175 protein-coding genes, 1 tRNA gene and 5 pseudogenes are annotated in these 214,185 nt (G+C 67.5%); 95 read left to right on the forward strand and 86 right to left on the reverse strand.

What is annotated here, in order from left to right; all coding sequences use genetic code 11:
• Positions 1–68: 68 nt before the first annotated feature.
• The 14 genes from AC5JJ2_RS22745 to AC5JJ2_RS22810 all read left to right on the forward strand — a co-directional run bounded on the left by AC5JJ2_RS22745 (position 69) and on the right by AC5JJ2_RS22810 (position 25,847).
• Complete coding sequence (locus tag AC5JJ2_RS22745) at positions 69–2,468, forward strand: PPC domain-containing protein (protein ID WP_495860332.1); 2,400 nt, start codon at positions 69–71, stop codon at positions 2,466–2,468.
• A 28-nt stretch (positions 2,469–2,496) separates the two neighbouring features.
• Positions 2,497–4,914 carry a DUF1549 domain-containing protein gene (locus AC5JJ2_RS22750; protein WP_495860333.1) on the forward strand — a complete coding sequence of 806 codons (2,418 nt, stop codon included), beginning with the start codon at positions 2,497–2,499 and terminating at the stop codon, positions 4,912–4,914.
• A 251-nt stretch (positions 4,915–5,165) separates the two neighbouring features.
• Entirely contained in the window at positions 5,166–6,698 is a 1,533-nt protein-coding gene (locus AC5JJ2_RS22755) for a c-type cytochrome domain-containing protein (protein WP_495860334.1), read from the forward strand.
• Complete coding sequence (locus AC5JJ2_RS22760; RefSeq protein WP_495860335.1) at positions 6,695–7,897, forward strand: PQQ-binding-like beta-propeller repeat protein; 1,203 nt, start codon at positions 6,695–6,697, stop codon at positions 7,895–7,897. Before AC5JJ2_RS22755 ends, AC5JJ2_RS22760 begins: the two co-directional genes overlap by 4 nt.
• Before the next feature lie 110 nt (positions 7,898–8,007).
• Positions 8,008–9,189 (forward strand): DUF1559 family PulG-like putative transporter, encoded by a 1,182-nt coding sequence (locus AC5JJ2_RS22765; protein WP_495860336.1) that lies wholly within the window; start codon positions 8,008–8,010, stop codon positions 9,187–9,189.
• Positions 9,190–9,415: 226 nt separating this feature from the next.
• On the forward strand, positions 9,416–9,793 hold the full coding sequence (locus AC5JJ2_RS22770) for a hypothetical protein (protein ID WP_495860337.1): 378 nt from the start codon (positions 9,416–9,418) through the stop codon (positions 9,791–9,793).
• Positions 9,790–10,764: a hypothetical protein gene (locus AC5JJ2_RS22775; protein WP_495860338.1), complete on the forward strand. Its 975-nt coding sequence runs from the start codon at positions 9,790–9,792 to the stop codon at positions 10,762–10,764. The genes AC5JJ2_RS22770 and AC5JJ2_RS22775 overlap by 4 nt, the downstream gene beginning before the upstream one ends.
• The gene (locus AC5JJ2_RS22780) at positions 10,761–11,870 is read left to right on the forward strand and encodes a tetratricopeptide repeat protein (RefSeq protein ID WP_495860339.1); all 1,110 of its coding nucleotides are present in this window, start codon (positions 10,761–10,763) and stop codon (positions 11,868–11,870) included. Before AC5JJ2_RS22775 ends, AC5JJ2_RS22780 begins: the two co-directional genes overlap by 4 nt.
• Before the next feature lie 149 nt (positions 11,871–12,019).
• The gene (locus AC5JJ2_RS22785) at positions 12,020–17,242 is read left to right on the forward strand and encodes a tandem-95 repeat protein (protein WP_495860340.1); all 5,223 of its coding nucleotides are present in this window, start codon (positions 12,020–12,022) and stop codon (positions 17,240–17,242) included.
• A 212-nt stretch (positions 17,243–17,454) separates the two neighbouring features.
• Complete coding sequence (locus AC5JJ2_RS22790) at positions 17,455–18,828, forward strand: hypothetical protein (RefSeq protein ID WP_495860341.1); 1,374 nt, start codon at positions 17,455–17,457, stop codon at positions 18,826–18,828.
• Positions 18,818–19,231 (forward strand): hypothetical protein, encoded by a 414-nt coding sequence (locus tag AC5JJ2_RS22795; RefSeq protein WP_495860342.1) that lies wholly within the window; start codon positions 18,818–18,820, stop codon positions 19,229–19,231. The genes AC5JJ2_RS22790 and AC5JJ2_RS22795 overlap by 11 nt, the downstream gene beginning before the upstream one ends.
• 225 nt (positions 19,232–19,456) lie before the next feature.
• On the forward strand, positions 19,457–20,083 hold the full coding sequence (locus tag AC5JJ2_RS22800; RefSeq protein WP_495860343.1) for an RNA polymerase sigma factor: 627 nt from the start codon (positions 19,457–19,459) through the stop codon (positions 20,081–20,083).
• Positions 20,049–22,934 carry a protein kinase domain-containing protein gene (locus AC5JJ2_RS22805; protein WP_495860344.1) on the forward strand — a complete coding sequence of 962 codons (2,886 nt, stop codon included), beginning with the start codon at positions 20,049–20,051 and terminating at the stop codon, positions 22,932–22,934. Before AC5JJ2_RS22800 ends, AC5JJ2_RS22805 begins: the two co-directional genes overlap by 35 nt.
• 18 nt (positions 22,935–22,952) lie before the next feature.
• Positions 22,953–25,847, forward strand: a complete 2,895-nt coding sequence (locus AC5JJ2_RS22810) for a matrixin family metalloprotease (RefSeq protein WP_495860345.1) — start codon at positions 22,953–22,955, stop codon at positions 25,845–25,847.
• Positions 25,848–25,863: 16 nt separating this feature from the next.
• Here AC5JJ2_RS22810 and AC5JJ2_RS22815 read toward each other — a convergent pair whose 3' ends face one another.
• Both AC5JJ2_RS22815 and AC5JJ2_RS22820 read right to left on the reverse strand, forming a co-directional pair.
• The gene (locus tag AC5JJ2_RS22815) at positions 25,864–26,385 is read right to left on the reverse strand and encodes a rhodanese-like domain-containing protein (RefSeq protein ID WP_495860346.1); all 522 of its coding nucleotides are present in this window, start codon (positions 26,383–26,385) and stop codon (positions 25,864–25,866) included.
• A gap of 17 nt (positions 26,386–26,402) precedes the next feature.
• A complete protein-coding gene (locus tag AC5JJ2_RS22820; protein WP_495860347.1) occupies positions 26,403–28,070 on the reverse strand; it encodes an FAD-dependent oxidoreductase in 1,668 nt (555 codons plus the stop codon).
• 106 nt (positions 28,071–28,176) lie between these two features.
• On the opposite strand from AC5JJ2_RS22820, the gene AC5JJ2_RS22825 reads away from it, so the two are divergent.
• Positions 28,177–28,518: an ArsR/SmtB family transcription factor gene (locus AC5JJ2_RS22825; RefSeq protein WP_495860348.1), complete on the forward strand. Its 342-nt coding sequence runs from the start codon at positions 28,177–28,179 to the stop codon at positions 28,516–28,518.
• A gap of 26 nt (positions 28,519–28,544) precedes the next feature.
• Here AC5JJ2_RS22825 and AC5JJ2_RS22830 read toward each other — a convergent pair whose 3' ends face one another.
• From AC5JJ2_RS22830 to AC5JJ2_RS22845, 4 genes are all read right to left on the reverse strand, one after another.
• Positions 28,545–28,781: a hypothetical protein gene (locus AC5JJ2_RS22830; RefSeq protein WP_495860349.1), complete on the reverse strand. Its 237-nt coding sequence runs from the start codon at positions 28,779–28,781 to the stop codon at positions 28,545–28,547.
• A 156-nt stretch (positions 28,782–28,937) separates the two neighbouring features.
• Positions 28,938–29,444, reverse strand: a complete 507-nt coding sequence (locus AC5JJ2_RS22835) for a hypothetical protein (protein ID WP_495860350.1) — start codon at positions 29,442–29,444, stop codon at positions 28,938–28,940.
• A 30-nt stretch (positions 29,445–29,474) separates the two neighbouring features.
• Entirely contained in the window at positions 29,475–29,894 is a 420-nt protein-coding gene (locus AC5JJ2_RS22840) for a CBS domain-containing protein (protein WP_495860351.1), read from the reverse strand.
• Positions 29,895–30,039: 145 nt separating this feature from the next.
• Positions 30,040–30,489, reverse strand: coding sequence for a universal stress protein (locus AC5JJ2_RS22845; protein WP_495860352.1), 450 nt, complete (start codon positions 30,487–30,489; stop codon positions 30,040–30,042).
• Between the two features lie 125 nt (positions 30,490–30,614).
• Here AC5JJ2_RS22845 and AC5JJ2_RS22850 point away from each other — a divergent pair, with 125 nt between their 5' ends.
• The gene (locus tag AC5JJ2_RS22850) at positions 30,615–31,673 is read left to right on the forward strand and encodes a potassium channel family protein (protein ID WP_495860353.1); all 1,059 of its coding nucleotides are present in this window, start codon (positions 30,615–30,617) and stop codon (positions 31,671–31,673) included.
• Between the two features lie 32 nt (positions 31,674–31,705).
• Here the strand turns inward: AC5JJ2_RS22850 and AC5JJ2_RS22855 are convergent, their stop codons facing one another.
• The 7 genes from AC5JJ2_RS22855 to AC5JJ2_RS22885 all read right to left on the reverse strand — a co-directional run bounded on the left by AC5JJ2_RS22855 (position 31,706) and on the right by AC5JJ2_RS22885 (position 39,628).
• A complete protein-coding gene (locus tag AC5JJ2_RS22855; RefSeq protein ID WP_495860354.1) occupies positions 31,706–33,067 on the reverse strand; it encodes a sigma-54-dependent transcriptional regulator in 1,362 nt (453 codons plus the stop codon).
• A gap of 4 nt (positions 33,068–33,071) precedes the next feature.
• Positions 33,072–34,622, reverse strand: a complete 1,551-nt coding sequence (locus AC5JJ2_RS22860) for a PAS domain-containing sensor histidine kinase (RefSeq protein WP_495860355.1) — start codon at positions 34,620–34,622, stop codon at positions 33,072–33,074.
• A gap of 110 nt (positions 34,623–34,732) precedes the next feature.
• On the reverse strand, positions 34,733–34,993 hold the full coding sequence (locus AC5JJ2_RS22865; protein WP_495860356.1) for a hypothetical protein: 261 nt from the start codon (positions 34,991–34,993) through the stop codon (positions 34,733–34,735).
• Positions 34,994–35,166: 173 nt separating this feature from the next.
• A complete protein-coding gene (locus AC5JJ2_RS22870; RefSeq protein WP_495860357.1) occupies positions 35,167–37,902 on the reverse strand; it encodes a restriction endonuclease in 2,736 nt (911 codons plus the stop codon).
• A 268-nt stretch (positions 37,903–38,170) separates the two neighbouring features.
• Positions 38,171–38,506, reverse strand: coding sequence for a hypothetical protein (locus AC5JJ2_RS22875; RefSeq protein ID WP_495860358.1), 336 nt, complete (start codon positions 38,504–38,506; stop codon positions 38,171–38,173).
• Between the two features lie 18 nt (positions 38,507–38,524).
• Positions 38,525–39,142, reverse strand: coding sequence for a Panacea domain-containing protein (locus tag AC5JJ2_RS22880; RefSeq protein WP_495860359.1), 618 nt, complete (start codon positions 39,140–39,142; stop codon positions 38,525–38,527).
• Positions 39,143–39,235: 93 nt separating this feature from the next.
• Positions 39,236–39,628, reverse strand: a complete 393-nt coding sequence (locus AC5JJ2_RS22885) for a hypothetical protein (RefSeq protein WP_495860504.1) — start codon at positions 39,626–39,628, stop codon at positions 39,236–39,238.
• Between AC5JJ2_RS22885 and AC5JJ2_RS22890 the strand changes: the two genes are divergently transcribed.
• On the forward strand, positions 39,621–39,920 hold the full coding sequence (locus tag AC5JJ2_RS22890; RefSeq protein ID WP_495860505.1) for a hypothetical protein: 300 nt from the start codon (positions 39,621–39,623) through the stop codon (positions 39,918–39,920). The genes AC5JJ2_RS22885 and AC5JJ2_RS22890 overlap by 8 nt on opposite strands.
• Here AC5JJ2_RS22890 and AC5JJ2_RS22895 read toward each other — a convergent pair.
• The 4 genes and pseudogenes from AC5JJ2_RS22895 to AC5JJ2_RS22910 form a co-directional block, all read right to left on the reverse strand.
• Positions 39,879–41,099 (reverse strand): annotated as a pseudogene (locus tag AC5JJ2_RS22895) (site-specific DNA-methyltransferase); the annotation flags it as partial. The gene AC5JJ2_RS22890 and the pseudogene AC5JJ2_RS22895 overlap by 42 nt on opposite strands.
• 940 nt (positions 41,100–42,039) lie before the next feature.
• Entirely contained in the window at positions 42,040–43,299 is a 1,260-nt protein-coding gene (locus AC5JJ2_RS22900; RefSeq protein WP_495860360.1) for a hypothetical protein, read from the reverse strand.
• A gap of 239 nt (positions 43,300–43,538) precedes the next feature.
• Complete coding sequence (locus tag AC5JJ2_RS22905; protein ID WP_495860361.1) at positions 43,539–43,997, reverse strand: hypothetical protein; 459 nt, start codon at positions 43,995–43,997, stop codon at positions 43,539–43,541.
• Complete coding sequence (locus tag AC5JJ2_RS22910) at positions 43,975–44,760, reverse strand: ParA family protein (RefSeq protein WP_495860362.1); 786 nt, start codon at positions 44,758–44,760, stop codon at positions 43,975–43,977. The genes AC5JJ2_RS22905 and AC5JJ2_RS22910 overlap by 23 nt, the downstream gene beginning before the upstream one ends.
• A 615-nt stretch (positions 44,761–45,375) precedes the next feature.
• Between AC5JJ2_RS22910 and mobF the strand changes: the two genes are divergently transcribed.
• Together mobF and AC5JJ2_RS22920 are read left to right on the forward strand one after the other, a co-directional pair.
• A complete protein-coding gene (mobF, locus tag AC5JJ2_RS22915) occupies positions 45,376–48,087 on the forward strand; it encodes a MobF family relaxase (protein WP_495860363.1) in 2,712 nt (903 codons plus the stop codon).
• Entirely contained in the window at positions 48,084–48,485 is a 402-nt protein-coding gene (locus AC5JJ2_RS22920; protein WP_495860364.1) for a hypothetical protein, read from the forward strand. Before mobF ends, AC5JJ2_RS22920 begins: the two co-directional genes overlap by 4 nt.
• A gap of 267 nt (positions 48,486–48,752) precedes the next feature.
• On the opposite strand, the gene AC5JJ2_RS22925 is transcribed toward AC5JJ2_RS22920, so the two are convergent.
• From AC5JJ2_RS22925 to AC5JJ2_RS22940, 4 genes are all read right to left on the reverse strand, one after another.
• Positions 48,753–49,142: a hypothetical protein gene (locus tag AC5JJ2_RS22925; RefSeq protein WP_495860365.1), complete on the reverse strand. Its 390-nt coding sequence runs from the start codon at positions 49,140–49,142 to the stop codon at positions 48,753–48,755.
• Between the two features lie 461 nt (positions 49,143–49,603).
• The gene (locus AC5JJ2_RS22930) at positions 49,604–50,212 is read right to left on the reverse strand and encodes a hypothetical protein (protein WP_495860366.1); all 609 of its coding nucleotides are present in this window, start codon (positions 50,210–50,212) and stop codon (positions 49,604–49,606) included.
• Between the two features lie 52 nt (positions 50,213–50,264).
• Entirely contained in the window at positions 50,265–50,552 is a 288-nt protein-coding gene (locus tag AC5JJ2_RS22935) for a hypothetical protein (RefSeq protein ID WP_495860367.1), read from the reverse strand.
• Positions 50,553–51,153: 601 nt separating this feature from the next.
• On the reverse strand, positions 51,154–51,582 hold the full coding sequence (locus AC5JJ2_RS22940) for a hypothetical protein (RefSeq protein ID WP_495860368.1): 429 nt from the start codon (positions 51,580–51,582) through the stop codon (positions 51,154–51,156).
• Between the two features lie 226 nt (positions 51,583–51,808).
• Between AC5JJ2_RS22940 and AC5JJ2_RS22945 the strand changes: the two genes are divergently transcribed.
• From AC5JJ2_RS22945 to AC5JJ2_RS22960, 4 genes are all read left to right on the forward strand, one after another.
• Positions 51,809–52,009: a YqaE/Pmp3 family membrane protein gene (locus AC5JJ2_RS22945; RefSeq protein ID WP_495860369.1), complete on the forward strand. Its 201-nt coding sequence runs from the start codon at positions 51,809–51,811 to the stop codon at positions 52,007–52,009.
• 88 nt (positions 52,010–52,097) lie between these two features.
• Complete coding sequence (locus AC5JJ2_RS22950; protein WP_495860370.1) at positions 52,098–52,412, forward strand: hypothetical protein; 315 nt, start codon at positions 52,098–52,100, stop codon at positions 52,410–52,412.
• Between the two features lie 547 nt (positions 52,413–52,959).
• Positions 52,960–53,229, forward strand: a complete 270-nt coding sequence (locus AC5JJ2_RS22955) for a UPF0175 family protein (RefSeq protein ID WP_495860371.1) — start codon at positions 52,960–52,962, stop codon at positions 53,227–53,229.
• Positions 53,230–53,231: 2 nt separating this feature from the next.
• Entirely contained in the window at positions 53,232–53,732 is a 501-nt protein-coding gene (locus AC5JJ2_RS22960; RefSeq protein ID WP_495860372.1) for a PIN domain-containing protein, read from the forward strand.
• 101 nt (positions 53,733–53,833) lie between these two features.
• Here AC5JJ2_RS22960 and AC5JJ2_RS22965 read toward each other — a convergent pair whose 3' ends face one another.
• A complete protein-coding gene (locus tag AC5JJ2_RS22965) occupies positions 53,834–54,031 on the reverse strand; it encodes a hypothetical protein (protein ID WP_495860373.1) in 198 nt (65 codons plus the stop codon).
• 77 nt (positions 54,032–54,108) lie between these two features.
• Complete coding sequence (locus AC5JJ2_RS22970; protein WP_495860374.1) at positions 54,109–55,014, reverse strand: ArdC family protein; 906 nt, start codon at positions 55,012–55,014, stop codon at positions 54,109–54,111.
• 309 nt (positions 55,015–55,323) lie between these two features.
• Between AC5JJ2_RS22970 and AC5JJ2_RS22975 the strand changes: the two genes are divergently transcribed.
• Positions 55,324–56,490, forward strand: coding sequence for a PDDEXK nuclease domain-containing protein (locus AC5JJ2_RS22975; RefSeq protein ID WP_495860375.1), 1,167 nt, complete (start codon positions 55,324–55,326; stop codon positions 56,488–56,490).
• Between the two features lie 62 nt (positions 56,491–56,552).
• A complete protein-coding gene (locus AC5JJ2_RS22980; RefSeq protein ID WP_495860376.1) occupies positions 56,553–57,083 on the forward strand; it encodes a hypothetical protein in 531 nt (176 codons plus the stop codon).
• Here AC5JJ2_RS22980 and AC5JJ2_RS22985 read toward each other — a convergent pair.
• On the reverse strand, positions 57,055–57,318 hold the full coding sequence (locus AC5JJ2_RS22985; protein ID WP_495860377.1) for a helix-turn-helix domain-containing protein: 264 nt from the start codon (positions 57,316–57,318) through the stop codon (positions 57,055–57,057). The two genes, AC5JJ2_RS22980 and AC5JJ2_RS22985, sit on opposite strands and share 29 nt — an antisense overlap.
• Before the next feature lie 361 nt (positions 57,319–57,679).
• Entirely contained in the window at positions 57,680–58,231 is a 552-nt protein-coding gene (locus AC5JJ2_RS22990) for an FHA domain-containing protein (RefSeq protein WP_495860378.1), read from the reverse strand.
• A gap of 320 nt (positions 58,232–58,551) precedes the next feature.
• Here AC5JJ2_RS22990 and AC5JJ2_RS22995 point away from each other — a divergent pair, with 320 nt between their 5' ends.
• The 6 genes and pseudogenes from AC5JJ2_RS22995 (at position 58,552) to AC5JJ2_RS23020 (ending at position 70,829) form a co-directional block, all read left to right on the forward strand.
• Positions 58,552–67,605, forward strand: coding sequence for a polymorphic toxin-type HINT domain-containing protein (locus AC5JJ2_RS22995; protein WP_495860379.1), 9,054 nt, complete (start codon positions 58,552–58,554; stop codon positions 67,603–67,605).
• Between the two features lie 9 nt (positions 67,606–67,614).
• Positions 67,615–68,310, forward strand: coding sequence for a hypothetical protein (locus AC5JJ2_RS23000; protein WP_495860380.1), 696 nt, complete (start codon positions 67,615–67,617; stop codon positions 68,308–68,310).
• A gap of 261 nt (positions 68,311–68,571) precedes the next feature.
• Positions 68,572–68,934: an IS66 family insertion sequence element accessory protein TnpA gene (gene tnpA, locus AC5JJ2_RS23005; protein ID WP_495860381.1), complete on the forward strand. Its 363-nt coding sequence runs from the start codon at positions 68,572–68,574 to the stop codon at positions 68,932–68,934.
• Entirely contained in the window at positions 68,928–69,299 is a 372-nt protein-coding gene (gene tnpB, locus AC5JJ2_RS23010; RefSeq protein WP_495860382.1) for an IS66 family insertion sequence element accessory protein TnpB, read from the forward strand. Before tnpA ends, tnpB begins: the two co-directional genes overlap by 7 nt.
• 23 nt (positions 69,300–69,322) lie before the next feature.
• Positions 69,323–70,540 (forward strand): annotated as a pseudogene (gene tnpC / locus AC5JJ2_RS23015) (IS66 family transposase); the annotation flags it as partial.
• Positions 70,530–70,829: an IS66 family transposase gene (locus AC5JJ2_RS23020; RefSeq protein ID WP_495860502.1), complete on the forward strand. Its 300-nt coding sequence runs from the start codon at positions 70,530–70,532 to the stop codon at positions 70,827–70,829. The pseudogene tnpC and the gene AC5JJ2_RS23020, both read left to right, overlap by 11 nt.
• On the opposite strand, the gene AC5JJ2_RS23025 is transcribed toward AC5JJ2_RS23020, so the two are convergent.
• From AC5JJ2_RS23025 to AC5JJ2_RS23035, 3 genes are read right to left on the reverse strand one after another with little or no spacing between them, the layout of a single operon-like run.
• Positions 70,739–71,500 carry an LbetaH domain-containing protein gene (locus AC5JJ2_RS23025; protein WP_495860383.1) on the reverse strand — a complete coding sequence of 254 codons (762 nt, stop codon included), beginning with the start codon at positions 71,498–71,500 and terminating at the stop codon, positions 70,739–70,741. The genes AC5JJ2_RS23020 and AC5JJ2_RS23025 overlap by 91 nt on opposite strands.
• 23 nt (positions 71,501–71,523) lie before the next feature.
• The gene (locus AC5JJ2_RS23030) at positions 71,524–74,160 is read right to left on the reverse strand and encodes a protein kinase domain-containing protein (RefSeq protein ID WP_495860384.1); all 2,637 of its coding nucleotides are present in this window, start codon (positions 74,158–74,160) and stop codon (positions 71,524–71,526) included.
• A complete protein-coding gene (locus AC5JJ2_RS23035) occupies positions 74,114–74,809 on the reverse strand; it encodes an RNA polymerase sigma factor (protein WP_495860385.1) in 696 nt (231 codons plus the stop codon). The genes AC5JJ2_RS23030 and AC5JJ2_RS23035 overlap by 47 nt, the downstream gene beginning before the upstream one ends.
• Positions 74,810–75,576: 767 nt before the next feature.
• Between AC5JJ2_RS23035 and AC5JJ2_RS23040 the strand changes: the two are divergent.
• Positions 75,577–75,954 (forward strand): annotated as a pseudogene (locus AC5JJ2_RS23040) (FG-GAP-like repeat-containing protein); the annotation flags it as partial.
• 425 nt (positions 75,955–76,379) lie between these two features.
• Here the strand turns inward: AC5JJ2_RS23040 and AC5JJ2_RS23045 are convergent.
• Positions 76,380–76,571, reverse strand: a complete 192-nt coding sequence (locus tag AC5JJ2_RS23045) for a hypothetical protein (RefSeq protein WP_495860506.1) — start codon at positions 76,569–76,571, stop codon at positions 76,380–76,382.
• A gap of 31 nt (positions 76,572–76,602) precedes the next feature.
• Between AC5JJ2_RS23045 and AC5JJ2_RS23050 the strand changes: the two genes are divergently transcribed.
• The 8 genes from AC5JJ2_RS23050 (at position 76,603) to AC5JJ2_RS23085 (ending at position 92,688) form a co-directional block, all read left to right on the forward strand.
• Positions 76,603–87,630 carry an Ig-like domain-containing protein gene (locus AC5JJ2_RS23050; RefSeq protein WP_495860503.1) on the forward strand — a complete coding sequence of 3,676 codons (11,028 nt, stop codon included), beginning with the start codon at positions 76,603–76,605 and terminating at the stop codon, positions 87,628–87,630.
• Positions 87,631–88,069: 439 nt separating this feature from the next.
• On the forward strand, positions 88,070–88,321 hold the full coding sequence (locus tag AC5JJ2_RS23055; protein WP_495860386.1) for a hypothetical protein: 252 nt from the start codon (positions 88,070–88,072) through the stop codon (positions 88,319–88,321).
• Positions 88,321–88,767, forward strand: coding sequence for a type II toxin-antitoxin system VapC family toxin (locus tag AC5JJ2_RS23060; RefSeq protein ID WP_495860387.1), 447 nt, complete (start codon positions 88,321–88,323; stop codon positions 88,765–88,767). The genes AC5JJ2_RS23055 and AC5JJ2_RS23060 overlap by 1 nt, the downstream gene beginning before the upstream one ends.
• Before the next feature lie 351 nt (positions 88,768–89,118).
• A complete protein-coding gene (locus AC5JJ2_RS23065) occupies positions 89,119–89,535 on the forward strand; it encodes a type II toxin-antitoxin system VapC family toxin (RefSeq protein ID WP_495860388.1) in 417 nt (138 codons plus the stop codon).
• Positions 89,535–90,524 carry a site-specific integrase gene (locus tag AC5JJ2_RS23070; RefSeq protein ID WP_495860389.1) on the forward strand — a complete coding sequence of 330 codons (990 nt, stop codon included), beginning with the start codon at positions 89,535–89,537 and terminating at the stop codon, positions 90,522–90,524. Before AC5JJ2_RS23065 ends, AC5JJ2_RS23070 begins: the two co-directional genes overlap by 1 nt.
• Before the next feature lie 2 nt (positions 90,525–90,526).
• A complete protein-coding gene (locus tag AC5JJ2_RS23075) occupies positions 90,527–90,688 on the forward strand; it encodes a hypothetical protein (RefSeq protein WP_495860390.1) in 162 nt (53 codons plus the stop codon).
• A gap of 207 nt (positions 90,689–90,895) precedes the next feature.
• Positions 90,896–91,336, forward strand: a complete 441-nt coding sequence (locus AC5JJ2_RS23080; protein WP_495860391.1) for a hypothetical protein — start codon at positions 90,896–90,898, stop codon at positions 91,334–91,336.
• Between the two features lie 41 nt (positions 91,337–91,377).
• Entirely contained in the window at positions 91,378–92,688 is a 1,311-nt protein-coding gene (locus tag AC5JJ2_RS23085) for a S1 family peptidase (protein WP_495860392.1), read from the forward strand.
• 579 nt (positions 92,689–93,267) lie between these two features.
• Here the strand turns inward: AC5JJ2_RS23085 and AC5JJ2_RS23090 are convergent.
• Both AC5JJ2_RS23090 and AC5JJ2_RS23095 read right to left on the reverse strand, forming a co-directional pair.
• Positions 93,268–95,598 (reverse strand): hypothetical protein, encoded by a 2,331-nt coding sequence (locus AC5JJ2_RS23090; protein WP_495860393.1) that lies wholly within the window; start codon positions 95,596–95,598, stop codon positions 93,268–93,270.
• Between the two features lie 5 nt (positions 95,599–95,603).
• Positions 95,604–96,710 (reverse strand): hypothetical protein, encoded by a 1,107-nt coding sequence (locus tag AC5JJ2_RS23095; RefSeq protein ID WP_495860394.1) that lies wholly within the window; start codon positions 96,708–96,710, stop codon positions 95,604–95,606.
• A 376-nt stretch (positions 96,711–97,086) separates the two neighbouring features.
• Here AC5JJ2_RS23095 and thyX point away from each other — a divergent pair, with 376 nt between their 5' ends.
• Positions 97,087–97,983, forward strand: a complete 897-nt coding sequence (gene thyX / locus AC5JJ2_RS23100) for an FAD-dependent thymidylate synthase (RefSeq protein ID WP_495860395.1) — start codon at positions 97,087–97,089, stop codon at positions 97,981–97,983.
• Between the two features lie 1,453 nt (positions 97,984–99,436).
• On the opposite strand, the gene AC5JJ2_RS23105 is transcribed toward thyX, so the two are convergent.
• The 4 genes from AC5JJ2_RS23105 to AC5JJ2_RS23120 all read right to left on the reverse strand — a co-directional run bounded on the left by AC5JJ2_RS23105 (position 99,437) and on the right by AC5JJ2_RS23120 (position 105,489).
• Complete coding sequence (locus AC5JJ2_RS23105; RefSeq protein WP_495860396.1) at positions 99,437–100,534, reverse strand: chymotrypsin family serine protease; 1,098 nt, start codon at positions 100,532–100,534, stop codon at positions 99,437–99,439.
• 399 nt (positions 100,535–100,933) lie between these two features.
• Positions 100,934–102,448 carry a M6 family metalloprotease domain-containing protein gene (locus tag AC5JJ2_RS23110; protein WP_495860397.1) on the reverse strand — a complete coding sequence of 505 codons (1,515 nt, stop codon included), beginning with the start codon at positions 102,446–102,448 and terminating at the stop codon, positions 100,934–100,936.
• A 102-nt stretch (positions 102,449–102,550) separates the two neighbouring features.
• On the reverse strand, positions 102,551–104,020 hold the full coding sequence (locus tag AC5JJ2_RS23115) for a hypothetical protein (RefSeq protein ID WP_495860398.1): 1,470 nt from the start codon (positions 104,018–104,020) through the stop codon (positions 102,551–102,553).
• Between the two features lie 917 nt (positions 104,021–104,937).
• Positions 104,938–105,489: an FHA domain-containing protein gene (locus AC5JJ2_RS23120; RefSeq protein ID WP_495860399.1), complete on the reverse strand. Its 552-nt coding sequence runs from the start codon at positions 105,487–105,489 to the stop codon at positions 104,938–104,940.
• 305 nt (positions 105,490–105,794) lie between these two features.
• Between AC5JJ2_RS23120 and AC5JJ2_RS23125 the strand changes: the two genes are divergently transcribed.
• Positions 105,795–107,240: a hypothetical protein gene (locus tag AC5JJ2_RS23125; protein ID WP_495860400.1), complete on the forward strand. Its 1,446-nt coding sequence runs from the start codon at positions 105,795–105,797 to the stop codon at positions 107,238–107,240.
• Positions 107,241–107,393: 153 nt separating this feature from the next.
• Positions 107,394–108,710 (forward strand): hypothetical protein, encoded by a 1,317-nt coding sequence (locus AC5JJ2_RS23130; RefSeq protein ID WP_495860401.1) that lies wholly within the window; start codon positions 107,394–107,396, stop codon positions 108,708–108,710.
• Between the two features lie 19 nt (positions 108,711–108,729).
• Here the strand turns inward: AC5JJ2_RS23130 and AC5JJ2_RS23135 are convergent, their stop codons facing one another.
• The 7 genes and pseudogenes from AC5JJ2_RS23135 to AC5JJ2_RS23165 form a co-directional block, all read right to left on the reverse strand.
• On the reverse strand, positions 108,730–109,422 hold the full coding sequence (locus AC5JJ2_RS23135) for a hypothetical protein (protein WP_495860402.1): 693 nt from the start codon (positions 109,420–109,422) through the stop codon (positions 108,730–108,732).
• 940 nt (positions 109,423–110,362) lie between these two features.
• A complete protein-coding gene (locus AC5JJ2_RS23140) occupies positions 110,363–111,319 on the reverse strand; it encodes an endonuclease/exonuclease/phosphatase family protein (protein WP_495860403.1) in 957 nt (318 codons plus the stop codon).
• Between the two features lie 288 nt (positions 111,320–111,607).
• Positions 111,608–112,405, reverse strand: coding sequence for a cytidine/deoxycytidylate deaminase family protein (locus tag AC5JJ2_RS23145; protein WP_495860404.1), 798 nt, complete (start codon positions 112,403–112,405; stop codon positions 111,608–111,610).
• Between the two features lie 46 nt (positions 112,406–112,451).
• Entirely contained in the window at positions 112,452–113,447 is a 996-nt protein-coding gene (locus tag AC5JJ2_RS23150; RefSeq protein WP_495860405.1) for an endonuclease/exonuclease/phosphatase family protein, read from the reverse strand.
• A gap of 76 nt (positions 113,448–113,523) precedes the next feature.
• Entirely contained in the window at positions 113,524–114,990 is a 1,467-nt protein-coding gene (locus AC5JJ2_RS23155; RefSeq protein ID WP_495860406.1) for a hypothetical protein, read from the reverse strand.
• Between the two features lie 312 nt (positions 114,991–115,302).
• Positions 115,303–115,719 (reverse strand): annotated as a pseudogene (locus AC5JJ2_RS23160) (IS5 family transposase); the annotation flags it as partial.
• Positions 115,720–115,721: 2 nt separating this feature from the next.
• A complete protein-coding gene (locus tag AC5JJ2_RS23165; protein ID WP_495860407.1) occupies positions 115,722–116,105 on the reverse strand; it encodes a transposase in 384 nt (127 codons plus the stop codon).
• 188 nt (positions 116,106–116,293) lie between these two features.
• On the opposite strand from AC5JJ2_RS23165, the pseudogene AC5JJ2_RS23170 reads away from it, so the two are divergent.
• Positions 116,294–116,401, forward strand: a pseudogene (locus AC5JJ2_RS23170) (KTSC domain-containing protein); the annotation flags it as partial.
• A 69-nt stretch (positions 116,402–116,470) separates the two neighbouring features.
• Here the strand turns inward: AC5JJ2_RS23170 and AC5JJ2_RS23175 are convergent.
• Together AC5JJ2_RS23175 and AC5JJ2_RS23180 are read right to left on the reverse strand one after the other, a co-directional pair.
• Positions 116,471–116,836: a hypothetical protein gene (locus AC5JJ2_RS23175; RefSeq protein ID WP_495860408.1), complete on the reverse strand. Its 366-nt coding sequence runs from the start codon at positions 116,834–116,836 to the stop codon at positions 116,471–116,473.
• A 235-nt stretch (positions 116,837–117,071) separates the two neighbouring features.
• Complete coding sequence (locus AC5JJ2_RS23180; RefSeq protein WP_495860409.1) at positions 117,072–117,434, reverse strand: hypothetical protein; 363 nt, start codon at positions 117,432–117,434, stop codon at positions 117,072–117,074.
• Between the two features lie 206 nt (positions 117,435–117,640).
• Here AC5JJ2_RS23180 and AC5JJ2_RS23185 point away from each other — a divergent pair, with 206 nt between their 5' ends.
• The 3 genes from AC5JJ2_RS23185 (at position 117,641) to AC5JJ2_RS23195 (ending at position 120,775) form a co-directional block, all read left to right on the forward strand.
• Positions 117,641–118,288, forward strand: a complete 648-nt coding sequence (locus tag AC5JJ2_RS23185) for a hypothetical protein (protein WP_495860410.1) — start codon at positions 117,641–117,643, stop codon at positions 118,286–118,288.
• 219 nt (positions 118,289–118,507) lie between these two features.
• On the forward strand, positions 118,508–119,092 hold the full coding sequence (locus tag AC5JJ2_RS23190) for a vWA domain-containing protein (RefSeq protein ID WP_495860411.1): 585 nt from the start codon (positions 118,508–118,510) through the stop codon (positions 119,090–119,092).
• A 93-nt stretch (positions 119,093–119,185) separates the two neighbouring features.
• A complete protein-coding gene (locus AC5JJ2_RS23195) occupies positions 119,186–120,775 on the forward strand; it encodes a hypothetical protein (RefSeq protein WP_495860412.1) in 1,590 nt (529 codons plus the stop codon).
• A gap of 4 nt (positions 120,776–120,779) precedes the next feature.
• Here the strand turns inward: AC5JJ2_RS23195 and AC5JJ2_RS23200 are convergent, their stop codons facing one another.
• Both AC5JJ2_RS23200 and AC5JJ2_RS23205 read right to left on the reverse strand, forming a co-directional pair.
• Positions 120,780–121,313: a hypothetical protein gene (locus AC5JJ2_RS23200; RefSeq protein ID WP_495860413.1), complete on the reverse strand. Its 534-nt coding sequence runs from the start codon at positions 121,311–121,313 to the stop codon at positions 120,780–120,782.
• On the reverse strand, positions 121,306–122,013 hold the full coding sequence (locus AC5JJ2_RS23205; RefSeq protein WP_495860414.1) for a helix-turn-helix domain-containing protein: 708 nt from the start codon (positions 122,011–122,013) through the stop codon (positions 121,306–121,308). The genes AC5JJ2_RS23200 and AC5JJ2_RS23205 overlap by 8 nt, the downstream gene beginning before the upstream one ends.
• A gap of 94 nt (positions 122,014–122,107) precedes the next feature.
• Between AC5JJ2_RS23205 and AC5JJ2_RS23210 the strand changes: the two genes are divergently transcribed.
• From AC5JJ2_RS23210 to AC5JJ2_RS23235, 6 genes are read left to right on the forward strand one after another with little or no spacing between them, the layout of a single operon-like run.
• Positions 122,108–123,331 (forward strand): hypothetical protein, encoded by a 1,224-nt coding sequence (locus AC5JJ2_RS23210; protein ID WP_495860415.1) that lies wholly within the window; start codon positions 122,108–122,110, stop codon positions 123,329–123,331.
• A gap of 2 nt (positions 123,332–123,333) precedes the next feature.
• A complete protein-coding gene (locus AC5JJ2_RS23215; protein WP_495860416.1) occupies positions 123,334–123,612 on the forward strand; it encodes a hypothetical protein in 279 nt (92 codons plus the stop codon).
• Positions 123,609–125,387, forward strand: coding sequence for a relaxase domain-containing protein (locus AC5JJ2_RS23220; protein ID WP_495860417.1), 1,779 nt, complete (start codon positions 123,609–123,611; stop codon positions 125,385–125,387). The genes AC5JJ2_RS23215 and AC5JJ2_RS23220 overlap by 4 nt, the downstream gene beginning before the upstream one ends.
• Positions 125,388–125,399: 12 nt before the next feature.
• Positions 125,400–125,903: a hypothetical protein gene (locus AC5JJ2_RS23225; RefSeq protein WP_495860418.1), complete on the forward strand. Its 504-nt coding sequence runs from the start codon at positions 125,400–125,402 to the stop codon at positions 125,901–125,903.
• Entirely contained in the window at positions 125,891–127,447 is a 1,557-nt protein-coding gene (locus AC5JJ2_RS23230) for a type IV secretory system conjugative DNA transfer family protein (protein ID WP_495860419.1), read from the forward strand. The genes AC5JJ2_RS23225 and AC5JJ2_RS23230 overlap by 13 nt, the downstream gene beginning before the upstream one ends.
• A complete protein-coding gene (locus AC5JJ2_RS23235; protein ID WP_495860420.1) occupies positions 127,444–128,634 on the forward strand; it encodes a hypothetical protein in 1,191 nt (396 codons plus the stop codon). Before AC5JJ2_RS23230 ends, AC5JJ2_RS23235 begins: the two co-directional genes overlap by 4 nt.
• A 38-nt stretch (positions 128,635–128,672) precedes the next feature.
• Here the strand turns inward: AC5JJ2_RS23235 and AC5JJ2_RS23240 are convergent, their stop codons facing one another.
• Positions 128,673–128,852: a hypothetical protein gene (locus AC5JJ2_RS23240; RefSeq protein ID WP_495860421.1), complete on the reverse strand. Its 180-nt coding sequence runs from the start codon at positions 128,850–128,852 to the stop codon at positions 128,673–128,675.
• 5 nt (positions 128,853–128,857) lie between these two features.
• Between AC5JJ2_RS23240 and AC5JJ2_RS23245 the strand changes: the two genes are divergently transcribed.
• A complete protein-coding gene (locus AC5JJ2_RS23245; RefSeq protein WP_495860422.1) occupies positions 128,858–129,556 on the forward strand; it encodes a DNA methyltransferase in 699 nt (232 codons plus the stop codon).
• Between the two features lie 11 nt (positions 129,557–129,567).
• The gene (locus AC5JJ2_RS23250; RefSeq protein ID WP_495860423.1) at positions 129,568–129,840 is read left to right on the forward strand and encodes a helix-turn-helix domain-containing protein; all 273 of its coding nucleotides are present in this window, start codon (positions 129,568–129,570) and stop codon (positions 129,838–129,840) included.
• A 78-nt stretch (positions 129,841–129,918) separates the two neighbouring features.
• Here the strand turns inward: AC5JJ2_RS23250 and AC5JJ2_RS23255 are convergent, their stop codons facing one another.
• Complete coding sequence (locus tag AC5JJ2_RS23255) at positions 129,919–130,215, reverse strand: hypothetical protein (protein ID WP_495860424.1); 297 nt, start codon at positions 130,213–130,215, stop codon at positions 129,919–129,921.
• A gap of 424 nt (positions 130,216–130,639) precedes the next feature.
• Here AC5JJ2_RS23255 and AC5JJ2_RS23260 point away from each other — a divergent pair, with 424 nt between their 5' ends.
• The 3 genes from AC5JJ2_RS23260 (at position 130,640) to AC5JJ2_RS23270 (ending at position 135,616) form a co-directional block, all read left to right on the forward strand.
• Positions 130,640–131,734 carry a DNA/RNA non-specific endonuclease gene (locus tag AC5JJ2_RS23260; protein ID WP_495860425.1) on the forward strand — a complete coding sequence of 365 codons (1,095 nt, stop codon included), beginning with the start codon at positions 130,640–130,642 and terminating at the stop codon, positions 131,732–131,734.
• Positions 131,735–131,818: 84 nt separating this feature from the next.
• Positions 131,819–133,351 (forward strand): alpha-amylase C-terminal beta-sheet domain-containing protein, encoded by a 1,533-nt coding sequence (locus AC5JJ2_RS23265; RefSeq protein ID WP_495860426.1) that lies wholly within the window; start codon positions 131,819–131,821, stop codon positions 133,349–133,351.
• An 894-nt stretch (positions 133,352–134,245) separates the two neighbouring features.
• On the forward strand, positions 134,246–135,616 hold the full coding sequence (locus tag AC5JJ2_RS23270; RefSeq protein WP_495860427.1) for a S8 family serine peptidase: 1,371 nt from the start codon (positions 134,246–134,248) through the stop codon (positions 135,614–135,616).
• Positions 135,617–135,961: 345 nt separating this feature from the next.
• Here AC5JJ2_RS23270 and AC5JJ2_RS23275 read toward each other — a convergent pair whose 3' ends face one another.
• Positions 135,962–136,570, reverse strand: a complete 609-nt coding sequence (locus tag AC5JJ2_RS23275) for an ISAs1 family transposase (RefSeq protein ID WP_495860428.1) — start codon at positions 136,568–136,570, stop codon at positions 135,962–135,964.
• A gap of 202 nt (positions 136,571–136,772) precedes the next feature.
• Here AC5JJ2_RS23275 and AC5JJ2_RS23280 point away from each other — a divergent pair, with 202 nt between their 5' ends.
• Entirely contained in the window at positions 136,773–137,822 is a 1,050-nt protein-coding gene (locus AC5JJ2_RS23280) for a PIN domain-containing protein (RefSeq protein ID WP_495860429.1), read from the forward strand.
• A 286-nt stretch (positions 137,823–138,108) separates the two neighbouring features.
• Here AC5JJ2_RS23280 and AC5JJ2_RS23285 read toward each other — a convergent pair whose 3' ends face one another.
• Positions 138,109–138,681 carry a hypothetical protein gene (locus tag AC5JJ2_RS23285; protein WP_495860430.1) on the reverse strand — a complete coding sequence of 191 codons (573 nt, stop codon included), beginning with the start codon at positions 138,679–138,681 and terminating at the stop codon, positions 138,109–138,111.
• 435 nt (positions 138,682–139,116) lie between these two features.
• On the opposite strand from AC5JJ2_RS23285, the gene AC5JJ2_RS23290 reads away from it, so the two are divergent.
• The 4 genes from AC5JJ2_RS23290 to AC5JJ2_RS23305 all read left to right on the forward strand — a co-directional run bounded on the left by AC5JJ2_RS23290 (position 139,117) and on the right by AC5JJ2_RS23305 (position 143,523).
• A complete protein-coding gene (locus AC5JJ2_RS23290; RefSeq protein WP_495860431.1) occupies positions 139,117–140,088 on the forward strand; it encodes a CBASS cGAMP-activated phospholipase in 972 nt (323 codons plus the stop codon).
• Between the two features lie 84 nt (positions 140,089–140,172).
• On the forward strand, positions 140,173–141,249 hold the full coding sequence (locus AC5JJ2_RS23295; RefSeq protein WP_495860432.1) for a cyclic GMP-AMP synthase DncV-like nucleotidyltransferase: 1,077 nt from the start codon (positions 140,173–140,175) through the stop codon (positions 141,247–141,249).
• Positions 141,242–143,047 carry a ThiF family adenylyltransferase gene (locus AC5JJ2_RS23300; protein ID WP_495860433.1) on the forward strand — a complete coding sequence of 602 codons (1,806 nt, stop codon included), beginning with the start codon at positions 141,242–141,244 and terminating at the stop codon, positions 143,045–143,047. The genes AC5JJ2_RS23295 and AC5JJ2_RS23300 overlap by 8 nt, the downstream gene beginning before the upstream one ends.
• Positions 143,044–143,523 carry a Mov34/MPN/PAD-1 family protein gene (locus AC5JJ2_RS23305; protein ID WP_495860434.1) on the forward strand — a complete coding sequence of 160 codons (480 nt, stop codon included), beginning with the start codon at positions 143,044–143,046 and terminating at the stop codon, positions 143,521–143,523. Before AC5JJ2_RS23300 ends, AC5JJ2_RS23305 begins: the two co-directional genes overlap by 4 nt.
• A 158-nt stretch (positions 143,524–143,681) precedes the next feature.
• Here the strand turns inward: AC5JJ2_RS23305 and AC5JJ2_RS23310 are convergent, their stop codons facing one another.
• The 7 genes from AC5JJ2_RS23310 to AC5JJ2_RS23340 form a co-directional block, all read right to left on the reverse strand.
• Positions 143,682–144,929 carry a tyrosine-type recombinase/integrase gene (locus AC5JJ2_RS23310; RefSeq protein WP_495860435.1) on the reverse strand — a complete coding sequence of 416 codons (1,248 nt, stop codon included), beginning with the start codon at positions 144,927–144,929 and terminating at the stop codon, positions 143,682–143,684.
• A gap of 180 nt (positions 144,930–145,109) precedes the next feature.
• A tRNA-Ser gene (locus tag AC5JJ2_RS23315) sits at positions 145,110–145,197 on the reverse strand.
• A gap of 201 nt (positions 145,198–145,398) precedes the next feature.
• Positions 145,399–145,983 carry a hypothetical protein gene (locus AC5JJ2_RS23320; RefSeq protein WP_495860436.1) on the reverse strand — a complete coding sequence of 195 codons (585 nt, stop codon included), beginning with the start codon at positions 145,981–145,983 and terminating at the stop codon, positions 145,399–145,401.
• Between the two features lie 8 nt (positions 145,984–145,991).
• Positions 145,992–146,699, reverse strand: a complete 708-nt coding sequence (locus AC5JJ2_RS23325) for a DNA alkylation repair protein (protein ID WP_495860437.1) — start codon at positions 146,697–146,699, stop codon at positions 145,992–145,994.
• A 36-nt stretch (positions 146,700–146,735) separates the two neighbouring features.
• Complete coding sequence (locus tag AC5JJ2_RS23330) at positions 146,736–147,002, reverse strand: hypothetical protein (protein ID WP_495860438.1); 267 nt, start codon at positions 147,000–147,002, stop codon at positions 146,736–146,738.
• Positions 146,999–147,229 (reverse strand): hypothetical protein, encoded by a 231-nt coding sequence (locus tag AC5JJ2_RS23335; RefSeq protein ID WP_495860439.1) that lies wholly within the window; start codon positions 147,227–147,229, stop codon positions 146,999–147,001. The genes AC5JJ2_RS23330 and AC5JJ2_RS23335 overlap by 4 nt, the downstream gene beginning before the upstream one ends.
• A 51-nt stretch (positions 147,230–147,280) precedes the next feature.
• On the reverse strand, positions 147,281–148,633 hold the full coding sequence (locus AC5JJ2_RS23340) for a DUF1501 domain-containing protein (RefSeq protein ID WP_495860440.1): 1,353 nt from the start codon (positions 148,631–148,633) through the stop codon (positions 147,281–147,283).
• Between the two features lie 268 nt (positions 148,634–148,901).
• On the opposite strand from AC5JJ2_RS23340, the gene AC5JJ2_RS23345 reads away from it, so the two are divergent.
• From AC5JJ2_RS23345 to AC5JJ2_RS23355, 3 genes are all read left to right on the forward strand, one after another.
• A complete protein-coding gene (locus tag AC5JJ2_RS23345) occupies positions 148,902–152,288 on the forward strand; it encodes a virginiamycin B lyase family protein (protein ID WP_495860441.1) in 3,387 nt (1,128 codons plus the stop codon).
• Between the two features lie 552 nt (positions 152,289–152,840).
• On the forward strand, positions 152,841–153,518 hold the full coding sequence (locus AC5JJ2_RS23350; protein WP_495860442.1) for a hypothetical protein: 678 nt from the start codon (positions 152,841–152,843) through the stop codon (positions 153,516–153,518).
• A gap of 218 nt (positions 153,519–153,736) precedes the next feature.
• Positions 153,737–154,591, forward strand: a complete 855-nt coding sequence (locus AC5JJ2_RS23355; RefSeq protein ID WP_495860443.1) for a hypothetical protein — start codon at positions 153,737–153,739, stop codon at positions 154,589–154,591.
• 15 nt (positions 154,592–154,606) lie between these two features.
• Here the strand turns inward: AC5JJ2_RS23355 and AC5JJ2_RS23360 are convergent, their stop codons facing one another.
• On the reverse strand, positions 154,607–157,708 hold the full coding sequence (locus AC5JJ2_RS23360) for a PSD1 and planctomycete cytochrome C domain-containing protein (protein ID WP_495860444.1): 3,102 nt from the start codon (positions 157,706–157,708) through the stop codon (positions 154,607–154,609).
• 75 nt (positions 157,709–157,783) lie between these two features.
• Between AC5JJ2_RS23360 and AC5JJ2_RS23365 the strand changes: the two genes are divergently transcribed.
• Entirely contained in the window at positions 157,784–158,293 is a 510-nt protein-coding gene (locus AC5JJ2_RS23365; protein WP_495860445.1) for an NUDIX hydrolase, read from the forward strand.
• 7 nt (positions 158,294–158,300) lie between these two features.
• On the opposite strand, the gene AC5JJ2_RS23370 is transcribed toward AC5JJ2_RS23365, so the two are convergent.
• Positions 158,301–158,831 (reverse strand): TlpA family protein disulfide reductase, encoded by a 531-nt coding sequence (locus tag AC5JJ2_RS23370; RefSeq protein WP_495860446.1) that lies wholly within the window; start codon positions 158,829–158,831, stop codon positions 158,301–158,303.
• Positions 158,832–159,076: 245 nt separating this feature from the next.
• Here AC5JJ2_RS23370 and AC5JJ2_RS23375 point away from each other — a divergent pair, with 245 nt between their 5' ends.
• Complete coding sequence (locus AC5JJ2_RS23375) at positions 159,077–159,418, forward strand: hypothetical protein (RefSeq protein WP_495860447.1); 342 nt, start codon at positions 159,077–159,079, stop codon at positions 159,416–159,418.
• A 118-nt stretch (positions 159,419–159,536) separates the two neighbouring features.
• A complete protein-coding gene (locus tag AC5JJ2_RS23380; RefSeq protein ID WP_495860448.1) occupies positions 159,537–159,911 on the forward strand; it encodes a hypothetical protein in 375 nt (124 codons plus the stop codon).
• Positions 159,912–159,984: 73 nt separating this feature from the next.
• Here the strand turns inward: AC5JJ2_RS23380 and AC5JJ2_RS23385 are convergent, their stop codons facing one another.
• From AC5JJ2_RS23385 to AC5JJ2_RS23420, 8 genes are all read right to left on the reverse strand, one after another.
• Positions 159,985–160,890 (reverse strand): Rpn family recombination-promoting nuclease/putative transposase, encoded by a 906-nt coding sequence (locus tag AC5JJ2_RS23385; RefSeq protein WP_495860449.1) that lies wholly within the window; start codon positions 160,888–160,890, stop codon positions 159,985–159,987.
• Between the two features lie 6 nt (positions 160,891–160,896).
• Entirely contained in the window at positions 160,897–163,386 is a 2,490-nt protein-coding gene (locus tag AC5JJ2_RS23390; RefSeq protein ID WP_495860450.1) for a DNA gyrase subunit B, read from the reverse strand.
• A complete protein-coding gene (locus AC5JJ2_RS23395) occupies positions 163,383–163,766 on the reverse strand; it encodes a DUF5615 family PIN-like protein (RefSeq protein ID WP_495860451.1) in 384 nt (127 codons plus the stop codon). The genes AC5JJ2_RS23390 and AC5JJ2_RS23395 overlap by 4 nt, the downstream gene beginning before the upstream one ends.
• Positions 163,759–164,067: a DUF433 domain-containing protein gene (locus AC5JJ2_RS23400; protein ID WP_495860452.1), complete on the reverse strand. Its 309-nt coding sequence runs from the start codon at positions 164,065–164,067 to the stop codon at positions 163,759–163,761. The genes AC5JJ2_RS23395 and AC5JJ2_RS23400 overlap by 8 nt, the downstream gene beginning before the upstream one ends.
• A 23-nt stretch (positions 164,068–164,090) precedes the next feature.
• Positions 164,091–164,225: a DUF6980 family protein gene (locus AC5JJ2_RS23405; RefSeq protein ID WP_495860453.1), complete on the reverse strand. Its 135-nt coding sequence runs from the start codon at positions 164,223–164,225 to the stop codon at positions 164,091–164,093.
• A gap of 25 nt (positions 164,226–164,250) precedes the next feature.
• On the reverse strand, positions 164,251–164,553 hold the full coding sequence (locus tag AC5JJ2_RS23410) for a DciA family protein (RefSeq protein ID WP_495860454.1): 303 nt from the start codon (positions 164,551–164,553) through the stop codon (positions 164,251–164,253).
• A 105-nt stretch (positions 164,554–164,658) separates the two neighbouring features.
• Positions 164,659–165,783, reverse strand: a complete 1,125-nt coding sequence (gene dnaN / locus AC5JJ2_RS23415; protein WP_495860455.1) for a DNA polymerase III subunit beta — start codon at positions 165,781–165,783, stop codon at positions 164,659–164,661.
• Between the two features lie 367 nt (positions 165,784–166,150).
• Positions 166,151–167,131, reverse strand: a complete 981-nt coding sequence (locus AC5JJ2_RS23420) for a helix-turn-helix domain-containing protein (protein WP_495860456.1) — start codon at positions 167,129–167,131, stop codon at positions 166,151–166,153.
• 140 nt (positions 167,132–167,271) lie between these two features.
• On the opposite strand from AC5JJ2_RS23420, the gene AC5JJ2_RS23425 reads away from it, so the two are divergent.
• Positions 167,272–168,264 (forward strand): fatty acid desaturase family protein, encoded by a 993-nt coding sequence (locus AC5JJ2_RS23425; protein WP_495860457.1) that lies wholly within the window; start codon positions 167,272–167,274, stop codon positions 168,262–168,264.
• A gap of 18 nt (positions 168,265–168,282) precedes the next feature.
• On the opposite strand, the gene AC5JJ2_RS23430 is transcribed toward AC5JJ2_RS23425, so the two are convergent.
• From AC5JJ2_RS23430 to AC5JJ2_RS23460, 7 genes are all read right to left on the reverse strand, one after another.
• Positions 168,283–169,422, reverse strand: a complete 1,140-nt coding sequence (locus AC5JJ2_RS23430) for a cysteine desulfurase family protein (protein WP_495860458.1) — start codon at positions 169,420–169,422, stop codon at positions 168,283–168,285.
• 33 nt (positions 169,423–169,455) lie between these two features.
• Positions 169,456–170,559 (reverse strand): hypothetical protein, encoded by a 1,104-nt coding sequence (locus tag AC5JJ2_RS23435; RefSeq protein ID WP_495860459.1) that lies wholly within the window; start codon positions 170,557–170,559, stop codon positions 169,456–169,458.
• Between the two features lie 206 nt (positions 170,560–170,765).
• A complete protein-coding gene (locus AC5JJ2_RS23440) occupies positions 170,766–171,659 on the reverse strand; it encodes an alpha/beta hydrolase (RefSeq protein WP_495860460.1) in 894 nt (297 codons plus the stop codon).
• 55 nt (positions 171,660–171,714) lie between these two features.
• Positions 171,715–172,095 (reverse strand): hypothetical protein, encoded by a 381-nt coding sequence (locus AC5JJ2_RS23445; RefSeq protein ID WP_495860461.1) that lies wholly within the window; start codon positions 172,093–172,095, stop codon positions 171,715–171,717.
• Positions 172,092–173,219: a hypothetical protein gene (locus AC5JJ2_RS23450; RefSeq protein WP_495860462.1), complete on the reverse strand. Its 1,128-nt coding sequence runs from the start codon at positions 173,217–173,219 to the stop codon at positions 172,092–172,094. The genes AC5JJ2_RS23445 and AC5JJ2_RS23450 overlap by 4 nt, the downstream gene beginning before the upstream one ends.
• A gap of 196 nt (positions 173,220–173,415) precedes the next feature.
• Complete coding sequence (locus tag AC5JJ2_RS23455) at positions 173,416–175,107, reverse strand: GMC oxidoreductase (RefSeq protein ID WP_495860463.1); 1,692 nt, start codon at positions 175,105–175,107, stop codon at positions 173,416–173,418.
• A gap of 89 nt (positions 175,108–175,196) precedes the next feature.
• Positions 175,197–175,547, reverse strand: coding sequence for a VOC family protein (locus AC5JJ2_RS23460; protein WP_495860464.1), 351 nt, complete (start codon positions 175,545–175,547; stop codon positions 175,197–175,199).
• Between the two features lie 150 nt (positions 175,548–175,697).
• Between AC5JJ2_RS23460 and AC5JJ2_RS23465 the strand changes: the two genes are divergently transcribed.
• From AC5JJ2_RS23465 to AC5JJ2_RS23490, 6 genes are all read left to right on the forward strand, one after another.
• Positions 175,698–175,970 (forward strand): hypothetical protein, encoded by a 273-nt coding sequence (locus AC5JJ2_RS23465; protein ID WP_495860465.1) that lies wholly within the window; start codon positions 175,698–175,700, stop codon positions 175,968–175,970.
• The gene (locus tag AC5JJ2_RS23470) at positions 175,967–176,287 is read left to right on the forward strand and encodes a type II toxin-antitoxin system RelE/ParE family toxin (RefSeq protein WP_495860466.1); all 321 of its coding nucleotides are present in this window, start codon (positions 175,967–175,969) and stop codon (positions 176,285–176,287) included. Before AC5JJ2_RS23465 ends, AC5JJ2_RS23470 begins: the two co-directional genes overlap by 4 nt.
• A gap of 453 nt (positions 176,288–176,740) precedes the next feature.
• On the forward strand, positions 176,741–177,136 hold the full coding sequence (locus AC5JJ2_RS23475) for a MauE/DoxX family redox-associated membrane protein (RefSeq protein WP_495860467.1): 396 nt from the start codon (positions 176,741–176,743) through the stop codon (positions 177,134–177,136).
• Between the two features lie 428 nt (positions 177,137–177,564).
• Positions 177,565–178,593: a hypothetical protein gene (locus AC5JJ2_RS23480; protein ID WP_495860468.1), complete on the forward strand. Its 1,029-nt coding sequence runs from the start codon at positions 177,565–177,567 to the stop codon at positions 178,591–178,593.
• 10 nt (positions 178,594–178,603) lie between these two features.
• Entirely contained in the window at positions 178,604–179,128 is a 525-nt protein-coding gene (locus AC5JJ2_RS23485; RefSeq protein WP_495860469.1) for a hypothetical protein, read from the forward strand.
• 45 nt (positions 179,129–179,173) lie between these two features.
• Positions 179,174–179,899 (forward strand): proteasome-type protease, encoded by a 726-nt coding sequence (locus tag AC5JJ2_RS23490; RefSeq protein WP_495860470.1) that lies wholly within the window; start codon positions 179,174–179,176, stop codon positions 179,897–179,899.
• A gap of 129 nt (positions 179,900–180,028) precedes the next feature.
• On the opposite strand, the gene AC5JJ2_RS23495 is transcribed toward AC5JJ2_RS23490, so the two are convergent.
• Entirely contained in the window at positions 180,029–182,614 is a 2,586-nt protein-coding gene (locus AC5JJ2_RS23495) for a serine/threonine-protein kinase (RefSeq protein ID WP_495860471.1), read from the reverse strand.
• Between the two features lie 121 nt (positions 182,615–182,735).
• Between AC5JJ2_RS23495 and AC5JJ2_RS23500 the strand changes: the two genes are divergently transcribed.
• Positions 182,736–184,253 (forward strand): ThuA domain-containing protein, encoded by a 1,518-nt coding sequence (locus AC5JJ2_RS23500; protein ID WP_495860472.1) that lies wholly within the window; start codon positions 182,736–182,738, stop codon positions 184,251–184,253.
• Between the two features lie 97 nt (positions 184,254–184,350).
• The gene (locus AC5JJ2_RS23505; RefSeq protein ID WP_495860473.1) at positions 184,351–185,991 is read left to right on the forward strand and encodes a TIGR02996 domain-containing protein; all 1,641 of its coding nucleotides are present in this window, start codon (positions 184,351–184,353) and stop codon (positions 185,989–185,991) included.
• Between the two features lie 126 nt (positions 185,992–186,117).
• Here the strand turns inward: AC5JJ2_RS23505 and AC5JJ2_RS23510 are convergent, their stop codons facing one another.
• Positions 186,118–187,107 (reverse strand): hypothetical protein, encoded by a 990-nt coding sequence (locus AC5JJ2_RS23510; RefSeq protein ID WP_495860474.1) that lies wholly within the window; start codon positions 187,105–187,107, stop codon positions 186,118–186,120.
• A 171-nt stretch (positions 187,108–187,278) separates the two neighbouring features.
• Complete coding sequence (locus tag AC5JJ2_RS23515) at positions 187,279–187,881, reverse strand: RNA polymerase sigma factor (RefSeq protein ID WP_495860475.1); 603 nt, start codon at positions 187,879–187,881, stop codon at positions 187,279–187,281.
• Between the two features lie 164 nt (positions 187,882–188,045).
• On the opposite strand from AC5JJ2_RS23515, the gene AC5JJ2_RS23520 reads away from it, so the two are divergent.
• From AC5JJ2_RS23520 to AC5JJ2_RS23575, 12 genes are all read left to right on the forward strand, one after another.
• Positions 188,046–189,653: a glycosyltransferase gene (locus AC5JJ2_RS23520; RefSeq protein WP_495860476.1), complete on the forward strand. Its 1,608-nt coding sequence runs from the start codon at positions 188,046–188,048 to the stop codon at positions 189,651–189,653.
• Between the two features lie 204 nt (positions 189,654–189,857).
• Positions 189,858–191,027, forward strand: coding sequence for a DUF1571 domain-containing protein (locus tag AC5JJ2_RS23525; protein ID WP_495860477.1), 1,170 nt, complete (start codon positions 189,858–189,860; stop codon positions 191,025–191,027).
• 127 nt (positions 191,028–191,154) lie between these two features.
• Positions 191,155–191,445, forward strand: a complete 291-nt coding sequence (locus AC5JJ2_RS23530; protein WP_495860478.1) for a hypothetical protein — start codon at positions 191,155–191,157, stop codon at positions 191,443–191,445.
• 31 nt (positions 191,446–191,476) lie between these two features.
• On the forward strand, positions 191,477–191,986 hold the full coding sequence (locus AC5JJ2_RS23535; RefSeq protein ID WP_495860479.1) for a GNAT family N-acetyltransferase: 510 nt from the start codon (positions 191,477–191,479) through the stop codon (positions 191,984–191,986).
• Positions 191,987–192,367: 381 nt separating this feature from the next.
• Positions 192,368–192,796 carry a response regulator gene (locus AC5JJ2_RS23540; RefSeq protein WP_495860480.1) on the forward strand — a complete coding sequence of 143 codons (429 nt, stop codon included), beginning with the start codon at positions 192,368–192,370 and terminating at the stop codon, positions 192,794–192,796.
• 12 nt (positions 192,797–192,808) lie between these two features.
• Positions 192,809–193,096: a co-chaperone GroES gene (gene groES, locus AC5JJ2_RS23545; RefSeq protein ID WP_495860481.1), complete on the forward strand. Its 288-nt coding sequence runs from the start codon at positions 192,809–192,811 to the stop codon at positions 193,094–193,096.
• A 384-nt stretch (positions 193,097–193,480) separates the two neighbouring features.
• Entirely contained in the window at positions 193,481–193,882 is a 402-nt protein-coding gene (gene rbp, locus AC5JJ2_RS23550) for an RNA-binding regulator (protein WP_495860482.1), read from the forward strand.
• Positions 193,883–194,043: 161 nt separating this feature from the next.
• Complete coding sequence (gene infA, locus AC5JJ2_RS23555; protein WP_495860483.1) at positions 194,044–194,262, forward strand: translation initiation factor IF-1; 219 nt, start codon at positions 194,044–194,046, stop codon at positions 194,260–194,262.
• A gap of 116 nt (positions 194,263–194,378) precedes the next feature.
• The gene (locus tag AC5JJ2_RS23560) at positions 194,379–194,657 is read left to right on the forward strand and encodes a hypothetical protein (protein ID WP_495860484.1); all 279 of its coding nucleotides are present in this window, start codon (positions 194,379–194,381) and stop codon (positions 194,655–194,657) included.
• A 286-nt stretch (positions 194,658–194,943) separates the two neighbouring features.
• Complete coding sequence (locus tag AC5JJ2_RS23565) at positions 194,944–195,693, forward strand: hypothetical protein (RefSeq protein ID WP_495860485.1); 750 nt, start codon at positions 194,944–194,946, stop codon at positions 195,691–195,693.
• 180 nt (positions 195,694–195,873) lie between these two features.
• Positions 195,874–196,734 (forward strand): metallophosphoesterase, encoded by an 861-nt coding sequence (locus tag AC5JJ2_RS23570; protein WP_495860486.1) that lies wholly within the window; start codon positions 195,874–195,876, stop codon positions 196,732–196,734.
• A 128-nt stretch (positions 196,735–196,862) separates the two neighbouring features.
• The gene (locus AC5JJ2_RS23575; protein WP_495860487.1) at positions 196,863–197,270 is read left to right on the forward strand and encodes a hypothetical protein; all 408 of its coding nucleotides are present in this window, start codon (positions 196,863–196,865) and stop codon (positions 197,268–197,270) included.
• A 9-nt stretch (positions 197,271–197,279) separates the two neighbouring features.
• On the opposite strand, the gene AC5JJ2_RS23580 is transcribed toward AC5JJ2_RS23575, so the two are convergent.
• The 6 genes from AC5JJ2_RS23580 to AC5JJ2_RS23605 form a co-directional block, all read right to left on the reverse strand.
• Entirely contained in the window at positions 197,280–199,742 is a 2,463-nt protein-coding gene (locus tag AC5JJ2_RS23580; protein WP_495860488.1) for a serine/threonine-protein kinase, read from the reverse strand.
• 54 nt (positions 199,743–199,796) lie between these two features.
• Complete coding sequence (locus AC5JJ2_RS23585; RefSeq protein WP_495860489.1) at positions 199,797–200,129, reverse strand: YegP family protein; 333 nt, start codon at positions 200,127–200,129, stop codon at positions 199,797–199,799.
• A gap of 124 nt (positions 200,130–200,253) precedes the next feature.
• On the reverse strand, positions 200,254–201,786 hold the full coding sequence (locus AC5JJ2_RS23590; RefSeq protein WP_495860490.1) for a c-type cytochrome: 1,533 nt from the start codon (positions 201,784–201,786) through the stop codon (positions 200,254–200,256).
• 135 nt (positions 201,787–201,921) lie between these two features.
• Positions 201,922–202,431, reverse strand: a complete 510-nt coding sequence (locus AC5JJ2_RS23595) for a hypothetical protein (RefSeq protein ID WP_495860491.1) — start codon at positions 202,429–202,431, stop codon at positions 201,922–201,924.
• A 645-nt stretch (positions 202,432–203,076) separates the two neighbouring features.
• Positions 203,077–204,030, reverse strand: coding sequence for an inorganic phosphate transporter (locus AC5JJ2_RS23600; protein ID WP_495860492.1), 954 nt, complete (start codon positions 204,028–204,030; stop codon positions 203,077–203,079).
• 216 nt (positions 204,031–204,246) lie between these two features.
• The gene (locus tag AC5JJ2_RS23605; RefSeq protein ID WP_495860493.1) at positions 204,247–205,155 is read right to left on the reverse strand and encodes a sulfurtransferase; all 909 of its coding nucleotides are present in this window, start codon (positions 205,153–205,155) and stop codon (positions 204,247–204,249) included.
• Between the two features lie 158 nt (positions 205,156–205,313).
• Between AC5JJ2_RS23605 and AC5JJ2_RS23610 the strand changes: the two genes are divergently transcribed.
• Positions 205,314–206,279 (forward strand): carboxymuconolactone decarboxylase family protein, encoded by a 966-nt coding sequence (locus tag AC5JJ2_RS23610; RefSeq protein ID WP_495860494.1) that lies wholly within the window; start codon positions 205,314–205,316, stop codon positions 206,277–206,279.
• Positions 206,280–206,603 carry a carboxymuconolactone decarboxylase family protein gene (locus tag AC5JJ2_RS23615; RefSeq protein WP_495860495.1) on the forward strand — a complete coding sequence of 108 codons (324 nt, stop codon included), beginning with the start codon at positions 206,280–206,282 and terminating at the stop codon, positions 206,601–206,603.
• A 1-nt stretch (position 206,604) separates the two neighbouring features.
• On the opposite strand, the gene AC5JJ2_RS23620 is transcribed toward AC5JJ2_RS23615, so the two are convergent.
• Positions 206,605–207,282 (reverse strand): YoaK family protein, encoded by a 678-nt coding sequence (locus AC5JJ2_RS23620; protein WP_495860496.1) that lies wholly within the window; start codon positions 207,280–207,282, stop codon positions 206,605–206,607.
• Positions 207,283–207,380: 98 nt separating this feature from the next.
• Here AC5JJ2_RS23620 and AC5JJ2_RS23625 point away from each other — a divergent pair, with 98 nt between their 5' ends.
• Positions 207,381–208,631: a pyridoxal phosphate-dependent aminotransferase gene (locus AC5JJ2_RS23625; protein WP_495860497.1), complete on the forward strand. Its 1,251-nt coding sequence runs from the start codon at positions 207,381–207,383 to the stop codon at positions 208,629–208,631.
• Between the two features lie 18 nt (positions 208,632–208,649).
• Positions 208,650–209,444: a Uma2 family endonuclease gene (locus AC5JJ2_RS23630; protein WP_495860498.1), complete on the forward strand. Its 795-nt coding sequence runs from the start codon at positions 208,650–208,652 to the stop codon at positions 209,442–209,444.
• Here the strand turns inward: AC5JJ2_RS23630 and polX are convergent, their stop codons facing one another.
• A complete protein-coding gene (gene polX / locus AC5JJ2_RS23635) occupies positions 209,445–211,181 on the reverse strand; it encodes a DNA polymerase/3'-5' exonuclease PolX (RefSeq protein WP_495860499.1) in 1,737 nt (578 codons plus the stop codon). It abuts the gene before it with no gap.
• 257 nt (positions 211,182–211,438) lie between these two features.
• Positions 211,439–212,518 (reverse strand): PseG/SpsG family protein, encoded by a 1,080-nt coding sequence (locus tag AC5JJ2_RS23640; RefSeq protein WP_495860500.1) that lies wholly within the window; start codon positions 212,516–212,518, stop codon positions 211,439–211,441.
• Between the two features lie 639 nt (positions 212,519–213,157).
• Here AC5JJ2_RS23640 and AC5JJ2_RS23645 point away from each other — a divergent pair.
• Complete coding sequence (locus AC5JJ2_RS23645; RefSeq protein WP_495860501.1) at positions 213,158–213,967, forward strand: ParB/RepB/Spo0J family partition protein; 810 nt, start codon at positions 213,158–213,160, stop codon at positions 213,965–213,967.
• Positions 213,968–214,185: the final 218 nt, after the last annotated feature.

The following is a 214,185-nucleotide window of genomic DNA, read 5'->3' on the forward strand; positions in this document are numbered from 1 at the left end:
CTCCCCAACCCTCCCCCCCAAGGGGGGAGGGAGAAAAACATTCACCCGCGATTTGAGACTTCTTGACCATGGCGCGCTTCACGACCGTCCTCGCCCTCGCCCTCAGCCTCCTGCTCGCCGCCGGCGTCGCCGCCGCGCCGCCGGCCGTCGAGGGCGTCGCCCCGCTCGCCGGGCAGCGCGGCATGGAGTTCACCCTCACCCTCGCCGGCGGCCGCCTCACGGACGCGCAATCCGTCCTCTTCTACCAGCCCGGCCTCACCTGCACGAAGCTGACCGCCACGTCCGAGACGGAACTCGTGGCCACCGTCCGCGCCGCGGCCGACTGCCCGCTCGGCGAGCACGCCTTCCGGGTCGTCACGAAGGGCGGCGCGAGCGAGCTGCGGACCGTCGGCGTCACGCCGTTCCCGGTCGTGTCGGAGGCCGACGCGGCCAACGACTCGCCGAAGAGCGCACAGAAACTCAACCTGAATTCCACCGTCGTCGGCCGGATCGACGCCGGCGACGTGGACTGCTACGCCGTTACTCTCTCGAAGGGGCAACGGCTGTCGGCGGAGGTCGAAGCGGTCCGCCTCGGGTCGCCGCTCGACGCCGTGCTGACGATCACCGGGCCGGACGGCAAGGTGCTGGCGGAAGTCGATGACGCGCCGCCGTTCCGCCAGGACCCGGTCGCGTCGGTCGTCGCGCCGACGGCCGGGGTGTACGTCGTGGCCGTCCGCGACACCGCCTACGGCGGCGGCGACGCCGAGCGGTACGCGCTGCACGTCGGGACGTTCCCGCGGCCGGCCGCGATCTTCCCGGCCGGCGGGCAGATCGGCGTCGAGACGAAGGTGAAGCTGTTCGGCCCGGCCGGCGACCGCGAACAGCTCGTGACGCCGAAGGGCGCGAACTTCCTGTTCTTCCCGAGCGACGCCGACGGCACGGCCCCGACGCCGCACCCGTTCCGCGCGTCGCCGTTCCCGAACGTCCTCGAAGGCGACGCGAAGCCCGCCGCGTGGCCGGTCGCGTTCAACGGCATCCTCGAAAAACCCGGCGAGATCGACGCATTCAAGCTGACCGCGAAGGCCGGCGACCGGCTGGACGTGACGGCGTTCGCGTTCCGCATCGGCTCCCCGCTCGACACCGTGGTGACGGTGCTGGACGCCGACGGCCGGGAGGTGGCGGCGAACGACGACGACGAGACGCACGACAGCCGCGTCCGGTTCACCGCCCCGCGCGACGGCGTCTACGCCGTCCGCGTCGCGGACAAGCGGAAGGACGGCGGACCGCAATTCGCGTATCGCGTCGAGGTGACGAAGCCGGCCGCCGGGCTGGGCCTGTTCCTCGCCACGCCGGGCCGCAAGGCGCAGGACCGCGGCACGATCACCGTCCCCCGCGGCAACCGCGTCGCCGCGTTCCTCGCCGTGCGGCGGGACGGCGTGACCGGCCCCGTCACGATCCACCCCGGCGACCTGCCGCCCGGCGTCACGCTCGCCGGACCGGTCGTCGTGCCGGCGGACGAGTACCTCGTGCCGGTGGTGGTCGAGGCGTCGGCGACGGCCGAGCCGGGCGGCAAGCTCGTCGAGCTGACCGGCCGCGCCGGGGACGTTGCCGGCGGGTTCGCGCAGACCGTCACGCTCGTCGCCGGGCCGGGCGACCTGAGTTTGCACGACGTGTCCGTGTCGAAGCTCGCGGTCGCCGTCGTCGAGGACGCGCCGCTCCGCGTCACGCTCGACCCGCCGGCCGCGGCGCTCGCCGCCGACGGCAGCCTGGACGTGACGGTGCGGCTCCAGCGATCCGACTTCGACGACGCGGTGGAAGTGTCGTTCCCGTTCCTGCCGCCGGGCGTGGAAGCGCCGGCGTCGGTCGTCGTCCCGGCCGGCAAGGCCGAGGCGACGGTCACGCTCGTGGCGAAGCGGAAGGCGAGCCGCGGAGAGTGGCCGGTTTTCGTGGAGGCGAAGCCGGCCCCGGTCGCCGCGACCCGCGAGCGGCGCGACCCGGACGCCCCGCGGCCGGCGGGCCGGCGATCGCGCAAGACCGCCGCGGCGATGCCGCCCGTCGCGTCCCAGATCGTCACCGTCCGTGTCACCGAGCCGCCGGCCGTCGGCATGATCGCGGCCGCCGTCGGCGAACAGGGGAAGACGATTTCCGTGACGCTCGCGTTCACCGGCGGTAGCCCGCCGGCCGGGTTCACGGCCACGCTCGCCGGGCTGCCGCCGCGGGCGGCGGCGAAGCCGGTCGTCGTTTCGGCGGACGCGAAGCAGATCGAGTTCCAGGTTTCCATCGACCCGACCACGCCGCCGGGCGACCACCCGTCGCTCGTGTGCGAGTTGGCCGGCACGGTCGAGAAGCAAGCCGTCGTGTACCGCGTCGGGCGGCCCGGCACGCTGACCGTCTACCCGCCCGGCGGCGTGGCCGTGGACAAGGACGGCAAGCCGCTCAGCCGCCTCGACGCGCTCCGCCAGGAGCGGGCCACGAAACCGATCAAGTGACCTCCGACCACCCGCTGGGAGATCGAGAATGCGTTCCTGTTTGATGGCGGTGATGCTGCTCGCGCTCGCCCAACCGGCCGCGGCCGCCGGGCCGGCGGTGACGGAGCTGGCCGCCTACCCGGCCGCCGTCTCGCTGACGACCGCCCGCGACCGGCAGGGGCTGGTCGTGCAGGCGACGTTCGCCGACGGCAGCACCCGCGACGTGACCGGCGAGGCGGAGCTGAAGCTCGACAAGCCGGTCGCCGCGATCACGAACGGCGAACTCGCGCCGCTCGCCGACGGCGAGGCGAAGCTCGCGGTCGCGTTCGGCGGCAAGTCCGCCGAGGTCGCCGTGAGCGTGAAGCGCGCCGCGGAGGCGGACCCGCTGCGGTTCCGCGCCGACGTGATGCCCGTGTTCACGAAGGTCGGGTGCAACACCGGCAAGTGCCACGGGTCCGCGTCCGGCAAGGACGGGTTCCGCCTCTCGCTGTTCGGGTACGACCCGGACGGCGACCACCTCCGCATCACCCGCGAGGCCGGCGGCCGGCGGGTCAACCTCGCCACGCCGGACGACTGCCTCTTGCTCAACAAGGCGACCGGCAAGGTCCCGCACACCGGCGGCAAGCGGGTCGAACCCGGCAGCGAGAACGAGCAACTTCTCGTCCGCTGGCTGGAGGCGGGCGCGGCGAAGGACCCGGCCGACGCGCCGAAGCCGGTGAGCATCGAGGTGTTCCCGAAGCGGGCCGTGTTCGCCGCGAAGGGCGGGACGCAGCGGGTCGTCGTGCGGGCGAAGTACACCGACGGCACCGACCGGGACGTGACTAGGTTCACCGTCTTCCTGAGCAACAACGACGCGGCCGCGTCGGTGGACGACGCCGGCCGCATCACCGCCGCGGCCGCCGGGGAAGCCTTCATCCTCGCCCGGTTCGACGAGTTCACCGAAGGGCTGCCGGTCATCGTCCGGCCGGGCAGCGCGTTCGTCCCGACGCCGGACGACGGCGCGAACGAGATCGACGCGCTCGTGATCGCGAAGCTCAACCGGATGCACGTCTCGCCGAGCGACATCTGTACCGACGAGGTGTTCGTCCGCCGCGCGTTCATCGACCTCGTCGGCCTGTTGCCGACGCCGGCCGAGCGGGCCGCGTTCCTCGCCGACGCCGACCCGAAGAAGCGCGAGAAGCTGATCGATTCGCTCATCGCACGGCCGGAGTTCCGCGACATCTGGGTGATGAAGTTCGCCGAACTGCTTCAAATCCGCACCGCGAACGGGATCAGCCCGAAGGGGCTGCAACTGTACGACAAGTGGCTGCGGGCGAAGGTCCGCGGCGGGGCGACGCTCGACGCCGTGTTGAAGGAGCTGCTCCCCGCCAGCGGCGGCACGTTCGAGAACCCGGCCGTCAACTACTTCCAGACGGAAACGTCCGCGCAGCTCATGGCCGAGAACGTTGCACAAGTGTTCCTCGGCACCCGCATCCAGTGCGCCCAGTGCCACAACCACCCGTTCGACCGGTGGACGATGACCGACTACTACGGGTTCGCCGCGTTCTTCGGGCAGGTCGGGTACAAGGCCGCCCAGGACCCGCGGGAGCTGACGGTGTTCAACGCCGCGACCGGCGACATGCCGCACCCGCTCGACGGCCGGCCGGTCGCCCCGAAGTTCCTCGGCGGCGCGACCCCGGAACTCACGCCCGGCCGCGACTACCGCGCGATCGTCGCGGACTGGTTGACGGGTCGGGACAACGAGTTCTTCGCGCGGAACTTCGCGAACGTCGTGTGGGCGCACTTCTTCCCGAAGGGGATCGTGGACCCGGTGGACGACGTGCGGGTGAGCAACCCGCCGTCCAACCCGGAACTGCTCGCGGCCCTCGGCAAGCGGGCGGTGGAGTACAAGTTCGACGCGGCGAAGTTGGCCCGCGACATCTGCCTGAGCAAGGCGTACCAGCGGTCCACGGCCCGGACGCCGAGCAACCAGTGGGACGAGCGGAACTTCGCCCGCCAGGGCGTCCGCCGGATGCGGGCCGAGGTGCTGCTGGATTGCATCACGAAGGTGACGGAAACGACGGACCGGTTCGCCGGGCTGCCGACCGGCGGCCGGGCGGTGGAGATTCCCGACGGCCGGACGCCGAACTACTTCCTCACGACGTTCGGCCGCTCGACGCGGGCGACGGCCTGCACGTGCGAGGTGAAGACCTCGCCGACGCTCTCGCAGGCGCTGCACCTACTCAACGGCGACACGACCAACGGCAAGATCGCCGACGGCAAGGTGGTGGAGAAGCTGCTGGCCGCGGGGGCGGACCCGGCGGCGGTGGCGGACGAGCTGTACGTCCGCTGTCTGGGCCGCAAGCCGACGGCGGCGGAGGCGGAGCGGATCGGCTCGAAGCTGGCCGCGAGCGACGACCCCAAGCGAGCGCTGGAGGATTTGTTCTGGGCGTTGCTGAACACGAACGAGTTCATCTTCAACCGGTGACGTTCGTTCTTAGCCGCGGAGCGGCGGCGGTTGTTAGCCAGGGGCGCAAGCCCCTGGTCGGAGTGTATGGCGACAAGCCCCGGAGGGGCGAAAGAACCTGCCGCCCCTCCGGGGCTTGTCGCGTCGGGTGGCGGGTTCCAGGGGTTGCCACCCCTGGCTAACAACTGCCGCCGCTCCTCGGCTGAAATCCGCCGGCGCGGGCGAGTAGACACGAGAGCGAAATCGAGATTCGTCCCCAAGGGTTTCACCCCATGCCTGTTCGAGCGGTCGTATTGTTCCTCCTCGCCCTCCCCGCCGCCCGCGGCGCGGGGCCGGTCACGTTCGAGACGGACGTGAAGCCGGTCCTCCGCAAGCACTGCCTGACGTGCCACAACGCCGAACGGCCGCGGGGCGAGCTGGACCTGTCCACGCGGGCCGCCGTCCTCGCCGGCGGCACGTCCGGCAAGGCCGTCGTCGCCGGGAAGCCGGACGAGAGCACCGTCTACACGCTCGCGGCGCACCTCGACACGCCGAAGATGCCGCCGAACAAGCCGAAGATGCCGGAGAAGGACCTCGACATCATCAAGAAGTGGATCGAGGGCGGCCTTGTCGAGAAGGCGACCGGCGACGCCCCGGCGAAGCCCGCGGCCGGCGGGAAGGCCGCGGTCCTGCCGCTCGCGCGGCCGACGGCCGTGACGGCGCTCGCCGTCAACCCGGCCGGCACGCTCGTCGCGCTGCCGGGGAACAAGCAGGTCCTCCTGTTCGACCGCGCGACGCAGAAGTTCGTCGCCGCGCTGCCGTTCCCGGAAGGCGAAGTCCACGCCCTCCGCTTCTCCACCGACGGCACGCTGCTCCTCGCCGGCGGCGGGGTCGGCGGGCAGGCCGGCCTCGTCGTCGCGTTCGACCCGCTCACCGGCAAGCGGGCCTTCGCCGTCGGCGACGAGGGGGACGCGGTGCTGGCGTGCGACCTGTCGCCGGACAAAACGAAGGTCGCCCTCGGCGGGCCGACGCGGGCCGTGAAGGTGTTCGCGACCGACGGCAAACTCCTCCACACGTTTCGCAAGCCGACCGACTGGGTGACGGCGGTGCGGTTCAGCCCGGACGGGCTGCTCGTCGCCGCCGGCGACCGATTCGGCACGCTGTTCGTCTGGGAAACCGATTCGGGGAAGGAGTACGCCACGCTCCGCGGCCACACGAAGGGGGTGACCGGCCTCGCGTGGCGGCCGGACGGGAACGCCGTCGCGACGACCTCCGACGACGGCACGGTTCGCGTCTGGGACGCGCACACGCTCGCCGAGCTGCGGCACTGGCCGGCCCACGTCGGCGGCTCCCTCGCCCTCGACTGGCACGGCTCCGGCCGCCTCGCGACCGCAGGCCGAGACAATCGCGCGATCGTCTGGGACGCCGACGGCAAGAAGCTCGCCGAATTCGGCCCGGCCGCGGACCACGTCCTCAAAGTCGCGTTCACGCCGGACGGTGTCGTCACCGGCGACTGGGCCGGCGACGTGAAGGCGTGGCGGACCGGGGCGAAGGACGCTGCCCCGATCGTGCGGCCGACGAAGCCGAAGGCGGCGGTCGCCGTGGTGCTGCCGCCGAAGCCGGCGACGCTCGTGGCGACGACGGCGGTTCCCGCGGCCGACGACCTGACCGCGGCGAAGCGGGCGCTGGCGCGGAAGGCCGCCGCGTCCGCGCTCGATCAGTTGAAACTGGCCCTGTCGCTCGACCCGGACAACGCGCCGCTCGCGAAGGCCGTGACCGAGGCGGAAGCCGCCGTTCGCACGCTCACCCCGGAGGGCGGCCGATGACCCGCTTCACCGTCCTTCTCCTCTCGCTGTTCGCCGTCGCCGCCGACTGGCCGACGTGGCGCGGGCCGACCGCCGACGGCAACGTGACCGACCCGGCCGTGCCGACGGAATGGTCCGCCACGAAGAACGTCGCGTGGAAGGTCCCCGTGCCGGGCGTCGGGCACTCGTCCCCGGTCGTCGCCGGCGGCCGCGTGTTCCTGACGAGTTGCGTCGGGACGGACCGGTGCGTCCTCGCGTTCGACGCCGCCACCGGCAAACCGGTCTGGACGGCGAAGGCGGCGACGGCCGCCGTGGAGAAGATGCACAAGAACAACACGCCGGCGAGCGCCACCCCGGTGACGGACGGCAAGCACGTCTGGGCCGCGTTCCTCACCGCGACGGCGATCGCCGTCGCGTGCCTCGACGCCGACGGCCGGCCGGCGTGGACGAAGTCGTTCTCCGGGTTCGCGTCGCCGCACGGGTTCTGCGGGTCGCCGATCCTGCACGGCGAGAAGCTCATCGTCAACGGCGACTCGGACGGCGACGCCTTCCTCGCGGCCCTCGACAAGAAAACCGGCGACATCATCTGGAAGATGGCCCGGCCGAACCGCACCCGGTCGTTCAGCGTGCCGGTCGTCGTCACCCACGCCGGCCGGCAGCAGCTCGTCCTCGCCGGGAGCAAGTCGGTCGCGGCCTACGACCCGGAAACCGGCGACCGCATCTGGGTCGCCGACAGCGCGACGGACAAGTTCGTGGCCACCGCCGTGTACGCGGACGGCCACGTGATCGCGACCGGGACCAGCCCCGTCTCGACGCTCGCCGCCATCCGGCCGGACGGGACGGGGAACGTCACGAAGTCGCACGTCGCGTGGTCCGCGGCCCGCGGCGCGGCCTACGTGCCGTCCCCGGTCGCCGTCGGCAAGCACGTCTTCGTCCAGGCGGACGACGGGCAGGCCACGTTCCTCGAAGCCCGCACCGGCAAGGTCGCCTGGGCCGAACGCCTCGGCCGGTTGCACCACGCCTCGCCGCTGCTCGTCAACGACCTCGTCTACAGTCTCGCGGCGGACGGGACGATGTTCGTCGTCCGCCCGCAGCCCGCGTTCGAGGTCGTGGCGAAGAACGCCCTCGGCGAGCCGTGCCACGCCACCCCGGCCGTCGCCGCCGGGCGGCTGTACCTGCGGTCCGCGACACACCTGTGGTGCGTGGCCGACAAACCCTGACGGAACATTAACGGCGCGCACACCGGTTCTACACGGGTGCGGCCTACCACAACACCGACGCACGCGGCTTCATTCGTTCGCCCACACTGTTTTTGTCCCGAGGTGCCGACATGTTCGCGAAGCAGAAACGCCCTGGGTTCACGCTCATCGAGCTGCTGGTGGTGATCGCGATCATCGCGATCCTCATCGGCCTGCTCCTCCCGGCCGTCCAGAAGGTCCGCGAGTCCGCGGCCCGGATGAAGTGCCAGAACAACCTGAAGCAACTGGCACTCGCCTGCCACAACCTGGAGAGCACGACCGGCAGCTTCCCGCCCGGCGTGCCGCACTTCGGCGAGCAGCTGACCATCGACCCGAACAACATCAACGCCGGCGGCGCGACGTTCGTGCCGTACTTCCTCATCACCGGCAGCCAGGGCGGCGGCCTCGTCAGCCAGACCCGGTGCTACGGCCCGTCGTGGTCGATGCACGTCAACTCGTACATGGAAGAGATCACCCTCGACGCGCGGGTGACCGCCGGCGTCGCGTCCGCGTCCGGCGACCTGGACGAGTCCGCCCCGTGGGACAACCTCGACGGCCTGCCGTGGCGGCGGCCGGACATCGACACGCAGACGTACACCCGCAAGTTCATGTCCTGCCCGAGCGCCGAGCAGTCGGACGTGATGTACTCCGACCTGAGCATCGAGAACAACCTGAAGGGGAACTACGTCGCGTGCTTCGGCGGCGGCACGATGCGGGACGCCACCCCGCGGGGCAACACCCGGCTGGCCGGCATCTTCGGCGTCGTCACGAACGTCAAGAAGTACCCCTACGGCGAGCGGATGGGCGTGGGCAAGGGGACGAAGATCGTGCAGATCACCGACGGCGCGTCGAACACGGTCATGATGAGCGAGCTGCTCGCCAACCACCAGCCGGACGGCCGCACGTCGAGCAGCCACCCGGCCGGGATGAACCGGGACGTGCGGGGGTCGATCCTCTGCCCGATGATGGGCGGGAACACGTTCAGCGGGCTGTTCCCGCCGAACTCGAAGGGGACCGACATCACGTCCGGCTGCCCGGCGACCGGCGACCCGGCGGCGAAGCCGAACACCGACCCGATGTTCTGCACGCAGGACCGGAACATCGACACCACGACCGGCGGCCAGTGGGCCGTGTCCGCCCGCAGCCGGCACACCGGCGGGGTGAACGCCGCCCTCGGCGACGGGAGCGTCCGGTTCTTCCGCGACAGCATCCCGCAGGCCGTCTGGAGCGCGCTCTGCACGAAGACCGGCGGCGAGGCCGTCGTCGATAACTGACACCCCGGTGTCACGTCGATTGTTTTTCCCTCCCCCCTTGGGGGGGAGGGTAGGGAGGGGGGTTAGCTCCCTTCCCCCGACGCGATCGTCTACGGGACGGGAAGGCCACCCCCTCCCTACCCCCCCCCTTGGGTGGAGGGAACAAGACAAGACCCCGGAGCCAACCCCAGGCCGCCAGCCCGCCCGACGTGTGGCGGGCTTCCTTCTTTTAACCGAGGGCACGACCGTGACGCCGATCCACCGGGTTTTCGTGGCCGCCGTCCTGCTCGCCGCCGCCGGGTGCGGGTCCGACTCGCCCGGCAAGGCGCTCGACGTGGGCGGGCCGGACGCCACCGCCATCGCCACCGTCGTCGAGGACCTGAACGACGCGGTCGGGTCGAACAAGAAGCTCGACCCGCTGTTCGTGAAGGGGAGCCGGCCGACCGACACGAAGAAGATGGCGAAGTGCAGCTACTACATCGCCGGGAAGCCGGCCGTCAGCGGGTCGTCCGCGACGTGCAAGGTCCGGATCGACGACGCCGGCGGGAAGACGCTCGGCGAGCCGGAGTGGGCGTTCGAGAAGGACGGTGACAAGTGGAAGGTGAAGGCCGCCCCGCTGCCGTGACCCGGCCGGCCGGGTGGCTCGTCTCCCCGGCCGTCGATCTCTTCTTCGTCGCCAACCTGGGCTGGCTGCTCCTCTTGCTGCCCGGCGTGACCACCGCCACGGACACGGCCGTCACGTTCTGGCAGGTCTACTTCGTCACGCTGCCGCACCGGTGGCTCACGCTCGTCCTCGTCGCGCTCGACCCGGACCGCCGCGGCGGCCGCACGCCGACCTTGATCGCCGCCGCCGTCGTCGCGCTGGTGCTCGTGGCCGGCGTCTACCTCGGCACGGGCGCGCTGACGTGCCTGGCCGTCGTCGATTTCGTCTGGAACGCCTGGCACTTCGGGGCGCAGCACGCCGGCGTCCTCCGCATGTACGGGCTGAAGGCCGGGGCCGCGCCGAGTCTCGTCGAACGCTGGGGCGTGCGGCTGTTCGTCGCGTACACGCTCCTCCGCACCGCCAGCTGGACGACCGGCTGGACGCTCGGCGATTCGTCCCTCGAACAGGCCCGACTCGTCGCCGACCTCGCGGCGCTGGCGCTGCCCGTCGCCGTGCTGGTCGCGAGCCTCGCGAACGGGACGATGACCGCCGGCCGGGCCGCGTACCTGTTCAGCGTCACCGCCCTTTACGCCGGGCTGCTCGTCGCGCTGATGACGGACGCCGGGTCGTTCGTCCTGCCGCTCATGACCGCGTCGGCCGTGTTCCACGCGGCCGAGTACCTCGCGATCGTCTCCCTCTACGCCCTCCGCCGGCGGACCGTCGGCTCGGCCGGGCCGTTCCGGTCGCTCGGGGCGGTGTGGCCGACGTTCCTCATGCTCTACGTCGTCGGCCTCGGCGCGCTGGGCTTCGTGCTGGAGGGGGCGGGGCCGAAGTGGGCCGAACTCTGGCTGGCGGTGAACGTGTGGGCGGCGCTCGTCCACTACGCCTTCGACGGCATGATCTGGAAGCTGCGGGCCGCCCCGACCGCGCACGCGATGGGGGCGACCGCATGAACCACGCGGCCGCGATCCTGTTCGCCGTCGCCGCCCCGGCCGCGGCGTGGCACGTCCTCGCCGGCGGCGACCGGCTCACCGCCGCCCCGTTCGGGTGGCCGCGGCTGCTCGTCGCGCACCTCGCCGCCGCGGTCCCGCTCGCCGTCTGCCTCGCCGCCCGGATCGGGCCGCGCGGCGGGCCGTGGGCCCGCGCCGCCGTCGCGGCCGGCGTCACCCTCGGGACCGCGGCCGCGCTGCCGTTCGTCGCCGACTTCCTGACGGCCGCGGAGGTCGGCTTCACCGGCCGCGCGATCGTCCGCACGCTGCTCGCCGCCCTCGCCGCGACGGCGTGGGTCGCCGTCGTGCCCGTGCCCGCCGCCCGGCTGCCGTGGGTCGCTGCCGTCGCGTTCGCCGTCGTCCCGCCACTGGCCTACGCCCACCGCCTCGCCGAGACGCGGGCCGCCGATTTCGACACGTTCGCGAAGACCGGCCGGCTCGTCCGGGCGCTCGCCGCGCTCGACGGCCTCGCCGACCTCGGGTCGGACAAGCGGTTCGCCGGGAAGTCGGTCCGCGAGTTGATCCCGTTGTTGAAGAAGGACGTGGACAAGCTGGCCGCCCGCGCCGCCGGCCCGCTGCCGCCGACGGAGGAGGGGAAGGTCGGCCGGGCGATGTTACTGGTCGCGCTGAACCGCCCGGCGGAGGCGGAGGACGTTTTGAAGGAGATCGCGTCGCCGCCGCCGGCCGCGCTGATGGTGCGAGCGGCCGTCGCCCGCGAGCGGGGCCGGTGGGCCGACCTGGAGGCCGCGTGCCGATCCGTGACGGACCGGACCGACGTGCCGCCGGAGGTGCTCCAGGATGCGTTCGACGGCCTCGGCGAGGCGCACCGGAACCTCGGTCGGGCGGCCGACGCGGCGGCCGCCTACCGCGCCGCCGCCGACCGGTTGCCGCACCGGGCCGGGTACTACGAACTTCAGCTCGGCCTCCTCGCCGCGGACCGCGGCCGGCCGCACGACGCGCTGGCGCACTTCGCCGAAGCCCTCCGCCTCGACCCAACGCTGGAACCGACGGTCGCCCCGCACCGGCGGCGGGTGAGTACGAACTCGCCGAGTTGCCTGGGCGGGTGGTAGTGAGATCAATTTCGAGACGAACTGTCTGCTAATTTTGCAAGTTGTGAGAAGGATCGGGTTTTTTCCGTTAACTCTGCTTGCACACGTCTTCGCCACTGATTAAATTTTCACCCGCCCCCTTACTCTCCTTTTTATCCCCAGGTATTTTCATGTCCCGCCGCAACCGCTCCCCACGGTCGAAAATCTGGAAACTGGAACAGCTCGAAGGCCGCGAAGTGCCGGCCCTGACGTTGTCCGTCCTCCCGCCGGCCGTGAGCGAGGCGGCCGGGGCCAACGCCGCCCTCGGCACGGTGACACGGGACGGCGACCTGACGCAACCCTTGACCGTGACGCTGAGCAGTTCCGACGCGACCGAGGCGACGGTCCCGGCGAGCGTGACGATCCCGGCGAACCAGACGAAGGTGACGTTCGCGATTTCCGCCGTGGACGACCTGCTGGCCGACGGGCCGCAGCCGGTGACGATCACGGCGGCCGCGACCCCGGCCGGCGGCGGGCCGGTGCAGTTCGACCCGACGTTCGGCACCGGCGGGCTGGCCGACACGTCCCTCCAGTCGATCCTCCAGTTCCCGCACGCGGCCATCGCCCGGCTGCCGAACGGCCAAATCCTGGCGGCGAGCGAGGAGACGGGGACGAGCTGGCAAATCACCCGGCTGAACGCCGACGGGACGATTGACACCACGTTCGGCACGAACGGCGTCGTCTCGACGACGATCTTCTCGGCCCGGTCCACGAACCCGGTCCCGCACGTCATCGCGCTGCAGCCGGACGGCAAGTTCCTCGTCGGCGGGAACCTCGCCGCCGGGACGGGGCAGGCGATTCTCGGCCGGTACAACCCGGACGGGTCGCTCGACGGGAGTTACGGGTTAATCGCGACCGACGCCCTCAGTTCCCTGACGGCGTGGGTGACGGACATCGCCGTCCGGCCGGACGGCCGCGTCCTGCTCGGGTTGCAGGAGAACGGGTCGGTCCTCGGCCGCGTCGCCCAACTGACGACGACCGGGGCCTTGGATTCGAGCTTCGGGACCGGCGGCATCGCGACGCTCAACGCCACGTTCAACCTCGGGACCGGGGCCGAGCAGGTGGAGCTGCTCGAGGACGGGACGTTCCTCGCCGCCGGCGCGTTCCAGGCCAACGCGAAGGTGGCGCGGGTGGCGGCCAACGGCCGGAGCCTCGTCACGGCGTTCGGCACGAACGGGATCGCGGCGCTGAACTTCGGCGGCGGGTTCGTCGGCCTGACGGAACTGCTGCGGGACAGCCAGGGCCGGATCGTCTACGCCGGCGGGCACTCGGCCGGCGGGGCGGCCCAGTCGAACTTCGCGGTCGGCCGGCTGACGCCGGCCGGCCAGCCGGACGCGGCGTTCGCCGGGGACGGCACGGCGATCATGACGCTCCCGGACGGCGGGAACGAGACGGCCACCGGCGTGGTGCTGACGCCGGACGACAAGGTCGTCCTCGGCGGGGTGAGCATCGTCGGCGGCGTGTTCGACTCGGCCCTCGCGCGGTTCAACGCCGACGGCACGCAGGACGGCACGTTCGACGGCGACGGGTTCTTCCGCCAGTCGCTCGTCAACACGTTCTCCGCCGACATCATCTACGACCTCGCCCTGCAGCCGGACGGCAAGCTGCTCGCGCTGACCGGGTGGGCCACCGACGTGCGGGTCGCGCGGTTCGCCGCCGGGTCGAAGGTCGAGTCGGCGACCGCGCTCCTCGGCGTGCTGGACGACGAGCCGGCCGCGCAGTCGCTCGACTTCGCGACGCCGGAGGACACGTCCCTCGTCGCGGCGCTGGCCGCGACCGACCTCGACAACGACCCGCTGACCTACGCCGTGGTCACGCCGCCGGCGAACGGCGTGGTCGTCATCACCGACCCGGCGACCGGGGCGTTCACGTACCGGCCGAACCCGAACTTCGCCGGCAAGGACTCGTTCACGTACAAGGTCAACGACGGCGGCGGGGACAGCAACGTCGCCACCGTTACGATCGGCGTGACCGCCGTCAACGACGCCCCGACGGCCGCCCTGTTCCAGTTCGGCACGCCGGAGGACACGCCGCTCGTCAACTTCCTGAAGGGGGCGGACGTGGACGGCGACCCGATCACGTACTCGGTCGTCGCCCCGCCGGCGAACGGGACGGTCACGATCACGAACGCCGCCACCGGGGCGTTCACGTACACCCCGACCGCGAACTTCACCGGGACGGTCAGCTTCACGTACAAGGTCAACGACGGGCAGCTCGACAGCAACGTCGCCACCATCTTCGTGACCGTGAGCGCCGTCAACGACGCCCCGACCGCGGCGGACGACGGCTACGCCGTCAACGAGGACGCGATCCTCACGATCACCGCCCCCGGCGTCCTCGGCAACGACACGGACGTGGAGAACAACCCGCTCACGGCCGTCCTGGTGACGGCCCCGACGAACGGCACGCTGACGCTCAACGCGAACGGGTCGTTCACGTACCGCCCGCGGTTCAACTTCAACGGCACGGACTCGTTCACGTACCAGGCGAAGGAGGCGCTCGTCGGCGCGCCCGGCCTGCTGAGCAACGTCGCGACCGTGACGATCACGGTGAACGCCGTCAACGACCCGCCGTTCCCGACGCCGATCGTCACGGAGGTGACGACGGCCGAGGACACGCCGCTGTCCGGGCAGCTGGCCGCCCGCGACCCGGAGAACGACGCCTTCACGTTCGCGCTCGACATCGCCCCGCCGAACGGGACCGTCGCGGTCAACCCGGACGGGACGTGGACGTACACGCCGAACGCGAACTTCTTCGGCACGGACCAATTCGTGTTCCGGGTGACCGACACGCTCGGGGCGTCGAGCCAGGGGGGCGTCGTAATCACCGTGACGCCGGCGAACGACGCCCCGACCGCGGCGAACGACGCCTTCGCCGTGGACGAGGACGGGACGCTGTCCCTGACCGTGGCCCCGGTGACGCGGCTGCGGATGGTCAGCGAGCCGGGCGACTTCATCGGCCAGGGGCTGACCTACGACTTCGACCCGACGACCGCCCTGTTCCAGGCGCGGCCGAACTTCGACAACGGCGTCTCGCTGTCCGTGGACCCGCCCGCCCCCGGGAGCTTCTGGTTCCTCGACTTCGCGGCCCCGAACGAGGCCCTGCTGACGCCGGGGACGTACCTGGACGCGATGCGGTTCCCGTTCCAGGCCCCCGGCAAGCCGGGCCTCAGCGTGTCCGGCGACGGCCGCGGGTCGAACACGCTCACCGGCCGGTTCGTCGTCTACGACGTGACGCGGAGCGCCGACGGCACGCAAATCCTCAGCTTCGCCGCCGCGTTCGTGCAGAACAGCGAGGGGAACCCGCCGGCGCTCGTCGGGTGGTCGATGTTCAACACGACGTTCGGCGCGGGCGGCGGCGTGCTGGCCAACGACACGGACGTGGAGGGCGACCTGCTCCTCGGCGCGACGCTCGTGACCGGCCCGACGAACGGGACGCTCGCGTTCCGGGGCGACGGCACGTTCGATTACACGCCGAACCCGAACTTCAACGGCACGGACACGTTCACGTACCGGACGAACGACGGCCGGGCCGACAGCAACGTCGCGACCGTGACGATCACCGTGCGGTCCGTGAACGACGCGCCGACCGCGACGGAGCTGGCCCTCGGGACGCCGGAGGACACGCCCGTCGCCGTGCCGCTCGCCGGGGCGGACGTGGACGGCGACCCGCTGACGTTCGCGGTCGTCACGCCGCCGAGCTTCGGCACGGTGACGTTCGGCCCGACCGGGGCCGCGACCTACACGCCGAACGCGAACTTCAACGGGTCCGACTCGTTCGCGTACACCGCCTCGGACGGCACGGTCGCGTCCGCCCCGGCGACGGTGCGGATCGACGTGGCCGCGGTCAACGACGCGCCGACGGCCGGCGGGGATTCCTACGCGACGAACGAGGACACGCCGCTGACGGCCGCGGCCCCCGGCGTCCTCGGCAACGACGCGGACGTGGACGGCGACGCCCTCGCGGCCGCGGTGCTGGCCGGCCCCGCGAACGGCACGCTCGCACTCGCGGCCGACGGCTCGTTCGCCTACACGCCGAACGCGAACTTCAACGGGACCGACGGCTTCACGTACACCGTCGGCGACGGGAAGGGCGGGTCCGCGGTCGGGGCCGTCACGATCCGGGTGAACGCGGTGAACGACGCCCCGACCGCCCTGGACGCGGCCGCGAGCACGGACGAGGACACGCCGTTCGACGGCACGCTCCTCGGCGTGGACGTGGACGGCGACGCGCTGCAATACGCCCTCGTCGGCGGCCCGGCGAAGGGCGCGCTCATGCTGAACGCGGACGGCACGTACCGGTACACGCCGGGGCCGAACTTTAACGGCACCGACAGCTTCACGTTCCGGGCGAACGACGGCGCGGCCGACTCGAACGTCGGGACGGTGACGATCACCGTGCGGGCGGTGAACGACCTGCCGGTCGCGGCCGCGCTCGACCTCTCGACCGACGAGGACACGGCCGTGGGCGGGACGATGACCGCGGTGGACGTTGACGGGGACCCGCTGACCTACGCCGTCGTCACGCCGCCGGCGAAGGGGAACCTGGCGTTCGACCCGGCGACCGGGGCGTTCACGTACACGCCGAACGCGAACTACAACGGGGCCGACTCGTTCACGTTCCGGGCCAACGACGGCACGGCGAACGGGCCGACGGCGGCCGTGAGCCTCACCGTCCGGCCGGTGGCCGACGCCCCGGTCGTGACGCCGGCGACGTTCACCATCCCGGAGACCGCGGCCAACGGCTCGGCCGTCGGCACGGTCGTCGCGACGGACGCGGACGGCGGCGGGCTGACGCTCGCCATCGTCGGCGGCAACGCCGGCGGGGCGTTCGCCGTCACTAACGCCGGCGCGATCACCGTCGCGAACGCGGCGGCCCTCGACTTCGAGACGCAGCCGGTGTTCACCCTGACGGTGCGGGCGACCGACCCGACCGGGCTGACCGGCGAGGCCGTCGTGACGGTCCGGCTGACGGACGTGAACGAGAACGCGCGGGTGACGATCGACATCGAGCCGGAGGACCGCCGGAACCGGATCAACCTGCGGTCCGGCGAGGCGATCAGCGTCGCGATTTTCTCGACGGCCGACTTCGACGCCCGGACGGTGGACGTGGCCAGCCTGCGGTTCGGCCGCACGGGCCAGGAAAACTCGCTCCTCCGCGACCGCCACGGCCGGATCAAGTTCGACCTCAAGGACGTGAACGGGGACGGCCGGCTGGACCTGGTGGTGCGGTTCGAGGCGGACATGACCGGGTTCCGGGTCGGCGACACCCGCGGCTACCTGACCGGCCGGCTGACCGACGGCACGGCCTTCTCGGCGGACGACGCCGTGTCCGTCACCCGCGACCGCGGTTGAGGCGACGACCGGCGGTGCCAGGACGGCCCCGAGGTCGCCAACGTCGCCAACCCGTGACCCGCGGGTTGGCGATGTCGTTTCCCGCGACGCTCGCGCGGACCAGCTCCGGCGCGGCGTGGGGATTTTTTTCCATTTCTTTGGCGGGTCGCGCCGCCGAACTCGACTCCTCCGAACGTGCCCGCCCGCGGGGTCGTCGATCTTTGGAGTCCGCGATGAGCCGTTCATTCAAACCCTTGTCGTTCCGCCCGCGGTGCGAGCAATTTGAAACCCGCGACGTGCCGGCCGCGTTCCCGATCCCCGCGGGGGCGGCGGCCATCAGCCCGGACGACGGCGGCATCCCGCGGGTCAAGATCGTGGACGCGACCACCGGTGACGACATCGGCGAGATCGAAGCCTACGAGGCCGCGTTCCGCGGCGGCGTCCACACCACCCTCGGCGACGTGACCGGCGACGGCGTGCGGGACGTGATCCTGTCTCCCGGCCGCGGCGGCGGGCCGCGGATCCGCGTCCTCGACGGCCGGACCGGGACGACGCTCAACGACTTCTTCGTCTACGAGCCGGGGTTCACCGGCGGCATCTACACGGCCGTCGGCGACGTGAACGGCGACGGCCGCGACGACATCATCACCGGGACCGGCAAGGGCGGCGGCCCGCGGGTCCGCGTCCTCGACGGGGCCACCCTCGGCAACACCGTCCTCCGCGACTTCTTCGCCTACGAGGACTCGTTCCGCGGCGGCGTCCTCGTCTCGTCCGGCGACATCGACGGCGACGGCGTGGACGACATCCTCTGCGGGACCGGCAAGGGCGGCGGGCCGCGGGTCCAGGTCTTCTCCGGCGACGACGGGGCGGTCCTGCAAAACCTGTTCGCCTACGAGGACTCGTTCCGCGGCGGCGTGCTGGTCTCGTCCGGGGACGTGGACGGCGACGGCCGGGACGACATCGTGTGCGGGACCGGGCCGGGCGGCGGGCCGGTCGTCCGGGTGCTGAGCGGGGCCGACGGCCGGCAGCTGGCCGCCCTGTTCGCCGACGACCCGGCGTTCCGCGGCGGCGTCCGGGTGGACTGCCTGGACGTGGACGACGACGGCCGGGACGAGCTGCTCGCGTACCTGCGGCACGGCAACGACGACGGGTTCCGCGCGTTCGACGACGACGGCCGGTTCCTGTTCGGCGTCAGCCGGGTGGTGGACGACGACCCGTCGCCGGGCGACACGCTCGCCGACGACGGCCGCGTCATCCCCGGCGTCGTGTCCTACGTCGAGGGCCGGCTCGTGTCCGCGGACGCGGCCGCCGGCACGGCCACGATCGCCCTCCGGGACGGCACGACCGTCACCGTGCAGGCCGGGCCGGGGACCGAGATCAAGCGGGACAAGGTGGAAGTACCCCTGACCGCGTTCCAACCCGGCGACAAGGTCGAGGCACTGGTCGGGGCCGACGGCATCGCGTGGGAGATCGAGGCGAAGTCCCCGGCGTTCCTGAACGGCGACGGCGACTCGGACGATGATGACGAGGACGAGGACGACGATTCCGGCGGCGGCAGCGGCAGCGGCAGCAGCGGGGACGACGATGATGACGAAGATGACGACTAACACCAGGGCCGGGCGCGGCCAGGGCGAAACGACGTCGGCGAGTTTCGTCGTCGGCAATCGCGGCGGGGTGAAGGCGGGGGCGGGCGGGCGCGTCATTGTCAACGCGGCCGGCTCGACCCCGACTTCCCCGCCGTCGATTCCGTTCCCGCCGGCCGCCACCGGGTTCTCGCCCGACGGCCGCGTCGTCGGGGCCGTCACCGGCGTGGACCCGGCCGCCGCGACGGTCACCGTCCGCACCCGGTCCGGGGCGGCCGTCGTCGTCCGGACGGACGCCGCCACCGGCATCGCGTTCCCGGACGAGGGGGCCGCCGCGACCCTCGACGACCTGCTCGTCGGCGACATCCTCGTCGTGACCGCCGAGCCGGACGGGGTCGCCCGGCGGATCGCGGTCGAACGGGTCTAACCCGGTGGCCGCGGGTGTTTGTGTCTTGTTCCCTCCCCCCTTGGGGGGGAGGGTTAGGGAGGGGGTGAGCTTCCCACCGCGGATGCGATCCTCACATCGGGAGGAAGGCTTACCCCCTCCCTAACCCTCCCCCCCAAGGGGGGAGGGAATAAGACAACGAACCCCGTCCCCGTGGGGTACGATGGACCGTGGCGTCGCGGACCGTTCCCCCCGCGGGTGTGTCGAATGTCGAACCCCCCAGCCCCCTCGGACCAGTCCCTGCTCGCCCGCGTGCAAGACGGCAGCCAGGGGGCCGCCGGCGAGTTGTACCGCCGGTACGCGCAGCGGCTGCTGGCCCTGACGCGGGCGAAGGCCGGCCCGGACCTGCAGGCCCGCGAGGACGCCGAGGACATCGTCCAGTCGGTGTTCGGCAGCTTCTTCCGCGGGGCGAAGCGGGGCCTGTACGCCGCCCCGGACGGGGAGGAGCTCTGGGGCCTGTTCCTGGTCATCGCGCTCAACAAGATTCGCGCGAAGGGCGTCCACCACCGGGCGGCGAAGCGGGACGTGCGGCGGACGGTCAACGAGGCGGCGCTCGAGACCGGTTCCGGGACCGTGTTCCAGCCGCCGGCCGACGACGCGGCGGCGTACCACTTCCTGCGGCTGGTGGTGGACGAGGTGCTCGCCGGGCTGCCGGAGCCGCACCGGGCCGTTGTGCGGCTGCGGGTCGAAGGGCACGAGGTCGCGGAGATCGCCGCGGCCACCGGCCGGGCGAAGCGGACGGTCGAGCGGGTGCTGCAAGAGTTCCGCACCCGGATGGGCGGCCTGTTGGGGGCGGGCGATGAACCCGGCGACGGTCCTGCTACCGGACGATGAACTCGACCGCCGGGTCGCGGCCTACGAGGCCGCGTGGGCGGTCGCCCCGGCCGACCTCGCCCGGTTCCTGCCGGACCGGGCCGACCCGCACTTCCCGCAAGTCCTCGCCGAACTCGTCCGCGTCGATCTCGAACTCCGCAGCGGCCGCGGCGAATCCCCGCGGCTCGATTCCTACCGCGGCCACGCCCCGGAGTTGTTCGCCGACCCGAACTGGGTCCACGACCTGGCGTTCGAGGAGTACCGCCAGCGGCTGGACGGCGGCGAGCCGGTCCGCCCCGCGGAGTACGCCGCCCGGTACGGCATCGACACCGCCGACTGGCCCGCCGCCGCGGACGCCCCCGCCCCCGCCTTCCCGGCCGTCGGCGAGACCGTCGGCCCGTTCCGCCTCCTCCGCGAACTCGGCCGCGGGTCGTTCGGCCGCGTCTTCCTGGCGGAACAAACGGACCTCGCCGGCCGGCGGGTCGCGGTCAAGTTCTCGACGCGGTTCGGCCGGACGGAGCCGGAGACGCTCGCCCGGCTCCAGCACACGCACATCGTCCCGATCTACGCCACGCACCCGCACGGCCGCTCGCAGGTGATCGTGATGCCGTACCTCGGCGGCACGACGCTCGCGGACGTGCTGGCCGCGCTCCGGGCGCAACAGCCGCGGCCGGCGGCCGGCACGGTGCTGGCGGACACCATCGCCGACCGCACCGGGCGGACGAAGCTGCTCGACGACCGGCCGGCCGAGCCGGACCCCGCGCCGCGGCCGAGCGTGCCGCTCGACCAGCTCCGCAAGCTGTCGTACCCGGCGGCGGTGCTGTGGATCGGGTGGAAGCTGGCCGAGGCGCTGGCCCACGCCCACGACCGCGGCGTCCTGCACCGGGACGTGAAGCCGGCGAACGTACTGCTGACCGACGAGGGGCGGCCGATGCTCCTCGACTTCAACCTCGCCGGCGACGCGGCCGGCGGCGGGCCGGACCTCGGCGGCACGCCGGCGTACATGGCCCCGGAGCAACTGGCCGCGATGAAGGCCGGCCGCGGGACCATCGACGGCCGGGCGGACGTGTACTCCCTCGGCCTGGTGCTGACGGAGCTGCTCGTCGGCCGCGTGCCGGGGAAAGACGGCCCGCGGATTCGGGAGCGGAACCCGGCCGTGTCGCCGAGCACGGAGGCCATCCTGCTGAAGTGCCTCGCGGCCGATCCCGCCGCGCGGTACGCCACCGCCCGCGAACTGGCCGACGAGTTGCACCGGCAGTTGACCGACCAGCCGCTGGCGGCGACGCGGGAGCCGTCGGTCCGCGAGCGGTTCGGGAAATGGCGTCGCCGCCACCCGCTGCTCGCGTCCACCGGCAGCGTGGCGGTGGCGGCGGTGGCGGCGGTGCTGGCCCTCGGGTTCGCCGTCGTCGCCCGCCAGCGGCACGTCGAGCGGTTGACCGAGGAGCGGGCCGCGGCCGCGCAGTTCGGCGACTTCCAGCGGGCCGTGCCGGGCGTCCTCGACCGGGTCGCCGCCCACGACGGCCGCGCCGCCGGGGCGCGACTCGACGCGCTGCTGGCGCGGTACGGCGTCCTCGACCGCGCGGACTGGGCCGACCGCCGCGACGTGGCGCGGCTGCCGGCCGACGACCGGCGGGAGTTGATTGACCAGGTCGGGGAGCTGCTGCTGTTGAAGGCCCGCCGCGAGTCGGACCCGGCGTGGGCCGACCGCGCGGAGGCGGCGTACCGGCGGAACGGCGACGTGCCGCGGGCCGTGTGGGAGGACCGGTACAACATCGCGACGAAGCTCGGCCGCGACGCCCGCGCGTTCCACGACCGCGCGAAGGCCGCCCCGGCCCGCGGCCGAGACTGGTACCTGTCCGGACTGGCGGCGCACGCCGAGTACCAGTTCGAGGAGGCCGCGGCCGCGTTCGAGAAGGCGGTCGCGGCCGACCCGCGGCACTACTGGTCGTGGCTGTTCCTCGGCGACGTTCGGACGAAGCTCGGCCGGGACGACGCGGCCGAGGCGTGCTTCACCGCCTGTATCGCCCTGCGGCCGGACCTGGCGGCGGGCCACTTCAACCGCGGGCTGTGCCGCCACCGCCGGCGGCAGTTCGACGCGGCGGTCCGCGACCTCACGGCGGCGCTCGACCGCGAGTTCGACCCGGCGCGGGCGCGAATCGTCCGCGGGATCGCGTACCAGGACTGGGGGAAGTGGGCCGAGGCGGAGGCCGACTTCACCGCCGCGGTCGCGGCCGGGACGGAGGAAACGCGGGTCTACTTCCGCCGGGCCGACGTGCGGGCCGCGCGGGGCGACGCCGCCGGCGCGGCCGCGGACCGGGCCGAGGGGCTGCGGCGGCAACCGGCCGACGCGGTCAGTTGGGTCACCCGCGGGCTGGCGCGGGCCGCCGCCGGCGACTTCCCCGGCGCGGTGGCCGACTACGACGCGGCGCTGAAGCTCGACCCGCGGTCCTACGACGCCCACATGAACAAGGCGAACGTGCTCGACGAGAAGCTGCACCGCGAGGCGGACGCGATCCGCGTCCTCGGCGAACTGCTCCGGCACAACCCCGCCGCGGCGACCGCCCGCGCCGGCCGGGCCGTGCTGCTGGCGCGAACGGGCGACCGCGCCGCCGCCGTCGCGGACGCCGAGTACCTCCTCGCCCGCAACCCGGACCCGCTGACCCGCTACCAACTGGCCGGCGCGTACGCCCAAACCGCGAAGCTACACGCCGAGGACGTTCGGCCGGCGCTCGCACTTCTCCGCTCGGCGCTCAACGACGGGTTCGGGCTGGAGTTCGTGGATTCCGACCCGGACCTCGCCCCGCTCCGCGGCCGGGCGGATTTCCGGAAGGTCGTCGAAGCGGCGCGGACGCTTCGCCCGTCGAAAGAGTAACCCTCGAGACCCGGACCCGTGACGCGAACCCGCCTCCTTGCCGTCGAACTCGACCGCCGCGACTGCCCCGCGGTGTTCGGCAACCCGTGGCTCGACCCGAACATCACGCTCTCGTTCGTCCCGGACGGCACGCCGGTGAACGGCCTGCCGAGCCAATTCGATGCCGCGCTCGCGACCGTCCCGGCCCGGCGGCTCGAAGTCCTCCGCGCGTTCCAGGCGTGGGTGGCCGTCGCGAGCGTGAACGTCGGCGTCGTGCCGGACGGCGGGCAGCCGGTCGGCGCGGCCGGCACGGCGTTCAACGACCCGCGGTTCGGCGACGTGCGGGTGTCGGCCGTGCCGCTGCCGGCGGACAACGTCGCCCTCGCCCTGCCGTTCGACCTCACCGCCGGGACGCGGGCCGGGGACGTGATGTTCAACAGCGACCTCCCGTTCCGGGCCGGGACGCCGGGCGGGTTCGACCTGTTCTCCGTCGCGCTGCACGAGGCCGGGCACGTCTTCGGCGTGCCGCCGAGCGCCGACCCGGCGTCGGCGATGTTCCAGGTCGCCGACCGCGTCCGCACCGGGCTGGCCGCGGCCGACGTGCAGGCCGTCCAACAACTCTACGGCCCGCGGCAGCCGGACCGGTACGAGGGGCCGGCCGGGAACGAGACGGTCGAGACGGCCGCCCGCCTCCAGTCGTCCGGCGACGACGACGACGAGGCCGCGATCACCACCGCCCGCGGCGACCTGACGACGGCCGCCGACGCGGACGTGTACGAGTTCGCGGCGGACGACGACGCCGCGCTGGTCGTCACGTTCCGCACCGCCGGCGTCAGCCTCCTGGTCGCGGCCGTAGAAATCCTGGACGAGGCCGGGCAGGTTCTCGCGGCCGGGGCGGGGGCGGACCCCGGCTCCGGCGACGTGGCGTTCCGGCTCACGAATCTCGACGACGACGCGCGGTACTTCCTCCGCGTGCGGGCGGCCGGCCCGACGTTCGCCGTCGGCGGGTACGAGGTGGAGCTGCGGACCGAGGGCGACGACGACGACGGCCTGGACGACTCGGAAGTCGGCGGGGACGACTCGCCGGAAACGTCCGGGTCGCCGGGCCGGCTGCCGAACCTCGGCGGGCCGCGGCAGAACTTCTTCGTCGCGTCGAGCCTCAGCACGGCGGCGGACGTGGACTTCTACCGCGTCCGCGCCGCCGGCCAGTCCGGCACGAGCGCCGGGCCGCTGACCGTCAGCGTCGTGGCGACCGGCGGGGCCGCCACCGACCCGGTCGTCGAAGTCCTCGACGAAGTCGGCGTCCGGCAGGCTGTCACCGTGCTGACGCACGACGCCGGCGAGTTCACCGCGCAGCTGGCGGACGCGGCGGCGAACCGCGACTACTTCGTCGTCGTCCGGCACGGCCCGCGGTCGGCGGCGGCGGCCGGGAACTACTCGCTCGGCATCGACTTCGGCGGCCCCCGCGTCCCGCTCCAGACCTACGCGGCCGGCGTCCTCACCGCCGCGGCCCCGGCGAACACCGTCGCCCTCACCGTCCCGGCCGGGCAGGTGCTGCACCTGATCCTCACCCTCGACCCGACGCCGACCCCGGCGGCCGCCCGGCTGTCCGTCTTCGACGCGGCGAACCGGCCGGTCGATTCCCGCCTCGCGAACGCGAACGAAACCGCGAGCGTGAACGTCCTGCTCGCGCCGGGCACGTACACGCTGCTCGTCGGCGGCGGGGCGACGGCCGGCGGCCCGATGCCGGCGATCGCGTACCGGGTGCTGGGGCTTACGCTGTCCGACCCGATCGGCCCGGTCGCGGTGCAGCCGGGGACGCAAATCCCGTTCGTCCCGCCGCCGCCGCCGCCGGCCACCCCCGGCCCGACCCGCCCGGCCACGCCGACGACGCCGGTGACGCCGACCGACCCGAACTTCCTGCTCACCCCGCCGACGGACCAGCCGACCGCGCCGACGCTCCGCCTCCGCCCGGTGTCGCCGCCCCCGGCCCGGACGTTCTCGGTCGGCTTGCCGACGGATAACGGGTCGGCGATCCGGTCGTTTGAACCGAACGGGACGGAGCGGTTCGCCGTCGTGCCGTTCGCGACCTACACGGGGTCCCTCCGCACGGCCGAGGCGGACGTGACCGGCGACGGCGTCGCCGACGTGCTCGTCGGCACCGGCCCCGGAGCGGCCAGCCGCGTCCAGCTGCTCGACGGCCGAACCCAGGCCGTGCTATTCGACCTGGCCCCGTTCGAGCCGGCGTTCACCGGCGGCGTGTTCGTCGCGACCGGCGACCTGTCCGGCGACGGCGTCGCCGACCTCGTCATCACGCCGGACCGCGGCGGCGGCCCGCGGGTGCGGGTGTTCAACGGCGTCGGGTTCGCGCAAGCGATGGACTTCTTCGGGATCGACGATTCGAACTTCCGCGGCGGGGCGCGGGCGACGGTCGGCGACGTGAACGCGGACGGGACGGGAGATTTGATCGTCGCGGCCGGGTTCCGCGGCGGCCCCCGCGTCGCCGGGTACGACGGGGCCGCACTGACCCGCGGCACGGTCGCCCGCGTGTTCGGCGACTTCTTCGCGTTCGAGCAAACGCTCCGCAACGGCGTGTACGTGACGGCCGCGGACCTCGACGGCGACGGGTTCGCGGAGGTGATCGCCGGCGGCGGCCCCGGCGGCGGCCCGCGGGTGCAGGTCCTGAGCGGCCGGGACTTGCTGTCGAACCGGTACACGGTGGTGGCGAACTTCTTCGCCGGCGACCCGGCGGCCCGCGACGGCGTGCGGGTGGCGGCGAAGACGCTGACCGACGACGGCCGGGCGGACCTCGTCGTCGGCGTCGGCCGGCAGGTGATCGGCTACTCCGGCGTCAGCTTCTCCCCGCTCGGCCCGCCGGCGGTCGTGCTGAACGAGACCGTCCCGGCCGACGCCGGCGGCGTGTTCGTGGGCTGACCCCCGGCCGCGCCGATCACGTCGCGCACGCCGCCCGGCGGTTCCACGGCATCTTCGCGATCAGCATCCCCATCCCGCACGTGTCCGTCACGCCGGCGAACACCAGACCCGCGCCGACGAACAGCGAGATGCCGACCAGGTACGGGTGAACCGTCAGCGCGAGGACGCCGCCGAGGACGACCAGCGACCCGGCCGCGATGCGGACCTGCCGCTCCAGCGACATCACCTTCTTCCCGCGGACGACCGGCAGCCCGGCCTGCTCCCACGCCAGCGTGCCGCCCTCGACGTTGACCGCGCCCGTGACGCCGGCGGCGAGCAGCTTCTCGCACGCTTGCTTCCCGCGGCCGCCGGTCCGGCAGATGACGTACACCGGCCCGGCCGCGAACGCCGCCGGGTCCAGCCGGTCGAGCGGGACGTTCCGCGCGCCGGCCGCGTGGACCTCGCCGAACTCGGCCGGCGTCCGCACGTCGATGATCTCGACCGCCCCGGCCTTGCACTTGTCGGCCAGGTCGCGGGCGTGGATGGTTGAAACGCTCATGACTTCCCCCTCGAATTTCAGCCCGCCTGGGCCGCTTGCCACGTCTTGAACGAGCCGGTCAGGTTCCGGCAGGCGAACCCGTGCTGCGCCAGCACCCGGCACGCGGTGTACGACCGCTGGCCGCTCGCGCAGTGCGCGAGGATCAGCCGGCCCTTCGGCAGCTCCTGCATCCGCTCCCGCAGCTCGCCGAGCGGGATGCCGACCGAACCGGGGATGACGCCGCCGTCCCGCTCCTTCGGCTCCCGCACGTCCAGCACGACCGCCCCGGCCGCGACGAGCGCCGGGACCTCGTGCCACTGCGCGACGGCCACGTCCCCGGCCAGGACGTTCTGCGCCGCCATCCCGGCGAGGTTCACCGCGTCCTTCGCGGACCCGAACGGCGGGGCGTAGCACAGTTCCAGGTCCGCCAGGTCGTGGACGGTCATGCCGCCCTTGATCGCCGTGGCGATCACGTCGATCCGCTTGTCCGCCCCGTCCTCGCCGACGGCCTGCGCGCCGAGGACGCGGCCGTCGGCCGGGGAAAAGAGAACCTTCAACGCGATCGGCCTCGCGCCGGGGTAGTACCCGGCGTGGCTGTTCGGGTGCAGGTGGACGGCCTGGTACGCGATCCCGGCCTTCGCCAGGAGGGACTCGTTCGCCCCGGTGACGGCCGCGGTCAGGTCGAACACGCGGACGATCGCCGTGCCGATGGTCGAGTCGTACCGGGTCGGCCGACCGCAGATCGCGTCCGCGGCGACGCGACCCTGCCGGTTCGCCGGGCCGCCGAGCGGGATGAGCGCCGGCGTCCCGGTGACGCCGTGAACGACCTCGACCGCGTCGCCGACCGCCCAGACGTGCGGGTCGGACGTTCGCATCGCCGCGTCCACCGCGACGCCACCGGTCGGGCCGATCTTCAGTCCGGCGTCGGCCGCCAGCTTCGCCTCCGGCCGCACGCCGACGCCGACGATCACCACGTCGCCGGGCAGCCGCGAGCCGTCCGCGAGGACGGCGACCGACGCCGCGGCCGCCTCCCCCGGTCGCGGCGGCTCGAACCGGACGACCGGTTGCCCGAGGCGGAGGGCGACGCCGTGCTTCCGCAGTTCCCGGTGGACGTGCGCGGCCATCTCCGGGTCGAACGGCTTGAGCACCTGCGCCCCGTGCTCGACGACCGTGACCGCCAGGCCGCGGCGGTGCAGTTGCTCGGCCGTCTCCAACCCGATGAACCCGCCGCCGAGGATCAGGGCCGTCTTCGCCGCCGTTCGCGTCAGCCAGCCGTCGATGCGGTCCAGGTCCGGGATGGTGCGGAGCGGGAAGTGGCCGGGCCGCTCCACGCCGGGGATGGCCGGCACGACGGCCGCCGCCCCGGTCGCGAGGATCAGGGCGTCGTACCGCTCGGCGAACGCGCGGCCGGTCGCCAGGTCGCGGACCTCCACCTCCCGGCGGTCCGGGCGGACGGCGACGACCTCGTGCCGCGGCCGCACGTCCAGCCGGAACGCGGCCGCCAGCCGGTCCGGCGTCTGCACGAGGAGCTTGCCCTTGTCCGCGATCTCGCCGCCGAGGTGGTACGGCAGGCCGCAGTTGGCGAACGAGACGTGCGGGCCGCGCTCGAAGACGACGATGTCGGCGAACTCGTCCAGCCGCCGCAGCCGCGCGGCCGCGGACATCCCGCCCGCCACCCCGCCGACGATCAGCACCCGTCGGGCCATGACAATCCCCCCCCCGCCTTGCGGCCCGCCGGCCGCGTGCTAGAATATCGACACATCGCTGATAAATCTATATTGCTAATCGGCGATATTGTCAAGGGGGATTGTCATGGCCGCGAAGTTGGAGCCGGGGCAGCTCGACGGCGTGGCCCGGCTGTTCCGGGTGCTCGCCGAGCCGACCCGGCTCGCGATCCTGCAGGAACTCAAGGCCGGGCCGCGGGCCGTGTCCGAATTGGTGGACGCGCTCGCCGCGAAGCAGGCGAACGTGTCGAAGCAGCTCGGCGTGCTGTTCGACGCCGACCTGCTCGACCGGGCGCGGGACGGGAACGTCGTCCGGTACGCGGTCCGGGACGGGATGATCTTCGAGCTGTGCGAGCTGGTGTGCGGCAAGCTCCGCCGGGACGCGGAGCGGCGGGTCGAGGCGTTCGGCGGCAAGGTCCGCCGGCGGTAGGGGCCGCCGGCCGGGTCCGTTCCCGCTCAGGCGGCCGTCGAGACGGGCGGTTCATTTTTCACTGCCACGGTTGGCGGGAGGGCGTGGGCCGAGGTGGCCGGCGGCACGGCTTCGCCCTCGGCGGGCGGCCGGTGGGCGGCGAGTTCGGACTGTCGAACCAGCCACCCGCACACGCCGGCCGCGGCGATGAGGAGCGGGGCTACCACGAGGTACGTGGCGATTCCACACAGGATAACCTCGGTGGATGCGCTGGGCAGGACCATGTTCGTCTCCTTGGCCGCGGGGTGTGCGGATCCCGCGCGGCCGCACGGTCACGGTGGGCCCGCGGGTGGGGCCGCCCCCGCGGGCGGGCGAACCCGTTTTGTCTGGTCGGTACGTAGGGGGCATTCGCAATCGCGATGCCGGCGGCGGTGGCGGCGTCACTCGCCGCCGTTCGGCTCCCGCTTCAGGCCGTCGAGCCGGATCTCGAACTTGTTGTCCCGCATCGCCTCGTGGCACTTCAGGCAGGACAGCGTCAGGTCGTTGTACCCGACCATCACGCCGTCCATGTTCCGGTCCTTCGCCTTGCGGCCGATCGTCTCGGCCGGCTGCCGGAAGATCTTCACGTAGTACTGGTACTCCGCCCCCTTGTACGCGTTCAGGAACTCGGAGACGTTGCTGACGACGATGACGTTGTTCGCCGCCTTCTGAATCTTGGCGAAGTCGTTCAGCGCGATCCCCTCCAGCAGTTCCTGGCTGCTCTTGAGCTTCAGCGCCATCGCCTCCTTGCGGGTCGGCAGGATCAGCTTGTTCGGCTCGGCCGGGTTCTTGGGGACCTCGGCCTTCGGCTGCGGCTTCTCGTCCGGCGGCACGGCGGCGGTCCGGGCGGTGAGCACGACGAACGCGACCGCGGCCATGGCGGCGGTCGTAAACAGGACGCGGGACATGGCAGTCTCCGGTTCGGGGGGAAGGGCCGGTTAGCGGACGTGGACCTCGTCCGCGATGCTTTCCGCCAGGTTCCGGACCTCGCGGCCGAGCAGGCCGAGGAGGTCGTCGAGGGTGACCATGCCGACGACCCGGTCGTCCGCGTCCACGATCGGCAACCGGCGGACGCGGGACTCCCGCAGGTACTGGGTGGCGGTGAACAGGTCCGTGTCGCCGGGGATCGCCAGGACGTGCCGGGCCATGACCCGCTCGACCGGCGAATCGACGGCGTACCGGTTCACGCCGAGGGCGATGGCCAAGTCGCGGTCGGTGACGATGCCGACCGGCCGGTCCTTTTCCGTGACGACGACCGACCCGACGTTGTGCGCGTGCATGAGGGCCGCGACCGCCCCCAGCGTCGCCGACGGCGGGGCGGTGATCGCCCCGCGGGTGAAGACGGAGTTGAGTTTCATGGCCGGCCCCCGCGTGCGGTTCGTGGAACGGCACAAGGCAACACTCGTACCAACCGGCGGAAACCCGGATTCGACCCCGCGCCCGCACCCGGCGTGTGCCGAACGCGACACGCCCGGCGGGCCGGTGTGTCAGAACCGCCCGCCGTCACGCCGCCGCGGCGGGGGTCCGCGGCTCCTTCACGAACAGGACGGGGCAGGCCACCCGCCGCAGGACGCCCTCCGCGACGCTGCCGAGGAGCAGCCGGGACAGCCCGCGGCGGCCGTGCGTGCCCATGACGATCAAATCGACCTTCTGCTCGTCCGCGACGCGGGCGATCTCGTCCGCGGCGCGGCCGACGGTCACGAGCCGCCGGACCTTCACCCGCGGGTCGAGCGGGAAGACGTGCCCCAGCCGCTTCTCCACCGCCACCGGGTCGGTCGGCGGGGGCGGTAGCAGCATCCCCTCGACCTCCGGCGCGTACACCGGCTCGTCCACGTGCAGCAGCAGGACCTCGGAGAAGTATTCCTGGGCCAGCGAGCAGGCGAAGTCGAACGCCGCCTCGGACGCCGGGCTGAAGTCGGTCGGGTGGAGGATGGTGCGGATCTTCGTCAGCATGGCGGACACCTCGGGAGAACGGGTGGGGTTGGCGGCCGAGTTGCATCGCAACCGTCGTGCCGCGGTTGTTCCTCACGGCCGGGATGGGTATCTCAACCTGGGGGCCGTCCCGCCGGGGTCGCCGCATGCGTCACAAACTCCTGTTCTGGCTCCGCCTGCCGGGGCGGACGGTCCGCCGGACGCTGCCGCGGCGGATCCGCCGGATGGTCGTCATCCCGCTCGCGTTCGTCGCCCTCGGCACGGTCGCGTACCCGCTCATCGAGGGCCCGAAGTGGGGGCTGTTCGACGGGCTGTACATGACCGTCATCACGCTCACCACGCTCGGGTACGGGGAAATCCCGGAGCCGCTGTCCAGGCCCGGCCGGGCGTTCACCATGTTCCTGGCGCTCAGCGGCGTGTTCACCCTCTTCTACATCGGCACGGACGTGATCCGCAGCGTCCTGACCGGGGAACTGCGGGACCTCCTGGGGAAGGAACGGATGGACGACCAGCTCAAGCACCTGACCGGGCACGCCGTCGTCTGCGGGTACGGGCGGATGGGGAAGATCGTCTGCGAGGAGTTGAACCGGTTGCACCAGTCGTTCGTCGTCATCGACCCGGCGGCCCCGGCCGGGGACTGGCCGTTCCCCCACGGGCTGCGGCTGCAAGGGGACGCGACGGAGGACGAGGTGCTCCGCAAGGCCCGGATCGAGCACGCGCGGGCGGTCATCACCGTCGTCGGGTCGGACGCGAGCAACCTGTACGTCGCGCTCAGCGCCCGGCTGTTGAACCCGACGGTCGTGATCGTGGCGCGGGCGGAGGAGCACGAGGCGGAGGCGAAGCTGCGGAAGGTCGGGGCGAACCAGGTCGTGTCGCCGTACCTGGCCGGCGGGCACGTCGCCGTCCACGCGGTGTTCGCGCCCACGCTGCACCGGGCGACGCCGGGGGCGGCGCACCCGGACCTCGCGGCCCTGCACCTGGAGGAGGTGCCCGTGCCGGCCGGCGGCCCGGTCGCCGGGCGGCCGCTCCGCGACTCCGGCCTGCTGGACCGGACCGGGGTGTACGTCGTGCGGATCGTGCGGCCGGACGGCGGGGTGGACGCCGCGCCGGCCGGCGGCACGCCGGTGGCGGCGGGCGCGACGCTGATCGCCGTCGGGACCCGCGCCCAGCTCGCGGCCGCCGCCGCCTTCGTCCGCGGCGGGTGAAGGTGAGGTACCGGGTTCTCAATACCCGGTACTCAGTCATCGAGCCGGTACTTCTTCAACAGCCGGTAGAGCGTCCGGCGGCTGACGCCGAGCGCCTTCGCCGCCCGGACCTTGTTCCCGCCGTGCCGGTCCAGCGTGTCGCGGACGTGCTGCCGCTCGACGCCGTCGAGCGAGTCCGGGTTCGGGGCCGCGGCCCCCTCGGCCGCGGCGGCGTCCTTCACGCTGTCCGGCAGGTCGTCCCGCGTGATCGTGTTCCCTTCCGCCAGGATTTGCGCCCGCTCGACGACGTTCGCCAGCTCGCGGACGTTGCCGGGCCAGTCGTACCGGGTCAATGCCGCCAGTGCGTCCGGGTCCACGGCCCACATCGTCGGGCCGACCGGCCGGGTCCGGAGGAAGTGCTCGACCAACAGCGGGATGTCCTCCCGCCGGTCGCGGAGCGGCGGGAGATCGACGGCGACCACGTTCAGCCGGTAGAACAGGTCCTCGCGGAACCGGCCGGCCTTCTGCTCGGCCTCCAGCGGCTTGTTCGTCGCCGCCACGACCCGCACGTCCGCCGTCCGCTCCTGCGTCGCCCCGACCCGCCGGTAGTGGCCGTTCTCCAGCACGCGGAGCAGCTTCGCCTGCAGCGCCGGGGACATCTCCGCCACCTCGTCCACGAACAGCGTCCCGCCCTCGGCCACCTCGAACAGCCCCGGCTTCGCCCGGTCCGCGCCGGTGAACGCCCCCCGCTCGTGCCCGAACAGCTCGCTCTCCAGCAGGCTCTCCTGGAGCGTCGCGCAGTTCACCGTGACGAGCGGCTTGTCCCGCCGCCGGCTGTTCCCGTGGACGGCGCGGGCGATCAGCTCCTTGCCCGTGCCGCTCGGCCCGCGGACGAGGACGGTCGCGTCCGTCCCGGCCGCCTTCTCGACGACCTGCAACACCTTCCGCAGCGCCGGGCTGTTCCCGACGACCTGGTACCGCGGCGACTCGTAGGTGAGCCGCTCGACGTACCGCCGCAGCCGGACGTTCTCCACCCGCAGCCGGCGGACCTCCATCGCCCGGTCGAGCACGGGCAGGATTTGTTGCAGGCGGAACGGCTTGAGGACGTAGTCGAACGCCCCGGCCTTCATCGCCTCCACGGCCGTCTGGATGCTCCCCTGGCCGGTCATGATGACGCCGACGAGGTTCGGGTCGTGCTGGAGCGCCTGCCGCAGGACTTGAATCCCGTCCGTCCCCGGCATCATGAGGTCGGACAGCAACACGTCGAACTCGCCGCGGGCCAGCGCGTCCAACCCGGCGGCCGGGTCCGGGCGGCCGGTCGGCTCGAACCCCTCGTCCCGGAGGGAGTCGCACAGCGCGGCCATCAGCTCGACCTCGTCGTCGATGACTAACAGGCGGCCGGAGCGGGGGGGCATGGCGTCAGTCCTCGGCGCGGAGGCCGGCGACGTTGGTGTCCGGCCGGGTCGGTAGGGTGATGCGGATCGTCGTCCCGGCCCCGACGGCGCTCTCGATCTCCAGCTTGCCGAGGTGCTGCTGCACGATCCGCCGGCAGATCGCCAGCCCCAGCCCGGTCCCCTTGCCCTCGTCCTTCGTGGTGAAGAACGGGTCGAACACCCGCGGCAGCAGGTGCGGCGGGATGCCGGTGCCGGTGTCCGCGACCTCGATCACGACGCCGGGCTTCGCGGGTTCGATCTCGCCGGCCCGGACCCGCGGGGTCAGCCGGCCGCCGGCCGGCATGGCGTCCGCCGCGTTCGTGAACAGGTTCAGGAACACCTGCCGGAGCTGCTGCCGGTCCGCCTGGATGATCGGGACGCGCGGGGCGAACTCCGGCTCGACCCGGATGTTCCGCTTCTTCAGGTAGTGGCCGACGAGTTCGATCGTCTTCACGACCTCGTCCGTCACGTCCACGGTGGAAATCTGGTCGCGGCCGGCGCGGCTGAACTGGAGCAGGTTGCCGACCAGCCCGGCCATCCGCTCGACCTCCTGGCCGACGACCTCCAGCGACCGCCGCCGCGGGTCGCCCGCCGGCGTCTTGCCGAGCAACTGCTCGACCCGCAGCGCGACCGTGCCGAGCGGGTTGTTCAGCTCGTGGGCGATGCTGGCGGCGAGTTCCCCGACCCCGGCGAGCCGGGCCGCCTGCCAGAGTTGCCGCGTCGTGTCCCGGAGGTTGTCCTCCGCCCGCCGGCGGTCGGTGATGTCCGTGAACAGGTCGAGCGTGCCGCGGAACGCGCCGGCGTCGTCCGCCAACGGCCGGGCGGCCACGAGCGTCCAGACCGGCTCGCCGGCCCGGTTCCGCAGCCGCACCTCGGCCTGTTCGCTAACCCCCGCCCGCCGCCGCTCGAACAGCGCGCGGGCGGCCGCCGCGTCCTCGTCGAACGCGAAGTCCCAGAACCGCCGCCCGCGGACCTCTTCCGCCGGGAGGCCGAGCAGCTCCGCCATCCGGCGGTTGACGAATGTGACGCGGCCGTCGGCGTCCAGCTCCCAGATGCCCTCGTGGGCCGTCTCGACGATCCGCCGGTACTGCGTCTCGGCCGCCGCGAGCTTCGCCGCCGCCCGTAGCCGTTCGAGTTCCTGTTCCGCCGCCTCGTACCGCTTCCGCTCCGTCACGTCGCGAACGATCGCGGTGAACAGCACCTCGCCGTTCGACACGAACTTCGAGATCGACACCTCGGCCGGGAACGCCGTCCCGTCCTTCCGCCGGCCGGAGACTTCGCGGCGGACGCCCATGAGCCGGGCCGGTTCCGGCGACGCCCCGAACGCCGCCACCTGTCCGGGGTGCGCGGCCCGGAATTGCTCGGGGATGAGCAGGTCGAGCGGCCGGCCGACGACTTCGCCCGGTTCGTACCCGAACAGCTTCGCCGCCCCGCGGTTGAACAGGACGATCTCCTGGCGGGCGTCGGCCGTGACGATGCCGTCCTCGGCGATGTCGAGGATGTCCGCGAGCCGGTCCGGTGCGATGCGGGTGAGCACGTCCCTGTTCCGCGGCGACGGGGCCGCCCTCCGGGTCACGTTCCGGCCGTCGTGGGTCGTGGGCGTGTGCCGGGCCGTACCCGGAATCTTCGGCCCCGCCGCCGGCCGCGTCAACGACTTTCCCGCCCGGCCCACGGCCGCACCTCGATCCGGTTGGCGAGGACCGGCTGGCCGGTCAGCAGGCCGACGACGTGCTGGGCCAGTTGCTTGGCGTGGTAGCTGGCCGCCTCGCCGTCCAGGACGACGCCCAGCCCGTCGAGCACGTTCATCCGCAGGCCGCGGAACTGCCGGCCGGCCCGCGCCTCGACGGCCCGCCGCAGCGGGTCGAACGGGCGGGGCCGCGGGCCGCGGGCGAGAGCGGTGACGGACATTCCGGACCCTCACGGGCGAAGGGGTGCGATTGGCGGCTTCACGGGATTCGAGCCTGAGCCGACGTGATGCAACGGGAGTGCCGACGAAAGGCCCCGCGATTTCGGGGGGGACGGCCGGCCGCGGTGTGCGGATTCGGCACGGCGGGGGGCGGGAACGGCACACCCCCGCCGCCCTACCGCACGTCCGTCCCGCCGGGCAGCTCGGCCGCGGCCCGGAGCCACTTGAAGTCGCAGCCCAGCGCGTCGTTGAAGTGCCGCGCCCCGCACCGCAGCTTGTCCTTCTCCGGGCCGGTCAAGTCGTGGAACGCCGCCGCCCCCTTCGTCTCCCGAACCAGGTAGACCCGCTCCCCCTTCGCCCCGAACTCGTCCGTCTCCTCCATCACCAGCGCCCAGTCCGGGTTGTACTCGCCGATCGGCGTCTTCACCACGAACTTCCGCGGCAGCTTCACGTAGAACCGCACGTCCGCCCGGTCCTCCAGCGCGGCCGCGAAGTCCCGCTCCACGTTCGACTGGTACACGAGCCGATCGTACAGCGACTTCGGCGAATCGATCACCTTGTCCGATTGCGTGGCGATCTCCGCCTCGAACAGCGTCTGCTCGTACCACGTCCCGTCCTTCTCGTACCGGATGCCGTGGACGAGTTCCTCCTCCAGCTTCTCGCGGATGACGGCGGCCGCGACGGTCGCGAACTCGTTCGGGTTGTCCAGCACCGCGTCCTGGTTCCGCACCCCGGCGACGATCTTGAGGATCGTCGCGCGGGTCAGCCGCACCGGCGTCGCGGCCGTGTGGGCCAAAAGCTCCGCGATCCGCTCCACGACGTTCGGCAGCGGGAACCGGCCGACGAGCGTGGCCACCGCCCGCGCCTGGCTCACCTGCAGCGCCCGGAACACGTCCCCGGACCGGGCCTCCACCCGCGCCAGCGTCACCTCGACCCGCGGCGGCGCGACCAGCTTCAGGTTCAGGTCGTCCACGACGTGCGCCACCAGCGCGGCCGTGTCCACCGCCACGTTGTACCGCGTCTTGTGCTTGATCCGCTCCCACAGCGCCGCGAACTCCGGCGGGAACTGTTCCATCGGCTTGCGAACGGCCGGCGTGCGGTCCGCCGGCGTCGGCCGACACTTCTCCGCCTCGTCGTCGCCGAAGTCCGAGGCGATCTCCTTCTGCAGCGCCTTCACGTAGTCCTCGTAGCTCTCGTTCGCGACTACGGTAAGAACGTTCACCGCCTCGTCCCGCGTCCGCGCCCCGGTCGCGTCCACCGCCAGCCGCATCCCGCGGCCGATCTCCTGCCGCTTCTTCAGCTCGCTGGCCGTCTGGTTCAGCGTGCAAATCTGGAACACGTTCGGGTTGTCCCACCCCTCCTTCAGCGCGCTGTGCGAGAAGAGGAAGCAAACCGGCTCGGCGAACGACAAGAGCCGCTCCTTCTCCCGCATGATGAGCGCGTACGCGGCCCGGTCCTCGGCGTTGTCGCCGGTCGTCGAATCCTGGAACTCGACCGCCCCGCCCTTCTTCCGCTTCGCCGCGAAGTACGCGCCGCGGGTGGTGGCGGCCACGACCTTCGCCCACGCCGGGTACTTTGCCTTGAGGTTGTCGAACTCCTCGTCGAACAGCGTGCGGATCAGCCCGTCGGGGGCCGTGTAGTTGTCCACCTTGTCGATGAAGAACAGGGACAGCACCTTGATCCGCTCGGCCCCGCGGGCCGCCGCGTCGTCGTCGAGCTGCCGTTGGCGGCGGAAGTGCCGCTCGATCGTGTACCGGACCTGCGCCCGGAACACGGCCGCCTGGTCCGCCCCGTGCGGGCTGCCGAGCTTCAGCGTCACGCCGTTCGTGAAGCTCACCGTCCCGGCCTCCTTGTCGATCTCGTCCACCACGAACGGCTCGTACTCGCTCCGCTTCGCCTTCTTCGCCAGGCAATCGCCCGGCTTGAACTGGTACTTCTTCTCCTTGATCGCCCCGTCGGCCATCCGCTGGTGAATCGCGATCTTCGCGGTGACGGCCTTCGACGACGCGGCGAACCCCTCGACCCGGACGAACGCCGCGTTGTGGCTGTCCGCCTCCACGACGGCCGCGACCTCGACCTTCTTCACCAGCCCCTGCCGGTACGCGGCGTAGGGCGTCAGCCGGTAGACGAGGTTGTACTTGTCCCGGTGGGTGGCGCTGTACCGCAGCGCCGCGAGCGGGTTGAGCGTCGCCAGCGCCTGCTTCCGCAGGGCGCTCTCCATGTTCTGCGGCTCGTCCAGGATGATGACCGGCCGCACGGCCTGCAGCAGGTGCAGCCCGACGCGGCCCTGCAGCCGGTCCCGCCGCTGGCGGATGACGGCCGTGTCCTTGTTGAACGAGTCGATCGTCATGACGAGGAACCGGACGCCCTCCCCCTCGGCGAAGTCCCGCAGCCGGGTGAGATTGCGCGAGTCGTACACGTCGAACCGGTACGGCTCGTTCTCGAACAGCTCGTCGAAGTGCCCGCGGGTGACCTGGAACGTCTTCAGCACGCCCTCGCGGACGGCGACGGACGGGACGACGACGATGAACTTGCGGAGGCCGTACCGCTTGTTCAGCTCGAACGCCGTGCGGAGGTACACGTAGGTCTTGCCGGTCCCGGTCTCCATCTCGACGGACACGTTCGGGAACGCGACTTTCTGCCTCTCGTCGGCCACGTCCACGGTTTCCGTGATGAGCTTCAGCTCGTCGTCGGCGGGGATGTTGTTCGCCGTCTGGACGGCCCGGACGTTGGCGAGCAGCCGGGCCGGGTCCAGCTCGAACCGGGTGGTCATGACCTCGGCGGTGAACCCGCCCTTCTTGAGCTGGTAGAGGGTAGCGTCGTCCGCCCGGCGGAGGCCGCGGAACAGGTCGGCGACGGACGCGACGGCCCGCTGCTGGTACTCCTGGTGGGCGTCGAACCGGAACTGCATGGGGGTTTCCCGATCGGGGGTTGGAACCAGTGTACCGGGTAGGGGAAGTAGCTATCGCTTAAATAAACAACTCTCGACATCATTAGGAGTTACGGCACACAACACCACGGCCGGGTAGGATACGCTTAAATAGCTCGCCTTGCCTCCTCCCGCTCGACTTGTTCAAACGTCAAACCCACTGAGGCACGTAACGGGCGAAATTCTTCGATGTACCACCCCCCTCGTCAGGCTTGTTCGGTTTCGACTCGACGGCCGCCGTGGAACAGGACTACGTGTGTGGCTCCCCTTCGGGAGCCTCGTCGAACGGGTCCGGCCATGGCGCGCCGTTGACCGTCAGGATTTGGACGCCGTTCTCGTCCGGCGTGCGGCGGAGCGTAACAGTGAACCCCCACCGACGACCGGTCACGTCGTTTAGGACGAAGTTCGCCATCAAGCGATTCGGCTTGTGCGGGAGCTTCGCCGGCTCGGTCAGACGGGTCGGGGTGTCGGCAATCGCCTGGAAGTGTTCGTGTAGCCGGTCGATCAGGTAATCGTCCGCCCCGCGCTCGTCCTGGAGTTCTTCCAGGTGGCGCTCCGCGTTCGGGGCGATGACGACGTAAGGCATCCGTGACAGGGGGCAAAGTTACGACGGCTTGCGGCGGGCCTTCAGCGACCGGAACACCTCGTCCATCGGCCGGCCGCGTTCGGGGTGTTCTTCCAACTCCCGCTCCGCCCGCCATGCCTCGGCCGGGTTGGCGACCGGGAAGCCGGGCGGGACGGCCTTGCGGGCCTGCTCCCACATCTGTTGCTCGAAGTACGCCTTCATCGTCGCCAGCGATAGTTCGTTGGACGACTTCGCGTCCGGCGGCAGTCCGGCGCGGGCTTCCTTCCACGCCGGCTCCGCGTGCGTCATCTGGATTAGCGCCCGCGGGGTGAAGCAGGTGTACTGCCTCCAGATCATTTCCAGGAACTCGTGCCCGACGCGGCCGAGCTTTTCGGTCGGCTCGCCGGCCTCCTCCGGCCGGATGCCGTCCCGCTTCCCCTTGAACTGGTCGTACACGGCCGGGACGACCGGGCCGTTCACCCACGCTTCGATCGGCTCGCGGAACAGCGGCTCGCCTAGCAACGCGAGGTGCCACCCCTGGCAGTAGTACAGCTCCTTCTGCAGCCGCAACGGGCACAGCAGCACCGAGTCCTCTGGCGAGTCCGGGGACCACCCGATGCGAACGAGGTGTCGTGCGATGTTCGTTGCTGAGAACATGGTCGGGTCGATGGAACCGGGTTACCCCCTACCGGGTAGGGTACTACTACCCTGTATCCTACGGCATTTTCGGCCGCCATGTTCGTAGGCGGTTCATATCGTCTTCAGCTTGCACTGCAGCGCGAGGTTGGACGCCAGCGTGTCGTCGAGGGCCGCGTCCAGCACCACGAACAGGTCGTTCGTCGTCAGCCCGAGCTGCTTCGTGATGTCCGCCGGCAGCTTCTCCGCGAAGCATGCCCGGAAGTGCTGGCCCTTCTCCGGGTCGGTCACCGCCCACGCCCGCACGGACAGGCCGTCGATCGGCGTCAGGACGCTGTTGAGGCCGAACCCCTCCTTGATCGCGACCTCCCACAGCAGGCCCTCCGGCGTCCACCCGTCCCGCAGCGGGCTTTCGATGACGAACTGCAACTGCTTCTGGTACGCCGCCGGCGTCCGCTCCGCGACCCCGGACCAGTTCGCGTAGTGCGACTCCGCCAGCTTGAACACCTTGAACCCCAGGTCCTCCGGCGTCGCTTCGACGTTCGCCCCCCCCCCTCAGAATGTTGCCGGTTTCCTTCTTGAGGTTGGCGATGACGCGGCGGATGCGCTCCTTGCCGATCTCGGCGATGGTCGGGAACTTCTTGTTCCCGGTCGGCTCCGGCAACTGCACGAGGATGAACCGCCGGTTCCCGCCGTCCGCGCGGTTGAGTTCGAGCACCGCCTGCGCCGTCGTCCCGGACCCGGCGAAGAAGTCGAGGACGAGGTCACTGCTATCGGGATTGGTCGCGACTTGAAGTAAACGACGCAGCAACAACACTGGTTTCGGTGTATCGAATGGTATTTCGCGTTGAAAAATTTCCCGCAGCTCAACTGTGGCGTTTCGATTTGATCCGGCAAACTCGTACTCCCACCAACTTGTGGGAACAGTGCCTTCCGCCACTTCAGTGAGGAAACGCTTCAAGAATGGCAAATCCCCGTCACCGGTCGAACCCCACCAAATGCGGTCATCTTTCGTGTACTCTTCAAAACCGGCCTGATCCACACGCCAGCTTGTACCAGGCGGCGGGCTGATCGTTCTCCCCTTCGGATTGACAAGTGTGAATATTCTCTCTTTCCGGACTTCCTTCCGATACAGTGTTGTTCTCGTCCACGGGCCACGTGGATCATTGTCCGGATTCTTATAGTTTCCGAGTTGCTCTTCCGTCCGTGGTAGTAAGTTTCGTCTGAATGCTTCTGACCGCTGAAAAGCCATCAAGTATTCGTGAGTTGTAGAGAAACCTTTGGCATCATTTGAGGGCGAATCCTTCTTCTGCCAAGCTATTGTCGCCACGAAGTTCTCTTCCCCGAACACTTCGTTCATGAGCATCCGCAGGTGGTGGACCTCGTGGTCGTCGATGCTGACGAAGATGACGCCGTCGTCGCGGAGCAGCTGGCGGGCGAGGAACAGCCGCGGGTACATCATGCTCAGCCAGTCGGAGTGGTAGCGGCCGCTCGTGTCCGGGTTGCTCCGCAACAGGTTGCCGGCGTCGTCCGCCTGCCGGGTCAGGGCGAGGTAGTTCGCCAGTGTGTCCGTGAAGTCGTCCGGGTAGATGAAGTCCTGGCCGGTGTTGTACGGCGGGTCGATGTAGATCAGCTTCACCCGGCCGTGGTACGGCTTGTACAGGAGCTTCAGCACCTCCAGGTTGTCCCCCTCGACGAACAGGTTCTTCGTGGCCGCGAAGTCCACGGACTCCGCCTCGCACGGCAGCAGGGTGGCCCGCGTCGGCGTTTGCAGGCAGGCGACGGCGTCCGACCGGCCGGCCCAGGTGAACTGGAACCGCTCCGCCCCGGTCGGCCCGGCGTCGCCGACGGCCGCCTTGAGCTTGTCCCAATCGAGCGTGCCGTCCGCGAAGGCGTCCGGGAACAGCGCCCGCAGTTGGGCGAGGCGGCTCGGCGTGGGGTCTTCGGACGTGCGGGCCACGGGGTCGCGCGGGGGCATGGGGGTCCGTTGGCAGGGGGGAAGGGGCCGACGTTAGCAGAAATGTGAGCGGAGCGGGAGGGATTTGAAGCTGATAAGTTAGTATCTCTCTCGCGTTTACCTCGCATTCAAATCGCGTTATTTCTACCTGGAAATCAGCCCCTTGCGGACGAAAGCCGTCTAAAACCAATTCTACCCAAACGTGGCTTGTGCGGCCAACTTTGCTCCCATTTTGCTCCCAGGCTGCTGTATGCTTGGACGCTTCACGATCCCGCGAGGCATCGCCTCGCGGCGGACACACTTCGCTAGTTGCGCTCGAGCCTAAATAGTCCCACACGTCCAACGGAACGCGTCACGCGGCGGTTGCGGGTCGGCGTCTCGCGCAACTCCTACCAGATCCGCTCGATCAGGTTCGTCCCGGGGCGTACCGCGGGGGGGGAAGCGGAGGACGATCGGTGCCCCCACAACCGCAGGCACCCTCGACCAGCCGGCTCCGGTGGAACGCCGCGTTGTCGCCGCCCACGTAGACCCGCAGGACGCTCCTGAACCGCCGTAGCAGCAGGTCGCCCAAGTGGGCCACGAACAACGCGGCGTTCCGACGCATCCCGGCCGGACTCAGCACCAAGGTTCCGGTCCGCCATACCAGCAACCTGGTCAGGTGCCGTTTCTGGTTGTTCCCCGGCGTCGCCACCCCGGCCTGCCCGCCAACTCGCCGCCCCCGACCCGGCCCGGTACAGCCGCGGAACGGCCTTGCGGTCGTCAGCCGGCAGCTCGATACTGCTGTCCATGGCTTGGCCTCGGAGGTTGGTGGTCGTGACAGGCCCAAACTCCGAGGCCAAGCCCACTTCGATGATAACTCACCTCGCGCCCCGATCCCCGCGAGGAACTATTTCTCTCGACGGCAGGTAGAGGTTCCTGTTCGCGACTCGATTGCATTGCGCTTGGCAAGTGAGGCTGTGAATCAGTTGAGCGATACCCCTTGCTCTTGGGCGATTTTCTGGAAGAGCCTCGTCAAAAGGCCGCCGGGGTTCCGGATGGCTTGTGACTGCCTTGCTTCCTTCAATAGCCCGAGGGCGCGATCAACGGCCCCGGTGCCCAACCGCTTGACACACTGAGTCCACCACACCCTGTCGTCGTCGGAGCCGAGGGCCTCGGTGATTCGATCGACGCCGAACAGGACACCCGCGGACTCCTCGGCAACTTTGCGGTACGTACCGTGGTCCTGTCTTGGGGCCAGCTTCCGTTCAAAGACGACGAGCCACTTCCCGGTTGCTGACATCTCGAACCGGAATGAGGCGAGCAACGGCATCTCGGCGGCGATGAGCCCGCGGGCCGCCCGGGTGAGGATCTTTCTGACGTTCGACTCGTTCGCGGCCTCGATCGGCAACGCGCGTGCGAGGTCTAGGACGAACCTCCGGTGGAGTTTCTGGGAGACAAACTTCTTCGAGAGGTAGATGGCGAGGCGTTGCTCGAGGGGCTTCAGCCGGTAAAAGAGCTTGCTACCGAAGCCGAGCGAGAAAAACCCTCTCGTTCGGGCAATTTGCTGGAGCACAGGGCTGACCTCTATGAATCCGAACGGCAGTTCTTGGTTGGGGTCGTCCGGAGCCGATTTGAAATAGAAGACCGAGCCGAACAGCCGCCACCGCATGTCGACGTAAGCCCTGCGCTCCCGATCCCAGAAGGCGTTCGTGCAGTGGAAGTCGTACCCGCGGAGGATATCGAGATCACGGCGGAGGCGGTCGTAATTCTCTTTGGACGGGTTTCGATCCGTGTGCCGCCGGAAGAGGGAGCGAAGGGTGCCGAACTGGATCTGTGCTCCCCTCGCCCCTTGTTCGCAGTAAAGCTGGAGGAGGTCGTAGAGGAGCACCTGAGTTGTCGAGCCGCCGAAGCCGAACGGCCCGGGGTAGGTTTTCCACGTGCGGGTTGTCGGCTTCCCGTCTTGGCCGCTGATGGTGTCGGTGTACACGAGGGGCTCCCTCCCCTTCTGGGAGATGGTGTTCTTATGCAAGCTGAACAGGGGGAATTCCGCCAAGTCGAAATCGTAGCGTGAATCCTCTTCGCCGGACACCGGGCTGGACGTGATGTCGTCGTTCTCGGGGGGGGCGGGGTCAACGTGGAGATTGATTCCTCTCCACGCCGACGGTTGTTCCAGGCCTTCAGCGTCTAGCCATTCTTGGATGACTGCCCGAATTTCGTTTCGCGATTCGTCCCCAGATTTCATACAAAATCGCATTCTCCGTTTAATGCATTTAGATTTAGATCATTAATATTTACCTGTCTAGTTTGGCTGATATTTCCAGCGGTTATTGGGCTTTTCAGAACTGAATGGGCGAACAAGTCGAGCATAGCAGAACTGAAAAGGCGAACTTCGGCACACTTCTTGGAACTGAAAAGGCGAACGATCCCCTACGGTGGAACTGAAAAGGCGAACCAAGGGTGACGACTCGGTGCCGATCCCAACTACTTGATAGGACGACCGCCGACGAGTTCCCCTTCCCTCGGCTTGTATCTTCCCCCGTTCTCTCGCTCGATTCTTTCGATCGCGTGGCGGATCCCTTGCTCGGCGATGCCGGCAATGGTGAGCCGAGGGTTCCAGTACGCGGCGTTCTTCACGCGGTCCGCCAAGGCTGCGTCCAAATGTACGGTGAGCTTCTGCTTGCCAGCTCTGCCCGTATCCTCGGCGGGGACGCTCGGCTTGGAAGTGTCGGCGTTGCTCGGCCGCGGCCGCCGCGGAACCTTCGGGGCAACAGGCTTTTCCTCTGGGCCGGGCGCGGGCGGCAAATCTTGGTCTGCCGGTGCGAGGGTCAACACAGGGACCGACGTCGTTAGTTCGTGAGAACTCTCTTCCTGCGGCATTGGGATGAGGGCCGCAAAGGGATCATTCCCGAACGTACTCTTACTGGTTCGCGACTTGGGCATGACTTCCTCCTTCTTGGGCAATTAGCTCTTCTGCCAGCGCACGATAGTCTTCGGCCCCCGAGCTCGATGGTGCGTAAGACGTAATGGGCTCGCCCATTGACGGGCACTCGGCGAGTCGGATGTTCTCTCGGATCATGGTGATCAAAGTTTCGGGGAATCGGGTTCGCAACTTCGCGACAGTCTCAGGGCCGTGGTTGGTCCGCTGGTCGAGACGACACGCCAAGATGCCGGCGATCCGCAGGTGAGGGTTTAGGCGCTTTCTAACGAGGTCTACCGTTTGCATGAGCTGGGCCAGCCCTTGAAGGCCCATCACGTGGCACTCGACCGGAACCAGGACTTCGCGGACCGCCGTGAGGGCGTTGACCGTGAGGACGCCGAGCGTCGGCGAGCAGTCGATCAGGACGTAGTCGAAACGATCTGCCAGCCCGCTCAACTTTCCGCGAAGGATGTTCTCGGCCCCAGGTTCTGTGGAGAGCGCCTTCTCTGCCCCGACGAGCCAAGCCGAAGAGCCGACCAGCGAGAATCCTTCTGTCGAGGTCGGCTGGATCAGGGACTCGAGCGTTGTGGTCTCGGGTTCGGCGAACAGGTCGAACACCCCTCGCCCTGTGGTATGCGTCACCAGCCAAGTTGTTGATGAGTATTGTGGGTCGAGATCGATGAGTAGCACCCGCTTCCCTTTCTCTGCCAACGTTGCCCCGAGGCAAACGCTGGTCGTCGTCTTTCCTGACCCGCCCTTCTGATTGATGACCGCAATTGTCCGCACGCTCCTCCATGAATCCAGAAACCCGTTTACGCTGGATCGCGGCCGTTGCCGCTACCCTGCATCCCCGAGGTTCTCAGGCTTTTGGGGCTTTCGTCAACACGGAAAGTGATGGCTTTCTCCGATCCCGCTACGCGGCATCCCCGGCCATCCTGCGATGCGGCATCGCCCGCATCCCCTCCGTTTCGGCCTTGCCGCTTCGATTCAAGCCAGGGGAATCGGTGTTGCGGGCATGCTGGAACGCTGGCCATTTCCGAAACCCTGGCCATTCGGGGTTCCCGCAGCCCGCAGCGCCAAAACGGCCGAGAACGCGTTTTCACGAACGGGGGTATGGGTCACACCGTCTTGGGCCCAAAACGGGCCGCTCGGTTCATCCTCGACGGTTTGGCTGGCGGCCCCGATGGCGGCCGTGGCTGGTATGCGGAGTGCGATAGCGGGGTTCTCTCTCGGGTCGGTTAATTTTTGGTTAATCGTCTTCGTCGGCGGTTGTATCCGTTGATCGTCCGGCCTACGGTGTGGCTCGCGGTAGGGGAGATGTCTGTCACGCAAAGTGGTGGGTCGGATTCTTGGAGAACTGGAAGCCCGACACGCACGATCAGATGGTGAACGGTGAGGCGAATGCTCCGGGTGAGTGTGCATGAAGAGGCTGGGGCTGCGAAGTCCTACTACAGCTCGGGCGAGTATTACGCCAAAGGGCTGGAGATGGCCGGGGCGTGGGGCGGGCTTTCGGCCGAGAGGCTCGGGCTGGGCGGCGAGGTCGCGAAGGGAGCGTTCCACGCCCTCTGCGATAACAAAGACCCGAGGCTCAGGACGCCGCTCACCTTGCGGACGAGGAGGAATCGGCGGGTCCTTTTTGACTTCAACTTCCACGTCCCGAAAACGGTGTCCATCGTTTACGGGTTTTTCGGGGATGAGGCCATTCTTCGGGCGCTCCACGCTGCCGTCTCGGAGACCATGGCCGAGATCGAGGCGGACGTCCGGACTCGGGTTCGGAAAGCCGGGGTAGAGGACACGCGCCAAACGGGCAACATCGTTTTCGCCCGGTTCGTCCACACGACGACCAGGCCCGTGGACGGTGTCCCGGACCCCCATCTCCACGCCCACTGCTGCGTCTTCAACGCAACGTTCGATCCGGCCGAGGGGAGCTGGAAGGCGCTCGAACTCGGGGACGTCTACCAGTCGCTTCCGTATTACGAGGCGCTGTTCCACTCACGCCTCGCGGGCTCCCTACGCCTGCTCGGGTTTGACGTGTCGGCCACGCGGACCGGTTGGGAGATATCAGGCGTCCCCGACCGGGTGCTGAAACTCTTCTCTCGGCGCACCGCTCGGATCGAAGCCCTCGCCCGCCAGCTCGGGGTGACGGACCCGCGGGCAAAGGACAAGCTCGGCGCTCGGACGAGGGAACGGAAGCGGCGGAACCTGTCGCTTTACGCCCTCCGGGACGAGTGGCGGTCCCGGCTAACGGGGGAGGAGCTCTCGGCCCTTCGGGCGGTCAACGAGAAGCGGGTGCCGCGTTCGACGGTCGGCCCGACGGTAGACGAGGCCCTCCGCTGGGCGGTGGAGCACGTCTTCGAACGGGAGGCCGTGGTTCGGGTGCGGCGGTTGCTTGCCGCTGTCCTCCGCCGCGGCGTCGGGTGGGTGAGCGTCGGTGACCTGCGGGCGGCTCTCCCGCGGCACGGCCTCATCATCCGGGAGCAGCGCGGTCAGTCGGTCGTGACCACGGAGCCGGTGCTCCTCGAGGAGCTCCGGATGCTCCGCTTCGCCCGTTCCGGACGGGGCCGGTGTTTACCGCTCGTCCTCGAACCGAACCTCATTCGCGACGGCCACCTTGGCACGGACCAGCGGGCGGCGGTCCGGCACCTGGTCAACTCCCGGGACCGGGTGATGATCCTCCGCGGGGCGGCGGGCACGGGAAAGACGGCCCTGATGAGGGCGGCGGTCGGGGCGATCGAGGCTTCCGGCAAGCGGGTTATCACGTTAGCACCGTCCGCGGTCGCGGGCCGTGGCGTGCTCCGAGGGGAGGGGTTTTCGGAGGCCGACACCGTCGCGCGGTTTCTGGTGGACGAGCGGTGGCAGCGCGAAGCAGCGGGGCAGGTGTTGTGGGTGGACGAAGCGGGGCTCTTGGGGACGCGAGCCGTTACCCTCCTCTTCAGGCTCGCCGAGCGGTTGGGCATCCGCGTGATCCTGTCGGGCGACGTACGCCAGCACGGGCCGGTGGATCGGGGGCTCCCGTTGCGGATCCTGCAAACCGAGGCCGGGCTTGTGGCGGCGGAGGTAAACACGATTCGGCGGCAGCGGGGTGAGTATCGGGAGGCCGTCCGACTCCTGGGGGCCGGGAGGACGGCCGAAGGGTTCGACCGGCTGGTGGAACTCGGGTGGGTGCGCGAGGTTTCCGGTGAGGGACGGAACACGGCGCTCGCGCGGGAGTACGAGGCGAGCGTTTCGTCCGGCAAGTCAACCCTCGTCGTGGCCCCGACCCACCTCGAGGGGGAGGCCGTCACGACTCGAATCCGCGAGGTCCTCCTCGCGGCAGGCCGGCTCGGTCGAGCCGACCACGCTTACACCAGATTGGAAGCGAAGCTTCTGACGGTCGCGGAGCGACAGCTGGGGAGTAACTTCGAGGAAGGTGATGTGGTCGAGTTCCAGGTCTCGGCCCCGGGCTTCCGACGCGGTACCAGATACGTGGTATCCCAGGCTGGCGCTCCGGCCGTTGTGGTCCGCGACCCGAGGGGGTTTGTTTGCCGGCTGCCGCTCGGCAAGGCCGAGCGGTTTTCGGTTTACACACCCCGACCGATCACTCTCTCTGTCGGGGAGCGAGTTCGAGTCACCAAGAACGGGTGGTCGATCGGCCGCGATCGGCGGCTCGACAACGGCTGGCTAGACACGGTCTCGGGGTTTACGAAAAAGGGGGAGATCGAGTTTGAGTCTGGGGCACTTGTCCCGCCCGACTACGGGCATCTGACTTACGGCTACGTCATCACCTCTCACGCCTCGCAGGGGAAGACCGTTGATCGCGTGGTGTTAGCGGCATCTTCGGACTCGTTTACGGCGGTCGGCCGGGAGCAACTGTACGTGAGCATCTCCCGCGGGCGGGAGATGGCGATGGTGTTTACCGACGACCTCGATGCCCTCCGTCAAGCCGTCCAAAGGTCGGACCCTCGGACGGCGGCAGTGGACGCGGTTCGCGAGCGCGAGCCGGGGTTATCGAGGTGGGAGTCGTGGCTCCTACGGAACGTCGGTTCGATCACCCCACGCACGGGTCAAGAGCAGGGGGCTGCTCCGGTACGCTTGTCCCCGCAGAGAGTCGGGGGACCACGGAGGGGACCTTGAGCGACGGGGACGAGGACATCTTTCAGCGGCGGTCGATCCGGCTTCCACGGTCTGAGACGAGCGGCGGGGCGCTGGCCGAGTATTCCGCGTTCGGCCTCGAGGAGTATTTCGGCGAGGTCCTGCCGACGCTATCGTTCCGCCTGAAGGACGGAAGACAGTTTGCGAAGCCCTACCACCGGCTCGACGAGGTGAGCTTCGACCCTTCGCACGGGGTGGGCCTCGAGTATCCGGACGTGGCCATCACCCTCCGCGGTCGAAACCTGGCCCCGCTCTACGTGCTCATCTGCGCTTACAAGGTCCGCTGGGTCCAAGAGGCGGGGCGGGCGCTGACGCTCCTCGTCCCCGAATCCGAGACCGTGGTTGAGGCGATCACGCGCGGCCCGGGTCAATACGCGTAAACGTCAACAACGGGGGAGTGCATCAGTGTAGCACATGCCACCCTTGGCAAGCACGATCGGTTCGCTCACGCGTCCTCACGAGTTGCCTCGCCTTCCTTTCGGCTCCCTTCGGTAACTCGGTTTCAGTTCGGCCAGGCGAAGGTTTCATAGGTAGTCGGACAGGGTAACGGGTTGAGCGTCTGCCATTCTTCCTTTGGCGTGTATTCGCGCGTCGTCGTCATTGTCGTTCTCTCAGGCACGGCCGAGCCGCTTGGCTCGGCCTACCGCTTAGATTTCTTCCGGCTCTTCGTCCGGCAGCATGACGACCAGCGAATGGTTCCCCTCGTCGTCCGGCCACGAGTCCGCCCGGAGGGTGAGGAGTTCCGGGGCACCCTTCGGCTTCTGCACCAGGACTTGGAACGTGATCGTCCGGATCGGCTTCAGTGACCGGAGGACCGCGTGCATGAGCCTCCTGAGGATGTCCCGAATCCGGCCGTCCTCGGATTGCCAGAACAACCCCTTCGGAACCTCGACGCACTCCATCCAAACGCCCTTGCTCATGACGACGGGCCACTGGAACCCGGCCCGCTTTGCGGCCTCCGTCACGTCAACCAGCACCCCTTCTTCGAGTGCAACCCTGCGGGTGTAAGTAGCGAGCAAGTCTATATCACTGAGCATAATTCATTCTCCATTTCGTTTCGTGCCGCGACCGTCCCCGAGCCACAAGCCAATGCTCCCCGCCTACGGCCTGCCCGAAAATTCGCTTTTTCGGCGAAGGGGACCGGGGATTTCGCCCCTTCGGTTTAATTCGGCGGGCAGAATCTGCCCGGATCGAACCAGTCTTTAGAGCACGTTGCAAGCTCGCGGGCGGGGCCGTCGTCCGAGCGGGAGGGAAACGTCTACACCGGGCGAGTGCATCAGTGTAGCAGGCCTTGGTTTTCCCTCCGTCCTACGTGGTACTCGCCCCGATTCGGAATACGGCCCCGCCGATGTCACGGCGGTTCCTCTGAGCCGTAGGTAGCCGTTTACAAATCCCTAGTCACGGCTCCCGTCCCGTCGGCTGTGGCTCCTGAACCCCGGTCCCACGCCGTCCGTATCACGCATCCTCGTGAACGGTTTGGCCGCGGCTAGCCCGAGCGTCACCCTTCGTATGGCAACATCACGGTGTAGACGGGGGCCCCGCAGGCGTCGGGCCCGATGACCACCTTGACCGTGCGGGTGGCGACCGTCTTGGGGTCCACCTCGACGTCGGCCGTCGCGTAGACGATTTGCCATCCCTGCCATGAGCGGGGGAGGCCGAGCCTGAGGTCGGTAAAGAAGACCGAGAGCCGAAGGCCCTCGGCGGACTCGCCCGCCTCGCCCCGCGTCGTGAAGTAGGCGTCCCAGAGGGCGGCGGTCATCGCGACGGGGCGACCGAACCCCTCCCGTGCGGCCGCGGCCGTCACGTCGACGAGCCGCCCGCTCCCGAGCGCCGCCGCGCGGTCGAAGGGCAGGGCGACCTCCTTCGCGGTGAACGTCCGCTTCCGCCTGGCCGCGAGGGGCCGCTTCCAGGCCCACGGGGCGGGCACCTCGCGGCCGCGGACGGCTTCGGCCCATCGGGCGAGGGCTTCGACCCGTCGGAAGATGTGGTCCTTCGGCCGCCCCTCCGCCACGTAGTCTACGCGTTCGTCGTCCCAAAGGTAGTTGACCACCGCCTCGACGGCGGCGAGTACGTCTTGGGTTTGATTTTTCGTTTTCACTGTGTTCATGTCCTATGTCCCACTGTTGGCGGCCGCGGGCTCTGCCCGCGGCCCGCCGTGTTTACGCCTCCTCGGGTAGCTTGATGGTGAGGGCCTCGTTGCCACCTGCATCGACCTCGAGGGCGACGCGGACGGTGTCCCGCTTGAAGTGGAACCGCCGCTCGTCGCCGTCCACGAACACCCGCTCGCTCGTGAGGGAGCGGTTCAGGTAGTGGACGTGGTCCCACACGCGGCCGAGCAGGAGGTGCAGTTTTCGGCACTCCCCGAACCAGTCCTGGGCATCCCGCTTGGCGACGTACGCCTCCCACGCATTAACCGACACGTAGACAGGAACGAGCCAGCCGTGCATTCGGGCAACGTCGGTGACGTCGACGAATAGGCCGTCCTCGATTGCGTCTTGCCAGGTGAAGTCCAGTCGTAGTGGTTGTTTCATATCCATTTTCATCCTCCAAATATTTCGCCCCGCGTCCGTCCCCGCGGCGGGGCGTATTCCCCTCCGCCTGATTGCCCCCAACCACGTTTTTTTGGTCGAGGGGGGGACTGATGGGGCACCCGACCCGCCCATCAGTCCCCCCCTCGGCCGAAAAACGTCCCCCACGGACACGGCCGCCCTGCCCCCGGCCGTGACAAGAAAGGTGGCCCGTCCCGCGTGTCCGGGAAGGGAGCGAGCCGAATGCACGGCCGAGTGGCGGAGCGGACCGAGCCCCCTTCCTCAAACCCCAAAACAACAAGGCGGGGGGTCGGCACGAGGCGTGCTGGCGAGCGGCGCATGCCAAACAAATCGAGGGCACGGCCGGCCTGCCCCCCGGCCGTGACGGGAAAGGAGCCGTCGGAGGTGCGAATGCGGTAGCGAGCCGATGCACGGGGAGTGGCGGAGCGGACCGACCGAAGTCCTCAAAACCAAAAACAAGGGAGGCTTCGGTTGGCACGAGCGTGCGGCGAGCGGGGGGTTAGGGGAAGAGGCTCGGGGTCATGGCCGGTCCCGGCCAGTCGGGCAGGCGGTACCCCCGCTTGTCCCGCCGGTTGACGAGCTCCCCGGCCGCCGTGAGGTCGGCGAGGGCCTTGGCGACCGTCCCCGGCCCGTGCCCCGCCCGGGCGTCGCGGAGGATGCGGACGAGCTGCTTCCGGGTGAGCGGGCGGCCGGCCGCGCGGACGGCGGCCAGGATGTCATGCCGGCACCCGAGCCGCCGGGTGCCGCCCCGCGCCCGGTGCCCACCTGCGGTCGGCATCCGCGTCGCCGCGTCCCAGACGAGGACGAGGCAGGCGAGGCGGTCGTCGGCTGCGACGACGCGGACCGACGGTACGGTCGGGAGGCCGGCGAGGGACTGGAGGAGGGTGAGGGCCGCGGCCTCAACGACGGATCGTGGCGTGGTGGACACGGTTGGTGACCCGGAGGAACAAACGGGAACACGGATTCCGGCTTCCTGCGGTTGGGCGTCGCCTCCCTGGAGTGTACAGTCGAGACGGCGAATAGTGAACGCCCAAACACTAATTCGGTGACTGCGACGGGTGAGGGCGTGGCTCTCACCGAACTTTCAGCCGGCACTCAGCACCCGCTCACGGCCGCTCGGGTAGGACGGCATGGTCTTTCGAAGGGGGAGAAGCATGTTGACGCTCTTGTCGTACCTTTGCCCGCCGGCCGCCGTGCTCGCGACCGGCCAGCCGCGGGCCGCGGCCAAGACCGCGGGGCTGACGCTCCTCTTCTTCGTCCCGGGGGTCATCCATGCCCGGCGGGAGGTGGAGCGGTACACCGTGGCCCGCCAGTACGAGGCCGTGTTCCGGGCGATGGGGCTTCCCCCGGCGTGAGGCCCAAACTGAGCGACAGCCGAACCCGGCTCCAGACGGTCGGGCATACTTAGGTATGCGCAAGGCCACTTGACGGGACGGCGGCGGCGTGCGGTATCATGCGACCATGTTGCAAGCCGCCGCCACCGCCCTCCTCGCCCGGTTCGACGCCGTCACCCCGCGGGACGGCGACGAGCTACGCGCGCTCGACAACGAGCGGGGTTGGGTCGAGGCCCTCGCGCACCTCGTGCGGCACGGGATGCTTACGGAGGAGGGCTTAGGAGAGGCTGCCAAGATCTTTGAAGCGAGTGCCGAGTGGGTTGGGGGGTTCGAAACGGACCTCGTCCTACCCCCCGCGGAAGTGGTGGATGAACCAATGATCGTCGGGCTGCCAACGTCGCCTCCCGCTAATCCGCACGAATAGTCCTCTCCAGGGTTCCCTCGATTGGGGTGTCAACGAGTCACTTCAATCCCGGTCGCCAGATACTCCGTGTGAGTCCGAAACAACAGGTCGCCGTGCCCTCGGACCCGCCACGGAGGCCTTAGGCCGAGTAGGGAACGAAGTGGACCCAAGAGTTTCCCGTGTCGGGCAACGAGACCACCGAGGAGATGAGTAACAGCACCTCTGCCGCGTGCGGTAGTTGGACGGCGACGACCGCCCCGCCCCCGAGGCCGAGTTCCTCCCACTCCCGAGTCCAGACGCGGAACCGTAACCCGTCCGGGTGGGGCACGATCCTGCCGAACGTCTCCCGCCCGTTAAGTCCAAGAATGCACTCTCTCCACATGACGGCACCGTAGGTGGTGAACCAGAGTACGATAGGCCGCCGTGGGTCCCGCTTGCTATGTCGGAAGTTCGGTCAGGGGCAGGTCGCCTAGGAGCGGCGGCCTTCCGCGTGTCGAGCGTGTCCATTCGTTGACAACGTTTCTCCCGCCGTGATACTCTGGGATCGATGATCCGTTGAAGGAGGCCATTGCAACTCAACATCTCCATCCCCGATGACCTCGTTCTGCCGCTTCAAGCGGCACACGGTTCTGACCTCGGCCGGGCGGCCCTCGAACGGCTGGTCGTCGACGGGTACCGGGCCGGGACGCTCTCTGCCCATCAGGTCCAACAACTGTTGAACTTCACCGACCGCTACATGGCCCGGGCTTGGCTCGGCCGCATGGGTGCGTCAGAGAATTACACGCTGGCCGACCTCGAGGCCGACCGCGCGGCCCTCGACCGCCTTCTGGTCCGGTAGCCGTGCCGCTCGTCGTCTCCGACACGTCACCCCTTGGCCTGCTCGTGCAAATCGGCCACGCCCACGTCCTCGAAGCCATGTTCGGCCACGTCGTCATCCCGCCCGCCGTCGAGCGGGAACTCACCCACCCGAACGCACCAGAAGTGGTGCGGTCGTTCTGCCGGGCCCTGCCCGCTTGGGCTTCGGTACGGGCTCCCACGACACTTCTCCCGCTCGACCTCGACCCCGGGGAGACGGCGGCCATCAGCTTGGTCGTCGAACTCGCCGCACCGGTCCTCATCGACGAGCAGGCCGGGAGGGCGGTCGCGCAGGGACGCGGGCTCACGGTGGTCGGGGCGGTCGGCGTGCTCGAGCGGGCGGGCGGGCTGGGCTTGATCGCCGACCTCGCTGCGGTACATGGGGCGATCCGCCGGCTGCCGTTTCACGTCTCGGACGGCGTCCTCGACGCCTCGCTCACCCGGCACGAGGAACACGTGGCGCGCCGAGGCCGGAACTGCCCCTGAGAACGCATGAGCCGTGGCTACGAGAACGGGCCGACCGCACCGCGCGGTCGGCCCGTCGGGGATGCCAGTTCAGTTCTCCGGCTGGCGGGACAGCTAGCGGGTCAGTACAGGTCGGCGCGGAGGTTCCCGGCGGCTACCCGCAAGTCGTCCGGGTCGATGTCATTGTTATCGGCGTCCGGGCTTCCGGTATCGTAGGGGAGCGAATCCCTCCGTGCCGCCGCGGCCTCGACGACGGTGGCGACCATGTTCAACAGACCGCGAAGGCCGTGGCGGCGGATCAGTTCTTCGATCTCGTGCATGGGATTCTCCGGTTCGGGAAGGCAAGGGGTTCGCCGACCGGGGCCGCAATGGCTATGGCCCCGGTGCCGGCGACGGGTTAGGGCTGGCTCGAGGGTGGTTGTTGCAACCGGTGGAGGTACTCGACGGCCCGGCTCGCGTGGCTCGCGGCCGTGAAGATGGCCCGTGTGTCGGCCTTGAGCACCCGGAGCCAGCAGGCGAGGTAGGCCGCGTGGTTCTCCCGCACCCCGGGTGTGATGCCGAGGTCGGCACACAAGAACGCGGCCCCGAGTTCGGCGATGAGTTCCTCGACCGCGTACCCGTCGTCCCCGAACCGCTTACCGCCGAGGTCGCGGGCGAGGCGGGTCGGGTGCTTCGTCCAGTGGATCGACTCGTGGGCCCGGGTCGCGTAATAGGCCTCGCGGTCCTCGAACGACTCGTAGGGCGGCAGCCCGATGTAGTCTTCGGCAGGGGAGTAGTACGCCCGGTCCCCGCCGTGCCGGGTGTCGGCCCCCGTGCGGGCGAAGAACGCCTCGGCGTCCTCCAGCCGTTCGGCCACGTTGCGTGACGAGAGTTCCGAGGGTCGGAACCGTTCGGGTAGGCCCTCGACTTGGCAGGCGTTGAAGACCGTGTAGGCCTTGAGGAACGGGATCCGCTCGGTCGTCTCCTCCCCCGTCTCCTCGTCGGTCCCCTTCCGCTCGAAGGTGTTCGCGTACACCACCTGGGTCCCTTTCTCGCCCTTCCGCACGAACCCGCCGAGGGCCTTCGCCTGGTTGAACGTGAACCAGTAGGGCGAGGTATACCCCTTCTCGAACGCGGTCAGCCAGAGGACGATGACGTTCACCCCCTGGTAGGGTTCGCCCGTGGTGCGGAGCGGCCGCGAGACCCCGCCCGTGGCGTACGGGGCGGCCCACGGCTGGTGCCACGGCCGCACGCCGCGTTCGAGTTGGGCAGCGATTCGCTCCGTGATCGCCGCGTACACGTCCGTCCGTTCTCCCGTCGCCATGATGACTGTCCCCCGTCTTTAATGAATTGGGTCCGTTTGGTTGCCCGCGCAACCGAACGGAACAGGGGCGGAAGGTGAGAGGGGGGAACGCCGTCAAGGACGGAGGGGCGGGAGGGGCCCGTCTGCACAAGCGAGGCTCTGGGAGCGCGGAAGATGGGAGCGGGCCCGCCCAGGAGCCAGAGCGAGCGGATGCGAGCGGCGGGCATCCTTGACGGCGTGGGGGATTCACCCCCTTGCCTTTCGTTTCGCTGGTAGCCAGGCCGCGGCCGTTGCGTTAGCCTCGGGCTGATGGTGTCAAGGAAACGCCCAGTGCTCGCCCCGGACGGACAATCGAAGAAGGACCGCGAACGCCGCAAGGCGGAGGGAGCGCTGCCCCCGGCCGACCGCGGTGCGGTCGTGTACGAGGGCCTCCATCAAGGCGTCGTCGAGCTGCTGGAGTCCGCGAGGCGCTCGGCCGCGCGGGCCGTGAACGCGGTCATGACGGCGACCTACTGGGAAATCGGGCGGCGGATCGTCGAGGTGGAACAGGGCGGGACCGGGCAGGCGGAGTACGGGGCCGAACTCGTAAGCCGCCTCGCCGACGACCTGACCGCCCGGTTCGGCCGCGGGTTCGCGAAGAGCAACCTCTACCAGATGCGGGGCTTCTACCTCGCCTACCGCGACACTTTCCAGACGGCGTCTGGAAAGTTGACGGCCGCGCGGGTAGATCCCTCGACCGTCGTGGCTCGGCTCGCCGAGCGGTTCCGGCTCCCGTGGTCGCACTACGTCCGACTCCTCCGGGTGGAGAACACGGCTGCGCGCGCGTTCTACGAGGCGGAGGCGTTCCGCCACGGATGGACCGTCCGCCAGCTCGACCGCCAGGCCTCGACCCTCTTCTACGAGCGGACGCTCACGTCGCGGAAGAAGCCCGCCATGATCGAGAAGGGGGCCACCCCTAACGCGGACGAGCGGCCGACCCGGCTCGACGAGTTCCAGGACCCGTTCGTGCTCGAGTTCCTCGACCTGAAGGACGAGCACACGGAGTCCGACCTCGAAGGTGCGTTGCTCCACAAGCTGGAAGACTTCCTGTTGGAACTCGGCGGCGAGTTCTGCTTCGTCGGCCGACAGCGGCGGGTCCGGATCGGGGACAGTTGGTTCAAGGTGGACCTGCTGTTCTTCCACCGGCGGCTCCGGTGCCTGGTCGTCATCGACCTCAAACTCGGACGGCTAACGCACGAGGACCTGGGGCAGATGCAGATGTACGTGAACTGGCACGCGGCGGAGGCGACCCTCGAGGGCGAGAACCCGCCGATCGGGCTCATCCTCTGCACGGACAAGGACGAGGCGGTGGTGCGGTACACGCTGCCGGAGGGGAAGGAGCGGATCGTCGCGAGCCGGTACAAGGTCCACCTTCCGAAGGAGGCGGAGCTCGCGAGGGAACTTCAACGCGAACGAACGGCACTCGAGTCGAACCGCAAGGTCAGGAAACCGTGGTGACGGACCGGGGTAGGTGGTCGCCGCTTGGAGTTCGGCCGTATTCGTGGTAAGGATCGGCCCGCATGCAGAGCATCACGAACGACACCTTCGGCCCGCTCATCGCCTACCTGGTCCCAGGGGCGACGGCCCTAGTGGGCCTCAGCCCCTTTCTGCCGGTCGTAGAAGGGTGGCTTGCAAGTTCGCCTGCGAACCCGCCCACGATTAGCGGCCTCCTCTACCTTAGCCTGGCCTCTCTCACCTCGGGCATGACGGTGAGTGCAGTGAGGTGGGCGACCATCGACGCGCTCCATGCCCGGACCGGCGTGCCCGCCCCGAGCCTGAACTTCGCCCGGCTCCTCGGCCGGGTCGAAGAGTATCGCCTGCTCATCGAGATCCACTACCGACACTACCAGTTCTACGCGAACATGTTCGTCGCCGTCATCATCGCCTATGCGGGCTATCGGGCAGCCGCGGGTTGGCAAACACTCGGGTTGCCCGATCTCGCAACCGCGGTCCTCGAACCGATCTTCTTTTTCACGTCGCGTGACACGCTGAAGAAGTACTATGCCCGAACGGTCCAACTCTTCACGCCCCGCGCCCCCGGCCGGCCGTGATTTCTCGCTCGAGTTGACGGGCGAAATCGGGGAGGGGCATCTGTAGAGCGGCCAGGACGGTACGTAGCTGGATGATGTCGAGCCGGGTTTCGCCGCGTTCGACCTTGCTGACGAACGACTGAGACCGGGCGAGGGCGGTGGCCAGACCGACTTGCGTGATGCCGGCGTCCACCCGCGTCTTCTTGAGGAGCCGCAGGAACGCGTCGTACTCGCGGGTGTAGATCGACTTTTCCATCGCCCCTCTTGCGATCGAGGTGCGGCGATGGTACAGTCGGAGATCGAATAGTCAGACTTCGACTATTCGTGTCCCGTTCCCCCACTCGAAAGAGGTGAGTCATGGCCAACGGCGGCCACCCCCCTAAGCCGAAGCCAAAGCCGGCGAAGCCACGTCCGTCCAAGCCGTCCAGGCAGGCGTAAGTAGCGAGGCCGGCCCGGTTCAGCGTTTCTCACTGAACCGGGCCGGCCTCCGTACTCTCACGGTCCTTTTCACTCCCTGTTGCCCGTCGATGCCCGACACATTTTGGCCGACAGTCCTTCCGACCGCTCCCACGCTTGATGTGCTTGTCGAGAGAGCCATTTCTAAAACGAGATCGCTGCTAAGATTTGTCGGCGTCCGGTTTCGGAATGAGCACCGCCGCTAGCAACTGGGCGCGGGTGTTGACCCCGAACGCCCGGTACAGCCGCTTGACGTGGTCGTGGACCGTGTACCGGCTCAGTCCGAGCCGGGCCGCCACCTCCTTCTCCGTGTGCCCGGCCGCCAGCAGATCGAGTACCCGCCGCTCGGCCGTGGACACGGCCGGGGCGGCCGCTGGCTCGGCCGGCATGGTCGCCGTGGACGGGTCGTGCCACTCCCCGCCCCAGTCGAACTCACACGCGACCCGCCCGAACGCCACCGTTGCCACGTCCCCGAGCGGCCCGGCGGCGACCCGCTCCCCGTCCACGTACGTCCCGTTCGAGCTCCCGAGGTCCCGGACGACGGCCGACGGCCCCTCCCCGACCTCGATGACGGCGTGCCAGCGGGAGACGCCGGGGTGGTCGAGGCGGACGTCGGAGTCGAGGACCCGGCCGACGGTGTGCGTGCCGGGGCCCAGGATGAACGTCCTGGGGAGGCCCGCGGTCGGGACGACGAGGCGGGCGAGGATGGGCATGGCAAGACCCCAAAAAAATGGCCCCAGTCGGGCAAAATCCCCTGTTTAGGGGATTGCTCGGGCGGCCGGAGGCAGGGATACTCACCCGGCTGAGGGTAGCGGCCCGACCAGGCCGGCTCAAGGAAAAACCAACCGAGATTCCATCCGTTTGCGAAATTGTTAATTTGTACACTATTCGGCTCTTTGACCCAACTTCGTTCGGAGTGTCACTCGTGCGTCACCTCGCTCGTCGGCTCCTGACCCGATACCTCCTCCCGGCCAGTTCCCAGAAGCCCCGTCAGCCCTTCAAGCCGGTGGTCGAGCCCCTCGAGGACCGGGTCGTGCCGGACGGCCGCCCGCTCCCGCTGCCGTTCGTGTTCGCCGGGGCCGGGACCGGCAAGCCGCCGACCGTCGTCGGGTACCACGCCGACACCGGGGCGGTCGCGTTCGAGCGGGCGGCGTTCGAGCCGGGGTTCGCCGGCGGCGTCCGGGTGGCGGCCGGGGACGTGAGCGGGGACGGCATCCCGGACCTCGTCGCCGCCGCCGGGCCGGGCGGCGGGCCGCGGGTGCGGGTGTTCGACGGCAAGACCGGGGACCAGATCGCCGGGCCGCTCGGCAGCTTCTACGCCTACGCCAAGGGGTTCAAGGGCGGGCTGCACGTCGCCGCCGGGGACGTGAACGGGGACGGCCGGGCGGACGTCATCACGGCCGCGGACAAGGGCGGCGGGCCGCACGTCAAGGTGTTCAGCGGTAGCGACGGGACGGTCCTGGCCAGCTTCTACGCGTTCGACCCGGCGTTCACGGGCGGGGCGACGGTGGCGGCCGCCGACTTCACCGGGGACCGCCGGGTCGAGGTGGCGGTCGGGGCCGGGCCGGGCGGCCCGCCGCGGGTCAAGGTGTTCGACCCGATGACGGGGGGCGTGATCGCCGGACCGCTCGGGGAGTTCCTGGCGTTCGAGCCGGGGTTCAAGGGCGGGGTGAACGTCGGCACCGACGCGCTGGCCGGGGACGTGACCGGGGACGGGACGCCGGACCTGGTGGTCGGGGCCGGGGCCGGGGGCGGGCCGCGGGTGCGAGTGTTCGACGGGGCGACCGGGGCGGGCGTCCGGGACTTCTTCGCGTTCGACGAGAAGGTGACGGCCGGGGTGCGGGTGGCGACGGCGTTCGTTACCGACGACCCGCACGCCGACGTGGTGGTCGGGACCGGGCCGGGGCCGACGGCCCGAGTCAAGGTGTTCGACGGGCTGTCGACGGCCGAGCTGGCCGCCCCGATGAGCCCGTACACCCCGTTCGGGAAGGCGTTCGCCGGCGGCGTGTACGTGGCCGCGAGCAACGACCCGCCGGTCGTGACGAGCGGCGGGGGCGGGTACTTGTATGAGGACCCGAGCATCGGGGGCTCGGAGACGTTCCTCATCTACGCCGGCAGCCCGGTGGAGGAACCGGTCACGTTCAACTACCGGCTAGCCGGCGACGCGATCAACGGTCGGGACTACGTGTCTACCCCCGGCACGGTCACCGCGGGCCTCGGCACCATCACCATGAATGTCGGGGAGGACTCCGTCTACGTCACCGTCTACCCGCTCGACGACAAGTGGTTGGAGGGCGACGAGGATATCACGTTCACCCTGCTGCCGGGGGCCGGGTACTCGATCGGGTCGGGCGGGGCCGGCCCGTGGACGATCACCATCGTGGACGACGACGACGACGAGACCGACTTCACGTCCCCGCCCGACCCGCACGGCGGGATGGACGTGTCGCGGGGCTGCGACTGCGGGTGCGGGGCGCCCGCGTCCGAGCCGGTCGAGATGACGAAAACGCTGACCCGGGACCTGCCGATCGACACGAAGTCGCCCGTTGACAAGGCCACGGGCGGGCACCGCAACGCCATGATGACGCCCGGCGACGACAAGGACGCCCAGGTCCAGGACCTCCTGTCCCGCGATTCCGACCCGCCGGGCCGGTCGATCCCGGTGGCCGGCCAAGCCACCGGCGGCGCCCCGTCCGGATGGAGTGGCCACCCGGTCCGGTACGCCGACGGGCTGCTCCAGTACGTCGCCGCCGACCTCTGGTCGGACGGCCTCGGCGGGCCGCTCGGCGTCAGCCGGATGTGGTCGAACAACGCCAACTACTCGGCCGGCGGGCTGTTCGGCCCCGGCTGGTCGGACGGGTTCCAGCCGTTCGCCCTGGCCACCGCCGACGAGACCGTGGTGGCCGTGGTGCTCAACGGCTCTACGGCGATCTACTTCGACGAGACCACCCCCGGCCAGTACGTGGCCCGCCACTTCGGGCAGGAGACGCTCACCGACACCGGGACGGGGTTCACGCTCAAGACGCCCACGGGCGGCCAGGTCACGTTCGGGGCGGCGACGACGCTGACGGACGGCCGGGGGATGCACCGGTTCGCGTCGAGCACGGACGGCGATGGGGTCACGACGAGCGTGGTCAGCACGTCCGGCGGGCGGCCGACGGAGGTGCAGCGGGCCGCCACGGTCGGCGGGGTGACGCACACCGCCTCCCTCGTATTCGCCTACGGGACGACGGGCGGGGCGACCGACCGGGTCACGTCCGCGACGCTCCGGCGGAAGGTCGGGTCGGGGGCGTGGGAGACGGCCCGGTCCGCCGAGTACACGTACTACAACACCGGGGCCGCGAACGGCCGGGCCGGGGACCTGCGGACGGCGACCATGAAGGACGCTTCCGGGACCGCGCTGGAGACGGAGTACTACCGGTACTACACGGCCTCCGGGGGCCTGAAGTACGCCGTCCGCGGCGAGTCCCTCCGCCGGGCCACGGCCGCCCACGGGACGACGTTGGATTCCATCTCGGACACGAACCTCGCGCCGTTTAGCGACCACTACTTCGAGTACGACTCGCAACTGCGGGTGACGAAGGAGGTCGCGGGCGGGGCCGGATGCTCGGCCTGTTCGGGCGGCCTGGGTGAGTTCACGTTCGCCTACACGACCAGCACGGCCGTGCCGGAGAACGTCAACGAGTACGCCCGGTTCTGGAAGGTGAAGACGGTCGAGACGCTCCCGGACGGGAGCACGAACACGGTGTACACGAACGCCCGCGGGGCGACGCTCTTGAAGGTGTTCCACGACGCGGCGACGAGCACCGACGCGGCGACGTTCCACGCCTACGACGAGGAGGGCCGGCGGGTCCTGACGGCATCGCAATCGGCCATCACCGGGTGGAGTGACTCGTACCCCGACCTGCTGAACCGGGTGGCCGGCGACTACCAGTACCTCTCCGACACCCAGGGTTTGGTCGAGCGGGTGGACTGGTACTACACGACGACGGCGACGACGAGCACGGCGGGGGCGGCGGCCGGCTACCTCCAGGGGACGAGCCTCCAGCGGGGCGAGTACGGCGTGCCGGTGCCGCAGTCGAAGGTCACGTACATCGCGCGGACGGCCGGCGGGGTGACCGGGTACCAGCCGGCGGCGGAGACGGCGTACCGCAACGCCGACGGCACGGGCGGGGTCACGACCACGTACGCCTTTACGTGGGACACCGGGACGCACGCGATCCGGTCGGCGGCGGTGACGAACGCGGTGGTCTCGACCGGCCAGAACGGGTCCGGGTCGGCGACGGGCGCGACGGTCGTACTGGATTCGCTCGGGCAACCGGCGTGGGCGAAGGACGCGGGCGGGTTCCTGACGTACACGGCCTACGACCCGGCGACCGGAGCGGTCGTCAAGGTGATCGAGGACGTGAACACGGCGAACACCGGGGACTTCACCGGGCTGCCGTCCGGGTGGAGCACGCCGTCCGGCGGCGGGCTGCACCGGATCACCACCGTCGAGGTGGACGCCCTCGGCCGGCCAACGAAGGTGACGAGCCCCGGCGGGGTGGTGGACTACACGGTGTACAACGACGCCGCCCGCGAGGTCCGGCACTACCCCGGCTGGGATTCGACTTCCAACGCCCCGACCGGCCCCACGGTCGTCAGCCGGGCGGACGCGACCGGGACGTACAGCGAGGTCCTCACCATGACGGCGACGCCGGCCGTCAGCGGCGGCCGGCCGACGGGCACGGAGTCGGTCTCCGGCCTCAAGTCCCTGTCGCGGACGTTCTATAACGACGCCGGCCAAGCAGTCGCGCAGCACGACTACTTCGACCTGACCGGCCTCACGTACACCACGAGCGCGTCGCTCGGCACCCAGGGGACGCACTACTACCGGACGGAGCAGCGGATCGGCAAACAGGGGCTGCCGAACCGGACCCTCAGCCCGGCCGGGACGATCGCCCGGACCGAGTACGACGGCCAGGGCCGGCCAGTGAGCGAGTGGGTCGGCACGGACGACACGCCGACGACCGGGTTCTGGTCGCCCTCGAACACGGCCGGGACGGACCTGGTGAAGGTGGCCGCGTACGAGTACGACGGCGGCGGGGCCGGGGACGGGAACCTGACGAAGGTGACCCTGATCCCCGGCGGCGGGGCGGCGGACCGGGTGACCCGGATCAGCTACGACTGGCGGGACCGGCCGGTGGCCGTGAAGGAGGGGGTGGAGACGACCGAGTCCACGGCCGTCAACCGGCCGATCACGTACCTCGTGTACGACAACCTCAACCGCGTCACGACGGACCTCGTGTTCGACGGGGACGGGGTGACGGTCGCCGACGCGAACTCGGACGGCGTTCCGGACCAGCCCTCGGCCGGCCTCCTCCGCGCGAAGTCCGTGACGAGCTTCGACGACCTCGGCCGGGCGTACCAGCTCGACCGCTACGGCGTGAACCAGTCCACCGGGTCGGTCGCCACGACGCCGCTCACGGCAAAGGCGTGGCGGGGGCCGCGGGGCGAGGTGGTCAAGGCCCTGGCCCCCGGCGGCCTCGTCGAGAAGGCGGCCTACGACGGCCTGGGCCAGCCCACGTTCCTGTACACGACCGACGGCGGCGGCGACTCGGCCTACGCCGACGCGCTGACAGTAACCGGCGACACGGTGTTCGCCCAGGTCGAGCCGGCGTTCGACGCCGACGGCCGGGTCATCAAGGTCACAAGCCGGGAGCGTCGGTACGGGGAGACGGGCACCGGGGGGCTCGGGACCGCGACGACTGGGGTGCGGGCCCGACTGGCTCACGTCGGGTACTACTACGACGGCGGCGGGCGACTCGTCGCCGAACTGGACGTCGGCACGAATGGCGGCGTCAACTGGTCGCGGCCGGGGAGCGTCCCCACACCTTCCGGGTTCAATCACGTCACGAGCTACGCCTACGGCACCGACGGGCTGCCGTACGAGGTGGTCGCGCCGGACGGGGTGGCGTACCGGGCGGAGTTCGACGCCCTCGGCCGCCCCACGAACGAGACGGCGGCCTACGGCACGGCAGACGCCTTCACGACGAGTTACGCCTACGACTCCGGCGGCCGCCTCTCGACCGTGACGCTACCCGGCAGCCGTGTCACCAAGTACGCCTACGACACGTTCGAGCGGGTGAGTGGCGTCACCGAGCGGTACGGCACGGCCCTCGCACGGACGTCCGAAGTCGTTTACAACCGGCTGGGCGAGACGGTCGGAACGACCGACCCGCTCGGCACTGACGCGGCGGTCGCCTACGACGTGCTCGGCCGCATCACGACCGTGACCGCTGCCGTGGGTCTGGCCGTCGAGCGTAGCGCGTCTTGGACCTACGACGCGCTCGGCCGGGCGGTGTCGGCCACCGACACGCGGGGGTACGTCACGGCGTTCGCCTACGACGACGTGAACCGGACGGCCACGGCCACCGACCCGCTCGGGTACACGACCACCGCCGCCTACGACGCGGACGGCCGCGTGGTCTCGCTGACCGACGCCTACGGCAAGGCTTGGACGACCGACTACGACCTGCAGGGCCGCGTGGTCGAGGCCGCCGACCCGCTCGGGAGCACGACCAAGTACCGGTATTGGGTCGCCGGGGAAGAGATGGTCGTCGTCGACCCGCGCGGGAACACGTCCTCGACCCTCCTCGACCGGTTCGGGAACGTGGGAGCGGTGTTCGATCGTGCCGGGAACATGAACGAGTTCAGCTACGACCCGGCCGGCCGGCTGGTCCAGGCGTTCGACGGCCACGCCACGGAAACCGACTACGACTACGACGCCCTCGGCCGGCTGGTCGGGGTGACCGAGGCGGCCGGCTACGCCGAGGAGCGGACCACTTCCTTCGACTTCAACGCCTCGGGCGACCTCGTGAGCGCGACGAACCCCCGCGGCGTGGTCACAACCTACGGCCACGACACGGCCGGCCGGGTCACGAGCGTCACCCTCGCGGACGGCACGGCCGACGAGCTGCTGTACGAGACGGACTACGACCTCCTCGACCGCGTGGCCGCGACGACGCGGCCCGGCGGCCGGGTCACGGAGTACGGGTACGACGAACTCGGCCAGGTCACGGCCGTGACCGAGGGGGTCGGCACGGCCCTCGAACGGACCACCGCGTTCGACTACGACGATGCCGGCAACCTGGTCACCGTCACCGACCCGCTGAGCCACGCCACGACCTACGGGTACAGCAAGCGGAACGAGCGGACGACGATCACCGACGCCCTGAGCGGTGTGACCACCTTGGCCTACGACAAGGTCGGCAACCTCGTCTCCCTGACCGACCCTGTCGGCAACGAGACGACGTGGGCCTACGACGACGCCCGCCGGATGGTCGAGGAGACCGACCCCCTCGGCAAGGCCACGGGCTACGCGTACGACGAGAACGGCAACGTCGTCGAGGTCGAGGACCGGCTCGGCCGCAAGCGGCTGTTCACCTACGACGGGAACAACCGGAAGCTCACGGAGGTCTGGAAGTCGGCCGCCGGCTCGACGGTCCAGACGCAGACGTTCACCTACGACGCGAACGGCAACCTGCTCACCGCGACCGACCCGGACGGGAGCTACACGCTCACCTACGACGCCCTGAACCGGGTCGCGACGGTCGCGCAGCCGTTCGGCGTCAGCCAGACGTTCACGTACGACGCCAACGGCAACCGGCTGACGGCGAGCGACAGCGCCGGCGGGGTGCTGACGAGCACCTACGACAACCTCGACCGGCTCGCCACCCGCGAGCTGGGCGGCACCGGCGTGACGCCGATGAAGGCGGCGTGGGGGTACGATTCCGACGGCGACATGGCGACGGTGACCCGGTCGGGCAAGTCGGGCGGGTCGTGGGTGACGGCCGGGGTGACGACGTACACCCACGACGACCTCGGCCGGGTGACGAACATCCGGCTGGCGGACGCCTCGAACGCGACCCTCTCGCAGTACGGGTACACGTTCGACGACGCGGACCGGATCACGGCGATGACGGTGAACGGCACGAGCCGGACGTTCGGCTACGACAACACGAACCAGCTCACGGGCGACAACGGCACCACGATCGCTTACGACAAGAACGGGAACCGGACCGGCACCGGATATACGACCCACGACGCGAACCGGATGACGGCCGACGGGACGTGGGCCTACACGTACAACGACGAGGGGCAGCTCGTCGGGAAGTCGAAGTCCGGGGTGTCGTGGAGCTACGAGTACGACCACCGCGGGCAGATGACGAAAGCCACGAGCGGCACGACGGTCGTGGAGTACGACTACGACGCGTTTGGCAACCGGATCGAACGCTCCGCGACGGTCGGCGGAACGACCACGACCGAGCGGTTCGTGGTGGACGGGTGGGACACCGCGAAGCCGGGGGCGGTCGGGACCGAGAACTTCGACGCGGCGATCGACCTGAACGGGTCGAACGCGGTGACGGCCCGGCGGGTGTTCGGGGCCGGGTTCGACGACCTCGTGGGCATGCAGTCCGGGAGCGGCGCGGTCAGCTGGTACGGCACCGACCACCTGGGCAGCGTGCGGCAGGTCTTTGACAATTCGGGCACCGTGACAAACACGGTCGATTACGACGCATTCGGAGGGTTCCTGGGCGGGGTACCGGCTGACCGGTACGCGTACACCGGCCGGGAGTACGACGCCGTGACCGGGCAGACGCACTACCGGGCAAGGGTTAAGGACGGCCACCGGTTCACCACCGAGGACCCGCTACGGTTCGCGACCGGCGATACCAACCTCGCTCGGTATGTCGGTAACGCTAGTCACACAAGGCGCGACCCGAGTGGGTTGGACAGCCTCATCATTGAGAACAACCAAGTCAGCTTTGAACGAACCTATTACATTACTCCATGGGCGAACGGCGGCGTGTACGCAATCGGGTCTCTGGTAGAAATTGAGGGTAGGCAGTACGTCCAACACGGAAGTTATCTGGTTCCCTTGGAACAAGTTCGAGACGCGATCGAACGGACATTTACGATCGGGTACGGGGGCGAGTGGCGTTCCGACCCGAATGCGATGACGGAATGGTTCCGACAACACGATGTGGGCGGGGAAGTGAGAAAGCCGCACGACCAGCGGGCGGTCGCTGATCGCATGTTCGGCCCCGCGGCGACGTTAGGAGGCGATGCGTCACGCGCCGTCAACCAGATGATAACGGATGTCGCCGAGTCGGCACTCCAGGATCTCGCGGTTAAGACTGGCGTCGTCGGAACGGCACTGCTTCTAGGCTGGGCAGTCAAAAAAGGCTATAAAGTCATTCGGAACAGTAATGGAAAGATTACACACTTGGTGGACGAAAGTGGCAATCGCTTGTCTCCTGAAAAATATCGAGAACTACAATCGAAGTTTGCTGAATGCGCCAACTCCACACGAGTGAAGGGACGATTGGTACAGCCTAGAGGTTGCTTTCCTGCCGGCACGCTGGTTACAACAGAAGACGGCCTCAAGCCGATTCAGACTCTTCGTAGCTCAGATCGCGTGTGGGGATATGACCTGACCTCTGGCGTATGGAAGTTGCGCCGGGTCGTCGAGACTTACGAACATGACTACGAGGGCGATATCATATCGCTTGTTGTCGAAGGCGAGGTAATTGAAGCGACCACAAATCACCCTTGCTGGGTGGTAGAGGGTGCAGGGTTGGAACAGCGAAAGCAATCTGACCACGTCCCCGTCACGCCTGCGGGATCGCGACTTCGCGGTCGTTGGATTGATGCTGGCAATCTTCTGGTCGGCGATGTATTGTTTTTGAAATCGGGTCGCCATGCGATTGTCAGCCACCTGTCAGTGCGACAGGCGCGACAGAAGGTATATAATTTCCAAGTTGAGGAAGTTCACACATATGCTGTTGGCAGAAGCCAAGTACTTGTCCACAATAAACCGATGGAGTACGCCCCCAGGCCAAATGGGCCTGTGGGTAAAATGACGAAGCCGAACGACAAATGGTTTTTTGATCGTGGCTTGGATCCTCATCAGATCAAAGACGACATCGCAGGGGGTAGCATCTCCCGATACGATGTGTTCAAGGATCGGGATAACAATCTTTGGGTTCTTCCGAAAAACGGCAACGGTGAGCCTCAATGGTATGGAAGGTGGGTCGATGAATAGGAGGAAACGATGAATCTGAATTGGGAGAAGTCGTCCACGGGTTTGCATGCTGTCCTGGTAGAGCGAGCCCCAGCAAGGGGTCCCGTGCTTGGTGGCCTCGCCTTTAAGAAAGCCAATGACGTAGAGTGGGTCCGAGCGGCGTTCGGTGGTGATTGGAGGGGGTTTGAGCCATACGTCCGCCTGTGGATCAGGAACGGGAAAGATGCTACGGGCCTGATTATTCTCATGCACGACTACCCGAAAGAAAGTGATACAGAGTCGTTACCCGATGTCTGTGTCCGATGGAGTGAGTGGCACGAGCCATTGGCAGCGCAGGGATTTGCTTCGGCAGATAATAAGCGATTGTATGTTCAGAATGATTTGCCGATCCATTGCAGCCTTCGGTTCTACCGCTCTGCGGAAATTGGCATTGGCCAGTTGATGGAGCGGACTTCAAAGATTTTGGCTGGTGGGATTTCATTTAACGTGACAGATCGCACTGATTGTCGTGAAGTCACCGTTGAATTCTGCGATGGCTCGCTATCTTATGAGTTTTCCTTCTTCCCAGGTGGGTTCTCGAGCGTTCTATTGGAAGAAATAACTCGGGAGTGGTTTGAGTACGCACAGTCTCTTCAGATGCAGCACGACTATCCACCTGATGAGGGCTTTCAAATCGCGTACCGTGAGTCCCTTTGGGAGCAGATTGCTAGATATGAGAAGTCGTAATTGTGGCCGGACCTCGGCGGCCGCTTGACGCCGAGACCCGGAAGGTCGTGGCGATGGTCGCCGACGACCGTTCGGAGATGACGGCGCAATGCGTGTGGGACGCCCTGCCAAGCGCGAACCGATAAGAGGTGGGGTTCTGCGCCGAAATCCTGCCCACTCACCGCGACGAGCGGTACACGGGCAGTACGGTAAGCGTCCGGCGAATCGACGCCTTGCGGGGTCGTTTACGATGGTGGCTTTCTCACACGAGGAGGTCACACCGTGTCCGACACCCACATCCCATCCCTGCCGACCGACCCCACCGACCGGGAGCAGTTCTGGCGGGACACGCTCGCCGCGTTCGCCGCGTCCGGCCTCTCCGTCCGGGCGTTCTGTGCGGCCCGTAGCCTTCCCGAGAAGCGGTTCTACACGTGGCGGAAGAACCTCGGCCTGAGCCCCGTCGGGCGGCCGGCCGCGTCGCCGTCCGACGCCCCGGTCGCCCGCGGGTTCGTCCCCGTCCGGGTCGTGCCCGACGCGACGGCCGAGGTCGTCCTCCCCGGCGGGGTGACCCTCCGCGTCCCGGTCACGGCCGACCCGGCCCACGTGGGCCGCCTCGTCGTCGCGCTGCGGGGTGCGACGTGCTGACGCTCGGCACCACCGGGGCCATTTACCTGGCCGTCGAACCCCAGGACGGCCGCAAGGGGATCGACGGCCTCGCCGGGGTCGTGGCCGCCGCCCTGGACCGCGACCCGGCGTCCGGCGACCTGTTCGTGTTCAAGAACCGGACGGGGGACCGGCTGAAGGTGCTGGCGTGGGCCGAGGACGGGTTCGCCCTGTACCTCCGCCGGTTGGAGCGGGGGACGTTCGCGTTCCCGGCGGCGGCCGGGGCCGAGGTGGCCGTCACCCCGGCCCAACTGGCCATGATCCTCGGCGGCCTCGACCCCGCCCAGGCCCGACGCCGCAAGCGATACGCCCGGCCCGAATCGCCGCCGATTCCCGGAACCGGCTGACCCGCTCGCGCGTACCCACCGGCATGACGCCCCGCGAAGCTCAACTCGAGCGCGACAAAGCCCACCTGCGGGCCACGGTCGCGGAGTTGCACGCGGCCCTCGCCGACCTCCGGGCGACCGTCGAGAAGCAGCAGGCCCACCTCGACCGGCTCGTGCGGATGACCTTCGGCCGGTCGTCCGAGCGGGCCATCGGCCCGACGCTCTTCGACGCGGTCACGCCGTCGGGTGACACCCCCGTGCCCGTGCCGCCCGAGCCGGGCCGGTCCGCGTCTTCGTCCCGTCGCCGGGGCCACGGCCGCCGTCGGATCTCGGCCGACTTGCCCGTGGAACGCGTCGAGATCGACCTCCCGGAGGCCGAGAAGGTGTGCCCGTGTTGCGGCGACGCCCGCGTCCGCATCGGTGCGAGCGAGCCGTCCCGCCGGCACGACTACCGCCCGGCGTCGGTGTTCATCCGCGAGACCGTCCGCTTCAGCTACGCGTGCCGGCGGTGCGAACAGGCCGGCCGCGACCCCCAATTCGCCCGCCCCCCGTTGCCGCCCGAACCGATCGAGCGGTCGGCGGCCGCGGCGGGGCTACTGGCCCACGTCGTCGTCTCGAAGTTCGTCGATCACCTCCCGCTCCACCGCCTGGAGGCCGTCCTCGGTCGGCACGGGTTGGCCGCGTCGCGATCGACCCTGTGCGACTGGGTCCGCGGGTGTGCCGCCGCCCTCGACCCGGTGTACCGGGCGATGGTCGGGCGGGTGAAGCGGTCGCACGCCATCCATGCCGACGAGACGCCGGTCACGTTGCTCCGACCCCGGCGGACGGCCTACGCCTGGGCCTACCTCGGCGACGCGACGAACCCGTTCACCGTGTTCGACCTCACGGCCGGCCGGTCGCAAGACTTCCCGGCGCGGTTCCTCGGCGGCTTCGCCGGGTTCGTCCACTCCGACGCCTACGCCGGGTACCACCCGGTCCACGGCGGCACGCGGCACGTCGGGTGCTGGATGCACGCCCGCCGCGGCTTCCACGACGCCCGCGCCGCCGACCCGCGGGCGGCCGAGGCGTTGGCCTTCGTCCGCGCCCTGTACGACGTGGAGCGACGGATCGCCGAGGCGGGATTACGAGACGAGGCGGTCGCGGCGTTCCGCCGGGGGCACGCCCGACCGACCCTCGACGCCTTCGCGACGTGGCTGACCGAGCAGAAGCGGGCGGCCCTCCCGGCGAGCGCCTTCGGCCAAGCCGTGACGTATGCCGTCAACCAGTGGCCGCACACTCGTGCGGTACGTCGACGACCACCGGTTGGCGATCGACAACGGCCCGGCCGAGCGGGCGATCCGCCCGCTGGCGCTCGGCCGAAAGAACTGGCTCTTCGTGGGCGGCGACGGCGGCCCCCACTCGGCCGCCGTCCTCCTGAGCGTGGTGGCCAGCGCCAAGCGGCACGGGCACGACTCGTGGGACTACCTGTGCGATCTGTTGACCCACCTCCCGGCCCGACCGCCGAATGCCGACGTGTCCGACCTCCTCCCCGACCGGTGGCGACCGTCGTAGACCCCGCGACGCGGATCCCGCACGCCGTCGGACAAACCTAATCGCCGGACGCTTACGCCGTACCGGGCGAGGAAGTCGGCGACGCGGGGGCTGTACAGGAGGTCGGCGGCCGCCACCTTCTCGTCCGGCCAGTCCCACCACCGGACGGCGAGCAGGGCGGCGACGGTCGCCGGGTCGAACCGGTGGCGGGCGACGCGGGCCGGGTTGCCGACGACGACGGCGTACGGCGGCACGTCCTTGGCGACGACGGCCGCCGCCCCGACGACCGCCCCGTCGCCGATCGTGACGCCGGAGAGGATCGTGGCGTACGCCCCGACCCACACGTCGCTGCCGAGGACGACGTCGCCCTTCGTGCCGGGGGTGTCGATGTCGTGCCGGGGGACGTGGTGACGCGGTCGAGGTCGTGCTCGGCGTCGATCACGAACCGGACGCCGGGGCCGATCGAGCAGTAGTGGCCGATCGTGATCTTGGACCGGCTTCCCCAGGCGGCGACGACCGGCGGCTCGGAGCAGTAGGTGCCGCGGCCGAGGGTGATCGCGGGGTGCAGCGGCATACCGATTAAGGCTATTCGGAGGGGGTCTTGTAATCTCTTCAGACAGGTTACTTAGGTATGGTGAAACGTCGGAATGTGGGAGTGAACAAGTGATACGGTTTTGTTCGTCCGTTGTCACACCCAGGGCCTGCGCGTCCGATCTTACCGGAACAGGAGCGGTGTCTCCGTACGCGTCGGTAGCGGCTCGGGCCGTCGCGGTGGGGCAGTCCCCTGGATCATTGCCCAGACCGCGTCGTGGTAATGTACGTCCGTGGGCGACGCGGCGAAGTCGGCCCTAACCGCCGCGGACGCCGTCCGAAAAACGGCTCGCGCCTTGTCCCGCTCACCCGCCCGCCAGAGCAACCCGGCCCGCAGCAGATGAGGCGTGTGCTCGCCGGCGACCGTGGGCGGGTCGGGCAACGCCCGGCACTCGGTGCAGTCACCGGCCTCGTAGAGGGCGACGCGGAGCCAGTACGCCGGGCCGCTGCCCGGCGGCTTCCCGCGGGCCAGCGGGCGGAGGATCTCGACCGCTTTCGCCGGGTCCTTAGCCCCCGGCAATGGGGGGTCGAGGTGGTAAACCCCGTCCCACATTTTGAGCAATTCACTCGTCGGCATCCGGGCCAGGGCCGCGTCGAGCGCGGCCCGTAACTCTCGGTCCCGGCCGGCGGCCGCGGCCGGGTCCGTCCGCCGTAGCCGCTGGCCGTCGGCCACCAGGTACGCCAGCGTGTAGGCCGCGGCCTCGGGGTACGCCGGGTTCTCCCGCTCGACGTCACGGGCCAAGGCCAATCCGTCCGCAAGCGCGGCGGCGGCCGCCCCGGACCGGCCGCAGAATTGATGGGTTTGGGCAAGCAGCGAGTAGGCGTCGAGGAGCGTCCGGTACTGCCCGACCCGGGCCGGGGCGGCCGCCCGCACCGCCGTCAGGCTGCGGACGATTTCCGCCAACACGGCGACGTACCGGTCCGGGTCGTGGTAGTGAAACCGCAGGAGGCGGCCGTAAGACCAGAGGGCGTTCGTTAGGAACTGGTGCCGGACCGGGTCGGTCGGGTACTTGGCAGCCGTAGCCCGGTTCAGCCGAACGGCCTCCACGAGAAGTTCCTCTGCCCGGTCCCAGTTCTCGTGCCGCAGTTCAAAGCTGCCGAGCGCCTCTGCGAACGCGGCGTGGACGTTCTTCGTGTGATCGCTGTCAGGAACCTCGGCCAACAGTCGGTCGGTGACGGAAAGGGCCTCCTCCCGCAACGGGCGGACACGGTCGTCGTCGCCGGCGGCCTCGTGCCACGAGCTCAAGCTGATGGTTGCCTCGGCGTACCCGAGGCGGTATTTCGGACGGTCGGGGAACGCGGCGGTCAGTCGCTGGAGTTCGTCGCGGGCGAGTTCGACCCGTGGTATGACCTCGGCGGGCGGCCGGTACTGGGCCAACATCTCGGCGAGTTGGAGCATGGCGTAGGCCGTGTCGTGCCACGCCTCGGGGTCGTCCCGGTAGTCCGCGGCCGCCTCCGCGTGGAGGTCGTACAGCCGAATGATCGGCTCCGGGTCTTGGAGGTGGATGTTCTGCGGGAACCAAAACTGTTGTTCCCGCGTCCGGGCCACGGTCCGGAGCGCGTCACGGGCTCGCTGGAGCCGCTCGGCGGCAAGGGCAGCGTTCGCCGTGGCCCTGCGGTAAAGGGCTGTCATGGTGATAGTGCTTCCGACCAGCACCGCAACGAACGAGGCGATTAGGGCGGCCAGGGCCGGACGCCGTTTTGCAAGGCGAAGGCCTCGTCGCACGACCCCCAGCGGCCTGGCCCGTACCGGTCGGCCCTCGAGGTAACGCTCCAAGTCTTCGGCCAACGCTTGGGCGGACGGGTAGCGATCCGGCGGGCGTTTCTGGAGGCACTTCATGCAGATCGTGTCGAGGTCCTCAACGACGGCCGGTCGCAGGAGCCGGGGTGAAATGGGGTCCTCGGCCCGGACCCGCCGCAGAACCTCGTCCGTATCGCCGTCCGGGGATACGGGCGGGCGGCCGACCAACATGTCGTAAAGGACGGCCCCCAACCCGTACACGTCGGTTCGTGCGTCTACCTCTCCGGCGGCAGCTTGCTCGGGGGCCATGTAGCAAGGCGTCCCGACTGCTCCGCCGGTACGTGAAGCCTGACGGCCGAACGTTGCCGCCTGTCCGAAATCCGCGACCTTTGGCGTCCTGTCGTCGGTGAGCAGGATGTTTCCGGGTTTGAGATCCCGGTGGAGGACGTTGCGGTCGTGGGCGGCTTGGACCGCAATCGCGGCTTCGCGGACCATCTTCGCCACGTCCCGCGGTGCCCATAGTTTCGCGTGTCGGGATCGGTCTTCGACAAGTGAGCCGTTCGGCACGTACTCCATCGCGAAGTAGTACCCGTCCGACGTGCGGCCGGATTGAAGGACACGGACAACGTTCGGGTGGTCGAGCCGGGCAAGGACTTCCGCCTCGGTCCGGAGCAGTCCAAAACTCGTTTCGTCCAGGTCTGTCCGGAGCGTCTTGACGGCCACGAGTCGCCCGAGGTCCGACTGGCGGGCCTTCCACACCTGTCCGACGGCCCCTTGCCCGATCACGGAGACGAGTTCAATGCCGGGAATGGTTGGGGGTGACGGCGCGTCTGTGCCAAATAAGGCCGCCCGGACGTGACCGCGTTGATCGGCCGGGAGCGCGGAACGGGCGAGCGAGGAGAGGGCGGCTTGACACTCCGGACACGTCTCGACGTGACCCTCGACGGCCGCTGCAACGTCCGCAGCGAGTTGCTCATCGACGAAGCGGGAGAGCACCTCTTCGCTGGGGCAAGGGTTCATGACAATCCTTCATGTCGGTGGCCGTGCCGTTCGCCGCGAGAAACGCCCCGGTCTCGGCGAGCATCCGGTTCACCCGGTTTACCGCCACGAAGACGGCCCCGACGGTCTTCCCGAGCGATCGCGCGACGCCCTCGATGGCTTCGCCCAGGAGCTCGTACCGCTCGTAGGCAGCCCAAGTCTCGGGCCGAACACGGCGTTTCACGGCTTCGACTGCGGCCGCGATGTCGTGTTCAAACGCGGTCGCGAGTTCGTCCGCCATTTCACTGGCGGCCGCGGCCGAGAGCGCGGCCGTCATTCTGTCGAGCGGGCCACGGCCGCCGGGGGCGTGGTCGGCCGTTCGGCTCTTGATTGCCCTGCGGAAGTCGATGACCATCCGCTCGACAACCGCCTTGAGCCAACTCCTGAATCGGTTGGGTTCCCCGTCGTCGTTCACCAGTCGATACGTGTGGAGCTTACGCGGGACATCGGCCATGAACGATTGGGCCAAGTCCTCGGCGTCGGTAGCCGACACACCCTTCCTCCGACACCAGGCGAGAACAACCCCGCGGTATCGGAAGAAGAACTGTGCCCACGCTTCCGACTGCCGGTCGCGGAGTCGGACTAGGAGGCTGGCGTGTGTTGAAGGAAAAACAGCGAGATTGGGCGTCACGGGGCGGTATCCAGGTGCAAGAGAGAATGAAATTTATCCGACATCGGGTTTGGTGTCACACCAATTTTTTCTCATTCGCGTAAGTGCCGTGCGTAACAGTTGCGAACCCCGCGTGTGTCGCGCCAGTGAAGTCGTCGGCAGCGGCATGGTCACGCGGGCGGGGGTCGCCCATGCGTCTCGCCTGGCATTCGTGGGTCCGGAACTGGCTGGCCTGGGGTCGGCGGAGGCTTCGCGGGGGCAAGTTTTCCGTCCCCCTCCGCGTGCGGCTCCGGCCCACGCCGTTGGAAGACCGGATCGCTCCGGCCACCGAACCCGTCTTCCGCGGTGGGCTGACGGTCGCGGTCGGGGACGTGACCGGGGACGGCGTACCCGATTTCGTCGGGGCCCCAGGCGCGAACGCCCCACCGCGGGCTGTGGTGTACGACGGCATCGACGGCCGCCAAGCGTCGTCCTTCCTCACGCACGAGGCGAGCTTCTTGGGCGGCGTGTACGTCGCAGTCGGGGACGTGACCGGGGACGGGACACCCGAGGTCGTCGCTGGGGCCGCGGCCGGCGGCGGCCCACGGGTGACCGTGACGGACCCCAGGTCGGGCAGCGCCCTCGCCAGCTTCTTCGCCTACGACCCGGCCTTCAGGGGCGGAGTGCGGGTAGCCGTGGCGGACATCGACGACGATGGGCGGGCGGAAATCGTTACGGCCCCAGGGGACGGCGGGGGGCCGCACGTCCGCGTGTTCGACGGGACGGGCCGGAACCTCGGCCGGGACTTCATGGCGTACGACCCGGGGTTCCGCGGCGGGGCCACGGTCGCGGCGGCGGACACAGACGGGGACGGGCGGGCCGACTTCGTGACCGGCCCAGGGCGGGGAGGTGGGCCGCACGTCAAGGTCGTGAGCGGGGCGACCGGGGCCGTGCTCCAGTCATTCTTCGCGGACGCGCCGACGGACCGCGGCGGCGTCTGGGTCGCGGCCGCGGACGTGGACGGCAACGGGCTCGCGGACGTGGTGACCGGCTCCGGTGTTGGCCGGGCCTCCCACGTCCGGGCGTTCGCGGGGGCGGGAACGGCGTTCGCAGAGTGGGAGGTGTACGAGCCGTCGTTCCTTGGTGGCGTCCGGGTCGCCACGGCAGACGTAAACGGGGACGGGTTCGCGGATGTCTTGACCGGTCCCGCCGCGGGGGGCGGGCCGCGGATCACGATTTGGGACGGGTATCGGTTTACCCGCACGCACAACTTCTTCGCCGTAACGGATGGCCAACCCCTCGGCTTTGGCCTCAAGGCTCCGCCGCCGCGGACGCCGCTGTTCGACGGGTCCACGTTCGTCGTGCCGGGGACGCCGGGGGGCCGGGCGGCTTTCGCCTCGGACGTGTTGCGAAGGTTTACCGAGCTGCCGGGCGAGTTGGGCGTGTTCCGCGTGGACGACCGGGACGAACGGGTCGGGGCCCTTCGGCCGGGCGACGACGGCTACGCGCAAGTGGCCCTGTCAGCGGACCGGCGGATCCGGCTATTCGCACCGACGGCCGAACCGGGAACGGGTGCAGGGGTCGAACTCGGGGCCGGGCAACGGTATGCCTTCTACCTGATCCGCGGCGGCTCCTTCGAGGAGTGGGCGGCGGCCGGGTTCGCAAACACCCCTGGCCTCGGTAGCGTGTTCCCGTTCCCGGCCGCCAATCCGGGGGGCGCGGCCCAGTTCCGGGTCGGGCCGCGGAACCGGGCGGCGTTCGAGGACATCGCCGGGCTGGACGACGACTTCAACGACGTGATCATGGACGTCCGCTTGGCCGGCGAGCCGTCGGACGTGGGCGGCGAGCCGATCGAGCCCGGAGCGGCCAACAAAGTTCCGGTAGCGACCGACGACACAGCCTCTACTGCCTTCGGTACGCCCGTCCTGATTGACGTTCTCTCCAACGACGCCGACCCAGACGGCCACGCCCTGACGTTGGCCGCGGTCGGCGTGCCAGGGCACGGCGCGGCCCGCATCGTCGGGAGCCGCGTGGAGTACACACCGGCCGCCGGGTTCTCGGGCAGGGACACGTTTTCGTACTCGGTCAACGACGGCTTCGGGGGGGCGGGCACGGCGAGCGTAACAGTTACCGTGGCTGGCCCGGCCGTCCCGCCGGCAGGCAACCGGTCCCCCATAGCCACCGACGACGCGGCGATGACCGCGTTCGAGACGCCGATTTTCCTCGACGTGTTGGCGAACGACGCCGACCCGGACGGCGACCCGCTTGTCGTTTCGGTCGTAGACGGGCCGACCCACGGGACGGCGCGGGTCGTCGGGTCGAAGGTGGAGTACACGCCGGTTGCCGGGTTCTCGGGGGCAGACGCCTTACGATACGCCGCCGACGACGGGCGGGGCGGGACGGCGGTGGCGACCGTCGCCGTGACGGTCATGCCGCGGCAAGCGGACTTCACGGCCTGGACCGCCGCCGAACGGGGCGGGTCGGCCGGCGTCCGGGGGGGCGTGACGGTCGCCCCCGATGCGGCGGTGTTGCGGGAAGGGGACTCGTTCGTCACCTCGTTGTCGAAGTCGTTCGTCGTCCCGGCGGTCCCGGTGACGGTCTCGTTCACGTACTCCGCGCTTGCCTTCGACGGCACGGCCGCCGGGCTGGTCAACGACGCGTTCGAGGCGGCGCTCGTCGATCGCGACGGCCGCCCGCTCGTGACCGCCTACGCGGGCGGGCGGGACGCCTTCTTCAACGCGACGCACGGGGTTGCCGCCGCGACCGGGGCCGATGTTTCGGAACAGGGCGGAACGGTCTCCATCGACCTGTCCGGCGTGCCGGCCGGAACGGTCGCCACGCTCATCATACGGCTCGTGAACAACGACGCCGACACGGGGTCGGTCGTGACGGTCACCGGATACTCGCTCCCGCCCGCCGACCGGGGCGACGCCCCGGTCAAGTTCTTTGTCGTGGACGCCGGGTCGGATCGGGCGTCCCGGCACGGCGTCGAAGGTCTCGCGGCCGGTGCCTTCCCGCTCGCCGGGTCCGAGCCGCGGGGGGTGGCGAGCAACCCGGCGGGCGACCGCGTCTGGGTGGTGGACGCCGGGAAGGATCAAGTCGCGGTGTACGACGCGGGCGGGACCGCAAAGGGCTCCTGGACGGCGGCCGACGCGGGTGACCCGCAAGGCGTTGCCGTTCACGACGGCGACCTCTGGCTCGTTGACCGCGGCTCTCGCCGCGTCCTGCGGTACGACGGCGGGGCTGTCCGTACCGCAGGCACTTCGGCTGCGTCGTCCGCGTTCGACCTAGTCCCGGACAACACCAGCCCCAGCGACCTTGTCACCGACGGGGCGACGGTCTGGGTGACCGACGACGCGCGGAAGGAAGTGTTCGTGTACGACGGTTCCGGGACCCCCCTCGGCCGTTGGACCCTCGACGGGGACAACGCTGCCCCGTCCGGTATCACGCGCGACCCGACCGGGGGGACCGACCTCTGGGTACTCGACCGTGACGCGAAACGAGTCTTCCAGTACGCGGCCGGGACCGACCTCCGATCCGGGGCGGCGGTAGCGGACGGCACGTTCGATCTGGCTCCCGGGGCGGTTGCACCGGAGGGGATCGCCGACCCGCCGGTCCTGACGATTTCGAGCCCGCCGGATCGCACCACGTTGCCGATTGGGTCGAAACTCGTCATCAACGGCTCGGCCGTCCCGTCGGAAACGCGAGACGCGACCCCGGCCCCGATTTTGACCTTCGAGGAAGTCGGCGGCTCACCGCTTCCCGAGGGCACGTCCGTTGCCGACCAATACGCCTCCGAATTCGGGCTGAGGTTCTCGACTAACGGCCCCGCGTTCCCGTTCATCGTCCATGAGGGCGGCCCCAAGATCGCGTACGCGGGGCCGCCGGGGGGTTCCGCACCGGACACACCGGCCGACGGCCAGGGGGTCGGGGGCCGGTTCTTGTCGTTCGCACCCGGCCCGGACGGTCGCCTGCCCCAACTCCATATCGACTATGCAACCCCGGTCGCCCGCGCGAGCGGCCACATCCTGGACATCGACGGCCGCGAGTCCAAACTCACCGTGTTCGAATCGGTAGGTACACCCGGTTACTACAACCAATCCCTTGGCAGGATATTGGACGGCACTTCTGAACTGTTCCCGGTCGAATTCGACCCGTTCCTCCCGAATGCCCCCGAACCGGACTTGACGCCTGCCGCAGCAATTCTCGGGAACTGGCTGAACCCGTCGCCGTTGCCGCTCAACGAGAACTGGTCGTTCCAGCCGATCCCTATCGGCTGGCCCGTCTCCACCGAAACCGCCGTCGTGTACGAGATCGACGGCGGGCCGGGCGGGATCAAGAACCTGACCGGCAGCTTCGGGGTCGATAACGGCCTCTTCGTGTGGGTGAACGGCGTTTACAAATTCGGCGCGCTCTCCCCCGGATCGTATAGCACCGATGAATACCCGAATATTCCCCTCGGGGACCTGAAGCCCGGCAAGAACTACCTCCAAATCCTCCGGGAGGACCACGGGCTGACGAACGGGTTCTACGTCCGAATCGAAGGGGAATTGATTCCCGCCGAGAGTTGGCTGATCGAGGCGTTGAACCAGGACGGCGTCGTGATCGACCAGACGACGGCCGGACCCAGTACCAAGAACGCCGGAGACGGGCTTGCGACCTCGTGGGGGTTCACTCACGGCCAGGCCGACATCTCGCGGGTCCGAATCACCTACGCCGGGACCGTCACGGGAGACCCGGACTTCGCCTTCGACAACATCGCGGGCGTGCCCGATTCCACGGCCCGAGCCGCCGACATCGTCGCGATGACCGTCAACGGGAGTCCCGTAGCGTCACTCGACCCGGCGGGCAACTTTTTCGACCGGGTGACGATCGGGCCGGGAGAGAACCGGTTCGACGTGACCGCGTACGATTCGCTGGGCGAATCGACAACGCGATCGGTCACTCTGATTGGCTCACAACGGGGGGGTGTTGACCAGACGCAACTCGTTGACCTGTCGGCCACGTTCAAGGCCGAGTACGCCCGCACGTCGTTCGACGCGGTTTCGCGGTCGCTTTACGCGCAAGTCGCGGTACGGAACCTGGGCAGCTACCCGGCGCCCGTCCCGCTCTACGTGGGCGTTCGGAACATCAGCGACCCGAAGGTCCGGGTGCTGAACCCGGCCGGAGTGTTTGAGGACGGCACGCCGTACTACGACTTCACGGGACTGCTCTCCGGCGGTGCCACCCGCCTGGACCCGAGCGCGGCCACGGGCCAACTCGACCTCAGCTTTGCCGTGCCCGGCCGCAAGCAGTTCACATACGACTTGGTCTTCTTCGGCGTTCCGAATCGACCGCCGGCGTTTACGAGCGTGCCGCCGCTCGAAGCCCACCCCGGCAGAACCTACGGCTACGCGATCGACGCGACCGACCCGGACGGCGACACGGTCCGCTACTCGCTCGTGTCCGGCCCGGACGGGATGGCGGTCGATCCCGCCATCGGGGGCGTGACGTGGGTTCCATCCGTCGAGCAACTCGGCTCGTTCGACGTGACGGTCTGGGCCGACGACGGCCGGGGCGGGACGGCGGAACAGCGGTTCTCACTCGTCTCGACCGTGGCCCCGCCGAACCGCCCGCCGGTGTTCATGACCCTTCCCGGCGACGAGGCGACAGCGGGCGGGGAGTACCGGTACGACGCCGACGCGGTCGATCCGGACGGCGACACGCCGTCGTACTCCCTCGGCCAAGGTAGCCCTCCAGGAATGCAAATCGACCCAGGCACCGGCGTCATTACTTGGTCGCCGAGTAACGCTCAAATAGGCGACGCGGCCGTCACCGTCGTAGCGGACGACGGGCGTGGCGGTGTTTCAAGTCAGGCGTTCAACGTCTGTATCGAGGCAACAGGCAACCGCCCCCCGGTGATCGTCACCGAGCCGGTGCAACAAGCATTCGCAGATGGAGAAACGATACCAGGGGACAAACTGGTAAGGACATACACCTACGACGTCGAGGCGCTCGACCCGGACGGCGGGTTGACGAAATACTCGCTAACGGAAGCTCCCTCCGGGATGATGATCGACGCCGAGACGGGTTTGATCCAGTGGATGCCCGGCCGCACGACAAACCTCGTCCGCAACCTCGACTTCTCTTCTGGCCTACTCGACTTCACGTCGGCCCTCCAATTCAGCCCGTCGAGCGGTTGGGACGATGGCATTTACACAATCATAAACAGCCCTTTCCCGTGGCACCCTTGGGCGGCCGATTTCGGGGATCACACCACCGGCACCGGGCCGATGATGGTAATCAACGGATCGTCCACTCCTGACGCCCTCGTCTGGCAACAAGACGTAACTATTAAACCGGAAACGAACTACGAGTTCAGTTTCTGGGCACGATCCTGGACGAGCGGCGCTCCTGGCAAGCTTCAATTGGCGGTGAACGGGGCCGCCGTTGGTGCCGAGTTGACGTTGCCGACAGACACAGGCCGGTGGGTCCGATACTCGGGGCTCTGGCGGTCGGGGATCTCGCAAACGGCTACCATTTCGATCCGGAATGCCGAATCCGCTTTCTCTGGGAATGACTTTGCGATCGACGACATCGGATTTTCCGAGACATTCGTGACAAATCAACGGGTTCCTGTCTCGGTTCGAGTAGATGACGGGCGGGGAGGAAGTGACAAGCAATCGTTCTCGGTTACTGTCACGGATTCTGCACCGCCATCTCCTCTGCCAGCAATCGATCCGAACCTCGCGACCAACGACGCACCGGCTTGGGCTACCGACGAATTGCCCGAGGCCGAGGTCCGCACCAACTATCGCTTCGCGCTGCCGGTCGTCGATCCCGATGGCGACTCAGTCGCGTACTCGGTAATCTCCGGGCCCGACGGGTTGCTCGTCCACCCGACGCTCGGCGTTCTCGCGTGGTTCCCGCTCCGCAACCAGGTAGGTACACACCAAGTCGTTGTCCTGGCGAAGGAGGATCACGACAACGTCACGGTCAAGTCGTTGGAGGTCACGGTCCGCTCGCCAAACACGCCCCCGGTTGTGGTCTCGATCCCCCCATCGGGACTGGCCTCCGTCGGATCGCCCTTTGTCTACCAAGTCGTCGCACAAGACGCCGAACAGCCCGCGGTCGGTTTTTCTCTCGTCGATCCGAGCGCCGGCATGTCGGTCGATGCGACCGGGTCATTCACCTGGACTCCCACGGCGAGCGACGTCGGGACGAATGCGGTCACGGTTCGCGTGACCGACGGCGTGGGAGGGGTGACGGACCACGTTTTCACGCTCGTCATTGCTACGAGTCCTTTGAACGCAATCCCGGACGCGAAATTAGAAGCCAGAACCACCGCGTGGCTCGGTCAGGAGTTAGTCGGCCGGGTGGTCGCATCCGACCCGGACGGCGACCCGCTCACTTATTCGCTCGTGGCCGCGCCGCCGGGTCTGTCAATCGAAGCCACCGGCGTTATCCGTTGGCTACCCGGCAACAATTCCGCGTTGCCCATCCCACTCGAAATCAAGGTATCCGACGGACGCGGGGGGGAGCTGACGCTGTCGGCCGAACTAACCGTACTGACGAACGGCTCGAACGCGGCCCCCGTCGTCACGTCCGTGCCGCGGACGGTCGCCACTGCGGACGCCCTCTACGGGTACGACCTCGTCGCCCGCGACCCGGACGGCGATCCGGTCTTGTGGGAGTTAGTGACCGGCCCGCAAGGGATGTCCCTCGACGCGGGGCGGGGGACGCTCCGCTGGGTGCCCGAACACGACCAGACCGGCTCGTTCGTAGTGACTGTTCGCGCGACCGACGCCTACGGTGCCTCGGCCGAGCAAACGTTCACGGTTTCCGTCTCGTGCGTCAACCAGCCGCCCCGGATTTCATCGGTCCCTGTGACGACCGCGAACGCGAACTTCGTTTACGCCTACGCCGTCCGCGCGAGCGACCCAAACAACGACCCGCTCACGTTTGCCCTCGACCAGTCCCCGGCGGGCATGGCGTTCTTGCCCGGAACGAGCATCATCCGGTGGGTGCCGACCGCGGCCCAGGTCGGCCCGCAAGCCGTGACCGTCCGAGTTACCGACCGGGCGGGGAACGTCACTACCCAGACGTTCACCGTAATCGTCGAGGCGACGGCCCCCAACCGATCGCCCTTGATCACGTCCCCGGCCCGGACGGTCGCCACGCTCGGGACGGCCTACGAGTACGCGGTCGCGGCCTCCGACCCGGACGGCGACCCGCTGGCGTACCATCTCCTCGCCGGTCCCGACGGCATGACGATCGACGGGGAGACCGGGGTGGTGGTCTGGCCGAACCCGGTCGCCGGGACAACGACCGTCTCGGTCGCCGTCACGGACGGCCGGGGCGGGCGCGGCGTGCAAACGTTCACCCTCACGGGCCGGGCGAACCAAGCCCCGGCCCTCGCCGCCGTCCCGAACCAGTCCGTAGCGGCGGGCGCGCCGTTCCGGTACGGGCTGACCGCAACGGACCCGGACGGGGACGCGATCACCTACCGGCTCGTCCAAGCCCCGGCCGGGATGACGGTCGATGACTTCGGCCGCGTCGTCTGGCAATCGAGCGGTCCACCGCGGGCCGAGACCGTTACCGTCGCCGCGACCGACATCGGCGGCCTCTCATCTTCCCGCACCTTCGTCCTCACGCTCACGCCGGACGCGCAAGCCCCTCGCGTCAGCCTGTTCGTCAGCCCGAACGTGACGACCAAGGGGCAGGCCGTCACGGTCCAGGTCGCGGCCACGGACAACGTCGGCGTGACGGCCCTTGCCGTCGCCGTCGTCCAGGGCGGCGTCACGACGCCGTTGGCGCTTACTCCGCAAGGCCGGGCGACGTTCACCCCCTCTGCACTGGGAAGATACACGTTCGTCGCGACCGCGGCGGACGCGGCTGGCAATGAGGGGCGGGCCTCGGCCGAGCTGCGGGCGGTCGATCCGAACGACACGGCCGGTCCCGATGTGTCCTTCACACGGCTGGTCGAACTGCTACCGAACGGAAAGACGCGGGTGCTTGACCCGACCGCTGTGACGGCTTCGGTCGGCTCCTTGACAGACGTGTTCGCCACCATCCGCGACGCCGCCGGCGGCCTCGACACCTGGGTCGTTCGCGTCGCCCGCGCGGACCAAGTGGACTACCGGAACATCGACATCGACGCCCCCGCGTGGCGGACGATCGCGGCCGGGTCGGGCGAGATCGCGGACGGGAAGGTCGCCACGTTCGACCCGACGGCGCTCACGAACGACCGGTATGTCCTCGCCGTTGCCGCCTACGACGTGAACGGGCGAGGTACGGTCCGCGGCGTCGAGATCGACGTGGCGGGCGGGGTGAAGCTCGGCGAGTTCTCCCTGTCGTTCACCGACCTGTCGCTCCCGCTCAACGGCATCCCCATCGAGGTCACCCGCGTCTACGACTCCCGCGAGGCGGCCGCGAGCGGCGACTTCGGCTTCGGCTGGCGGCTCGGCCTCCGCAACGCCCGCATCCGCGAGACCGTGCCGCCGGGGGCGGGCAACGGCCTGTTCTCGGACGCCCAGCCGTTCCGCACCGGCACGAAGGTCTACCTCGACTTGCCGGACGGCCGCCGGGCCGGGTTCGCGTTCGCCCCGGAGTTCGGCGGCGGCGGGTTCTTCTTCAGCTTCTCGAACCCGAAGTTCGCCACCGACCCCGGCTTCGAGGGCTACCGGCTGGAGGTGGACGCCACGCCTATCTCCCAGCGAGCCGACGGCTCGTGGGGGACGCCGCTCTTCAGCCTCGACTACAACCCCAACGACTACCGCCTCGTCACGCCCGAAGGCCTGACGTACTTCTACAACCAGCAAGCGGGCCTTCAGAAGATCACCGATCAGAACAACAACGTCGTCACGTTCACCAGCGCCGGCATCTTCCACTCCGGCGGCCGGCACATTGACTTCGTCCGCGACGGCCAGGGCCGCATCACGTCCATCGTCGATGTCGCGGGCAAGTCGATCACCTACGGCTACGACGCCGCCGGCGATCTCCGCACCTTCGCCGATCAAACCGCCGCCACGACGAAGTTCGCCTACAACCCCGCCCGTGCCCACTACCTGGACACCATCACCGATCCCAGCGGTCGGCAGGCGGTGAAGACCGAATACGACGCCGCGGGCCGCGTCGTCGCCATTACCGATGCCAACGGCAACCGCGTTGTTCAGGAGTTCGACGCCGTCAACTTCCGCGAAACGATCCGCGACGCCCGCGGCAAGCCCACCATCCTCACCTACAACGAGCGCGGCAACGTCACGCGCAAGGAAACTCCGACGGACTTCGGCCCCGTGGTGGAGCAATTCTTCTACGAAGACCCGGCCAATCCGGACAAGGAAACCAAGATCATCAACCCGCGCGGCTTCGCCACCACGCGCTCATTCGACGCCCGCGGCAACCTACTCAACGAAACCACCGCCGACGGCACGACGAAGTACACCTACAACACCGCGAACAAGCTCACGAGCGTCGTCGACACCCTCGGCCGCACTACCGCCTACGACTACTCGGCGCAGGGCAACCTCGTCCGCGTCGTGAATCCGCTGGGGGACGATTCGCTCTTCACCTACGACAGCCTGGGCCGCGTCGCCAGCTACGAGGACTTCAGCGGCAACAAGACGATGTTCCTCGATTACTGCTCCTGCGGCCGGCCGCGGACGATCCAGAACCCGGACGGCTCCATCCGCACGCTTGAGACAAACGCCTTCAGCCAGATCACCAAGGTCACGGACGAAATCGGTAACGTCACGCAGAACTTCTACGACGATTTCGGCCGGCTCATCCGCGTCGTCGATGGCGTCGGGGCTGAAACGAAATACGACTACCAGCCCGGCTCCGCGAACGTCACCAAGATCACCGATCCCCTCGGCAACGTCACCGAATACAAGTACGATGGCGCGAACAACAAAACCCAGATTATCGACGCCGAGGGCGGCGTCACCATCTTCGGCTACGACAAGGCGAACAATCTCACGAGCGTCACCGATCCGGTGAACAACGTCACGAAGTTCGTCTACGACCAAGCCAACCGGCTCAAGGAAGAAATCGACCCGCTTGGTAAGAGTCGGTTCTACACGCTGGATGCCGCCGGGAACAAGATCGCGATCCTCGACCGCAACAACAAAACGCGGACGTTCACTTTCGATGCCCTGAACCGCAACACGCAAGAGAACTGGCTCGCCGCGGACGGCTCCGTGGTGCGCGTCATCGCCAGCGCCTACGATAAGGCCGGGAACCTGCTCACCGCGAATGACCCAGACGCAAAGCTAAGCTACACCTACGACGCGCTAAACCGCGTGAAGACCGCCACGACCGAATACCCCGGCACGAGCGTACCAGTCACCACACTCACCTACGACTACGACGCCAACGGCAACCGTAAGAGCGTGGTGGACAACTTCGGCGTCCGCGTCGATTCCGTCTACAGTGACCGCAACGAACTACTATCCAGGACGATGCAGGGCGGCGGCGTCAGTGCCGCACGGGTGGAGTTCGAATATGCCGACAACGGCGAACGCAAGCTCCTCGAACGCTTCGCGGACGCCACCGGCACGACCCTGGTCGGCAGCACCAGCTACGCCTACTTCGCCAATGGCCTCTCGAAGACAATTACACACAAGAACGCTGCCGGCGGCACGTTGGTCAACTACGACTACCTTTACGACTTGGCCGGCCGCTTGAAGAGCGAAGTCCACCACGGCGACACGTACCAGTACGGCTACGATAAGACCGGCCAGTTCTTGACGGTGAACAAGGGCGGCTCGCTGTTCGAGAGCTTTACTTACGACAAGAACGGCAACCGCAAGACCAGCACCGGCCCAAACGGGGACCAGACGTACGCCCCAGCCGGTGCGGGCAACCGGTTGCTGAATGACGGTCAGAATACCTACTCCTACGATGGTGAAGGCAACCTCAAGACGAAAACGAAGATCGCAACCGGCGAAGTTACTGATTACACGTGGGATAATAGAAGTCGTCTTGTATTAGTGGAAACTCGATCCCAGGGTGGAATCATCATCAACACAACGTCCTATCGATATGATTCGACTGATCGACGTATTTCACAAGTTGGCAACGGAACGCCCATCTTTAGCTCGTATGATAAGGACTCAGTATGGCTCGACACCAACGCTGCAGGTGTGGCAACGTCTCGATACATCTACAGTGATCGTATTGACGAAATATTGTCATCAGTAACAGCGAATGCCGATCGCAAATGGCAGCTTTCAGACAAGCTAGGGACGCTACGTGATATTCAAGGAAACAACTCATTGATTCTTAACTCTACGTCGTACGCCTCATTTGGAGCCGTGCTATCGCAGTCCAACTCGAGCGTAGCGGAAAGATTTGGTTACACCGGTCGCGAAATAAGCCCTGCCGGTGTTTACTACTACAGAGCGAGATATTACGACCCACTGCTGGGCAAGTTCATGAGTAACGATCCGCTCGGCTTTTTCGGGCCCGACGCCAGTCTGAACAGGTATGTTAACAACAGTCCTAATAACTTCAACGATCCTTACGGCCTTGCCGCATTGCCAGAGTACTCGCTATTGCAAAAAACAGTCATCAACGGCTTCATCGGCGCAGCACTCGGATTGAAATACAAGGTGATCTGCAAAGTGATTAATGGCGACAGCGTGACTGGCAAGGATGTGGTAGTCGGCACCCTAATTGGTCTTGGTGCCGGAGTTGCCTTCCCGTTGCTATCCGCAGCCTTTGCAACAGGCGCTACCGCACCGTATTTGGGCGGCATTCTCAACGCATTATCCACATTTTTCGGCAAGGCATTCATACGCAATACGACGATCGGGACATTGCTGCCCACGAACTTGCAAGCTTTTAACTGCGTGCTCTTTGGCGACGCCCCATATTTAGGGTGATTATATACCCGTCCGGAACCTGGTGGGGTTTTATTGCCCCATCACCTTGCCGATTGCATAGGATAACAATGCTGCGGCCAATGGATTAAATACTGCTATGCACATAATTAGGCTGTCCCCTTTAACGCCGGCAACCAGTATGGCAGCAGTGTCTAGGACGATTGAAATCATGCACCAAGATATCACATAGAACGTTTTCATTTATTCATTTCTTACATAGCAGGCTTTACAAGACAAGTGGCGTATTCTACATCTCATGACTTATGCGACTTCCGATAAGCTACCCTTATCGGAACACTGAGAACAGGGTTTGGGAAGCGGTAAAGAGGTTCGATTCCCGTGCCGATTTCATGACTTCCGATCGCGCCGCAATGTACAAATCACTTCCCAATTTTCTTGCCTTGTGAGATACTCAGAATCACGAGGCAAAGACGAGACCATGACAAAAATTGACACGCTTCAACTCCATTCCGAACTTCCCCGACTGGTCGAATGCCTCGGCCGGGGCGAACGCGTCCTCCTAACGGATGGCGGCCACCCCATCGGGATCGTCGTCCCCCCGGAGATCGATCAAGTCACAGACACGCAAAAGCTCGTCCGCGACATGCTGACGTGGCGTGAGCTTTACGGCCCGACGCTCGGCAACGGGCTGACCAACCGAAAGCTCGTCGAGGAAGGCCGAAAGCGCTGATGAAGCCCTTGAGGGTCCGGCCCGAACTGCAAAGGAAATTCGTCGTCGATTGCTCGGTCACACTGGTCTGGTTTTTCAAGGACGAACTCAATGCCTATGCCGACAACGTGCTGCAGGAGGCCGCGTCCTCCACGCTGGTCGTTCCCGGCCTCTGGACCCTGGAGTTGACCAACGCCTTGGTCGTCGGCGAGCGGCGTCGACGCTTCACGCGGGAACAGTCCCGGACGTTCCTGAACAATCTTTCCGCCCTCTCGTTCGAGATCGACCGGCTCTCGGATTCGGTCGCGTTCTCGGACACCATTCACCTCGCGCGGCACCACGACCTTTCCGCCTACGACGCCGGCTACCTCGAGCTCGCGATCCGGAGGAACATTCCCCTCGCGACGCTCGACAAGCGTATGCAATCGGCCGCGAAGGAGGCGAACGTCGAACTGTTCCGGCCGTGAAAACCGTGTCGAATGTCGAATCAGAACATGACACCCGCCTCCCTTGTCAAGAAAACTCTACGTGACAACTCGTCCCCATTTGAGGTATGATCGGGGTATGGGTCACGATCCTGTTTCGCCATCCAATCAAAGCACCTTGGACCTTTCCGGCCTCCCCGATTCGGTCGCCGAAGGCATTCGCAAACTGGTACAGACGCTCCGACAGAGTTCCCCGCGACCGGACGCGACGGGCGTCCCGTTCATCGGCCGATTTGCGACGCCCGGCGTGTCGATCGCGAAGGACGGCCTCGACCGGACACGACGCGAGTTGTGGGTGACGTTCCCCCGCGACCTCCCGGACCGCCCGCCGTCATGAGCGACGTGCTGGCCGACACGCACGCCCTGGTCTGGTCCCTGTTCGACCCGGACCGACTTTCCCAACCCGCTCTGAGCGCGCTCACGAGGGCCTCGCAGGTCGGTCGGATATTCATTTCCACCGTCACCCTCGTCGAGTTGAACTACCTCGCGGGTCGGCCGACGTTTCCCTACCCGGACGCCTTCACCCAAGTCCTCTCACTGGTGGCGAACCCGGGCGAGCCGCTCCAGGCCCTTCCCCTCTCGCCCGGCGTGGTACAGACGCTCGACCGCGTTCCGCGGGGCGAAGTGCCCGACATGCCGGACCGGATCATCGCGGCCACGGCCGTCTGCTACCGCCTTCCGTTGGTCAGTTCGGACGAGGCCGTCCGAAAGTCGGTCGGCCTCAACGCGCACGTCTCGGTGGTCTGGTGATGGAGGGCCGGTATCCCCACGACGAGCTGATTCAAGAACCCGGCGTCGCGGGGGTCCAAGTCCTGCGGTTGGAAGAGATCGGGGCGAAGGCGTCCGACTACCTGAAAAAGGCGAAGGCCCCGAACACGCGGAAGGCGTACCGGGCCGACTGGTCAGACTTCGAGGTCTGGTGCAAGCACTACGCCCGCCCGTCCCTCCCCGCCACGCCGGAGACGGTGGCCTACTACTTGGCCGACCAGTCCCAGTACCTCAAGGTCTCGACGTTGGAGCGACGGCTCGCCACGATCTCGGAGGCGCACAAGGCGGCCGGGTTGGAGCCCCCCACCCGGCACGTCCAGGTCCGTCTCGTCTGGGCGGGGATCAAGCGGGAGAAAGGGACCGCCCAGGCCCACATGAAGCCCGCCCTCACCCGCCACTTGCGGGCCATGGTCGCACACCTGCCCGACTCGCTCATGGGCTGTCGCGACCGGGCGTTGCTCCTTCTCGGGTTCGCCGGGGCGATGCGGCGGAGCGAACTGGTCGGCCTCGCCGTGAGCGACTTGGCGTTGACCGACGAGGGCCTCGTCGTCCACGTCCGCAAGAGCAAGACGGACCAGACCGGCGCGGGTCGGAAGCTCGGCATCCCGTTCGGCTCGAACGCGGAGACCTGCCCGGTCCGCGCCGTGCAGGCGTGGCTCGACGAATCCCGGCTGGACGACGGCCCCCTCTTCCGGGCCGTCTCCCGGGCCGGCCTCGTCGGCGAAAGGCAACTCTCGGACCGCGTGGTCGCGAACGTCGTCAAGCGGTCGCTCGTCGCGGCGGGGAAGTCGGCCCGGCGGTACGCGGGCCACTCGCTCCGGGCGGGCCTCATCACGCAAGCGGCCATGGCGGGCGTTTCCGAGCGGGCGATCCAGGACCAGTCGGGGCACAAGAGCCTACTGGTGTTGCGGCGGTACATCCGGGACGGGTCGCTCTTCCGCGAGAACGCGGCCGGGAAAGTGGGGCTGTGAGCATGACGGCGGAACTGCTCGAACCCGAACACAAGATGGCAAGGTTCGCCGGCACCTTTCCGTGCCTCGCCCAAGAGCCGTTCGTGACGCTCTGGGACGCGAACGGGCTCGACGCGTGGGCCGCGGAATCGCGGCTGTCGCACGGCGAACTCGTCACCGCGTGATTTCTCCTCGCCATTTGGGACCCGGCTCATGTGTGGCGGTGCGGTCGCTTGATCTCATGGAGGCGCTTCGCGTTTGGGACACAATCGGCGTTCTAGGCACACCGAGAGCACTCGCCGGTCGGCCGAGGTTTTTCAGTGTGCGGGAAAGATTTTCCGGTTACGCTCGAATCATCTGGTGGTAGCCCATGTTCAGCTTGGAGGGAAGCCGTGACTGACTTCCAATCGTTGATGTGGCTCCGTGGTACCGAGCGACTGCTCGTGGTGTTCGGCGGCCTCGGATTCGTGGTCTGTGGGATGCTTCTGTTCAAATGGGGTGTCGGCGGGCCGGCGAAGCTGATTGTCGAAGCGAAGGAATTCAAGGCCCAGTTGGTCAACGCAGCCCCTGGCCTCGTTGTGTTGCTGTTCGGTGCCGTGATGCTCGGGCTCGGAACCCTCAGGTCAGCGGAGTACAAGTCTGAACAGACATCGACAGGACAGAAGACGTCCGTGGAGTGGAAGTATAGCAGGGAGGAGATTGACGAGACCCGGAAATTCCTGCATCAGTTCAGCGGAAATGAGAACGAAAAGCTGACAGAGGCCGAAGTGAAACAGTTCCGCGAGCGGGCAGGTAAGCTACTGGCCAAGCTGAACGCTGATAAGGCTCCGTAGCGTCAGACTAGCTGCCCCAACACGACTGGAGGACACCTCGGATGCACGCACGACTTCTGACGGCAGCGACGGTGGTCATACTTGCCGTCAGCACCTCGGCTCTCGCCGCACCGCCCGCCCACCCTACCGATTGTGCACTCCGGTTCGTCGCCGCCAAGAGTGGCGGTGAGCGGGCAACGGGCACTGCTACCTACGTCTATCGCACCGACAACGGCCCGCACTACCTCGTGACCGCATACCACTGCCTGCACGAGGTCGATTTCGTGGCGGTTGAGGTGAACGAGAAGGGGGTTCCCGAATTCAAGCTCACGGATTTGGTGGAGAAGTCGTTCCTCTGCTCACCAGCGTCGGACCTATGCGTATTCAAGGTCACGCCAACCGGGAAAGCCAAGTTGGCTGAGTGCGGGCGACGGCCAGCGAAATTGGCCGACAATGCTCCACCGGCCGCGACGCATGTCGTGGCGGTAGGAAACCCAGTCATCGTCCTGCTCGGTGTGAATCAGGTCCCGTTCTCTTGGGTATCAGGAGCGACGGTGAGTCAGACCGGTAGCTTCGGTCAAAAAGTTGGCTCCGAGTATGCCGACGGAGATGCCCGGCTCACGCCGGTGGTCATGCTCGAGAGTCTGCAAATCACGCGAGGGTTTAGCGGTGGGCCAGTGCTCCGCAGCGCTTCCAATTTTACCAAGGACGACCGAGAAGTCGTCGGCATAGTCCAGGGTGGCGACCCCAAGAAGGAAAAGCTGAGCTGGTGCATCGCGGCGGAGCAGGTCGTCAAACTTATTGACTCTCAGGCAGACCAGTGGGAGGCTTACCCCCCGGCCGATCGGTGGAAACCACAACTTTTCAAGTCTACTGCCTACAGCCGGACGGCCGAAAGGCTGGTCGTTGGGTTCCCTCTGAAGTTCAGCACCCGAGACACCCTCAGCGATATGTACCGCTGGAAGATGGACACCGAGGTCACGATATCCGAGAACGGACGGCTCGACGCAAAGACAAGGACTTGGGCGACCCGGAACGTCGGGTTCACCGGGGAGGTCATCGTCTACCTTTGTGACGCGAGCGGAAATGTCTTGTGGCGAACCACCGCCCGCCACACCTACGCTCTTGACTTGCGCACTATGGATCGGACGGAAACCTGGAATGAGCAGGTTCCATCGAACGTGCTTGCCCGAGTGTCGAAGTGCCTCATTCACCACCAAAACAGTCCGAAACGTTTAGAGGACGCCCTCGGAATAGCGACGGTGCTGTTCGGAAATTCAGAGATCCGCCTCCTCAAGGACCTGGCCAAGGCGGAAGACATCCCTTGGGCGAGGGAGAGGGGCGGTAAGTCCAACTCACAACCGCAGCGGTGAACAACGACGATCCTGGTACAATCGCTCAGTCCACCGCTTCTCACCGCACAGCAAAGGCCGGTTCACATCATTCGATCGCGTCGGATGTGTCCCGTAAGCCGTTGAACGACACCGGTTCCGCTAACCCACTGGTCCGGCGAAAGCGTCAGCCCTTGGGGCCGGCCGTTCTCGACGGGCACGGCCGCGTCGCGCGCGTACAGCAGGCCGACTTGGTGGCCCGGTCGTAGACGAACACGGATTGGTCCCCGCACGCGTTCTCGAAGTAGCTGCGGTACACGTTCGGATCCGTGCTTCGATGCAGGTCGGCTCGGGGCCGTCCGGCACGGCTACATGGCGATTGCGCATGGTGAAGATCAGTTTCATATCCCCCTTGCGGTCGTTCCCTCGAACAGTACCACATCGGCCTGTTCGCCGGAAGTGATTCCTGCGGCCGGTTCGACCGGCGCGGTATGGCGGGGACGTTCGAGCCGTGTCAGTTCTTGTTGAGAAGCATCACGGTTAACTCCCGATCAACACGCTCTCGATCTTGAGCGTATTCGGAGCGCGGTGCGGCGTCGTGACGATGGTGGTGCGGAGTGCCTACTTCGCCTCCACCGCGTTCATGATCGCGAGCAACATTCGGAACCAGCGGTCCGTTCCCTGGAACTTCTCCAGTGTCGCACGTACCGTCTGCTTCGGCACCTTCCCGCTGATCGCCGCGTAGGCCAACTCGGTGACCGCCCCGGGATAAGTGCGGACGGGATCGGCAACTTCAAGTTTCACCTTAAACTTCTCGTCGATGCCCGGGTGCCGCACCTCGACGCCGTCGAAGGTGCGCAACAAAGAGGAAAGCAGGGTTGTCTCGAAGAACGAATCGTACACCATCCGCAAATCCGCATACTTGAACTCGATGCCGTCTCCCGTGGGCGAGTATCCGAAGAGAATTCGGCCTGCCAAATATAGGCGCTCCAAGACCCACCATTGACGCGCGAGTCTTCTGATCCGGCCTTCTCGCTTCGGCTTCTGGGTCTTTTTGGGGGCTCGGGATGAGTTACCCAGCTCCATCTTCATCGTCTGCGCGACGCAAGCCCCCGCCGCGAAGGCGGCGCGGATGTTGAGTGGCTCCTCTACGGTTCCGAAAAACGAATCGACCGCTTTCAGGTTCGGCTCCAGCCCGTGGTCTGCGGGTAGCATGAAGAACGGCCACTGCAGTGGCGTCTGGGTCAACTGCTCGATTCGAAGCCGGACCGACTCCCGGACCTCTTCGTCCTCCGGAAGAAGTCTTACGATCGACCGGAGGAAGTCACGCTCCTTGCACCAGGGGCAGTGCTGCTCCTCGGGCAAGAAGATCTTTTCGCCGTACGCGATTCTGACCCCTTCGTGGTCGCGGTAGCGTCGCTCCAGAGACTCCAGCAAGACGTCGTTCGCTGTCCGGGAGACCATGACGAAGATGCTGATCGACGGCCTCGCCCCGGCCGGCTGGGTTATCTTGTAAATCGCGCTTCTGAAGTTGAACAACGTCTCGCCCGTGACGATGGCGTCGTCCGCGATCAGGATCCGTTTCGCCCCCTGGAGTGGGCCGTTGAGGCTTTCCTCGATCTTCCCGGCAGGAACGGTCAAGGGCGTGAGCTTTTCGAACACCTCTTTACAGATCGCCGCGACGACGTGGCTGTTTTTGTGCTGCGGGATGAGGATCAGGTCCGGCGGCTCCGGTCGGCCAAGACTTCGGAGGGCCTCGAGGCATTTCTCCCTGAACCACTTATCCTCGGCCATTCTCGCCGTGTCGAGGAAGACACTAAAGTGCCTCTCGCTTTTCGGCGCTGTCCCGGAGTACTCAATGGTCTTGTGCAGTTCGACGGCATCCCTTCGGCTCACCATCGACCAGAATTTCGCCTTCTCCTTGGCCTTGGTTTGGCCGACGATCACCGCCTTCCAGTCGAGGTGCGGGATGAGTTCGTAAGTCTGGGGATCGACGTAGATCCGCGGGTGGGTAGCGCACTTCTCGCACGCCGCCGCCGGCCAGTTCTGGATTTCCACCGTCGCGAGGTCTTGCTTGCACGGCAGCTCGTCTGCCGTCGTCCGGCAGAGCACGATAATCGTGCTGTCGGGGATCATGTTGTGGAAGAGCTGGCACAGGCGGCCGCTCGAACTGACGCTGATCAGGAAGAGGTAGTTGAGAGGCTTTTCCCTGTCCTCTGCGTCGGTCACGAACGGCCTGTTTGTAATGGCCCTGATTCGTGCCGTCACATCGACTCGGTCTTCGGGGTATTTGTCGAGCGTGGCGATCTCGATTACGTGGCCGGCTACACGCTGGGAGTGCTCCCGAAGCCGAACCATCAGCGGCAACATCGACCCCGTGTCGCCGATGATCAGCGTGTCCCCGGTAATGGCCTCGACGAGCCAATCGAGAATCCGGTCGATGTCGTAGACGCTGCGAAGGGCGTCCGCCAGCCGGATGAACTTCTCGGCGTGCCGTTCCTGGTACGGGAGGACGTAGTGGTAGACGTCGGTCTCGTAGATCGCGCCGGTCCGCTTGAGGATACCTTCGACTTCGGCTTGGCGTAGCGCTTTCAAGTCGGGGACCCTGGCGGGGTCCTCCATTCCTGGGATCGGCATCCAGGTCGGCGACTTCATTTCGCCGGCCCGGCTGACAAGCGCGCCGCCCCGGAGTTGTTTGACGACGTCACCCACGACGACATCTGTCGCGACCGTGTTCACGAACTCCGGACCTCCACCTCGAAACACGACGACATCGTGCCTGCGCAAGAACCGCGCGAACGTCTCCCGGTACAGAGTTCCGATTGAATCGGACGTAGCCTCGAGCACGGGGTCGATCAGCAGGATGTTGTCTTCTTCTAAGTTGTCAAACCGCCACTCGAACACGTCCGGGGCCGGCTTCGTGTAGACCAACCGGACGTATGTGATGGGCATGGCTGTCAGTCCGAGAACAGGGTCGGCTGGCCGTCCCCTTCCTTGACGATGGGGATCAAGATGTCTAGCGTGGTTCCGGGCATGTATCCGAGCACCCCGCCCTCGAGGCGGAAGCCCGAACCGGAGTCATCCGTGCCGTCCAGGAACGCCAGCAGTCTGCCCGTGCGGAGGACCGCGAGGGCACGCAAGGAGCGTAGGCAGGTCTCGATGTACGTATACCCGAAGCCCGAGGCACCTCGGACTCGGCAATCCTGCGCCCTGAGCTTGACCGACGACCTGGTTCGGAGTGCGTCGCGTAACGATGCTTCTTCTTCGCCGACGGGCCCGTGATAGATGTCGAGGTTTTGGGCCTGGCGGGCTGCAATCCCGACCCCGTCGTCGTTGACGCACACCTGGACGAAATCGGTCCGGGCCCTCCTGGTTAGCGCCGCGAGTCGTTCTTCGTAGCCCCGGAGGCGACCCGTCGGATCTGGGTGCCCCTGGACGCTCTTGTAGTACCCGAGCAGGAAGTAGCTGACGATCTTGGAGCCCGACGGCAACGGTCGCTTCGCCGCGTGGTCGTAGGCGTTCTGAATCCCCTCGAACGCCAGCTTGATCACGTCCCGCAACCGGTCGCGATCGAAATTCGTTGGCCGGACGTTGACCTTCTTCAACGACGCAAGGAACGCGTCGCGGAACTGCTCCTCCCTCTCCGCGTCCACGCTCAAGCCTCGATGGAGCTCGCTGAAGATCACGGCGTTCTGGTCCGCTCTCGTATCCTTTGCGCCGTAGAAGCTCCGCACTTGGGCGGTGACGTCCGTCCCGTTCGCGAGGATTTTACCGGCATGAGCTGCGAGCGCGTAGCCTAAGCCCGATCGGGTGAACGCCCGAAACCAGTCCCCCTCGCCGAACGGCGGGACGCTCGCCTCGAGATGGTCGCCGGAGAACCGCCGAAGGGCATTCCCGATCCGCCAGCCGGTCCCGGGCGTCATGTAGGGGTAGCCGGAAATACGGAGCGAAACCGAGGTCCCATCCTTGGTGTCCGCCAACCGCGCGATCACCTCCTCGGCCCGCGCCGGGGTGACCTCCCCGCCCAGGCTGATCGCGACTGACGCCGTCAGCGTCCTTTCCATCGGGGTGCCCTCCCTGGCCCTCCGCCGGCCGCGGCCGCGCGGCCGAGTTCGCCACCTCCAACGTCGGATACCCAGTGCAAAGAACTCAAATTTTTACTTTTCTGGCAGATTCGGCACCGCCGATGACACCAGCCCAGACCCCGCAGTTTCTCGCGCCACGTGGGGCCGGGGCGGTTCGAAAGGAATGGGCAAGGCCGCGCACCCTACAATACAGCCGGCTGGGGAAGTCCCCAGCCGGTGGCGGGGTCTGCTGAGTTTGTGTTGCATTCGCCCACTCGATATGTTCACCTGAACACTATGTCGCGGGCGGTCGTAACGGCTTTTCCCACCGAAAGAACGGGCGCTGCGGAATGCCGGCGGCGCGAAGGGGGTCGAGATGAGCCAAGCCTCAGTTGAGTCTGGGATAACCGTCGAGAAGAAGCCGCCCGAGGGCGAAGTGTACGACGTGATGGGCGGCTCCGACCGCTGGGAGGTCAAGGTCCACGAGCACGGGCTCGTCGCCCTCCTCGACGTCATGCCCCGGTTCGCCCCGGTCGGCAAGACCGCCGACTTCGCCATCGTCCAGGCGGCCCGGGTGTCCTACGGGCACGGTACGAAGCAGGTCAACGAGGACCGCGGGCTGATCCGCTACCTAGCCCGCCACCGCCACACTACCCCGTTTGAGATGGTGGAGTTCAAGTTCCACCACGTCATGCCGATTTTCGTCGCCCGCCAGTGGATCCGGCACCGGACGGCGAACGTCAACGAGTACTCGGCCCGCTACTCGGTGGTGAAGGACCGCTTCTACCGGCCCTCGCTGGAAAGCCTGCGGCAGCAGAGCACGACCAACCGGCAGGGCGGCACCGAGCAGGTCGACTCGCTGACCGCCGATGAGTTCTACAAGTACCTCGACGAGGTCGAGGCCCACTACGCGGACTACCAGAAGATGCTCGACAAGGGCGTTGCCCGGGAGCTCGCCCGCATCGGGCTGCCGCTGAACGTCTACACCGAGTGGTACTGGAAGATCGACCTGCACAACCTGCTGCACTTCCTGTCGCTGCGCATGGACCCGCACGCCCAACAGGAGATCCGCGACTTCGCCAACGCCATGTTCGCACTCATCCAGCCCATCGTGCCGATCGCGGCCGAGGCGTTCATGGACTACAACTTCCACTCGCTCCGGCTATCCCGGCTCGAGATCGAGGCGCTCCGCACCGGCCAGCCGCTCGCGACGGACAACAAGCGCGAGCTGGCCGAGTGGGAGGATAAGAGGAAGCGGCTAGGGCTCGAATAACCCCCTGCCGCCGTGCTATCCTCGACTTGACGGCCGCGTGGCGGCGGCGCTAATCATCGGGCCGGCAACACCCGGGAGTGATCGCCGTTCACCCCGACCGCGGGGAGCCGCTGTGAGGCGACGGCCGGATGAACCACGCGCTGCACCATACCGCGGGGGCATGATTCGCCTCCGGCATCCACAGCTCACCGACGCCCCGCGGCTGCCGAGCTGTGGATGCCAGAGGCGGAGGGCACGGCGATGGGGGTCTCTGCGTTCGTACAAACCGAGCCGGTGGACGTGCCGCGGGGCACAGCCCGTGGATGCGGACGGATGGCAAGGACTTCGCCAGCGTCCTCTGCTCCCCGCGGTGCTGGAGGAACACGTTGGGGCCGACCTCGCCACCGCTGACGGAAACGGCGTCCCTTGAAGGGCACCGTCTCTCGCCTCGGGCCCTGACCCCGCGAACCGCCCGAGGTGGACGCCTATCGGATCGATCACCGGCGGTTCGCCGTCGGTGATGGGGCTCACGCAACATCAACCGGACAGCGCCGTGTCGCTGGTCAACGAGTTTCGGAGGATAGTCGGGTCCTTACGCTGCCAACGGTGTACGGAGACTTCCTGCCGACGGTCGAGTTCCGGTTGCGGACCGGGAGCCACGTGGGCCTCGCGTATGCGTGATTCACGGCGGTGAAACTCGCCGGCGGAACCATATCGCTCCCGTTCACGACAGGGACCGCGGTCACGATCCGAGGTCGAGACCTTCACGCACGCTACGTCGCGCTCGTGAGGCATCAAGTCGTGACCGTGACCGTGAACGAGGCCGACGAGCCGACGGTGCACCTCGTCCCGGAATCAACACCCGTGGTGTTGGTGATCGACGTGAAGACGTGATCGACCCCCCTTGCCTCTCGCCTCCGCAACATCGAGCCGTGCGACAGGCGTGGGGAAGTGAATTTAAAAGGGTTCGGGTTCGCGAGTGACACGAAGGACGCGGTGAGTAGTTTGACCTCTGGCTCCCGTGGGGATGCGGACAACGGCGACGGATTGATCGATGGAGAGAAACTCTCGGCCCTCCTCACGAGAAATCGTGTGCTTTCTCAACGAAAAATAATCACGGATGGCGTCGCGTGCTCGACAACGGCCGGGCCGACTCCCTAAATGACTCGGACAAAACCTCAGATACGGCCTATTATCAAGCGGCTTCGGGGGCCGGGTTGTTTACTGTTTCTGAATCGGGCCCGTATGTACGTATCGAATCGGGTGCCCTTCCAACTGGTCTGGGAGTTGGCCCCGAACCGCGGGGTCGGCGGTGGACAAGTGGACGGTCAACACCGCCTCCCCCGACGCAGTCGTTTCGATGTCCACGCCGCACACGCCCGGTTGACGAAGGAGGGAGGGCGAGTGACGCTTTTTCAGAGCCCGAATCTCGTTGAATGTGGCCATTGCTTGGCACCGTTTGCACGCCTGGCCGCTACGCCAGCTTGACCTTGAGCTTGGCGAGCACGTCGCCAATGTGATTGGCGAACGTCAAGCTCCCGTTCGTGGCCCCGGCGAAGAGGAGCCCGACCGCCTTGTTCGTCCCCCGCTCGAGGATCGCCGACCCCGAGTCGCCTGAGTCGCTAAAGCGCTGCCCGTTCAGGCCACGAATCGCGATCTGGTCCTCGAACATGACGTCGCCGACCTCGTAGGGGATCATGACGTCGAAGGCGACGCTGGACACGCGGCCCGCGCGGTACGAGGTGGTCCGGCCGAACTTGTGAACGATCATGTCCTTGGCCGCCGCGGCAGTCCCCTGCGGTGGGCCAATGAACAGGATATCCGCGATCGCTCCGCTCTGCGGGTCCAGCTCGGCGATGGCGCCGTCCACCGTATTGTCGGTCCGGTCTGCTCGGAGGTCAATCCACCGCGTCAGTTTCGCGATCTGGTCAGTGTTGGCGTTCCCGCCGTCAAGCAGCCCCGGTTGAAAGATCGGCGACCCCACCGGCAGGCCGACGCGGGTCGTGGTCCCGTCCGCCCCGACCCCGCTCTCGAAGGCGAGGACGTGATTGTTGCTCAAGACGTAGTGGACTCCGCCGGAGTCCTTCACGAGCAGTCCGAACGTCCCGGCCATGATGAACGCGTCGGCGGGCTCACGGAACCCGACGGAGGAGCCTGGCTGGGCGGGGCGGAACTTCGTCTGGGGGTTCGGAACACTGATCGTCCGGCCCCGCGCTTGGTCGCGGGTGCTTGCCTTCACCTGGGGCACGATCAGGCCTACCTCCTCGACATCCGTCTCGAACCCGCCTGCCATCTTAGGCAGCATGTCCTTCTTCGGGACAGCGCCGGTTGGGAGCTTGGACTTGACCAGGAACTTGACCGCTGGAACCCCGGTCGGCACGCCATCAACGTATTTCTCGTCGATCCCGACCCCGACCACGTTGTGCGTAGGCCTCGTGCTCCCCATCGCGCCCCGCGGGCGCACCGCAGACAGGGCGGTCGTTCCTCGTAGCAAGAACCGCTTGGACAGGTCGGCCTTCGCCTTGGCCAGGCCGTCGCGCTCGGAGCTGGACATGGCGGAGAACAGTTTCATTGGTCGTTCCTCATACGGGGGATTGGGCAGTCTGCACTTTCCGTGACTTTCTGCATGCGAGCGGCGAAGGGGAGTACGAGGTCGTCGGAGCGGGCCAGCAGCAGGTGCGGTTCGTGCGGGCCAACGTCGGCGCATTCCACTTCTGCCTGTGGGCCTTCACGATGACCGAGGCGTGGGCCTGGAACCGGGACGCCATGGGGCTGGTGAGTCACCGCCCCGCGTCCCCGTGGGATGATGAGTCTCCGGGGGAGGCGTACGCGGGTAGATCGGCATGCGGAACGTGTCCCTATCGTCAAGTGCGCACTGTATGAGCTAGGGCAAAAGTCGGTGCGGTATACTAGCCGCCTGCCCGCCCCGCGTCGAACAGCTGATGCGCCCCCGACCGCGGGAACGGTGGGATCAGATGTTGCCGGTAAACGTCATCTGCGCCCCGGCCGGGCCGATTGCGCTGACGTCCAGACCGGACTTGGTCCCATCCCACCAATTGGTATTCGGGATCGTCCCACCGGCGAAGTGGTCGTTCCCCCCCTTCGCGAACAGGTCCGTGGCGTCCCCCTGGTTCTGGGGATCGTTCTCGAGGTCGTTGCGCCCGTCCGCTTGCACCAGCGAGCACTCGTAATGGAGTGAAGGGGTCATCTGCTCGTTCTGGTTGTCACCCAACTCATCCACGCGCCATACCGCCAGACCGGACCCGGGCAACGCCAGGTCGCGGCCATGCTTGAAGCGGTTCTCGATGATGTAGTACTCGGTCGGCCCCTTGCGATGGATGAAGAACTTGTTTGAACCGGCCTCCGCGGTCCCGGCCAAGCCGGCGGTGATCTTCGTCAGCGACTGGGCCCACCCGGCCTTGTACTTCAGGTACGCACCGACGTGGGGCGGGTTCTTCTCGTCCGCATTCGGCCCCGCGCACATCAGGCAGAACATGCCAACCCCCGCCGACTCGTAACCGTAGTCGTATAGGTCGGGGAAGTCGCAGATCATGTGGCCGTTTTCATGGCAAAACGTGCCCAGCGACAGTTCACTGGTCATATCGGTTATCTGGTAGTCGAAGGCGTTCTTCCCCGGAGTGAGGTGGAACGGTGTCTGGAGGTGGTAGGAATGGGGCCAGAGGCCCTTTGCCCAGTTGTTCACCCGCGTCCCGGCGTAGAAGACGTTCGTCGCATACACGTACTGTTGGGCATCCACGGTTAGACCGGAGAAGTCGAACCCGTGGGCCTTGTGGTACGTTAGAGCCTCCTTGATTAACTGCCGCGCCCGAATTGGCTGATCGATTTCTTCGTCGGTGTAGTAGCTTCGGGGGTGCTGGGCCGTATAGTACGGGGCCACCACATTCCTGTACTTGAGCCGGCCCCCGGAGATGTCCAGAAAGTAGTCGTATACGGAACCGTTATTACCAAATCCCGTGTAGCCGACCTTGTTGCAGAAGTCATCAACTTGGTCTCGGGCGATGGTCCCAGGGACATCGGGAAATTGCACCAGCAGACAGAGGCCGACGAAGTCACCGACCGTCTCGCGCTGCGGAGGTGCGGGGGCGACCCCAGGGGCAGCAGCCGCACCGCGGAGTGCTTGCTTAAACTGCTGACGTCGTTGCTCCCAGCGGGACGTGCCGGGCGGCAGTCCCGGGCGCTCCATCGCCTTGGCCTTGGCGGCCGCCCGCGACACCCGGACACCCGGCTTGAGCCCCAAATTCTTCGGGTTTACGAGTCGTGGACGCGCCCCACTGGGCATCAGGTCGTCTCCGTCTGGGCTGACATCTGCGTACTCGTAGAAGCCGGTGGCCGGATTCTCGACCACCGTGTATCCGTTAACGGCCTCAAAGACGGCATGATGCTGATCGCCCCATCCGCGGACGCGGAGAGCGGTGCCGTCTGGTTGGGTAAAGGTGAACTCCTTACCGCTGAACGGAACTGACATTGGGCAACTCGCTTTCTGTTAAAGGACTCGCGCCGAACAACCCAGCTCACCCGCCGCAGCCGCTTTGGGCTGCGGTCAGGTGCGGCGACTGGCTCGGCGTCACTAGAACCCAATCACGCTGGTCCGGTTTGGGTTCCTCGGCCGCGCACGCTTGGCGGCCTGATCGACTGGCAATGCCTCCGCCGCGGCGACGGGAGCCGGCGGTGGGAACAGCACCGCCATCACCTTCTCGGCGCTCGCGATGCGTCTGGCTCGTAGGTCGGGGTCATGGTGGTTGTGACCATGCCCGTACCCGCCTAGCGATTCCGGCCACACCCACGGATGTTCGACCTGCACCCAGTCACCCGGCGCGAACCACTGGACTCCACCCTTCTGGACCCGCTTTACTTTGCCGGGATGCCTCCACTCGTGAGCCGCGAACCAGTCCTCGATCCGGTCATCGATCCAGCCGTGTAGCCGCCAGAAGACGGGGTTGACGTGGGAAGAGTAGAACTCGCCTAGCCAGTCGTACTTGGGGTTGTCCCACTTCGTGGAAATGTCTTCATCTGCTCGGCCCAGCGGCAGAAGCTCGTTTGTGTCAGGGTCGCGGGGCGTCGCCGACCAGCGAATGTGCATGTCGTTATGCACACTGAACTCGACCAGCGCGCCAAACTGACCGAGGGTTAGGGAGGCAAGGTAGGTCGGATCTTTGAACTGGTAGTCCCACCACCTCATGCGGCTCCAGTAAAAGGGGTCAGACTTTACGACAGTGAACCGTCGCTCGACGTTGGGGTAGTCCGAGATCGACCAGATCGGTGGTACAGCGTTGGCTGGGCCGTTTGGGCCACCTGCACTGGGTTGCGGAATCTCCGGCCACTCGAGCGGCGTTGCGGACGCTTCGCCCATCAGTTTCTTGTACTGAACAACCATCTGGCGGTGGAAAAACAGGAAATCCTCCCCTGCGCCGTTGGTCACGGCCGGGCGAGTCCGCTCCGCGGGCGAGATCAGCGCAACCCGGTCGCCGGGGATTCGCCAATCCAGCTTGGCGATTACGTCCTTCTCGGTCGCACTTAGCCCGTTCCAGCTACCACGGATGCCATGCCAGACCGCGTGGTGCAAGCGGTGAACGCGGTCGGCAAAGTGGGCGATTACGCCTTGCGGAAGCTGGTACGTCGGTGCTGGGATGGACGTGCTGACGGCCACGAACGAGTATGTCAGCCCTGCTGGCCGGTTCGGTGCATGCGGAACGGAGCGGATTACCGTGCCGACGATCGCTGGCCGCTGCTGGTCGCCATCAGGCCATGCAGGGGCTAATACCCCCACGTAATCGTAGACCCATCCGGCCGTCTGGGTGCCGCTTACTCCGACCGCTCGGAGCTTGATCGTCGGCACGCCGTTGTCCGTGGACACGCTCCCACGGATGTCCAAGTCGTAGCCACCGGAGCCGATCCGACCCCGGACGAGATCCGGGCCGTCCGCTTGAAGGGTGAGCGCCGCTTGCCACAGTCGGATGTCGTTGAAGTCCTCGACTTCTTCCGGCTTGTTGTGAAAGCTGCGGTACGTCCAGGTACCGACAAACGGGTTCGTGGTCATCTTGCCTCCTGAAAAGGGACTGATGGAGTTAGGGGAATGTCGTCGGACATCTGGAGGCCACGACCATTGTCGGTACTCACCCCCGAGCGCGGGACTTGGCGGCGATCAAATAACCGGCTGCGGAGACACACTGCAGAACGAAGTCGAAATGGACGCGATACTCGGGCACAGCAAAGTTTCTTCTCTTCCTTTGAATGGAACGGCGAGATGTGGGTTGTACAGTTGATCCGAGGCCGTGTACTCATCGGGCAGCAACTCGATTTCCGTGGTGAGCGGCTGGCGGCCGTCCGCTTGCCACACCTCAAGCACCGTTCCCGTGAGCGGTTGACAGTCGGTATCGGAAACGGATCCAGTGAACCAAAGGACCGGACCAGTCGAGTCAGCAGGGTACAAGTCAGTCACGTCTGGCGCGCACGGGCGGTAGAACGGCCTTTCGACGTGATCCTCGGTCGGTTTGCATTTTTCCATAGGAGCCTCTGGTCTAAAGTGTCGGCTCGTGGCGGCCTGAATGCGTTAAACGAACCCGCCCCGGCGGCAGCAATGACCTAAACAGGTCATCGGCGGAAACGACTGTCTTGCGGCACTGAGGCCGGAATGAGCCTTGACGATTTGGGCGACTTAATCGCCGGTCAGTTCATGAACTGCGATGTCGGAGTAGAAGGCTTGCACTTGTGGGAACGGGGCAGGCGTGGGGTGTTGAGCGGGCCGCTGGTTTTGGGCGTCATGGGCACCCTTCCGAACACCTTGCCTGTGGAGGCGTTCGGCCCGACTCATCCGGAGACCACACTCCAGTCGTGAAGGCCTCAGGAAGGCGGAGTTGAACCGAATCTCGTGCCCTTGCATGGGACGGGGCGTCGGCCGTCCTGACGGAAGCTCTGGACGAATCATGGCCGTCGCGCGCCGATTTGGACTGTGGTTCAAATTACCTGGCCGCCTCGTCGGACAAACTGAGCTAGCAATTCCGCCCGGGAGTTGACGTGGAAGGCAACGTAGATCTGCTTGACGTGATTGTGGACGGTGTTCCGGCTCAGACCAAACTTCACGGCGATGGCCTTCTCAGACAGGCCGCTCAGCAGGTAGACCAAGACTTTCTCCTGGGCAGGGGTGAGCTCCGGCTTCGAACCCGATCGGGTTGGGCATGCCGGCGTTGGCTCGTCCCCGTCCTGTGCGGCGGCATCGAGATGCTCGAACACGCATGTGGTCGACCCGAATTGGATGAGCGTCCCGTGCGCGAGGTCCGCGCGGGCCACGGCGATCCCGTCGATTCGCGTCCCGTTGCGGCTGCCCTGGTCGATGACGCGGGCCGACGTCTGGTCGATTTCGATGACCGCGTGCCGTCTTGAGATGTCGGGGCCGGCGATGACGAGGTCGCAGTCGAATTGGCGACCGATGAGATAGCGGCCCGGACGAAGGTACAGCAAGCCTCCGGCTTCTCCGGACATCACGACGAGGCGAGCAAATACTCGCATGGCGGGCACCAAGCTGGTAGTTGTTGTCGCTCAAAGCACTATAGCCTGTTTAGGTCATGTCCGCATTCTAGCGGGAGAAATACGTCTTTCCAGGATGACTTGCCCTAGATGCCAACATCATCATGTGGCCAGAAGTAGAGCGCGGAGCGAAGGGGGCTCAGTTCCCCCGGAGTCGGTGCTCTTTGGGGAATTCTCACCCGGCATGACATCGGCTTTATTCTTCGACCCGCATCGTGCTCGACTCACGATTACGACGCTCACGCTGCATCCAACATCGCTATCTCCCGTTTCCTCCCTTACCATCCGTGGAAATTGAAATCGAAAGACGTTTGATAGAAAGAGGTTCCGCCATGAAACGGTCGTTAGCGATTGCTGTCGCAGGAATTGCGACGACTCTAGCCGTCAGCGCCTACCGCCTTCCGGTCATCCCAGCGGACGACCACCCGGTTAAGCCTGAAGACGCGAGGGCTCCCAAATTGCAAGGGGCAAACCCCTTCCCCGACTTCGGGTTCATGCCTTCTGCCGAGCAGTACACGGGGCCGTTCTTTCGTCTGAAGCAGGACTATCCGGAGGCGCAACCGGCCGCGGACGGGCGTCCCCCGTTCCTCGACATCCCGTTCAACGAGAACGGCCCCGGCAAAGACAACTGGAAGAAATACCTGCTCGCCGTGCGAGACTACTGCTTTGAAGGCAACGTGAACCCCCTGCCGACCGTGCCCGGGGCGGTTGACCAAAACTGGGCCCTCGAGAAGAACAAGAATCGCGGCTGGTACCACGCGCCGTGGCAGCACTGGGACCACACCGGCCGCGCCGGCCGGGAGGCGATCCGCGGCCTGACGCGGGAGGCGACCAGCCAGCCGCGGCAACTCGCGGCCACCCAGACGACCAAGTTCCAAACATACGCGGTGGGGTTTTACAACAACTTCGGCGGGTACACGATCGGCCAGGTGTGGCGTGACCATCGAAAGCCGGACCCGACCGGCACCAGGTTCCCGGTCGGCACGGTGGTTTGCAAGGTGTTGTTCACGCAGGCCACGGTGGATCAGGTTCCGTTCCTCTCGCCGCCGGTTGAATGGGAGGCTTACGCGGAGACGTCCGACGCCGACCGGACACGGAAAGTGCAGCGTGTGCGGCTGCTGCAGATGGATATCATGGTCCGCGACCCGCGGGTCGAAAAGATCAACGGCAGCGGCTGGGTGTTCGGCACGTTCTGCTACAACGGGGCCCTTGGGAACCCGAACCGGTGGTACAACCTCGTCCCGGTCGGCCTCCAGTGGGGGGCCGACGAAGCGCTTTCGGACGAGGGCGAGGTTAATCCCCAGCCGACCCGCACGGTGATCAACAAGCGGTTGAAAGAAACCGTTATCAACGAGTCCCACGAGCTGCCGCCCCAGCACCTCGGGTGGGGCGGGCGGTTGAACGGCCCGGCCGACTACTACGCCTCGTCGTGCATGTCCTGCCACTCGACGGCGCAATACCCTGTGGTCGCCGCGATGAACCCCGAGTTCACCAAGACGCCGCCGCCTCGTGGCTCGGGCGAGTGGATGCGGTGGTTCCGGAACATCAAGTGCGGCGATCCGTTCTCCGAGCACTCCGCGTCCGTCGACTTCTCGCTCCAACTTGCCGGCGGGATCAAAAACTACCACGACTGGTCGAGTGGCCAGGGAGGTTTCTCGGGACGGAAGGAAGAGGCCCTTCGTGACGCCGCGACGAAGCGGGACCAGTTTGACGTGAAGCGCGGCAAAGAGTGACGCGGGCGGCTGGTTTGGTCCTCGGTTTCCGGCCTCCCCGTACCGCCGGGGGATAGAAATCCGCAGGGTTGGGCCATCCGCCCACTGCCCCAGTTTTGAGCTTCATGATCGTGGCTCGCGTTCGATCGAAGTCCCGACAGCCCGAGGTGCAAGATGGTCCCCACCGAAGGATCCGAGAGCAAGGGCCAAGAGCCGACGGGGGTCTCACTCCCAACCCCGCCTCTGACGGACGGATGCCAACCGACCGCTGCCGGAAAGCCTTTGGCTTCGGCGGAGGCCGGTTACATCGACGGGCTGATCCGGATTCTGACCGCGCGGGCCGAAACCCTGAACATCCGAAACTGGTTCATTTTCGGGGTCACCGTATTAATTATCGGCGTCTGCATTCTCATTTTCTGGATGTCGGATTCGATCGTGGAGCATCTAGGGCAATTGAAATCGCTCCAAGCCGAGAACGATGCAAAGCGAAAAGAGTTGTTTGCACAGCGGAAGGAATTGAGTGAAAAGGTCGGAGATGTTGACTATAAACTCGCTTCGCTTGAAGTAAAAGAAAAGGCGATCCTGATTGTTAAATCTTATCTGAACGTGGCTAAGGGTTTTGTAACGGACTTCCTCGCCACTCCGAACTTCACGGACGTAGACGTACTTCCAACATACAGGGCACGGGCGCAAGACATCGTCCGGGAAGAAACAAGATATCGCGACGCGCGGAGCATCTTGATTGAGATGTCTAACCCGCAGACCGACATCACCGTAAGTTACAACAAAGAGCCGTTGACGTTGCCGCAAGAGTTGCTGAAGACGATGAACCAGGAACTTCGGAAGCGGGGGGTCAGGCCGGACGAAGTCGCGCGGGCGTTGTCCGCCACCGACCTCCAGGTCCGGGCGATTGCGGCGCGAATCACTGCCCCGTCCGTCAACGATGCGGAACTTCGGAAGGAACTGAGGGCCCTCGATGCGGTCGTGTCCGAGCCGGCCGGCGGGGTCGCAGCCGCCGCCGAGGCCTACACGCAAGAGAAACGCAACCAGGGCGATACCGCCCAGGTTTTGCGATTGTCCAATTACCGGCAACAGTTGACGTGGGTCAACGACAAGCTCACCGAGTTGGACAAGAAGGATACGGAGCTCCAACGGAGCGCGTCCGAATCCATGAACAGTTACGGCGCGTGGGTGCCGTCGCTCGCGATCCGGGTGTGCTGCGTCATCCTGGCCCTCTTCATGACGCAGTTTTTCATGTCGATCTACCGGTACAACGTCATGATCTTGACCCACTACTATTCGCGAGCCGACGTGCTCCGGATGGCATGCGTGCAAGGCCAACTGGATCCGGTAAACGCGGAAACGTATTCTAAACTGGCGGCCTGCATGACGATCGAGAAGATCGATTTTACACTGCCCGAGAACGTCATCAATCAACTTCTGCAGGCGGCCGCCATGCGGGCGAAACTGGGCCCGGCCGGGGGGGTGTAGGTCGCCCCCAAGAGGTTTATCACTTAAAGGAGTAAGGAAACGGCGGGGAGGAGAGGAGTTCGTTGACCACCGGTACCGCTTCGACGGTGCTCGCCTCGGCGACGTTGACCTCGTCACGGCTGGTTCGCTTCAGAATCCCCACCACGATCAACAGCGTGTTCGTGGTGGCCGTAGCGCCCTGGATCTGCGGCATCACGTGAAGCTGGTACTCTCGTCCGGACCCGCGCGGAAATTCAAACCACTCAGACTTTACGAATGCCTTGCTGTTCTTGTAGTCCGGTTCCTCGTCCGTAGCACCGCCAGAGGTGGGCAGCATGCGCTTGTCCAGCATGACTTTCTTCAACGCCTTCTGAACCTCGCGGATGCTCCCCCCCGAGAGTGCCGGTAGGTCGGCGATCGTCGCCGAACGGTACAGCGGAGTGTTCCAGGCTACTGTCTCGGTGACCGATTTGGTTTCCGTCACGTTTTTCGCCACCTGGTCCTCGACCTCGACGTACCGCAGCTCGTAGTAGGGTTTCCGGCGGCCGGGCGGGCAGACTCGGACGCACATTTGCACAACCCGCTTTTCTCGCACCATGACTTGCCTTACGACAGGGACATCCTTGGTCACGATCCTCGGGGGCAATACTGGCAATTCGGCGGCTCCCCCGGCCGGCGGTTGGGCCAACCCGTTGAACGCGACCAGAGAAAAGGCCGCAATGATCGTCGCCATAACGCCCTCGCTATGCGATCGCTGACTCGTGTTTGCCAGGTTAGGACCGCGTAACGTGGCAAAGCCAGACACGCCTTACGTGGAGTCGCCACGAGGCACTGCCGGGCAATTCTCTCGACTGATTTGCCCAGTTTTACAGTTGGGCAACTGTGCAGGGAATGACCTGTTTGGGTCATTCGTCAGTGCTGATTGGGTCAATTACCGAGTGGAGGGACCTTGGCTCGAAGCCACCCTCAGCCGCGGCACCTGTCCTCTGGGTGTTCTTACGACAACAAACTTCCACGGATTCTACCCATATTGCCACCTTAAGAAGTGAGGCTACCGATTTGCGGGTATGATTGGCCCTGGTTGGCCGCCGGGACTCAATCCTAGCCACTGGCTTCTTCTCGCCCGATGCGTGCATGAGCGGGTCTCGCTCGGGCGACACGACCTTCGATCACGGCCAGGTTCGAACCCTCCGTGGCGATCGCGATACTCTCCATCGTGACACTCAAGTGCGGCCCCTTTCCTTCGGCCTTGCCCCTCGGTTTGACGAGAAGGTTCCACTCGCTCCCGCTCGCGAGCCGAACTTGGGTCTTTTCGACCCCCGCCAACGACGCCGTTGATGTTGCCGATTCGCCCGCCAAGAACGCCCTTCGGGGATCGCATCGGTGAATAGTCTTTAGCCGCCTTCTTCGGATCCACCTCAGACGCCTTAGCCACGACGAACCCGTGGGCGGTGACGAGGTACGTCATCACCGCCCCGTTGTCAGCTTTATCCTGGGAACTCGCTGGCAGCGGCCCGAACAAGGCCGCCGCGACCACCACTGTCTATGCCGTCTTCATCGTACTGCCCTCTGCCCCCGGACCCACAAGGAGGGTCCGGGGGCAGAGGGAGACGCGTTCTACACGGAGGTTCACCTGATGGACGGACAATCAAGAATGTTGACCGAGTTCGAGGTCACTCCTCGCCCAGCTCCTTAACCAATCGCTTCAACTCCACCAGGTCCTTTTCCATCCGGGCGATCTTGGCAAGGATTTCGTTTCGTTTCGTGCTACGTGCTGTCGCCATCGCCGTTTCAGCTGATCCGGGCTGGACTGCGGCGAGCGGGCCTGGCCCCGGGGGCGGCGCCGGGGCGACCGTCTTGAAATGGGCCATCAATGGCCGGTGGTCACTGCCGTCCAAGGTGTTCACAACGTCGTCGCTCAGCGTCACCACCTCCGTTTTCGCCGCCCAATTCTTAGCCGAGCCCGAGAGAAACACGAAATCGAGAATACTCCCGCCCTTGTGAGTCGCGCGAAACGGCGTCGGCTCGACCCACTTGAACACGTTCTCATCCGTCATGGCCACGAACTCGGGGTTTCCCAACTTCGTCGTGACGTTTACGTCAAAGTTGTAGTCGCCCACGAGAACCGCCGGCAGCGCTTGGGTCTTTGCCCACGCCTCCAACCCCACGGCTTGGGCCATGCGCTTCGTCGGGTTGGTTCGATGGAGGTGGTTCACCATGAAGATGAACTCGTGACCCGACGCGACCGTTTTGAATTTCGCGAGGAGCGGTGCGCGACCCGTTTGCGCACTAAGATCGAGAAGTTCTTTCCCCTCGACCAATGAGACCTTGGCCTCGTTGTACACGATCACCAGGCGATCGGAATTGCCGGTGGTGCCAACGATGTGTTTGAACGTCCCCGCCTCCCCGACCCCACACTTGGCGGCGTACCCGGCGGCGTCCCCCGCTTGAACTTCGCTTAACCCCCAAATGTCCACTCCAACGAATTCCGCGATCTGCCCACCGACGAAGGCGGGCTTGGCCCCCCCACTCTCAACGTTCCAGGAGACGATCTTCAGATCGTCCGCTGCGACGAACGGGGTGCTAACTGACGCGAGCAGCACGCCCAACAAAACTCGGGTCAACGTCATAGCGAACTCCTTTGAAACGTGAATGCCGTTTTTTCACCCTGGCCGACCTTTCACCGCGTCGCCCGATCCCTTGACCTCTGATCTCGGTTGTCGCCCCCTGAGGCCAGAACGCTCGGAGCGGACATTGGGATGGTGCGTCCTGAATTTGGGTACCATAAGGCCACTGCTTGCGGCGAGATCGTGGGGCGTCAGCCGACGCGGCGCTTAGCTTCTCTGCCAGCTCGAGATCGAACCCGAAGGGGTCTCTGGCCCCCATTAGTCGCTGACGGGATGGGCGCGTCCCGCAATTCAGCCCGCGCTCGGCAGATTGCACGCCCGCTTCACGTCCGTGAGCGTGCGGGAGTTCCGGGCCAGGTCGTCGCCCTTCGTCGTCAGGTCCCCCACGGTGGCCTTCTGAAGAAGGCCGGCCGCCCGTGCGAGGATGTCCGCGGATTGGTCGAGGGCGTTTATGAGGTCCACATGCTTGGCCAGGAGTTCCTCGACCCGTTTCAGAAGATCCGCGTGCAGTTGGCGGACCCCTTTGACGAAAACCGAATCAGTCCCGTCGAACTTGACCGACTCGCGGGTTGATTCGCGGGTCGGAAAGTACTTACGTTTTGTCTCCTCGTAAAACCCTTCGTACTTAACGTCGGAGATGACGTAGGCGATCCGCTTCATGTACGCGATGAGCAACGTCGCCGCGCACATCGCACACGGGTCGAACGCGTTGTAAAGGGTGCACCCCACGCGGACGAAGTCGGCGGGGCGAGACCCCTTGGCCATGAAGAGGGCCGTCCGGTAGTAGTCCTCGACGCTTACCCCCGCGGCCCGCGGCCGCTTCCGACGGAGTCGCTCGTGCGCCGCCCTAACGGCAACCTGCTCCGCATGTTGGAGCGGGTTCTCATCGGAGTGGATCGTGTTCCGCCCGAACGCCACCACCTCCCCGTCCGTATTGTCAACCACGCAACAATGCACGTTCAACCCGGCGAAGTGCGTCGGGGCATCCCCCGCCTTCTGAGGAATCGGGTGGTCGAACAAAAAGTGCGTGCGGGCAAGCAGGCCGAGGGTCACGATTGCGTCCCGCTCGGCCCGGAGCAGCTCGTCCATGTCGTCCACCCTTCGGAATAGAATCGCTGGAGTGATCCCCACCCGCTCAGTACTTCAGAACGCAGGCGACCGGCAGATGGTCCGAGACGCCGGTAAGGTGGAACACGTCACCGGTGTACAGGCGGTTCGGTCGTGGAATCATCACCGGGTTGGCCGGGGTAAAGATCTGGAAGTCAAACGCGACCACCTCGGTCGAGGCCACTTTCCACTGAAAGTTCGCCGTGTCGAGGAGGCCCGGCGAGACCACCATGTGGTCGATCATCTCCCACTTGTTGTCGAACACATACGACCCCTTGCCCGCGGCCACCAATGGCGCCACCGTGTCGAACAACTGACCGGGCGTTAGCGTGGCCGGGTTGTCCCCGGTCCGCAGGTGGGTCTTAATGGAAGCACTGGTGAAGTGGTCGTTCAGGTCGCCCATGACGACGAAGTCGGCCGACGGGTCCAGCTTGAGGATCGCGTCGAGCCGCTTCCTGAGCGTCTTCGCCGCGGTAACACGGTGGGCCTCAGGGTTCGCCTTCGCCGGCCAGTGGTTCATGAACACGGTCAGCGACTTCCCGCCCTTCTCGAGTTCAACTTCGACGATGTCTCGCGTCGCACCGGCGTCCACAAAGTGGAAGCCTTCAAACAGGGCCTTCACCACCTTGGCGTCGTACAGGATTGCGCAGTCGATGCCGCGGCCGCTCGGGGAGTCTTTGTGGACTATCCTGTAGTCCCGCCCGAGTGGGGCAAGTTCCTTCACGAGATCCTTGAGGACGACGCGATTCTCGATTTCGGCGAGCCCCAAAACGTCTGGGCCCTTATCTGAGTTCATCTTGGTTAGGACGCGGGCCAAGTTTTTGAGGTACGCCTTGTACCGTTCCGGAGTGTACTGTTTGGCTGCTGTAGGTGTGAACTCCTCGTCCCCCTCGACCTCCGGGTCGTCGACTGGGTCGAACAGATTCTCGACGTTCCAGGAGGCCACGTACAACTCTCCGGCCGCCGCGGTGCCCGCAGAGACAAGAAACGCTAAGACCAGAGCTAGGGCGTACACATGCATCATGGTATGTCTCGAGTGGAAAGTACCCGTTGACAGCTCATAGCCGAGGCACCTGGGCGGGCGGCCTCGCAGTTCTACCTCAGTCCCGCTTCATCTCGCCCCGCTCTTGGCTTGGGAGCGGCTTCAGACGGGGCGCTTCGGCCGCCGTGAACTTGACCGCCCCGCGCTTCTCCAATCGCTCGACGACCGGCTCCTGGGTCCGCAGGTGCTGATAAAAGTTTCGAATGCCAGCCGGGATTTGGAGCGAGAAGTCCGTGGTCACCCAGAGCTCACACTTGTCCTGCTCCAAGTGGCTGTTCGGCCGGACGGTGCGGAAATACCGGGCGAACTCTGCGACCGGGAACTTGGTCGGGTCGGTCGTGGTCAACAATCCGGTCTCCATCGGCAGGCCAGACTTCTCGTTGAGCGGGAGGGGTTTCGCGTATGTGCCCGCGCGGCCGTGGCACGAAATGCAGGACGAGACGGGGTTGTCCACCGGCCCGTTCAGCCGCCCGCCCAGGCCAAAGTGCCGCATGTACGCTTTCGCGCCGTACTCGTGGCCCGGCTTCTCAACCAACTCGGCGTTGAGGCAAGTCTCCTTGAGCGTCGGGTTCACAAACGCCCCCTTCCGCGTGAGATCTTCGGTGACCTCGTCATCGTCGCCCCAGCTCAGGCCGACGAACGCCAAACGGTCCCACACGTCCGGCCCGTCCCTGCCCCCGTCGTACACGAAGGTGCCGAAAATCCAACCGCTCCGAGCCCCGACTCGGGGGTCCTTGACAGCGATGTCGAGTTGGAGAAGCCGGACTTCACGGTCGACCCGCGGGGGAGCATAGTTATTGACGTCCTGGTAGATGTTCGCCGTCCACTTTTTGCTACCCGCGAGGAACGGTACCTCGGCGTCCTGTGCGTCGGTGAACAGGAGCTTGAAACTGACCGTGTTGTCGGGAAATGTGGCGCGGGTCGGATCCGGATACTCTTCCGACGTATCCCACACTTGGCCCAGGGTGTACCCACCTCGGTCGTTGACCATCCCGACCGCCCAGTTCTGGCACTTCGACTTTTGGAGCGTGTGAAGCTCGAACTCCCGGGACCGCCGCTCGCGCGTCAATCCATGGTGGTACTCGCGGCCTGCTCCCGCCTTATTTTTGTCCCCGTCGTCGTGCATCCAGGGGGCGTGATACCACTTCCGCTTGGGATTCTCCTGCCCGCGGAACTCGACCTCGATGTTGCCATCAAGACAGTACGCCAGCACCGCGCGAAGGTATTTTTCCGGAGCGACTGCGTAGTCGATTTCCGCCCACGGAAATTTTTCCGAGGGACTGTAGTAGTCCGGGTAGTCTTGACTCAGGCGGAACGGCTTCGCCCCCGCCGGCGGGGGGTGGGCCGGGTCGAAGCTGTGAAAACGACCCCCAGTCGGGCAGTCCGGCACGCAGGGGCGGAGGTCTTTGTCCTGAGCCGCCTTTTGCCGGAACGGTTTTTGCCCGTCCGGCACTTGCGCCAAGACTAACCCCGCGGTGGCCGACAGAAGGAAGGCAGCAATTCGGAGATGCTTTGAGAAATTCATGCCCCGATCTCTCCGTTGCTGAGCTGATTTGGCGGCCTGGATTTACGACGTTTCGGGCAGCTCCAATCCCAGTCTTACGCCCACCGTCTTGGCGACGGGGTCCGAGGCATGAGAGCTTCAAGGGGGATTCTCTAGCAAACCCGGGCCGATTTCTATGACCTAAATAGGTCAACGTACGTTGAGCACTTCTGTGTGGGCTGGTCCGGTGTCGGTCCTGAGGGTGTAGAGAAGTTGTGGGCTGCTTGAGCTGAGGCCTTGTAACCGAGAGCCTTGACAACCTCGTCCACCTTGACTGGGTGCATGTGCTAGAGACTATTTCACAAGCCGATTGAGGGCGATGAACGCGCAGGCCAGATGGACGAACCCGTCGTACAAGTCGATCCGCCTCTCGAACCGGGTGACGACCCGGCGGTAGCTGTGCAGCCAGGCGAACGTCCGCTCCACCACCCACCGCCGCTTGTACCGGCGGAGCCGCCGGCCGTCGGCCGTGCGGCGGCGCTTCCGGCCGCGGCGGTGGGGGGCGACGAGGACGAACCCGCGGGCCGCGAAGTACGCCCGCAGCGGGTCCGAGTCGTACGCCCGGTCGGCGACGAGCGGCAGCCCCCACCGCAACCGCACCCCGGCCGGGATGCCGGCCACGGCCGCCGGCCCGACGGCCGTCTCCGGGACGTTCGCCGCGTCCGTCGCCACCCCGACCGGGATGCCGGTGCGGTCCACGACGACGGCGACCTTTACGCCGACGCCGCACCGGGTGCGGCCGACGCACGGCCCCCTTTTCGGTCCTCGGCGAACGTCGCGTCCAGGAACAGCTCGGACGTGTCGAGCCGCCCGGCCGCGGCCAGTTCCTCGACGACGACCCGGTGCACGGCCGCCCACACCCCGGCCGCCGCCCAGTCGCGGTGCCGCCGCCAGCACGTGACGCCCGACGGGAAGCACGGGGGCAGGTGGTTCCACCGCACCGCGTTCCGCAGCTGGTACACGATGCCGGCGAAGCACGCCTTGTCGTCGGCCCACGGCCGCCCGCCCTTCGGGTTCGGCCGCCGGGCCGGGATCAGCCGGCGGACGCGGTCCCACATGCGGTCGAGGAGTTGCTGCTCGCGGGCCTTACTCGGCATGACGGACCTCCGTGTCGGTCGCCATCATGGGCCGAGGGCCAGATCTACGTCAACCGGACTTGTGAAATAGCCTCTAGAGGACGATCGGGGGAGAAAACGTTTTTGGACTACCGGACCGCTGTGCGGGAGAGGAAATCCGTGCTCATCGTGGGCCCCACGTACCCCGAATGGCAGCATGACCCCTCGAGGTCGAGTTCGCGAGTGGCCAGTTGTACCAGTATTTCGACGTGCCGGACGCCGTCTACGCGGGCCCATGGCCGCCCCGTCCCCCGGTAAGAACCTGGACGCCCACGTGAAGAAGGGCGGGTTCCGGTACCGACGGACTTAAGAGGCCCCGGCCGCGTGCCGGGGCCTCTCGGACGCGGTCACTCCTTTTTCCCGCCGAGGGCGTGCAGGAGCGGGGTCTCGCTCCGCGTGACCTCGCCCTCGATCAGGGCGAGCTTCGTTCCGTCCGTCGCGAGGGCGATGCTCGCGACCGTGATGCTCACGTAGGGGCCGGCCCCCTCGACCTTGCCCTTGGGCTTGAGGAGGATGTTCCACTCGTTCCCGCTCGCGAGCTGGATCTTGTCCTTCTCGACGCGGGCCACGGTCCCGTTGATGTTCACGATCCGCCCGCCCGCGACGCCCCGCGGGGGCCGCGTCGGCGAGTAGTCCTTGCTCGCCTTCTTCCGGTCGGCGTCCAGCGCCTTCGCTACCTCGAACCCGTCGGCCGTGACGAGGTAAGCCGTCACCGCCCCTCCCTCTTGCTTTTCTTGCGAACTCGCCGGAAGCCCCGCGAATAGGACAGCCGCTCCCAAGACCGCCAAAACCGTTTTCATGATCGTCCCCTCCAAATGAGGCCCCACCACGGGGCACTCATTGTTTAGGAGGCCATGCCTTCACAGGGGTTCACTTGATGAACAAAAAATCACAATTTCCACTTGCTCCGGATGCCGGGAAAACGGGTCGCCAGGAGGGAAGAGTTGGTCAATCTTCGTCGGCCAACATGATCGTAACCACGGGCTCGCCGGCGTCGCCCGGATGGCACTTGGTCCAAAGGCCGAGATGTTTTCCGCTGTCGAAGGCGACTTGAAAGTGGACGGTATCGGCCTTGGCTGTGAGGTGGTCGGTTGCGGTCCTGAGTGCTCGGAACACGGCGTGGACGTTGGCCTCGCTTCTCCCGACGGAAGCGTCAAGATTCTCCGTCACGACCATAAAGAGGGAGATCGTGAAGACCGTGCTGAGGGCGATGCCGTATTCGCTCGCGACGTGGTTCACGTCGATCAACACGCGGTCCGCAATCGCCTCGGAGCGGGAATATTTGTAGACGAACCGTATGTCCTCCATCATAGCTAGCGAGCCATATCTTTTTCGACTGGGCACTGTAGCACGGCTCGACGGCGAAGTCACGTGGCGAGAATTGACCTGCTGACGGCGGAGTAAAAGCGTGGCCCGAGGAGTGTGAAGCGGCGGAGTAAGAGTGTGGCGCGCAAGTGGGCCGTTCGGCCTGCGGGATGATGGGAGGAACCCTCATCTCGCCCGGTTGGAAGTCCGAGGTGCTCGTCGCTACGGAACTCTGGGGCGAGATTCGCCGCCGCGTCCTGACCCGCGAGATTGCCAAACGCCAAGCCTGTCGCCCGCACGAGTTCCACTGGTCCACACTGAAGAAGATCCTCGCTCACGAGGAGCCACCGGGGTATCGGAGGAGGCGACCGCGGCGGCGTCCGACGATCGAGCCGGTGCTCCCGATCATTCGCCAAATCTTGACCGACGACTCGACGGCTCAGAAGAAGCAACGGCACACCGCGCACCGGATCTGGCAGCGGTTGCGAGACGAGCATGGCTTCACCGGCGGGTACACGGTAGTGAAGGACGCGGTGCGAGAACTCCGCGTCGGGACGAAGGAGGTGTTCCTGCCGATGTCGCACCCGCCGGGCGAGGCTCAGGTGGACTTCGGGTTCGCCGAGGCGATCGTCGCTGGCGTGTCCACCCAGGTCGCCCTGTTCGTGATGAGCCTGACCCTCAAGGCGAAACCGTCTTCCGCGCCGCCCGCCCCGCCGCCGGCAACCGATGTCGAGGACCTCTTCCCCGTCCCGTTCTACACCAAGCTGTTCAGCAGCACGTTCGAGAAGCAACTCGGCGGTGAAGTGAAGGAATCGGAAGCACGAAGGCACAAGAAAGCGTTGCACGCCTGCAACCTGTAGGTTTCACTTGACCTTTACCCTTTCCCCTGGGCAATTCCGCCCGGAGGGTTTCGTATGCCGGTTACACTTTTGAAGAAGTCAAAGGCTTCAAAAACGACCTCGCCACCGCTGACGGAAGCGGCATCCTTTGAAGTGGCGCCGTCGCTCGCCTCGGGCCTCGACCCCGCGAACCGCACGAGGCGGACACCCGTCGGCTGGATCACCGACGGTTCGCCGTCGATGACGGGGTTCACGCAACTGCAACTGGACAGCGCCGTGTCGATGGTCAACGAGTTGCGGAAGCTCCCGACCACGGCCCGCTCGGTGATGATGAACGTCGTGCAACTCGGGTCGCCCTCGGTCGCGACGGGCTTCCGCGAGATCGCCGCGTTCCAGGTCCCGCCGCTCCATGTTGCGAGGTCCACCCCGCTCCACTCGGCCCTCGACCTGATGACCAACGACCTGGGCGGACTCTGTTCCGATCTGCGTGCGAACGGGATCGAACGGACGGACAGCGTCGTCATCATCACGACGGACGGCTTCGCGAACGACGCCGCGCCGGAAGTCCTGGCGAAGAGCATCGACGCCTTCCTCGGCGTCGGCAAGAAGTGGTCGGTGACGAACCTCGTGGTCGGTGTCGGCAGCAAGCTGAACGAAACTCTTCTCAAGAAGCTCGCCAACGTCATCCCGCCGCTCCAGATCGAGGAACTGAACGCGGCCGTACTGATGCCGTTCATCCAAAGGGTCGCCCGGCAGGTCAGTGAATCGCGGCGGGGGCAGAAGATCGAATTGGAACTGCCGGACGGAATCGAAACGATCGAGTAACCGCGGTGCATTGCCATGGAAGCCGCCGGGCCATCACCCGGCGGCTTCGCATTTTTTGGTAGGCTGAAGGCGACACGCGGGAAGCTACTCGCCATGAACCAGCCCGACTCCCATCGACCGCTCTCGGCGGGGCCGTACGCGCAGATTTACCCCGGCTCGTTTGTTGTCGAGTTCAACCTCAGCCGGCAGCAGATTCTCGACGTGAACGCCGGCAACCGGCTTCGTGATGCGTTGGAGCGATCGAAGGCCGCCGACCGGCGAAAAGAAACGTTCGCCGGCGTGCCGGAGGACGCCAAGCTCTTCCTCGCCGTTCGGGCGCACGAGCAAGATCACTTGAGGCGACTGCTTTCCACGACGTTCGGCTTCCTTTGCGACGCCCTGCGGAATCAGTGGATCACGCTGGCAAGCCGGTTGGTGGCGGACGCCGTGCGAACGGGCCGCGAACGGATCGCGCCGTTCGAGCTGCCCGTTGCCGCAAGGAGGCTCTCGTTTGCGGAGGCCCTCGCGGACTGCCGCAGACTTTCCGAAGACGGCCTTCATCTGGAATCGCTGGTTCGCGGCCATCACGACCTGTTGGAATCTCTCGTGGACGATTCCACGCCGTGCGAGTTTGCGTCGGCGATGTGGGCACTTGCCAACGGCAGTGTCGAAACGGCCCGGTCGCTCGCGAAGGGAATTAACGTCCACCGAGGGCTTTGTGCCGCGTACCCGATGGGCGACGCGAAGGGTCGCACGCTGGGGCTCACGGCGCGGCACGTCCTGGAGTACTTCGCCATCGGCGAACACGCCAACGGCCTGCTTCGCACCGGCACGGACCTCGGGGTCGTTGAGGACATGGTGCGGGGAAGCGGTCACGAGTACGCCACGTCGAAGCTCGCGTGGTACGGCGTGTTCCCGGAGCGGGAGTGGCCTGACGTGGCTTCACAAGAGAGGCACGAAGACGACCTGATCATCGACTGGTACCGGCTCTTCCCGTTCGAGCTGTCCGTCGCGGCGGACTTGGCGCTCTGGCCGCCGTTCTTCCCGAACGAGGACTTGTCGCTCGCAGGCGAACTCACGTGGGCTGACGTTCACCCGGGCCGGCGGTTCGTCAAGGTGATCGGGGCCATGCAGGAACTGGGAATCACGCCGACGGTCATTCCGGCCAAGCGCCGGAATGAAGTGTTCCTCGATGTTCAGGCAAGGATCTGTAATCGCCTCGGTTGGCCGACACCGGAGTACCTCGCTGGCGTCTGGTCGAAAGCATTGCTGCGACACGCTCAGGCCCGGTCCGCTCTTTGGCCCGCGCTCGACGGGCCGGTGGAATACCGAGTCGCCAACGCCCTTCGGTTGCTCCAAGCGCGCCTCGAACGACCGGCGGACTTGGTGCTGAACAACTTGGATTTCCAATCGCTGGGGATGGACGGCATACCCGGCTGGGCCTTCCCGGAACCGGGTGGTGCGCTTGCGATCGTGCCGATGAGCCGCTTGGAGGAAAGGGCACTCGTGCCGCTCGTCATGATCGAGGGCACACGCCTGCTTTCGACGGGCGGCAGCTACTTCTTCGGGAACGCCATCGATCCCCGCTTCCGTGCGGCCGCGGCCGGCGTCTTAGTTGAGTTGCTCGCCGCGGCCGGGCAGTGGGACGATTCCACACGGACCCGATTCGGGGTTGAAGCCAAGCGACTGTTTCGGACGGAGTAGCCCGTCAGCCCGGGTTCGGTGTCTTCAGGAAGTGAATGACGATCAGTGCCGTTGCGACGATCTGGTCCGGCTCGAAGTTAACAAACTCCGGACGGGATTGCAGAAACCGACTGACACCCTCGACGGCGCTCGCGCCGGTCACGTCGGCGGCGTTGATCGCTTCGAGAACGCTCTCCCCTTCCGCTCCGGCCGAACGACACGACGCGACGAACCGCTGAGTCGCCCACGACCCCAAAACTTGTTCGTCCGTGCCACCGGCGAGGCTGCCGCCGAGGGCGACCTTTCGCAGATCGCGGCCGGCGACGGCGAACCAGTCCGCCACGCCCTTGAGCTTGAGCGAGGCGAAGGCCGTGACAAAGGCCGTGTCTCCCGGCGGCTCGTTCAGCCAGTCGAAGTTACGCTCGAACGGGTCGTTCGCCGGGTCGAGGGGCGGTACTTCCGGGGCATTGAGCTTCTCGAAACCGCCGCTTCGGAACTCGGCGTCCATCGCGGCGAGGGTTTCCGGATCGAGAATGTGACGTGTGGCGTTCCTAGACATCTTCAATCCCCCACTTCCGGGTGCAGCCCATCGCGAACAGCGTGTAGGGCACGCCCCAACAAGCGAGCCACTCGTCGATTTCGCTGGGAAGCACCTCTCGACACCTCCCGGCAAAGTTCAAACTCCTTCCCACGTCCGCGTCGTACTCCTTTCGGAGCGTGGCGTTCAATCCCGCGGCCACGGCGCGCAACGCTTTCTCGCGGGTCGCCTTGTCAACAGCGGCCTCCGGCACCAACGCGTTGACGGCGGGGACGTGCATGGCTCGCAGGACCGATTTGAACACGAAGCGGTCCAACGCGCAACTCGGCGGCTCGTAGTAGTCCTCGGCGAGGCGCTCGTGCTGCCGCTGGACGGCGTGAAACAGGATGTCATTCTGCCCGCCGAGGTCCAAATCTTTCAGCTCGCGTTTCAGCACGAGCAACACGACCGCGAAGAACTTGTCGGCGGCGGGCGGGTGCGTGCCGCTCGTCCACCGCGAGACGGTGGATTGCGTGAGACCGAGCCGGTCGGCGAGTTCGATGTCGTCCAATCGTTGGCGTTCGGTCGAGGCGATCAGCCGTTCCCAATAGACGTGACTGATGGTCATGAAGAACTTGAAGCGAAACGTCTTGCTCGGGTACTCCTTGACGTTGACGCCGTGGGTCCGCAGTCGCCTTTCCGCTTCCCCCTGCCACTCGGACTGGATCGGTAAACCGCCCATGGGTCGGCCCCTCGCGGATCCATGCACGCCTGCATTCGGGGACGTGGCGGACCTCCCAAGCTGACTTCTGAAGTCCGGGCTTGGAGTCGATCGGGTGTATTACCTCGGCACCACCACGGGGAAAATCTATCGCGCGGGGCCTGAACTGGCCCGCGCCGGGGAAGGCGTCGTTTACACGGTCGATGGCGACAAGTCGATCCTGCTGAAGATACTGACGCGACCACTGACGCCACGCGAAGTCCAGAAGCTCCACGCACTCTCGGCACTGAAGGCCAAGCCGGAGCACGCGGCGATCCCGTTGGAGGTCGTCATCGACCCGTCAACGCAGACGCCCGCCGGCTTCACTCAGCCGTTCTTCGCCCCGACCATTTCCTTCTCCCGCGTCCTCGACTCGCACGGCCGTTCGGCCCAGAAGCTCCCGGACGACCTGGCTTTCCGGGTCAGGCTCTGCCGAATGCTCGCCGAAGCGTTCGCGCGGGTTCATGCGGTTCAACTGGTCGTCGGCGACGTTTCCGACGGCAACTTCCTCCTGGGCCGGGATTGGCTCGGGCGGGTTCGCGTGGTCCATGTCATCGACTGCAACTCGTTCCAAGTCACGCTGAGAACGAACCGCGGAAACGAGTTCTTCCCCTCGGGGGTCGCCACCGAGGAGTACGCGGCCCCCGAAGTCCAGCCGACGGATTGGGCGACGAGCCCGCGGACGGCTTACTCCGACAGCTTCGGCTTCGCGGTCCTCGCCTGGAAGGTCCTCTTCGGCGGCTCGCACCCGTTCGCGGTGGTCACGCCCCGCTCGGTCGATGTGCCCCCGATCGGCGAGCGGATCGAAAGGCGGCTGTTCCCCTTCTGTCCCGGCTCGCCGTTGCCTGCGAACTGGAAGGCCCCGGCGATCCGGCCGTCGCTCGCGGTCCTGCCCGTGGAAATCCGCGAACTCTTCTTTCGGGCGTTCTCGTCGGCCGACCCCCGGGACCGGGCGACCGCAACGGAGTGGCGCGAGGTCTTTCGGGCCTGGGAACTCGCCCTCACGCCCAGCTTGCCGTTTCGCGTCCTCGGCGCGTGGAACGGGTCCGTCGCGGATCGGGTCGCGGAAGCACTTTCCACGGTCAAGCCGTACCTCGGCCGCGCGTTGGGCTTCACCGCACTCGTGCTGTTGGCCGTGTTGACGACGCGATTCGACCCCGCGCCCGCCCCGGCCTCGAATTCACCGCCGCAACGCCTGCATACGGACCCGCCTCGCACAAAGCCGAATCGCCCTCGCGCCGTGGACCGCGAACTGTTTCCCGAACCGATCTGGCAACCCCCGCAACCCGAAAAGGAGTGATCATGGCGAAGCCCGTCAACAAGCCGTTCTCGACCCGCCTGCCCGACGACGTTCGCTCGTCGCTACGAATCCTCGCGGAATCAAAGGGGCTGACGGAATCCGACCTCGGGCGGATGTTCATCGTCGAGAAACTCGCGGAATCGAAGTCCGGCGATCCGCGTCAGGAGGCGCGGACGCTTGCCGCCTTGGTCATCGCGGCCCTCTCGGAAACCATCGACTTCGATCAAGCCCAGGAACTCGTTCGGCGGCACCTGGCGGATGAATCCCCGGTGGTGTCATGACCAAGATCGTCATCCAGGACCGGAGGTACTGGCTCCGCGACGAATTCTGGCAGGAAACCCGCGATTCGGGTTTCGAGGCCACGTTCGTCGAACTCAAGAACGGTCAGTTCGCGACGCGGGCTATTCGCCGCGAGGAATTCGCGGCCATGTTCTCGGGGCGGGTCGCGAATTGGGTCAAGTCCGAAGCCAAGTCGGTCTCGGTTTTCCGCGAAGCGCTCGGGCCTGGAGGCCGAGCCAAAGTCGGCCGGCTGTACCGGGAGGCGATCCAGGTCGGACTCGAAGCGGTCGCCCGCGAGTTCACGGCCCGCACAGGGGCGCAAGGCAAAGTACGGCTTCCCGCGGAAGCGAGCTTTGTGGTCGTCATCCACACGAGAGCGAAGGACGGCAGCCCCCAGCTTCACGCCCACGTCGCCGTTGTTGACCGCGTGCGCGTCCGAGGCCAGGAGAAGACCTACGCCACACACAAGCGGGAACTCTACCAGCTTCGGAAGCTTTTCTCGGCCGCGGTGTCGCACCACTTCGGCCATCGGCTGCTCGCGGAATTCGGCGTCCGCGTTCGGAAGACCGATCAGGGGATCACCCTGCCCGACGTGCCGAAGGAACTATGTGACCGGTCGTCGGTCCGGACGAAACAGATCGACAACTACATCAAGTCGCACGACCTGAAAAACACGCCGCTCTCCCGAAAGTACGCGGCCATCGTCACCCGGCGGGAAAACCGCGACCCGCTGGCCGGGCATGCGGCCTTCAACGAAGCGCTCGCTCGCTCGGGCTTCAAGGCGGAACGGATTTGCCACCGTGCCAAGTTGGACCAGTCCGCTGACGGGAACCGGCCAGGGATCGGCCGTGAGACTCGTCGCGTAGAACGGGTCGCGAAACGGCTGGCCGCCGAACGACGATCGATCACCCGCAACGACCTCCTCGCCCGCGCGCTGGAAACGGCCGAAGCGAATCATCCGGCCTCGCGGGTGAAACTCGCGACCGAGTCCGTGCTTCGTTCACCGAACAAAGCCGGGCTCCGCCACCGCACGAACGAACACGGCCGGTCGGTGTACGTCTCGCGGCGAGTGATCCGGCAATCGAAACGACTCGCCGAGAAGGTCGAGTTCGTCCTCTCGGCAAGGGCCCCACAGGTTCAGGAGCAAACTCGTCCGCAGAAGACGAAACGGGATGGCGGCAACGCCTCGCCACAATCCTTGCGGCAAACGGATCGGCAAGCTCGCGACGAACGAGCTTCGGAACGCACGACGGACCTTCGCCGGGTCGTGGAGAAGGCCCTCCTCGCCTATCGCGTGATCGGCGCGGTCGGCCACGTCGGAATCAAGGCGGCGGAAATCGCGGCGGAGCTTTACCAGGCCTGGGCGAAACCGGTCTGGCGCGTCCACGGCAACGGCCACAAGAACACGTCGGGGTCGGTCGCCAAGATGGTGCGCGACCTGAAGCCCCTCGGCGTGATCGAGTCGCACAAGGCCGCGATCGCGGCGATGCTCAAGCTCAACGGCACGCTCGATCAGAAGCTCCGCTACGGCGAGTACGTCTACCGCCAATCCCGTAAGGCCAAGTTCCGCATTCCTCGAAAGTGCCTCATCGTGATCCGCGATGCCGGGGCCGCCAATCCGAAGGATGTGAACTTCCTGCTCCGTAAGGCGGAGCAGGCCAAGGCCAAGACGATCTTCGTGGAACAGGAGCATTCGCGCTTCGCCCTCCTGCAAATGGCCAAGGCGATGAGGCCGGGCGAGCGCCGCCACTTCCAGTCCCAGGAAATGAAACGCTGAGGGAGGCACCCCATGCCGTGGTACGTCTGGATGGGCTTCTTGACCGTGCCGGTGATGGTGGGCGTCGGCTGCACGCTCGCCTCGAACAACGCAAACGATCCGAAGGGCATCAACACCGTGGCCGTCGCCGGCGGGGTCTGGCTCTTCGTCGCCTACCACTTGAAGAACCACTTGAGGGATCGGACGCCGAAACGCTGGGTGCGGTGGTGGGTGTCGCTCGCCGTCGTCCTTCCGTTGGCGACACTCTTCGTCCTTTCGCTCACCCACGACCGGGCCGTCCGCAAGATCGTCGATGCCCGCCTTGAAGCGGGTGCCACGCCCGATCCCAAGGGCCTCGCCGCCGCCGCCCCCGCGCGGCGCGCCCTCACTTGGTCGGAGACGAAGCAACTCCTTGCACGCGTGCATCCGCTCGCCATCGCCTTCGGCGCAAAACTATTCACGTCGATGCCGGTCGCATGGTGGTTCATCGCGTTCGGCGTGGGTGTCTGGAAGGGGGAGCGAAAGTGGAAGTCGTGATCATCGTCGGGGCACTGATCCTTCTCGCCGGCTGCTCGCGGAGCAAGTTCTGGAATCCGTTTCGCGGCGCGCCCGACGTGAAATCGACGGACGAAGCGAACGCCGTGAGCGACAAGCGGATGAGCCTGCTTCGCTCCGTCGGTCAGGTCTCGAACGGGCTCGCGGTTTCGTTCGGCCTGCTTCGCGTCCCGCTAGAAGTCCTCTCGAAGCCGACGGTATTGTTCGGCTTGCCGGGGACCGGCAAAACGTCGCTCATCAACATCGCGCTCAAAAGTCTCGTCGGCCTGTTCCGACTACAGGCGGGGCGGACGCGGTTTGTGTTTCTCGACGTGAAAAACGAACTCCCCCGGCGGCTACACGCGCTGCTCCCGGCGAATGTGCCGATCCACTACTTGAACCCGCTCGACGCCCGGTCGTCGGTTCTCGATTTTCCGAACACCTTCGCCACGCGGAGCGATCTTGATCAACTCGCCTACACCATCTGCCCGGCCGTCCCGGGCGATCAAACGCCCTACTTCCGCAACGCAGCCCGGCAGATCATCGCCCTCGTGGCGGCCGTGTTGCAAAAGCACCGCCCCAAGGCCACGCGAGCGTGGGGGCTGTTCGACCTCTGCGCGATCGTCTCGGACAAGCGGCTCTTGCGCCGCGTGATGTTCTGCGATTACGAGGCCCGGTCGTTCTACCGCAGCACGCTCGGCCCCAAGAACAAGGCGGCGGGCGACGTGTTCAGCACGCTCCGCTCGGTGATCCAACCGCTCGTCCCGGCGGCGCTCGTGGAACTGGAATCGCCGTCGCGGCTGAACCTCAAGGACTTCCTCCGCGACGACGGCGTGGCGGTCCTCGGCATCCCGCCGACGGGCTCGCAATCGGTGCTCCCGCTCTTCAACGTGTTCATCCGCCGCCTCATCGAGGAGGCCCAGGTCGGCAGCGGCCCCGAAGACCGCCTGTTCCTCGTCCTCGACGAAGTCGCCATGCTCGACCGCGCGGTGGTCGAGGCGATCGTCAACGCGACGTGCCTGGGCCGGTCGCACAACATCCACGTCCTCGCCGCGACGCAGAGCGTGGAACTCCTCGAGGCGAAGTTCGGGGCCGACCAGGCGCACGCCTACCTCGCGAGTTGTGCCACGACGGTCGCCTTCCGGTGTGCGTCGAGGAAAACGGCCGAGTACGTCGTCGGCCGCATGGGAAGCCAGGAAGGCATCGTGCTGCTCACGTCGTGGACCAGCGGCGGTCAGCATTCGAGCACGACGACGACCCAGCACTTGCAAGTCCGGGCCACGGTGCTGGCGGACGAGGTGCTCCACGCCCCGCTCGCCGATCCCGTCGCGGACACGATGACCTTCTGGACCGTTTGCCCGACGATCGGGAACGCGGTCGTCACGACGCCGTTCGTCGGCGAGACGACCGTCGAATCGGACCCGAACTACCCGAACATTTCCTCTCGCCCCGCGAGCGGCAATGGCCTGCGCCCGCTCACCACGTCCGACTGGGCGGCGCTCGGTCTTCCCCTGAACCGTCGGACAACCAAAAGGAATACGCCATGAAACGGCTGCCGTGCCTCGGCCTCTGCCTGGGCCTCCTGCCCTTCGCCGCGGGCTGCGTGGAAAGCGCGAACGCCACCGACGGGAACAAGGCGGACGAAAAGGCGAAGGCCGACCCGCCTCCCTCGGACGCGAAGAAGGCGAAGAGAACGCCGATGGAGTTCGGGGAACTCCCCGCGAACGACCCGCTGGTCGCCAACGCGATCCAGGCCCGCGAACAGGTCGCGGACCTCGAAGAGGAGCTGCTCCAGCAACTGGACGACCTCCGCGCGGCCCTCGCCGCGGCGAAGGCCGACCCGGACCGCCTCCGACAATCGGTGGACCTGTTCCTCGAGGTCACGAAGGCCATGCGGCAGAAGACGCTACTGGCGAACGAGGCGGTCAACGCCCTCGGAGAAAAGACGGCGGAGCTTTCGCGCTCGTCCCGGCACCTGGCCTCGTCCTACCGCGCGCTCGCGGACCTCTTCCGCAAGAAGGCCCGGGACTACTCAGAAAAGAAGCTCCGCGACCAACTGCTCGGCTTCGCCAAGGACTACGACGACGTGGCCGCGTCGATCCCGGAACACTGCAAGTCGCTCGACGCGATCCAGAAGAAGCTCCCCGCGCTCAAGCGGAAGGTGAAGGAAGTCAACCTGTTCCTGACCGACGCGGTGTCGTTCCTGAATTCGCACCCCGGCCTCGGTACCGACCCGCGCGAGAAGTACGCCCCGGACTTCGAGTCGTTCGCGGTCACGTTCACCGAATGGCTACGTGTTCTGGACGATCTCCGAAGCACCCTCCGGGAACGGGCGGTTTCGAAGGTGATTCGGGAATCGTACCGACAGGAAGTCGACGCATTCCAGAAGCTCGAAGCCGTCGAGCGTGAGGAACAAGCGCGGATCGAGCGGGCGAGGCAGGATGAAGTTGCCAAAGCGGAGCAAGCGAAGCGCGATGAAGAATCGCGGCTCGCCAAACTCGTGTCTCTCGAGCAAGAGAAACTCGCTCTGGAACGGGAACGCCTTGCGAAAGAACGAGGGGAACTCGCCCAGGAACGTGAACGGCTCGCCAAGGCGGAAACGAATCCGCCCGTTCCCAACGCCACGGTGATGCCGGTCACGTACACGCCCGCGATGTTCGTTCGACAGCCCTGCGTGTGCCCAACGGCGCGGCCCTGCCGCGTTCGCTTGTTCCCGCTGTTTCGGCGCGGCTGATCCCGGAGCGTGAACCCACCGTGGGAACGATCAATCTGCTACACGACGAATCGTGGCGGGCCGCCCGGCTCGTCGTGCGGCATTTTGAATCGCGGCTCGACGATGCGGAACTTGTCGATTCGTTCCATGTCGTTCGCGAAATCATCGCCGCAAGCCTCGAACGCTTCCACGAACGATGTGAACGAGAACGGCAACGGGTCGGAAAGGACGGCGGACACACGCGATGACTTTGCAACCGTACTACCACCGGCACGGCCTCTCGATCTTTCACGGCGACTGCCGGGACGTGTTGCCGACGCTGCCCGCCGCGTCGGTGGACTTCGTGCTGACCGACCCACCCTACCTCGTCCATTTCAAGGGCCGGTGGGACGGCGTTCAGCGCACGATCGTCGGCGACGACGACCCGTCGTGGCTCCGGCCCGCGTTCACGGAGGTCTGGCGGCTCCTCAAGCCGGATTCATTTTGTGTGTCCTTCTACGGGTGGCCCCACACGGACACGTTCCTCGGCGTCTGGAAGGCGATCGGCTTTCGCCCGGTCAGTCACCTGGCGTTCGTCAAGCGGCAATGGGGCCTCGGCCGGTTCACCCGCGGCACGCACGAAGCCGCCTACCTGCTGGCCAAGGGCAAGCCGCCGATCCCCGAGTCCGCGATCTCGGACGTCATCGACTGGCAGCGGGAGGACGTCGTGTTCCATCCGAACCAGAAGCCGGTTTCCACGCTGACGCCGCTCATCGATTGCTATTGCCCGTCGGGTGGCATTGTCCTCGACCCGTTCATGGGCAGCGGCAGCACCCTCCGTGCGGCGAAAGATCTCGGCCGTACCGCAATCGGGATTGAAATCGAACCGGACTACTGCCGCAAGGCCGCGGCTCGTCTCGCACAAGGTGTGTTCCCGCTGAACAACGACGCCGCAACGCGTTGAAAGGGTGAACCATGTCCGAAACCTTGCAGGAAGTCGTCGAGCGACTGACTCGAATCGAGAGCGTTCTGGAATCGTTGGTGAACGGCCGCGCGTGCAAGGAGTGGTTCTCGACGAAGGAAGTCGCGGACATTCTCGGCAAGGCCGAGTTCACCGTGCGCGAGTGGTGCCGCCTCGGTCGCGTCCACGCGAAGAAGCAGAACACCGGCCGCGGTCCGCACGCGGCCTGGGTGATCAGCCGGCAAGAAGTCCTTCGCATTGAACGCGAGGGACTACTGCCGGCGTAAATTCGTGCAAAAGCGAGACGTTTCTTTGCATCGCGACAAGAATGTAACAGTTTCCTCGGTCGAGGTGACGAATGGTACTTACTTCTTGTTCATGCACTTGGCCATCTCGCACTTCAGCTCGGCTCTGGGTTTGTTGAACCAGCCGCAGTAGTCCTTTCTCCGCTTCTTCAGCCGCGGGTCGAACCGGTCCGGGCGGTCGCCCACCCGGTGGTCGGCGATGGCGTCGAGGAGGTCGCAGTGCAGGCGGAGGCGGGCGGCCCCGGCGGCCACCCGGAGTTTCAGCATCGGCTGGAACGCCTCCAGCGTCTGCATCGCCCCGGTGAAGTTGACCGACCGCAGCGGGACGCCGCGCCCCGCCGCGGCCAGGGCCGTCACCGCGCGGACCAGGTTGTACGCTAGGGCGTGGTTCGCTCCCGAAAAAGTGCGGTTGGGCCGAAAAATGACCTGTTTAGGTCATGGAACGGCCCCGGCCGCTCGTGAGATACTTCCTTCAAGACAACTGTAACGGTCATTCCCGGCCCGTCAAGCGAATAAGGTCGGGAATGACCGTTGAGAATGTGACTGAATCCGATCGTCCGCCCGTCGTCAACCGAGGCCGCCTGTCGGCGCTTCACTCAGACCAGAGCGTGATCGATGAAGTTACGCACCGCGTGGTTGCTGCAAGGGGTCCGACTCGAAAGGCCATAGCCAACGGCCGGACAACGCCTCCAGTGCTGATAGGAAGGCCGGGGTCGAACGCACGGATCTGCATCACTCGAAGGACCGCCAACACCGTCATGTAGATCGTGAAAGGCACCTCATGCTCGTTACCCGCCGCCTGCCCCTTGCCGTACTCCTGTGCTCCGCGGCCGTCGCCGTGTGCGCCGCGGCGGAAACCGGGACGCCCTACCCCGCCGGGACGAAGGTCGAGGTGGCGACGCCCGCGGGGACGGTCACCGGCACGCTCCAAGACCGCACGACCGACGGGTGGATCCTGGTCCAGGAGGCGGGCCGGCAAAGTGCCACGGCCATCCCCGAACGGTCGGTCGGATTCCTCCGCGTCGGCAACCTCGCCGCGCCGGTTCGGCCCGCGGCCCCGACCGCGGCCGCACGCGCGGGTGACACGTCGGACCACTACCTGCACGGTCGACCGCGGGTCGTGGCGCGAGACCGCTTCGAGTTCCGGCCGAACCCCTCTGGACCCCTCGTGGAGGGGGTCACCGTCCTGCCGCGATTCGCGTTCACGGTCGGCCACTACGACCGCTTCAAGACGCCGGCCTGGGTCGCCATGCGGTGGACGAAGGAAGCCCTGGACGCCTCCGCCGCCGAGCCGAGCCACCCCCGGCCGTTCGAGGCGGACCCGGACCTCCCCCCGTACGCCCGGACGGGCAAGGACTACCAGCACGGTCGATTCGGATACCAGCGCGGCCACATGGCCCGGCACGAGGACTTGTCGGGGTTCCCCGACGGGGCGGACCGCCGCCGGGGGACGCGGGAGGGGAGCCTCATGTCGAACATCGTCCCCCAAAAGCAGAAGGGGCACGCGGTCTGGGGGAAGCTGGAGAACGAGCACCGAGAAATCGTGGGGAAACCGGCCTCGGGCATTCGCACCCTCTGGTTGATCTCCGGGCCGGTGTTCCAGAACGGGCAGGCGGTCGAGCGGATCGGCCCGGCCCAAGTGGGGGCACCGCACGCCGTGTACAAGGTCATCGCCTGGCACGGGCCGGGGCGAGCCCTGACGGCCCGCGGGTACGTCATCCACCAGGACGACACCGCCCGGGATTTGACCCGCTACCTGACGAAGATCGACGACATTGAGGCCACGACCGGGTTGGACTTCTTCCCCGACTTGGCCGACCCCGAGCAGGCCGCGCTGGAGGCGAAGGCGTTCACGACGCTTTGGGGTCCGAACTGATCTCCGCTGCCGGCTGAGGATCGGGCCACTCGTGGGCCGCTTCCGAAGAGCATCCCGCATAATTCCCGAAAGGACGTGATCGCCGTGAGAGTCCGTTCCTGGCTTGCCGGCGGGTTGGCCGTCGTCGTCGCCCTCCTCACCCCCCGAGTGACGCGCGCGCAGGCCGGGTTCGACGACGACCGCGTCATGCTTCAAGGGTTCTACTGGGAATCGTACCGGCACGGCGACCCGGACCCGCGGTTCGTCAAGTTCGGCCCGAAGCGGTGGTACCAGATCGTCAAAGAGCAGGCCGCGACCGTCCGGGACGGGCGGTTCGACCTGATCTGGCTCCCGCCCCCCAGCTACGCCGGGGCACGGAGCGCCGGGTACAACCCCAAGCAGTACTGGAAGCTGGACAACAGCTACGGGGATAGCGCCCTTCACCGGGCCTTGCTGGAGGAACTGCTGGGCAAGGGGGTCGAGCCGGTCGCCGACGTCGTGATCAACCACCGCGACGGGAGCACGACGTGGGCCGACTTCAAGTTCCCCGACTGGGGCCTGGACACGATCACCCGGTTCGACGAGGCATTCACCGACGCCGCCTCCCCCGTCCACGGAACACCCGAGGGCCAGCGGGGGGCGGACGAGGAGCGGGCGGCCGAGTACCGACAGGGCGGCCGGTCGTACGCGTACGGGAGCTTTCGGGACATCGACCACACCAACCGGCAGGTCCAACGGGACGTCATCAAGTACCTGCTTCAGCTGAAGTCCTTCGGCTACCGGGGGTGGCGGTACGACATGGTGCACGGGTACCACGCCAAGCGGTTGGCCCAGTACAACCGGCGCACGGCCCCGACCTTCTCGGTCGGGGAGTACGACTGGGACAAGCACGGCGAGCAGCGGGGCTGGGTATACCACTCCGCGACCAAGCCGGAGGCGGCCGGTCAGGATAGGCTGAAGGCGGCGAGTTGCGTCTTCGACTTCAGCACCCACTTCGCGCTGAAGGACAACAAGGGGAATTACCGGAACTGGTACGCCCTCGACAACGGCCTCGGGATGGTCGGCGACAACACCGACGGCCTGCCCTGGAAGCAGCGGGCCGTGACGTTCCTGGAGAACCACGACAGCGGGTACCGGACGGACGAGGACGGGAACCCCGAGAAGGGGCACGAGCGGGACTTGTTCTCGAACGGGTGGGAGGTCGAGCAGGGGTACGCGTACGTCCTGACGCACCCCGGGATCCCAACCGTGTACTGGAAGCACTACTTCGACTGGGGGGCGCGGCTCCAGTCGCGGATCAAGGCGCTGATCAACGCCCGCAAGGCGGCCGGGGTCCACGCCGGCAGCGTGCTGTCCGTCCAGCAGAACGCCAAGGCCAAGGGGGTGTACGCTGCCCGGGTCCACGGCAGCAAGGGCGACCTGTACGTGCGGGTCGGCGGCACGGACGCCGATTGGGAACCCGCCGCCTCGGACTACGCCGGGTACCGGGAGTACGCGGCCGGCGACGGGTGGCGGGTGTGGGTAGGGTTGCCCGGCAACCCGGCCGTTCAGCAGGTCCCGGTGAAGGCCCCCCTCCCGGTCCCCTCCTACCAAAAGCCCGAGGACATCGACGTGCCGGACCACTGGCTCAACCCCTGACGAAACACGTGCGGGTTTTGATGAGGGCGGAACGCGAGCCCTGCCCCACTTTCTCAGGTGACAGATTTAATGATCTTTACCTGCCCAACTCGTGCGGATGCCCGAACAAGGCCGTCCGCATCCTCCAGAGCGTCTTCGACCGGCTTAACACTTGTTGAACGGTGAAGCCCAGACGGCGAATCAGACGCTACAGCAGACCGGAGCCGCATGTTCGCTTTTCAAAGCATGTAACCTTCTCAGCGGCCCCGGTTGGTGAGCTTGGTCGTTCGGCGGCATAAGACCGACCGGTTGTTCGGCGTGCGATGTGCGTATTCTGGTGTAGGCTCTGGAGTTTAGAGTGTCGCCCTCCACAGACTGCACGGTGTCCCATGCCTCAGCTTGTTGTTCAGCTATCACCATCGGCGGCCGTCGATCTGGCTACTGGTAAGCCGAAGACCTCCGCGGCGCGGGCGGTCGCCCGTGCGGTGAAATCTGCGGGGGGGACTGTTTCCCCGATGCATCCGGGGGCCGCCGATCCGTCCCTGACCAGCTACTTCTCAGTCGAGCTCCCTGGCGGTGAGTCAGCGGCTACTCTGGCCGAGGAACTCGGCCGTCTGCCAAGCGTCGAGGCGGCTTACGTCAAGCCGGAGGACGCCCCCCCCGGCGGGTAGCCGGGTCCACTGGAGCCTTGCGATGGCCCGATCAAGGGGCGACCGCGCCCGCCCAACCGGTGACTCCTCCGCACTCCCGCCGTCGGAGCGGGAACTCGTCGTACTCACCCGCCCGGAGGTCGGGCTCCGCGCATCGGCGGTCGGGGTCGCGTCCTTCGCCGAAGCCGACGTGAGTGGGTTGCAGGAGTTGCTGGCCGAAGCCGGGGCGACCATGGTGCCACTGTTCGGAGTCCAAGAAGACGCGATGACCACACTGGCGAGCACGTTCGCCGAGTTGGACCCCGCCGACATTCCGGCGTTGGCGGCGTACTACCGGGTACTAGCGGAGGACGAGAAACTGGACGCCTTGGCCGGCAAGCTGGCCGAACGTGATGAGGTTGAGGCCGCGTTCGTCAAGCCGCCGGCTTACCCGGCGATGTGGACGGCCGAGGCCCCGCCCCAGACCGAGGAGCCCCCGGCGGGCACGCCGGACTTCGCGACGCGCCAGGGCTACCTGAACGCCGCCCCGGGTGGGATCGACGCCCGGTTCGCCTGGACTCGGCCGGGCGGGTTGGGGGCCGGCGTGCGGATCATCGACATCGAAGGGGCGTGGCAGTTCTCCCACGAAGACTTGCTTCAGAACCAGGGCGGGGTGGTGGGCGGCACCCCGTCCGCGGACCTTGGGTGGCGGAACCACGGGACGGCCGTAGTCGGGGAGTTCGGCGGCGACCGGAACGGCCGTGGGGTGACCGGCATCTGCCCGGATGCGAACGTCAGCGCCGTGTCGATCTTCGGCCAGTCGATGGGCTCGGCCCGCGCGATCCGGCTGGCCGCCGACCGGCTCCGGGCGGGCGACATCCTCCTGATCGAACTGCACCGCCCAGGGCCGCGGTTCAACTTCCAGAGTCGTACAGACCAGCGGGGGTTCATCGCCGTCGAGTGGTGGCCGGACGATTACGACGCGATCCGGTACGCCATGCTCCGCGGGGTGATCGTGGTGGAGGCCGCGGGGAATGGGGCCGAGAACCTCGACGACGCGGTCTACGACGCCCGACCGGCCGGGTTCCCCGCGACGTGGTCGAACCCGTTCCGCCGCCGATCGGGGCGCGACAGTGGGGCGATCGTGGTCGGTGCCGGAGCACCGCCGCCTGGGACGCACGGCCGGAACCACGGCCCCGACCGCTCGCGGCTCGACTTCTCAAACTACGGCGGTCTGCTCGACGCGCAGGGGTGGGGCCGGGAGGTCACGACTACCGGCTACGGCGACCTCCAGGGCGGAACGGTCGAGGACCGTTGGTACACGGACACCTTCAGCGGCACGTCCAGCGCGTCGCCGATCGTCGTGGGCGCGCTGGGGTGCGTCCAGGGCGCACTCCGAGCGCGGAATCGCCCCCTCCTGACCCCGGCGACTGCCCGTCAGCAGTTGCGGGCAACTGGAAGTCCGCAACTGGACGCCCCAGGTCGTCCGGCGACCCAACGGATCGGGAATCGGCCGGACCTCCGCCGCTTGCTGGCCACCGTGGGGATTCCCAAGTCCGCCGAGGACGGAGGCGGCGAGAGCGGAGACGGGAGCGACAACGCTGGGCCCGTGACGATCAACATCCGACGCGGTAGTGTGACAATCAACGTCATCTGACTTGTCTGGCGGAACCCGGGTTTGCAACGCCGGGTCGATTTCCGGCGACCCGGCGTTGCAGTCCAACCGTCGATTGACTGGGCGGAACGTCGCGGGGTCCAGGACATATACATCGGAATAACCGGTCGATGGTCATTCGGAACTGTTGTGACTTGACGCAAAAAGTTCATACTTTCATGAGGCCGGCCGTGGAGCACCAAAATGCCACAGACGAACTTGATCAACGCGACCTTGCCTCTGGCAAGTTGCCGCTTGCCACTTATGATTCATCGGCTACCTCGCCTACTCTGTCCAATGCCGCAGCGGCTTTCGATATTCTCTCGTTCCCCCGCAGGGCGAACGCATCTATTTTGCCTTGAATCTGCACAGGATCTGTTCGAGGTACTCCTCGTCCAGGGCCGCGCTGAGCCGCTTCACCTTGATACTCCCGCGGCCGGGGTCTTGCTCGAGCAGCGAGGCCGCCACCCGCCGGATGACGCCCAGGTTCGCCCCGGCGTTCGTGTCGCGGGTCCGGTTCGCGTCCTCCCGGAAGGCCACATCGAGGCACCAGTGCAGCCCGTTCTCGATCCCACAGTGCCCGCGGATCAACCGGCCCAGCTCGGCCGCCGTCGCCCGCAGGCTGGTGAGGTAGAGGTGGGCCGTACTCGCGTTCCGGCCCTGCACCTCCCGCTCCCGGCCGACCACCACGACCACGTCCGCCCACCCATCCGGCAGGCTCTCGGGGTCGGGGATCACGGTGACGTACCTCTCCTCGTGCCGCCCGTGCCCGTCCTCCACCGTGGCACTCATGTCGCACCCGGCGAACTCGGTCCCGGCTGCCCGGTCGAGGGCCGCCACGACCGCCGCCGCGTGCAGGGCCGGCTGGTTCCCCTTCACCGCGACCAAGTAGTCCCCGCCTTGCTCCGGGACCTGCCGCAGCGTCGCCTTCTGGCACCCGGCGGTGTCGAGCGTCACAAGCGCCTTCCAGGTCCAGTCCCCGCAGCGGGTCGGGGACGACGGCGATCTCGTGGCTCCCGGCCGTCACGCACGTCGTGCCGGATCCGCTGGGGATCGGCTCCAGCCGTGGCCACCGCGTGCTGTAGATCAACCGCTTCAGGGAGCGGGACGGGCAAAGGTGGGGTGAGGCGGCTGGAGCGTTGGCTCCGGGGGGTGAGCGGTGGCGGACGAGCGATTCATCAACGTGTTCCTGGACACGCAGTTCTTCGACTCTAACCAGATGGACTTCGCCAACAAGACGTTCGAGGTCCTGCGGCTGAACGTTGCGGCAGGTCACATCCACGTTTTCTCGACCTCGGTCACGCAGCGCGAGGTGGAGCGGCATGTCCGGGAGCGCGCCGCGAAGGCCCACGAGAAACTCGACGCGGCGCGGAAAGATCCCTTGCTGAAATATGTGAAGGAACCGCCTTTCGATGTCTTCCACGCGGGGCCGACGGCAGAAGACATCAAGAGCGTGATGCTTGCCCAGCTCAAGGAGTGCTGGGGGAGCCTGCGGACGACGACGTTGCCGGTCAACGACATAAACCTCGGCTCGGTTCTCGACGATTATTTCAACGTCCGGCCGCCTTTCGGAACGGGTAAGAAGAAGGCCGAGTTCCCGGACGCCTTCGCCGCGCAAGCGCTCAGAACTTGGTGCAGGACAAACGGGCAGAAGATGCACGTGGTCAGCGGCGACGGCGACTGGCAAGCAGTCTGCGACGCGGTGCCCGAGTTCATCCTCAAGAAGGAGCTGGCCGAGGTGCTCGGGCGGTTCCCCGACGCCAGGATCTCGAAGGCGATCCGCGGGTGGATCGGCAGCAACGCGGCTGTGGTGCAAAAGGCCATCTCGGGCGGGTTCCGGGATTACATGTTCTTCCGCCGGCCGCAGTATGAAGGCGAGCTGCTCACCGTTGACGTGACACGGTTGCGCATCGACGACACCCACGTGATCCATCTGGACAAGGGTGTCGCCACCGTCGAGGTTCCCTGCAAGATCGCGTACCGCTTCACGAAGCAACGCACGGAGGCTCCGGACATCCACTGCCTCATCTCGCTCGGCGACCCGGGACCGATCATAGAGGGGAAGTTGAAGTCGAAAGCCGTGGCGGAGATGACCATCCGGTACGACGAGAGCGACCCGACGCGGTGCTCGATCGAGAACGTCGGCATCTCACTCCGCCGCCCTTTCGCTGAGGGCTACGGGAAGAACCTGGGCTCGGCCGAGCCCTGACCTCGGCCCTATCACGAGAAACTTTGACCATACCGTCGAATCATCAGCTTGAGTTTCCGGTCCCGCGGGACTGGCAAGAGTTCCAGCGGATGACCTGCGACCTTTTCCGCAAGCTCTGGAGGAACACGCACGCGCAGGAGTCGGGGACGCAGGGCGCAAGACAGCACGGCGTCGATGTCTTCGGGGTGAGCGGGAAGAAGAAGCGGGTCGAAGGCGTGCATTGCAAGCGGACGATCAAGCTGACGGCCGACGAGGTCAGGGAAGGGTACAGGAACCCGGCACTTGCTCAGAACTGCGAGACGCGGACGCGGAAGGCATCGAGTTCGAGGTCGTGTTCCTGGGGCGCGCCCTGCACCGCCGATATCGACCGCCCGAAGTCGTCGGCTTCATCCGCTTTCTGTAGGACCAAGATCAGGTAGCGTTTGACCGATGAGTGAACGGCGAGCAGCCGCTCCACGTCGCGGAAGTAGCTGTTCTTCTTCTCCGCGTCCTTGGTGCCGCTGAGGGTCTGCTCGATCTCCTCGAACGTGACCGGCACGCGCGCTCCAGGGGTCGGCGGGAGAAGGCGAGTGAGGTCGTGGGCACCGCAGAAGTTCTTGTTGCTGTAGCCGCGCTGGCCGTAGACCTTCACCTCGGCGATCATCTCGGTCGGAAGCCCGCAGTACAGGTCGTGCTCCGGGCCATCGTCGTAGTATCGGCAATTCACCAGGAAGCCGTTGTCGGCCGTGATGAAGTGCCGGAAGAACTCCCCGTGCAGCCAGCCCTCCCGGCAATTGTTCGCGTTCAGCCCGATGCCGAGGCTCGGTTCGATCTGCCGGAAGAAGTCGAAGAATCGGTCCACCCAGTTCATCGCTTTCATCCTCGATCAGCTCGTCTGCCACTCGCGATAGGGTTCACCTGCCAACCTGACGGAGAAGGGCCTCCGTTTCGGCCAAACTGACAGTAGTTCACTAGGTGTCTTTTGTGCAGATAGAACAATTGCTGACGGAAGTGCTTGCTGGTTGGCAATTTGCGTAGAAGTGCCGCAATCGTAACGCTGCTGGCACGCGAGGTGCGTAAAATCACAGCAATCACGATGAGTGTTCGTGAGCGGACTAACCCATTGTGCTTACGCCTGTGATATAGCTCAGGTTCGTGGCGTCCACAAAAAATTCCGCGTGAGCTGCTACCGAGCTAGGCCAAGGGACTCGGCGCGGACATGCTGTAAAGGATTTTGACGTGTCCGGTCGCCTCACTTCCCGGCGACCCCATCGCCTTAATCTGCAACTGGGAATGCTCTTTCGGGGTACGTGAGTTGAACAGTCAAAGTCCACGGGTATTCCGCGTCCTGAGCGTGGACGGCGGTGGCTATCTCGGACTCGCAACAGCATCATTCATCAAGGGCATCGAGCACCACCTCGGCATTCGCTTCTCGGATAGCTTCGACCTCTTCTGTGGCACCAGCACCGGTGCGATCCTTGCGCTCGGCCTCGCCGTCGGCCGCTCGGGTGCCGAACTGACCGACCTCTACCGGCGACTCGGTAAGAGCATCTTCGCCAATCCGCGTTTAACGCGGGGATACGGGATGAAGGCGCGGTACGACAACCGCCCCCTTCGGCAGTCGCTCAAAGCCGAGTTCGGGCAAGCGACCCTCGGCGACCTGTGCAGCAACGAGAAGTTCGCGATGGTCACCGCCTTTAATCTCACCGACGGCGAGCCTCGCATCTTCAAGACCGACCACGCTTCTCACCTGACGCTCCACAACAAGTACCTACTCTCGGACATCGCCCTCGCCAGTTCAGCGGCCCCGTTCTACTTTCCGGCGGTCCCGGTCAGGAACCCGATAAACGGTGTCACTGAACTGTACTGCGATGGCGGCGTGGTCGCGAACCACCCGGCCCTGCTCGGGTTCTCGGAAGCCGTCTCTGACTTGAAAGTGCCCCCTGGGGAAATCCGCATCCTGTCGCTCTCGACGCCAGGTGAAGACTTTGCCGAGGGAACAACAACGCTTACAAACGGAGACCGTGGTCTCGCCAAGTGGCGGGCAAAACTGCCCTCTATGTTCATCGAGTCGGGGGCGGCAATCGCGGACCAGATACTTCGGCGATTGATCAACGCGCTGCCCGAGGAATCGAGGCCACGGTACGAACGGGTGGAGATGCGAAACCGGGACGGCCTCGCGATGGACTGCGCGACGCCAGCCGCCACCCGCGCTCTCGACCACGAGGGCGCGACTCAGGCGTCGTACAACTCGGTCCGGGATCAAGTGAAGCGGATCATCGGTTAACCCGGAATGCGGAGTATTTGGTGCCGGGCCGACCATTCGGCGCGGGGCCTGTTCCTGACATGCTGACAAGGAGAATCTGTGGAGATGTTCAACTGCGCGGATGATGTCCTGGCCTACCACGACGACAAGATTACCCTGCCCGGAACGGAGCGTGGGAACATGCGGGAACGGCGAAACGCCAACCGCACCCGGCTCAAGAACGGGCTGAAGAAGGCCGGGAAGCCTGCCCCGGTTAAGTTCAAGAGTCAGGGGTCTTACGCGATGAAGACCATGACCCAACACGACGACAACAAGTACGACATCGACGACGGCGTGTACTTCTTGAAGGAAGGCCTGGTCGGGCCCCGGGGCGGGGAAATGTCGGCTCTGGAAGCGCGACAGATGGTCCGCGACGCCGTGGATGATGGCAGCTTCAAGAAAGCTCCCGAGGTCAAGAAGAACTGCGTCCGGGTTCACTACGAGGAAGGTTACCACGTGGATCTGCCGGTCTACCGGCTGGTGACCACGAAGAACATCTTTGGCCAGGAGGAGCAGCACGCCGAACTGGCTAGCTCCGACTGGAAGCGGTCCGACGCGCGGGACGTCACCGACTGGTTCGACACGGAGAATCAGCGTCAGAGCCCGGATACCACGAATGGCCGCCAACTCCGGCGGATCACCCGCGAGATCAAGAAGTACGCCCGCAGCCGCCCGAGCTGGGAGTCGCAAATCCTCAGCGGCTTCGGCATCACCAAACTGGTGACCGAAGAATTCCGGGCCGACGCCGACCGGGAAGACAAGGCCCTCTACGACACGATGAAGGCGATCCGCGACCGGCTCCGGTGGAACCTGGTCGTCGTTCACCCGGTCACGGAGGGCGACACCATCACCAAAGGCAACGACGACCCGAAGGCCAAGTTCCTCCGCGAACGGCTGACCGAGGCCATCGACAATCTCGCGCCGACCTTCGAGTGGGACTGCACTCGCGAGAAGGCGCTGAAGTGCTGGGACAAGGTGTTTTACACCGATTTCTTCAGCAATCGCCTGGAGAAGACTGCGACCAACGAGTCCAAGGCCTTCGCCGCGCCGAACATCCTGACCTCGGGAATGCTCCGGGATGCGGCAAGCGATCCTGTGGTTCGGGACGCCGTCCGCAAGGAGGGCGGCGGTCGTTATGCCTGAGCAAGAAGTTACAGACCCACTCGCGCTGCACCAGCACGCCGTGGACGTAATTGGGGCCTGGGCGAGCAGCCTCCCGGGTGGACGCGTACTTCGTCCCGACGAACTGAGTGCGTACCCGAAGCGTGCGGCATTCGCGGGCTGGCGGCTTGAGGTTGCTTTTTCGGATCGAACCCGACGAATCGATTTACTTCTGGAGAACGGATTCCCACGAAGGCCACCCCGGGTCATGCTGGTGGATCGCCCCAAATTCCTGACGTGGCCTCACGTCGAGGAGGATGGGGCGCTTTGCCTTTTGGGGGGAAGCGCGGAGGTGGATCACTCCCACCCCGCCGAGGTCGCGCAAAACCTTTTGGCCGAAGCCGCAGACCTGATCGAGGACTTGATCGCCGGCCGCAGGCAGGATGACTTTCGGTCAGAGTTCTATTCGTACTGGAATCGCTCGGTCAAACCGCAAGCACCGGAAGTTTACAGCCTGCTGGAACCCAGGCCGCCGAGCCGGATGGCTCGCGTCTGGCGCGGCCGGAGCTTCTACCTCGTCGGCAACGAGGCGGCGATTACCGCGTGGATGGATAATCGCGACCCGCGCGGCGGGCCGTGGGATACGTCGCCCGCACCTGTGCTCTGGCTGGACAAGCCACTTCTTCCGAATGAGTTCCCGCGATCCGCGGCGGACGTGATGGCCATCGCGCGGCGGTGCGGCGGCGAACACCTCTTGAAGCAACTGGCCAGTGAAGACGCAGGCGGCGTTGTGGTGGTGATCGCGGCCGACACGCCGAACGGGCCGTGTCTGGCAGCGGTGACCTTGGTTCCGCAAGCTGGGCGCAGGCAGCGGCAAGCACGGCCCGATGAACCCATCCCCGGCTTTCGTCCTGGGAAAGCCCCAAGGCAGTTGCTCGTCAGACGGATGTACGGCGGCGGCACCGCGGTTCGGTCAACAGTCGAGCGAGCAGACGCCGCTTGGGTCTGCGGCCGGGGTCAAGATCCGCGTTTAGGACGCCTTCGGGAAGCAACTGTTGCGGTGTTGGGGTGCGGTTCTGTGGGAGCGCCGACGGCCCTGCAGTTAGCCGGGGCAGGTGTCGGTCGGCTGTTTCTTATCGACCCGGAGTTGCTGAAGTGGGCGAACACCGGACGCCACCCGCTTGGAGCGTCGGCGGTAGGTCGAGCGAAAGCGGATGCACTTGCGGAGAAGATTCGAGCAGACTATCCGCACGTCCTGGGTGTCGAGTCCTTGTTCGCTCGGTGGGAAGAAGTGGAACCGGTCGCGTTGAAGAAGCTCGCCTCCTGCGACCTGATCGTGAGCACCATCGGTAATTGGGCTGCGGAGTCGGGACTGAATGCGTGGCACCGCGCCAACAGGCGCGGTCCCATCGTTTACGGATGGACCGAAGCTCATGCCTGCGCGGGCCACGCCGTCGCGATCTTCCAGCCGGGCGGTTGCCTTCAGTGCGGATTTACGGGTGCGGGCGCTCCGCTGTTGCGAGTGACGGACTGGCCCGCCGGGGGAACTGTTCACCAGGAACCGGCCTGCGGTGCAACTTACCAACCCTACGGCCCTGTTGAGCTTGGGCATATCGTTTCCGTCGTCGCGGAGACAGCGCTCGACTGTCTGCTCGGCGCGGTAGACAAGTCCATGAGCCGGACCTGGGCCGGTCGCCTTGCTCTACTCGAAAACGCGGGGGGCAAGTGGAATCCAGAATGGCTGTCGGCGACGGGCAACCGGAATAAGGGGGGATTTGTTGAAGAGCGGGAATGGCCTGTCTCGCGCACGTGCGTCGAGTGCGGGGCGGTTGCGGCATGATCGCCTATCCCATCGGTACATCCGGCCAGACGGTCATTCTGGCAGACGGAGTTGTTGAGTACCTCATACGGCACCGCCAACTCAAGCGCGGACAGACGGAAGCCGGGGGCCAGATGTTCGCCCGGATCGAGGGCGGCGAAATCACCGTCGTCGAGGTCACGGGGCCGAGGCCAACGGACCGCCGGACGAGAACAGCCTACCTTCCTGACCGAAAAGCAGAGCGGGCGGAAATCGCTGACCGATTCGCCCGTGGGTTGCACTTCGTAGGCGACTGGCACACGCATCCGGACGGGCGTCCGCGTCCGTCCGGGCCCGATCTTGAAAGCATGACCGAGTGCTTCAACAAATCCGCCCATAGCTTGAACGGGTTTCTGTTGCTGATTGTCGGGCAGGTTGATCCGCCCGAAGGCTTTAGCTTGTCGATCCACGACGGGAAGAGTTACCACTGCTTGGCGTCTCGGGATGCAGCGAAGTGATGGTACTAGAGCCGGTGCCATGCACAGTTCGTCCCTGCCTTGTCATCCCGTCGCCGTCGTGTGGCCCTCGGAGCCCATGGGTTCAAGGGCCGCAACGCGAGATAGCGTGTCGAATGATGTACCATCTTGCGTACTCCGATCCGACCCATTGAAGCGAATTAATTGGCATGGGTATCAGAATGTGGATTACACGGACCGTACACACGCATAACGGCCGAGCGTCGCTGGGCCGGGAACAGGTGCCGATACCGGGCCTCCATCTCGGCCGTCTGATGACCCATCAACTCGCAGATGACGCGGCTATCGACGCCCGCGGCCGCAAGGTTCGACGCGAACGAGTGTCGGAAGGCGTGGAAGCCACGGAGGACTTCCCACTTGCTCCCGCTGACGCCGGTGCGGAACACTCGCCACGCCCGTGTATCGACGATGAGTTCGTTCGGCACAGTGGCGAACGTCACTTCACCGCCGGGGTGCTTCGTCTCAAGAAAGTCGGTCATCACCTCGGCGACGAAGTCCGTCATGTCCACGGTGCGTTGCGTCTCGTTGCTGTGGCTCCGCTTCTTCTCGCGGAAATGAATCAAACGGGCCTCGAAGTCGAAGTCTTCGACGCGGGACCGGAAGAGTTCGCTGCGGCGGGCTCCCGTGTGCGCCGCGACGACTAGAAATGGATACAGCCACGTCGTCTTGGTGCGGCGCTTCACATGCTCGAGAACTTCCGCAACTTCCGTCGGGTTCAGGAAGAGGCCATCCCACAACTCACGAAGACGCTTGGGAGTCAGTCCGGGGCTGCGAGCGATGATAGATTGGATCTGCTCGTAGGTACGGAACGGCTCGGCCTGCCTCTCCTTCGCGTAAACAAGATCACAGCCGGGGTACCGCATAGGTGCTTGCCCCTGCCGGAACGACCAGTTCCAAACGTAGCGGAGCGTGGCTACCGCTTTCTTAATCGTCTTCGCCTTGAGCGGATGGCCGTTGTGTTGTTCGCGGCTCCTCGCGTCGATGAACTGCTGGATGGTGCCGGACGTGATCTCGCTGAGCGGTCTCTTCTCACCGATGATGCGCATCAAGTGGGCCAAGTGGATGTCCTCCATCCGGCGGGTAATCTCTTCCTTTGCCCCTTTCGTAAACGTTTCCTGATACCGCTTCACGATGTCGCCGAGCGTCGGCATGCGGACGATCTCGACGCTCTTTTCGAGCTTGCCGTCGGAGATCAGGAACAAGCCGAGATCGGCTCCGGTTGGCACAGCTATTCGCCCACGCTCGACAAGCCGTAGGTTTTCCTCCAACCGGATGCGGCACGCCTCGGCGTCCTGGCGGTCCGGTGATTTCAGGTTCACGCGGTACAAGCGGTCGTTAAAGCGGAACGACAACCGGAAGCTCTTGCCGCGAGATTCGACCCAGGCCATGCGTCATCCCCCGTTAGATTTTTCGGGAGTGGGCAAGCGACGCGAGCCCAACGTGGGAGCAACGTTGCTCCCATTTTGCTCCCAAGACGGGTTCCGTTGGCAAAGGGGTCAGCCTGACGATTTGCTGAATTCGCTTACCTTCCAAGGCAAAAAACGTGATTCTCGCGAGGTTAAATTGAGCGGAGCGGGAGGGATTTGAACCCTCGATACGGGGTTGCCGTATACGGCATTTCCAGTGCCGCCTCTTCAGCCGCTCGAGCACCGCTCCAGCACCAACACCGACACGCGGACGGACCCGGAAGTTCGCCCGCGGACCATCATCCTATGACGACCGCCGACGCCGGGGAAGTGCCCGACTTCCGAAGTCCGGCTTCGACTTCGGAAGTCGATCCCACGCGGAAGCGTTCGCGGTGATGGCAGACGCCCCTCATTCCGTTCGACTTCCGAAGTCGAAGCCGGACTTCGGAAGTCAATCGTCCTCGCTCCACTGCGGGAGCACGCCGAACAGCTCGAAGTCGATGTTCTGCACGCCGACCGCGGCCGTCAGCTTTTCCAGCACCTTCCGGCCCGTGTTCGGCGGCAGGAGGTGCGACGTGATCGTGATCGACTCGCCGGCCTCGCCGCGGATGTTCAGCCGGAACGGCAGGTTGTCCGCCCGGCGGGTGACGTAGGCCCCGGCGTCGTTCACCCCGGTGAACGACAGCAGCGGGTTGTCCGTCACCATCTGCACCGTCGCGTGCCGCACCTCCCCCCACTCCAGCTCCACCTCCCGGTGGCCGGACACGTAGACGACGCCGCCCTTGCGGAGCTGGAACAGGATCGGCTGCCGGGTCATGGCCTTCACCAGGAATCCGACGCCGCCGAGGACGAGCACGCCGGCGATGATCGGGACGGCGACGTGCCACCGGAGGAGCAGCGCGGCGGTCGCCAGGACCAGCCCGCCGACGAGGACGGCCGCGGCGAAGACGGCGTTCGCCGTGTCCACCTTCGTCTGCACGCCCTCGACGAGCAGCTTGCCGAGCGGGTCGCCGTCGCCCTTGTTCTTCTTCGCCATGACGAGCCTCAGCACGCGGCCGACTTCCGCTTCTTCCCGACGCGGCCCTTGTCTTCCAGCATCGCGATGTACGCGGCGGCCTCCGGCACTTTACAGTCCGTGTCGCCCATGTCCACGTGAACCTTCCCGAGCGTCTTCGCGACGGCCTTCGCCTTCGGCAAGAGCGGCGCGACGAACGCGGCCACGGAAATGACGAACTGGTTCATGCAGTACTTCGTCCGGTTCGGGGCGGCGGCGATCTCCCGCGGCACGCGGTCGAGCAGCTCGACGATCTCGTCGAGGTCCAGCTCGTCGTCCGGCTTGACGGAGATGAGGCTGCCGTAGGTGGACCACCCGGCGACGGAGATTTGCTCCTTCTTCGAGTCCATCCACTCGAGCGCCAGCTCGCGGCCGAACTTCGACTCGGACGCGGTCCAGGGGACGGTGTAGCCGCTGAGCATGTACCAGTACGCGGCCTTGACCCACTTCTGGAGCTGCGCCTTGGTCATCTTCATCGGCTCGGCGACGAGGCCGGCGAGGTACATGGCGTCCGCGTTGCCGGTGTCGTACAGCGCGAGGGCCAGCTGGTGGTTCTTCTTGACCTTCTTCTGGATCGTCTTGAGGTGCTCGATCTTGACGCCGAAGATCGGCTCGCGGGCCCCGTGGCGGAGCCAGGTCTTCTTGGTCTGGGCCGTCCCGTTCGCTTCCAGGTCGGCCATGATGTCGGCGAGGGTCATGGGGCACTCGTGGGGAAAGAGTGGCGTTCGCCAAAGTCATCCGCGTTTGGGAATTCTTCGGACGTGAACGATGCGAACCACCTGCCCGTTCTTGAAAACGCGGAACCACAGGGACATGGGAAGGTGAATGGCCAGGCGCAGGTTCCCCTGCCGTGACTCGCCCACGTCGAGCGAGTCGCGTTCGATGTCACGAATGGTGTTCTCCACAATGGCGGCGATCGTGTCCCGGTCGGAGACGGTCGCCGCCACCCAGATGTCGGCCAACTCGTCGCGGGCCACTTCGTCCCAGTCGATCCACGTCATGCGAGCTTCCTCAGGTACTCCATGACCTGCGCCGTCGTGTACTTCGGCCCGTCCGAGTTGGCCCGGCGTTCCATCTCCGCGTAACTGATGCTGGCGAACTCCGGGATGATTTCGCCCGCCGGGACGAACTGGCCCACGAGGTTCCCGGCCTCGTCCCGGAGTTCCACTCGCTTGCCGGCCGCCAACAGCTTCTCCCGCAGCCCGGCGTCGATCACGATCGTGCTCATACTCACTCCTCGAAGGTCAAACCGTCTTCATTGTACATCCGGCCACCAGAATCACAACACCCCCGGAATCGGCGTCCCGGCCGGCAGCACCGGCAGCGGGCGGTTCTGCCGGTCGATCAGCATCTGCTCCGGGTCGAGGCCGACGGCCGCGTACAGCGTCGCGGCCACGTCGCCCGGCGAGTACGACAGCCCCGTCGGGTACGCCCCGTTCTTGTCCGTGCCGCCGATCACTTGGCCGCCCCGCGTGCCGCCGCCGGCGAAGAAGATCGACCCGGCCGGCCCCCAGTGGTCGCGGCCGCCGGCCTTGTTGATCTTCGGCGTCCGCCCGAAGTCGGTCAGGAACAGCACGAGCGTGCTGTCGAGCAGCCCCCGCGCGTGCAGGTCGCCGAGCAGCGCGGCGAAGGCGCGGTCCATGCCGGCGACGTGGTACGGCTTCTTCGCCATCTCGCAGATGTGCGGGAAGTTCTGCCCGGCCGCGTTGTGGTTGTCCCACAGGTTGCCGTACTCCGGGTCGTACCCGTAATCGACGAGCACGAACGGCGCGCCCGCCTCGACCAGCCGCCGGGCGAGCAGGCACCGCGACCCCACCTTCGTCTTGCCGTACTGTTCGCGGGTCTTGTCCGACTCGCGACTCAGTTCAAAGGCCGCGCGGACGGTCGGCGACGTGAGCATCGAGAACGCGTCCTTGTACTGGTCGGCGACGCCTTCCGCCGCGTCCGCCTGCCGCAGCGCGTCGTCGAGCTTGGTGCGGAGCAGCTGCCGGTCGTCGAGCCGCTCGTCCGTCAGCCCCGCGAGGGGCGTGACGCCCTGCTTGGTGAAGTCGTCCTCGGCGGCTTCCTTGACGAACGCGGTGAAGTCGTCGTTCTTCGGCTTGCCGCCGGTGGCGAACGGGGCGTACTGGCCGCCGAGCCAGCCGCCGGTGAAGAGCTGGTACGGCGGCGGCCCCGGCCGCGTCGTGCCGGGCACGGCGATGTAGCCGGGGAACCCGGCCCGCCCGCCGCGGAGCTTCGCGTGGATCGCGCCGACGTTCGGCTCCGTGAGGATTTGCGCCGCCGTCGTCTTCCGCCCGGACAGGCCGTAGCTCTGCGCGAGCAAGTGGTCGTCGGTCGCCGGCGAGAAGGTGCGGACGAGGGCGAACTTGTCCGTCTGCCGGGCGAGGCCGGGCATCGTCTCGCAGAACCGGACGCCGGGCAGCCCGGTCTGGATGGTGCCGAGCGACCCGCGGATTTCTTCCGGCGCGTCCGGCTTCGGGTCGAACGATTCGTGGTGCGTGACGCCGCCCGCCATCCACAGGACGAGCACGGACTTCGCCTTCGCCGGCGCGTTGGCGCGAGCGCCGGGCAGGACCGACGCGGCGAGGCCGACGGAGCCGATGCGGAGCAGGTCGCGGCGGGACAGGATCATGACGAGGCTCGCGGGTGAAGAGCGGACCGGCGGGAGGCTCGATTATCGGGGAGGGGACGGTTGAAAGCAACGGGTTTCGCCCGTCGTGGCGAGCCGAGCGGCGTAAGCCGCCGGGTAAAGGGAGCGTAACCCGGCGGCTTACGCCGCTCGGCTCGCCACTTACACTCACCCTAAAAACTTTGCGCCCGCAACGTTTTTATCGTTGGAACAATTCTCGCACATCTGTTACAACCTTGTCATCCGTCCCATTCCTCCCAGGTTCCACACCATGAAGAAGTCCATCTCGTCCCTCCGCGGGCAGCCCCTCCGCCGCGGGTTCCGCCTCCGCTGCGAGCAGCTCGAAGACCGGTGGGTTCCGGACGGGGCCAGCGACTTCACCACCGAGTTCTCCGCGGGCATCACGCCCGATTCCGCGCCCGCCGGGATCGTCGAGGGGCCGGACGGGAACCTCTGGTTCGCCGAGTTCGCCGCCAGCCGCCTCGGGCGGATCACGCCGGCCGGCGTCGTCACCGAGTTCGCCCTGCCGGCCGGCCGCGGGCCGCTGAACCTCGCCGTCGGGTCGGACAACAAGCTCTGGTTCACCGAGAACAGCGGCGACCGCATCGGCCGGATCGACCCGCTCGCGGCCGACGTGCTGGCGTCGCTCGTCGAGTTCGCCGTGCCGGGGGCCGGCAGCGCGCCCAACGACATCGCCGCCGGGCCGGACGGGGCGCTCTGGTTCACCCAGAGCGGGTCGGACCAGATCGGCCGCGTCACCACGGCCGGCACGATGACGGAGTTCGACGTGCCCGGCGTCGGCAGCACGCCAGCGGGCATCGCGAACGGGCCGGACGGGGCCGTGTGGTTCACCCAGGGCGGGTCCGGGCAGATCGGCCGCATCACCACGGCCGGGGTCGTCACCGAGTTCACCGTGCCGGTCAACGGGGCCGGGTTCAGCGACCCCGAGGACATCACCGCCGGGCCGGGCGGCCACCTGTACTTCACCGACTTCGGCCGGTCGCAGATCGGCCGGCTCACCACCGACGGGCAGTTCACGCAGTTCAGCCTGCCGATCAACCGCGGCCCGCACGGGATCGTCGCCGGGCAGGACGGGGCGCTCTACTTCACGGAGGCCGCCAGTAGCCGGATCGGCCGGCTGCCGGCCAGCGCGCTCTTGCCGGGCAAGGCCACGTCCGGCCAGCCGCCGCTGATCGAGTACGACGCCATGCTCGCGTCCGCCATCGCGCTCGGCATTACGAGCACGAAGTCCGGCGACCTGTGGTTCACCCAGAACGCCGCGAGCAAGGTGTCGCGGATGAAGTTGCCGCTGGTGCAGATCACCGCGGCCGCGACCGGGCCGGTCGTCGAGGTGTACGACATCAAGCTGAACACGCTCCGGACGTTCACCCCGTTCCCGGACTTCAAGGGCGACCTGAGCGTCGCCGTCGCCGACTTCAACGGGAACGGGACGCCGGACGTGATCGTCGGCGCGGGCAAGGGCGGCGGGCCGATCGTGAAGGTGTACGACGGGTTCGACAACGAGCTGTTCGCCACCTTCTTCGCGTTCGACCCGAGCTTCCGCGGCGGCGTGTCGTTGGCCGGCGACCACCTGACCACGGACGGCAACGCCGAGATCGTCGTCGCCGCCGGGCCGGGCGGCGGGCCGCACGTCAAGGTCATCGACGGCACGAAGCTCGCCCAGCTCCAGGCGAACGGCGTCATCGCGGACTCCGCCGTCCTCGCCAGCTTCTTCGCGTTCGACCCGGCGTCCCGCGGCGGCCTGTCCCTCGGGGCCGGCGACGTGACCGGCGACAACCGGGCCGAGATCGTCCTCGGGGCCGGGCCGGGCGCGGACGCGCTGGTGAAGGTGGTGGACGCCACGAAGTTGGCCCAGGTGCAGTCGAACGGCGTCATCGCGGACGCGGCCCTCGTCGCGAACTTCCTGGCGTTCGCCCCCGGCTTCACCGGCGGCGTGTTCGTCGCCGCCGGGTACGAGAACGGCGACAACGTCCGGGACGTGATCGTCGGGGCCGGCAACGGCGGCGGGCCGCACGTCAAGGTCGTCAACGGCACGAAGCTCGCCCAGGCGACGGGCGGCACGCTCGTCCCGGACGCGGCGCTGGCGGCGAACTTCTTCGCGTTCAGCCCGGCGTTCCGCGGCGGCGTCCGCGTCAGCGCCGACGACCTGACGGCCGACGGCCAGACGGAGATCATCCTGAGCGCCGGCCCCGGCGGCGGGCCGCACGTCAAGGTGATCGACGCGAACAAGCTCGGCCAACTCGGGGCGGACGCCCAGATCGCGGACGCCGCGCTGATCTCCAGTTTCTTCACCACGGACGGGGCCGAGCGGCGGGGCGTGTTCATCGCGTCCGACGCCGACCACCGGGACGGCCCGATCAACGGCCCGCCGGGGATCACCATCACGAACAGCCGGCGGGACATCAACGACATATTCGTGTTCCAGTCCCCGGCCAACCCGGCGAACACGGTGTTCAACATGACCGTCAGCCCGTTCTCGACGGCGACGACGCCGAACACGTTCGACCCGACGCTGCTGTACGACTTCCGGGTCGCCAACCGGGACCTGCTGAACACGACCGACGACATCGTCTTCCGCGTCACGTTCGGCCCGCCGGACGCGGCGGCCGGGAACCAGCAGGACACGGTGGTGCGGGCGCTGCCGGCCGCGCGGTTCGCCGGGACCGGCGGCGTGCTGGTGAAGGGGTTCACGAACAAGAACGTGCCGGTCCGCGGCGTCGGCGGGGCCGGGACGGCCCAGTTCCGCGCCGCCGAGCAGGACGACCCGTTCCTGTTCGACGCGGCGGGGTTCAACGCGCTGCTGAACAACCCGGACGCCGTCCAGGGCGTGGTGGACGGCGAGTACCCCCGCGGGACCGGGACGTTCGGCCCCGGCGGGACGCCGGCCTTCGACGCCCCGAACTTCTTCGGCCCGAACGTCAACACGCTGGCGCTGACGCTCGAGGTCCCGTCCGACCGGATCACGGCCGCCGGCAGCACCGGGATCGGGTTCTGGGGCCGGATCGAGTTCAACGGCGTGCAGACCGACCGGATGGGCCGGCCGGCCATTAACACGGCGCTGATCCCGCCGATCCCCCGCGGGGCGGCCGTCCCGGCCGGGTCCGGCGGCACGGACATGCGGAACGCGTTCAACGCCGCCCACCCGCGGGACGACCGGGCGACGTTCACCGCCCCGATGGTGGACACGCTGACCCGGTTCTACCCGGCCGGGCGGCCCGGCGGCGTCCCGAACGCCGACCAGGCGGCGGTGGTCGCGGGGTTGCTGCTGCCGGACATCCTGCCGTTCGACACGTCGAGCAACGCCGGGTTCGCCGGCGGGTTCGTGGTGAACAACGGGACGACGTTCCTGGGCAACGGCCGGAAGCTGAGCGACGACATCATCAGCACGGAGTTGTCGGTGCTGACGGACGACGACCTACCCGCGGCGCTGGGCGGCGGCCCGAACCCGCCGGCGCTGGTGACGCAGAACGTGCGGGACGACAACGGCACGAACCTGACGGACGGGTCGATCGACCCGCCGGCCCCGCGGGGCGGCGGCGCGGCCGGGACGGGGACGCAGCGGGCGGCGGTGTTCCCGTACATCGGCGCGCCGAACCCGAACCCGACGGCCGTGCCGGGCACGCGGCCGCCGGATTGATCGCGGCGAGGCCGACGGAGCCGATGCCGAGCAGGTCCCGGTGGAATGCTCGGCTCGGCTCTCACTTCTCAATAGTTTCCCGAATCCGCGTTAACGGGCGGGTCGTACTGTTGTCAGTTCCGCCATCATCGACGACTTCTTCGTCTCGCGGTTCGCCCCACTCGGTCCGAACGTCTGACGGTCCGTTTTTGTCCGTCCGTTGTCCCACAAAGCATTCGGCACGTTCGCGATTTCCGCGGGGCAGCCCCTTTCGTGCCGGCCGTCGGCCGCGGGGGCCGTGCCGCGCTCGCGCTGGGGTTGTCCATGTTCGAGTTCGGTTTCTTGCTTCGACCTCAAAATAGACTTTTTGACCAGTTGCCCGCGGGTCGCGGTGCCGGGGCGTCGCTCCATACGTGGCGGGGCGAAGGCGGGTCCGGTTTATCGCAATCGGGGATTGGGTAATCAGACGTTCGGCCCCTACAGCCGCTGACAAAACCCCGGTTCGACCAGGAGCAGAAAAGCCAGGCTGCAGATTATGTCAGGGCCTCTTACTCTTCGATCGGGAGGTGAACGATGTACAAATCGCCGGCGATAAAAACGGACGGTCCCGGTTTGGAAACTCCGGACGGCCGTGAGGTCCTCGACTACGTTGCTGCTCTGTTCAAAGGAACCCTGCCGGTCTGGCCGGGCGCTTACCTGATCGTTACCGGTCGCAAGACCTACCTCGAGGTCTCGAAGCGGGGGCTGACGGACCGCGGGGTCCCCTGGCACAAAATCCTCACCGTCCTCGACTGGGAAGGCCCCAGCACGAATCCCGAGGCCCGCGTCGTTAAATATGAAATCGAGTACAGGCCGTTGCGCAAGGTGACGGCCGTATTTACCCCGGAATCGGGCGGTTCTCCGGTCGAAGTGCATTACGAGATCACGCCCGACGGCACGGTCGTCGAGGCGGGCGGTCAATTGACGCTCTTGAAGGACTTCCTTTGGAACAAATCGGGACAAGTGGTGAAGGTCGCCGTGAAACTGAAAGGGTTAGCCGAGCTCGACTTCGCCACGCAGAACACGGTGAAAACCGTGCTCAAGGGCAAGATCACGGGCGTCTATGACGTTACCGTGACGAAGGGGATCAGCGTGGAGCTGTACCTCGATACGTTCGTCAAGCATGCCACGGCGAAAGACCCGGACGAACCGAACAAACCTCAGACCAAGTTCGGCGCGGAGGTCGGTGGCAGCGTGAAATTCTACTGGTAGGGGGGGTCGATCCGCGGAAGGCGCGGCCCGACGACGCGGGGCGCGCCGGGCCGCGCGCTGCCGGGGTGCGCCGTGCCCGCCGCCGCCGGGTTGCTCGCCGGCCGATCACATCAAACCGCGAAAAATCCCCGACAATTCTTGGCCGATCCCGCCCCCGTTTCCGGATTAACCATTCCGACGCGGGACGCCCGCGCAGAAACTCCCCCAGGACCACGGCCATGAACGCGCTGGAGCTGCAGAAGTACGAGAACTGGTGCAAGGTGTCGCCGCAGAAGGTGTACGTCGATGTCCTTGCCGCCGGCGGGTGGAAGAACGTCTTCCGCAACGACCTGCCGCCGTGGGCCAGCCGCGTCCGCAACTACTTCAACGTCACCCCGCGGTGCCTCAAGCGGCTGCCTGAAGACGTGGCGAAGAAGGCCGCCAAGCGGGTGCAGCGGTTCGTGTTCGAGCTCGAGTGTCATGCGGTACAAACGTACAACAACAAGCCGCAGAACCGGCTGAAGAACGCGGACGGCACGCTCGCCCCGCCGGTGTTCAAGGTCCCCGCCGGCTGCCCGGCCGGGCCGAGCGACGAGGTCACGTCCTTGTGGTGGACCGACGAGATCGCCGTCCGGTTCGCCATGACCGACTTCGTGTACAAGGACGAGTGCGGCCGGCTATGGTACCAGATGGCCGCCGGGTCCACCATCTTCCACTACGGCAAGCCGGTGAAGGTCAAGGCCGTCGAGGCCACCTACGTGGCCGCCAAGGGGCAGAACGACACGCCGGTGTACAAGCTCATCAACCCGGACAACTCCGGCGGGTCGAACGAGATCATCCTCAAGAACCCCGGCCCGTACGACATGATCGGCGAGGTCGGGCAGGAGTTCGCCGTGGACCCGATGCTGGAGAAAGTCCCGAAGTACCAGGGGTCGTACAACTACGCGGACACGGCCATCGTCGGGCTGAACGCGCACGACCGGCTGGACATGAAGCCGCACTCCGGGCGGGAGGGGTTCTACCTGAACCCGGCCGACCGGTACAGCCCGCTGCAGACGCGGAAGTTCCCGCCGCGGGCGGAAGTGATGTCCTGACCGGGGCGGGGCCGGTCACTCCTTCGTCATCGTCTCGTCGAGGTTCAGCAGCACCCGCGCGACCGTCACCCACGCGGCCAGCTCCGCCGGCGTCGTCGCGTTCGGCAGCTTCCGCGCGTCCTCCGGCTTCGCCACCGCCACCGCCCACGGGTCGGCCTTCGGGTCCGAATACTTCGCCGCGGCCTTGTCCAGCAGCTCCTTCAGGACGGCCGCCTCCCGCTCCGTCGGCGACCGGCTCGTGCAGAGGCGGAACGCGAACGCCAGCCGCTCCGGGGCGGTCTCGCCGCCCTCCCGCACGGCCCGCAGGCCGAGGGCTTGCGCCGCCTCCACGAAGATCGGCTCGTTCATCGCGGTGAGGGCCTGGAGCGGCGTGTTGGAGCGGGATCGCTTCACGCACGCGAAGTCGCCGGTCGGGGCGTCGAACGCCTGCAGCGCCGGGTACGGGATGCTGCGGAACCGGAACACGTACAGGCTGCGGCGGTAGCGGTCCGGGCCGGTGCTCTCGGGCCACACCTTCGGGCCGTAGCTCGCCGGCGGTTGCGTCAGGAACGCCGGGATCGGCGGGTAGACGCTCGGCCCGCCGACCGTCGGGTTCAGCAGGCCGCTGGCCGCGAGGACGATGTCGCGGACGAGTTCGCCGTCCACGCGGAAGCGGGGGCCGCGAGCGAGGAGGCGGTTGGCGGGGTCTTTGGCCGCGAGTTCCGGCGTCACCTTCGAGGATTGTTGGTAGGTGGCGCTCGTCACGATGAGCTTGTGGAGGCGCTTGACTCCCCACGGACGTTCGTCCGTGGGCTTTGTTGGCTCCATGAATTCCACCGCGAGCCAGTCGAGCAGCTCCGGGTGACTTGGCGGGTCGGATTGCTTGCCGAAGTCCTCGGACGTGGCGACGATGCCCGTGCCGAAGTACGCCTGCCAGACGCGGTTCACGAACGCGCGGGCCGTCGTCGGGGCCTTCGCGTCCGTCATCCACTTCGCCAGGCCGATCCGGTTCGGCGGCAAATCCTCCGCGGCCGGGTTCAGGAACGCCGGCGTGCCGACGCCCACCTTCTCGGCCGGCTTCAGGAAGTCGCCGCGCTTCAGCAGGTGCGTGGGGCGTTCCTCCGTGCGCTCGGTGTAGACGAGTTGCGACGTGCCGACCGGGTGCTCCTTCCACTGCCGCTCGACCCGCTCGGCGTAGTCCTTCCACTCCGGCACGGTCCCGCGGAACGCGGCGAACACGGCGTCCGCCTGCGCCGGCGTCCGCTGCTCGGCCGGGATCGTCTCGACGATCGCGCGGACCTTCGCCGGCAGTGGGTCGGCGACGGGGGCCTTCGCGTCGGTGACGCTCAGGCGGAACCGGCCGAGGTTGTTGTTCTGGTTGTCGTCGCTGTTCCACCCGCCGTGGTTCTGCACCAGCTTGAACGTGACGGTCGCGCCGGCCGGGACCTCGACCGGCTTCTCGAACACGAACACGGCCTTCCGCGGCACGTTGCTGCGGCCGCCGCCGACATCGGGGGACCAGGCCGTGTCGTTGTTCCCGTCGATGGCGAACGCGACGGGGCCGGTGGTGCGGTTCCGCTTCGACTTGTTGTCGAAGATCGCTTCGAGCGGCTTCTCGACCGAATTCGCGTCGGCCGTGGCGCTCACGATTTTCACCGCCTTGCCGTTCACTTCCACTTTGAACTCGGTGAGCGCGAACAGCCCGTAGATGGAGCGGCCCGGCCCGCCGCGGGGCAGGTTCGGGTCGTTGAGCAGCTCCAGCCGCGCCGCGGTGATGGTCTTCAGTTTCGTCGGCCCGGCGAAGTCGGTCGTGTGCTGCGTCGGGGCGTACCCGCTCGCGTAGATCGAGCCGTCGGCCAGCAGCGTGTGCTTCTGCCCGCCGCTGGCGTCCAACTCGGGGCGGATCACGTCCCACGCCGGCTGGTCGCCCTTGACCTTCGCCTCCCACGCGGCCTGCTTCTTCGCCCAGTCCGGGAACTTGTGCTTCAACTCGCCGTCGATGTCCTTGATCTTTTGGAAGATCTCGTTCCGCCGCATCTGCTCGTCCGGCGTGTAGACGGTGACGTTCCCCTCGTGCGCGTTGTTCAGGTACGCGAACAGCCGGTAGTAGTCCGAATGGGTGATCGGGTCGTACTTGTGCGTGTGGCACTGGGCGCACTGGATCGTGAGGCCGAGCATCCCCTTGCCGATGGCGTCCATGCGGTCGAACATCGCCTCCATGCGGAACTGCTCGGGGTCGATGCCGCCCTCCTCGTTAATCATGCTGTTCCGCAGGAACCCGGTCGCGACGACCTGGTCCTGCGTGGCGTTCGGCAGCAGGTCGCCGGCGAGCTGCTCCGTGAGGAATTGGTTGTACGGCAGGTCGCGGTTGAACGCGTTGATGACGTAGTCGCGGTAGAAGTGGACGAACCGCGGCTTGTCCTTCTCGTACCCGTCGCTGTCGGCGTACCGGGCGGCGTCGAGCCACAGCCGGCCCCACCGCTCGCCGTAGTGCGGACTCGCGAGCAGCCGGTCCACGAGCTTGCCGTAGGCGTCCGGCGAGTTGTCGTTGAGGAACGCATCGACTTCCTTCGGCGTCGGCGGCAGGCCGATCATGTCGAGGTAGAGGCGGCGAACGAGCGTCGTCTTGTCCGCGGGGGGCGACGGCTTCAGCCCTTCCTTCTCCAACTTCGCGAGGACGAAGGCGTCGATGGGATGCGTCGCGTTCTTGGGCACGGCGGGGCGAGTCGGCGCGACGAACGCCCAGTGCGTGGCCTTGTCCTCGTTCGACAGCGAGTCCGGCCAGACCGCGCCGGCGTCGATCCACTTGCGGATGACCTCCACCTTCTCCTTCGCGAGCGGCTTCTTCGGCGGCATGACCGTGTCTTCGTCCGCGCTGGCGATGCGGCGGTACAGCTCGCTCTCGGCGGCCTTCCCCGGCACGATACCGACCTTCTTCGACTCGCCGCCGCGCTTCGCCCGGCCGCGGATGTCGATGCGGAAGTCCGCGGTCCCCTTCTTCGCGTCGTGGCACTTGTAACAGTTCTCTTTCAGGATCGGCAGGACGTGCTTCTCGAAGCTGACGGCGTTCGGGTCGCCGTCGGCGGCCGCGGCGAGCGGCAGGGCGAGCAGCACCAACAGGGAGCGGAAGCGCGGCATGGTCGTGCCCGGTGGGAGGTCGGATGCGATAGGTTCATAATATCGGGCGGTGAACCGATCCCGTACAACACACCCATGCTCCCCTGCGACCACTTCCGCCACTGCCCGCGGTGCGCCGCCGCCGTCGAGCCCGGCGCGAACCCGCTGCACTGCCCGGCGTGCCGGTTCACGTTCTACTTCAACCCGACGCTCGCCGCGGCCGCGTTCATCCGCCGGCCGGACGGCCGGTACGTGTTCATCCGCCGCGAGCGGGACCCCGGCAAGGGGCTGCTCACCGTGCCCGGCGGGTTCGTCGATGTCGGCGAGACGGCCGAGGAAGCGCTCGTCCGCGAGGTGCGGGAGGAGGTCGGTCTCGAAATCAGCGGCATCGAGTACGTCTGCTCGCTGACGAACCGGTACCTCTACAAGGACGTGACGTACCCGGTGTGCGACCTCATGTTCCGGGCCGTGGCCGTGGACCCGGCCGCGACCGTCGTCGGCGACGGCGCAACGGCCGTGGAGTGGGTTCGCCTCGAAGACGTGGCCCCGACCGACCTCGCGTTCCCGAGCGTGCGGCGGGGCCGGGAGCTGCTCCTCGGCCGGTAGCCGCCGGTCAGTGCTCGGCCGGCGGGGCCGTCATCTTCAGCGCCTCCTCGATCGCGCGGTCGAGCTTCGCGACCGCGTCGTCCGGGGCGGCGTGGTGCCACCGGCCCTGGTCGGCCGACCCGCGGACCTTGCCGTCCGGCCCGACGACGAAGAACGTCGGCGCGACCAGGTGGCCGGGCATCATCACGTTGTTCACCGTGCCCAGCTTCGCGACCGCGTCGGCCGGCAGCCCGTACCCGGACGGCCACGGGATGGCGTGCGCCCGGACGAACGCCTCGGCCGTCGCCTTCGGCTGGTCGGTGACGCTGATGAACTGCACCCCGCGGTCGCGGTACTTCGCGTGCAGCCGGACCAGCCCGGGGGCGGTGGCCCCGCAGTACGGGCACCACGCCGCCCACACGTCGAGGACGTGGACCTTCGGCCCGTCGGACGCGAACGGCTTCGGGTCGCCGTTCAACCACCCGGCGCACGCCAACTCCGGCACCGCCTCGCCGCGGGCCAGCGGGCCGCGGACCGGCCCCGCGATCGGCGGCCGCATCGCCCCCGGCGGCCCGCCCGGCGCCGGGGGAGGCGGCGGTTCCCCGCCGCACCCGACTAACAATCCAATCCCAAGAACCCCCGCCGCCGACCGCAACCGAGACCGCTTCAAGGGTGTCACTCCACCGGGCGAACGGATTCATTCCCCTCCCGATGATACCGACCCGTCGGCCACGAGAAATGAACCGGCGATGAATCTTCCGCCTCATAAATTGACGCCGTCGCCCGGCGGGGGATTCATGAACGATGCGTGAACGATTCGCGGTCGGATTGGTGCTAGTGTGCCTCGGCGGGTGTTCGGACCCGCGGGCGGCCGAGGACCTCGACCGGCGGACGGTCGCCGAGGTGAACGCCCTGGCGGACGCGCTGGACAAGGACGACGCGGCGGCCGCGGCCGCGCGGCTGGCCGCCCTCCGGGGGCTGGTCGCGGCGGCGAAGCGGGTCCGCGTGTCGAAGGCGGACAACGAGGCGCTGATCGCCGCGTTCCGCGGCCCGCAGCAGGCCGCCGCGGACCGGCTGACGAAGGCCGCGGCCGCCGCGAAGGCGCGGGGGAAGATTCGCCTCGAAGACTTGCCCGTCCCGCCGTGACGGGTCATTCCGGTTGCCCGCGGGCGGCGAACCGGGTACGCTCGTTCCATCATCGGCCGGCCCGCCCGTCTCGTTCGGCCGCAGGCCCGGCCGAGCCTCTCACGAAAGGACTCCGCCGATGCGTGCGCTGTTCGCGGTCGGGATCGTCGCCGTGTTCGCCCTCGGGCTGACCGGGTGCGGCAACCAGAAGAAGGGCGAGGAACTCGCCCAGCAGATGATCGACGAGATGAACAAGATGTCCGACGCCCTGGAGAAGGGCGACATGGCCACGGCGAAGGCCGGCCTGACGAAGCTGAACGAGCTGGCGAAGGCGGCGAAGGACGTGAAGGTGACGAAGTCCCAGGACAAGGCGATCGAGGACAAGTACAAGGGCCAGTTGCAGGCCGCCCAGGAGCGGATGCAGAAGGCGCTCATGGCGGCCGCGACCAGCGGCAAGGTGACGCCGCAGGAACTGATGGCGTTCGGCGAGGAGGCGTCGAAGATGGGGAAGTAACGGCGACGCCGCCGGAAGGGGCGCGGGCGCGGCGGGTCGCCGCGACTCCCTTCCGGATACGTTGCCAGACCGCTTACAGGACCAAGTCGTCGGCCGCCGCCAACGTGAGGACTTGCCGCAGCGCCGCCTGGAGCGCGGCCGGGTCGGTCGCCCGTTGAATCTTCGCGTCCACGGCCGGCGGCACGCGACCGAACTTCTGTTCGAGTAGCGTCACGAGCGATAGCCGCAGGCCCTCCACCCGGCCCTCCACCCGGCCCTCCACCCGGCCCTCGGCGAGGCCCTTCGCGAGGCCCTTCTCTTCGCCCTCTTCCAAAATCAACTGATACGTCGAAGACTCCTTCATCTTCTGCACCCCCAGGAACAGCGAGCGGATCAACTGCTTATCATACCGCAGGCCCATCAGGATGAAACCTTCCGTCAGCAGCCGGTCCCGGAGGGCGGCGTCCGGCACGTCGCGGTCGATCCGCTCGGCGAACCGCTGCACCACCTCCGGCAGCCGGTGCCGGGCGTCGTTCGTCAGCAGGCCGAGCGGCGTCAGCCCGATGCCGCCGGCGAGCAACTGATCGGCCGACAACTCCCAGACGCGGACCACGTCGTAGTGGAAGCGCAACAGCGGCCGCCCGTCGGCCCGCGCCCGCGCGAGTTCGCCGGTCAGCGCCGCCGCGTTCGCCTCCGGCCGGAGCAGGACCGCCAGCGAATGCACCGGCCCGCCGTACCGCCCGTGCAGCAGCACGTTGTACTCCAGCAGGCGGTCGGGCAGCTCGCCGTCCCAGCTCGACTGCACTTCGAGGTGCAGCACGCCGGCCGCCCCCGGCAGCCGGAACACCTTGTCGGCCGCGACCGTGACGGCGGGCAATTCGGGGTCGAGGACTTCGAGCGGTCCGCCGGGCAGCCCGAGGTGCGGCGCGAACCCCGCGACCCAGTCGGGGGCGTGGTCGTCGAGGATTTGCTTCAGCGTGGCGTCGTAGGGCTTGGGCATCGGGCGTCACGCCCCGCCGTAGTCGATCGCGTCGGGGTCGTCGATCCGGTGCTTCAGGATGAAGTCGCGGCGGCCCTCCACCTCGTCCCCCATCAGCGTCCGGAACATCTTCTCCGCCGCCAGCGCGTCGGCCATCGTCACCCGCAGTAGCGTCCGCCGCTTCGGGTCGAGCGTCGTGTCCCACAGCTCCTCCGGGTCCATCTCGCCGAGGCCCTTGAACCGCGTGATCGTCATCCCCTTCTCGCCGAGCTTGCGGACCTCCGCGGCCAGCTCCCGCAGGTGCTCGAGGTCCCGCCGCACGTCGCCGCTCTGCAGCCGGAACCGCACCGGCGGCTCCCGCCCCGCGACCCGCGGCAGCGGCACGAGGTCCGTCTCGTCGAACCCGGCCTCCTTCAGCTTCGCGATGGCCTTGTTGATCGCCTTGACCTCGTGCCACTCGTCCACGCTGAACCGCGTCGCCTCCTCGGCCGCCGGCTTGCCGTCGGCCGCGACGGCCTGCGCCGTCAGCGCGTCGCTCACCGCCAGGTCCTTGCCGAGCTTCGCCGACTGCTCGACGCGGAACGCCTCGACTTCCTCCTGGGTGTGGAAGAAAAACTCCTTCGTGCCGAGCTTGACGTGGAACTGCGGCAGCCCCTTCGCCGCGTCGTACCGCTTTAGGAACGCCGCCAGCGTGTGCCCGCGGCGCTCGAGCGTGACGGACCCTTCCGCCACGTCCTCGATCAGCGGGAACAGCTTCTTCAAGTCGTCCCCGCCGATCGCCCGTTCCGGCGCGTCCGGCTTCGTCACGACGAGGCTCGTGTTCGCGAGGCCGCGGCTCATCAGCTCGCCGCCCATCGCCTCGCGGGTGGCGATGAACCGCACGTCCTTCTTCTGCGTCACCTTGTACAGCGGCGGCCGGGCGACGAACACGTTGCCGTCCTCGATCAGCTTCCGCATCTGGCGGAAGAAGAACGTCAAGAGCAACGTGCGGATGTGCTGGCCGTCCACGTCGGCGTCGGTCAGGATGACGATCTTGCCGTACCGCAGCTTCGCCACGTCCTCGGCGTTGCCGATGTCCACGCCGACGGCGGCGATGAGCGCGGCGATCTCCTCGTTCTTGAGGAGCTTCTCCATCTTCGCCCGCTCGACGTTGAGCACCTTGCCCCGCAGCGGCAGCACGGCCTGGAACACGCGGTCCCGGCCGCTCTCCGCCGACCCGCCGGCCGAGTCCCCTTCGACGAGGAACAGCTCGCTCTGGTCGCGGTCGCGGGTGGAGCAGTCCATGAGCTTGCCGGGCAGCCCGCCGCCGCCGAGCAGCTTCTTGCGGTCGATGAGCGCGTCGCGGGCCTTCCGGGCGGCGATCCGGGCCTCCGCCGCCAGCGACACGAGCTTGCAGATCCGCGTCGCGTCCTTCGGGTTCTTCTCCAGGTACTCGGACAGCGCCTCATAGAGAACGCTCGAAACAATCCCTTCGACTTCCGGGTTGTTGAGCTTCACCTTCGTCTGCGACTCGAACAGCGGGTCCGGGTGGCCGAGGCTGACGACGACGGTGAGGCCGAACCGGAAGTCCTCGCCCTTGAGTTCGAGGTTGTCCTTGAACTGGTTCTCCTTCTTGCCGTAGTTCGTGATCGCCCGCGTGAGGCCGGCGCGGTAGCCGGACAGGTGCGTGCCGCCGTCCGGGTTGTAGGCGTTGTTGGTGTAGCACCGCTCGATCTTGTCCTCGCGCCGCGTGTACTGCAGGGCGATCTCGACCGCGACGTTATCGACTTCCTTGTTCACGTAGATGGGCAGGTGTTCGACCACCTCGCCGGTGTTGAGGTACTCGACGAACTCGGCGATGCCGCCGGCGTAGACGAAGTCCTCCTGCTTGTTCTCCCGCTCGTCGGCGAGCGCGATGTGGAGGCCGCGGTTGAGGTACGCGATCTCGCGGAACCGGTCGGCGAGGATGTCGTAGGAGAACGTGAGGTCGCCGAAGAGTTCCGGGTCCGGCTTGAACGTGATGGTGGTCCCGGTGACGCCGCCGGGGGCCGGGCCGATGTTCTGCAGCGCGCTGGTGGCGTACCCGCGCTCGAACTCCATCTGCCAGACCCGCCCGTCGCGGCGGACCTCGGCCTCGCACCACTCGGAGAGGGCGTTCATGGCCTTCGCGCCCATGCCGTGCAGCCCGGCGGACACGCGGTACGCGGCGTTGTCGAACTTGCCGGACGTGCCGGCGATGGTGAGGGCCTCTTCGAGCGTGGACTTGCCGGTGTCGGCCTTGACGCCGACCGGGATGCCGCGGCCGTCGTCGGCGATGGACACGGACCCGTCGACGTGGAGGGTGACCTTGATGTGCTTGCAGTACCCGGCGAGGGCCTCATCGACGGAGTTGTAGACGATCTCGTAGACGAGGTGGTGAAGCCCGGCGGTGGACGTGTTGCCGACGTACATGCCGGGGTTCTGCCGGATGTGCGCCGCGTCTTTGAGGGTCTTCATGTTCTCTTCGGTGTACTCGACTTTCGCGAGGTCGGTGCTCATCGGGGGGAGCGTCCTTTCTGGTGAGATTTAGAGTATTCCACGTGGTTGAGCATGTCGGCGGCGGTGTAGACGCCGTGGACGGTCAGCAGGGCGCGAATCAACAGGCCGAACGCTTGCGAGAACTTGTCGTAGTCGGCGAAGGCGATGCCCGCGTGGTCCTCGGCCCGCTGCTGGAAGTCGGCCGCGAGGAACAGGTAGTCTTGATCGTGTGAAACCATGACCCGCCCGAGCGAGGTCGCGTACCGCAACTGTTCATCGTCCGGGTAAGTCCGGCGGCCGGCCTCGGCCACGGTCAACACATCGACGCCGTGCCGCCGCAGCCCGGCGATCACGGCGTTCGAGATGTGCTCGTCGGTGAAGTAGCGGACCGCGTCAGCCACCCCGCTTCTCCCGCAACGTGGGGAACTGGGCCCGCAGTCGGTCGGCTATTTCGCGGGCGTCGCGGAAGTCGCCATCGATTTCGTCCTTGTGGTCGAAGTAGTACGCGAGGGCCGCGTACACGTCGGCGAGGGTGATCGACGGGAATTGATCGACGATCTCGTCCGGCGACAGGCCGCTGCGCTCGTGCAGGCCGACGACATCCATCACACGAACCCGGCTGCCTGCGACGCACGCGCGGCCGCCACAGACGCCGGGCGTCTTCGTGATGTGTTCCTTGCTGACGCCCAGTTCCGTCGCCATGATGTCGCTCCTCCGGGTCGCGGCTAAACGGTCTTCGCTTCCCGCTCAATCAACTCATCCAACTTCGCACCACACCATGGGCAGTGTTGAATCGCGATGACGGAACTTCCGCCGTCGTGAACGATCAGCCCGTGCCGGCGGGCCTTATGTCCTCGCAACAGTGGCGGTGCATGGGGTCGGTCCTCACCACGCCGCCGCGCGGAACTTCAGGTCGGTCACGGCCGTGCCGGGGAGCAGCCGCCGGAGGTCGGTCAGCAGTTGTCGCTTGTGGAACTGCGCCAGCTCCTGCAGCAGCACGCCGTTCTTGACCTCCACCTCCAGCACGCCGCGGCGCATCGCCGCCACCCGCGTGTCGGCCGACCGCGCCGGGCCGACCGCCTCCGCCCACGCCGACTCCAGCCGCACCCGCTCGCTCTTGCGGCCCCACCCGCGGGCGGTGAAGAGCTTCGCCAGGATGTCGGTGAGGTTCTCGGGTCCGTCGGCCATAGTAGTAGGCACACTCCGTGTGCCGTCTCCTCATTGTCACCGGAACCTGGATGAACCCGCCGACACGCCGAACAGACGGCACACGGAGTGTGCCTACTACTATGCTCAGCCGGTCAGCGGCATCACCAGGTACAGGTAGTCCTCGCCCAGCCGGAACACCGCCGGCTTTTGGCCGTCGGTCATCTCCAGCCGCAGCGTCGGCTCGCTCTCGACCGCCCGCAGCATGTCGATCAGGTACTGCGGGTTGAACGCGATCTCCACCTCGTCCCCCTTGTAGTCCGGCAGCTCCATCGTCACCTCGCCGCGGCCGTGGTCCGCGCCCCCCTCGGCCGTCAGCGTCAGCTTGCCCGGCTCGAACTTGAACTCGACCCGCTTCGACTCGTCGTCCGTCATGATCGCCGCCTGCCGGACCCGCGACAGGAACTCGGCCGTCGGCACGTTCAGCGTCACGCCCGGCTTCTTCGGGATGATGTCCCGGTACGGCGGGAACCGCCCCTCCACCAGCCGCGTGTGGATCAGCGCCCGGCCGGTCTGGAACATCGCCTCGTTCGCGTTCAACACCACGCGGATCGACTCGCCGTCGTCCGCGAGGCTGCGCTCGAGCAGTTGGATCGCCTTCTGCGGCACAAGGTGCGACTGCGGCTTCGCGTCCTTCGTCCCGCCGTGGATGTCCGCGACGCCCTCGGTCAGCGCCAGCCGCCGGGTGTCGGTCGCGACCAGCCGGGCCTTCTTGCCTTCCGCTTCCCACAGCACGCCGGTGACGGCCCAGCGGGCGGTCGCCTCGGTCTTGTCGGCGGCGAACGCGGTCCGCTTAATCATGGTCCGCAGGATGCCGGCGTTGACCTCGTGGTACTTGCCGCCGTCGTCGAACGCCGGGATGTCCGGGAACTCGTTCGTGTCGCCGCCCGGCAGGTTGAACCGGCCGGTGCTAGTGCGGACGAGCGTGCCGTTCTCGTCCGTGTCGAGCGTCACGTCCGGGTCGGACGACTCCCGCAGGATCGAGATCAGCTTGTTCGGCTGGAGCAGCGCCGTGCCCGCGCGTTTGACTTCGATGCCGCGGAGTTCGTACCGGACGCCGATCTCCAGGTCGGTCGCCATGAGGAAGAGGGCGTCGTCTTGTGCGACGGCCTTGATGCACTGGAGGACCGGCTTCGTGGTGCGGGCGGCGGCCGCCACGCCGACGAGCTGGCAGGCGGTCAGCAGCCAGTCGCGTTGACATTTCACTTTCATGGGAAGGGATGCTCGTTAGGGGGTCTGGTTAATCTGGGTCACACCGCGAGTTTTCGCGGACTTTGTGTGAACTCCTCTATCCCTCGTCTGGCTCTCTATCCGATCTCTGGTTTAAGAACACGGCAGTAGCAGTAAGGCGACGCCCGGTCCTGTCGCGCACCGCCGGGAGTCTTGTCCGTTCGCCTGCAATTTCAGGCGCGACGACCGGGTTACCCCTGTGGACAACCCGGCGCGCCCTCGTCGATCCTGTGGCGCGCCGGGCCGCGCGATTGTTGGTCCTTCGATCCCGGTTGTTATTCTGCCCCGTGCGCGCCACCCACGATCCTTCGCGCGCCAGTCGCGCGCCGGGTTGTCCACAGGCCGCGCGTCAATCCAACCTCGACCGCAGCTCCCGCACGACCCCGGCCAACTCCTCGTCCTTTGCCAACAGCTCCTCGACCTTACGGACCGCGTGCAGCACGGTCGAATGGTCGCGGCCGAACTCCCGGCCGATCGCGGGCAGCGACCGCTTCGCCGACACGCGGGCGAGGTAAATCGCCACCTGCCGGGCGAGCGCGACCGTCTTCAGCCGCGACGAGCCGCGAATCTCCTTCGCCGTCACGCCGAACGCGGCGGCCACGGCCGCGATGATGTCGCCCGCGTCCGTCGGCTTCGCCGCGTCCGCCAGCCGCTCGATCACGTCGTCGCGGCTCAGTTCCTCCAGCGGCCGAACCGTCGCCTTCAGCGTGTTCAGCATCCCCAGCAGCGGGCGGAACCCGCCGGGGGACTGATCGGCCAGCCACCGGGCCGCGTCGTCGGCGAGTCTCACCCGCAACCGGTCCGCGTGAAACGTCAGCAGCTTCAATCGCGACGCCGGGGAGAAGCCGACCAGCGGCACGACCAGCCCGGCCGACACGCGACTGGTCAATCGCCGCGGCAGGTGTTTCAGCACCGCCGGGCCGACGTTCGCCGTCAGCACCGTCGCCCGCCGCCGGGCCGTCCGCGCGTCGAGCAGCCGCTCCGCGAAGTCCGCCGCCCGCTCCGCCAGGTGCTGCACGTCCTCGATTACCAGCAGGTCGCACTCGCGTAGCCCGGCGAGCGAATCGTCCTCGTCCGGCCGCGGGTCGATGTCGTTCGCCGCGACCACCCGGACCGTGTGCCCGGTCGCGGCCGTGACGGCCCGCACCAACTCGCCGACGAGAGCCGTCTTCCCGGTCCCAGTCGGCCCGTGCAGCACGAGCGGGTTGAACGGCAGCCGCCCCCGCTTCGGCCGCGTCAGGGCCGTCGCCAGCCGCCGGACGGCCCGTGCCGCGGAGCGATTTTCCGGCAGCGGCAGCACGTCAACGACGGGGGGTGCGAGGAGCGTCATTTGTCTGGAAATTCTAGCAAAAATGCGCACTTGCACCAACCCGAATACCGTCCAATCGCGGCGGCAAAAGGGGCTGAAACTAAGGAATTTGCGGCCCCCGCGGGCGGCCGGTCCCGGCCCCGCTAAAATGACGGCTCACCATGACCCGCATCGAGAAGCAAACGCTCCGCGCCCTGCACCGCCCCGGCTGGCGGGGGACGTGGTTCGTCCTCGGCTTCGGCACGCTCTTCTACGCCCTCGTTGGCCTCACGGTCTACTGCCTGGCGGAAGCGCTGTACTGGCCGGCCGCGGCGCTGGTCCTGGTGAACACGTACCTGTCGCATTCGCTGGTGATCGCGTTCCACGAGGCTGCGCACGGCAGCCTCTGCCCGTGGCGGCCGCTCAACGAGTACCTCGGCCGCGTCATCGGGCTGCAGGCGTTCATCAGCCTCTCGCTTTACCGGGAGCTGCACCACTGGCACCACGCCCACCTCGGCACGCCCCGCGACGAGGAGTTCTGGCCGTTCACCGACCCGGCGAACGCGAAATGGAAGCGGCGGCTCGCCGCCATCGGGGAACTGTTCTTCGGCGTGTTGTACACGCCGCTCTTATACTTCCGCGCCTACATCCGCACCGGGTCGCGGATTCAAATTCCTGTATACAGACGAGTCATGATCTGGGCCGAGGTTCTCGCGCCGTTCCTGGTGTGGGGCGGCGTCACGGCCGTCACGATCTACTATGAGGTTTTCACCTACTACCTCATCAGCTACCTCGCACCGGCCTTCCTCGCCGGGAACGTTCAAAGTTGGCGGAAGTACATCGAGCACGTCGGCCTGACCGGCGACAGTTGGGCGACGCTCACCCGCGCCATCCGCCCGCCGACAACGGCCGGGCACGTCGTCTCGGAGTCGCTATTGCACGAGCCGTACCACGACCTGCACCACCGGTATCCGAAGATTCCCTACGAGAACCTACCGCACGCCGCGGCGGTCGATCCGCCGACCGACGGCGTGCCGCTGTTCCCGTCGTACCGTGCGGCGCTGTGGGACTTGTTGAAGGCGCTACCGGACCCGAAGTTCGGCCCGGCGTGGAAGTTGAGAATTGAGCCACAGATGAACACAGAAAACACAGATAAAACCGAAATCATGATTTGATTCATTTCTGATCAGTTTTCATCCGTGTTCATCTGTGGCTGATGTCCTGGTCCTTTTCACGCACGCCGCGATCGTCTCGGCGGCCGCGTCGATCTCTTCCTCCGTCGTCGTTTCGCCCAGGCTGAACCGCATCGCCGACTTCAGCACGTCGTCCGGCACGCCCATCGCGGTCAGGACCGGCGACGGCAGCAGCGACCCGCTCGAACACGCGGAGCCGGTCGAGCACGCGACGCCCGCCAGGTCGAGGCTCATCAACAACAGGTCGGCGCGGCAGCCGGGGAAGGACACGTTCAGCGTCGTCGGCAGCGAGTCGGCGTCGCCGGGCGGCGGGCCGTTCACCACGACCGGCGGCACGGCTTCGCGCAGCCGGTCGAGCAGCCGCCGGCGGAGGCGCGTCAGTGACGCCGCGGTGTCAGTCATGGTTCGCACGGCGTGGTCGAGCGCGACGGCGAGGCCGACGGCCAGCGCGACCGGCTCCGTGCCGGGGCGGTGGCCCCGCTGCTGGTGGCCGCCGAACAACTGCGGGCGAAGGACGGTTCGCCGCTTCACCAGGAGCGCGCCGACGCCGGGCGGCCCGCGGAACTTGTGGGCCGACAGCGACAGCGACGTGACGCCGAGGTCGCGGAAGTTCACCGGAATTTTGCCGACGGCCTGCGCCGCGTCCGTGTGGACGGGGCCGAGTTGCGCGAACGCGCGGACGGGCTGGATCGCGCCGGTTTCGTGGTTGGCGAGTTGGAGCGCAGTCAGGGCCGCCGAAGGCGGCTCTTGTTCCCTCCCCCCCAAGGGGGGAGGGAACAAAACCACGCCCCGCGAATCGACCAGCAGCCACTCGACCGTGAACCCCCGCGCGGCGAGCTGCTTCAGCGGCTCCGTCACGCACGGGTGCTCCAGCGGCGACGCCGCGATGCGGCCCGGTTGCTCACCGCACAGGCCGAACAGCGCGAGGTTGTTCGCCTCCGTCGCGCCGCTCGTGAAGATAACTTCCTCCGGCAACGCCCCCAGCAGCGCCGCGACCCGTTCCCGCGCGTCCTCCAGCGCCCGCCGGGCCTGCCGGCCGGCCGCGTGCGACGACGACGGGTTGCCGAACGCCGCCGCCTGCATCGCGGCCTGCGCGGCGGGGAGCACCGGCGTCGTCGCGTTGTGGTCGAGGTAGATCATCCCGGCATTTTACCGGGCGGCCGGGGGTCCCCGTCAGTGGCCGCGGTAGATGCCGTTGAACACGATGACGCGGACCGCCCGCCCGCCGATGTTCCGGACCTCGACCGTCCCGGACAGCCGGAGGTCGCCCGGTGCCCCGTACGCCCGCAGGTTCGTCATCCGCACCTTCAACTCGAACGGCTCCTTCTGCTTGATCCCCGAGTCCCCGGTCCCGAACGTCGGGATGAAGCCGTCGTGGAGGGCGGTCTGAAACAGGTTGGCGACCTCGACGCCGTACACGGACTTTAACTCGGCCAGCGTGATGGGGTCGATCGTCGCGTGCAGGTCGCCGACCAGGTGGACGGTCCCCGGCGGCAGGTTCGACACGCCCGACTTGACCTCGGCCGCGTTGTTATTGTTGTTGCTGCTGCTGCCCTCGGACCGGTTGCCCTTCGACCGGCTTCGCGTCGCCTGCTCGATCTCGTCGATGGCCTCGGACAAGTCTTGAACCAGCGCCTCCAACTGGAGGGCCAGGGCGGTGGGGTCGCTCGACAGGATCGCCTCGCGGAAGTTCTCCAGGAGTTTCTGGGCCGTCTTGACGATCCTCGAGAGGTCGCGGGTGGACTTCTTGTAATCCGCCAGCACCTTCTCCGCGTGCCCCATCGCCCGCTCCGCCCGGTCGATGAGGCGGTGGATCTCGCGGGCGGCGTCCTTCAGGTACTCCCGCTGGGCCGTCACCGCGTTGAAGCTCAAATCGACCTCCTTCTTCCCTTCCTTAATCTCCTCCTTTTCCTTCTCCTTCCCCTTGTCCCGCTTCGGGGCCGGCTCGACTTCCTGCTTGCCGTCCTTCACCGGCTCGGCCGACTTCCGGAACGGTGGCAGCGGCCGCCCGCCCGGCCCGCGGGCCGGGCCGTCTTCCAACAGGATCATGTACTCCAGCCACCGCTTGTACCCCTCGCACGTCTGCATCAGCCGGCCGAACAGCAGCAGGTCCATCTTCGGGCTGGCGACCTTGCCGGCGAAGTACTTCCGCATGAACTTCTGGGCCTCGGCGTCCATCTTGTCCCGCTCGTCGAGCGGGGAGTAGCCGGGCAGGAGCAGGTCGCGGATCGGCGGGTCGGGGTTGGGCAGGACGACGGTGGGGGAAGCGGCGGCCATGGGTGCGGTCCTTCGGGTGGCGGGCGCGACGGGGACACGCCCCCGCGAGCGACCGACCGGCCGGGCGACGCACCCCCGCGCCGGCCGGGTTCGGACCGTGCCGGTCTCGCGGGCGACTGCTCGGAGGGTCAGACGATGGCCTGTCAGTGCCGCCGATTGTGCGGCCGAACGACCGCCGTGTCAACAGAAATGTCCGCCGCGGCCGATCACTCTTTCTTCAGCTTCGCCCCCGGCTTCACGGCCACCGTCGGCCCGCCGGTCAGGTAGCCGAGCGACGCCAGGAACCGGTCGGCCTCCGCGGCCGTCGCCTCGCACCACGGGGAGCGGTTGAAGAACCCGTGCGGCTGCCCCGCGGCCGTGAACAGGTCCGCCCGCACGCCCAGCTCCTTGGCCTTCTTGGCGTACTCCGTGCCGTGCGACTGCATCTTGTCGTCCGTGCCGAAGAAGATCACCGCCGGCGGCGCGTCCTTCGTCAGGTACAGCGTCGGCGAGATCGCCCTCGCGATGTCGCGCCCGTTCGCGCCGGGGACCTCGCGGCCGCCGATGTTCGTCAGGTCGAGCGCCGGGTTGAACAGCACCAGCGCGTTCGGCTTCGCCGACGCGGCCGGGTCGTCCTTCGCGTTAAATCCTTCGACCAGCGCGCAGCACGCGGCGAGGTGGCCGCCGGCGGACCCGCCGGAGGCGATCACCTTGTCCGGGTCGATGCCGAGCTTCGCCGCGTTCGCCCGGACGTACCGGACGGCCGACTTCGCGTCCTCGACGGCCACGTCCGGCGTCGTCTTGTGCTTCGACTCGATCCGGTAGTCGGCGGAAATCGCGACGATGCCGCGGCTGGCGAAGTATTCGGATTGGGGCACGAACTGCGTGTACGCGCCGTTCTTCCACCCGCCGCCGAAGAAGAACACGACGACCGGCCGCTTGTCCGCGGCCTGCCACCCGGTTGGGTAGTGGACGTGCAGGCGGAGTTCGCCCTGGGGCGTCTTCTTGAAGACGACCGCCTGGTACACGACCTGCGTGTCGGTGAGCTTGACCTGCCCTTTCTTCTGCTGCGCCGCGACGGGCGAGGCGAGGGCGGCGAGAAGGACGAGCGAGCGAAACATGGGGAGGCTCCGCGGGGAAGGGGAACGGGAGGGGTAGTGTAGCCGACTCGAAATGTCAGCTCTCGACGGAGGGCCGATAGAGCCATCCGCGGATTTGGGCCTTTGCTTGAAGTTTTTTACTTTTCTTCCGGCACTGTTTCTCGTCAAGCCCGGTGAAATCAACAACAGCGTGTTCGGGGAAAGGTTCAGGATCGGGGCGGGCCATCAGACCTTCTATTCCGCACTCGCTAACTGTAACGGCCACCACGCCAGCGGACCTTTTCTTGGAAACGGTCGTGTAGTGTGTCCATGAGGCTTCTGCCGCGATCTGGTCGCCGTCATAGACAGATAGGAGTCCGTTGTCGGACTCGTTAGGACGGAAAGCCACGGAACTGGCAAAGCCGTCCTGTACGAAGTTAGGATGAATCTGCCGAAACAATAGCGTAGCGTCGGTCATTCGGCTGCCCCGCCAACGGTACGCACCTGTTCGGCCAGCCACGCCCAGCCGTCGTCCGTCGCCAAATCGAGTTCCCTTTCAAACTCTTCATCGGTGTCAATGTTCAAGGAATGCCACTCGCCCCGTTTCGACGCCGGATCGAACTCCAGAGATAGCGACCACGGGCCAAGCGACCACTCCGCCAGTATCCGCCCGACCGGGGTGGGGAACAGGTAGGGCAACCGAAGGTTATCGGGATACTGCTTTTCAAAGGCTGTGGCGAACCAGTCGAGGGCGGTGTGGGACGGGGCCGATCCTTTTCCGTCAAGCCAGCCGTGCCGGAGTAGTTTCAGTTCCTCGACCCGTGCCCGAACATCGAGCGGATCAATTACAACCACTTGATCTACGGTCTCGATTCCCTTGAGTTTGCGATCCCGGTCGAATCGACCACTCGCATACACACGGACTCGCACCTTCTGGCCGGAGGCGTAACTGTTGACTGCTTCCAAAACGGTTTCGAGGTGGGGTTCACTAAGGGGGGCGGTAATTTGCGTTCCGTCCAACCGCATCAATCTGAACCACCCGTCTTTTAGCTCGATTTCGGTAGGCGTGCCGTGGAGAACGATATCGCCGGTGTACTCCTTTACCGTGGAGGCCATTACGAGGCGGTGTCGAGTCTCTTGGGTAAGGCGGGCGGGCGGGCTAGTCGTGGCGTCATGGAACACAACGGCCTCGCCGGCTTCCAGACTGCGCCCGAAGCGCGCGAAGTAGCCAAGGATGCGCGGCGGGAGGTCGGTAATCGGTTGACCCTGTTCGGCCTCCCGGATCGACCCGACGATGGCGGCGCGGGCTTCCTCGAAGTACGACTTCGCGGCCGGTGGGAAGAGCGTGTTGGCCGTAAGGAACAAACTGATTACCGGAATCGCGCTGCCTTCCTTAACTGCGGTCAATTTGAGCGAGATACCGTCCGTGAACCCTCGCGGAACTCGCTTACGTTCCGGGTTCTCTCCACGATACTTCCACTTGGCGATTTCCACGATCATCTGTTCGAGGACGGCGAAGTCGGCAAGGACGTGGAGGGGCACCACGCCACCGTCAAAGCGGGACCCCTTCAACTGCGGCTCCAAAAACGGTTCGACGTTCACGTCCCTCACCCCGCAGTAACCGGTCAAATTCGCCGGGTCACGGCACAGTCATTGTGAACAGATGTTACATTCTATCGGCACAGTCAGGTAATGGAATTGGCCGTGGTAGTACTTTGGAAGAGTTTAGACAAAGTTCCGAAACAACGTGATCGAGTTACACGGTGATTCCATCTACTCTCACGCGATACAGCCCCCGTCATGCGATGGCGTCGGCCACCTTGCCCGCGAGTGTGAGGCCGATCAGCGTCGGGTTCGCCGACCCGACGGTCGGGAATAGGGACAGGTCGGCCGCGTACCCGTTCGCGACGTGGTGGAACCGGCCGTTCTCGTCCGTCACGGCCGCGGCCGCGGCTCCCATCCAGAGTGTGCCGGACTCGTGGTGCGTCGTGCCCAGGCCGTCCCGCATCTGGTCGCGGACCTGCGCCAGCGTCGGCGGGGCGGCGTGGAACCCGCCGTTGTACCCGTACTCGATGTTCCCCGCGCCGCCGGCCAGCTGCTGGACGAGCGCCAGCGCCGCGGCGTCCATCGCGTCCCACACGGCCGCGTCGGCGGCCGTCGGAACCAATCGCACCCACGCCCGCGGGACGCCGAACTCGTCGGTCTCGAACGGGCTGAGGTTCATCCAACTCCCGGCCCCGTTCGGCACGGCCGTCACCTTGTCCCCGCCCATCTCCCCCAGCCCGCGGACGGTGACCGCCACCCACCCGGCCGTCTGCGCCGCCAGCGTGTTGTCCAACAGGTCCAGGTCCGGGATCATGCGGAACAACAGCGCGTCCGAGTTCCCGCCCTGGTCCGCGGAGGCGGTGAGTTGGAGGTGGAACCGCCGGCCGGCGGCCGACCCGCGGACGAGGGCCGCGGCCGTCTGGAGCTGCGCCGGCAGCCCGGCCCCGAACGCCGCCCGGCGGATGCGGACGGTCAGGTTCGTGCGGGTGTGGGCCATCAGGTTGCGGCCCATGAGCGGGGTCGGGAACGAGAGCAGCGCCAGCCGGGTCGATTCGACCGCGCCGGCCGCCAGCACGACGGCGCACGCCGGCGGCACGGCCAGGAACTGCCGCGTCCCGTTCACCGCGACCTCGATCGTGTGGATGCTGCCGCCGGCGGCGTGCAGCTTGATCGCGTGGGCGCGGGGGACGAGGAACAGCCGACGGGTCGCGTCCGGGGCGGCGGCGGCCTCGCGGATGGCGTCCACGAGGAGCGGGGCGCTGCTGAACTTGTCGAAGCTGAACAGCCCGGACGCCGGGGCGGACCCCTGCACCGCGAGCGGGGCCTCTTCCACCGCGTCCAGGGTCGCCATGCCCGGCACGACGGCCGCGAGCCGGGCGTGCAGGGCGGCGTCCAGCGGGCCGGAGATGAAGTCGGTCCCCGGCGTGACGCCGATCTCCCGCTCGACGCGGGCGTAGTTGGCGGCCAGGTACGCGGCGACGCCGGCCGGCCAGAGGGCGTGGTCGGCGGCCGTCAGCCGGGGTGCCCACCCGCCCCAGTACAGGGACCGCCCGCCGACGCAGTACGCCAGCCCCGGCGACGCGACGTTGCTCCGCCACGGCAGGCCCCACACCCGCTCCCGCGGCACGCCGGGGTCGGCCGCCACCGCCGCCGGGACGTTCAGCCCGATCCGCGCGAGGTTCTGGACGTGTTCGGACACGAGGAACGGCCCGGCCTCGAGTACGAGCACCCGGCGGTTGGCGGCAGCCCCGCGGCGGTAGATTTTCTCCGCGCAGTACGCCCCGAACATGCCCGCCCCGAGGACGACGGCGTCGAACGGTGCGCCGCCGTTGCCGGTGGCTTCCGCCCAGGTGTTGCAGACGTACCGGCCGAGCACGTCGGCGGCGAACGTGGTGTCCTGCACCTCGACGGCGGCCGCGGCTTCGACGAGTTGTTTCAGCGGCACGGGCATCGCCTCGCGAACGGGGGCGGAGAGGGGTCGGCCGCGATTCTACCGCCGTGGCGAGGGAGGGGGAAAGGAAATCTCCGCCCCGGTCACTTCGCGTACTTCGGCTGGTAGAGCTGGACGGTGAAGTCGCCGGGGACGTGGAACCGCGTCACGAGGCCGAACCCGTGGTCCTCGACCGGGCCGGCGAACGCCACCCCGCGGGCCGTCAGCTCCGCGACCGTCGCGGCGATGTCGTCGCAGTAGAACGAGATGTCCGCCGTGCCGGACGGCGGCTCGCCGTCGCCGGTCGGGTGGACGCCGAGGTCCGCTTCCGGGGCGTCGAAAATGAGCCACCCGCCGCCCACGTCCGCGGCCGGCCAGCCGAGCTTGTCCCGCAGGAAGGCCCGCAGCTCGTCCGCCTTCGACGAGTAGAACATGGCGTGCAGGCCGCGGATCATGGGCGTTCCCTCGGGGGCCGGACGCCAGCGTACCGGGCCGCGGCCGGCGTGTCAAAACCGAACGCGGCGACGCCGGCGTGGCGCGACCGGCCCCGCTCGACACCGCGGCCGGCGGCGGGTAGGATTCAGCATCCGAACAAGGGCGAACCCATGAGCGCGACCGTTGACCCCGGCGTCGAAATCCCTGCCGACTTACTGGAGCGTGGGTTGCAGTTGTCGTCGGCGGCGAAGGTGAAGTTTGCGAACCTCCTGCTGGACGCGGTGGAGGGGCCGCCGGACGACCCGGAGGTGGCCCGCAAGGAAGTAAAGGAGCTGATCGCCGACCGGATCGAGGGCTACCTCAGCGGCCGGTACAAGGCCGTGGACGCGGAGGAGCAGCTCGCCGAGGTCGAGAAGTGGTACAAGGAGAAGTACCCGCAATGAAGGTACGCGCACTCCAAGCCGCCACGGACGACTTGAAGTCGGCGGCGGACTACCTGGAAGCCGCCCGGTCTGGCACCGGCGGCCGATTGATCGCCGCGTACCGCGAGGTCGTCCGACAGTTGAGAATCTTCCCCCAACTGTTTTCTCTCGTCGAAGACGACTTCCCGCCGCACGAGGTCCGCAACGCCATCCTCGAACGCTTCTACTACCGCGTTATCTATCTCGTGAAGCCGGACGAGGCCGTGATCCTCGCGGTGACGCACACCAGCCGGCGGCCGGAGCACTGGCACGGCCGGCCCGCCGATCCGGGAATTTGACCGATGGGCTTCCGCGACTTCATCGCCAGCCGGTTGTTCCGCAAGGCGATGACGAAGTGACCTCAAGGCCGGACCCGAAGACGAGCCGCGGCCGGCAGTTGGGTGCGAGCAGTTTCCCTATTGCTGCGGGCGACGTTCAGTCTAATCTCAGACAATAATCGGGTCAAATCGGAAGAATTCTCCCGATTGTGCTTGACAGACAGAAGAGGGGGGGGCGCATAATGTGTGGTTGATTCACGTTTTCCCTTCTCTTCTGGGAGTCGGCATCATGAGGAAGCTCGGTCCGGCGTGTGTATTGGGTGGGCAGCTCCGCCTCTCTACTTCTCTCCAGTCAAAGAGGCTCTGACACATCCTCCGAAAAGCTGGAAAACGAGCCGAAACGAAAGTTCTGTCAGGACCTCTAACGGTCAGAGGCCGCAGTGAATTGATCGGTAGTATTATTTTGAACCATTTATGGCAAGAAGATTCGTTTCCATAGTGTGTGGTGTTGTGCTTTTGACTGCTGTAGCCTTGAAGACCGAAGGCTTGGCAGAAGGAAGTCACCACGCGAGTGTGTTCCCTTGGTGGGTCCAGTTAACCGTCACCGAGGTCGAACTCGTGGTGGGGCTTTGGCTGATCGCCGGTTGGACCCGCATAGCCGCAAACGCCGCGGCAATCGGCACGTTTGCCGTGTTGGGTTTGGCCAGTGCGTACTTGATTATCCATGGCTCGGCCGCATGCGGTTGCTTCGGTCGTGTTCGCGTTCACCCGAAATGGACGCTCTTGCTCGATGTATTCTGCTGCGCTGCCCTGTTCGTGGCACGACCCCGGCAGCGGGTGCCGCCGGAATCCGCGTCCGAACGAAGTTAATTCACCCCAACTACCCTGTCACGAAGGAGTTCGTTATGAGTAAATCGGATCTGCTGGTTCGTCTTCTGTCCGGTTGCGGCGTCCTCTTCCTCATGCTCGCCGTCGCACTTTCGCCGGTACGGCCCGCGTCGGCGGAAGAGGAGGTCTACACATCTCCCGTGTGCGACAGTCAGTGCCAGGCGAGCGGCACGTTACCGAATTGTTCGTGTTCCGGGTCTTGCAATAAGGTCAATCCGGACCCGTTCCCCGGCCAAGTATACGAATGCCGCGGATGCACCGCGGGTAGGAAGGTTGTCGCCGGCGTGCCGTCGTGTGGGTGTGGTTGTGTCGATCACTTCTCGTAACCTGTTTGGAGATCGCGATAACTACTCAGAACTTGACCACCCGCCCCTCCTGAGGCGATTAATGTGTATCCGGTGATCTGTATCTTGTTGACGACCACGCCCGTCGCTCCCGCCCAGGGTGATTGGCGATCGGTGCTTCAATCCAAAGTCTTTACCTCGCCCTGCGCGTACGCCCGCCGAGGCGAGTCGGACGGATTTGACATCAGTACCGAGGCGACCGGAAGAATGAACACCGATGGGAAGGTAGAAGATTATCGGAGTACCATGAGGCACGTCCGGGGCCGGGGGCAGTACATCTGCCTCGAACAAGTCGATCCATGGAGCCGCGACAGCGTCGGGATGATGTTAAATGATCGTTATTTTGCGCGGCTTTCACCGGCGGACGGGGGCGTATGGAATCTTGCCGAATTCATGACCATGGATCGCCGGGTGGTGCCCGTGTCGGCTCATGCGATATCGCGACCCACGACAAAAATCGAGGCGTCGATCGAAACGCTCAAGGGGCGGGTCGATGCCTACTTCCGTACGTCATCGGCCGTTCGACTCTGGGGCAAGGAGTACGGGCTGGATCAACTCTCGACCTTGCCGAAGTTTACCGTCGATCCGGCTGGCACGAGGGTCGAGGGCAAGAAAGTTTATCTGGCTTTCTCATACGAGCGCGACGACATTTTGGGATCGACCCCCGCCGTCGTCTTCCACTGCAGGGGCGTGGTGGAAGTCGATCCGGAACGGGACATCCCGTTGATTCGTTACCGGGAAACAGTCGAGGCGGCGGGGTGGAAGGGGTGGTCTGAAACGAGCCATCAGTACACCAAGACCGTCGACGCCTGCTCGATCACGACCCAGTACAGACATCACCTCCAAGCGGACCAGATAAGGCAGGGTGTGCATAACGGGGGTCTGGAGATCACCTTCCAATCCGCGGTCCGGTTCGGCCCGTTCGCCGATTCGCATTTCGACTTGTCCGCCTTCGGGTTGTCCGAACCGTCCGGGGTGGAACGCCGGTGGTTGTCCACGTACCTCTGGCTCGCCCTGGCCGGCGTCCTGTTTCTGCTCGCGGCCGGCCTGGTTCGCTGGCGACAGAAGCGCCGCGCGGGCGACCTCTCGATTTGAGAACGGAGCCATGAGAATCGTCGTCGCATGTCTGCTGGCGGTCGTCGCTGGTTCGGCCCGCGCCGACGACCCGACGAACGGCCAGTTCACCTGGCTGAAGTTCAAGGACAAGGCCGGCGAGGAGCACGCCTACCCGCGATGGGCGGCCGACGCGAAGAAGGCCGATCACGTCACCCTGAAGGTCGCGAAGGCGGCCTTCTACCTGGACAAGGACTACACGCTCGAACGGGCGACGCTCAAGGTTTACCTGCCGTCGCCCGCCTTCAAGGGGGCCTGGGCGGTCGATCCGGCCGTCACCTGCGTCGCCCCGGAGCCGGAGGACGTGGCGCTGATCGCCGGTCCGGAAGCGGTCGCAAAGGACAAGTCGTTGAACAAGTGGACGATCACCTGGATCGACTCCGCGAAGAAACCGACGGCGATCCCGGACGGGGTCAAGGTAAAGCTGGAACTCACGATCACGATCAAGCGGGACGGTAAGGAAACCAGTGGCACACTGTCTCCGGAAATGTCCGCCACGGCCGAGGCCCGGCCCTGACCACGGGCGGCTGGATTCGCCCTCCGGCCGGCCTATCATTCCGCCATGTCCTACTGCGTCGCGATCCTCACGAAGGCCGGCCTCGTCCTCGCGTCCGACTCGCGGACGAACGCCGGCCTCGACCAGGCGAACGTCGCCCGCAAGCTCTACCCGTTCGCCACCCCCGGCGAGCGGGCGTTCGTCCTGCTCACCAGCGGCGGGCTGTCGCTCAGCCAGAGCGTGCTGGCCGTGCTGACCGGCGAGTACGCGGCCGGGCAGGGCCTCGCGGCCGCCGCCACCATGTACGACGCCGCCCGCGTCGTCGGCGACGCGGTCCGGGCCGTCGCGGCGCGGGACCGCGAGTTCCTGGAGAAGGACAAGATCGCGTTCAACGTGAACTTCCTGATCGGCGGGCAGATCGGCACGCAGCCGCACGAGTTGTACCTGATCTACCCGCAGGGGAACCCGCTGCGGGCGACGCCGGAGTGCCCGTTCCTGCAGATCGGCGAGTCGAAGTACGGCCGCCCGATCCTCGACCGGGCGGTGCGGTACGAGAGCACGTCGCTGGCGCAGGCGACGAAGCTCGCGCTCATCTCGCTGGACTCGACGATGCGGTCGAACCTGACCGTCGGGCCGCCGATTGATTTGGTGGTGTACCACGCCGGCGAGCTGGCGATCCGGCAACAACTCACGCTCGGCGCGGACGACCCGCAATTGCTGGCGATCCGCACGCAGTGGGAGCAGGAGCTGCGGGCCGCGTCGCAACGGCTGCCGGAGATTCGGTTCCCGTGAGGCGAGCGTCGGGGCGTAAGCCCGACGTGGCTGCACGCCCACGGTGGGTATTGTCGCGTGCGGTAAAACTCGTTGCGCGAGGTGATGCCACGTCGGGCTTACGCCCCGACGCTCGCCGGAAGAAAAGGATCACCGGCCCGTCAGCCACGCCCACAGGCGGGAGAGCGGGTTCCCCCCGCCGCGGGGGGGCGGCGGGGCGGGCTGGCGGGGGAGCGAAGCCCGTCCGCCCCACGTCGGCGGCTCGGGCGGCGGGATGGCCTTCCGCGTCCGGCTGCCCGGCTGGGGCACGGGCGGGAGCGACCCGGTCTCGGCGGCCCGCAGCCACGCGGTCACGTCGGCCCCCAGTTCCGCGGCCGTCGCGTACCGGTCGGCCGGCTCCCGCGCCATTGCCTTCAGGCAGACCCGCTCCAGGCCCACCGGCACGCCGGGGTTCATTTTGCCCGGTCGGTCGAACCCGCCCTTGGCCTTCTGAAGCATGATCTCAAGGGCCGACGTGCCCGCGAACGGCGTCCGCCCGGTCAGGATTTCGAACAGCCCGACGCCGAGCGTGTACACGTCGAGGGCGGCGCTCGCCCGGACGACGCCTTTGATCTGCTCCGGGGCGATGTACGCCGGCGTGCCGACGATCACCCCCGTCCGGGTCATGCTCGCGCTAAACGCCTCGTCCCCCTCGTCCTCGGCCGCCAGGTCGCGGGCCTCGGCGAACCCCTTCGCGATGCCCCAGTCGATGACCACCGCCGCCCCGTCCGGCTGGACGATGACGTTCGCCGGCTTCGCGTCCCGGTGGGCGATCTTGTTCGCGTGGGCGTACCCGAGGGCGTCGCACGCCTGCACGAACGCCGTCAGCAGCCGGGCGAACGCCGAATTGCCGGGCGTCATCGGCGTCGGCGACGCGTGGAACCGGCGGGTCTCCTCCTGCAAACTTTGCCCCTCGACGTACTCCATGACCAAAAACGGCCGGCCGGTCCCGGAGTGGATGCCGTAGGTGTACACCTGCACGATGTTCGGGTGGCGGAGGTTCGCGGTCAATTGAATCTCCCGAAGGAACCGCTGGCCGCGGACGCCGGTGAACTCCTGGGTGAACTCCTTGATCGCGACGAGCCGCCGGAGGGCGTTGTCGCGGGCGAGCAGCACCCGCCCGGACCCGCCGACGCCGAGCACCCGCTGGACCGTGTACCCCTGGACCAGCTCCGGCTCCGGCACGTCCGCCGGCGGGGCGGCCGCGGCGTCGGTCGAGACCTCCGCCGACAAGCCGAACGTCGCCCCGGTCGGCGGCTCGTCGGGCGCGAGCGTCACCGACGGCGCGGGCAACTCGCGGGTGATGATGATCGTGGCCAGGTTCTGCTTGTACTCGCCGGGGTGGGTGGCGATCAGCCCGCGGTAAATCTCGGCCGCCTCCGCCTGGAGCCGTTGGGCCTCCTCCGCGGCCCCCAGGGCGGCGTGCAGCGGGGCGGCGGCGAGGAAGCAGTTGGCCCGCTCGGCCCGGAACCGCGGCGTCTGCGGGAACCGCGCGAACAGGTCGCGGAACAGGTCGGCCGCCTCGCCGATGGCCCGGATCGCGTCCCCGGCCCGGCCCATCCCCTGGTACACCTGGCCGAGGTTCGACAACTGCCGGGCGAGCTGTTCCAGCAGAACGGCGTCGGCCGGGTCCGCCGCCGACCGGTCGCGGAGGACGGCGACGGTCGCCCACTGGGCGGCGGCCGGCTGGTCGGCCATCCACCGCTCGACGGCGGCCGCGAGGTCGGCGGCGGACGGGTACCGGTCGGCCGGCGCGAGCGCCAGGGCGCGGGCGGTGATGTCGTCCAGGACGGCGTCCACCCACGGGGAGGCGGCCCGCGGCCGGGGCGGTTCGGCGGCGTGCCGGCCGGACGGGTGCGGGGACCGCCCGGTCAGCACCGCGTACAGGACGGCCCCGAGGCCGTACACGTCCGTCCGCTCGTCGTGCCCCGGCCCGTCCTTGTCCGCCTGCTCCGGCGACCAGTAGCCGGGCGTCCCACCCCCGGTGGTGGCCGCCGCGCCGGCCAGCGGAGCTTCGGCCGCGGCCGTCTCCCCGCTGGTCAGCCGCTTCGCCAGCCCCCAGTCCACGACGAGCGTCTCGCCGAACGGCCCGAGCATGATGTTGTCCGGCTTCAGGTCGCGGTGGATGATCCGCCGGCTGTGGGCGTAGGCGATCGTCTGGCAGACGGTCAGGAACCGGGCGAGCAGCCGCCGCAGCGCGACCGACTGGTCGCCGGTCAGCCCGGCCGTCGGCCCGGCCGCGTGAAACGCCTTGATCGCCGCCGCCAGTGTCTCGCCCTCGACGAACCGCATCGCGTAGTGCGGGTGGTCGTCGGCCGCGGCCGGCCGGCGGAGGGTGTACACCGGCACGATGCCGGGGTGCTCCAGCTCGCCGGTGACCTCCGCCTCGAACACGAACTTCCGCCGGTACCAGTCCTTGTCCCGATGCTTCGGCTGGATGTCCTTGACGGCGACGCGGCGGCTCAGCTCCCGGTCGTCCGCCGCGAACACCCGCCCCATGCCGCCCTTGCGGTGGAACGCCGGGTTCGCGAACCGCTCCGCCCGCGGCGGGTCGTGGTCGTCCGGCGTCGGCGGGGCCGGCGGCGTCGGCGGTTGGTAGTCGTCCGGGGTAACGTCCGTCCGCGTCGGGGCCGCCCCGTGGTACGTGGGCGTCCCGTCCGGCTGGGGGTACGTCGGCGTCGGTTGCTCGTCGGCCATGGCCCGTTCCTGGTCGCGTCGCCGGGGCACACGAGAGTGTACCGGGCCGCCCGGCGGTTTTCCCGATGATTTTGCCCGGCCGCTCGGCTACCATCGGCTCCACTCACCCGGAGGCCGTCCGATGGTCCGCTTGCTCTCCCTTCTGGCGCTCGCGCTCGTTCCCGCCGCCCGCGCCGACGACTTCACCCTGAACGCCCGCTCGAAGGTCGAGACCGCCCCCGGCAGCGGCCGCCACCACACGCTGACGACGCCGACGACGTGGGCCGCCGCGAAAACGGCCGTCGTCGTCTGCGACATGTGGGACAAGCACTGGTGCGACGGCGCGACCGGCCGCGTCGGCGAGATGGCGAGTCGGATGAACGAAATCTTGGTGGCCGCCCGGAAGAAGGGGGCGCTGATCGTCCACTGCCCGTCGGACACGATGGCCTTCTACAAGGACCACCCCGGCCGCAAGCTGGCGATGAGCGCCCCCAAGAGCGAGCCGAAGGTTCCGCTCGAACGGTGGTGCAAGCTCGACCCGGACAAGGAAGGCAAGCTGCCGATCGACGACAGCGACGGCGGGTGCGAGACGCCGTCGAAGAAGGGGCCGCCGTGGCCGTGGACCCGGCAACACGAGGCGCTCAAGATCGAGGCCGGCGACGCGATCACCGACAGCGACGAGGCGTACCACCTGATGCGGCAGCGGGGCGTCACGAACGTCGTCGTGATGGGCGTCCACACGAACATGTGCGTCCTCGGCCGGCCGTTCGCGATCCGGCAGCTCACGAAGCAGGGCCTCAACGTCGTCCTCGTCCGCGACATGACGGACACCATGTACAACCCGGCGAAGGCCCCGTTCGTCTCGCACTTCACCGGCACGGACCTGGTGGTGGACCACATCGAGAAGCATTGGTGTCCGACGGTCACGAGCGCCGACTTCCTCGGCGGCGCGGAGTTCCGGTTCAAGGACGACAAGCGGCCGCACCTCGTCGTCGTCGCGGCGGAGGACGAGTACAAGACGGAGCAGACGCTGCCCGCCTTCGCGCTCGCCCATCTGGGGAAGGACTACCGCGTGTCGTTCGTGTTCGCCGACGCCAAGAACAAGCACACGCTGCCGGGGATCCGGCAGTTACAGGACGCCGACGCGGTGCTCCTCAGCGTCCGGCGGAAGCCGTTGGTGAAGGCCGACCTCGATGTCGTTCGCAAGTTCGTGGCGAGCGGGAAGCCGGTGATCGCGATCCGCACGAGCAGCCATGCGTTCGCGCCGCGGAAGGGGGAGAAGCTGCCGGCCGGCGTCGAGATGTGGGAGGCGTTCGACAAGGAAGTGTTGGGGTGCGAGTACAAGGGGCACTACCCGAACACGCAGAAGACGACGGTTGCCCCGCCGGCGAAGCCGCACGCGATCTTGAAGGACTGGCCGACCGGCCCGCAGGCGTTCGCGTCGTGGATGTACAAGTCGAACCCGCTGGCCGCGGACGTGACGCCGCTGTTGACCGGCACGTCCGGCAACAGCCCGGCCGAGCCGGTGGCGTGGGTCCGCGAGAAGGCCGCCGGCCGCGGGCGGGTGTTCTACACCTGCCTGGGCCACGTCGAGGACTTCCAACAGGAAGCGTTCCAGAAGCTGCTAAAGAACGGCATCGCGTGGGCGACGGCGAAGTAAGTTTCCGGAACCCTCTTCATATAGCCGCCGGCTTGCCGGCGGGGTTTTGCGACGCCCCGAACCCCGCCGGCAAGCCGGCGGCTATATAGGAATCGCCATGTCCTTCCCCACGAACGCCGCGTTCGAGAAGGCCGTCGTCGCGGACGCCGAGTCCGACGTGCCGCGGCTGGCCTACGCCGACTGGCTGGACGAGAACGGCGACCCCGACCGGGCCGCGTTCGTCCGCGTCCAGTGCCGGCGGCCGCACGTCACCCCGGCCGCCGAGGAGTGGATCGACCTCGTCGAGCACGAGGCCGAACTCGCGGAGGTCCTGTCGAGGCGGCACGACCTGCTCCCGGCGTTCGCCAACCGGACGGCGGCGGACGACGTGCTGTACTTCAGCGCGTCGGCCTTCCGCGCCCTCGACCACCAACCCGAGTTCCAACGGGGGTTCCCGTTCTTCGTCGATGACAACAACTTCCGCACCCTGAACCCGCAGAAGTTCACCGACCGCCTCGTCGCCGCGATCGCGCACGTCGTCGAGCGCACCACGCTCCGCGGCCTGAACCTGAACAACGTTCCCGGCGACCGCTACTACGCCGTCTTCCGCCACCCCGCCTTCGACCGGTTCACCGGGCTGGCCCTCGGGCTGCATGGGCTGGAATCGTCGAACGTCGTGGGCATCCTTCAGATGCTGGTCGAGCGGCCGCGGGCGATCGCGGAACTCGGCGTCTACACCGACGGGCTGGACGCGAAGGCGGCCCGCGTCCTGCACGACACGCCGAACCTGCCGCACGTCCGGCAACTCACGATCCAGCAGTTCGAGGCCCCGGAGCGGGACATCGCGAAGCTCCTCGGCGGGCCGCTGTTCGCGAACGTGGAACGGTTCCGGTGCAAGCTCTACCAACCGGAGGCGGCGCGGGCGGCCCTCAAGCGATTGGCGAAGCTGCCGGCCCTGCACACGCTCGACCTCCCGGACCTCGCCGACGCGGCCGTGCCCTGGTTGGCCGCCGGCAAGTTCCCGGCCCTCGCCCGGCTCCGGCTGGAGATGCCCGCGGACGTGGCGGAGGCCGGCTACCTGGCGGCGGCGAAACTCCCGGCCCTCCGCTCCCTGGAATTGGTCACGAGCGGCATGAAGAACGACGCCTTCATGGCGCTGCTGAACGGCGGCTGGGTCGAACGCCTCCGGCGACTGCTCGTCACGGACGCGCGGGTCGGCAACGCGGGCGTCCGCGCGCTGGCCGCGCACCCGGCGGCGAAGGCGCTCCGCATGTTGCACCTCGGCGACAACCCGTTCGGCAAGGTCGGGCTGACGGCCCTCGCCACGGGCTTCCCGAACCTGACGACCCTCGACCTGGCCTCGTACCGAACTCGGAACATTCAGCCGGCCGAGATGGCGGAGTTCCTGTCGGCGGTGTCGCTGCCGCGACTCCGCTACTTGAACTTGAGGAACTGGCCGGTCGGTCCGGCCGGGGCCGAGGCGCTGGCGGCGAACCCGGCGTTCGCGTCCCTGCGGCGGCTCGATCTCGAAGGCTGCGCGATCGCCGATGCCGGGGCGGAGGCGCTGTTCGCGTCGCCGCACCTTCAGGGGCTGGTGTCGCTCGGCTTGCGGGACAACGAATTGAAGGCGTTGCCGGACGCGCTGGCCGATCCGGGGGTGATGGCCGGCCTGCGGTACGTGAACGTGTGCGACAACAAGCTACCGAAGGCGACGGCGAAGAAGCTGGCGGGGCGCGTCGGCGTGGACGGGGATTGGTGAGCGCCCGACTTCCGAAGTCCGGCTTCGACTTCGGAAGTCGATCCCCCGCGGGGGCGTTCCTTCCGGACCAATGGCGGGTTGATTCCGCTCGACTTCCGAAGTCGAAGCCGGACTTCGGAAGTCAAGTCACGGCACGTCGGTCGCCCGTCCCAACGACGCGTCCAGCCGGTGCAGGCCGGCGCGGACGGCCCCGTCCTGGTTCGTGTAGATGTGGTCGCCGTTCGGGCCGACCGTCGCCAGCCGCGAGAACGTCACGTGCCCGTCGCTGTACAGGATGTTCTGCCCGCGGCCGTGCGGCGACAGCGGGCCGTCCGTCGGCGACGCCAGCCGCGTCGGCAGGTCGGCCAGCAGCGGCGTCAGCTCGTCCGACACGCCGTCCACCCGCCGGCGGATGCCGAGCACGTCCCCGGCCGGCGACCGGTAGCCGAGCGTGTACGCGTAGGCCACCTGCGTCAGCCCGGTGTTCTTCTCCAGCTCCGTCGGGCAAATCCCCTTCACCGTGGACGCGAGATGCCCGGCCGTGACGAGTTCGGACACGAACGCCCCGGCCGTCGGCGCGGCCGGCGACCCGATCTTCGGGTACTGGTCGTCGTGCGTGTCGGCGTACCCGCTCAGCCCGGCGTGTAGCGTCTGCAGGTTCTGCTTGCACGCGGCCACCTGGCTCTCGTGCCGCAGCTTCATCACCCCGGTGACGACCATGCCGACGGCCACCAGCGCGACGGCCGCGGTCAGGCCCAACTCCACCCACCGCCGGACCGGGTACGACGCCCGCGGGGTGACCGGGGGGGGCAGTTCCTCGAACGTGGCGTCCGGCGCGAGGCCGAGGATCGGGTGGAAGTCCGACGCGTACACCGGCTTCTCCGGCGAAACGTCCGGGGGCGGGTCTTCGAGCGGAATCTTGTGCTCGATCGCGTAGGCGGCGACCCGCTGGATCGCGTCGATGGCCAGGCCCGGCGGCGGGGCGAAGTCGGCGTCGGCGGCCAGCGGCGCGAGGAAGTGCCGCAGCCGGGCGAGCTTCCGCTCGGCGGCCGGGTCGGTCGCGAGCAGTCGCTCGGCCGCGGCCGTTTCCGCCGGGGACAGGGCCTTCAGTGCGTATCCGAGGAGGAGGTCGTCCATAGTTCACCCTCCGCAACATCCGGGAACGTGCGGAACCTTCGTTCTCAACCTTGTTCTTCGACCGGGGCGGCCAACCTGGGACCGCGGGCGTCCCGCCCGCCACGGCCCCAGCCACGGAAGACAGGTCCCCGTGTCGGGCAGGTGGGCGGGCGGGACGCCCGCGGTCCCAGGTTACCCCGCCGCGTCCTTGACCTTCGCGTGCCACATCTCGGCCAGCTTCGTCATCGCCGCGTTCAGCCGCGACTTCACCGTGCCGAGCGGAATCTCCAGCGCGTCCGCGATCTCCTGGTACTTCAACCCCTGAAAGTACGCCAGGATGACCGCCTGCCGCAACAGGTCCGGCAGCTGGTCCACCGACGCCCGGACCTGGGCGGCTAGCTCGCCGCCCTCCGCGGACAGTGCCGGGTCGAGGTCACGGGCCGCGAGCAGGTCGAACAGCGACCGGGCGGAGTCCGCGCCGTCCTCGGCCGGGTTGAGCGCGTCGATCGTCCGCTCGTGCCGCCGCTTCACCCGCCGCAGGGCGTCGATGGCCTGGTTCGTGGCGATGGCGTACAGCCACGGGCGGGCGGGCCGCCCAGGCTCGTACTGCTTGATCTTCACGAACACGGCGACGAACGTGTTCTGGAACACGTCGGCCGCGAGGTCGTCGTCGCCGAGGTACCGGCGGAGGTAGCCGTAGAGTTCGCGCTCGTACCGGCGGACGAGCGGCCCGAGCATGTCCCGGTGGCCCGACCGGAGCCGTTCGAGGAGCGTCTCGTCGGGGCAACCGTCCATTGAAGTCTTCGCGGCAGCCACCGAGTACCTGTACGTGGGAGGGCGGTCGAAGGTTCGAGGGTGTTCGGGTATCATCGGGGGGCGACCGGCGAAACGTCAAGCAGGAAGGCCGGAAATGGCGGCCCGGCTTGACGCCGTTCCGCCGCGTTTCGTACAAGACGGGGATGCTCGCATCTCTGGCCCGGCACGTCGTCCGCCCGTTCCGCCGCCTCCGCGACTGGTACTCGCCGGTCGCGTTCGAGGAACAACTCGCCCCGATCCTCGCCCGCGCCGGCGTCGGGCCGGTGGACCTCCGGGCCGCCCTCGCCGACCGCCCCGCGGCCGACGGCGTCCGCACCGTCTGGTCCCTCCGCGACGACCTGCGGACCGCGCTGCCGCTCGGCCTGACGCCTGCGCAGCGGCACGAGTACGCCCACTGGCTCTTGACCCACGGCCGCGACGACTTCGGGTTCACCCCGGCGGCCGTCGCGGCCTACCTGTACGAACTCGCCCGCGACCGGGCGCACGGCCTCTTCGAGACGTACCGGTGGTCCCCGGAGTGGCAGCGGGCGCAGCCGCACGCCCTGACCCGCGACGGTTGGCCGGCGTTCCGCCAATGGGTCGCCGACCGGTACGACGTCCGCGACCCGTGGCTGCTGCGGGCCGTCGGGCCGACCCCGCCGCGCCGCCGCCCACGCCCCGGCGTCAACATCCTCTCGCACTACCGCCACCCGTCCGGGTTGCAGGCCGAGGCGAACCAAATCGGGGCCGCGCTGGAGCTGGCCGGCTGCCCGGTCGCCCGGCGGGACCTGCCGCTCGGGTGGCCCTACGACACCCGGTTCCCGCGGGCGTACCAGGACCTCGAAGAGTTCGACGTGTCGCTCGCCGTGATCGGGGCGACGGAGCCGCTGGACGAGCAGTACCGGCGGGCCGGGCTGCACCCGCGGCCGGGCGTCTACCGCATCGCCGGGTGGGCGTGGGAGCTGGCCGACTTCCCGGCCGCCCCGGTCCGGCACGCCGGGCTGGCGGACGAAATTTGGACGCCGAGCGAGTTCTGCGCCGCCGCCGTGCGAAGGGTGGTGACCGACCGCCCCGTCCTCGCCATGCCGCCGGGGCTGCACGTCCCGACGGCCCGCCGGCCGAACCGCAACCGGTTCGGGCTGCGGCGGGACGCGTACCTGTTCCTGTTCTTCTTCGACATGGTCAGCGTGATGGAGCGGAAGAACTCGCTGGGCCTCATTCGCGCGTTCCGCCGCGCGTTCCCGAACGAGCCGGGCGTGCAGCTGGCGATCAAGGTCTCCCGCGGGAAGGCCGTGCCGGAGAAATTCGCCGCGCTCACGGCCGCGGCGAAGGCGGCGGGCGTGACGGTCATCGACAAGGTGATGACGCGGGAGGAGTCGTTCGACCTGATGGCGTGCTGCGACGCCTACGTGTCGCTGCACCGGGCCGAGGGGTTCGGGCTGACGGTCGCCGAGGCGATGCTCATGGGCAAGCCGGTCATCGCGACGGATTACTCGTCCACGGCCGAGTTCTTGACGCCGGACGTGGGGCTGCCAGTGAAGCACACGCTGGTCCCGGTCGGGCCGGGGTGCGACCCGTACCCGGCGAGTTCGCACTGGGCCGAGCCGGACGAGGCGCACGCGGCCGAGCGGATGCGGTGGGCGTTCGAGAACCGGGCCGCGGCGCGGGCGGTCGGCCGCCGGGCGTGGCGTTTCATGGCGACGAAGTACGCCCCCGCCGCGACGGCCCGCCGGATGATCGCGCGGTTGACCGAGATTCGGGCCAAGAAGTGACCCCGCGGCCGACCTGGGACCGCGGGCGTCCCGCCCGCCCACCTTCCCAGTCACAGGGACACGCCTTTGGCGGCTGGGGCCGTGGCGGGCGGGACGCCCGCGGTCCCAGGGGTTGACACCCATCTACCCCGTCTTCGGATTGTCCCGGCGGGCGGGTTCGGGTACGTTGCCGGTTGAGGACGACCGCCGCAGGAGGCAGAAACGATGCGACGCCGCTGGCTACTCTCCGCTCTCGTCGGCACGCTCGCGGCCTCCGGCTGCCTGTTCAAGGACCGGAAGCGTTCCCCGCTCGCCGCGGACAAGCCGCTCCCGCCGCTGCCGTCGGCATTAGAGAAGGCCCAGCCGCCCGCCCCGCCGACGCCCGCGGTGGCCGCCCCGGTCGCGACGAACACGCTGCCGGACACGTCCGACTACAAGCCCGTCCCGATCCCCGCGCCGCCGCAACCGGTCGCGCCGCCCGGCGTGGTGGAAGTGATTCCGGTCGCCGCGCAGCTCGCGGTCGAGAACCCGGACGACGAGAAGGAGAAGGAGCGCAAGCGGCTGCTCGAACGCCTCCGCGAGAAGCGGGACGAGCGCAAAGAGGAACGGGTTCCGCCGAAGGATCCGCCGAAGCTGCCGAGCGCCATCGCCCCGAAGGAGCCGATGAAGCCGACCGAGGCGGCGAAGCCGGGCGACGTGGCCGCCGCCCGGAAGCTGCTCGACGTGGCGCTGGCGAAGTACGAGAAGCTGACCGACTACGAGGTCCACCTCGTCCGCCGCGAGGTCGTCGGCGGCAAGGAGTCGCCGACGGAAGAGATCGTGTTCCAGTTCCGCAAGCGGCCGTTCAGCGTCTACATGCGGAACGTCGGCGAGGCCGGGAAGGGCCGCGAGGTCCTGTACGTGGACGGCAAGTTCGACGGCCTGATGCACGTCGTCACCGGGCAGGGGGACAACCGGCTGATCGGGGCCGGGTTCAAAACGTCGCTGAAGCCGGACAGCCCGATGGCCACGTCGAAGGCCCGGCACAAGATCACGGAGGCCGGGCCGGGCAACCTGGTCGCGCGACTGGAGAAGTACGTGAAGGCGGCCGAGGCCGGCCGCGGGTCGATCAAGTCGCTGGGCGTGGTGCAGCGGAAGGACCAGCCGAACCCGGTCGAGGGGATCGAGATCGCGATCCCGCCGGGCGACGACCCGCTGCTGCCGAAGGGCGGCAAGTGGTCGCTGTTCTTCGAGCCGAAGACGGACGCCGCGACTTCCGGCAACCTGATGGTGAACGTGCTGCAGGACGAGACCGGCCGGGAGGTGGAGTACTACTGCTTCTCGCAGTGGAAGGTCCCGGCGAACCTGACGGACGCGGACTTCAGCCCCGACCGGCTGGGCGGGAAGAAGAAGTAGGACGATCTTGATCGACAGGATTCCAGACCTCCGCCTTTCCCCAGAACTGCTGGCGAATCGCAAGTTCCGATTCTTGCCAGAAGCTGACCGTTCGCTGTTTCGGGGCATAGATCGCGGAGTTGTATTCGTGATGGCGTTCTGGAGTGGACCGGCTTTTCAAGCCTTTGCGGTATTGAAACGAGTCCTTACGCAGCACGATTCCGGGGGTAGCTTGGAACTTGTCGTAGTGGACACGGACGGCTGCCCTGACATCTACGAGATGCCTGAGTTTGTGGGCAAGTTGCACGGTGCGGGTGAAGCGGCGTGGGTGTTGGACGCGCAAATCGTCTCAACATCCGGGCTGGGGTTTCACCCCGAATGTTTTGCACCGAACACGCTCGCGCTGTTGAACTTCAAAGCGGCTCGCTCCGATTCGTGAACCTTTCCCCCGTTCGCTTGTCCCGCACGTCATGAACACCATCACTCTCGTGCCGCTCTCGCCGGAAGGCTGGGCCGCCGTCCTCGCCGGGCCGGACGCCGTCGCCGAGCACTTCGGTCGTCCGCCGGCCGACGGGTTCTGCGACATGTACGCCACCGGCGACATCACGCAGAGCTACTTCGCCAAGCTCCTGGCCCCCGGCCCGGCCGACCCGTGGCTGCACGGGTTCCTCCTGCTGCACGCCGAGACGCAACTGCTCGTCGGCGGGTGCGCGTTCAAGGGGCCGCCGAACGACGACGGCGAAGTCGAGATCGCCTACGGCGTCGTCCCGAGCTTCGAGCGGAAGGGAATCGCCACCGAGGCGGCCCGGTTGCTCGTCGCGTTCGCCGAGAAGGATGCCCGCGTGCGGCTCGTGATGGCGCACACGCTGCCGGAGGTGAACGCCTCCGGCGGCGTGCTGACGAAGTGCGGATTCACGAAGGTCGGCGACGTGATCGACCCGGACGACGGCCCCGTCTGGCGGTGGGAGAAGACACGCTGACTTCCGAAGTCCGGCTTCGACTTCGGAAGTCGATCCCACGCGGGGGACTCCGCGGTCTCGGCAACCGCCTCTTTGCCCGCTCGACTTCCGAAGTCGAAGCCGGACTTCGGAAGTCTGGGCTTCGGTTTACATCCCCGTCGTTCTGTGTTACCCTTCTGCCACGGCGGCAGGGTACTGGCAACGTGACAGCGATTCCGCCGGAACTCCCCGCCGACCCGAATTGTCTAACACTTTGCCCGATCAGGTGTTATCACGGATGATGACACGAAACGCTCTCCCGGCGCGGTTTTTGCTTCGAGTCGCCCGGATGTTCCTGGGAACAGGAACCTCGGGTTCGTGCCGATTCGTCGAGTTGACGGCGGCCCCGAGGAGGTCTTCGGTATGGTGCTGAACCACCCCCTACATCACGACGAGCCGTTCTCGATCCTCGTCGCCGACGACGACGCGAACAACCGCGACACCCTCAGCGGGCTGCTGAAGGACCGCGGGTTCCACACCGTCGTCGCGGCCGACGGCGGCGAGGCCGTCGAGATCGTCCAGGTGACCATGGTTCACCTGGTGCTGATCGACATGCACATGCCCCGGCTCACCGGGCTGGAGGCGGTGCAGGTCATTCAGCAGATGAACGCGCTGCTCCCGGCCATCCTCATGACGGCCGACGCCACGCGGGAGCTGATCCGCCAGGCGTTCCAGGCGCAGGTGTACAGCGTCATCCCGAAGCCGGTGAACCCGAACATCGTGCTCCATACACTGACCCGAGCGCTGGCCCAGTTCTACGGCCCGCCGGAGCAGCCGCACCCGCAACCCTAGGAGAGACCGCACATGCCGATCGTGCCCCTGAACGAGAAGATCGTCGTCCAACGGATGGAGGCCGAGGACAAGACGGCCGGCGGGATCATCCTGCCGGACAACGCGAAGGAGAAGCCGAAGCAAGGGAAGATCCTCTCGCTCGGCGAGGGCAAGGTGCTGGAGAACGGCAAGCGGGCCCCGTTCCAGGTGAAGGTCGGCGACAAGGTGCTGTTCACGTCCTACGCCGGCAACGAGGTCACCGTGGACGGCAAGGAGTACCTCGTCATGACCGAGGACGACATCCTCGCCGTCGTGGACTGATTCTTTATTTAGCCGCCGGCTTGCCGGCGGGGTTCGGGGGTCGCAAAACCCGCCGGCAAGCCGGCGGCTATATTTTCCAGATTACCCAGGCGGCCGGGTGAAGGGGGATAATCCCACACTTCACCCGGCCGCTCTGCGTTTCAAAGGCCGGTTTGTCGGCAAATCGGACGAAACCCGCTCACCTTTTGATTCTCATTCGTAACTCAGTTCGTTTCGTGGAAAAAATGCTTGGTGTGGGAATAACGGTGGACTAAAATCGTGAGACTTCCCGCTCCGGGGAGTGTTGCGATTCACGCGGCGTCGGTGTGTACCGGCTTTGAGGGAAGTCCGGGCCGGCGTCGTTGTGCATCACAGCGGTAACGGATCGGATTGGGTTTCGAGTCTATGGCAACGAACATCTACGTCGGTAACCTGCCGTGGTCCACGACGACCGAGGACCTGTACGCGCTGTTCCAGCAGTACGGCACGGTGCAGCGCGCCCAGATCGTGACGGACCGGGAGACCGGCCGGTCGCGGGGCTTCGGGTTCGTCGAGATGCCGAACGACGCCGAGGCGCAGGCGGCGATCCAGGCGCTGCACGAGCAGCCGATGAACGGCCGCCCGTTGACCGTCAACCAGGCGCAGCCGCGGCAGGACAAGCCCCGTGGCGGTGGCGGCGGCGGGTACGGAGGGGGCGGCGGTGGCGGCCGCCGGGGGGGTGGCTACGGTGGCGGTGGCGGCGGTGGCGGCGGGTACGGGGGGGGAGGTGGCGGGTACGGCGGGGGCGGCGACCGCGGCGACTACTGACGCGGCCGCCGGGGAATCAGTTTGCTTTCCTCTGTCGGTTCGGTCGGACAAATCCTAGAATACAGCACTCGAGACGGTTCGTCGTGGACACGTTGAGTGCTGTTCGCGTTTTCACCACCCGCCTCGGCCCTTTCCCGATTCAACCACCGAGGCAGGAGCACATGGCTAAGGAAGAAGCGATCGAAGTCGAAGGCCGCGTCAAGGAGGCCCTCGCGAACACGCAGTTCCGCGTCGAGCTGGACATCGGCGGCGAGGTCATCGCGCACATCGCCGGCAAGATGCGGAAGAACTTCATCCGCATCATCCCCGGCGACCGGGTGAAGGTGGAGATTTCCCCCTACGACCTGGGCCGCGGCCGGATCATCTACCGCGCCCGCTAACTTGAGGGAAAGTTTACAATCCCCGGACTTTTTTGTTGACATCTGCCCGCCGATTCGCCACCTTAGTCCCTCACGTCGTCAGGACGGCGACGCACACCAACCACGGAGGGGCGGTCATGTTCGTTCAAACCGAATCCAAGGCTCAGACCTGGCGCGCGGTGGCGGTCCTCGAGGGCCGCGGCGAGTGCCTGCTGTTCGTCGGCCGGTCGTCCACCCACGTCCGCGGCGAGTACGTCGAGGCGTACACGGAGCTGCTCGACGACGAGGAGAAGGAGATCGTCACGGCGATCAAGATGGAACAATGGCAGGGCACGCCCGACGCCGGCCGGTGGGTCCAGAAGAACGACCTCCGCGTCCCGCAACCGGCGAAGCAACTCGCCCGCGCCGCGGCCTGATTCGTCCCACGAAGCCCACCCACGATCGTGGGTGGGCTTGGCTGCGAAATTCCAATTCTGACACCTCTCGTCGAACCTCTTTTCGCGTTCTTCCGTCTCCACGATGGGCGGAAGCGGCGGGGAATGTTCTAATCTTGCGGGCGGGGAAAGCTGGGACGACCGCCCGACCTTGCAATCGCCGCGCCCGACACGAACAATGAGTCACGGGCGACCCGAACCGCCGACTAAAATGCAGTAGCCACGCGGGAACCGGCTTCGCCCCTGGTTCAGACGAAAGGAACCGTCGATGAGCAACATGTATAGCACCCTGTGCGACGACTTCGGCCTCTCGGCGTACATCCTCGGGAAGGTCGAGATGCCGACCGGCCGGGAGACGGTGCTGCACTTCTTCGACGCCGTCCGCAAGGCCGTGCCGACGATGACCGACTTCGAGAAGCGGGACAACGGCGAGTACGCCCTGGAAGAGGAGCGCGACGCCGGGTCGTACCGGTGGGCGTCGCTGGACGCCCGCCGGCTCTGCGCCGGGTACGTGAACCCGCCGGCCCTCGAAGACGCGGACGAGCACAACGAGCGCATCCTGGAGATGGCCGCGTACCACCTGGACCTCGGGCCGCTGCACACGGACGCGGTGGACGTGCAGTACTACTTCGACTTCATCTACCAGGGCAACCACGACGAGGTGGTGGCCGAGGCGCTGGCCGCGAACACGCCGCTGGAAGGGCTGACCCAAATCCCTGGCGGCCGGGTGCTGCACTACCAGCCGAGCCTGCTGATGGCGCTCGACGAGGGCTGCGGGTTGCAGGGCCGGATGTCGGTCGAGACGCGGACGACGCCGTACCAGGTGCGGACCGGGCAGTTCCCGGAGGCCCCGATCACGGTCTACTTCACGGCCCGGCAGTTCTGGGGCAAGCAGCCGTTCAAGTCGTTCGTGGACTCGTACCGCAACCAGCGGCGGGTGATCGACGAGCTGGTCAGCCAGTACGTGGTGCCGAACGTGATCCAGCCGCTGCAGAAGGCGATCGGGGCGAAGCAATGAGTTGACTTCCGAAGTCCGGCTTCGACTTCCGAAGTCGGGGACACGCGGGAGCTTCAACGGCGTCGGTAAACGCCCCTCCGCCGCCTCGACTTCCGAAGTCGAAGCCGGACTTCGGAAGTCAGTAATCGGGCCGCGGGAAGCACTTCCCGCGGCCCGCTCGTTTCGTGTACACTCGGCGTCATGGAAACCCCGCCTGCCCCGCCGCCGAAGCCGAAGCGTCGCATCGTCACCCGCCGCCGGTTCCTCGCGGCCGTCGGCTCGCTCGGCATTTACACGTGGCAGGTCGAACCACGGTGGGCCGAACTCGTCGAACGGCCGCTGCCCGTCGCGAACCTTCCGCCGCACCTCGCCGGCAAGCGCGTCGTCCACCTCAGCGACATCCACGTCGGCCCCGTGTCGCCGACGTACCTCACGAGCTGGTTCCGCGAAATCTCGTCCTTGAAGCCGGACCTGATCCTCGTCACCGGCGACTTCATGAGCGCGAAGGGCACGGAGCGCATCCCGGACGTACTACGCCAACTGGAACACCTCGCCCCGGCCCCGCTCGGCACGTTCGCGTGCCTCGGAAACCACGACTACGGCGCGGGCTGGACGAACGTGCGGGTCGCCGACGAACTCGCGAAGGGGCTGGAGACGCAAGGCGTCCGCGTCCTGCGGAACCACCTCGTTGACGTGGAGGGTCTGCAACTCTTCGGCCTGGAAGACCTCTGGTCCGGCGAGTTCGACCTGGCCGCGGCCACGGCGAAGCTCGACCCGGCACGTGCAGCGATCGCCCTCTGCCACAACCCGGACGGCGCGGACGTGGCCGGCTGGGAGAAGCACACGGGCTGGATTCTCGCCGGCCACACGCACGGCGGCCAGTGCCGGCCGCCGTTCCTCGCCCCGCCGCTGCTGCCGGTACGGAACAAGCGGTACACCCGCGGCGAGTTCGCGCTGACCGGCGGCCGACGGCTCTACATCAGCCGCGGCATCGGGCACATCACGAAGGTGCGGTTCAACGTCCGCCCGGCGGTGACGCTCTTCGAGCTGACGGACGGCTGACGGCGGAGCGTCCCGCCATGAACGACCGCGCGTTTCGGAAACCATTTGCGGCCGCCCGCCCGCCCGGATACGATCCGGGCGGGTCGGCCACCCGGCCCGCCTCCCCACATCCCCACGAGGTCCTAGCCATGCCCGACGACGCCGACCCGCAACCCCAGGTTGCCCCGTACCTCACCCACGTCCGAATGGAGTGGAACCAGAACTACCCGAACGGGTTCATCCACCTCCTCAAGAAGAACACCAACAACGAGGACGTTACCACCGTCGGCTACGTGCGGGGGACCAACCTCGCGAAGGGCTACACGGTGGAGGTCCAGCGGAACGCCAAGAAGAAGTACTGGAAGGGGACGATCATCGACGGCCCGAACACGAACGGCTCCGGGCAGGAGTACTGGTCGTTCCGGGTCGCGAACGTCACGAACGAGGCCGACCCGGACCAGGAGGACACGCTCCAGGTGACGGTGACGAACACCGAGCCGACGCCGCTAACGTCGAACCCCCTCAAGCCGGACCCGGTGCCGGCGGAAATCCCCTGACGCCGGCCGTCACTTCGCCGGCGGCTTCAGTGCCTCGCCCGCCGCGGCCAGCCCGCGGCGGTGGTGGGCGTTGTCCGGGTCGTTCCGCAGCGCGATCTCGAACACCTTCGCCGCGTTCCCCCACGCCGCCCGTGCGTCCGCGGCCTTCCCGGCCGCGGCGTGCGCGTGGCCGAGCGCCAGGAACGCCCGCCCGCGGACGAGGAGCGCCGCCGACCCGGTGTCGAACTTGTCGAGCAGCGCCCGCGACACGGCCAGGGACTTCGCGACCTCAGCCGCCGCCTCCCCTGGCCGGCCGAGGGCCGTCAACAACTCGCCGCGGGCGGCGTGGACGACGGCCAGCTTCTCCAGGTAGTGCGGGACGTGCGGGTAGTCCTCGACCAGTTTTTCCGCCACCCGGACGACTTCGACGAGGTCCGCCTCGGCGGCCGCCCGCCGGTCCGGGACGGCCGCCGCCGTCCGCGCCCGCTGCTCCCGCACCTCGCAGACCCAGAAGACCACGTCCCGGCTCGCCTTCGGCCCGTCCAGCGCCGCCATTCGCGCCGCGGCGTCGTCGTGCGCCGCCAGCGCCTCGACCGGCCGGCCCAACTCGCGGCGAGCGACCGCCAGGTCGTTGACCGCCATCGCCGCCAGCAGCGGGTCGATGGACTGGCGGAGTTTCAACTCGACGCCGGGGTGATTTAGTCGGTCGAGCAACTCCCCGGCCCGGGTCGCGAATCGCAGCGAGTCGTCGAACCGCCCCCGGAGGTACGCGACCTTTGCCCGGTCGTGGTCGATCAGGCCGGCCGTCCGCAGGTATTGCGGCTCGGACCCCGCCCCGGCTTCGGCGACCCCCCGCGCCCGGTCGAGGTCCGCCGCCGCCCGGTCCAGCCGCCCCACCAGCATGTCCAGTAGCGCCCGGTCCGCGAGGGCGAGGGCCAGCGTGTCGCGGTAGGTCGGGTTGGTGGGGAAGCGAGCCGTCAGGTCGTCCATGATTTTGAGGGACCGGTCGTAGGCGTCCACCGCCGCTGGGTACTCCCGTAGCATCCGGGAGACGTTGGCGGCGTACCGGTGCAGGTTGGCGGCCTGGAACTGGACCCGCTCGTCGTCGGGCTGGTCCTCGCGGAACCGCTCGAAGTGCCGGCGGGCGTCGTCCAGCGCCTGCCGGCGAGCCAGATCCGCGAGGCGGGGATCCTTCTGGGTGGACTCGATCAGGTTGATCTGCGCGCCCATGTTCAGCACGAGGTCGCGGGCGGAGCCGAAGTTGGTTTCGGCCCGGCGGAATTCCGCGTCCGCCTTCCCCCACCCCTGCTCGGCGTACGCCTTCTGCCGCCGGGCCTCGAACAGGCCGAGGGTCGTGCCGGCGATCCCGGCGACGAGGACCGCGACCGCGACCGCGGCGGCCGCGAACACCTGCCGCCGCCGCCGCCGCTCGACGACGACCTCCGCGGCGGCGACGGCCGCCCCCCGCTCGGCGGCCCGCAGCCGGTCCTCCACCCCGCTCAGGTGGGCCGACAGTTCGTCCGCGACGGCCTGCCCGGTGGCGGGGCGGTCGGCCGGGGCCGCGTTCAGGCAGCGGCGGCAGAGGGCGACTAGGTCCGCGTCCGCCCCGCACCCGTCCAGCCGGTCCCAGGCGTCGGCCAAGTCGGCGGCGGCCGCCCGCCGGACCAGTTCGACCGACGTGTCGCCTCGGAACGGCGGGTGGCCCGTCAGGAGGGCGCAAAGGATGCCGCCGAGGGAGAACACGTCGGCCCGCGGGTCCGTCGGCTCGCCGCGGGCCTGCTCCGGGGCCATGTACCCCGGCGTTCCCATCACCGCCCCGGCCCGCGTGCCGGGGTCGGTCGAATCGTCGAACCCGCCGTCCTCCGCCACCCGGGGGTCGTCCGCGGCGTCCGGCTCGGCCAGCTCCTTCGCCAGCCCCCAGTCCATGACCTGCACCTCGCCGAACGCCCCGACCATGACGTTCGCCGGCTTCAGGTCGCGGTGGACGACCCCGCGGCTGTGGGCGAACCCGACCGCCTGACACACTTGAACGAACGCCCGGAGCAGCCGCGGCCGGTCGGCGGCCTTCATCTCGGCCGAGAGGGTTTGCCCGGCGATTAGCTTCATGGCCAGGAACGGCGACCCGTCGGCGAGCGTGCCGAGGGCGTGGACCGGCGGGATGCCGGGGTGCGGCAGTCGGGCGGTGATCTTCGACTCGCGGACGAACCGCCCGGCCGGGGCCATCGGGAGCAGGACCTTGATCGCCACGTCCCGGTCGAGGGCGAGTTCGCGGGCGGCGAGGACGCGGCCCATGCCGCCGCGGGCGATCTCGCCGACGACGTGGTAGCCGGGGATGACCGGTAGCGCGGCCGCGGGGTCGCCGGGCGGGTCGCCCCCGGTGCTGACCGACGCGCCGGCCAGATCGACGGTGCCGTTCGGGTCCGGCGTCGGGTCGGGGGTCGCGACGGAGACGGCGCGGTCGATCGTCCGGTCCGGGTCGGGGGGTTCGGTCATGGCGAGGTCTCACAAGGGGCACGGGCCGCCGCCGGCCGGGGCGTGCCCGCGCGACTACGTCAGGTCTTCGACGGCCGCGGCCGGCGCGTTCGCCTTCACCGAGTCGATGCCCTTCTCCATCGCCGCCGCGGTCGAGTACATCTGGCTGCGGCCGAGCGCCTCGCCGTTGGCGGCCTTCAGCACGAAGTACGGCTGGTCGCCGGCCGAGGTCTTCCGCTCGTACCGGGCGTCGGTCCCGGCGTTCGCCTTCACGGAGTCGATCCCGCCTTGCGCGCCGGCCTTCGACGCGTATTGCTCGCCGCTCAGGATCACCTCGCCGTTGCCGGCCTTGAGCCGGAAGTAGAACTGGCCGTTGGCGGACTTGTCGATCTGGAACTTCGCGGCCATGTCGCCCTCGCGTCGTGAGGAAAGGGAAATACCACAGTCGTCCCGATTTAATCGGGCGGGCCGGTCGAACGACACGCGCACCGGCCCCCGGCATCGAGACGGGAGCGGCCGACGTTCCGCCCGGCTACAGCGTTCGCAGGTACGCGATCAGGGCCTTGCGGTCGTCGGCGGACAACTCCAGGCCGAAGGCGTGCCCCTTCACCGCCCGCGCCCGCGTGCCGGGCGGGCCTTTCCACCCGGTCGGGACGTAACTCGGCTCGAGCCGCCGCTTGTCGAACCAGTCCTCCAGCGAAGCGACGGACCCGTTGTGCTCGAGCAGGCCGCGGTACCACACCCCGCGGAGGGACGGCACGCGGTAGAACCCGGTCCCCTTGCGGGTGTTCACCGCGAGCGTGGGGTCGGTGCCGACGGACTTCTCGGAGATGTCGTCCGCGGCCGGGCGCTTGTCCGGGACCCGGAAGCCGTCCACGGGCGTCAGCGTGCTGCCGCCGTGGGCGTCTCCCGCGTGGCAGCGGGCGCACCGCTCGCGCGCGAACACCTCCCGGCCGCGCGCCGCCAGGGCGTCCGGCTTGTTCGGGTTCGGCGGCGGCGCGAGCGCGTAGACGTATTGCGCCAGCGCGTAGAGTTGCTCGTCGGAGTAGCGGAACTTCGACTTCGGGTCCGGTAGCTTCCCCAGCGGCGACCAGTCGCCGAAGGTCATGTGCCGCTCCATCCCGCTCATCTGCCCGCCGACCAGGGCGGCGTACCGCATCAGGTCGGCGGGCGACCGGTGGCGGATCAACCCGGTCGCGTCCAGGTACTTGCGGTCCTTGACGCCGATCAGGTCCGGGATCTTCGGGACGTAGGTGACCCCGGTGCCGATGCGGAAGGCGACGCCGGGCGGGGCCTCTTCGATCGCCGGGAGGAAGTCGGCGAGCGTGAGTTTGTCGTGGGCGTCTCCCGGCCCCCGGTTCCAGGGCATGTGCGGCCCCGGAACGGCGCGGCGGGCCGATTCCAGGGCGGCCGGCTCGCCGTCCTTCTTGGCCCGCGCCCGGAGGTCCTGGGCGAGCCGCCCCATGACCGGGAAGTTGCTCGGCGCGCCGGTGACGACCGTCCCGGCCAGCGGGCCGTCGCGGAGCACCCGCGTGTGGCAGCGGCCGCAGTTGGCCCCCTCGACGGCCACCTCGCCCTTCTTGCGGATCACGTACCGGAAGCCGGGCAGCGTGCCGTCGGCGGCGACCGGCACGTCGAGGCCCTTGTACCAGGCCGGGTCGTGGGCGTCCGCCTCGCTCGGCCCGCGGCCGGTGTCCGGGGCGTGGAACACGAGTTCCCCGGCCTTGACCCAGTCCGCCGCGGTCCGCAACCGCGCCGGGTCGAAGGCGACGAATTCCGGCTCCTTCTTTCGGAGGGAATCCATGTACCCCTTCGGCTCCTTGTCCGGGTGGTACACGGGGTACCCCTTGGCGATCGGGAGGACGGGCACGGCGGCGTAGAACGCGAGCGGCGCGTGCTTCACCGGCTTGTCGAGGCCGACGCGCGGCAGCTCCATCCCGTGGAGGGCGGCCTCGTCCCACGCCGTCGGGACGGCCGGGTGTTGGGCCGCGGCGACCGGGGCGAGCAACAGCATCGCGGCGACGGCCGCGACCGACGCGACAGAAAGTCTGGCGCGTGATGGCATGGCGAATCTCCTGTCCCCGCCAGGCGGGGGCTTCCAGGGGTCCGGAAGGCGACGGGTAAGGCTCGACTACCTGCCACAGTAACTTACACCCCGTCGTCGGGCAACGAACTCCCAGAACCGAACCCGTGGGCCGGGTCAGGGGCCGCGCCGGGTTCGGCGTGCCTTGCCCGCGCCCGGCGGCGCGACCCACATCGGTTGCCCCTCCTCCCACGGCTCGGAGAGGACGTTCACCCTGCGGCACAGCAGCCGACCCCCGCGGGTGACCGAATTCGGCGGGTCCGTTTCCACCCACACGAGCCGTTCCTTCGGGTCCGCGATGTCGGCGTCGAGCCGCTCGACCTCGGCGAGCAGGGCGTTCCGCCAAGCCGGGATGTCCGCCGCCCGCTCCGGGCACAACGGGTCGATCCGGTCCCACCGCAGCCGCAGGTTCAACACCTCGACCCGAGGATTGAGTTCGGCGGTAACCGGGTGGGCCGCCAGGGCGACGATGAAGTCCGCACACGCCTCCTCGGCGTAGCTCCCAAAGTTGACCGTCGTACCCATCGGGACGATCAGGTTCAGCAGCTCGACGACCGGCTTATCCCAGGCGACGCTGACGAGTGGGCTTACCGACCCGAGGCTGGGGCGGTAAAAGACAACGTTCATCCGAAGCCCCACCACTTACCACGGGTGTCCCCGGCCCGCCGCCGCCGAACGACCCAGCTCAGTGGCGGCGGGGCTGGGTGGGCTACACGTCACGGAAAGCCGTCATGCCCCGCCGGTCAGGTGCAGCGCCTGGTTCGGCCGGCCCGCCCTCACCGGACCCGCTGATAGGTGCCTTGTTTGAGGGGTGGTCCCAATCCGGTGCCAACTCGGAACGGATGAAGCAGACTGCCGCCGCGCCCGACAGCGACACCCAGAACAGGCTGCCCTCGTCCGAGGCGTCCACCCACCGCACCTCCCCCTTCACACCGCTCAGCTCGCGCCCGTCCCGCGTTACTCCGCGGCGGATCTCAACGCCGCTGCCCCGCGCGATCGGGACGGAGCACGACATGCAGAGTTTCGGAGCGAGCTGCATGTCGCCGTACTTCTCGTCCCAGACCTTTCGCGAGCCCAGGTTGTAATGGCTCCGTGTCCCGCAACTGGGGCACATCCCGTACGGCATCTGATGCGCCCTCCGTCGCCGAACCAGTGTTTCTCTCAACCACAGATCAGATAAATCTGGGCAGGCTCAGCCCCGCTACGGCTGGGGCTAGCCCCAGCCTAGCGATACGCGAGGGGCGGGTCAAAAACCAATCTTCTGCCCCCGACCTAAACCCGCACGATCACCGCATACGCCGCCGCCGCCAGCGCCGCCCCGCACGGGACGGTGCTGACCCACGCGGCCAACACCTCGGCCGCCTTCCGCCAGCGGGCTTGCTTCGTGGCTGCACCCATGCCGAGCAGCGCACCGACGCTCACGTGCGTCGTGCTCACCGGCAGCGCGTGCAGGCTGGCCGTCGTCACCAGACTCGCCGTCACCAGGCTCGCCGCGAACCCCTGGCCGGGGTTCATGCCGGTCAGCTTCTTGCCGAGCGTTTCCGCCACGCGGTCGATGTCCAACAGGCCGCCGAGCGCGATCGCCACCGCCACGACCAGGAACGCCCACGGGGTTTCCAGGCCGGGGACCGCCAGCATCAGGGCGGCCATCTTCGGCGTGTCGTTCAGCCCGCGGGCGAAACTGGCCGCCCCGGTGCTCAGGAAGTGCAGCACGTCCAGCGCGGGCGTGCGGTGGTCCGGGGCGAAGTGCATGGACTTGAGGAACAGGTACACGAGCGCCCCCGCCGCGGCGGCGACGAGCGGGCTGAACACCAGCGGGAGCAGGAACGCCGTTCCGACGGCCGCGACGTTCACGCTTCCCCCTCCGGTCAGCCCGGCCCCGAGCAGCGCGCCGACCAGCGCGTGCGTCGTGGAAACCGGGAACCCGAACCGCGTGGCGAGGAAGCTGGTCAGCGCCGCTCCGATTGCAACCGCGCAGACGAAGTGCTGCGACGCGACCAATTCCGCCGGCACGATCCCGCGGCCGCTGAACGCGGGGAGCAGCCCCTTCGCCAGAAACAGCGCCGCGACCGACCCGGCGAACGTGGCGGCCGTGCCCCAGAGGGCGGCCTGCCGGAGCGTGGTCGTGCCGCTGCCGTAGAGCGACGCGACGCCCTTGAAGTTGGCGTTCGCCCCGTTCGTGAACGCGACGAAGCACACGGCGAGGAACAGGACCGCGACGAGCATGCGGTGAGGGTTCTAGGTTTTCAGGCTGAAAGCCTGGGAGCGCATAGCCCAGGGCAACGCCCTGGGCGCGGGGGACGCGGTGACCCATGCGTGTCTGGGACCGCCTTGTCGCAGGCTTTCAGCCTGCGGGGTGGTTGCGGTCCCCACCCAGGGCGGCGGGGGCTTCGCCCCCTTGCCCTGGGCTGTATTCTCCCACCCCTTCGGGGTGAAGACGGGCTATTTCCCCGTGTTCTCCTTCGTCTCCGCCGGGTGCTGCTTCAGCGCGGCGTACTCCTTCCACGACCCCTCGTACAGCCGCACGTTCGGGTACTTCGCGACGTGCTTCAGGTAGAACCGCAGTAGGCTCCCCTCCCGCGACGTGCCGCAGTAGACGAGAATCTCCTTGTCCGCCGTCAGCCCCGCGGCTTCCAACTCGGCCTTCGTCCGGTCGAGCGGCAGGAACTGGTGCGTGTTGTCCTTCGCCATCAGCCGCGCCCAGTGGAAGCTGACCGCGCCGGGGATGTGCCCCTTGCGGAGCCACACGTCGTCGTTCCCGACGTACTCGTTGTGCGGCCGCGCGTCCACGAGGACCGCCCCCGGCTTCCGCTTCAGCACGTCCTCGACGGTCAACGCGATCTCCGGCTTCATCTTCTCCGGCAGCGTCCCCGTCGGATTGCCGAAGTACTCCTGCGTCACCGGCAGCTTCGCCGCCGCCCACGCCGGGAGGCCGCCGTCCACGATCCGGATGTCCTCGACGCCGAACTTCTCCAGCACGTAGGCGACCATGCTCGCGCTCAGGATTTCGTCGTTCGGCAGCTTGTCGCCGGTCGCGTAGATCAGGTGCGTGCGGGCCTTGTCCACGCCGGCGCGGACGAGCAGTTGCTTCGTCAGGTCGTCCGGCAGGTACTGGACCGGGACGCCGCGGTCGGTCCCGCGGAGGGTGTCGAAGTTCAGGTGGTGGGCGGTCGGCAGGTGGCCGCGGAAGTAGTCCTTGTACCCGCCGCGGGTGTCGAGCACGACCGGCCGCTTCGCCGCGTCGGCCTCCTCGATGAGCTTCTTCGCCTCGGCCGGCGAGATGATCCCGATGTCGGCGCGGGCGGCGGGGGCGAGCAACAGGGCGAGGGCGAGAACGCGGAAGAGGGGCATGGCGGACGGCTCCGTGTCGGCGGGTCGGGGGGAGCGGTCATGATAAGCCGAAACCTTGACGACCGGCCAGATGTCCCGTTTTTGTCCGACCGCTTTGCCCGCCGCGGATGGCCGTCGGATACAATTTGAACCAGTCCCGTCTCCCGCGAGGCCGCCACATGCGAACGCTGCTCGCACTGTTCCTGCTCCCGCTCGCCGGGGCCGCGGCCGACCCGCCGCGGCTGCCGGAACTCTCGACCGCCGACGCCTGGAAGGCGCTCCCGCGGGACAACCCGCCGCTGCCCGTCTGGGCGCGGACGCTGGCCGCGTCCATCCCGAAGGGGACGGCGAAACTCCTGGAACTCGATGACCTGCACCGCGCGAGGAGTCCCATCGGCAACGCCCTGCGGGCGAAGCTGCGGTACGTCGCGTCCGACGCCGTCGGGTCGCCCTACGGGAAGGCTTACGCCGCCAACGACGCGAAGTACGCCGGCGTCAGCGCCGAGGAACTGGAGGCGTGGGCCAAGTTCGACGGCGAGCCGACGACGCCGGAGCAGAAGCTCGCGGCGCTCGCCCGGAAGATGGCGCTCGCCGCCGACACCGTGACCGACGCCGAGTTCGCGGACCTGCTGGAGCATTTCGGCCCGGAGAAGATGGTCGGCGTCGTCCACACGCTCGCCTACGCCGGGTTCCAAGACCGCGTCCTGCTCGCGCTCGGCTGCCAGGTCGAGAAGGACGGCCCGCTGCCGCCGCTGAACCGGACGTTCGACCCGAAGTGGTACGAGAACGTGACGACGCCGAAGCGGGAGCCGACGGCGAAGAAGGAGCTTCCGAAGAAGTCGGAGTACGTGTTCGAGTGGACCGACCTGACCGGCAAGCACCTTCCGACGCAACTCGACCTGCAGAAGCAGCGGTCGCCGCGGGTTCCGATCCCGTCGGACGAGAAGCTCGCGTGGATGCCGGCGGAGGACCGCGCCCGCACGAAGCGGATCGTCTGGTCCACCATCGGCCAGGGCTATCAGCCGAAGCTGACGACGGCGTGGTTCGACTCGATGACCACGGCGTCGGCCGAGGGGAAGGTGGACCCGGTGTTCAAGAACACCGTCTTCTGGATCGTGACCCGAACGAACCGGTGCTTCTACTGAATGGGCCACAGCGAAATGCTGCTCGCGGTCGCGGGCATGAAGCAGGCGGACATCGAGAAGCTGACGGCGAAGCTGGCGAAGGGCGACTGGTCTGGGTTCCCGGCCGACGAACAGGTCGCGTTGAAGTTCGCGAACAAGCTGACGGCGAAACCGGCGGCGGTGACGGACGCGGACGTGAAGGAGCTGATCGCCGCGTTCGGCCCGCACCGGGCGATCGACTTGATCTGGTACGTGTCGTGGTGCAACTACATGACCCGCGTGGCCGACGGGCTGCAACTGCCGTTGGAGACGACGAACGTGTTCGCCCCGCCGGCGAAGAAGTGAGCTACGCCCTCGGTTCGTCGCGGCGGCCGCGGAGCCGGCCGACCTCGTAGGCCAGGCACGCCGCGGCCGTTAGCCCGCTCGCGATGAACAGCGTCGCGTACCGGACGTGGCCGAACGCGACCGCCCCGACCACCCCGCCGATCAGAAAGCCGGAGATGAGTAGCGCGTACAGCCGTAGCCGCCGCAGGTCGGCCGGGACGCCCCGCAGCGCGTGGCCGAGGACGATGCCCACGTCCGTGAACATCCCGGTGACGTGCGTGGTCCGGACGACCGCCCCGCTGTACGTGCTCACCATCGCGTTCTGCAGGCCGCACGCGCCGGACGCGCAGTAGACCCCCAGGACACTGCCCCCTTCCAGCAGCACGGCCGCGGCCGCGAGCAGCCCGGCCTCGATGAGCAGGGCGACGCCGTACCGCCGGCCGAACCGGAGGGCGTCGTCCTGGATGACGACCCCGCTGAGCACGCACCCGGCGGTGAACGCGACGATGATCGCCGCGAGGCGGGCCGCGGCCGAACCGTCCCCGGCGGCGACGGCCGCCGACAGCATGGAGTTCGCCCCGGTCAAGTGCGTGACCGACTGGTGCTCGAACCCGAGCAGCGCGACGACGTTCACGGCCCCGGCGACGAACGCCAGCGCCCACGCGCCGACCCAGACCCAGCGGGGAAGTTTCGCGATCATCCGATCCGCCCACCCGGCGTGAAACGAGTGGGGAAAGCCTAGCACACGGCCGGGGCCGGCCGCAACCGCACCGGCCCCGCCATTCCTATCATCTCTGCATGAACGCTCCAACCTTCGCCGCCTTCGCCGCCGGCCTGACCACCGAGGTCGCGTTCGACGTGCTCGCCCGCGCCCGCCAGCTCAAGGCCGCCGGCAAGGACGTGGTCGAACTCCAGATCGGCGACAGCCCGTTCCCGACGACGCGGCACGCGGCCGCGGCCGGGAAGGCCGCCATCGACGCCGGGCGGACGCAGTACTGCCCGTCGCCGGGGCTGCCGGAGTTCCGCGCCGCCGCCGCGGACTTCGTCCGCGCCGAGTTCGGCGTCCCGGCCGCGGCCGAGAACGTCGTCGTCGGGCCGGGGGCGAAGGTGTTCGAGACGTACTTCTGCGAGGCGTTCGTCGAACCCGGCGACGAGGTGCTCCTGTTCAGCCCGACGTTCCCGACGTTCGTGCCGAACGTGCTGCGGCGGGGCGGCGTGCCGGTGTTCGCGGCGCTGAAGGAGGAGAATGCCTTCCGCCCGAACCCGGCGGACGTGGAGCGCTTCCTGAAAACGTCGAAACGGCCGCGGGCGATCTTCCTGAACTCGCCGCACAACCCGACCGGCGGGGTCGCGACGGCCGACGACCTGCGGGCCATCGCCGGCCTGATCCGCGGGAAGAACGTCGCGCTCCTCAGCGACGAGCCGTACTGCCACATGGCCTGGGCCGAGCCGCACCGGAGCATCCTCGCGGAGCCGGAGATGATGAACCAGTGCGTCGGGGCGTACACGTTCTCGAAGTCGTACAGCATGAGCGGCTGGCGGCTCGGGTTCGCCGTCGGCTCGCCGGAGGTGGCGCAAGTCATCGGGAAGATGGTGAACTCGTCGCTGTCGTGCGTGCCGCCGCTGGTGCAGCTCGCCGGGAAGGCGGCGCTCGAGAACGACGCCGGCGAGCGGGACGCGACGATGGCGAAGTTCCGCGCGAAGGTCGCGCTGCTCGTCGGCGAGCTGCGGCAGGTTCCCGGCGTGAGCGTGACGATGCCGGCCGGCACGTTCTACGTCTTCCCGAACGTGCGGCCGATTAGCGAGCGGCTCGGCATCACGTCGCACGGGCTGGCGATGTACCTGCTGGAAGGCGCGGACGACGCCGTCGGCGTGGCCTGCCTCGGCGGCGAGTGCTTCGGCGACGCGGGGACGGGGTTCCTGCGGTTCTCGTGCGCCGAGCCGGACGAGCGGCTGCTGCAGGCGGTTCACTTCGTCAAGGACGCGGTGACGCAGACGGACCGGGTGGCGAAGTATCTGGACGCGAACCCGACGTATCGGCTACAGTGACCGGCCCGGAGGACGACCATGAGTATCGACCCGACCGCCCCGGCGATCGTGTACCCCGAATCGGACGGGAAGCCGATGGCCGATAACACGCTGCAATGGGAGTGGATGGTGCGGATCGTCGGCGAGCTGCGGGAGCAGTACGCCGGGCAGCAGGTGTTCGTAGCAGGCGACCTGTTCTGGTATCCGGTCGAGGGCGACCCGCGGACGGTCGTGGCCCCGGACGGCTTGGTGGCGTTCGGCCGCGCGCCGGGGTATCGCGGCAGCTACAAGCAATGGGAAGAAGGTAACGTCGCCCCGCAGGTCGTGTTCGAGGTCATGTCGCCGAACAACACCGTCCCGGAAATGGACGCGAAGCTCGACTTCTACGAGCGGCACGGGGTCGAGGAATACTACTACATCGACCCATACGAGAACGAGATGGAAGCGTACGTCCGCCGCGGGAACCGGCTGAGATCGGTGCGGTGGGACAAGGGGTTCGTCAGCCCGCGGCTCGGTATCCGGTTCGAGAAACGCGGCGAGGAGTTGGTCGTGATCGGTCCGGACGGCCGCGTCTTTCAGGACCGCGAGGAGCGGGTTCAAGAGATTCAGGAGGAACTGCGCAAGACGGCGATGGCTTTCGAGGAGGAGCACGCGCGGGCGATCGAAGAATCGAATCGCGCGGACGCCGAGGCCGAGCGAGCGAACACGGAAGCCGAGCGAGCAAACTTGGAGGCCGAGCGGGCGAAAGCCGAGGCGAAAGCAAAAGAACTCTTGGCGGCAAAGTTGCGAGAATTAGGCGTCAGCCCCGATGACGTTCTGAGGAGCGCGGGGTAGTCACCCGCCCTTCCGCCGCTTCAGCTCCGTCAGCACGTCGGCAATGCCGCGGGTGTTGAACACGTCGTCCTTCGTCAGCCACCCGCGGCGGGCCACCGCCACGCCCCACGGGTAGAGCGCCAGGTCGTCCGGCGCGTGCGCGTCCGGGTTGATGACCAGCGGGATGCCGAGCTGCTTGGCCCGCTTCACGTACTTCCAGTCCAGGTCCAGGCGGTCCGGCTGGGCGTTGATCTCGATCATCTTCCCGTGCCGGGCGGCCGCCTCCAGCACCTTGTCCAGGTCGATCTTGTACCCGTCGCGGCGGAGCAGCAACCGGCCGGTCGCGTGGCCGAGCATCGTCACCGCGGGGTGCGACAGCGCCTTGCACACGCGGGCCGTCTGCGCCTCCTCGCTCAGCCCGAACAGCGTGTGAACGCTGGCGACGACGTAGTCGAACCCGGCGAGCAGCTCGTCGTCGAAGTCGAGCGAGCCGTCTTCCAGGATGTCCACCTCGGACCCCTTCAAGATCGTGACGCCCTTCAGCCTCTCGTTCAGCGCGTCGATCTCGGCCCACTGCTTTTTCACCCGCGTCGGCGTCAGGCCGTTGGCGATAGTCAGGGATTGCGAGTGGTCGCCGACGCCGAAGTATTCCAGGCCGAGGGCCTTCGTCGCCAGGGCCATCTCCTCCAGCGTCGCGGTCCCGTCGCTGGCCGTCGTGTGGTTGTGGAAGACGCCGCGGATGTCCTTCGCCTCGATCAGCGTCGGCAGCGCGCCCTTCTCGCTCGCCTCGACCTCGCCGGTGTCCTCCCGCATCTCCGGCGGGACCCACGCCAGGTCGAGCGCCTTGTAGACCGTCGCCTCGTCCGGCAGATTCTTCTTGTACCCGGTCAGCGCGTAGTCGTTGAGCGACCAGCCGCGCTCGATGGCCCGCTGCCGGAGGCGGATGTTGTGCTCCTTGCTGCCGGTGAAGTGTAGCACCGTGACCGGGAACTGCTCGTCCGGTACGACCCGCAGGTCGGCGTTCAGCACGACCTTCTCCCGGCCCCACGCCATCTCCGCGACGATGCTCGACTTCGTCGGCCCGTGTCCGGTGACCTGCAGCACCTCCGGCAGCTTCACGAACGCGTCCATGATCGGGGCGGCGTCCGTCGCGCTCACGACGATGTCGATGTCCTTGACCGTCTCCCGCCGGCGGCGGAGGCTGCCGCACAGTTCGGAGCGGATGACGCCGGGCATGGCGCGAATTTTCTCGAGTAGCCGCTCGCCGAGGGCCAGGCCCTTGTCGAGCCGGACGCGGTTGCCGACCGTCCCGAGGAACGCGATGCCGTCGAGAATCTTCTGTGCCGTCTTTTCGCCGAACCCCTTGAGCTTCGCGACCTCGCCGGCCTCGCACGCGGCCTTCAGTTTGTCGATGGAATCGACCTGCAACGAGTCGTACAGCGCCTTCACCTTCTTCGGCCCGATGCTCGGCAGCCGGAGCATGTCGATGAGGCCGGGCGGGACGGACGCCCGGAGGTCGTCCAGGTACGGCAGCCGGCCGGTGGTGACGAGCGTGGTGATCTTCTCGACGAGCGCCTCGCCGATGCCGCGAACGTCGGCGAGCTTCTTCGTCTCGACGAGCTGCTTGATGTCGCCGGGCAGGGCGGAGACGGTGCGGGCGGCGGCGTGGTACGCCCGGCAGCGGAAGTCGTTCTCGCCCTTCAAGGCCAAGAGGGTTCCGATGTCGTCGAGGGCGGCGGCCACGTCGTCTTTGGTCATGGGAGGCTCCTTGCCAACAATATAGCCGCCGGCTTGCCGGCGGGGTTCGTGACGACCCTTCCGGCGAACCGACGGCTTGAACGATCCTAGTCCTGGCTTTGTTCCCTCCCCCCTTGGGGGGGAGGGTTAGGGAGGGGGGTAGGTTTCCTCCCTCCGACGCGATACTTACCGGGGCTGGGAAGCTCACCCCCCTCCCTAACCCTCCCCCCCAAGGGGGGAGGGAACAAGAGAAGAACCCCTCCGGGGATAATCAAGAGTTACGCCGCCTTCGCGACCATCGGCACGGCCCGCGACGGGCTGTGGAGCATGATCTCCATCCCGTTCACGATCCGGTCGCCGCCGCGGCCGTCCACCAGGTTGCGGGCGCACCGGGACATGCTCAGCCGCTCCATCGGGTCGTCCAGGAGCGCGTCCACCGCCTCCTTCAGCACGTCGAACGTCACCTTGTGCGACTCGCCGAGGAACGTCGCCATCCCCTCGTCGTCCATCCGCTTCGCGTTCGCCGTGTGCCGCGGGCCGTGGCTGATCGCCAGCTGCGGCAGCCCGGTGCAGCACATCTCGAGCGCCCAGGTGTCGCCGGCCGTCAGCGCGAAGTGGCTTCGCACGAGGCGGGTCATCATCTCCTTCGTCTCGGTGATGACCTCGACCTTCCCGCCGGACGCGGCGCAGTAGTCCTTGATCTCGTCGTACCGCGGGTGGTGGTATCGGGTCAGGATGCTGACCTTCTCGACCTTCTCGATCCGCCGGAGTTGTTCCGTCCGCTCGAGCGTCTGGTCGGCCGGGTCGTCGTCGCCGAACGCGACGAGCGCCCGGAACGGGGCCGGCTGCTCGGTGGCGCGGATCGTCCGTTGCCGACGGAAGATGCCGCGGACCAGCGCGTACTTCCGGCCGACGAGGATTTGCCCGCCGACGGTCACGTCGAAGTTCTTCTTCAACGGGGCCATGTACGGGTTCACCACGAGGTCGGCCGGGATCACGCCGCCGCCCTTCGAGTCGAACGCGAGTACGTAAGCCTTCGCCTCCCGCAGCTCTTCGAGGTAGTCCCGCGGCACGTCGCCGCAGACGACGACCGCGGCGGCCCCGAGCCGGCGGACCTGGGCGATCGTCACGGCGGCGTCCTCCGGGCTGCCCATCGGCTGCTCGGCCGCGGTCCAGTCGTTGTTCCCGCGGTTGATGACGTGCGCCAGCGACAGCGGGTCGAGGTAGCTGAAGAAGTGCGTCCCGCGGCGGCGGCGCTGCAGGGCCGCGGCGAACGAGAGGCCCTGGTACAGCGGCTCCCAACCGCCGTCCGCCGTCCCGTCGCAGCGAAACAGAATCGGTCCACGCTTCACGTCCATGCGAGCGGCCTTTCCACGTCGGTGTGGGGACACGCCGACGTGGCCGGCCGCGCACGAGTGTACGCGCGGCCGGGCCGTCAGTGGCGAGGGCGTGTCCGTTGTCAGTCAGCCGGTGGTGTGGAAGGGTCGGGCGCGCGAAAGGTGGGTGAGTCCGCGGGCGACTCGGGGCGCGACCGTCTTCGGGACACCTCTTCTCCGGGGGGCCGTTCCGAAGGCCCCTGCCCGTTCGCCGTGGGTTCCGGTCCGCGGCGGCGGGTACGTTCGGGCGGCGGTTCCGGCCACCGCTCGAACGGGGCGGATGGTAACCCGGAATTTTTCCGCGCGACAAGGCCACTTGGCCGACGATGCGTTTCGACCTGAATTTCAAGCTCAGACGTTCCACGTGGAACATAGTAGTAGGCACACTCCGTGTGCCGTTTCCTCGGCGTGTCGGTGGGTCCGTGGAAACCCCGGAAGCAGTCAGCAGGCGGTACACAGCCTCCTCGGCGTGCGGTGAGTCCGTCCGAGTCGTTGCGACGCTCGGCAAACGGCACACGGAGTGTGCCTACTACTTTGAGTCGGTCTTCCCAAAATCCGCGGTCGTGCTATGACCCCTGGCGTCGGTCCCAGGGAACGGGACCGGTTTCAGGGGGATGGGGGATGGACACGACGACGAAGGAACGCGCCCGGCTCGGCCTCGACGCGATTAAACACAACCCGTACCAGCCGCGGAAGCAGTTCGACGAGGACGAGCTGACGCACCTCCGCGACAGCATCAAGACGCACGGCGTCCTCCAGCCGCTCGTCGTCCGGCGGACCGGGGACGGGTTCCAGCTCATCGCCGGCGAGCGGCGGCTGCGGGCGGCGCAACAGGCCGGCCTGAAGGACGTGCCGGTCCACATCGTCGAGTTCAACGACCAGCAGGTCTTCGAGGCGGCCCTCGTCGAGAACATTCAGCGGGCGGACCTGAACCCCATCGAAAAGGCCCAGGGGTTCAAGGACTACCTGGAGCGGTTCAAGCTGACGCAGGACCAGCTCGGAGCGAAGCTCGGTTTGGACCGCACGACGATCAGTAACCTCGTCGGCCTGCTGGCGCTGCCGGAGGAGGTACAGACGGCCGTGCGGCATGGGCAGATCACCCTCGGCCACGCGAAGGTGCTGAAGGGCCTCGCCGATTCCGGGAAGCAGATCGCGCTGACGAAGCTGGTCCTGCTGCAAGGGCTGTCGGTCGCCGCGCTGGAGCAGCTGGTGAAGGCGGCGAAGCAGCCGGAGAAGGCGGAGGAGCCGGCGGCCGCGAGGAAGCCGGCGGCGGAGAAGACGGCCCACGTCGCGAGCCTGGAGAGCGACCTACGGCAGCGGTTCGCCAGCCGGGTCGAGATCAAGGTGAGGGCGAAGGACAAGGGGCAGATCGTCATCGACTTCGACAGCAACGACGATTTCGAGCGGATTCTGAGCTTGCTCAGCCGCTGACCTGGCGAGCGTCGGGGCGTCAGCCCGACGTGGCTTAGGCCCCCGCTGTGTGATTGACCGGTTGCGAGTGTTCATCACCACGTCGGGCTGACGCCCCGACGCTCGCCGTGAACCCCGCGCCCGTGCCGGGTGTCCGTTCACTCGATAAGATGATCCGTCGCATCGGGGTGTAGCTCAGCTTGGCTAGAGCGCTTGCCTTGGGAGCAAGAAGTCGTCGG

The sequence above is a fragment of the Limnoglobus sp. genome, from assembly GCF_059499385.1.

Coding starts and splice junctions, on each gene's coding strand:
- AC5JJ2_RS22745 (WP_495860332.1), top strand. CDS start 69: ATGGCGCGCTTCACGACCGTCCTCGCCCTCGCCCTCAGCCTCCTGCTC.
- AC5JJ2_RS22750 (WP_495860333.1), top strand. CDS start 2,497: ATGCGTTCCTGTTTGATGGCGGTGATGCTGCTCGCGCTCGCCCAACCG.
- AC5JJ2_RS22755 (WP_495860334.1), top strand. CDS start 5,166: ATGCCTGTTCGAGCGGTCGTATTGTTCCTCCTCGCCCTCCCCGCCGCC.
- AC5JJ2_RS22760 (WP_495860335.1), top strand. CDS start 6,695: ATGACCCGCTTCACCGTCCTTCTCCTCTCGCTGTTCGCCGTCGCCGCC.
- AC5JJ2_RS22765 (WP_495860336.1), top strand. CDS start 8,008: ATGTTCGCGAAGCAGAAACGCCCTGGGTTCACGCTCATCGAGCTGCTG.
- AC5JJ2_RS22780 (WP_495860339.1), top strand. CDS start 10,761: ATGAACCACGCGGCCGCGATCCTGTTCGCCGTCGCCGCCCCGGCCGCG.
- AC5JJ2_RS22785 (WP_495860340.1), top strand. CDS start 12,020: ATGTCCCGCCGCAACCGCTCCCCACGGTCGAAAATCTGGAAACTGGAA.
- AC5JJ2_RS22790 (WP_495860341.1), top strand. CDS start 17,455: ATGAGCCGTTCATTCAAACCCTTGTCGTTCCGCCCGCGGTGCGAGCAA.
- AC5JJ2_RS22795 (WP_495860342.1), top strand. CDS start 18,818: ATGACGACTAACACCAGGGCCGGGCGCGGCCAGGGCGAAACGACGTCG.
- AC5JJ2_RS22800 (WP_495860343.1), top strand. CDS start 19,457: ATGTCGAACCCCCCAGCCCCCTCGGACCAGTCCCTGCTCGCCCGCGTG.
- AC5JJ2_RS22805 (WP_495860344.1), top strand. CDS start 20,049: ATGAACCCGGCGACGGTCCTGCTACCGGACGATGAACTCGACCGCCGG.
- AC5JJ2_RS22815 (WP_495860346.1), bottom strand. CDS start 26,385: ATGAGCGTTTCAACCATCCACGCCCGCGACCTGGCCGACAAGTGCAAG.
- AC5JJ2_RS22820 (WP_495860347.1), bottom strand. CDS start 28,070: ATGGCCCGACGGGTGCTGATCGTCGGCGGGGTGGCGGGCGGGATGTCC.
- AC5JJ2_RS22825 (WP_495860348.1), top strand. CDS start 28,177: ATGGCCGCGAAGTTGGAGCCGGGGCAGCTCGACGGCGTGGCCCGGCTG.
- AC5JJ2_RS22830 (WP_495860349.1), bottom strand. CDS start 28,781: ATGGTCCTGCCCAGCGCATCCACCGAGGTTATCCTGTGTGGAATCGCC.
- AC5JJ2_RS22835 (WP_495860350.1), bottom strand. CDS start 29,444: ATGTCCCGCGTCCTGTTTACGACCGCCGCCATGGCCGCGGTCGCGTTC.
- AC5JJ2_RS22840 (WP_495860351.1), bottom strand. CDS start 29,894: ATGAAACTCAACTCCGTCTTCACCCGCGGGGCGATCACCGCCCCGCCG.
- AC5JJ2_RS22845 (WP_495860352.1), bottom strand. CDS start 30,489: ATGCTGACGAAGATCCGCACCATCCTCCACCCGACCGACTTCAGCCCG.
- AC5JJ2_RS22850 (WP_495860353.1), top strand. CDS start 30,615: ATGCGTCACAAACTCCTGTTCTGGCTCCGCCTGCCGGGGCGGACGGTC.
- AC5JJ2_RS22855 (WP_495860354.1), bottom strand. CDS start 33,067: ATGCCCCCCCGCTCCGGCCGCCTGTTAGTCATCGACGACGAGGTCGAG.
- AC5JJ2_RS22865 (WP_495860356.1), bottom strand. CDS start 34,993: ATGTCCGTCACCGCTCTCGCCCGCGGCCCGCGGCCCCGCCCGTTCGAC.
- AC5JJ2_RS22870 (WP_495860357.1), bottom strand. CDS start 37,902: ATGCAGTTCCGGTTCGACGCCCACCAGGAGTACCAGCAGCGGGCCGTC.
- AC5JJ2_RS22875 (WP_495860358.1), bottom strand. CDS start 38,506: ATGCCTTACGTCGTCATCGCCCCGAACGCGGAGCGCCACCTGGAAGAA.
- AC5JJ2_RS22880 (WP_495860359.1), bottom strand. CDS start 39,142: ATGTTCTCAGCAACGAACATCGCACGACACCTCGTTCGCATCGGGTGG.
- AC5JJ2_RS22900 (WP_495860360.1), bottom strand. CDS start 43,299: ATGAAATCTGGGGACGAATCGCGAAACGAAATTCGGGCAGTCATCCAA.
- AC5JJ2_RS22905 (WP_495860361.1), bottom strand. CDS start 43,997: ATGCCCAAGTCGCGAACCAGTAAGAGTACGTTCGGGAATGATCCCTTT.
- mobF (WP_495860363.1), top strand. CDS start 45,376: ATGCTCCGGGTGAGTGTGCATGAAGAGGCTGGGGCTGCGAAGTCCTAC.
- AC5JJ2_RS22925 (WP_495860365.1), bottom strand. CDS start 49,142: ATGCTCAGTGATATAGACTTGCTCGCTACTTACACCCGCAGGGTTGCA.
- AC5JJ2_RS22930 (WP_495860366.1), bottom strand. CDS start 50,212: ATGAACACAGTGAAAACGAAAAATCAAACCCAAGACGTACTCGCCGCC.
- AC5JJ2_RS22935 (WP_495860367.1), bottom strand. CDS start 50,552: ATGCACGGCTGGCTCGTTCCTGTCTACGTGTCGGTTAATGCGTGGGAG.
- AC5JJ2_RS22945 (WP_495860369.1), top strand. CDS start 51,809: ATGTTGACGCTCTTGTCGTACCTTTGCCCGCCGGCCGCCGTGCTCGCG.
- AC5JJ2_RS22965 (WP_495860373.1), bottom strand. CDS start 54,031: ATGCACGAGATCGAAGAACTGATCCGCCGCCACGGCCTTCGCGGTCTG.
- AC5JJ2_RS22970 (WP_495860374.1), bottom strand. CDS start 55,014: ATGGCGACGGGAGAACGGACGGACGTGTACGCGGCGATCACGGAGCGA.
- AC5JJ2_RS22980 (WP_495860376.1), top strand. CDS start 56,553: ATGCAGAGCATCACGAACGACACCTTCGGCCCGCTCATCGCCTACCTG.
- AC5JJ2_RS22985 (WP_495860377.1), bottom strand. CDS start 57,318: ATGGAAAAGTCGATCTACACCCGCGAGTACGACGCGTTCCTGCGGCTC.
- AC5JJ2_RS22990 (WP_495860378.1), bottom strand. CDS start 58,231: ATGCCCATCCTCGCCCGCCTCGTCGTCCCGACCGCGGGCCTCCCCAGG.
- AC5JJ2_RS23000 (WP_495860380.1), top strand. CDS start 67,615: ATGAATCTGAATTGGGAGAAGTCGTCCACGGGTTTGCATGCTGTCCTG.
- AC5JJ2_RS23020 (WP_495860502.1), top strand. CDS start 70,530: ATGCCGTCAACCAGTGGCCGCACACTCGTGCGGTACGTCGACGACCAC.
- AC5JJ2_RS23030 (WP_495860384.1), bottom strand. CDS start 74,160: ATGAACCCTTGCCCCAGCGAAGAGGTGCTCTCCCGCTTCGTCGATGAG.
- AC5JJ2_RS23045 (WP_495860506.1), bottom strand. CDS start 76,571: ATGATCACGTCGTTGAAGTCGTCGTCCAGCCCGGCGATGTCCTCGAAC.
- AC5JJ2_RS23055 (WP_495860386.1), top strand. CDS start 88,070: ATGACAAAAATTGACACGCTTCAACTCCATTCCGAACTTCCCCGACTG.
- AC5JJ2_RS23060 (WP_495860387.1), top strand. CDS start 88,321: ATGAAGCCCTTGAGGGTCCGGCCCGAACTGCAAAGGAAATTCGTCGTC.
- AC5JJ2_RS23065 (WP_495860388.1), top strand. CDS start 89,119: ATGAGCGACGTGCTGGCCGACACGCACGCCCTGGTCTGGTCCCTGTTC.
- AC5JJ2_RS23070 (WP_495860389.1), top strand. CDS start 89,535: ATGGAGGGCCGGTATCCCCACGACGAGCTGATTCAAGAACCCGGCGTC.
- AC5JJ2_RS23075 (WP_495860390.1), top strand. CDS start 90,527: ATGACGGCGGAACTGCTCGAACCCGAACACAAGATGGCAAGGTTCGCC.
- AC5JJ2_RS23085 (WP_495860392.1), top strand. CDS start 91,378: ATGCACGCACGACTTCTGACGGCAGCGACGGTGGTCATACTTGCCGTC.
- AC5JJ2_RS23090 (WP_495860393.1), bottom strand. CDS start 95,598: ATGCCCATCACATACGTCCGGTTGGTCTACACGAAGCCGGCCCCGGAC.
- AC5JJ2_RS23095 (WP_495860394.1), bottom strand. CDS start 96,710: ATGGAAAGGACGCTGACGGCGTCAGTCGCGATCAGCCTGGGCGGGGAG.
- thyX (WP_495860395.1), top strand. CDS start 97,087: ATGAGCCAAGCCTCAGTTGAGTCTGGGATAACCGTCGAGAAGAAGCCG.
- AC5JJ2_RS23105 (WP_495860396.1), bottom strand. CDS start 100,534: ATGAAACTGTTCTCCGCCATGTCCAGCTCCGAGCGCGACGGCCTGGCC.
- AC5JJ2_RS23110 (WP_495860397.1), bottom strand. CDS start 102,448: ATGTCAGTTCCGTTCAGCGGTAAGGAGTTCACCTTTACCCAACCAGAC.
- AC5JJ2_RS23115 (WP_495860398.1), bottom strand. CDS start 104,020: ATGACCACGAACCCGTTTGTCGGTACCTGGACGTACCGCAGCTTTCAC.
- AC5JJ2_RS23120 (WP_495860399.1), bottom strand. CDS start 105,489: ATGCGAGTATTTGCTCGCCTCGTCGTGATGTCCGGAGAAGCCGGAGGC.
- AC5JJ2_RS23130 (WP_495860401.1), top strand. CDS start 107,394: ATGGTCCCCACCGAAGGATCCGAGAGCAAGGGCCAAGAGCCGACGGGG.
- AC5JJ2_RS23135 (WP_495860402.1), bottom strand. CDS start 109,422: ATGGCGACGATCATTGCGGCCTTTTCTCTGGTCGCGTTCAACGGGTTG.
- AC5JJ2_RS23140 (WP_495860403.1), bottom strand. CDS start 111,319: ATGACGTTGACCCGAGTTTTGTTGGGCGTGCTGCTCGCGTCAGTTAGC.
- AC5JJ2_RS23145 (WP_495860404.1), bottom strand. CDS start 112,405: ATGGACGAGCTGCTCCGGGCCGAGCGGGACGCAATCGTGACCCTCGGC.
- AC5JJ2_RS23150 (WP_495860405.1), bottom strand. CDS start 113,447: ATGATGCATGTGTACGCCCTAGCTCTGGTCTTAGCGTTTCTTGTCTCT.
- AC5JJ2_RS23155 (WP_495860406.1), bottom strand. CDS start 114,990: ATGAATTTCTCAAAGCATCTCCGAATTGCTGCCTTCCTTCTGTCGGCC.
- AC5JJ2_RS23165 (WP_495860407.1), bottom strand. CDS start 116,105: ATGCCGAGTAAGGCCCGCGAGCAGCAACTCCTCGACCGCATGTGGGAC.
- AC5JJ2_RS23180 (WP_495860409.1), bottom strand. CDS start 117,434: ATGATGGAGGACATACGGTTCGTCTACAAATATTCCCGCTCCGAGGCG.
- AC5JJ2_RS23190 (WP_495860411.1), top strand. CDS start 118,508: ATGACGGGGTTCACGCAACTGCAACTGGACAGCGCCGTGTCGATGGTC.
- AC5JJ2_RS23195 (WP_495860412.1), top strand. CDS start 119,186: ATGAACCAGCCCGACTCCCATCGACCGCTCTCGGCGGGGCCGTACGCG.
- AC5JJ2_RS23200 (WP_495860413.1), bottom strand. CDS start 121,313: ATGTCTAGGAACGCCACACGTCACATTCTCGATCCGGAAACCCTCGCC.
- AC5JJ2_RS23205 (WP_495860414.1), bottom strand. CDS start 122,013: ATGGGCGGTTTACCGATCCAGTCCGAGTGGCAGGGGGAAGCGGAAAGG.
- AC5JJ2_RS23215 (WP_495860416.1), top strand. CDS start 123,334: ATGGCGAAGCCCGTCAACAAGCCGTTCTCGACCCGCCTGCCCGACGAC.
- AC5JJ2_RS23220 (WP_495860417.1), top strand. CDS start 123,609: ATGACCAAGATCGTCATCCAGGACCGGAGGTACTGGCTCCGCGACGAA.
- AC5JJ2_RS23225 (WP_495860418.1), top strand. CDS start 125,400: ATGCCGTGGTACGTCTGGATGGGCTTCTTGACCGTGCCGGTGATGGTG.
- AC5JJ2_RS23235 (WP_495860420.1), top strand. CDS start 127,444: ATGAAACGGCTGCCGTGCCTCGGCCTCTGCCTGGGCCTCCTGCCCTTC.
- AC5JJ2_RS23245 (WP_495860422.1), top strand. CDS start 128,858: ATGACTTTGCAACCGTACTACCACCGGCACGGCCTCTCGATCTTTCAC.
- AC5JJ2_RS23250 (WP_495860423.1), top strand. CDS start 129,568: ATGTCCGAAACCTTGCAGGAAGTCGTCGAGCGACTGACTCGAATCGAG.
- AC5JJ2_RS23260 (WP_495860425.1), top strand. CDS start 130,640: ATGCTCGTTACCCGCCGCCTGCCCCTTGCCGTACTCCTGTGCTCCGCG.
- AC5JJ2_RS23270 (WP_495860427.1), top strand. CDS start 134,246: ATGACCACACTGGCGAGCACGTTCGCCGAGTTGGACCCCGCCGACATT.
- AC5JJ2_RS23285 (WP_495860430.1), bottom strand. CDS start 138,681: ATGAAAGCGATGAACTGGGTGGACCGATTCTTCGACTTCTTCCGGCAG.
- AC5JJ2_RS23295 (WP_495860432.1), top strand. CDS start 140,173: ATGTTCAACTGCGCGGATGATGTCCTGGCCTACCACGACGACAAGATT.
- AC5JJ2_RS23300 (WP_495860433.1), top strand. CDS start 141,242: ATGCCTGAGCAAGAAGTTACAGACCCACTCGCGCTGCACCAGCACGCC.
- AC5JJ2_RS23305 (WP_495860434.1), top strand. CDS start 143,044: ATGATCGCCTATCCCATCGGTACATCCGGCCAGACGGTCATTCTGGCA.
- AC5JJ2_RS23310 (WP_495860435.1), bottom strand. CDS start 144,929: ATGGCCTGGGTCGAATCTCGCGGCAAGAGCTTCCGGTTGTCGTTCCGC.
- AC5JJ2_RS23320 (WP_495860436.1), bottom strand. CDS start 145,983: ATGGCGAAGAAGAACAAGGGCGACGGCGACCCGCTCGGCAAGCTGCTC.
- AC5JJ2_RS23325 (WP_495860437.1), bottom strand. CDS start 146,699: ATGACCCTCGCCGACATCATGGCCGACCTGGAAGCGAACGGGACGGCC.
- AC5JJ2_RS23330 (WP_495860438.1), bottom strand. CDS start 147,002: ATGACGTGGATCGACTGGGACGAAGTGGCCCGCGACGAGTTGGCCGAC.
- AC5JJ2_RS23335 (WP_495860439.1), bottom strand. CDS start 147,229: ATGAGCACGATCGTGATCGACGCCGGGCTGCGGGAGAAGCTGTTGGCG.
- AC5JJ2_RS23340 (WP_495860440.1), bottom strand. CDS start 148,633: ATGATCCTGTCCCGCCGCGACCTGCTCCGCATCGGCTCCGTCGGCCTC.
- AC5JJ2_RS23345 (WP_495860441.1), top strand. CDS start 148,902: ATGAAGAAGTCCATCTCGTCCCTCCGCGGGCAGCCCCTCCGCCGCGGG.
- AC5JJ2_RS23350 (WP_495860442.1), top strand. CDS start 152,841: ATGTACAAATCGCCGGCGATAAAAACGGACGGTCCCGGTTTGGAAACT.
- AC5JJ2_RS23355 (WP_495860443.1), top strand. CDS start 153,737: ATGAACGCGCTGGAGCTGCAGAAGTACGAGAACTGGTGCAAGGTGTCG.
- AC5JJ2_RS23360 (WP_495860444.1), bottom strand. CDS start 157,708: ATGCCGCGCTTCCGCTCCCTGTTGGTGCTGCTCGCCCTGCCGCTCGCC.
- AC5JJ2_RS23365 (WP_495860445.1), top strand. CDS start 157,784: ATGCTCCCCTGCGACCACTTCCGCCACTGCCCGCGGTGCGCCGCCGCC.
- AC5JJ2_RS23370 (WP_495860446.1), bottom strand. CDS start 158,831: ATGCGGCCGCCGATCGCGGGGCCGGTCCGCGGCCCGCTGGCCCGCGGC.
- AC5JJ2_RS23375 (WP_495860447.1), top strand. CDS start 159,077: ATGCGTGAACGATTCGCGGTCGGATTGGTGCTAGTGTGCCTCGGCGGG.
- AC5JJ2_RS23380 (WP_495860448.1), top strand. CDS start 159,537: ATGCGTGCGCTGTTCGCGGTCGGGATCGTCGCCGTGTTCGCCCTCGGG.
- AC5JJ2_RS23385 (WP_495860449.1), bottom strand. CDS start 160,890: ATGCCCAAGCCCTACGACGCCACGCTGAAGCAAATCCTCGACGACCAC.
- AC5JJ2_RS23390 (WP_495860450.1), bottom strand. CDS start 163,386: ATGAGCACCGACCTCGCGAAAGTCGAGTACACCGAAGAGAACATGAAG.
- AC5JJ2_RS23400 (WP_495860452.1), bottom strand. CDS start 164,067: ATGGCGACGGAACTGGGCGTCAGCAAGGAACACATCACGAAGACGCCC.
- AC5JJ2_RS23410 (WP_495860454.1), bottom strand. CDS start 164,553: ATGGCCGACGGACCCGAGAACCTCACCGACATCCTGGCGAAGCTCTTC.
- dnaN (WP_495860455.1), bottom strand. CDS start 165,783: ATGAAAGTGAAATGTCAACGCGACTGGCTGCTGACCGCCTGCCAGCTC.
- AC5JJ2_RS23420 (WP_495860456.1), bottom strand. CDS start 167,131: ATGACGCTCCTCGCACCCCCCGTCGTTGACGTGCTGCCGCTGCCGGAA.
- AC5JJ2_RS23425 (WP_495860457.1), top strand. CDS start 167,272: ATGACCCGCATCGAGAAGCAAACGCTCCGCGCCCTGCACCGCCCCGGC.
- AC5JJ2_RS23430 (WP_495860458.1), bottom strand. CDS start 169,422: ATGATCTACCTCGACCACAACGCGACGACGCCGGTGCTCCCCGCCGCG.
- AC5JJ2_RS23435 (WP_495860459.1), bottom strand. CDS start 170,559: ATGGCCGCCGCTTCCCCCACCGTCGTCCTGCCCAACCCCGACCCGCCG.
- AC5JJ2_RS23440 (WP_495860460.1), bottom strand. CDS start 171,659: ATGTTTCGCTCGCTCGTCCTTCTCGCCGCCCTCGCCTCGCCCGTCGCG.
- AC5JJ2_RS23445 (WP_495860461.1), bottom strand. CDS start 172,095: ATGACCGACGCTACGCTATTGTTTCGGCAGATTCATCCTAACTTCGTA.
- AC5JJ2_RS23460 (WP_495860464.1), bottom strand. CDS start 175,547: ATGATCCGCGGCCTGCACGCCATGTTCTACTCGTCGAAGGCGGACGAG.
- AC5JJ2_RS23465 (WP_495860465.1), top strand. CDS start 175,698: ATGAGCGCGACCGTTGACCCCGGCGTCGAAATCCCTGCCGACTTACTG.
- AC5JJ2_RS23470 (WP_495860466.1), top strand. CDS start 175,967: ATGAAGGTACGCGCACTCCAAGCCGCCACGGACGACTTGAAGTCGGCG.
- AC5JJ2_RS23475 (WP_495860467.1), top strand. CDS start 176,741: ATGGCAAGAAGATTCGTTTCCATAGTGTGTGGTGTTGTGCTTTTGACT.
- AC5JJ2_RS23485 (WP_495860469.1), top strand. CDS start 178,604: ATGAGAATCGTCGTCGCATGTCTGCTGGCGGTCGTCGCTGGTTCGGCC.
- AC5JJ2_RS23490 (WP_495860470.1), top strand. CDS start 179,174: ATGTCCTACTGCGTCGCGATCCTCACGAAGGCCGGCCTCGTCCTCGCG.
- AC5JJ2_RS23495 (WP_495860471.1), bottom strand. CDS start 182,614: ATGGCCGACGAGCAACCGACGCCGACGTACCCCCAGCCGGACGGGACG.
- AC5JJ2_RS23500 (WP_495860472.1), top strand. CDS start 182,736: ATGGTCCGCTTGCTCTCCCTTCTGGCGCTCGCGCTCGTTCCCGCCGCC.
- AC5JJ2_RS23505 (WP_495860473.1), top strand. CDS start 184,351: ATGTCCTTCCCCACGAACGCCGCGTTCGAGAAGGCCGTCGTCGCGGAC.
- AC5JJ2_RS23510 (WP_495860474.1), bottom strand. CDS start 187,107: ATGGACGACCTCCTCCTCGGATACGCACTGAAGGCCCTGTCCCCGGCG.
- AC5JJ2_RS23515 (WP_495860475.1), bottom strand. CDS start 187,881: ATGGACGGTTGCCCCGACGAGACGCTCCTCGAACGGCTCCGGTCGGGC.
- AC5JJ2_RS23520 (WP_495860476.1), top strand. CDS start 188,046: ATGCTCGCATCTCTGGCCCGGCACGTCGTCCGCCCGTTCCGCCGCCTC.
- AC5JJ2_RS23525 (WP_495860477.1), top strand. CDS start 189,858: ATGCGACGCCGCTGGCTACTCTCCGCTCTCGTCGGCACGCTCGCGGCC.
- AC5JJ2_RS23535 (WP_495860479.1), top strand. CDS start 191,477: ATGAACACCATCACTCTCGTGCCGCTCTCGCCGGAAGGCTGGGCCGCC.
- AC5JJ2_RS23540 (WP_495860480.1), top strand. CDS start 192,368: ATGGTGCTGAACCACCCCCTACATCACGACGAGCCGTTCTCGATCCTC.
- groES (WP_495860481.1), top strand. CDS start 192,809: ATGCCGATCGTGCCCCTGAACGAGAAGATCGTCGTCCAACGGATGGAG.
- rbp (WP_495860482.1), top strand. CDS start 193,481: ATGGCAACGAACATCTACGTCGGTAACCTGCCGTGGTCCACGACGACC.
- infA (WP_495860483.1), top strand. CDS start 194,044: ATGGCTAAGGAAGAAGCGATCGAAGTCGAAGGCCGCGTCAAGGAGGCC.
- AC5JJ2_RS23560 (WP_495860484.1), top strand. CDS start 194,379: ATGTTCGTTCAAACCGAATCCAAGGCTCAGACCTGGCGCGCGGTGGCG.
- AC5JJ2_RS23565 (WP_495860485.1), top strand. CDS start 194,944: ATGAGCAACATGTATAGCACCCTGTGCGACGACTTCGGCCTCTCGGCG.
- AC5JJ2_RS23570 (WP_495860486.1), top strand. CDS start 195,874: ATGGAAACCCCGCCTGCCCCGCCGCCGAAGCCGAAGCGTCGCATCGTC.
- AC5JJ2_RS23575 (WP_495860487.1), top strand. CDS start 196,863: ATGCCCGACGACGCCGACCCGCAACCCCAGGTTGCCCCGTACCTCACC.
- AC5JJ2_RS23580 (WP_495860488.1), bottom strand. CDS start 199,742: ATGACCGAACCCCCCGACCCGGACCGGACGATCGACCGCGCCGTCTCC.
- AC5JJ2_RS23585 (WP_495860489.1), bottom strand. CDS start 200,129: ATGGCCGCGAAGTTCCAGATCGACAAGTCCGCCAACGGCCAGTTCTAC.
- AC5JJ2_RS23590 (WP_495860490.1), bottom strand. CDS start 201,786: ATGCCATCACGCGCCAGACTTTCTGTCGCGTCGGTCGCGGCCGTCGCC.
- AC5JJ2_RS23595 (WP_495860491.1), bottom strand. CDS start 202,431: ATGAACGTTGTCTTTTACCGCCCCAGCCTCGGGTCGGTAAGCCCACTC.
- AC5JJ2_RS23600 (WP_495860492.1), bottom strand. CDS start 204,030: ATGCTCGTCGCGGTCCTGTTCCTCGCCGTGTGCTTCGTCGCGTTCACG.
- AC5JJ2_RS23605 (WP_495860493.1), bottom strand. CDS start 205,155: ATGCCCCTCTTCCGCGTTCTCGCCCTCGCCCTGTTGCTCGCCCCCGCC.
- AC5JJ2_RS23610 (WP_495860494.1), top strand. CDS start 205,314: ATGCGAACGCTGCTCGCACTGTTCCTGCTCCCGCTCGCCGGGGCCGCG.
- AC5JJ2_RS23615 (WP_495860495.1), top strand. CDS start 206,280: ATGGGCCACAGCGAAATGCTGCTCGCGGTCGCGGGCATGAAGCAGGCG.
- AC5JJ2_RS23620 (WP_495860496.1), bottom strand. CDS start 207,282: ATGATCGCGAAACTTCCCCGCTGGGTCTGGGTCGGCGCGTGGGCGCTG.
- AC5JJ2_RS23625 (WP_495860497.1), top strand. CDS start 207,381: ATGAACGCTCCAACCTTCGCCGCCTTCGCCGCCGGCCTGACCACCGAG.
- AC5JJ2_RS23630 (WP_495860498.1), top strand. CDS start 208,650: ATGAGTATCGACCCGACCGCCCCGGCGATCGTGTACCCCGAATCGGAC.
- polX (WP_495860499.1), bottom strand. CDS start 211,181: ATGACCAAAGACGACGTGGCCGCCGCCCTCGACGACATCGGAACCCTC.
- AC5JJ2_RS23640 (WP_495860500.1), bottom strand. CDS start 212,518: ATGGACGTGAAGCGTGGACCGATTCTGTTTCGCTGCGACGGGACGGCG.
- AC5JJ2_RS23645 (WP_495860501.1), top strand. CDS start 213,158: ATGGACACGACGACGAAGGAACGCGCCCGGCTCGGCCTCGACGCGATT.